Annotated in this window: 203 protein-coding genes, 6 tRNA genes, 1 rRNA gene, 1 pseudogene and 1 riboswitch; of the genes and pseudogenes, 150 read left to right on the top strand and 61 right to left on the bottom strand. The window is 65.8% G+C overall.

The window, feature by feature from the left end; all coding sequences use genetic code 11:
- Positions 1–7: 7 nt before the first annotated feature.
- Positions 8–120, top strand: a 5S ribosomal RNA gene (gene rrf / locus HWY45_RS22730).
- Positions 121–727: 607 nt separating this feature from the next.
- Here rrf and HWY45_RS22735 read toward each other — a convergent pair.
- Both HWY45_RS22735 and HWY45_RS22740 read right to left on the bottom strand, forming a co-directional pair.
- Complete coding sequence (locus HWY45_RS22735; protein WP_155631887.1) at positions 728–880, bottom strand: hypothetical protein; 153 nt, start codon at positions 878–880, stop codon at positions 728–730.
- Entirely contained in the window at positions 877–1,281 is a 405-nt protein-coding gene (locus HWY45_RS22740; RefSeq protein WP_150999492.1) for a hypothetical protein, read from the bottom strand. Before HWY45_RS22740 ends, HWY45_RS22735 begins: the two co-directional genes overlap by 4 nt.
- Positions 1,282–1,392: 111 nt before the next feature.
- Between HWY45_RS22740 and HWY45_RS22745 the strand changes: the two genes are divergently transcribed.
- The 49 genes from HWY45_RS22745 (at position 1,393) to dsbD (ending at position 39,327) form a co-directional block, all read left to right on the top strand.
- Positions 1,393–1,478, top strand: a tRNA-Tyr gene (locus HWY45_RS22745).
- 43 nt (positions 1,479–1,521) lie between these two features.
- Positions 1,522–1,595, top strand: a tRNA-Gly gene (locus HWY45_RS22750).
- A gap of 25 nt (positions 1,596–1,620) precedes the next feature.
- Positions 1,621–1,695: transfer RNA gene (locus tag HWY45_RS22755), tRNA-Thr, on the top strand.
- Positions 1,696–1,758: 63 nt separating this feature from the next.
- A complete protein-coding gene (gene tuf, locus HWY45_RS22760) occupies positions 1,759–2,949 on the top strand; it encodes an elongation factor Tu (protein ID WP_011882996.1) in 1,191 nt (396 codons plus the stop codon).
- 59 nt (positions 2,950–3,008) lie between these two features.
- A tRNA-Trp gene (locus HWY45_RS22765) sits at positions 3,009–3,084 on the top strand.
- A gap of 43 nt (positions 3,085–3,127) precedes the next feature.
- Positions 3,128–3,508, top strand: coding sequence for a preprotein translocase subunit SecE (gene secE, locus HWY45_RS22770; RefSeq protein WP_059558272.1), 381 nt, complete (start codon positions 3,128–3,130; stop codon positions 3,506–3,508).
- Between the two features lies 1 nt (position 3,509).
- Positions 3,510–4,067 carry a transcription termination/antitermination protein NusG gene (gene nusG, locus HWY45_RS22775; protein ID WP_006765424.1) on the top strand — a complete coding sequence of 186 codons (558 nt, stop codon included), beginning with the start codon at positions 3,510–3,512 and terminating at the stop codon, positions 4,065–4,067.
- A gap of 140 nt (positions 4,068–4,207) precedes the next feature.
- On the top strand, positions 4,208–4,639 hold the full coding sequence (gene rplK / locus HWY45_RS22780; RefSeq protein WP_006400671.1) for a 50S ribosomal protein L11: 432 nt from the start codon (positions 4,208–4,210) through the stop codon (positions 4,637–4,639).
- Positions 4,640–5,338: a 50S ribosomal protein L1 gene (gene rplA, locus HWY45_RS22785; protein ID WP_017333534.1), complete on the top strand. Its 699-nt coding sequence runs from the start codon at positions 4,640–4,642 to the stop codon at positions 5,336–5,338.
- Between the two features lie 291 nt (positions 5,339–5,629).
- On the top strand, positions 5,630–6,127 hold the full coding sequence (rplJ, locus tag HWY45_RS22790; protein ID WP_059803102.1) for a 50S ribosomal protein L10: 498 nt from the start codon (positions 5,630–5,632) through the stop codon (positions 6,125–6,127).
- 63 nt (positions 6,128–6,190) lie between these two features.
- Positions 6,191–6,565: a 50S ribosomal protein L7/L12 gene (rplL, locus tag HWY45_RS22795; RefSeq protein WP_006477198.1), complete on the top strand. Its 375-nt coding sequence runs from the start codon at positions 6,191–6,193 to the stop codon at positions 6,563–6,565.
- 367 nt (positions 6,566–6,932) lie between these two features.
- Positions 6,933–11,039: a DNA-directed RNA polymerase subunit beta gene (rpoB, locus tag HWY45_RS22800; protein WP_059558276.1), complete on the top strand. Its 4,107-nt coding sequence runs from the start codon at positions 6,933–6,935 to the stop codon at positions 11,037–11,039.
- A gap of 21 nt (positions 11,040–11,060) precedes the next feature.
- Positions 11,061–15,308 (top strand): DNA-directed RNA polymerase subunit beta', encoded by a 4,248-nt coding sequence (rpoC, locus tag HWY45_RS22805; protein WP_059558279.1) that lies wholly within the window; start codon positions 11,061–11,063, stop codon positions 15,306–15,308.
- 203 nt (positions 15,309–15,511) lie between these two features.
- The gene (gene recQ / locus HWY45_RS22810) at positions 15,512–17,359 is read left to right on the top strand and encodes a DNA helicase RecQ (protein WP_059558281.1); all 1,848 of its coding nucleotides are present in this window, start codon (positions 15,512–15,514) and stop codon (positions 17,357–17,359) included.
- A gap of 227 nt (positions 17,360–17,586) precedes the next feature.
- Positions 17,587–17,967, top strand: coding sequence for a 30S ribosomal protein S12 (gene rpsL, locus HWY45_RS22815; protein ID WP_006400662.1), 381 nt, complete (start codon positions 17,587–17,589; stop codon positions 17,965–17,967).
- A gap of 173 nt (positions 17,968–18,140) precedes the next feature.
- On the top strand, positions 18,141–18,611 hold the full coding sequence (gene rpsG / locus HWY45_RS22820; RefSeq protein ID WP_004198359.1) for a 30S ribosomal protein S7: 471 nt from the start codon (positions 18,141–18,143) through the stop codon (positions 18,609–18,611).
- A gap of 122 nt (positions 18,612–18,733) precedes the next feature.
- The gene (gene fusA, locus HWY45_RS22825) at positions 18,734–20,836 is read left to right on the top strand and encodes an elongation factor G (protein WP_059883746.1); all 2,103 of its coding nucleotides are present in this window, start codon (positions 18,734–18,736) and stop codon (positions 20,834–20,836) included.
- A gap of 42 nt (positions 20,837–20,878) precedes the next feature.
- Positions 20,879–22,069 carry an elongation factor Tu gene (tuf, locus tag HWY45_RS22830; RefSeq protein ID WP_011882996.1) on the top strand — a complete coding sequence of 397 codons (1,191 nt, stop codon included), beginning with the start codon at positions 20,879–20,881 and terminating at the stop codon, positions 22,067–22,069.
- 282 nt (positions 22,070–22,351) lie between these two features.
- On the top strand, positions 22,352–22,663 hold the full coding sequence (gene rpsJ / locus HWY45_RS22835) for a 30S ribosomal protein S10 (RefSeq protein WP_004199280.1): 312 nt from the start codon (positions 22,352–22,354) through the stop codon (positions 22,661–22,663).
- A gap of 177 nt (positions 22,664–22,840) precedes the next feature.
- Positions 22,841–23,491: a 50S ribosomal protein L3 gene (gene rplC, locus HWY45_RS22840; RefSeq protein WP_059558439.1), complete on the top strand. Its 651-nt coding sequence runs from the start codon at positions 22,841–22,843 to the stop codon at positions 23,489–23,491.
- A complete protein-coding gene (rplD, locus tag HWY45_RS22845) occupies positions 23,491–24,111 on the top strand; it encodes a 50S ribosomal protein L4 (RefSeq protein WP_059558287.1) in 621 nt (206 codons plus the stop codon). Before rplC ends, rplD begins: the two co-directional genes overlap by 1 nt.
- On the top strand, positions 24,108–24,422 hold the full coding sequence (gene rplW, locus HWY45_RS22850; RefSeq protein ID WP_004199275.1) for a 50S ribosomal protein L23: 315 nt from the start codon (positions 24,108–24,110) through the stop codon (positions 24,420–24,422). The genes rplD and rplW overlap by 4 nt, the downstream gene beginning before the upstream one ends.
- 2 nt (positions 24,423–24,424) lie before the next feature.
- Positions 24,425–25,252 (top strand): 50S ribosomal protein L2, encoded by an 828-nt coding sequence (gene rplB, locus HWY45_RS22855; protein WP_026045041.1) that lies wholly within the window; start codon positions 24,425–24,427, stop codon positions 25,250–25,252.
- A gap of 10 nt (positions 25,253–25,262) precedes the next feature.
- Complete coding sequence (gene rpsS, locus HWY45_RS22860; RefSeq protein ID WP_004199273.1) at positions 25,263–25,538, top strand: 30S ribosomal protein S19; 276 nt, start codon at positions 25,263–25,265, stop codon at positions 25,536–25,538.
- A gap of 12 nt (positions 25,539–25,550) precedes the next feature.
- Positions 25,551–25,880 carry a 50S ribosomal protein L22 gene (gene rplV, locus HWY45_RS22865; protein WP_004199272.1) on the top strand — a complete coding sequence of 110 codons (330 nt, stop codon included), beginning with the start codon at positions 25,551–25,553 and terminating at the stop codon, positions 25,878–25,880.
- Between the two features lie 11 nt (positions 25,881–25,891).
- Positions 25,892–26,692 carry a 30S ribosomal protein S3 gene (gene rpsC, locus HWY45_RS22870; RefSeq protein ID WP_006400654.1) on the top strand — a complete coding sequence of 267 codons (801 nt, stop codon included), beginning with the start codon at positions 25,892–25,894 and terminating at the stop codon, positions 26,690–26,692.
- A gap of 2 nt (positions 26,693–26,694) precedes the next feature.
- Positions 26,695–27,111: a 50S ribosomal protein L16 gene (gene rplP / locus HWY45_RS22875; protein WP_006765417.1), complete on the top strand. Its 417-nt coding sequence runs from the start codon at positions 26,695–26,697 to the stop codon at positions 27,109–27,111.
- Between the two features lie 9 nt (positions 27,112–27,120).
- Complete coding sequence (gene rpmC, locus HWY45_RS22880; RefSeq protein WP_006400652.1) at positions 27,121–27,315, top strand: 50S ribosomal protein L29; 195 nt, start codon at positions 27,121–27,123, stop codon at positions 27,313–27,315.
- Positions 27,312–27,584, top strand: coding sequence for a 30S ribosomal protein S17 (rpsQ, locus tag HWY45_RS22885; RefSeq protein ID WP_059558289.1), 273 nt, complete (start codon positions 27,312–27,314; stop codon positions 27,582–27,584). The genes rpmC and rpsQ overlap by 4 nt, the downstream gene beginning before the upstream one ends.
- 310 nt (positions 27,585–27,894) lie before the next feature.
- Positions 27,895–28,263: a 50S ribosomal protein L14 gene (gene rplN / locus HWY45_RS22890; protein ID WP_004197951.1), complete on the top strand. Its 369-nt coding sequence runs from the start codon at positions 27,895–27,897 to the stop codon at positions 28,261–28,263.
- A 9-nt stretch (positions 28,264–28,272) separates the two neighbouring features.
- Complete coding sequence (rplX, locus tag HWY45_RS22895; RefSeq protein WP_059558291.1) at positions 28,273–28,581, top strand: 50S ribosomal protein L24; 309 nt, start codon at positions 28,273–28,275, stop codon at positions 28,579–28,581.
- Positions 28,582–28,597: 16 nt separating this feature from the next.
- Positions 28,598–29,137: a 50S ribosomal protein L5 gene (rplE, locus tag HWY45_RS22900; protein WP_006482882.1), complete on the top strand. Its 540-nt coding sequence runs from the start codon at positions 28,598–28,600 to the stop codon at positions 29,135–29,137.
- A 7-nt stretch (positions 29,138–29,144) separates the two neighbouring features.
- Positions 29,145–29,450, top strand: coding sequence for a 30S ribosomal protein S14 (gene rpsN / locus HWY45_RS22905; protein WP_059558293.1), 306 nt, complete (start codon positions 29,145–29,147; stop codon positions 29,448–29,450).
- Positions 29,451–29,464: 14 nt separating this feature from the next.
- Positions 29,465–29,860: a 30S ribosomal protein S8 gene (gene rpsH / locus HWY45_RS22910; RefSeq protein ID WP_012734366.1), complete on the top strand. Its 396-nt coding sequence runs from the start codon at positions 29,465–29,467 to the stop codon at positions 29,858–29,860.
- 18 nt (positions 29,861–29,878) lie between these two features.
- On the top strand, positions 29,879–30,409 hold the full coding sequence (gene rplF, locus HWY45_RS22915; protein WP_059558296.1) for a 50S ribosomal protein L6: 531 nt from the start codon (positions 29,879–29,881) through the stop codon (positions 30,407–30,409).
- Positions 30,410–30,421: 12 nt separating this feature from the next.
- Positions 30,422–30,787 carry a 50S ribosomal protein L18 gene (gene rplR, locus HWY45_RS22920; RefSeq protein WP_006400645.1) on the top strand — a complete coding sequence of 122 codons (366 nt, stop codon included), beginning with the start codon at positions 30,422–30,424 and terminating at the stop codon, positions 30,785–30,787.
- Between the two features lie 14 nt (positions 30,788–30,801).
- Positions 30,802–31,320 (top strand): 30S ribosomal protein S5, encoded by a 519-nt coding sequence (gene rpsE, locus HWY45_RS22925; protein ID WP_006482895.1) that lies wholly within the window; start codon positions 30,802–30,804, stop codon positions 31,318–31,320.
- Positions 31,321–31,335: 15 nt separating this feature from the next.
- Positions 31,336–31,518: a 50S ribosomal protein L30 gene (rpmD, locus tag HWY45_RS22930; RefSeq protein ID WP_006400644.1), complete on the top strand. Its 183-nt coding sequence runs from the start codon at positions 31,336–31,338 to the stop codon at positions 31,516–31,518.
- Between the two features lie 26 nt (positions 31,519–31,544).
- Positions 31,545–31,979, top strand: a complete 435-nt coding sequence (gene rplO, locus HWY45_RS22935) for a 50S ribosomal protein L15 (RefSeq protein WP_006482880.1) — start codon at positions 31,545–31,547, stop codon at positions 31,977–31,979.
- A gap of 44 nt (positions 31,980–32,023) precedes the next feature.
- Positions 32,024–33,373, top strand: coding sequence for a preprotein translocase subunit SecY (gene secY / locus HWY45_RS22940; protein ID WP_026045042.1), 1,350 nt, complete (start codon positions 32,024–32,026; stop codon positions 33,371–33,373).
- A gap of 9 nt (positions 33,374–33,382) precedes the next feature.
- Complete coding sequence (infA, locus tag HWY45_RS22945) at positions 33,383–33,601, top strand: translation initiation factor IF-1 (RefSeq protein WP_004521905.1); 219 nt, start codon at positions 33,383–33,385, stop codon at positions 33,599–33,601.
- A 21-nt stretch (positions 33,602–33,622) separates the two neighbouring features.
- Positions 33,623–33,739 (top strand): 50S ribosomal protein L36, encoded by a 117-nt coding sequence (rpmJ, locus tag HWY45_RS22950; protein WP_004199844.1) that lies wholly within the window; start codon positions 33,623–33,625, stop codon positions 33,737–33,739.
- Between the two features lie 38 nt (positions 33,740–33,777).
- Complete coding sequence (rpsM, locus tag HWY45_RS22955) at positions 33,778–34,143, top strand: 30S ribosomal protein S13 (protein WP_006400641.1); 366 nt, start codon at positions 33,778–33,780, stop codon at positions 34,141–34,143.
- A gap of 28 nt (positions 34,144–34,171) precedes the next feature.
- Positions 34,172–34,573 (top strand): 30S ribosomal protein S11, encoded by a 402-nt coding sequence (gene rpsK / locus HWY45_RS22960; RefSeq protein ID WP_010092939.1) that lies wholly within the window; start codon positions 34,172–34,174, stop codon positions 34,571–34,573.
- Positions 34,574–34,713: 140 nt separating this feature from the next.
- On the top strand, positions 34,714–35,337 hold the full coding sequence (rpsD, locus tag HWY45_RS22965) for a 30S ribosomal protein S4 (RefSeq protein ID WP_012362893.1): 624 nt from the start codon (positions 34,714–34,716) through the stop codon (positions 35,335–35,337).
- 124 nt (positions 35,338–35,461) lie between these two features.
- On the top strand, positions 35,462–36,439 hold the full coding sequence (locus HWY45_RS22970) for a DNA-directed RNA polymerase subunit alpha (RefSeq protein ID WP_006765411.1): 978 nt from the start codon (positions 35,462–35,464) through the stop codon (positions 36,437–36,439).
- Positions 36,440–36,576: 137 nt separating this feature from the next.
- Positions 36,577–36,972, top strand: a complete 396-nt coding sequence (gene rplQ, locus HWY45_RS22975; protein ID WP_059558298.1) for a 50S ribosomal protein L17 — start codon at positions 36,577–36,579, stop codon at positions 36,970–36,972.
- Between the two features lie 173 nt (positions 36,973–37,145).
- Entirely contained in the window at positions 37,146–37,472 is a 327-nt protein-coding gene (cutA, locus tag HWY45_RS22980; protein WP_059558301.1) for a divalent-cation tolerance protein CutA, read from the top strand.
- On the top strand, positions 37,465–39,327 hold the full coding sequence (gene dsbD / locus HWY45_RS22985) for a protein-disulfide reductase DsbD (protein WP_059883745.1): 1,863 nt from the start codon (positions 37,465–37,467) through the stop codon (positions 39,325–39,327). The genes cutA and dsbD overlap by 8 nt, the downstream gene beginning before the upstream one ends.
- Positions 39,328–39,417: 90 nt before the next feature.
- Here the strand turns inward: dsbD and hemB are convergent, their stop codons facing one another.
- Together hemB and yihA are read right to left on the bottom strand one after the other, a co-directional pair.
- Positions 39,418–40,416: a porphobilinogen synthase gene (gene hemB / locus HWY45_RS22990; RefSeq protein WP_059883744.1), complete on the bottom strand. Its 999-nt coding sequence runs from the start codon at positions 40,414–40,416 to the stop codon at positions 39,418–39,420.
- A gap of 252 nt (positions 40,417–40,668) precedes the next feature.
- Entirely contained in the window at positions 40,669–41,328 is a 660-nt protein-coding gene (yihA, locus tag HWY45_RS22995) for a ribosome biogenesis GTP-binding protein YihA/YsxC (RefSeq protein WP_059883743.1), read from the bottom strand.
- A 214-nt stretch (positions 41,329–41,542) separates the two neighbouring features.
- On the opposite strand from yihA, the gene HWY45_RS23000 reads away from it, so the two are divergent.
- From HWY45_RS23000 to msrQ, 5 genes are all read left to right on the top strand, one after another.
- Complete coding sequence (locus tag HWY45_RS23000) at positions 41,543–42,196, top strand: c-type cytochrome (protein ID WP_059883742.1); 654 nt, start codon at positions 41,543–41,545, stop codon at positions 42,194–42,196.
- A gap of 120 nt (positions 42,197–42,316) precedes the next feature.
- The gene (locus tag HWY45_RS23005; RefSeq protein WP_059883741.1) at positions 42,317–44,527 is read left to right on the top strand and encodes a cytochrome c biogenesis protein ResB; all 2,211 of its coding nucleotides are present in this window, start codon (positions 42,317–42,319) and stop codon (positions 44,525–44,527) included.
- A 4-nt stretch (positions 44,528–44,531) separates the two neighbouring features.
- Entirely contained in the window at positions 44,532–45,722 is a 1,191-nt protein-coding gene (gene ccsB / locus HWY45_RS23010) for a c-type cytochrome biogenesis protein CcsB (protein WP_059883740.1), read from the top strand.
- 163 nt (positions 45,723–45,885) lie between these two features.
- On the top strand, positions 45,886–46,881 hold the full coding sequence (msrP, locus tag HWY45_RS23015; RefSeq protein WP_059883739.1) for a protein-methionine-sulfoxide reductase catalytic subunit MsrP: 996 nt from the start codon (positions 45,886–45,888) through the stop codon (positions 46,879–46,881).
- 19 nt (positions 46,882–46,900) lie between these two features.
- Complete coding sequence (gene msrQ, locus HWY45_RS23020; RefSeq protein WP_059883738.1) at positions 46,901–47,575, top strand: protein-methionine-sulfoxide reductase heme-binding subunit MsrQ; 675 nt, start codon at positions 46,901–46,903, stop codon at positions 47,573–47,575.
- A gap of 76 nt (positions 47,576–47,651) precedes the next feature.
- Here msrQ and lptM read toward each other — a convergent pair whose 3' ends face one another.
- Entirely contained in the window at positions 47,652–47,945 is a 294-nt protein-coding gene (lptM, locus tag HWY45_RS23025) for an LPS translocon maturation chaperone LptM (protein ID WP_059883737.1), read from the bottom strand.
- 36 nt (positions 47,946–47,981) lie between these two features.
- Between lptM and cyaY the strand changes: the two genes are divergently transcribed.
- Entirely contained in the window at positions 47,982–48,308 is a 327-nt protein-coding gene (cyaY, locus tag HWY45_RS23030) for an iron donor protein CyaY (RefSeq protein WP_059803082.1), read from the top strand.
- A gap of 67 nt (positions 48,309–48,375) precedes the next feature.
- Here the strand turns inward: cyaY and HWY45_RS23035 are convergent, their stop codons facing one another.
- Entirely contained in the window at positions 48,376–50,766 is a 2,391-nt protein-coding gene (locus HWY45_RS23035) for a penicillin-binding protein 1A (protein WP_124482771.1), read from the bottom strand.
- Positions 50,767–50,991: 225 nt separating this feature from the next.
- Between HWY45_RS23035 and HWY45_RS23040 the strand changes: the two genes are divergently transcribed.
- The 12 genes from HWY45_RS23040 to ugpQ all read left to right on the top strand — a co-directional run bounded on the left by HWY45_RS23040 (position 50,992) and on the right by ugpQ (position 63,115).
- Positions 50,992–51,918 carry a hypothetical protein gene (locus HWY45_RS23040; protein ID WP_059883736.1) on the top strand — a complete coding sequence of 309 codons (927 nt, stop codon included), beginning with the start codon at positions 50,992–50,994 and terminating at the stop codon, positions 51,916–51,918.
- Positions 51,915–52,565, top strand: a complete 651-nt coding sequence (locus HWY45_RS23045) for a hypothetical protein (protein ID WP_059883735.1) — start codon at positions 51,915–51,917, stop codon at positions 52,563–52,565. Before HWY45_RS23040 ends, HWY45_RS23045 begins: the two co-directional genes overlap by 4 nt.
- Positions 52,562–53,410: a hypothetical protein gene (locus HWY45_RS23050; RefSeq protein WP_059883734.1), complete on the top strand. Its 849-nt coding sequence runs from the start codon at positions 52,562–52,564 to the stop codon at positions 53,408–53,410. Before HWY45_RS23045 ends, HWY45_RS23050 begins: the two co-directional genes overlap by 4 nt.
- On the top strand, positions 53,404–55,035 hold the full coding sequence (locus tag HWY45_RS23055; protein WP_230942421.1) for a type IV pilus secretin PilQ: 1,632 nt from the start codon (positions 53,404–53,406) through the stop codon (positions 55,033–55,035). Before HWY45_RS23050 ends, HWY45_RS23055 begins: the two co-directional genes overlap by 7 nt.
- A gap of 41 nt (positions 55,036–55,076) precedes the next feature.
- Positions 55,077–55,631 (top strand): shikimate kinase AroK, encoded by a 555-nt coding sequence (gene aroK, locus HWY45_RS23060; protein ID WP_059558441.1) that lies wholly within the window; start codon positions 55,077–55,079, stop codon positions 55,629–55,631.
- The gene (gene aroB, locus HWY45_RS23065; RefSeq protein ID WP_059803073.1) at positions 55,628–56,707 is read left to right on the top strand and encodes a 3-dehydroquinate synthase; all 1,080 of its coding nucleotides are present in this window, start codon (positions 55,628–55,630) and stop codon (positions 56,705–56,707) included. Before aroK ends, aroB begins: the two co-directional genes overlap by 4 nt.
- Positions 56,708–56,748: 41 nt before the next feature.
- Positions 56,749–57,957 (top strand): deoxyguanosinetriphosphate triphosphohydrolase, encoded by a 1,209-nt coding sequence (locus tag HWY45_RS23070; protein WP_059803106.1) that lies wholly within the window; start codon positions 56,749–56,751, stop codon positions 57,955–57,957.
- Between the two features lie 88 nt (positions 57,958–58,045).
- Positions 58,046–59,380, top strand: coding sequence for a sn-glycerol-3-phosphate ABC transporter substrate-binding protein UgpB (gene ugpB, locus HWY45_RS23075; RefSeq protein ID WP_059558333.1), 1,335 nt, complete (start codon positions 58,046–58,048; stop codon positions 59,378–59,380).
- A 96-nt stretch (positions 59,381–59,476) separates the two neighbouring features.
- The gene (gene ugpA, locus HWY45_RS23080; protein WP_059883733.1) at positions 59,477–60,361 is read left to right on the top strand and encodes a sn-glycerol-3-phosphate ABC transporter permease UgpA; all 885 of its coding nucleotides are present in this window, start codon (positions 59,477–59,479) and stop codon (positions 60,359–60,361) included.
- Positions 60,358–61,203: a sn-glycerol-3-phosphate ABC transporter permease UgpE gene (gene ugpE / locus HWY45_RS23085; RefSeq protein ID WP_059883732.1), complete on the top strand. Its 846-nt coding sequence runs from the start codon at positions 60,358–60,360 to the stop codon at positions 61,201–61,203. The genes ugpA and ugpE overlap by 4 nt, the downstream gene beginning before the upstream one ends.
- 32 nt (positions 61,204–61,235) lie before the next feature.
- Positions 61,236–62,321 (top strand): sn-glycerol-3-phosphate import ATP-binding protein UgpC, encoded by a 1,086-nt coding sequence (locus HWY45_RS23090; RefSeq protein WP_059803067.1) that lies wholly within the window; start codon positions 61,236–61,238, stop codon positions 62,319–62,321.
- A gap of 20 nt (positions 62,322–62,341) precedes the next feature.
- Complete coding sequence (ugpQ, locus tag HWY45_RS23095) at positions 62,342–63,115, top strand: glycerophosphodiester phosphodiesterase (protein WP_059803065.1); 774 nt, start codon at positions 62,342–62,344, stop codon at positions 63,113–63,115.
- A gap of 154 nt (positions 63,116–63,269) precedes the next feature.
- Here the strand turns inward: ugpQ and HWY45_RS23100 are convergent, their stop codons facing one another.
- A complete protein-coding gene (locus HWY45_RS23100) occupies positions 63,270–64,001 on the bottom strand; it encodes an OmpW/AlkL family protein (RefSeq protein ID WP_059558345.1) in 732 nt (243 codons plus the stop codon).
- A 191-nt stretch (positions 64,002–64,192) separates the two neighbouring features.
- Between HWY45_RS23100 and HWY45_RS23105 the strand changes: the two genes are divergently transcribed.
- The 3 genes from HWY45_RS23105 to HWY45_RS23115 all read left to right on the top strand — a co-directional run bounded on the left by HWY45_RS23105 (position 64,193) and on the right by HWY45_RS23115 (position 71,456).
- A complete protein-coding gene (locus HWY45_RS23105) occupies positions 64,193–64,906 on the top strand; it encodes a transposase (protein WP_059558347.1) in 714 nt (237 codons plus the stop codon).
- 290 nt (positions 64,907–65,196) lie between these two features.
- Complete coding sequence (locus HWY45_RS23110) at positions 65,197–69,900, top strand: glutamate synthase-related protein (protein ID WP_059883731.1); 4,704 nt, start codon at positions 65,197–65,199, stop codon at positions 69,898–69,900.
- Between the two features lie 89 nt (positions 69,901–69,989).
- Positions 69,990–71,456, top strand: coding sequence for a glutamate synthase subunit beta (locus HWY45_RS23115; protein ID WP_059883730.1), 1,467 nt, complete (start codon positions 69,990–69,992; stop codon positions 71,454–71,456).
- 124 nt (positions 71,457–71,580) lie between these two features.
- Here HWY45_RS23115 and HWY45_RS23120 read toward each other — a convergent pair whose 3' ends face one another.
- The 3 genes from HWY45_RS23120 to HWY45_RS23125 all read right to left on the bottom strand — a co-directional run bounded on the left by HWY45_RS23120 (position 71,581) and on the right by HWY45_RS23125 (position 73,204).
- Positions 71,581–71,955 carry a hypothetical protein gene (locus HWY45_RS23120; protein ID WP_059883729.1) on the bottom strand — a complete coding sequence of 125 codons (375 nt, stop codon included), beginning with the start codon at positions 71,953–71,955 and terminating at the stop codon, positions 71,581–71,583.
- 65 nt (positions 71,956–72,020) lie between these two features.
- Entirely contained in the window at positions 72,021–72,302 is a 282-nt protein-coding gene (locus tag HWY45_RS36935; RefSeq protein ID WP_230946774.1) for a hypothetical protein, read from the bottom strand.
- A gap of 2 nt (positions 72,303–72,304) precedes the next feature.
- Entirely contained in the window at positions 72,305–73,204 is a 900-nt protein-coding gene (locus tag HWY45_RS23125) for a hypothetical protein (protein WP_230960925.1), read from the bottom strand.
- 656 nt (positions 73,205–73,860) lie between these two features.
- Here HWY45_RS23125 and HWY45_RS23130 point away from each other — a divergent pair.
- The gene (locus tag HWY45_RS23130; RefSeq protein WP_059803059.1) at positions 73,861–75,348 is read left to right on the top strand and encodes an alanine/glycine:cation symporter family protein; all 1,488 of its coding nucleotides are present in this window, start codon (positions 73,861–73,863) and stop codon (positions 75,346–75,348) included.
- A 2-nt stretch (positions 75,349–75,350) separates the two neighbouring features.
- Positions 75,351–75,917: an RNA 2',3'-cyclic phosphodiesterase gene (thpR, locus tag HWY45_RS23135; protein ID WP_059883728.1), complete on the top strand. Its 567-nt coding sequence runs from the start codon at positions 75,351–75,353 to the stop codon at positions 75,915–75,917.
- 175 nt (positions 75,918–76,092) lie between these two features.
- Here the strand turns inward: thpR and HWY45_RS23140 are convergent, their stop codons facing one another.
- Positions 76,093–77,853, bottom strand: a complete 1,761-nt coding sequence (locus HWY45_RS23140; protein WP_059883727.1) for an ABC transporter ATP-binding protein/permease — start codon at positions 77,851–77,853, stop codon at positions 76,093–76,095.
- A gap of 273 nt (positions 77,854–78,126) precedes the next feature.
- Positions 78,127–78,248: riboswitch (TPP riboswitch) on the top strand.
- A 219-nt stretch (positions 78,249–78,467) separates the two neighbouring features.
- Between HWY45_RS23140 and HWY45_RS23145 the strand changes: the two genes are divergently transcribed.
- From HWY45_RS23145 to tatC, 29 genes are all read left to right on the top strand, one after another.
- The gene (locus HWY45_RS23145) at positions 78,468–79,604 is read left to right on the top strand and encodes an FAD-dependent oxidoreductase (protein ID WP_059883726.1); all 1,137 of its coding nucleotides are present in this window, start codon (positions 78,468–78,470) and stop codon (positions 79,602–79,604) included.
- Between the two features lie 35 nt (positions 79,605–79,639).
- The gene (gene thiS / locus HWY45_RS23150; protein WP_017333584.1) at positions 79,640–79,837 is read left to right on the top strand and encodes a sulfur carrier protein ThiS; all 198 of its coding nucleotides are present in this window, start codon (positions 79,640–79,642) and stop codon (positions 79,835–79,837) included.
- A 39-nt stretch (positions 79,838–79,876) separates the two neighbouring features.
- Positions 79,877–80,692, top strand: a complete 816-nt coding sequence (locus tag HWY45_RS23155; RefSeq protein ID WP_059883725.1) for a thiazole synthase — start codon at positions 79,877–79,879, stop codon at positions 80,690–80,692.
- Positions 80,689–81,795: a thiamine phosphate synthase gene (thiE, locus tag HWY45_RS23160; RefSeq protein WP_081069845.1), complete on the top strand. Its 1,107-nt coding sequence runs from the start codon at positions 80,689–80,691 to the stop codon at positions 81,793–81,795. Before HWY45_RS23155 ends, thiE begins: the two co-directional genes overlap by 4 nt.
- Before the next feature lie 99 nt (positions 81,796–81,894).
- Positions 81,895–82,716 (top strand): ABC transporter ATP-binding protein, encoded by an 822-nt coding sequence (locus HWY45_RS23165; protein WP_059558363.1) that lies wholly within the window; start codon positions 81,895–81,897, stop codon positions 82,714–82,716.
- The gene (mlaE, locus tag HWY45_RS23170) at positions 82,713–83,480 is read left to right on the top strand and encodes a lipid asymmetry maintenance ABC transporter permease subunit MlaE (protein WP_059558366.1); all 768 of its coding nucleotides are present in this window, start codon (positions 82,713–82,715) and stop codon (positions 83,478–83,480) included. The genes HWY45_RS23165 and mlaE overlap by 4 nt, the downstream gene beginning before the upstream one ends.
- An 11-nt stretch (positions 83,481–83,491) precedes the next feature.
- Positions 83,492–84,019: an outer membrane lipid asymmetry maintenance protein MlaD gene (gene mlaD, locus HWY45_RS23175; RefSeq protein WP_059883724.1), complete on the top strand. Its 528-nt coding sequence runs from the start codon at positions 83,492–83,494 to the stop codon at positions 84,017–84,019.
- 33 nt (positions 84,020–84,052) lie between these two features.
- Positions 84,053–84,976, top strand: a complete 924-nt coding sequence (locus tag HWY45_RS23180) for an MlaA family lipoprotein (protein WP_059803053.1) — start codon at positions 84,053–84,055, stop codon at positions 84,974–84,976.
- Between the two features lie 112 nt (positions 84,977–85,088).
- On the top strand, positions 85,089–85,718 hold the full coding sequence (locus tag HWY45_RS23185; protein ID WP_059558374.1) for an MlaC/ttg2D family ABC transporter substrate-binding protein: 630 nt from the start codon (positions 85,089–85,091) through the stop codon (positions 85,716–85,718).
- Positions 85,715–85,984 carry an STAS domain-containing protein gene (locus HWY45_RS23190; protein ID WP_059558376.1) on the top strand — a complete coding sequence of 90 codons (270 nt, stop codon included), beginning with the start codon at positions 85,715–85,717 and terminating at the stop codon, positions 85,982–85,984. Before HWY45_RS23185 ends, HWY45_RS23190 begins: the two co-directional genes overlap by 4 nt.
- A 195-nt stretch (positions 85,985–86,179) precedes the next feature.
- The gene (locus tag HWY45_RS23195) at positions 86,180–87,106 is read left to right on the top strand and encodes an ABC transporter ATP-binding protein (protein WP_059883723.1); all 927 of its coding nucleotides are present in this window, start codon (positions 86,180–86,182) and stop codon (positions 87,104–87,106) included.
- Entirely contained in the window at positions 87,103–87,858 is a 756-nt protein-coding gene (locus tag HWY45_RS23200) for an ABC transporter permease (protein WP_059883722.1), read from the top strand. The genes HWY45_RS23195 and HWY45_RS23200 overlap by 4 nt, the downstream gene beginning before the upstream one ends.
- A 92-nt stretch (positions 87,859–87,950) precedes the next feature.
- The gene (locus HWY45_RS23205) at positions 87,951–88,190 is read left to right on the top strand and encodes a BolA family protein (protein WP_017333595.1); all 240 of its coding nucleotides are present in this window, start codon (positions 87,951–87,953) and stop codon (positions 88,188–88,190) included.
- Positions 88,191–88,203: 13 nt separating this feature from the next.
- Positions 88,204–89,553 (top strand): UDP-N-acetylglucosamine 1-carboxyvinyltransferase, encoded by a 1,350-nt coding sequence (murA, locus tag HWY45_RS23210; protein ID WP_059883721.1) that lies wholly within the window; start codon positions 88,204–88,206, stop codon positions 89,551–89,553.
- The gene (gene hisG, locus HWY45_RS23215; protein WP_059558384.1) at positions 89,550–90,203 is read left to right on the top strand and encodes an ATP phosphoribosyltransferase; all 654 of its coding nucleotides are present in this window, start codon (positions 89,550–89,552) and stop codon (positions 90,201–90,203) included. Before murA ends, hisG begins: the two co-directional genes overlap by 4 nt.
- 24 nt (positions 90,204–90,227) lie before the next feature.
- Positions 90,228–91,562 carry a histidinol dehydrogenase gene (hisD, locus tag HWY45_RS23220; protein WP_059558386.1) on the top strand — a complete coding sequence of 445 codons (1,335 nt, stop codon included), beginning with the start codon at positions 90,228–90,230 and terminating at the stop codon, positions 91,560–91,562.
- 94 nt (positions 91,563–91,656) lie between these two features.
- Positions 91,657–92,736, top strand: coding sequence for a histidinol-phosphate transaminase (gene hisC, locus HWY45_RS23225; RefSeq protein ID WP_059558453.1), 1,080 nt, complete (start codon positions 91,657–91,659; stop codon positions 92,734–92,736).
- 59 nt (positions 92,737–92,795) lie between these two features.
- Positions 92,796–93,383, top strand: coding sequence for an imidazoleglycerol-phosphate dehydratase HisB (hisB, locus tag HWY45_RS23230; RefSeq protein WP_017333600.1), 588 nt, complete (start codon positions 92,796–92,798; stop codon positions 93,381–93,383).
- Between the two features lie 62 nt (positions 93,384–93,445).
- Positions 93,446–94,066 (top strand): YchE family NAAT transporter, encoded by a 621-nt coding sequence (locus HWY45_RS23235; protein WP_059558388.1) that lies wholly within the window; start codon positions 93,446–93,448, stop codon positions 94,064–94,066.
- The gene (gene hisH / locus HWY45_RS23240; protein WP_059558391.1) at positions 94,063–94,704 is read left to right on the top strand and encodes an imidazole glycerol phosphate synthase subunit HisH; all 642 of its coding nucleotides are present in this window, start codon (positions 94,063–94,065) and stop codon (positions 94,702–94,704) included. The genes HWY45_RS23235 and hisH overlap by 4 nt, the downstream gene beginning before the upstream one ends.
- A 163-nt stretch (positions 94,705–94,867) precedes the next feature.
- Entirely contained in the window at positions 94,868–95,623 is a 756-nt protein-coding gene (gene hisA / locus HWY45_RS23245) for a 1-(5-phosphoribosyl)-5-[(5-phosphoribosylamino)methylideneamino]imidazole-4-carboxamide isomerase (protein ID WP_059558393.1), read from the top strand.
- 71 nt (positions 95,624–95,694) lie between these two features.
- Positions 95,695–96,468: an imidazole glycerol phosphate synthase subunit HisF gene (hisF, locus tag HWY45_RS23250; RefSeq protein WP_026045061.1), complete on the top strand. Its 774-nt coding sequence runs from the start codon at positions 95,695–95,697 to the stop codon at positions 96,466–96,468.
- Positions 96,468–96,884 (top strand): phosphoribosyl-AMP cyclohydrolase, encoded by a 417-nt coding sequence (gene hisI / locus HWY45_RS23255; RefSeq protein WP_059558395.1) that lies wholly within the window; start codon positions 96,468–96,470, stop codon positions 96,882–96,884. Before hisF ends, hisI begins: the two co-directional genes overlap by 1 nt.
- Positions 96,881–97,246, top strand: a complete 366-nt coding sequence (locus HWY45_RS23260) for a phosphoribosyl-ATP diphosphatase (protein WP_017333606.1) — start codon at positions 96,881–96,883, stop codon at positions 97,244–97,246. The genes hisI and HWY45_RS23260 overlap by 4 nt, the downstream gene beginning before the upstream one ends.
- Positions 97,247–97,301: 55 nt before the next feature.
- The gene (locus HWY45_RS23265; RefSeq protein WP_017333607.1) at positions 97,302–97,694 is read left to right on the top strand and encodes a DUF4870 family protein; all 393 of its coding nucleotides are present in this window, start codon (positions 97,302–97,304) and stop codon (positions 97,692–97,694) included.
- 31 nt (positions 97,695–97,725) lie between these two features.
- Positions 97,726–98,091 carry a histidine triad nucleotide-binding protein gene (locus HWY45_RS23270; protein WP_017333608.1) on the top strand — a complete coding sequence of 122 codons (366 nt, stop codon included), beginning with the start codon at positions 97,726–97,728 and terminating at the stop codon, positions 98,089–98,091.
- A gap of 90 nt (positions 98,092–98,181) precedes the next feature.
- Positions 98,182–98,415, top strand: a complete 234-nt coding sequence (gene tatA / locus HWY45_RS23275) for a Sec-independent protein translocase subunit TatA (RefSeq protein ID WP_026045062.1) — start codon at positions 98,182–98,184, stop codon at positions 98,413–98,415.
- Positions 98,416–98,441: 26 nt separating this feature from the next.
- Entirely contained in the window at positions 98,442–98,969 is a 528-nt protein-coding gene (gene tatB / locus HWY45_RS23280; protein WP_059558400.1) for a Sec-independent protein translocase protein TatB, read from the top strand.
- A 41-nt stretch (positions 98,970–99,010) separates the two neighbouring features.
- Positions 99,011–99,793 (top strand): twin-arginine translocase subunit TatC, encoded by a 783-nt coding sequence (tatC, locus tag HWY45_RS23285; protein WP_059558402.1) that lies wholly within the window; start codon positions 99,011–99,013, stop codon positions 99,791–99,793.
- Positions 99,794–99,913: 120 nt separating this feature from the next.
- Here the strand turns inward: tatC and HWY45_RS23290 are convergent, their stop codons facing one another.
- Positions 99,914–101,119, bottom strand: coding sequence for a Do family serine endopeptidase (locus HWY45_RS23290; protein WP_059558404.1), 1,206 nt, complete (start codon positions 101,117–101,119; stop codon positions 99,914–99,916).
- A gap of 21 nt (positions 101,120–101,140) precedes the next feature.
- On the opposite strand from HWY45_RS23290, the gene HWY45_RS23295 reads away from it, so the two are divergent.
- From HWY45_RS23295 to HWY45_RS23325, 7 genes are all read left to right on the top strand, one after another.
- Positions 101,141–101,887 (top strand): Nif3-like dinuclear metal center hexameric protein, encoded by a 747-nt coding sequence (locus tag HWY45_RS23295; protein WP_059558407.1) that lies wholly within the window; start codon positions 101,141–101,143, stop codon positions 101,885–101,887.
- Between the two features lie 217 nt (positions 101,888–102,104).
- Complete coding sequence (gene petA / locus HWY45_RS23300; protein WP_059558410.1) at positions 102,105–102,725, top strand: ubiquinol-cytochrome c reductase iron-sulfur subunit; 621 nt, start codon at positions 102,105–102,107, stop codon at positions 102,723–102,725.
- Positions 102,726–104,117 (top strand): cytochrome b, encoded by a 1,392-nt coding sequence (locus tag HWY45_RS23305; protein WP_059883720.1) that lies wholly within the window; start codon positions 102,726–102,728, stop codon positions 104,115–104,117.
- Between the two features lie 21 nt (positions 104,118–104,138).
- Positions 104,139–104,897 carry a cytochrome c1 gene (locus tag HWY45_RS23310; RefSeq protein ID WP_059558414.1) on the top strand — a complete coding sequence of 253 codons (759 nt, stop codon included), beginning with the start codon at positions 104,139–104,141 and terminating at the stop codon, positions 104,895–104,897.
- 93 nt (positions 104,898–104,990) lie between these two features.
- Positions 104,991–105,602, top strand: a complete 612-nt coding sequence (locus HWY45_RS23315) for a glutathione S-transferase N-terminal domain-containing protein (RefSeq protein ID WP_006400565.1) — start codon at positions 104,991–104,993, stop codon at positions 105,600–105,602.
- A 60-nt stretch (positions 105,603–105,662) separates the two neighbouring features.
- On the top strand, positions 105,663–106,187 hold the full coding sequence (locus HWY45_RS23320; RefSeq protein ID WP_059883719.1) for a ClpXP protease specificity-enhancing factor: 525 nt from the start codon (positions 105,663–105,665) through the stop codon (positions 106,185–106,187).
- 19 nt (positions 106,188–106,206) lie between these two features.
- A tRNA-Thr gene (locus HWY45_RS23325) sits at positions 106,207–106,282 on the top strand.
- Between the two features lie 76 nt (positions 106,283–106,358).
- On the opposite strand, the gene HWY45_RS23330 is transcribed toward HWY45_RS23325, so the two are convergent.
- On the bottom strand, positions 106,359–106,802 hold the full coding sequence (locus HWY45_RS23330; RefSeq protein WP_230946772.1) for a tyrosine-type recombinase/integrase: 444 nt from the start codon (positions 106,800–106,802) through the stop codon (positions 106,359–106,361).
- A gap of 9 nt (positions 106,803–106,811) precedes the next feature.
- Here HWY45_RS23330 and HWY45_RS23335 point away from each other — a divergent pair.
- Positions 106,812–107,258: pseudogene (locus HWY45_RS23335) on the top strand (phage portal protein); the annotation flags it as partial.
- Between the two features lie 449 nt (positions 107,259–107,707).
- Here HWY45_RS23335 and HWY45_RS23340 read toward each other — a convergent pair.
- The 9 genes from HWY45_RS23340 to HWY45_RS23380 form a co-directional block, all read right to left on the bottom strand.
- Entirely contained in the window at positions 107,708–108,667 is a 960-nt protein-coding gene (locus tag HWY45_RS23340; RefSeq protein ID WP_150998836.1) for an O-methyltransferase, read from the bottom strand.
- Positions 108,664–110,013 carry an ATP-binding protein gene (locus tag HWY45_RS23345; RefSeq protein ID WP_081069844.1) on the bottom strand — a complete coding sequence of 450 codons (1,350 nt, stop codon included), beginning with the start codon at positions 110,011–110,013 and terminating at the stop codon, positions 108,664–108,666. Before HWY45_RS23345 ends, HWY45_RS23340 begins: the two co-directional genes overlap by 4 nt.
- Before the next feature lie 17 nt (positions 110,014–110,030).
- Entirely contained in the window at positions 110,031–110,498 is a 468-nt protein-coding gene (locus HWY45_RS23350; protein ID WP_081069843.1) for a very short patch repair endonuclease, read from the bottom strand.
- A 21-nt stretch (positions 110,499–110,519) separates the two neighbouring features.
- Positions 110,520–111,575, bottom strand: coding sequence for a DNA cytosine methyltransferase (locus HWY45_RS23355; protein ID WP_081069842.1), 1,056 nt, complete (start codon positions 111,573–111,575; stop codon positions 110,520–110,522).
- Between the two features lie 190 nt (positions 111,576–111,765).
- Positions 111,766–112,881, bottom strand: coding sequence for a DUF3396 domain-containing protein (locus HWY45_RS23360; protein WP_059883716.1), 1,116 nt, complete (start codon positions 112,879–112,881; stop codon positions 111,766–111,768).
- Positions 112,882–112,890: 9 nt separating this feature from the next.
- Positions 112,891–113,622: a VRR-NUC domain-containing protein gene (locus HWY45_RS23365; protein WP_059883715.1), complete on the bottom strand. Its 732-nt coding sequence runs from the start codon at positions 113,620–113,622 to the stop codon at positions 112,891–112,893.
- Positions 113,619–114,146 (bottom strand): PAAR domain-containing protein, encoded by a 528-nt coding sequence (locus HWY45_RS23370; protein ID WP_059883714.1) that lies wholly within the window; start codon positions 114,144–114,146, stop codon positions 113,619–113,621. Before HWY45_RS23370 ends, HWY45_RS23365 begins: the two co-directional genes overlap by 4 nt.
- 310 nt (positions 114,147–114,456) lie before the next feature.
- The gene (locus HWY45_RS23375; RefSeq protein ID WP_341772958.1) at positions 114,457–115,368 is read right to left on the bottom strand and encodes a sulfite exporter TauE/SafE family protein; all 912 of its coding nucleotides are present in this window, start codon (positions 115,366–115,368) and stop codon (positions 114,457–114,459) included.
- Between the two features lie 122 nt (positions 115,369–115,490).
- The gene (locus HWY45_RS23380; protein WP_063888732.1) at positions 115,491–115,763 is read right to left on the bottom strand and encodes a hypothetical protein; all 273 of its coding nucleotides are present in this window, start codon (positions 115,761–115,763) and stop codon (positions 115,491–115,493) included.
- Positions 115,764–116,210: 447 nt separating this feature from the next.
- Here HWY45_RS23380 and HWY45_RS23385 point away from each other — a divergent pair, with 447 nt between their 5' ends.
- Together HWY45_RS23385 and HWY45_RS23390 are read left to right on the top strand one after the other, a co-directional pair.
- Positions 116,211–116,471 carry a hypothetical protein gene (locus HWY45_RS23385; protein ID WP_059558433.1) on the top strand — a complete coding sequence of 87 codons (261 nt, stop codon included), beginning with the start codon at positions 116,211–116,213 and terminating at the stop codon, positions 116,469–116,471.
- 317 nt (positions 116,472–116,788) lie between these two features.
- The gene (locus HWY45_RS23390; protein WP_059803036.1) at positions 116,789–116,992 is read left to right on the top strand and encodes a hypothetical protein; all 204 of its coding nucleotides are present in this window, start codon (positions 116,789–116,791) and stop codon (positions 116,990–116,992) included.
- 229 nt (positions 116,993–117,221) lie between these two features.
- On the opposite strand, the gene HWY45_RS23395 is transcribed toward HWY45_RS23390, so the two are convergent.
- Positions 117,222–118,022, bottom strand: a complete 801-nt coding sequence (locus HWY45_RS23395) for a transporter substrate-binding domain-containing protein (protein WP_059803034.1) — start codon at positions 118,020–118,022, stop codon at positions 117,222–117,224.
- Between the two features lie 347 nt (positions 118,023–118,369).
- Between HWY45_RS23395 and HWY45_RS23400 the strand changes: the two genes are divergently transcribed.
- The 5 genes from HWY45_RS23400 to HWY45_RS23420 all read left to right on the top strand — a co-directional run bounded on the left by HWY45_RS23400 (position 118,370) and on the right by HWY45_RS23420 (position 129,243).
- Complete coding sequence (locus HWY45_RS23400) at positions 118,370–121,543, top strand: type VI secretion system Vgr family protein (protein WP_150998839.1); 3,174 nt, start codon at positions 118,370–118,372, stop codon at positions 121,541–121,543.
- 62 nt (positions 121,544–121,605) lie between these two features.
- Positions 121,606–126,294, top strand: coding sequence for an RHS repeat-associated core domain-containing protein (locus HWY45_RS23405; RefSeq protein ID WP_081069727.1), 4,689 nt, complete (start codon positions 121,606–121,608; stop codon positions 126,292–126,294).
- Positions 126,284–126,619: a hypothetical protein gene (locus HWY45_RS23410; RefSeq protein ID WP_150998844.1), complete on the top strand. Its 336-nt coding sequence runs from the start codon at positions 126,284–126,286 to the stop codon at positions 126,617–126,619. The genes HWY45_RS23405 and HWY45_RS23410 overlap by 11 nt, the downstream gene beginning before the upstream one ends.
- Positions 126,620–126,980: 361 nt before the next feature.
- A complete protein-coding gene (locus HWY45_RS23415) occupies positions 126,981–128,810 on the top strand; it encodes a methyl-accepting chemotaxis protein (RefSeq protein WP_059880830.1) in 1,830 nt (609 codons plus the stop codon).
- Between the two features lie 109 nt (positions 128,811–128,919).
- A complete protein-coding gene (locus HWY45_RS23420; RefSeq protein WP_059880827.1) occupies positions 128,920–129,243 on the top strand; it encodes a DUF7716 domain-containing protein in 324 nt (107 codons plus the stop codon).
- 117 nt (positions 129,244–129,360) lie between these two features.
- On the opposite strand, the gene HWY45_RS23425 is transcribed toward HWY45_RS23420, so the two are convergent.
- The 3 genes from HWY45_RS23425 to tssJ form a co-directional block, all read right to left on the bottom strand.
- Positions 129,361–130,143: a DotU family type IV/VI secretion system protein gene (locus tag HWY45_RS23425; protein ID WP_017333642.1), complete on the bottom strand. Its 783-nt coding sequence runs from the start codon at positions 130,141–130,143 to the stop codon at positions 129,361–129,363.
- Complete coding sequence (gene tssK / locus HWY45_RS23430; protein WP_059566599.1) at positions 130,140–131,486, bottom strand: type VI secretion system baseplate subunit TssK; 1,347 nt, start codon at positions 131,484–131,486, stop codon at positions 130,140–130,142. The genes HWY45_RS23425 and tssK overlap by 4 nt, the downstream gene beginning before the upstream one ends.
- 103 nt (positions 131,487–131,589) lie before the next feature.
- Positions 131,590–132,189, bottom strand: a complete 600-nt coding sequence (gene tssJ, locus HWY45_RS23435) for a type VI secretion system lipoprotein TssJ (protein WP_175038311.1) — start codon at positions 132,187–132,189, stop codon at positions 131,590–131,592.
- 400 nt (positions 132,190–132,589) lie between these two features.
- Here tssJ and HWY45_RS23440 point away from each other — a divergent pair, with 400 nt between their 5' ends.
- The 9 genes from HWY45_RS23440 (at position 132,590) to tssA (ending at position 143,299) form a co-directional block, all read left to right on the top strand.
- The gene (locus tag HWY45_RS23440) at positions 132,590–133,234 is read left to right on the top strand and encodes a tetratricopeptide repeat protein (protein ID WP_059880824.1); all 645 of its coding nucleotides are present in this window, start codon (positions 132,590–132,592) and stop codon (positions 133,232–133,234) included.
- Positions 133,235–133,283: 49 nt separating this feature from the next.
- Positions 133,284–133,799, top strand: a complete 516-nt coding sequence (gene tssB, locus HWY45_RS23445; RefSeq protein ID WP_059566602.1) for a type VI secretion system contractile sheath small subunit — start codon at positions 133,284–133,286, stop codon at positions 133,797–133,799.
- Positions 133,800–133,814: 15 nt separating this feature from the next.
- Positions 133,815–135,305, top strand: coding sequence for a type VI secretion system contractile sheath large subunit (tssC, locus tag HWY45_RS23450; RefSeq protein ID WP_059566603.1), 1,491 nt, complete (start codon positions 133,815–133,817; stop codon positions 135,303–135,305).
- A 71-nt stretch (positions 135,306–135,376) separates the two neighbouring features.
- Positions 135,377–135,880 (top strand): Hcp family type VI secretion system effector, encoded by a 504-nt coding sequence (locus HWY45_RS23455; protein WP_026045069.1) that lies wholly within the window; start codon positions 135,377–135,379, stop codon positions 135,878–135,880.
- A 64-nt stretch (positions 135,881–135,944) separates the two neighbouring features.
- A complete protein-coding gene (gene tssE, locus HWY45_RS23460) occupies positions 135,945–136,430 on the top strand; it encodes a type VI secretion system baseplate subunit TssE (protein WP_059566604.1) in 486 nt (161 codons plus the stop codon).
- 78 nt (positions 136,431–136,508) lie between these two features.
- The gene (gene tssF / locus HWY45_RS23465; RefSeq protein WP_059566605.1) at positions 136,509–138,344 is read left to right on the top strand and encodes a type VI secretion system baseplate subunit TssF; all 1,836 of its coding nucleotides are present in this window, start codon (positions 136,509–136,511) and stop codon (positions 138,342–138,344) included.
- Positions 138,308–139,408 (top strand): type VI secretion system baseplate subunit TssG, encoded by a 1,101-nt coding sequence (gene tssG, locus HWY45_RS23470; protein WP_059805641.1) that lies wholly within the window; start codon positions 138,308–138,310, stop codon positions 139,406–139,408. The genes tssF and tssG overlap by 37 nt, the downstream gene beginning before the upstream one ends.
- A gap of 44 nt (positions 139,409–139,452) precedes the next feature.
- Positions 139,453–142,125, top strand: coding sequence for a type VI secretion system ATPase TssH (tssH, locus tag HWY45_RS23475; RefSeq protein ID WP_059880821.1), 2,673 nt, complete (start codon positions 139,453–139,455; stop codon positions 142,123–142,125).
- 43 nt (positions 142,126–142,168) lie between these two features.
- Positions 142,169–143,299 (top strand): type VI secretion system protein TssA, encoded by a 1,131-nt coding sequence (tssA, locus tag HWY45_RS23480; protein ID WP_059880819.1) that lies wholly within the window; start codon positions 142,169–142,171, stop codon positions 143,297–143,299.
- 148 nt (positions 143,300–143,447) lie between these two features.
- On the opposite strand, the gene HWY45_RS23485 is transcribed toward tssA, so the two are convergent.
- The 5 genes from HWY45_RS23485 to HWY45_RS23505 form a co-directional block, all read right to left on the bottom strand.
- Positions 143,448–144,023 carry a hypothetical protein gene (locus tag HWY45_RS23485; protein ID WP_059880839.1) on the bottom strand — a complete coding sequence of 192 codons (576 nt, stop codon included), beginning with the start codon at positions 144,021–144,023 and terminating at the stop codon, positions 143,448–143,450.
- 134 nt (positions 144,024–144,157) lie between these two features.
- Positions 144,158–145,096 carry an OmpA family protein gene (locus HWY45_RS23490; RefSeq protein ID WP_059880816.1) on the bottom strand — a complete coding sequence of 313 codons (939 nt, stop codon included), beginning with the start codon at positions 145,094–145,096 and terminating at the stop codon, positions 144,158–144,160.
- Between the two features lie 4 nt (positions 145,097–145,100).
- Positions 145,101–146,090 (bottom strand): type VI secretion system-associated protein TagF, encoded by a 990-nt coding sequence (tagF, locus tag HWY45_RS23495; protein WP_059566610.1) that lies wholly within the window; start codon positions 146,088–146,090, stop codon positions 145,101–145,103.
- Positions 146,087–150,016 carry a type VI secretion system membrane subunit TssM gene (tssM, locus tag HWY45_RS23500; protein WP_059880813.1) on the bottom strand — a complete coding sequence of 1,310 codons (3,930 nt, stop codon included), beginning with the start codon at positions 150,014–150,016 and terminating at the stop codon, positions 146,087–146,089. Before tssM ends, tagF begins: the two co-directional genes overlap by 4 nt.
- Positions 150,017–150,317: 301 nt before the next feature.
- Positions 150,318–151,163, bottom strand: a complete 846-nt coding sequence (locus tag HWY45_RS23505) for a M15 family metallopeptidase (protein ID WP_059566612.1) — start codon at positions 151,161–151,163, stop codon at positions 150,318–150,320.
- A 122-nt stretch (positions 151,164–151,285) separates the two neighbouring features.
- On the opposite strand from HWY45_RS23505, the gene HWY45_RS23510 reads away from it, so the two are divergent.
- On the top strand, positions 151,286–152,335 hold the full coding sequence (locus HWY45_RS23510) for a hypothetical protein (protein WP_059880810.1): 1,050 nt from the start codon (positions 151,286–151,288) through the stop codon (positions 152,333–152,335).
- Positions 152,336–152,612: 277 nt separating this feature from the next.
- Positions 152,613–153,632 (top strand): transporter, encoded by a 1,020-nt coding sequence (locus HWY45_RS23515; protein WP_059880836.1) that lies wholly within the window; start codon positions 152,613–152,615, stop codon positions 153,630–153,632.
- Between the two features lie 111 nt (positions 153,633–153,743).
- Here HWY45_RS23515 and HWY45_RS23520 read toward each other — a convergent pair whose 3' ends face one another.
- Both HWY45_RS23520 and HWY45_RS23525 read right to left on the bottom strand, forming a co-directional pair.
- Positions 153,744–155,903, bottom strand: a complete 2,160-nt coding sequence (locus HWY45_RS23520) for a M1 family metallopeptidase (protein WP_059566614.1) — start codon at positions 155,901–155,903, stop codon at positions 153,744–153,746.
- A gap of 130 nt (positions 155,904–156,033) precedes the next feature.
- Positions 156,034–156,273 carry a hypothetical protein gene (locus HWY45_RS23525; protein ID WP_060046140.1) on the bottom strand — a complete coding sequence of 80 codons (240 nt, stop codon included), beginning with the start codon at positions 156,271–156,273 and terminating at the stop codon, positions 156,034–156,036.
- Positions 156,274–156,539: 266 nt separating this feature from the next.
- Between HWY45_RS23525 and HWY45_RS23530 the strand changes: the two genes are divergently transcribed.
- The 4 genes from HWY45_RS23530 to HWY45_RS23545 all read left to right on the top strand — a co-directional run bounded on the left by HWY45_RS23530 (position 156,540) and on the right by HWY45_RS23545 (position 159,730).
- Positions 156,540–157,034, top strand: a complete 495-nt coding sequence (locus HWY45_RS23530; protein WP_059880807.1) for an LEA/WHy family protein — start codon at positions 156,540–156,542, stop codon at positions 157,032–157,034.
- 119 nt (positions 157,035–157,153) lie between these two features.
- Positions 157,154–157,486, top strand: coding sequence for a YegP family protein (locus HWY45_RS23535; RefSeq protein WP_059566616.1), 333 nt, complete (start codon positions 157,154–157,156; stop codon positions 157,484–157,486).
- Between the two features lie 127 nt (positions 157,487–157,613).
- Positions 157,614–158,747: a methyltransferase gene (locus HWY45_RS23540; protein ID WP_059880805.1), complete on the top strand. Its 1,134-nt coding sequence runs from the start codon at positions 157,614–157,616 to the stop codon at positions 158,745–158,747.
- A 92-nt stretch (positions 158,748–158,839) separates the two neighbouring features.
- Positions 158,840–159,730 (top strand): class I SAM-dependent methyltransferase, encoded by an 891-nt coding sequence (locus HWY45_RS23545; protein WP_059566618.1) that lies wholly within the window; start codon positions 158,840–158,842, stop codon positions 159,728–159,730.
- Between the two features lie 19 nt (positions 159,731–159,749).
- On the opposite strand, the gene HWY45_RS23550 is transcribed toward HWY45_RS23545, so the two are convergent.
- Complete coding sequence (locus tag HWY45_RS23550; RefSeq protein WP_059805670.1) at positions 159,750–160,322, bottom strand: DUF1415 domain-containing protein; 573 nt, start codon at positions 160,320–160,322, stop codon at positions 159,750–159,752.
- Between the two features lie 58 nt (positions 160,323–160,380).
- Positions 160,381–161,001 carry a TetR/AcrR family transcriptional regulator gene (locus HWY45_RS23555; protein WP_059880802.1) on the bottom strand — a complete coding sequence of 207 codons (621 nt, stop codon included), beginning with the start codon at positions 160,999–161,001 and terminating at the stop codon, positions 160,381–160,383.
- Between the two features lie 270 nt (positions 161,002–161,271).
- On the opposite strand from HWY45_RS23555, the gene HWY45_RS23560 reads away from it, so the two are divergent.
- The 3 genes from HWY45_RS23560 (at position 161,272) to HWY45_RS23570 (ending at position 164,755) form a co-directional block, all read left to right on the top strand.
- On the top strand, positions 161,272–162,555 hold the full coding sequence (locus tag HWY45_RS23560; protein ID WP_059566621.1) for an MFS transporter: 1,284 nt from the start codon (positions 161,272–161,274) through the stop codon (positions 162,553–162,555).
- Positions 162,556–162,705: 150 nt separating this feature from the next.
- Positions 162,706–163,311 (top strand): nitroreductase family protein, encoded by a 606-nt coding sequence (locus HWY45_RS23565; protein ID WP_059566622.1) that lies wholly within the window; start codon positions 162,706–162,708, stop codon positions 163,309–163,311.
- A 193-nt stretch (positions 163,312–163,504) separates the two neighbouring features.
- The gene (locus HWY45_RS23570) at positions 163,505–164,755 is read left to right on the top strand and encodes an Hsp70 family protein (RefSeq protein ID WP_059566623.1); all 1,251 of its coding nucleotides are present in this window, start codon (positions 163,505–163,507) and stop codon (positions 164,753–164,755) included.
- A 76-nt stretch (positions 164,756–164,831) separates the two neighbouring features.
- Here the strand turns inward: HWY45_RS23570 and HWY45_RS23575 are convergent, their stop codons facing one another.
- Positions 164,832–165,035: a cold-shock protein gene (locus HWY45_RS23575; RefSeq protein WP_006400508.1), complete on the bottom strand. Its 204-nt coding sequence runs from the start codon at positions 165,033–165,035 to the stop codon at positions 164,832–164,834.
- Positions 165,036–165,456: 421 nt separating this feature from the next.
- Here HWY45_RS23575 and HWY45_RS23580 point away from each other — a divergent pair, with 421 nt between their 5' ends.
- Entirely contained in the window at positions 165,457–167,055 is a 1,599-nt protein-coding gene (locus HWY45_RS23580) for an APC family permease (RefSeq protein WP_059566624.1), read from the top strand.
- Between the two features lie 95 nt (positions 167,056–167,150).
- Here the strand turns inward: HWY45_RS23580 and HWY45_RS23585 are convergent, their stop codons facing one another.
- The 7 genes from HWY45_RS23585 to HWY45_RS23615 all read right to left on the bottom strand — a co-directional run bounded on the left by HWY45_RS23585 (position 167,151) and on the right by HWY45_RS23615 (position 173,248).
- Positions 167,151–167,942, bottom strand: coding sequence for a DODA-type extradiol aromatic ring-opening family dioxygenase (locus tag HWY45_RS23585; protein ID WP_059566625.1), 792 nt, complete (start codon positions 167,940–167,942; stop codon positions 167,151–167,153).
- Between the two features lie 206 nt (positions 167,943–168,148).
- Complete coding sequence (locus HWY45_RS23590; protein WP_059805675.1) at positions 168,149–168,745, bottom strand: UbiX family flavin prenyltransferase; 597 nt, start codon at positions 168,743–168,745, stop codon at positions 168,149–168,151.
- Positions 168,746–168,758: 13 nt separating this feature from the next.
- Positions 168,759–169,070, bottom strand: coding sequence for a Grx4 family monothiol glutaredoxin (gene grxD / locus HWY45_RS23595; RefSeq protein WP_011883132.1), 312 nt, complete (start codon positions 169,068–169,070; stop codon positions 168,759–168,761).
- Between the two features lie 77 nt (positions 169,071–169,147).
- On the bottom strand, positions 169,148–169,990 hold the full coding sequence (gene prmC, locus HWY45_RS23600; RefSeq protein WP_059805677.1) for a peptide chain release factor N(5)-glutamine methyltransferase: 843 nt from the start codon (positions 169,988–169,990) through the stop codon (positions 169,148–169,150).
- Between the two features lie 7 nt (positions 169,991–169,997).
- Positions 169,998–171,080, bottom strand: coding sequence for a peptide chain release factor 1 (prfA, locus tag HWY45_RS23605; protein WP_059566628.1), 1,083 nt, complete (start codon positions 171,078–171,080; stop codon positions 169,998–170,000).
- 81 nt (positions 171,081–171,161) lie between these two features.
- Positions 171,162–172,460, bottom strand: a complete 1,299-nt coding sequence (gene hemA / locus HWY45_RS23610) for a glutamyl-tRNA reductase (protein WP_059880799.1) — start codon at positions 172,458–172,460, stop codon at positions 171,162–171,164.
- Between the two features lie 26 nt (positions 172,461–172,486).
- Positions 172,487–173,248, bottom strand: coding sequence for a response regulator transcription factor (locus HWY45_RS23615; RefSeq protein WP_059805680.1), 762 nt, complete (start codon positions 173,246–173,248; stop codon positions 172,487–172,489).
- A 183-nt stretch (positions 173,249–173,431) separates the two neighbouring features.
- Between HWY45_RS23615 and HWY45_RS23620 the strand changes: the two genes are divergently transcribed.
- Genes HWY45_RS23620 through HWY45_RS23635 form a run of 4 tightly spaced genes read left to right on the top strand, consistent with a single transcriptional unit; the run spans position 173,432 to position 176,748 of the window.
- Positions 173,432–173,686: a hypothetical protein gene (locus tag HWY45_RS23620; protein WP_059566631.1), complete on the top strand. Its 255-nt coding sequence runs from the start codon at positions 173,432–173,434 to the stop codon at positions 173,684–173,686.
- Between the two features lie 18 nt (positions 173,687–173,704).
- On the top strand, positions 173,705–175,519 hold the full coding sequence (locus HWY45_RS23625; RefSeq protein ID WP_059880796.1) for an aminopeptidase P family protein: 1,815 nt from the start codon (positions 173,705–173,707) through the stop codon (positions 175,517–175,519).
- Between the two features lie 57 nt (positions 175,520–175,576).
- Positions 175,577–176,128, top strand: coding sequence for a cysteine hydrolase family protein (locus tag HWY45_RS23630; RefSeq protein WP_059805683.1), 552 nt, complete (start codon positions 175,577–175,579; stop codon positions 176,126–176,128).
- Entirely contained in the window at positions 176,125–176,748 is a 624-nt protein-coding gene (locus HWY45_RS23635) for an HAD-IA family hydrolase (protein ID WP_059880793.1), read from the top strand. The genes HWY45_RS23630 and HWY45_RS23635 overlap by 4 nt, the downstream gene beginning before the upstream one ends.
- Positions 176,749–176,849: 101 nt before the next feature.
- On the opposite strand, the gene ettA is transcribed toward HWY45_RS23635, so the two are convergent.
- Together ettA and HWY45_RS23645 are read right to left on the bottom strand one after the other, a co-directional pair.
- On the bottom strand, positions 176,850–178,517 hold the full coding sequence (gene ettA / locus HWY45_RS23640; RefSeq protein WP_059566635.1) for an energy-dependent translational throttle protein EttA: 1,668 nt from the start codon (positions 178,515–178,517) through the stop codon (positions 176,850–176,852).
- 177 nt (positions 178,518–178,694) lie between these two features.
- Positions 178,695–179,012 carry a DUF3761 domain-containing protein gene (locus HWY45_RS23645; RefSeq protein ID WP_414143308.1) on the bottom strand — a complete coding sequence of 106 codons (318 nt, stop codon included), beginning with the start codon at positions 179,010–179,012 and terminating at the stop codon, positions 178,695–178,697.
- A gap of 469 nt (positions 179,013–179,481) precedes the next feature.
- Here HWY45_RS23645 and HWY45_RS23650 point away from each other — a divergent pair, with 469 nt between their 5' ends.
- From HWY45_RS23650 to gabP, 3 genes are all read left to right on the top strand, one after another.
- Positions 179,482–180,768 carry an MFS transporter gene (locus HWY45_RS23650; protein ID WP_059880790.1) on the top strand — a complete coding sequence of 429 codons (1,287 nt, stop codon included), beginning with the start codon at positions 179,482–179,484 and terminating at the stop codon, positions 180,766–180,768.
- A 67-nt stretch (positions 180,769–180,835) separates the two neighbouring features.
- Positions 180,836–181,180 (top strand): MmcQ/YjbR family DNA-binding protein, encoded by a 345-nt coding sequence (locus tag HWY45_RS23655; protein WP_059566637.1) that lies wholly within the window; start codon positions 180,836–180,838, stop codon positions 181,178–181,180.
- 404 nt (positions 181,181–181,584) lie between these two features.
- Positions 181,585–182,976, top strand: coding sequence for a GABA permease (gabP, locus tag HWY45_RS23660; RefSeq protein ID WP_059880788.1), 1,392 nt, complete (start codon positions 181,585–181,587; stop codon positions 182,974–182,976).
- 184 nt (positions 182,977–183,160) lie between these two features.
- Here gabP and HWY45_RS23665 read toward each other — a convergent pair.
- Positions 183,161–183,237 (bottom strand) — tRNA-Met (locus HWY45_RS23665).
- 169 nt (positions 183,238–183,406) lie between these two features.
- The gene (ychF, locus tag HWY45_RS23670) at positions 183,407–184,501 is read right to left on the bottom strand and encodes a redox-regulated ATPase YchF (RefSeq protein ID WP_059566639.1); all 1,095 of its coding nucleotides are present in this window, start codon (positions 184,499–184,501) and stop codon (positions 183,407–183,409) included.
- A 244-nt stretch (positions 184,502–184,745) separates the two neighbouring features.
- Here ychF and HWY45_RS23675 point away from each other — a divergent pair, with 244 nt between their 5' ends.
- From HWY45_RS23675 to HWY45_RS23690, 4 genes are all read left to right on the top strand, one after another.
- Positions 184,746–185,924, top strand: coding sequence for a UbiH/UbiF family hydroxylase (locus HWY45_RS23675; RefSeq protein WP_059880784.1), 1,179 nt, complete (start codon positions 184,746–184,748; stop codon positions 185,922–185,924).
- A gap of 90 nt (positions 185,925–186,014) precedes the next feature.
- The gene (locus tag HWY45_RS23680; RefSeq protein ID WP_059880782.1) at positions 186,015–186,743 is read left to right on the top strand and encodes a DsbC family protein; all 729 of its coding nucleotides are present in this window, start codon (positions 186,015–186,017) and stop codon (positions 186,741–186,743) included.
- Positions 186,744–186,853: 110 nt separating this feature from the next.
- Entirely contained in the window at positions 186,854–188,656 is a 1,803-nt protein-coding gene (locus tag HWY45_RS23685) for a M61 family metallopeptidase (protein WP_059880779.1), read from the top strand.
- 159 nt (positions 188,657–188,815) lie between these two features.
- On the top strand, positions 188,816–189,412 hold the full coding sequence (locus tag HWY45_RS23690) for an FMN-dependent NADH-azoreductase (protein ID WP_059563199.1): 597 nt from the start codon (positions 188,816–188,818) through the stop codon (positions 189,410–189,412).
- Between the two features lie 121 nt (positions 189,413–189,533).
- On the opposite strand, the gene HWY45_RS23695 is transcribed toward HWY45_RS23690, so the two are convergent.
- From HWY45_RS23695 to rpe, 8 genes are all read right to left on the bottom strand, one after another.
- Positions 189,534–190,436 carry a uracil-DNA glycosylase gene (locus HWY45_RS23695; RefSeq protein WP_059880776.1) on the bottom strand — a complete coding sequence of 301 codons (903 nt, stop codon included), beginning with the start codon at positions 190,434–190,436 and terminating at the stop codon, positions 189,534–189,536.
- A 7-nt stretch (positions 190,437–190,443) separates the two neighbouring features.
- Entirely contained in the window at positions 190,444–191,070 is a 627-nt protein-coding gene (locus tag HWY45_RS23700; protein ID WP_059563185.1) for a CYTH domain-containing protein, read from the bottom strand.
- On the bottom strand, positions 191,070–191,855 hold the full coding sequence (gene trpC / locus HWY45_RS23705) for an indole-3-glycerol phosphate synthase TrpC (RefSeq protein WP_059563186.1): 786 nt from the start codon (positions 191,853–191,855) through the stop codon (positions 191,070–191,072). Before trpC ends, HWY45_RS23700 begins: the two co-directional genes overlap by 1 nt.
- A 37-nt stretch (positions 191,856–191,892) precedes the next feature.
- A complete protein-coding gene (gene trpD / locus HWY45_RS23710) occupies positions 191,893–192,924 on the bottom strand; it encodes an anthranilate phosphoribosyltransferase (protein ID WP_059563187.1) in 1,032 nt (343 codons plus the stop codon).
- Between the two features lie 13 nt (positions 192,925–192,937).
- Positions 192,938–193,525: an aminodeoxychorismate/anthranilate synthase component II gene (locus tag HWY45_RS23715; protein WP_059563188.1), complete on the bottom strand. Its 588-nt coding sequence runs from the start codon at positions 193,523–193,525 to the stop codon at positions 192,938–192,940.
- 13 nt (positions 193,526–193,538) lie between these two features.
- Positions 193,539–195,032 carry an anthranilate synthase component I gene (trpE, locus tag HWY45_RS23720; RefSeq protein ID WP_059880773.1) on the bottom strand — a complete coding sequence of 498 codons (1,494 nt, stop codon included), beginning with the start codon at positions 195,030–195,032 and terminating at the stop codon, positions 193,539–193,541.
- A gap of 361 nt (positions 195,033–195,393) precedes the next feature.
- Positions 195,394–196,134, bottom strand: coding sequence for a phosphoglycolate phosphatase (locus HWY45_RS23725; RefSeq protein WP_059563190.1), 741 nt, complete (start codon positions 196,132–196,134; stop codon positions 195,394–195,396).
- Between the two features lie 2 nt (positions 196,135–196,136).
- A complete protein-coding gene (gene rpe / locus HWY45_RS23730) occupies positions 196,137–196,823 on the bottom strand; it encodes a ribulose-phosphate 3-epimerase (protein ID WP_059563191.1) in 687 nt (228 codons plus the stop codon).
- A gap of 173 nt (positions 196,824–196,996) precedes the next feature.
- Here rpe and apaG point away from each other — a divergent pair, with 173 nt between their 5' ends.
- Positions 196,997–197,371, top strand: coding sequence for a Co2+/Mg2+ efflux protein ApaG (apaG, locus tag HWY45_RS23735; protein ID WP_150999078.1), 375 nt, complete (start codon positions 196,997–196,999; stop codon positions 197,369–197,371).
- 83 nt (positions 197,372–197,454) lie between these two features.
- Positions 197,455–198,687 (top strand): murein transglycosylase A, encoded by a 1,233-nt coding sequence (gene mltA, locus HWY45_RS23740; RefSeq protein ID WP_081059612.1) that lies wholly within the window; start codon positions 197,455–197,457, stop codon positions 198,685–198,687.
- A gap of 106 nt (positions 198,688–198,793) precedes the next feature.
- Here mltA and paaK read toward each other — a convergent pair whose 3' ends face one another.
- The 5 genes from paaK to paaN form a co-directional block, all read right to left on the bottom strand.
- A complete protein-coding gene (gene paaK, locus HWY45_RS23745) occupies positions 198,794–200,092 on the bottom strand; it encodes a phenylacetate--CoA ligase PaaK (protein ID WP_059880770.1) in 1,299 nt (432 codons plus the stop codon).
- Between the two features lie 38 nt (positions 200,093–200,130).
- Positions 200,131–200,586: a hydroxyphenylacetyl-CoA thioesterase PaaI gene (gene paaI, locus HWY45_RS23750; protein ID WP_059805713.1), complete on the bottom strand. Its 456-nt coding sequence runs from the start codon at positions 200,584–200,586 to the stop codon at positions 200,131–200,133.
- Between the two features lies 1 nt (position 200,587).
- On the bottom strand, positions 200,588–201,379 hold the full coding sequence (gene paaG, locus HWY45_RS23755; RefSeq protein ID WP_059880767.1) for a 2-(1,2-epoxy-1,2-dihydrophenyl)acetyl-CoA isomerase PaaG: 792 nt from the start codon (positions 201,377–201,379) through the stop codon (positions 200,588–200,590).
- A gap of 45 nt (positions 201,380–201,424) precedes the next feature.
- Positions 201,425–202,627: a 3-oxoadipyl-CoA thiolase gene (gene pcaF / locus HWY45_RS23760; RefSeq protein WP_059880764.1), complete on the bottom strand. Its 1,203-nt coding sequence runs from the start codon at positions 202,625–202,627 to the stop codon at positions 201,425–201,427.
- Between the two features lie 87 nt (positions 202,628–202,714).
- Positions 202,715–204,421: a phenylacetic acid degradation protein PaaN gene (gene paaN, locus HWY45_RS23765; RefSeq protein WP_059805724.1), complete on the bottom strand. Its 1,707-nt coding sequence runs from the start codon at positions 204,419–204,421 to the stop codon at positions 202,715–202,717.
- Positions 204,422–204,549: 128 nt separating this feature from the next.
- On the opposite strand from paaN, the gene HWY45_RS23770 reads away from it, so the two are divergent.
- A complete protein-coding gene (locus HWY45_RS23770; RefSeq protein WP_059563200.1) occupies positions 204,550–205,326 on the top strand; it encodes an enoyl-CoA hydratase in 777 nt (258 codons plus the stop codon).
- Between the two features lie 255 nt (positions 205,327–205,581).
- On the opposite strand, the gene HWY45_RS36635 is transcribed toward HWY45_RS23770, so the two are convergent.
- Positions 205,582–205,787 (bottom strand): hypothetical protein (locus tag HWY45_RS36635; RefSeq protein ID WP_208450112.1); only part of this gene is annotated, 206 nt, incomplete at its 5' end.

Below are 205,787 nucleotides of genomic sequence, written 5' to 3' on the forward strand. Positions count from 1 at the left end.
CTCTTTGCCTGATGACCATAGCGAGTCGGTCCCACCCCTTCCCATCCCGAACAGGACCGTGAAACGACTCTACGCCGATGATAGTGCGGATTCCCGTGTGAAAGTAGGTAATCGTCAGGCTCCCTAAGCCAAGAACCCCCGCCTAACCGGCGGGGGTTTTTGCATTTGTGGCGCGGAAATGCGCGTGGCGAGCGGGGCACCCATCCGGGCGCACAGTCTTCTTCGAAAAAGCCCGGTGCGATCATCGTCGGACAAGGGGCGCCACCTCGATTCCTCGCAACTGCCGTTAGCGCAAACAGGCCGCTCAGCCTGGGCTTCCGACCATCACCTCCGTACAGCCCCCAATATCCGGGCCGCCGTAAGCCGGCTGGTCCGAAGATCGTCAGCCGGGCTCGGATCGCTCAGCGCCGTATCGGGGCGCATGCTACGGCACGAGGAGCGCGGGGCACGGATCGGGGCCCGCGGCGCGAAGATTTACCCGACAGTTTTCCTGCGGCGCGAGCGTACTGGCTGACGCGACGCGCCCGCGTCGAAGCCGAAGCAAGTGTCGTCGGCCAAGCGAACCAGATGGATGTCGTGCGGGCAGGCCTGGTATCGCACGCAGATCGTTACTTCGCTGCGACAGGCCGCCAGACAGTCATTCTGATCAGCTTGCACGACTCGCCGAGGCGGCGAGCGATTTCATTGCCTGACATCAGCTGCAGTGGCCATGCACCCGCGTTGGCAATCATTGGTTCGAGCGCATGTTGTTGTCGGTCAAGCGCTGCGGGACGTTCATGCTGCTCATGTCGTTCGTGGAATCGTGCGGCGTCGCGCCGAGCCAGGGGCGGTCGAAGGGGCGCTCAGAAGCCGTGATAGCGGCTATCGCTTCGCGGCTCACGTGGCGAATCCAGGTGGCCCGTCAGGCCGGCCGTCGGCGCGACACCATTTGTCCGACATGTCGGCGGCAAGCACTATCGATGTCCCGGCTAGCGCGGCGGTCGCGAACTGGCGAACGAGCTTACGCATGATCGCGGTAGGGCTGACGATCTCGGCGGATAACGACATCACCCTATAGGCGGCACCCATCGACTGCGCAGCGCCAGGAAATGCCGCTGAAAAGCTCGCAAGAAAGCGGCGTCCGTCCCGTCGCGAACCGATCGGCACGAAATTTGCCGGAATTTTTGCATATACCCCTTGGCTTTGTGACGCGAAGGCCGTATGATGGCGGTCTTCTGATTTTCGGCGCGGGTGCAGATCTGCGGCGAAACCAGAATCTGACGAAGATGTGTGCATCAACATGCCGGGCTGACGCCTCGCGGATCGTGCAGGCATTCTCGAGGAGAATGAAAATAATCTTCGCGATGCGCTTGACACAAGTGTGATGTGCCTCCATAATCGTCAGTTCTCTACGGAGGGGTGCCCGAGTGGCTAAAGGGGGCAGACTGTAAATCTGTTGGCTTACGCCTACGTTGGTTCGAATCCAACCTCCTCCACCAAGACATCAGCGCAGAGAGCAGTAGGGAATCGTTAGTGGCCCGTGCGGGTGTAGCTCAATGGTAGAGCAGAAGCCTTCCAAGCTTACGACGAGGGTTCGATTCCCTTCACCCGCTCCAGTCTGCGTAGTTGAAGCGTAAAACCGCCCATGTGGCTCAGTGGTAGAGCACTCCCTTGGTAAGGGAGAGGTCGGCAGTTCGATCCTGCCCATGGGCACCAGTAGTACAGTCAGTGTCTGTTTGCGCGCGGCGCAACATGTGAAATTCCTTTCGGGAGTTGAAAATGGCCAAGGAAAAATTCGAGCGGACCAAGCCGCACGTGAACGTTGGTACGATTGGTCACGTTGACCACGGCAAGACGACGCTGACGGCAGCGATCACGACCGTGCTGACGAAGAAGTTCGGCGGCGAAGCGAAGGCATACGACCAGATCGACGCAGCGCCGGAAGAAAAGGCACGCGGCATCACGATCAACACCGCGCACGTCGAGTACGAAACGGCTAACCGCCACTACGCACACGTCGACTGCCCGGGCCACGCTGACTATGTGAAGAACATGATCACGGGCGCGGCGCAGATGGACGGCGCGATCCTGGTGTGCTCGGCAGCAGACGGCCCGATGCCGCAAACGCGTGAGCACATCCTGCTGGCGCGTCAGGTTGGCGTTCCGTACATCATCGTGTTCCTGAACAAGTGCGACATGGTGGACGACGCTGAACTGCTCGAGCTGGTCGAGATGGAAGTTCGCGAACTCCTGTCGAAGTACGACTTCCCGGGCGACGACACGCCGATCGTGAAGGGTTCGGCGAAGCTGGCGCTGGAAGGCGACACGGGCGAGCTGGGCGAAGTGGCGATCATGAACCTGGCAGACGCACTGGACACGTACATCCCGACGCCGGAGCGTGCGGTTGACGGCGCGTTCCTGATGCCGGTGGAAGACGTGTTCTCGATCTCGGGCCGCGGTACGGTGGTGACGGGTCGTGTGGAGCGCGGCATCGTGAAGGTCGGCGAGGAAATCGAAATCGTCGGTATCAAGCCGACGGTGAAGACGACCTGCACGGGCGTGGAAATGTTCCGCAAGCTGCTGGACCAAGGTCAGGCAGGCGACAACGTTGGTATCCTGCTGCGCGGCACGAAGCGTGAAGACGTGGAGCGTGGCCAGGTTCTGGCGAAGCCGGGTTCGATCACGCCGCACACGCACTTCACGGCTGAAGTGTACGTGCTGAGCAAGGACGAAGGCGGCCGTCACACGCCGTTCTTCAACAACTACCGTCCGCAGTTCTACTTCCGTACGACGGACGTGACGGGCTCGATCGAGCTGCCGAAGGACAAGGAAATGGTGATGCCGGGCGACAACGTGTCGATCACGGTGAAGCTGATTGCGCCGATCGCGATGGAAGAAGGTCTGCGCTTCGCAATCCGCGAAGGCGGCCGCACCGTCGGTGCCGGCGTCGTCGCCAAGATCATCGAGTAAGCCAGTTATTCGTTGATCGACAGTTTTGGGGCTGGCATTAGCCAGTCCCAACATGGTCTAGGGGTATAGCTCAACTGGCAGAGCGTCGGTCTCCAAAACCGAAGGTTGGGGGTTCGATTCCCTCTGCCCCTGCCAAAAAATCGCCACGTGTCATACGTGGCATTTGTTTTAAGGTGTTATGGCGAATCCATCCGTCGAAACTGTAAATACCTCCGGCGATAAGCTGATGCTGGCCCTGGGCGTATTGTTGGTCTTGGCCGGATTCGTGGGCTTCTTCTGGCTGGGTGGTCAGGAGTGGTACGTCCGCGGTGCCGCTCTGGCGGTGGGGTTGATCGCCGGCGTGGCCGTGGGCCTGATGTCGGCGCCTGGCAAGGGCCTGATCGCGTTTGCCAAGGATTCGTACAAGGAAGTCCGGAAGGTCGTTTGGCCCACCCGCAAGGAAGCAACGCAAACCACGCTCGTCGTGTTCGGTTTCGTGCTCGTGATGGCAATTTTCCTCTGGTTGAGCGACAAATCCATCGAATGGGTGATTTTCTCGGCGATTCTGGGTTGGAAATGATATGAGCGATACTCCGGCATCCCCGAGCGGAAAGCGGTGGTACGTCGTGCACGCCTACTCCGGTATGGAGAAGAGCGTGCAACGCGCGCTTCAGGAGCGCATTGAACGTGCCGGCATGCAGGACAAGTTTGGCCAGATCCTGGTTCCGACCGAAGAAGTGGTCGAAGTCAAGGGTGGTCACAAGGCAGTGACGGAACGTCGTTTCTTCCCCGGCTACGTGCTGGTGGAAATGGAAATGACGGACGAAACGTGGCACCTCGTGAAGAACACCGCGAAGGTCACCGGTTTCGTCGGCGGTGCGCGCAACCGCCCGACGCCGATTTCCCCCAAGGAAGTCGAGAAGATCATGTCGCAGATGCAGGAAGGCGTGGAGAAGCCGCGCCCGAAGACCCTGTTCGAAGTCGGCGAGATGGTTCGGGTCAAGGAAGGCCCGTTCACGGATTTCAATGGCACCGTCGAAGAAGTGAACTACGAAAAATCGCGTGTGCGTGTGTCGGTCACCATCTTCGGTCGCGCCACCCCGGTCGAGCTCGAGTTCGGCCAGGTCGAAAAAGTTTGATCCCGATTCGGTGGGCAGCCTCGGCTGCCCACCTTCGCGCTTACGGTCCGCGTCATGGCCGTTGAGGAGCGTCAGTAGCCAGCGGCGAACGCGCGTTATCACTCACCGAACGCCGCTTGGCGTTCCAACGAGGTTTTCAAATGGCAAAGAAGATTGTCGGCTTTATCAAGCTGCAGATCCCTGCAGGTAAAGCCAACCCGTCGCCGCCGGTCGGTCCGGCACTGGGCCAGCGCGGCCTGAACATCATGGAGTTCTGCAAGGCGTTCAACGCGCAGACTCAAGGCATGGAGCCGGGTCTGCCGGTGCCGGTGGTCATCACGGCATACGCTGACAAGAGCTTCACGTTCGTGATGAAGACGCCGCCGGCGACCGTCCTGATCAAGAAGGCGGCGAAGGTGGACAAGGGCTCGAGCAAGCCGCACACCGACAAGGTCGGTTCGATCACGCGCGCTCAAGCCGAAGAAATCGCGAAGACCAAGATGCCGGACCTTACGGCAGCTGATCTGGACGCAGCCGTTCGCACCATCGCTGGTAGCGCACGCTCGATGGGCATCACCGTGGAGGGTGTGTAAATGGCTAAGATCTCCAAGCGCCGTCAGGCATTTGCCGCCAAGGTCGACCGTCAGAAGCTGTACGCGATCGAAGACGCACTCGCACTCGTGAAGGAATGCGCGAGCGCGAAGTTCAACGAATCGATCGACGTCGCAGTCCAGCTCGGTATCGATGCGAAGAAGTCGGACCAAGTGGTTCGCGGTTCGGTCGTTCTGCCGGCTGGCACGGGCAAGTCGGTTCGCGTTGCCGTGTTCGCGCAAGGCGAGAAGGCCGAGCAAGCACGTGCAGCAGGCGCGGAAATCGTCGGTATGGAAGACCTGGCTGAGCAGATCAAGGCTGGCCAGATGGACTTCGACATCGTGATCGCTTCGCCGGACACGATGCGTATCGTCGGTACGCTGGGTCAGATCCTCGGCCCGCGCGGCCTGATGCCGAACCCGAAGGTCGGCACCGTGACGCCGGACGTCGCAACCGCGGTCAAGAACGCGAAGGCTGGCCAGGTCCAGTTCCGCGTCGACAAGGCCGGTATCATCCACGCGACCATCGGCCGTGCATCGTTCGAATCGACCGCGCTGCGCAGCAACCTGTCGGCGCTGATCGAAGCGCTGCAGAAGGCAAAGCCGGCAACGAGCAAGGGCGTGTACCTGCGCAAGATCGCACTGTCGAGCACGATGGGCGTCGGCGTGCGTGTCGACCAGGCTACGCTGGCAGCGCAGTAAGCAAGAATTCAGGCCGCTTCACGAAGCGGCCTCAAAGGGCTTTGGGCGGTTGTCCGCGCAGTTTGGCGGGCAACCGGTTATCAAAGACCGTTGGTGGGAGCGTCGCAGTCAGGCAATCCCTTAATGCAAGCCAACGCAGATGGCGAACCCGAAATAGTTTTGCAGTGGTGAAGCCCCAGGCCGCGAAGCGATTCGCGGTGTGAGGTGGAAATACTCCTAACGAGTCGGACGCCGTTGTTGAACGAGGTACGTGAGGTTTCGTGCCGAACGTATCGTTTCTGGAGGCTAACCGTGCCGCTTAATAGAGAAGACAAGCAAGCCGTCGTCGCTGAGGTTGCCGCGCAAGTCGCGAAGGCCCAGACCGTCGTGCTGGCTGAGTATCGTGGAATTGCGGTTGGCGATCTGACCAAGCTGCGCGCGAAAGCGCGTGAGCAACAGGTTTACCTGCGCGTGTTGAAGAACACGCTGGCGCGTCGCGCCGTCGAAGGTACGCCGTTTGCTCCGCTGGCAGAGCAGATGACTGGCCCCCTGATCTACGGCATCTCGGAAGATGCAATTGCTGCTGCGAAGGTCGTCAACGACTTCAGCAAGAGCAATGACAAGTTGGTCATTCGGGCTGGTTCGTTCGATGGCAAGGTGATGGACCAAGCCGGCGTGCAAGCGCTGGCAAGCATCCCGAGCCGCGAGGAACTGCTCTCGAAGCTGCTGTTCGTTATGCAATCGCCTGTTTCCGGCTTTGCGCGCGCTCTGGCCGCGCTGGCTGAGAAGAAGCAAGCCGAAGCTGCGTAATCGAACGCACATCAGCGTCACTGATCGCTGGCTGTATCCGTATTCAATTTAGGAGTATTTCAAATGGCAATCGCAAAAGAAGACATCCTGGCAGCAGTCGAAGGGATGACCGTTCTGGAACTGAACGAACTGGTCAAGGCGTTCGAAGAGAAGTTCGGCGTGTCGGCAGCTGCTGTTGCAGTCGCTGGCCCGGCAGGCGGCGGCGCTGCTGCTGCAGCTGAAGAGAAGACCGAATTCACGGTCGTCCTGGCTGAAGCAGGCGCGAACAAGGTTTCCGTCATCAAGGCAGTTCGCGAACTGACGGGCCTGGGCCTGAAGGAAGCGAAGGACCTGGTTGACGGTGCACCGAAGCCCGTCAAGGAAGGCGTCGACAAGGCTGCTGCTGAAGAAGCCAAGAAGAAGCTGGAAGAAGCAGGCGCGAAGGTCGAAGTCAAGTAAGTTCCGGCGCGCTGTGCGAAGGCTGGCGGTATTTCCACCGCCGGCCTTTTTGTGCTTTGTGGGAACGTTATTCTGGCACTCTTTCGTGAGCCGGGATAAACGCCCCGAGAAGCCAAAGATAACCGTCGAATCGTTGCGATTGGCGTTTTTCTTTGTCTTCTGAAGCGACTGCAGAAGGCAAGTTTGGTCGGGTAGCGGGCAACACAGGCATCCGCTGCCGTCAGCCAGCGGTTGGTAGCGGCCAACCACCAAGCTTCTCGGCTCGTTCAAGCCGTCGGACGGCCATCGGGTCTCAGTCGGTGAACACTCGGGTTTGACACGTCCAGGTATTCCGCCTCGATAGCACCCGCCGTGATTCGGAGATCGTATGCAATATTCCTTCACCGAGAAGAAGCGCATTCGCAAGAGTTTCGCGAAGCGCCCCATCGTTCACCAAGTTCCTTTCCTGCTGGCCACCCAGCTTGAATCATTCAGCACGTTTCTGCAAGCTGATGTTCTGACGGCGCAACGCAAGCCTGAGGGTTTGCAGGCTGCCTTCACATCGGTATTTCCCATTGTTTCGCACAATGGTTTCGCGCGTCTCGAGTTCGTGAGCTACGCGCTGTCCTCGCCGGCATTCAACATCAAGGAATGTCAGCAGCGGGGCCTGACGTACTGTTCCGCGCTGCGCGCGAAGGTGCGCCTCGTCATCCTCGACAAGGAATCGCCGAACAAGCCGGTCGTCAAGGAAGTGAAGGAGCAGGAAGTGTACATGGGCGAAATTCCGCTCATGACGCCGACGGGCTCGTTCGTCATCAACGGTACCGAGCGTGTGATCGTCTCGCAGCTGCATCGCTCGCCGGGCGTGTTCTTCGAACACGACAAGGGCAAGACGCACAGCTCGGGCAAGCTGCTGTTCTCGGCACGGATCATTCCGTACCGCGGCTCGTGGCTCGACTTCGAATTCGATCCGAAGGACATCCTGTACTTCCGCGTCGACCGTCGCCGCAAGATGCCGGTCACGATCCTGCTGAAGGCGATCGGCCTCACGCCGGAACAGATCCTCGCGAACTTCTTCGTGTTCGACAACTTCACGCTGATGGACGAAGGCGCGCAACTCGAGTTCGTGCCGGAGCGCCTGCGTGGTGAAGTCGCGCGTTTCGACATCACGGATCGCGACGGCAAGGTCATCGTCCAGAAGGACAAGCGGATCAACGCGAAGCACATTCGCGACCTCGAAGCCGCGAAGACCAAGTTCATCTCGGTGCCGGAAGACTATCTGCTCGGCCGCGTGCTGGCGAAGAACGTCGTCGACGGCGACACCGGCGAAGTGATCGCGAGCGCGAACGACGAGATCACGGAAAGCGTGCTCGAGAAGCTGCGCGAAGCGGGCATCAAGGACATCCAGACGCTCTACACGAACGACCTGGACCAGGGCCCGTACATCTCGTCGACGCTGCGTGTCGACGAAACGGCCGACAAGACGGCCGCGCGCATCGCGATCTACCGCATGATGCGTCCGGGCGAGCCGCCGACCGAAGAAGCGGTCGAGGCGCTGTTCAACCGCCTGTTCTACAGCGAAGAAGCGTACGACCTGTCGAAGGTCGGCCGCATGAAGTTCAACCGCCGCGTCGGCCGTGACGAGATCACCGGCCCGATGACGCTGCAGGACGACGACATCCTCGCGACGATCAAGATCCTCGTCGAGCTGCGCAACGGCAAGGGCGAAGTGGACGACATCGACCACCTCGGCAACCGTCGCGTGCGTTGTGTCGGCGAACTGGCGGAAAACCAGTTCCGCGCAGGCCTCGTGCGTGTCGAGCGCGCAGTCAAGGAACGCCTCGGCCAGGCCGAAAGCGAAAACCTGATGCCGCACGACCTGATCAACTCGAAGCCGATTTCGTCGGCGATCCGCGAGTTCTTCGGTTCGTCGCAGCTGTCGCAGTTCATGGACCAGACCAACCCGCTGTCGGAAATCACGCACAAGCGCCGTGTTTCCGCACTGGGCCCGGGCGGTCTGACGCGCGAGCGCGCAGGCTTCGAAGTCCGCGACGTGCACCCGACCCACTACGGCCGCGTGTGCCCGATCGAAACGCCGGAAGGTCCGAACATCGGCCTGATCAACTCGCTCGCACTGTACGCGCACCTGAACGAATACGGCTTCCTCGAGACGCCGTACCGCAAGGTCGTCGACAGCAAGGTGACCGATCAGATCGACTACCTGTCGGCGATCGAGGAAGGCCGCTACATGATCGCGCAGGCAAACGCAGCGATCGACGAGAACGGCCAGCTGATCGACGAACTCGTGTCGTCGCGTGAAGCCGGCGAAACGATGATGGTCACGCCGGACCGCATCCAGTACATGGACGTGGCGCCGTCGCAGATCGTGTCGGTTGCAGCCTCGCTGATTCCGTTCCTCGAGCACGACGATGCGAACCGTGCACTGATGGGTTCGAACATGCAGCGTCAGGCCGTGCCGTGCCTGCGTCCGGAGAAGCCGGTCGTCGGTACGGGCATCGAGCGCACCTGCGCGGTCGACTCGGGCACGACGGTCCAGGCGTTCCGCGGCGGCGTCGTCGACTATGTCGACGCAGGCCGTATCGTGATTCGCGTGAACGACGACGAAGCGGTCGCGGGTGAAGTCGGTGTCGACATCTACAACCTGATCAAGTACACGCGTTCGAACCAGAACACGAACATCAACCAGCGTCCGATCGTGAAGATGGGCGACAAGGTCTCGCGCGGCGACGTGCTGGCCGACGGCGCCTCGACGGACCTGGGCGAGCTCGCGCTCGGCCAGAACATGCTGATCGCGTTCATGCCGTGGAACGGCTACAACTTCGAGGATTCGATCCTGATCTCGGAGAAGGTCGTGGCCGACGATCGCTACACGTCGATCCACATCGAAGAGCTGAACGTCGTTGCACGCGACACGAAGCTCGGGCCGGAAGAAATCACGCGCGACATCTCGAACCTGGCGGAAGTCCAGCTCGGCCGTCTCGACGAATCGGGCATCGTGTACATCGGTGCGGAAGTCGAAGCGGGCGACGTGCTGGTCGGCAAGGTCACGCCGAAGGGCGAGACCCAGCTGACGCCGGAAGAGAAGCTGCTGCGCGCGATCTTCGGCGAGAAGGCGTCGGACGTGAAGGACACGTCGCTGCGCGTGCCGTCGGGCATGAGCGGCACCGTGATCGACGTCCAGGTGTTCACGCGTGAAGGCATCCAGCGCGACAAGCGTGCGCAACAGATCATCGACGACGAACTGAAGCGCTACCGTCTCGACCTGAACGACCAGCTGCGCATCGTGGAAGGCGACGCGTTCCAGCGTCTCGCGCGCATGCTCGTGGGCAAGGTTGCAAACGGTGGCCCGAAGAAGCTCGCGAAGGGCACGAAGATCGACCAGGCTTACCTGGAAGACCTCGACCACTATCACTGGTTCGACATCCGCCTCGCGGACGACGAAGCAGCGGTGCAGCTCGAAGCGATCAAGAACTCGATCGAAGAGAAGCGCCACCAGTTCGACCTCGCGTTCGAAGAGAAGCGCAAGAAGCTCACGCAAGGCGACGAACTGCCGCCGGGCGTGCTGAAGATGGTCAAGGTGTACCTCGCGGTGAAGCGCCGCCTGCAGCCTGGCGACAAGATGGCAGGCCGCCACGGTAACAAGGGTGTCGTGTCGAAGATCGTTCCGGTCGAAGACATGCCGTACATGGCTGACGGCCGTCCGGCCGACGTCGTGCTGAACCCGCTGGGCGTGCCGTCGCGGATGAACGTGGGTCAGGTTCTGGAAGTGCACCTCGGCTGGGCCGCGAAGGGCCTCGGCTGGCGTATCGGCGAAATGCTGCAGCGTCAGGCGAAGATCGAGGAGCTGCGTGTCTTCCTGACGAAGATCTACAACGAGTCGGGCCGCGCGGAAGATCTGGAGAGCTTCAGCGACGACGAGATCCTCGAGCTCGCGAAGAACCTGCGCGAAGGCGTGCCGTTCGCGACGCCGGTGTTCGATGGTGCGACCGAGGACGAAATGGCGAAGATGCTCGACCTCGCGTTCCCGGACGACATCGCCGAACACCTCGACATGAACCCGTCGAAGAACCAGGTCCGTCTGTACGACGGCCGCACGGGCGAAATGTTCGAGCGTCGCGTGACGGTCGGCTACATGCACTACCTGAAGCTGCACCACTTGGTCGACGACAAGATGCACGCGCGTTCGACGGGCCCGTACTCGCTCGTCACGCAGCAGCCGCTGGGTGGTAAGGCGCAGTTCGGTGGCCAGCGTTTCGGTGAAATGGAAGTGTGGGCACTCGAGGCATACGGCGCGTCCTACGTGCTGCAGGAAATGCTGACGGTGAAGTCGGACGACGTGAACGGCCGGACCAAGGTGTACGAGAACCTGGTCAAGGGCGATCACGTGATCGACGCCGGCATGCCGGAATCCTTCAACGTGCTCGTGAAGGAAATCCGCTCGCTCGGTATCGACATCGATCTCGACCGCAATTAATCGGACTACGGAGAGAAAGCAATGAAAGCTCTGCTCGATCTATTCAAGCAAGTCCAACAGGAAGAAGTTTTCGACGCGATCAAGATCGGTCTGGCTTCACCTGACAAGATCCGTTCGTGGTCGTTCGGCGAAGTGAAGAAACCGGAGACCATCAACTACCGTACGTTCAAGCCGGAACGCGATGGTCTCTTCTGCGCGAAGATCTTCGGGCCGATCAAGGACTACGAGTGCCTGTGCGGCAAGTACAAGCGCCTGAAGCACCGCGGCGTGATCTGCGAGAAGTGCGGCGTCGAAGTGACGCTGGCGAAGGTGCGTCGTGAACGGATGGGCCACATCGAACTGGCCTCGCCGGTCGCGCACATCTGGTTCCTGAAGTCGCTGCCGTCGCGTCTGGGCATGGTGCTCGACATGACGCTGCGCGACATCGAGCGCGTGCTGTACTTCGAGGCATACGTGGTGATCGAACCGGGCATGACGCCGCTGAAGGCGCGGCAGATCATGACCGAAGAGGATTACTACAACAAGGTCGAGGAATACGGCGACGAATTCCGTGCCGAGATGGGTGCGGAAGGCGTGCGTGAACTGCTGCGCGCGATCAACATCGACGAGCAGGTCGAGACGCTGCGCACCGAGCTGAAGAACACCGGCTCGGAAGCGAAGATCAAGAAGTACGCGAAGCGCCTGAAGGTCCTCGAGGCATTCCAGCGCTCGGGCATCAAGCCCGAGTGGATGATCCTCGAAGTGCTGCCGGTGCTGCCGCCGGAACTGCGTCCGCTCGTGCCGCTGGACGGCGGCCGTTTCGCGACGTCGGACCTGAACGACCTGTACCGCCGCGTGATCAACCGTAACAACCGGTTGAAGCGTCTGCTCGAGCTGAAGGCGCCGGAGATCATCGTCCGCAACGAAAAGCGGATGCTGCAGGAAGCCGTCGACTCGCTGCTCGACAACGGCCGCCGCGGCAAGGCGATGACGGGCGCGAACAAGCGTCCGCTGAAGTCGCTCGCCGACATGATCAAGGGCAAGGGCGGTCGTTTCCGTCAGAACCTGCTGGGCAAGCGCGTCGACTACTCGGGCCGTTCGGTCATCGTGGTCGGCCCGACGCTGAAGCTGCACCAGTGCGGCCTGCCGAAGCTGATGGCGCTCGAGCTGTTCAAGCCGTTCATCTTCAACAAGCTGGAAGTGATGGGCGTCGCGACGACCATCAAGGCGGCGAAGAAGGAAGTCGAGAACCAGACGCCGGTGGTGTGGGACATCCTCGAAGAGGTGATCCGCGAGCACCCGGTGATGCTGAACCGTGCGCCGACGCTGCACCGTCTCGGTATCCAGGCGTTCGAGCCGGTGCTGATCGAAGGCAAGGCAATCCAGCTGCACCCGCTCGTCTGCGCGGCGTTCAACGCCGACTTCGACGGTGACCAGATGGCCGTTCACGTGCCGCTGTCGCTCGAAGCGCAGATGGAAGCGCGCACGCTGATGCTCGCGTCGAACAACGTGCTGTTCCCGGCCAACGGCGATCCGTCGATCGTGCCGTCGCAGGATATCGTGCTGGGTCTGTACTACGCGACCCGCGAAGCGATCAACGCGAAGGGCGAAGGCCTGTCGTTCACCGGCGTGTCGGAAGTGATCCGCGCGTACGAGAACAAGGAAGTCGAGCTGGCATCGCGCGTCAACGTGCGGATCACCGAAATGGTCCACAACGAGGACAAGTCGGAAGGCGCACCGGCGTTCGTGCCGAAGATCACGCTGTACGCGACGACCGTCGGCCGCGCGATCCTGTCGGAGATCCTGCCGCACGGCCTGCCGTTCTCGGTGCTGAACAAGCCGCTGAAGAAGAAGGAAATCTCGCGCCTGATCAACACGGCGTTCCGCAAGTGCGGCCTGCGCGCGACGGTGGTGTTCGCCGATCAGCTGATGCAGTCGGGTTTCCGTCTCGCGACGCGCGCCGGCATCTCGATCTGCGTGGACGACATGCTCGTGCCGGAGCAGAAGGAAACGATCGTCGGCGACGCCGCGAAGAAGGTGAAGGAGTACGACCGCCAGTACATGTCGGGTCTCGTCACCGCGCAGGAACGCTACAACAACGTGGTCGACATCTGGTCGGCGACGTCGGAAGCGGTCGGCAAGGCGATGATGGAGCAGCTGTCGACGGAGCCGGTGACGGACCGCGACGGCAACGCGACGCGCCAGGAGTCGTTCAACTCGATCTACATGATGGCCGACTCGGGCGCCCGGGGTTCGGCGGTGCAGATTCGTCAGCTGGCCGGTATGCGCGGCCTGATGGCGAAGCCGGACGGCTCGATTATCGAGACGCCGATTACCGCGAACTTCCGCGAAGGCCTGAACGTGTTGCAGTACTTCATCTCGACCCACGGTGCACGTAAGGGTCTGGCTGATACGGCACTGAAGACCGCGAACTCGGGTTACCTGACGCGTCGTCTGGTCGACGTGACGCAGGATCTGGTCGTGGTCGAGGACGATTGCGGCACGAGCAACGGCGTCGCGATGAAGGCGCTGGTCGAAGGCGGTGAAGTCGTCGAAGCGCTGCGCGACCGTATCCTCGGCCGCGTCGCGGTGGCGGACGTCGTGAATCCGGAAACGCAGGAAACGCTGTACGAATCGGGCACGCTGCTCGACGAAACGGCGGTCGAGGAGATCGAACGCCTCGGCATCGACGAAGTGCGCGTGCGCACGCCGCTGACCTGCGAAACCCGCTACGGTCTGTGCGCGTCGTGCTACGGCCGCGACCTCGGCCGCGGCTCGCTCGTGAACGTCGGAGAAGCGGTCGGCGTGATCGCCGCGCAGTCGATCGGCGAGCCGGGCACGCAGCTGACGATGCGTACGTTCCACATCGGTGGTGCGGCATCGCGTGCGGCAGTGGCGTCGTCGGTCGAAGCGAAGAGCAACGGTATCGTGCGCTTCACGTCGACGATGCGCTACGTCACGAACGCGAAGGGCGAGCAGATCGTCATTTCCCGTTCGGGCGAAGCGATGATCACCGACGACTTCGGTCGCGAGCGCGAGCGTCACAAAGTGCCGTACGGCGCGACGCTGCTGCAGCTCGACGGCGTCACCGTCAAGGCCGGCACGCAGCTCGCTACGTGGGATCCGCTGACGCGCCCGATCATCACCGAGTACGGCGGTACGGTGAAGTTCGAGAACGTCGAGGAAGGCGTGACGGTCGCGAAGCAGATCGACGACGTGACCGGCCTGTCGACGCTGGTCGTGATCGACGTGAAGCGTCGCGGTTCGCAGGCGTCGAAGAGCGTGCGTCCGCAGGTGAAGCTGCTCGACGCGAACGGCGAGGAAGTGAAGATCCCGGGCACGGAGCACGCAGTGCAGATCGGCTTCCAGGTCGGCGCGCTGATCACCGTGAAGGACGGCCAGCAGGTGCAGGTGGGTGAAGTGCTCGCACGTATCCCGACCGAAGCGCAGAAGACGCGTGACATTACCGGCGGTCTGCCGCGGGTGGCGGAACTGTTCGAAGCGCGTTCGCCGAAGGATGCGGGCATTCTCGCGGAAGTCACCGGCACGACGTCGTTCGGCAAGGACACGAAGGGCAAGCAGCGTCTCGTCATCACGGACCTCGAGGGCAATCAGCACGAGTTCCTGATCGCGAAGGAAAAGCAGGTGCTGGTCCACGATGCTCAGGTCGTCAACAAGGGCGAAATGATCGTGGACGGCCCGGCCGATCCGCACGACATCCTGCGTCTGCAGGGTATCGAGGCGCTGTCGCGCTACATCGTCGACGAAGTGCAGGACGTGTACCGACTGCAGGGCGTGAAGATCAACGACAAGCACATCGAGGTGATCGTTCGCCAGATGCTGCGTCGTGTGCAGATCACCGACAACGGCGATACGCGCTTCATCCCGGGCGAACAGGTCGAGCGTTCCGACATGCTGGACGAGAACGATCGCATGATCGCCGAGGACAAGCGTCCGGCGTCGTACGACAACGTGCTGCTGGGTATCACGAAGGCGTCGCTGTCGACCGACTCGTTCATCTCCGCGGCATCGTTCCAGGAAACGACCCGCGTGCTGACCGAAGCGGCGATCATGGGCAAGCGCGACGATCTGCGCGGCCTGAAGGAAAACGTGATCGTCGGCCGTCTGATTCCGGCTGGTACGGGCCTGGCGTTCCACAAGGCGCGCAAGGCCAAGGAGTCGTCGGATCGCGAGCGTTTCGACCAGATCGCAGCGGAAGAAGCGTTCGAGTTCGGCACCCCGAGCACGCCCGCCACGGAAGAGCCGCAACAGCATCCGGCAGCCGAGTAAGTGCTGGCGGCGCGAGCCGCCTCGCTACGCTGTCGCTGAAACCGCCCAGTTTCGACTGGGCGGTTTTTTTTCGCCCGGCCGGCGCCGGTCGCCGGCACCAACGCGCACTGTCCCGATGGCCAATGTTGTGCGATTCGCCGCTTCAGGCGCGCACGGGTTGTTAGAATCCCGGTCATCGCAGTTTGCCGTCTTCCATCTCATTCATGTCCCGCGCCCTCGAAATCCTCGACGAAGTCTTCGGTTATTCCGCGTTCCGCGGCCAGCAAGGCGAGATCGTCGAGCACGTCGCCGGCGGCGGCGATTGCCTCGTGCTGATGCCGACCGGCGGCGGCAAGTCGCTGTGCTACCAGATCCCCGCGCTGTTGCGGCGCGAAACCGGGCATGGCGCGGGCATCGTCGTCTCGCCGCTGATCGCGCTGATGCAGGACCAGGTCGCGGCGCTCTCCGAAGTCGGCGTGCGCGCGGCCTACCTGAACTCGACGCTGTCCGGCGCGGAGGCCGCGGCCACCGAGCGCGCGCTGCGCGAAGGCGAAATCGACCTGCTGTACGTCGCGCCCGAGCGGCTGATGACCGGGCGCTTCCTCGACCTGCTCGAGCGCACGAAGATCGGCCTGTTCGCGATCGACGAGGCGCATTGCGTGTCGCAATGGGGCCATGATTTCCGTCCCGAATACATCCAGCTGTCGGTGCTGCACGAGCGGTTTCCGTCGGTGCCGCGCATCGCGCTGACGGCGACTGCCGACGCGATCACGCGCGACGAGATCGTCCACCGCCTTGCGCTCGACGACGCGCGCGTGTTCGTGTCGAGCTTCGACCGGCCGAACATCCGCTACCGGATCGTTGAGAAGGACAACGCGCGCGCGCAGCTGCTCGACTTCATCCGTGCCGAGCACACGAATGCCGACGGCACGACCGATGCGGGCGTCGTGTATTGCCTGTCGCGCCGCAAGGTCGAGGAAACGGCCGAATGGCTGAAGGCGCAGGGCGTGCGCGCGCTGCCGTATCACGCGGGGATGGAATTCGAGGTGCGCCAGAAGCACCAGGAGATGTTCCAGCGCGAAGAGGGCATCGTGATGTGCGCGACGATCGCGTTCGGCATGGGGATCGACAAGCCGGACGTGCGCTTCGTTGCGCACCTCGACCTGCCGAAGAGCGTCGAGGGCTACTACCAGGAAACGGGCCGCGCGGGCCGCGACGGCCTGCCCGCGAATGCGTGGATGGCGTACGGCCTCGGCGACGTCGTCCAGCAGCGCAAGATGATCGACGAGTCCGATGCCGACGATGCGCACAAGCGCGTGCAGACGGGCAAGCTCGACGCGCTGCTCGGGCTGTGCGAGACGATTTCCTGCCGCCGCGTACGTCTGCTGAATTACTTCGGCGAGGCCAGCCAGCCGTGCGGCAATTGCGACACCTGCCTCGAGCCGCCCGATTCATGGGATGCAACGCGGGAGGCGCAGATGGCGCTGTCATGCGCGTTCCGCGCGCAGCGCGCGAGCGGCTTCAACTTCGGCGCGAGCCATCTGATCGAGATCCTGCGCGGCAGCCGCAACGAGAAGGTCCTGCAACGCGGCCATGATGCGCTCAGCACGTTCGGCATCGGCGCGTCGCTGTCCGAGCCGGAATGGCGGGCGATCTTCCGGCAGCTCGTCGCGTACGGCTATCTGGCCGTCGACCACGGCGGCTTCGGCGCGCTCGTGCTGACCGAGGCCGCGAAGCCGGTGCTGAAGGGCGAGGAAAAGGTCACGCTGCGACGCTACGTGAAGCCGCAGCGTTCGCGCCAGTCGTCGAGCCGCGGCGGCACGCGCGTCGACCCGACGGCCGGCATGAGCGCGCGCGAGCGCGCCCGCTGGGACGCGCTGCGCGCGTGGCGCGCGGAGACGGCCAAGTCCGACGGCGTGCCGGCGTACGTGATCTTTCACGATGCGACCCTCGCCGAAATCGCACGCAATGCGCCGGAGACGATCGACGATCTGCGCCATATCCCCGGGATGGGCATCCGCAAGCTCGAACGCTTCGGCGACGAGCTGATCGACGTCGTCGAATCGGCCTGACGGCCAGCCTCCGGCCGGGCGCCGGTCTCGGCCGTCGGGCGGCAAACGCACGCAACCCGTTGACTTGCTTGGTATTTCCGGAATATGATGCTAGGTTCCGGTTCTTGGCTGGACGGGTTGCGTGCGAAAGTTCGTGCCTGTTTTCCGGATCCGGAGGTCAATCGCACCTCGATTCTCGCTTTGCCCGAAATCGATGTGCGGATTTTGTTCAATTTCAGGAATAAACAATGCCAACCATCAACCAACTGGTTCGCAAAGGCCGTCAGTCGGAAACGACGAAGAGCAAGAGCCCGGCCCTGCAGGACTGCCCCCAGCGTCGCGGCGTGTGCACCCGTGTGTACACGACGACGCCGAAGAAGCCGAACTCGGCACTCCGTAAGGTTGCCAAGGTTCGTCTGACGAACGGCTTCGAAGTGATTTCGTACATCGGCGGTGAAGGCCACAACCTGCAGGAACACTCGGTTGTGCTGATCCGCGGCGGCCGTGTGAAGGACTTGCCGGGTGTGCGTTACCACATGGTTCGCGGCTCGCTGGATACCCAGGGCGTCAAGGACCGTAAGCAAGCGCGCTCGAAGTACGGCGCGAAGCGTGCAAAGGCTGCGAAGTAAGCAGTTTTTGATTTGGGATCGCCCCAGGGCGGTCAAGGCGGTGGTGCCGGATTGCCGGTGCTGTCGAGTAAGTGGTCACCCGGCCAAGCTGGTTAGTCGTGAAGATGTGATCGGGTTAGTTGGTGGCCGCGGGGCTGAGAAACAGCTCCAACTGAACAGGTAAAGGAAGAAACATGCCGCGTCGTCGCGAAGTTCCCAAGCGGGAAGTGTTGCCGGATCCGAAGTACGGCAACGTAGATGTAGCCAAGTTCATGAACATGCTGATGCTGTCCGGCAAGAAGTCGGTCGCTGAACGCATCGTTTATGGCGCATTCGAACAGATCCAGACCAAGGGTGGCAAGGACCCGCTGGAAGTGTTCACGGTTGCGCTCAACAACGTGAAGCCGGTGGTCGAAGTGAAGAGCCGTCGCGTTGGTGGTGCCAACTATCAGGTTCCGGTCGAAGTGCGTCCGTCGCGTCGTATGGCATTGGCGATGCGCTGGTTGCGCGAGGCTGCGAAGAAGCGTAGCGAGAAGTCGATGGCTCTGCGTCTTGCTGGCGAACTGTCCGAAGCGGCTGAAGGCCGCGGCGGCGCGATGAAGAAGCGCGATGAGGTTCACCGCATGGCGGAAGCCAACCGCGCGTTCTCGCATTTCCGTTTCTAAGCGCCAGGCTGGGCTTTTAGCGGAAAAAATTCCGGGCGGGTGCGCTTTTCGAGCGCCTCGCCCGTTTGTGTTGAGGCGCGATGCGACAGGGTCGCATCGCGCCAACCCAGTAGAGGATCAAAGTGGCTCGCAAGACTCCTATCGAGCGCTACCGCAATATCGGTATTAGCGCTCACATCGACGCCGGCAAGACGACGACGACCGAGCGCATTCTGTTTTACACCGGTGTGAACCACAAGATCGGTGAAGTCCACGACGGCGCAGCCACGATGGACTGGATGGAGCAGGAACAGGAGCGTGGCATCACGATCACCTCCGCTGCTACCACGGCCTTCTGGAAGGGCATGGGCGGCAACTATCCGGAACACCGCATCAACATCATCGACACCCCGGGCCACGTCGACTTCACGATCGAAGTGGAGCGCTCGATGCGCGTGCTCGACGGCGCGTGCATGGTCTACTGCGCAGTGGGCGGCGTGCAGCCACAGTCGGAAACGGTGTGGCGCCAGGCTAACAAGTACAAGGTGCCGCGTCTCGCGTTCGTCAACAAGATGGACCGTACCGGCGCGAACTTCTTCAAGGTCTACGACCAGCTCCGTCTGCGCCTGAAGGCGAACCCGGTTCCGGTCGTGGTGCCGATCGGCGCGGAAGAAAACTTCAAGGGCGTCGTCGACCTGATCAAGATGAAGGCGATCATTTGGGACGAAGCGTCGCAAGGCACGAAGTTCGACTACGTCGACATTCCGGCCGAGCTCGCAGAGACCTGCAAGGAATGGCGCGAGAAGATGGTCGAAGTGGCTGCTGAAGCCAGCGAAGACCTGATGAACAAGTACCTGGAAGAAGGCGATCTGCCGGAAGCCGACATCGTCAAGGCGCTGCGCGACCGTACGATCGCGTGCGAAATCCAGCCGATGCTGTGCGGTACCGCGTTCAAGAACAAGGGCGTGCAGCGCATGCTCGACGCCGTGATCGACTTCCTGCCGTCGCCGGTCGACATCCCGCCGGTCAAGGGCGAGCTCGAAGATGGCGCAGAAGCCGAGCGCAAGGCGTCGGACGACGAGAAGTTCTCGTCGCTCGCGTTCAAGATCATGACCGACCCGTTCGTCGGCCAGCTGATCTTCTTCCGTGTGTACTCGGGCGTCGTCAACTCGGGCGACACGCTGCTGAACTCGACCAAGGGCAAGAAGGAACGCCTCGGCCGTATTCTGCAGATGCACGCGAACCAGCGTGAAGAAATCAAGGAAGTCCGCGCAGGCGACATCGCTGCTGCAGTTGGCCTGAAGGAAGCGACCACGGGCGACACGCTGTGCGATCCGGCACACCCGATCGTGCTCGAGCGCATGGTGTTCCCGGAGCCGGTGATTTCGCAGGCCGTCGAGCCGAAGACCAAGGCTGACCAGGAAAAGATGGGCCTCGCGCTGAACCGCCTGGCGCAGGAAGATCCGTCGTTCCGCGTGCAGACCGACGAAGAGTCGGGCCAGACCATCATTTCGGGCATGGGCGAGCTCCACCTCGAAATTCTGGTCGACCGGATGAAGCGTGAATTCGGCGTGGAAGCAACGGTCGGCAAGCCGCAGGTTGCATACCGCGAAACGATCCGTTCGACGGCGAAGGACGTCGACGGCAAGTTCGTCAAGCAGTCGGGCGGTCGCGGCCAGTACGGTCACGCGGTCATCACGCTCGAGCCGAACGAACAGGGCAAGGGCTACGAGTTCTTCGACGAGATCAAGGGTGGTGTGATTCCGCGTGAATACATCCCGGCGGTCGACAAGGGTATCCAGGACACGCTGAAGTCGGGCGTGCTGGCCGGCTTCCCGGTCGTCGACGTGAAGGTCCACCTGACGTTCGGTTCGTACCACGACGTTGACTCGAACGAAAACGCGTTCCGCATGGCCGGTTCGATGGCGTTCAAGGAAGCGATGCGCAAGGCGAACCCGGTCGTGCTCGAGCCGATGATGGCAGTCGAAGTCGAAACGCCGGAAGACTACATGGGCAACGTGATGGGCGACCTGTCGGGCCGTCGCGGTATCGTCCAGGGCATGGAAGACATGGTCGGCGGCGGCAAGATCGTCCGCGCTGAAGTTCCGCTGTCGGAAATGTTCGGCTACTCGACGTCGCTGCGCTCGCTGACGCAAGGTCGTGCAACGTACACGATGGAGTTCAAGCACTACGCTGAAGCTCCGCGCAACGTTGCCGAAGCGATCATCAGCGCAAAGTCGAAGTAAAGCTGCATCTACCAACCGATTATTTTTTGAAAGAAGAGAATCATGGCAAAAGAGAAGTTTGAGCGGACCAAGCCGCACGTGAACGTTGGTACGATTGGTCACGTTGACCACGGCAAGACGACGCTGACGGCAGCGATCACGACCGTGCTGACGAAGAAGTTCGGCGGCGAAGCGAAGGCATACGACCAGATCGACGCAGCGCCGGAAGAAAAGGCACGCGGCATCACGATCAACACCGCGCACGTCGAGTACGAAACGGCTAACCGCCACTACGCACACGTCGACTGCCCGGGCCACGCTGACTATGTGAAGAACATGATCACGGGCGCGGCGCAGATGGACGGCGCGATCCTGGTGTGCTCGGCAGCAGACGGCCCGATGCCGCAAACGCGTGAGCACATCCTGCTGGCGCGTCAGGTTGGCGTTCCGTACATCATCGTGTTCCTGAACAAGTGCGACATGGTGGACGACGCTGAACTGCTCGAGCTGGTCGAGATGGAAGTTCGCGAACTCCTGTCGAAGTACGACTTCCCGGGCGACGACACGCCGATCGTGAAGGGTTCGGCGAAGCTGGCGCTGGAAGGCGACACGGGCGAGCTGGGCGAAGTGGCGATCATGAACCTGGCAGACGCACTGGACACGTACATCCCGACGCCGGAGCGTGCGGTTGACGGCGCGTTCCTGATGCCGGTGGAAGACGTGTTCTCGATCTCGGGCCGCGGTACGGTGGTGACGGGTCGTGTGGAGCGCGGCATCGTGAAGGTCGGCGAGGAAATCGAAATCGTCGGTATCAAGCCGACGGTGAAGACGACCTGCACGGGCGTGGAAATGTTCCGCAAGCTGCTGGACCAAGGTCAGGCAGGCGACAACGTTGGTATCCTGCTGCGCGGCACGAAGCGTGAAGACGTGGAGCGCGGCCAGGTTCTGGCGAAGCCGGGTTCGATCACGCCGCACACGCACTTCACGGCTGAAGTGTACGTGCTGAGCAAGGACGAAGGCGGCCGTCACACGCCGTTCTTCAACAACTACCGTCCGCAGTTCTACTTCCGTACGACGGACGTGACGGGCTCGATCGAGCTGCCGAAGGACAAGGAAATGGTGATGCCGGGCGACAACGTGTCGATCACGGTGAAGCTGATTGCACCGATCGCGATGGAAGAAGGTCTGCGCTTCGCAATCCGCGAAGGCGGCCGCACCGTCGGTGCCGGCGTCGTCGCCAAGATCATCGAGTAATATCGACGATCCGCGGGTCCTCTAGAGGATCCGCGATTCCACGGTAGTCATGCCGTCCGGAACCGGGCGTCCAGCTTTGGCTGGCGCCCGGTTTTGTTTTTTGGCGTGCCCGTCGCATTTCGACGAACCCGCACCACCGATCCAAAGAATCGTGTAGAATCGCGGGCTTAGCAGTGGAAGTACCGTCCGGGATGTGGCGCCTCGCTCCCCGCAGGCTTCGTGTCTCGCGTTCTTTTAGTGTCCGGCGATGCAACATCGCCTCGCTCTTTCCAAGGAATCGTCATGCAGCAACAGAAAATCCGCATTCGCCTGAAGGCTTTCGACTATCGTCTGATCGACCAATCGGCTGCCGAAATCGTCGACACGGCGAAGCGGACTGGCGCAATCGTCCGTGGCCCGGTGCCGCTGCCGACGCGCATTCAGCGTTTTGACATCCTGCGCTCGCCGCACGTCAACAAGACGTCGCGCGACCAGCTCGAAATCCGTACCCACCAGCGCCTGATGGACATCGTCGATCCGACCGACAAGACGGTCGACGCGCTGATGAAGCTCGACCTGCCGGCTGGCGTCGACGTGGAAATCAAGCTGCAGTAAGGCTTCCGGCGCCTTCCGGCGTGCCGGGTGGCGCTAAGTCTTTGATTGCTTGCGGAAAACGGAAGGTCGGGCTATAATGCTTGGCTTTTCGCGTATTCGCGTAAAAAAGTCGGGCCTTGCGTGCCCGGCATTTTGTAAATCAGCCCCGACCAATCGCAGTCGGGAATGGAGAAAACGATGAGCCTTGGACTCGTAGGTCGCAAGGTTGGTATGACCCGTATCTTCACGGCTGAAGGGGATTCGATTCCCGTCACCGTGGTGGACGTGTCGGACAACCGCGTGACGCAGATCAAGACTGTTGAAACCGACGGCTACACGGCCGTGCAGGTTGCATTCGGCTCCCGTCGTGCATCGCGCGTGACGAAGCCGCTGGCAGGTCATCTTGCCAAAGCCGGTGTCGAAGCCGGTGAAATCCTCAAGGAATTCCGCATCGACGCGGCCAAGGCGGCCGAGCTGTCGAATGGCGCCGTGGTCGGCGCTGATCTCTTCGAAGTGGGCCAGAAGGTCGACGTGCAAGGCGTGTCGATCGGTAAGGGCTACGCCGGTACGATCAAGCGTTACAACTTCTCCTCCGGCCGTGCCACGCACGGTAACTCGCGCTCGCACAACGTGCCGGGTTCGATCGGTATGGCGCAGGATCCGGGTCGCGTGTTCCCGGGCAAGCGCATGACGGGTCACATGGGTGACGTGACGGTGACGGTGCAGAACCTCGAAATCGCTCGTATCGACGCAGAGCGCAAGCTGCTGCTGGTCAAGGGCGCGATTCCGGGTGCGAAGGGCGGCAAGGTTTTCGTGACGCCGGCCGTGAAGACCAAGGGGGCGAAATAATGGAACTCAAGCTCCTGAATGAAAATGGTCAGGAAGGTGCAGTGGTCAACGCATCGGACGTCGTGTTCGGTCGTGACTACAACGAAGCGCTGATCCACCAGATCGTCGTTGCTTACCAGGCGAACGCTCGCCAGGGTAACCGCGCGCAGAAGGACCGCGAGCAGGTCAAGCACACGACCAAGAAGCCGTGGCGCCAGAAGGGTACGGGCCGTGCTCGTGCCGGTATGTCGTCGAGCCCGCTGTGGCGCGGCGGTGGTCGTATCTTCCCGAACTCGCCGGAAGAAAACTTCTCGCACAAGGTCAACAAGAAGATGCATCGCGCAGGCCTCTGCTCGATCTTCTCGCAGCTGGCCCGCGAAGGCCGTCTGTCGGTCGTCGAGGACATCGTTCTCGAAGCGCCGAAGACCAAGCTGCTGGCCGACAAATTCAAGGCCATGGGTCTCGATTCCGTGTTGATCATCACCGACACGGTCGACGAAAACCTGTACCTGGCTTCGCGCAACCTGCCACACGTGGCAATTGTCGAGCCGCGCTACGCTGACCCGCTGTCGCTGATCTACTTCAAGAAAGTGCTGGTCACGAAGGCTGCGGTCGCCCAGATCGAGGAGTTGCTGTCATGAGCGAGATTCGCAAGAACGATCATCGTTTGATGCAGGTCCTGCTCGCACCGGTGATTTCCGAGAAGGCGACGCTGGTTGCCGACAAGAACGAGCAAGTCGTGTTCGAAGTCGCACCGGATGCCACGAAGCAGGAAGTGAAGGCGGCTGTCGAGCTGCTGTTCAAGGTTGAAGTTGATTCCGTCAACGTGCTGGTTCAGAAGGGCAAGCAGAAGCGCTTCGGCCGTTCGATGGGCCGCCGCAAGGACGTGAAGAAGGCATACGTGTGCCTGAAGCCCGGCCAGGAAATCAACTTTGAAGCGGAGGCCAAGTAATCATGGCAATCGTGAAAGTTAAACCGACTTCGCCGGGTCGCCGCGCGATGGTCAAGGTGGTCAACAAGAACCTGCACAAGGGCAAGCCGTTCGCGGCGCTGCTCGACACGCAGAGCTCGACCGCCGGCCGTAACAACAACGGCCACATCACCACGCGTCACAAGGGTGGTGGTCACAAGCAGCACTACCGTATCGTCGATTTCCGTCGCACGAAGGACGGCATCCCGGCAAAGGTCGAGCGTCTCGAGTACGACCCGAACCGTAGCGCGAACATCGCGCTGGTGCTGTACGCAGACGGCGAGCGCCGCTACATCATCGCCCCGAAGGGCCTGACCGTCGGCCAGCAGCTGATGTCGGGTTCGGAAGCGCCGATCCGCGCAGGCAACACGCTGCCGATCCGCAACATTCCGGTCGGTACGACGATCCACTGCATCGAGATGCTGCCGGGCAAGGGCGCGCAAATGGCGCGTTCGGCTGGCACGTCGGCCATGCTGCTGGCGCGTGAAGGCGTCTACGCGCAGGTTCGTCTGCGTTCGGGCGAAATCCGCCGTGTGCACATCGAGTGCCGTGCAACGATCGGTGAAGTCGGCAACGAAGAGCACAGCCTGCGCCAGATCGGCAAGGCTGGCGCGAACCGCTGGCGCGGTATCCGCCCGACGGTGCGTGGCGTTGCGATGAACCCGGTTGACCACCCGCACGGTGGTGGTGAGGGCAAGACGGCTGCAGGTCGCGACCCGGTGAGCCCGTGGGGCACGCCGGCTAAGGGTTATCGCACCCGCAGCAACAAGCGCACGACGACGATGATCGTCCAGCGCCGTCACAAGCGTTAAGGAGTAGGCAATGGCACGTTCTGTTAAAAAAGGTCCGTTCTGCGACGCCCATTTGCTGAAGAAAGTTGAGGCGGCTGCAGCTTCGCGCGACAAAAAGCCGATCAAGACCTGGTCGCGTCGCTCGACGATTCTGCCGGATTTCATCGGTCTGACGATCGCCGTTCACAACGGCCGTCAACACGTTCCGGTGTACATCTCGGAAAACATGGTCGGCCACAAGCTTGGCGAGTTCGCACTGACCCGGACGTTCAAGGGTCACGCGGCCGACAAGAAGGCCAAGAAATAAGGGGCTATCAAGATGGAAGTGAAAGCAATTCATCGCGGTGCCCGCATCTCGGCGCAGAAGACGCGCCTTGTGGCTGACCAGATCCGCGGTTTGCCGGTCGACAAGGCGCTGAACGTTCTGACGTTCTCGCCGAAGAAGGCGGCTGGCATCGTGAAGAAGGTTGTGCTGTCGGCAATCGCGAATGCGGAGCACAACGAAGGCGCCGATATCGATGAGCTCAAGATCAAGAGCATCTACGTCGACAAGGCTGCGTCGCTCAAGCGTTTCACCGCGCGCGCCAAGGGCCGCGGTAACCGCATCGAGAAGCAATCCTGTCACATCACTGTGACGGTCGGGAATTAAGGAGCCATACGATGGGACAGAAAATTCATCCGACTGGCTTCCGCCTGGCTGTCAGCCGCAATTGGGCTTCGCGCTGGTACGCGAACAACAACAATTTCGCGGCGATGTTGCAGGAAGACATCGGTGTTCGTGAATACCTGAAGAAGAAGCTGAAGAACGCTTCGGTCGGCCGCGTCGTCATCGAGCGTCCGGCAAAGAACGCGCGCATCACGATTTTCAGCTCGCGTCCGGGTGTCGTCATCGGCAAGAAGGGCGAGGATATCGAACTGCTGAAGACGGAACTGCAACGCCGCATGGGCGTGCCGGTTCACGTCAACATCGAAGAGATCCGCAAGCCGGAAACCGATGCGCAACTGATCGCTGACTCGATCACGCAACAGCTCGAGCGCCGGATCATGTTCCGTCGCGCGATGAAGCGTGCGATGCAGAACGCGATGCGTCTGGGTGCCCAGGGCATCAAGATCATGAGCGCGGGCCGTCTGAACGGTATCGAAATCGCACGTACGGAGTGGTACCGCGAAGGTCGCGTGCCGCTGCATACGCTGCGTGCCGACATCGACTACGCGACTTCGGAAGCGAAGACGACCTACGGGATCATCGGCGTCAAGGTGTGGGTTTACAAGGGCGATACCCTTGGCCGCAACGACGCGCCGGTGGTGGAAGAAGTAGCCGAAGACAAGCGTCCGCGTCGCAATGCGCGTCCGGGCGATCGTCGTCCGCGCCGTGACGGCGAAGGCGGCGCTCCGGGTGCTCGCCGTGGCGCACCGCGCCGTGGCGCCGGCAAGCCGGAAGACGGCAAGACTGGAGAATAACGATGCTGCAACCGAAACGCAGGAAGTATCGCAAAGAGCAGAAGGGTCGTAACACCGGCAAGGCGACGCGCGGCAACGCGGTGTCGTTCGGTGAATTCGGCCTGAAGGCGATCGGTCGTGGTCGTTTGACCGCACGTCAGATTGAAGCGGCGCGTCGTGCAATGACGCGTCACATCAAGCGTGGCGGCCGCATCTGGATTCGCATCTTCCCGGACAAGCCGATTTCGCAGAAGCCGGCCGAAGTACGTATGGGTAACGGTAAGGGTAACCCGGAGTACTACGTCGCCGAGATTCAGCCGGGCAAGATGCTGTACGAAATGGATGGCGTATCCGAAGAACTGGCCCGTGAAGCGTTCCGTCTGGCAGCTGCGAAGCTGCCGCTGAAGACGGCATTCATCGTGCGCCAGCTCGGCGCCTAAGGAGAAAACATGAAGGCTTCCGAACTTCTCCAGAAAGACCAGGCCGCGCTCAACAAAGAGCTGGCGGACCTGCTGAAGGCGCAATTCGGCCTGCGCATGCAACTCGCGACCCAGCAGCTCACGAACACGAGCCAGCTGAAGAAGGTTCGTCGCGACATCGCACGTGTGCGGACCGTCATGACTCAGAAGGCGAACCAGAAATGAACGATAGCGTGAAAACCTCGCTGAAGCGGACGCTGGTCGGTCGGGTCGTCAGCAACAAGATGGACAAGACCGTCACCGTGCTGGTCGAGCACCGCGTCAAGCACCCGATCTACGGCAAGTATGTCGTGCGCTCGAAGAAGTACCACGCGCACGATGAAGCGAACACCTACAACGAAGGCGATCTCGTCGAAATCCAGGAAACGCGTCCTGTTTCGAAGACGAAGGCCTGGGCGGTGTCGCGCCTCGTCGAAGCAGCTCGCGTCATCTAAGCGAGGCGAGCAGTAGGGCAGTAACAGGCACTTCTTCACGAAGTGCTTGAAATCGCAAAGTTTTTGCTTGCGTGACCGGGATTATTTGTTATAATCCCGGTCTTCCCTCTTTATGGGAGCCCCGTCGCGGGCGAAGTTGGTGGGGGAAGCGGACTGGCGCCAGCCTGTCCGAAAGATTCACCGAATTGCGATGGCGGGTTTCGTTTGCCGTCGCTGCTGTTCCAACCCAAGCAGCCGATTGGCTGACGGGACCAAGACTGACCGAATGCATCATGGTGGTGCATCCGGATTAAGTTGGGAAAGACAAACCATGATCCAGACCGAATCTCGGCTTGAAGTAGCCGACAACACGGGTGCACGTGAAGTCATGTGCATCAAGGTGCTCGGCGGCTCGAAGCGTCGTTATGCCAGCATTGGCGACATCATCAAGGTGAGCGTCAAAGAGGCAACGCCGCGCGGGCGTGTGAAGAAAGGCGAAATCTACAACGCCGTGGTGGTCCGCACCGCCAAGGGCGTTCGCCGTCAAGACGGCTCGCTGATCAAGTTCGACGGCAACGCCGCTGTGCTTTTGAATAACAAGCTCGAGCCGATCGGCACCCGTATCTTCGGGCCGGTCACGCGTGAGCTGCGTAGCGAACGATTCATGAAGATCGTTTCGCTGGCGCCGGAAGTGCTGTAAGGAGTCGCGATGAACAAGATTCGCAAGGGTGACGAAGTGATCGTCATCACCGGCAAGGACAAGGGCAAGCGCGGTGTCGTGCTGGCCGTCGGTGCCGAGCATGTGACGGTTGAAGGTATCAACCTCGTCAAGAAGCATGTGAAGCCCAACCCGATGAAGGGTACGACGGGTGGCGTGGAAGCGAAGACGATGCCCCTGCATATTTCGAACGTCGCACTGGTCGACGCGAATGGCAAGGCGTCGCGTGTTGGCATCAAGGTCGAGGAAGGCAAGAAGGTTCGCTTCCTGAAGACGACCGGTGCCGTACTGAGCGCCTGACGCAGCGGAGTAAAAAATGGCTCGTTTTCAAGAGTTTTACAAAGAAAAGGTTGTGCCCGGCCTGATCGAGAAGTTCGGTTACAAGTCGGTCATGGAAGTGCCGCGCATCACCAAGATCACGCTGAACATGGGTCTTGGCGAAGCGATCGCTGACAAGAAGATCATCGAGAACGCCGTTGGCGACCTCACGAAGATCGCTGGTCAGAAGCCGGTCGTGACGAAGGCACGCAAGGCAATCGCAGGCTTCAAGATCCGCCAGGGCTACCCGATCGGCGCGATGGTGACGCTGCGCGGCCGCGCGATGTACGAATTCCTCGACCGCTTCGTGACCGTCGCCCTGCCCCGCGTGCGTGACTTCCGCGGTGTGTCGGGCCGTGCTTTCGATGGCCGCGGCAACTACAACATCGGTGTGAAAGAGCAGATCATTTTCCCCGAAATCGATTACGACAAGATCGACGCGCTGCGTGGGCTGAACATCAGCATCACGACGACCGCGAAGACCGACGACGAAGCAAAGGCACTGCTCGCCAGCTTCAAGTTCCCGTTCAGAAACTGAGGTTACCGTGGCTAAACTGGCACTGATCGAACGTGAAAAGAAGCGCGCCCGCCTGGTCGCGAAGTTCGCAGCAAAGCGCGAAGCGCTGAAGGCGATCATCGAAGACCAAAGCAAGTCGGACGAAGAGCGCTACGAAGCACGCCTTGAGCTGCAGCAACTGCCCCGCAACGCAAACCCGACCCGCCAGCGCAACCGCTGCGCGATCACGGGCCGTCCGCGTGGCACGTTCCGTAAATTCGGCCTCGCGCGTAACAAGATTCGTGAAATCGCATTCCGTGGCGAGATTCCTGGCCTGACCAAGGCGAGCTGGTAATAGGAGAAACGTAAATGAGCATGAGTGATCCTATCGCCGATATGCTGACTCGCATCCGCAACGCGCAGATGGTCGAGAAGGTATCGGTCGCGATGCCCTCGTCGAAGGTCAAGGTTGCAATCGCACAAGTCCTGAAGGACGAAGGTTATATCGACGATTTCGCGGTGAAGACCGAAGGCGCGAAGGCTGAGCTGAACATCGCGCTGAAGTACTACGCTGGTCGTCCGGTCATCGAGCGCCTCGAGCGCGTGTCGAAGCCGGGCCTGCGCGTGTACCGCGGCCGTAACGACATTCCGCAGGTCATGAACGGCCTCGGCGTGGCAATCGTGTCGACGCCGAAGGGCGTGATGACCGACCGCAAGGCGCGCGCTACGGGCGTCGGCGGCGAAGTCATCTGCTACGTCGCTTAACGCCGAGGAGAGAGAAACATGTCTCGAGTAGGTAAGAGCCCGATCGCGCTGCAAGGCGCGGAAGTCAAGCTGGCCGACGGTGCGATCACCGTCAAGGGCCCGCTGGGCACCATCACGCAAGCGATCAATCCGCTCGTGAACGTGGCGAACAACGACGGCACGCTGAACCTGTCGCCGGCGGACGAAAGCCGCGAAGCAAATGCACTGTCGGGCACGATGCGCGCGATCATCGCGAATGCCGTGCACGGCGTGACCAAGGGTTTCGAGCGCAAGCTGACGCTGGTTGGCGTCGGTTATCGTGCGCAAGCGCAAGGCGACAAGCTGAACCTGTCGCTGGGTTTCTCGCACCCGGTGGTGCACCAGATGCCGGAAGGCGTCAAGGCCGAAACCCCGACGCAAACCGAAATCGTGATCAAGGGGATCAACAAGCAACAAGTCGGTCAAGTGGCTGCGGAAGTCCGCGGTTACCGTCCGCCGGAGCCCTACAAGGGCAAGGGCGTGCGCTATTCCGACGAGGTTGTGATCCTCAAAGAAACGAAGAAGAAGTAAGGGTGCGCAATCATGGATAAGACTCAATCTCGCCTGCGCCGCGCTCGCCAGACGCGTATCAAGATCGCTGAGCTGCAGGTCGCGCGTCTCGCCGTGCATCGCACGAATACGCACATCTACGCTCAAGTGTTCTCGCCCTGCGGCACCAAGGTGCTCGCCAGCGCGTCGACGCTCGAGGCGGAAGTGCGCGCTGAGCTCGCCGACAAGTCGGGCAAGGGTGGCAACGTTGCTGCTGCGACGCTGATCGGCAAGCGTATTGCCGAGAAGGCCAAGGCCGCCGGCATCGAATCCGTCGCCTTCGACCGCTCGGGCTTCCGCTACCACGGCCGCGTGAAGGCGCTGGCTGAGGCAGCTCGCGAAGCTGGGCTCAAGTTCTAAGGAAGGAATTCGTCATGGCAAAGATGCAAGCGAAAGTTCAGGCTGACGAGCGCGACGACGGCCTTCGTGAAAAGATGATTTCGGTCAACCGCGTGACCAAGGTCGTGAAGGGTGGCCGTATTCTCGGCTTCGCCGCACTGACCGTGGTTGGCGATGGTGATGGCCGCATCGGTATGGGCAAGGGCAAGGCGAAGGAAGTGCCGGTCGCTGTCCAGAAGGCAATGGAACAAGCTCGCCGCAACATGTTCAAGGTGCCGCTCAAGAACGGTACGCTGCAACACGAAGTGCACGGCAAGCACGGCGCATCGGCAGTCCTCCTCGCTCCGGCGAAGGCAGGTACCGGTGTGATCGCCGGCGGCCCGATGCGCGCAGTGTTCGACGTGATGGGCGTTCAGAACGTCGTGGCGAAGAGCCACGGTTCGACGAACCCGTACAACCTCGTTCGCGCCACGCTGGACGGCCTGCGCAAGCAGTCGACCCCGGCAGACATCGCGGCGAAGCGCGGCAAGTCCGTCGAAGAAATTTTGGGCTAAGCCCGGGTGGTCACCATGTCTGAAAAAACTGTCAAGGTTCAGCTCGTCAAGAGCCTGATCGGGACCCGCGAATCGCACCGCGCGACCGTGCGTGGCCTGGGCCTGCGCCGACTCAACTCGGTCAGCGAGCTGCAGGACACGCCGGCGGTCCGCGGCATGATCAACAAGGTCTCGTACCTCGTTAAGGTCATCGCGTAAGCGGCCCTACGGATCAAGGAGTTGATATGGAATTGAATAACCTGAAGCCGGCAGCTGGCGCCAAGCACGCCAAGCGTCGCGTCGGCCGTGGCATCGGTTCGGGCCTCGGCAAGACGGCTGGCCGTGGTCACAAGGGTCAGAAATCGCGTTCGGGCGGCTTCCACAAAGTCGGTTTCGAAGGCGGTCAGATGCCGCTGCAACGTCGTCTGCCGAAGCGCGGCTTCACGTCGCTGACGAAGGAATTCGTCGGTGAAGTGCGCCTGGGCGACCTCGAGAAGCTGCCGGTCGACGAAATCGATCTGCTCGCACTGAAGCAAGCCGGCCTGGTCGGCGAGCTGACGAAGAGCGCGAAGATCATCGCGACGGGCGAACTGAAGCGCAAGATCGTCGTGAAGGGTCTCGGCGCCACCAAGGGTGCGCGCGCAGCGATCGAAGCGGCTGGCGGTTCGTTTGCCGAGTGACACGCCTAGCGCGTCGTCACTAGCATTTGCATCGGAGAAGGTACTTGGCTAACAGCCCGAGTCTTGCAAAACCCGGTCGAAGCACGGCGAAGTTCGGCGATCTGCGCCGGCGAGCGATGTTCTTGCTCCTGGCGCTGATCGTCTATCGCATCGGCGCGCACATCCCCGTGCCGGGCATCGATCCGGATCAACTGGCGAAGCTGTTCCAGAGCCAGGCGGGCGGCATCCTTGGCATGTTCAACATGTTCTCGGGTGGCGCGCTTTCCCGCTTCACGATCTTCGCGCTGGGGATCATGCCGTACATCTCGGCGTCGATCATCATGCAGCTGTTGGCGATCGTCTCGCCGCAGCTCGAGGCGCTGAAGAAGGAAGGGCAGGCAGGGCAACGGAAGATCACGCAGTACACGCGGTATTTCACCGTGGTGCTCGCGACCTTCCAGGCGTTCGGTATCGCGGCTGCGCTGGAAAACCAGCCGGGCCTCGTCACCGATCCCGGCATGCTGTTCCGGCTGACCACGGTCGTGACGCTGGTGACCGGCACGATGTTCCTGATGTGGCTGGGTGAGCAGATCACCGAGCGCGGTCTGGGCAACGGTATCTCGATCATCATCTTCGGCGGGATTGCAGCAGGGTTCCCGAATGCCGTCGGTGGGTTGTTCGAGCTGGTGCGTACGGGTTCGATGAGCATCATTTCGGCGATCATCATCGTCGTTCTGATTGCCGCGGTGACTTACCTGGTCGTGTTCATCGAACGCGGTCAGCGCAAGATCCTCGTGAACTATGCAAAGCGTCAGGTCGGCAACAAGATCTACGGCGGGCAGTCGTCCCACCTGCCGCTGAAGCTGAACATGTCGGGCGTGATTCCGCCGATCTTTGCATCGTCGATCATCCTGTTCCCGGCAACGATTCTCGGCTGGTTCAGCACGGGGCAGCCGTCGGGGAGCTGGTTCTCCAACACGCTGCATAACGTGGCGGAGGCGCTGAAGCCGGGTCAGCCGGTCTACGTGCTGCTGTACACGCTGGCAATCGTGTTTTTCTGCTTCTTCTACACCGCGCTGGTGTTCAACAGCAGGGAAACGGCGGACAACCTGAAGAAGAGCGGCGCGTTCGTGCCGGGCATCCGTCCGGGTGAGCAGACCGCACGATATATCGACCGCATCCTCACGCGTCTGACGCTGGCCGGTGCGATCTACATCGTCTTCGTGTGTCTGCTGCCGGAATTCCTGGTGCTGCGCTGGAATGTGCCGTTTTATTTTGGTGGAACGTCGCTGCTGATCATTGTCGTCGTCACGATGGACTTCATGGCGCAGGTGCAGTCGTACGTTATGTCGCAACAGTATGAGTCGCTGCTCAAGAAGGCAAACTTCAAGGGCGGCAACATCCCAATGCGTTAAAAAGGACCTATGGCCAAGGACGATGTAATCCAGATGCAGGGTGAGGTGATCGAAAACCTTCCGAATGCGACCTTCCGCGTGAAGCTGGAAAACGGCCATGTCGTGTTGGGGCATATCTCCGGAAAGATGCGGATGCACTACATCCGCATCCTCCCGGGCGACAAGGTGACGGTTGAATTGACGCCTTACGATCTGTCGCGTGCGCGGATCGTGTTCCGGGCGAAGTGATTTGGAAAAAAGGGTAATATCATGAAAGTGATGGCATCGGTTAAGCGCATTTGCCGCAATTGCAAGATCATCAAGCGCAAAGGCGTCGTTCGCGTGATCTGCAGCTCGGATCCGCGCCACAAGCAGCGCCAAGGCTGACCGCGCGTTTGTTTGCGCTTTTTGTTTGAGGAAAAACAATGGCTCGTATCGCAGGGGTTAACATCCCGAATCACCAGCATACCGAGATCGGCCTGACGGCTATCTTTGGTATCGGCCGCACCCGTTCGCGCAGCATCTGCGTGGCAGCTGGCGTCGATTTTTCGAAGAAGGTCAAGGATCTGACCGACGCAGACCTGGAAAAGCTGCGTGAAGAAGTGGGCAAGTTTGTCGTCGAAGGCGATCTGCGCCGTGAAGTGACGATGAACATCAAGCGCCTGATGGATCTCGGCTGCTACCGCGGCGTTCGTCATCGCAAGGGTCTGCCGATGCGCGGTCAGCGTACGCGTACGAACGCACGTACTCGCAAGGGTCCGCGTCGTGCAGCGCAAGCGCTGAAGAAGTAAGCGGAACTGACAGTTACAGGAAAACGTAATGGCTAAGGCTTCGAACACCGCGGCGCAACGCGTTCGCAAGAAGGTCAAGAAGAACGTCGCTGAAGGCGTGGTTCACGTTCACGCGTCGTTCAACAACACGATCATCACGATCACCGATCGCCAAGGCAATGCCCTGGCGTGGGCGACGTCGGGCGGCCAGGGCTTCAAGGGCTCGCGCAAGTCGACGCCGTTCGCTGCTCAGGTTGCTGCTGAGTCGGCCGGTCGCGTGGCGATGGAATACGGCGTGAAGAATCTGGAAGTGCGGATCAAGGGCCCGGGCCCGGGTCGCGAGTCGGCAGTGCGCGCACTGCACGGCCTCGGCATCAAGATCACCGCGATTTCGGACGTCACTCCGGTTCCGCACAACGGCTGCCGTCCGCCGAAGCGTCGCCGCATCTAACGATGCGTTGGCGCAATGCCTGTCGCCGCTTAGCGTCGACGGGCTGTGCTTTTTTGATTGACTAAGCCCACCGTTCGCCCCAAAGGGCGCGAACTAGCGCGGATTTCGGTTCGCGTGACTGATTGATAAAGGAATGCAAAGTGGCACGTTATATCGGCCCTAAGGCCAAGCTGTCCCGCCGTGAAGGCACCGACCTCTTCCTGAAGAGCGCGCGTCGCTCGCTCGCAGACAAGTGCAAGCTCGACAGCAAGCCGGGCCAGCACGGCCGTACCTCGGGCGCCCGTACGTCCGACTACGGCACGCAGCTGCGTGAGAAGCAGAAGGTCAAGCGCATCTATGGCGTGCTGGAGCGTCAGTTCCGCCGCTACTTCGCTGAAGCCGACCGCCGCAAGGGCAACACGGGTGAAAACCTGCTGCAACTGCTCGAGTCGCGCCTCGACAACGTCGTGTACCGCATGGGCTTCGGCTCGACCCGCGCTGAAGCGCGTCAGCTGGTGAGCCACAAGTCGATCACCGTGAACGGCGTCGTCGCAAACGTCCCGTCGCAGCAAGTGAAGGCTGGCGACGTGGTCGCGATCCGTGAAAAGGCGAAGAAGCAGGCGCGTATCGTCGAAGCGCTGTCGCTGGCCGAGCAAGGCGGCATGCCGAGCTGGGTTGCAGTCGATGCGAAGAAGTTCGAAGGTACGTTCAAGCAAATGCCGGAGCGCGCCGACATCGCCGGCGACATCAACGAAAGCCTGATCGTCGAATTGTACTCGCGTTAATCCGATTGACAGCCGAGGTACCCCGATTGCGTTCCGCAAGGAGGGGCCTCGGCTGTTTATTTTCAGGGTGTTACCGGTCAGCCTTATCGGTGTAACGAGCCGAGGGTATTGAAAAGGAAAACCTATGCAAACCAGTTTGTTGAAACCCAAGATCATCGCCGTGGAATCGCTGGGCGAGAACCACGCGAAGGTGGTCATGGAGCCGTTCGAGCGCGGCTACGGCCACACCTTGGGCAATGCGCTCCGCCGCGTGCTGCTGTCGTCGATGGTGGGCTACGCGCCGACCGAAGTGACGATCGCGGGCGTGGTGCACGAGTATTCGACGCTTGATGGTGTGCAAGAGGACGTCGTCAACCTGCTGCTGAACCTGAAGGGCGTGGTGTTCAAGCTGCACAACCGCGACGAAGTGACGGTGACCCTGCGCAAGGAAGGCGAAGGCGTCGTCACGGCCGGCGATATCGAGCTGGCGCACGATTGCGAAGTCATCAACCCGAATCACGTGATCGCGCATCTGTCGAAGGGCGGCAAGCTCGACGTTCAGATCAAGATCGAGAAGGGCCGTGGCTACGTGCCGGGCAACGTTCGCCGCTACGGCGAAGATACGGCCAAGATCATCGGCCGCATCGTGCTCGACGCATCGTTCTCGCCGGTTCGCCGCGTGAGCTACGCAGTCGAAAGCGCACGTGTCGAGCAGCGTACCGACCTCGACAAGCTCGTGATGAACATCGAAACGAGCGGCGTGATCACGCCGGAAGAAGCGATCCGCCAGTCGGCACGCATCCTGGTCGACCAGCTGTCCGTGTTCGCGGCGCTGGAAGGCACGGAAACGGCTGCCGAGGCACCGTCGCGCGCGCCGCAGATCGACCCGATCCTGCTGCGTCCGGTGGACGATCTCGAGCTGACGGTCCGTTCGGCGAACTGCCTGAAGGCCGAGAACATCTACTACATCGGCGACCTGATCCAGCGCACGGAAAACGAGCTGCTGAAGACGCCGAACCTCGGTCGCAAGTCGCTCAACGAGATCAAGGAAGTGCTCGCTTCGCGCGGTCTCACGCTGGGTATGAAGCTCGAGAACTGGCCGCCGGCTGGTCTCGACAAGTAAGCCCGGTTGTAGCTGAAGTTGGCAAAGATGCGGATTTTCCTTTAAAATCCGCATCTTGCTTTTTTCGTTACCGGCCCGTGCGCCCCTTCGGGTGCGATAGAAGAGCTGGATCAAAACTTTGAATCAAGGAAACTGAAATGCGCCATCGTCATGGTCTGCGGAAACTGAACCGCACGAGCAGCCACCGTCTGGCAATGCTCCGTAACATGTCCAACTCGCTGATCGAGCACGAAGTCATCAAGACGACGCTGCCGAAGGCGAAGGAACTCCGTAAGGTCGTCGAGCCGCTGATCACGCTCGGCAAGAAGCCGTCGCTCGCTAACCGTCGCCTGGCATTCAACCGCCTGCGCGATCGTGACTCGGTCACGAAGCTGTTCGACGTGCTCGGCCCGCGTTTCGCGAATCGTCCGGGCGGCTACCTGCGCATCCTGAAGTTCGGCTTCCGCGTCGGCGACAACGCACCGATGGCACTGGTCGAGCTGCTGGATCGTCCGGAAGTCGAGGAAACGGAAAACGTGCAAGAAGCTGAATAAGCTTCCCCGTACGTGGCAGTAACAAGAAGGGCTAAGCGAATGCTTGGCCCTTTTTGCTTTTGGGGTGCCATCGGGATGCGATCGATTGTCGCAGTCCGGCTCGCCGGCACCGTCTCGCAGGGTGCGCTACGATACGAGGCAACACGCCGGTGAACGAATCTGGGGGGACGCGTATGGTCGTGGTGCTGATGCTGACGACGGTGCCGGATGCGGCGACCGCCGACGCGCTCGCCGACGGCGCGCTGGCCGCGCGGCTCGCCGCCTGCGTGTCGGAACTCGGTGCGATCAAGTCGCGCTATCACTGGCAAGGCAAGGTCGAAACGGCCCGCGAGATCCAGCTCCTGTTCAAGACGAGCCCGATGCGCGCGCTCGAGCTGGAGCGATTCATTCAGTCGCATCACCCGTACGACACGCCGGAAATCGTCTCCTGGCAGGCCGCGGCGTCGCCGGCATACGGCCAGTGGGTGACCGGCGAAACTCAACGTCTATTTCATGTTTAACGGTATGGCTCTTCGCTTGCGCTTCCCCGTGCTGCGGTTCCTCGCGTTCCTGCTGTCATTCGCGTTCGCGCTCGGCGGCATGTCGCTCGCCCGGGCGGCGGACGATTTCCTCGATCCGTCGGTCGCGTTCAAGTTCAGCGCCAGCGAGTCGCCGGGGCAGGTCGACGTGCGCTTCAAGGTCGCGGACGGCTATTACCTGTACCGCGAGCGGTTCGCGTTCGCGGTCAAGAGCGGCCAGGCGACGCTCGGCGAGCCGCAGTTGCCGGCCGGCCATGTGAAATTCGACCAGACCTTCCAGAAGAACCTCGAGACCTACCGCGGCGAGGTCGTGATCCACGTGCCTGTCAAGCAAGCGGCCGGGCCGTTCGAGCTCGTGGTGACATCGCAAGGCTGCGCGGACGAAGGCATCTGCTATCCGCCCGCCGAGCATGTCGTGAAAGTCAGCGGCGACGCGCTGGGTGCGGCGACCTCGACGGCGGCGCCGTCCCGCGGCGAGGCGGCGGCCGGCAGCTGGTTCGACAAGGTCACCAGCGCCGACTACGCGCAATCCCTGCTCGAAGGCCAGGGCTTCCTCACGATCGTCGCGCTGTATTTCGTGGCGGGCGTCGTGCTGAGCCTGCTGCCCTGCTCCTATCCGATGATTCCGATCGTGTCGGCGATCATCATCGGCCAAGGCACCCGTGCGACGCACACGCGCGGTTTCGCGCTGTCGCTGACCTACGTGCTCGGCATGGCGCTCGTCTACACCGTGCTCGGCATCGCCGCGGCGCTGGTCGGGCAGAGTCTCGGGGCATGGCTGCAGAACCCGTGGGTGCTGGGCAGCTTCGGCGTGCTGTTGACGGTGTTCGCGGCATCGTTGATTTCCGGCATCGACATCGCCTTGCCGCAGCGCTGGCAAAACGGCGCGGCCAGCGCGTCGAGCGGCCGCAAGGGCGGCCACTTCGCGGCCGTTGCCGCGATGGGCGCACTGTCCGCGCTCGTCGTCGGCGCTTGCATGACGGCGCCGCTGTTCGCGGTGCTCGCGTTTATCGCGCATACCGGCAACGCGCTGCTCGGCGGCGCGGCGTTGTTCGCGATGGGGCTGGGGCTCGGCGTGCCGCTGCTGGTCGTCGGCGTCGGCGCGGGCGCGCTGCTGCCGCGCGCGGGCATGTGGATGGACGGCGTGAAGGTGTTCTTCGGCATCGTGCTGCTTGCGGCCGCGCTGTGGATCGTCTGGCCGGTGCTCGGCGGTGCGTTCAGGATGATGCTGGCGGCGTTGTGGCTGCTCGTCGCGGCTGCCGCGCTTGGCCTGTTCTCGCCGCATGCGGGCGCACCGTCGATCTGGCGGCGCCTCGGGCGCGGGCTCGGCGCCGCGCTGGCGATCTGGGCGGCGACGCTGCTGGTTGGGCTCGCGGCGGGGTCGACCGACCCGGTCAAGCCGCTCGCGGTGCTCGCCGCGCGCACGACCGCATCCGTCGCGGGTTCGGCCGCCGCCGGCGCGCCGGCCACGCAGGAAGGCCCGGTATTTGCCTCGGTGGGGTCAAATGCCGAGCTCGATACGCTGCTGAAGACGGCGAGCCGGCCCGTGATGCTCGATTTCTACGCCGACTGGTGCGTGAGCTGCAAGGAGATGGAGCATCTGACCTTTACCGATGCGCGCGTACAGGCGAGGCTGGCGCAGCTGCACCTGGTGCGCGCGGACGTCACCGCGAACAACCCGGCCGACCAGGCGCTGCTCAAGCGCTTCAACCTGTTTGGCCCGCCCGGGATCATCTTCTTCGACCGCAACGGCAACGAAATCGTCCGCGTGGTCGGTTACCAGGCCGCCGAGACGTTCCTGCGCAGCCTCGATCGCGCGGCGGTGCCGACGGTCTGAGCGCACGCCGGTCGCGCAACCAGCCTGCAAGAAAAAACGGCGACGCACCGAAGTGCGTCGCCGTTTTGCTTTGCGCGCAGGGGGCGCGGATCAGCGCTGCGCTTTCAGCAGGCGCGCGGCATCGAGCGCGAAATACGTCAGCACGCCGTCGGCGCCGGCCCGCTTGAACGCGAGCAGCGATTCGAGCACGACCTTGTCGTGATCGAGCCAGCCGTTCATCGCGGCGGCCTTCAGCATCGCGTATTCGCCGCTCACCTGGTACACGTAGGTCGGGAAGCGGAACTCGTCCTTCACGCGGCGCACGATATCGAGGTACGGCATGCCGGGCTTGACCATCACCATATCCGCGCCTTCGTCGATGTCGAGGCGCACTTCGCGCAGCGCCTCGTCGCTGTTCGCCGGATCCATCTGGTAGGTCATCTTGTTGCTCTTGCCCAGATTGGCCGCCGAGCCGACCGCGTCGCGGAACGGGCCGTAGAACGCCGACGCGAACTTGGCCGAATAAGCCATGATGCGCGTGTGGATATGGCCGTCGCTTTCGAGCATCTCGCGGATCGCGCCGATGCGGCCGTCCATCATGTCCGACGGCGCGACGATGTCGACGCCGGCCTCGGCCTGCGCACGCGCCTGCTCGATCAGGATCTCGATGGTGTCGTCGTTGATCACGTAGCCGTTTTCGTCGAGCACGCCGTCCTGGCCATGGCTCGTGTACGGATCCAGCGCGACGTCGGTCAGCACGCCGAGCTCGGGGAAGCGCTTCTTCAGCTCGCGCACCGCGCGCGGGATCAGGCCTTCGGGGTTGGCCGCCTCGCGGCCGTCGGGCGTCTTCAGCGACGGGTCGATGGCCGGGAACAGCGACAGCACGGGCACGCCCAGCTCGACGCACTGCTCGGCGACGTGCATCAGCAGGTCGACCGACACGCGCTCGACGCCCGGCATCGACGGCACCGGCTGGCGCTCGTTCGTGCCGTCGACGACGAAGACCGGGTAGATCAGGTCGTCGGTGGTCAGATGGTTTTCGCGCATCAGGCGGCGGGAGAAATCGTCGCGGCGCATCCGGCGCGGACGATGAAGCGGATGGAAGCTCATGGCAATTTGGCAGAAATCAGGGCAGTAAGGGCCTTACGGAACCCTTAGGTTATTTTCTGGAGCGTTGGTATATGATAGCGATCGAGTGTCGCGCCTGGCGCGATGCTCCCCGCTTCTCCTCCCTGAGCGGGTGCCTGTCGTTATTCGATTAGGCTGTTTGACCCGCCGTTAAACGGCGGGTTTTTTTATGAGCCGGCCGAATCGCAGGCGCCGTCAGGTGCGCGCCGCCGATCCCGGCCGCGCGTTGCCCGATCATTTTGCTACAGGCTCGTCTTTCGCGTCGGCGACGGACGGCCGCACCCAGCTCTCGATCAGCGCATGGGCCTCGTCGAGCCCCGTGCGCTTGAGCGCCGAGAACAGCTGGACGGTCAGCTTGCCTTCCACGCCCGAGTCGCGATACGCATCGAGCCCCTTTTGCGTCGTCCGCAGCGCATTGATGCTTTCCTGCCGCGTCAATTTGTCGCATTTGGTCAGCAGCGTGTGGATCGGCTTGCCGGTCGGCGCGAACCACTCGATCATGCGGCGGTCGAGGTCGGTCAGCGGGCGGCGCGAATCCATCATCAGGATCAGGCCGCAGAGCTGCGAGCGGGTCGCGAGGTAGCTCGACAGCAGCATCTCCCAGTGCGCCTTGGCGGCGCCGGGCACTTCCGCGTAGCCGTAGCCGGGCAGGTCGACGAGATTCGCGACGGGTTCGTCGGCCGGGCCGACCGAAAAATAGTTGATGTGCTGCGTGCGGCCGGGCGTCTTCGACGCGAACGCGAGCCGCTTCTGGTTGCACAGCACGTTGATCGCCGTCGATTTGCCGGCGTTCGAGCGGCCCGCGAACGCGACTTCCGGCTGCACCGTCGGCGGCAGGTCGCGCAGGTGGTTGACGGTCGTGTAGAAGCGGGCTTGATGGAGCAGAAAGGCCATGGGAACCGATGGGACGGGCGGCGCGAGCCGCTTGGTGGAGGCGGGGTAGCCCCGATAGGCGCGGGGGCTTTCAGCGCGATATTGTACAATACGGCGGTTTTGCCGAAGGCCTCCGGGCGCCTGCCTCGCGCGCTAGTGCGGCTTCTGCGGTAGACTGATCGCCGTCGTTTTTTGCAGAACCTCAAATTCCCACAAGACGAAACAGGGTGTGCGAATGAATCGACTGTGCAAGTCTCTGATGGTGCTTCAGGTTGCAGCAGGGTTCGTAGGTTTCGTAGCAGAGGCAAGGGCGGCGGATGCGGCAAAGCCGGATCTCGACCGCGGCAAGGCGATCGCGGCGCAAGTCTGCGCATCGTGTCACGGTGCCGACGGCAACAGCGCATCGGGCGGTTTCCCGAAGCTCGCCGGCCAGCATCCCGAGTATCTGGTCAAGCAGCTGAACGATTTCAAGGCGCAGCCGGGCGCGAAGGGGCCGGCGCGCAACAACCCCGTGATGGTCGGGTTCGCGAGCGCGTTGAGCGCGGACGACATGCGCAACGTCGCGGCGTATTACGGTTCGCAGGCGACGAAGCCCGGCACCGCGCACGTCGCGGCCACCGTGCCGCTCGGCCAGAAGATCTATCGCGGCGGCATCGCGGAGAAGGGCGTGCCGGCCTGCGCGAGCTGCCACGGGCCGACGGGGCAGGGGCTGCCGATCCAGTATCCGCGCCTGTCCGGGCAATGGTCGGATTACACCGTCGCCCAGTTGACGGCGTTCCAGCAGGGAGCGGGCGCCCGCAACAACAACGAGGCGATGCATCAGATCGCGGTGCGTCTGTCGGACAGCGAGATCAAGGCCGTGGCGGACTACATCGCCGGGCTGCGCTGAGCGCCAGTCGCGAACGGAGTGACCGGGCGCCCGCAGGGCGGCCGGAGTCAGAACAAGAAAAGGGTGGGGCGCCGCAGCGTTGCGGCCGCCCGCCCTTTTTTGTTGTCAGTCGGAGTTTGAATGAGCGTTACCACGTCGGGGTTGCAGTTGAAGTCGGGCCAGGGCGCCACGAAGCGCGCGGTCGAGCTGTTGAGCTCGATGCGTTTCGCGATCGCGTTGCTGGTGGTGTTGTCGATCGCGAGCATCGTCGGCACCGTCCTGACCCAGGATGACCCGTATCCGAATTACGTGAACCAGTTCGGGCCGTTCTGGGCCGACATCTTCCGCGCGCTCGGCCTGTACAACGTGTACAGCGCTTGGTGGTTCATGCTGATCCTGATCTTCCTCGTGGTGTCGATCTCGCTGTGCGTGATCCGCAATGCGCCGAAGATGCTCGCCGACGCGAAGAGCTGGAAGGACAAGGTCCGCGAAGGCAGCCTGCGCGCGTTCCATCACAAGGCCGAATATTCCGCGGGCGGCACGCGCGCGGCGGCCACCGCGACGCTCGCCGCGTTCGTCACGAAGGCCGGCTACAAGCACGTCGTGCGCGAGACCGACGGCGCGACGCTGATTTCCGCGAAGCGCGGCGCGCTGACGAAGTTCGGCTATATCTCCGCGCACCTCGCGATCGTCGTGATCTGCGTCGGCGGCCTGCTCGACAGCAACCTGCCGATCAAATTCCAGATGTGGATGTTCGGCAAGAGCCCCGTCAACACGAGCGCGACGATCAGCGAAATCTCGCCCGACCATCGCCTGTCCGCGTCGAACCCGACGTTCCGCGGCTACGCGTGGGTGCCGGAAGGCCAGTTCGTGTCGACCGCGATCCTCAACCAGCCGAACGGCTCGCTGATCCAGGACCTGCCGTTCTCGATCCAGCTCAACAAGTTCATCGTCGACTACTACACGACGGGCATGCCGAAGCTGTTCGCGAGCGACATCGTCGTGATCGATCGCGAGACGGGCCGGAAGATCCCGGCGCGCGTGGAGGTCAACAAGCCGTTCACGTACAAGGGCGTGTCGATCTACCAGTCGAGCTTCCAGGATGGCGGCTCGCAGATGCAGATGACCGCCTACCCGATGACGGGCAGCACGCTGAAGCCGTTCCCGGTGCAGGGCGCGATCGGCAATTCGGTGCCGCTGCAGATGCCGGGCGCCGACGGCGAGTCGATCGAATTCTCCGATTTCCGCGCGATCAACGTCGAGAACATGGCCGACGCGAACGGCAAGCCGGACGTGCGCGGCGTCGCGAAGACCACGACGCTGAAGGAAGCGTTCGACGAGCGGCTCGGCTCGGGCGCGAAGTCGTCGAAGCCGACGCAGCTGCACAACATCGGCCCGTCGGTGCAGTACAAGGTGCGCGGCAAGGACGGCCAGGCGCGCGAGTTCAACAACTACATGCTGCCCGTCGACATGAACGGCGAGCGCGTGTTCCTCGCCGGCGTGCGCGCGAGCCCGAACGATCCGTTCCGCTATATGCGGATTCCGGCGGACAGCCAGGATTCGATCGGCGAATGGATGCGCCTGCGCGCGGCGCTCGAAGATCCGGCGGTGCGCGCGGATGCGGCCGCGCGCTTCGCGCAGCGTTCGCTGCCGGGCACCGACGCGTCGCTGCGCGGCCGCCTGCAGGACAGCGCATCGAAGGTGCTGACCCTGTTTGCGGCGAGCGACGACAGCGTCGGGCGCGGCGCGGACGGCCAGCCGGTGGGCGGCTTCCAGGCCGTCGCGACGTTCATCGACCGGTCGGTGCCGAAGGCCGAGCAGGAAAAGGCGGCCGGCCTGCTGCTGCGGATGCTCGAGGGCTCGATGTGGGAGGTCTGGCAGATCGCGCGCGCGCGCGCCGGCGAGGCGCCGCTCCAGCAGGGCGCGGAGTCGATCCGGTTCGTGCAGAATTCGATCAACGCGCTGTCCGACAGCTTCCTGTACGGTTCGCCGGTCTATCTGCAGCTCGACTCCTTCAAGCAGGTGCAAGCTTCGGTATTTCAGCTGACGCGCGCACCGGGCAAGAATCTGGTGTATCTTGGCAGCCTGCTGCTCGTTGCCGGCATCTTCGCGATGTTCTATGTGCGCGAGCGGCGCCTCTGGTTCTGGCTCAAGGACGCCGGCCCCGGCGTCGATGTGGTGATGGCGATGTCCACGGCCCGCAAGACCTTCGATTTCGAGAAAGAATTCGTGCAGACGCGCGACGCGGCCGGCGCCGCATTGCACGCAGCACCTCGCGATGCCGCGCCCGCCGGTGCGGCGTCGGCTTCCCGCCCGCCGGCTGGCGGCGGTTCCGAGGATTCCACCCGGTAACATCATGGATCTCACTCAAGTTTCCCCGTCCCGCGACGGGTCGGCTCAGGCCCCGATTCCGGCGCCGCTGTTCGACGACCGTCCGTTCCTGGCGCGCCTGTCGCCGTTCGACTGGCTGTTCGCGCTCGCGCTCGTGCTCGGCGCAGGCTATGCGTTCGTGCACTACAGCGCGCACATGGATTACTACGACAAGGCGGTGCTGATCGGCACCGTGCCGGCGCTCGCCGTGCTCGGCTGGCGCTGGAAGCCGGCCCGGCTGCTGATGGCGGCGATCGCGGCGCTGTCGCTGCTGTCGATCCAGATCTACCAGGGCGACCTGGCACGCGCGGATTCGGCGTTCTTCCTCAAGTATTTCCTGTCGAGCCAGTCGGCGATCCTGTGGATGAGCGCGCTCTTCGTGCTCGCGACGATCTTCTACTGGATCGGCACGCTGACGCGTTCGGTGACGGGCGGTGCGATCGGCCAGAAGCTCACCTGGGTCGCGGTGCTGATGGGCTTCACCGGGTTGATGGTGCGCTGGTACGAGTCGTACCTGATCGGCGCCGACGTCGGCCATATCCCGGTGTCGAACCTGTATGAAGTGTTCGTCCTGTTCAGCCTGATCACCGCGCTGCTCTACCTGTATTACGAAGGCCACTACGGCACGCGCGCGCTCGGCGCGTTCGTGCTGCTGATCATCAGCGCCGCGGTCGGTTTCCTGATGTGGTACTCGATCGCGCGCGACGCGCAGCAGATCCAGCCGCTCGTGCCGGCCCTGCAGAGCTGGTGGATGAAGATCCACGTGCCCGCGAACTTCATCGGCTATGGCAGCTTCGCGCTGTCGGCGATGGTGTCGGTCGCGTACCTGATGAAGGAGCGCGGCGTGCTCGCCGATCGCCTGCCGGCGCTCGAGGTGCTCGACGACGTGATGTACAAGTCGATCGCGGTCGGCTTCGCGTTCTTCACGATCGCGACGATCCTCGGCGCGCTGTGGGCGGCCGAGGCGTGGGGCGGCTACTGGAGCTGGGATCCGAAGGAAACCTGGGCGCTGATCGTGTGGCTGAACTACGCGGCGTGGCTGCACATGCGCCTGATGAAGGGCCTGCGCGGCACGGTCGCGGCCTGGTGGGCGCTGACGGGCCTGATCGTCACGACCTTCGCGTTCCTCGGGGTCAACATGTTCCTGTCCGGGCTGCATAGCTACGGCAAGCTGTAAGATTTCCGACGCTCGTCCGACTCAATACCGCCGGCGCACTCGCGTGCCCGGCGGTTTTGTTTTGTAACGAGCGGGCGGCGCGTGCGACGAACGGCGCATGATGATCCGGATCGAACGCTCATGAGCGCGTGTCGGCACGCGCGCAGCAAGGAGGAACAGCAGCATGTGGATCAAACGTCCTTTCCGGGGCGCATTGCGCGGCGACGACATCGCGCGCAGCGAAATCACGCCGCGCGCGGTGTTCGAGAACCGTCGGCGCGTGTTGCAGACGGCCGGCATCGCGGCGGCGGGCGGCCTGTTGGGCGGCAGCGGCGCGGCGTTCGCCGCGTATGCGTCGCCCGACGCAAGGGCCGCGAAGCTGGCGGCGAAGACCAATCCGACATTCGTCGTGGCCGACAAGGTGACGCCGTTCAAGGACCTCACCTCCTACAACAATTTCTACGAGTTCGGCACCGACAAGGGCGACCCGGCGCAGAACGCCGGCACGCTGCGGCCGCGCCCATGGCGCGTCAGCGTCGAGGGCGCGGTGCAGCATCCGAAGGTGTTCGACCTCGACGATTTGCTGAAGCTCGCGCCGCTCGAGGAGCGCGTCTACCGGCTGCGCTGCGTCGAGGGATGGTCGATGGTGATTCCGTGGATCGGCGTGCCGCTGGCGGAGCTGATCCGACGCGTGCAGCCGACCGGTAACGCGAAATACGTGCAGTTCGTCACGCTCGCCGACCCGTCGCAGATGCCGGGCCTGTCGACGCCGATTCTCGACTGGCCGTATGCCGAGGGCCTGCGGATGGACGAGGCGATGAATCCGCTGACGCTGCTGACGATGGGCGTCTACGGGCAGGTGCTGCCGAACCAGAACGGCGCGCCGGTGCGGATCGTCGTGCCGTGGAAGTACGGCTTCAAGAGCGCGAAGTCGCTCGTGAAGATCCGTTTCGTCGACCGTCAGCCGCCGACCAGCTGGCACACCTACGCGCCGAACGAGTACGGCTTCTACTCGAACGTCAATCCGGCCGTCGACCACCCGCGCTGGAGCCAGGCCACCGAGCGGCGCATCGGCGAGGACGGCTTCTTCACGCCGAAGCGCAAGACGCTGATGTTCAACGGCTATGGCGAGTTCGTCGCGTCGATGTATCAGGGCATGGACCTGAAGAAGAACTTCTGACGCACCGGTGAGGAACGACATGCCCCCTTCGATGCTCACGCCCGCGCGCGCCGCGGATGCCGCCGCACGGCCACCGGACAGGGTCCGCAACGCTGCGCCGCGCTGGCTCGCACCCGCCAGGGCACTGGTGTTCGCGGCCGGCCTGTATCCGCTCGCGCGCGTCGTGCTGTTCGGCCTGACCGACCGCCTCGGCGCCAATCCGATCGAATTCGTCACGCGTTCGACCGGCCTGTGGACGCTCGTGATGCTGTGCGTCACGCTCGGCGTGACGCCGCTGCGGCGGATGACCGGCGTCGCCGCGCTGCTGCGCTTGCGCCGGATGCTCGGCCTGTTCGCGTTTTTCTACGCGACGCTGCACTTCACGACCTACCTCTGGTTCGACAAGTGGTTCGACCTGGCGGCGATCCTGAAGGACGTCGGCAAGCGGCCGTTCATCACCATCGGCTTTGCCGCGTTCGTGTTGCTGATCCCGCTCGCCGCGACTTCGCCGCGCGCGATGGTGCGCAGGCTCGGGCGCCACTGGGCGACGCTGCATCGCACGATCTACGCGGTCGCGCTGTTCGGCGTGCTGCACTTCTGGTGGATGAAGGCCGGCAAGCACGATCTCGCGCAGCCGAAGCTGTATGCGGCGATCGTCGCGGCGCTGCTCGGCTGGCGCCTCGCCGCATGGGGATGGCGGCGCGTGCGAGGCTGATGGGGCGCGCTTCGCTGCGCGCCAAAAAGAAAGGCGATGACCGTGTGGTCATCGCCTTCTCAGTGCGCGGCGCGGGTTACTGCACGCTCGCCGGGCCGGAGGCGGGCGCCGGCTTGCCCGTCGATGAGGCGCCGCTCGACAGCTCCGGCGACAGCGTCAGCGGCGTGCCGGACGTATCGGGCATGCTGGCGGACGAGGAAGCGGTTTCGTCGTCCGGCTTGACGTCGGCAGGCGGCGCGTCCTGCTGCTGCTCGATCGGCTTCGGCGGCAGCGGCGGCACATTGGGCAGATAGAGCGGACCGCGCTGACCGCAGCCTGCAAGAATCGCCAAAGCCGCTACAATCGCGCTCATCCGGAAAACCACTCGCATGATCGTCCCTGAACAATTTAATCGATAGAGTTTAGCATGTCCGATACCGATTACCTGACCCGTGCCGAGGCCGTGCTGGCGGCCGTCGAGCGTACCGTGGACGCCGCGAACGACGGCGATCACGACATCGACCTGGAGCGCAACGGCAGCGTCCTGACGCTGACGTTCGAGAACGGCTCGAAGATCATCGTCAACCTGCAGCCGCCGATGAAGGAAGTGTGGATCGCCGCGAAGGCGGGCGGCTTCCATTACCGCTACGTGGACGGCGCGTGGCGCGACACGCGCACCGGCACGGAATTCTTCTCGGCGCTCAGCGACTACGCGACGCAGCAGGCGGGGATGCCGATCACGTTCAGCGCCTGAGCGGATCGAACCGTCGTATCAATGAAAAAGCGGCCCGCGGGCCGCTTTTTCGTGTCTGCGCGGAACGTCAGTGGCCGCGGAACAGGTTCATGATGTCCTGCTTTTCCTGTTCGTCGACGTGCGGCGCCTCCTCCTCACCTGCATCCTGCGCCGCCGGCGCCTGAGCCACGCCGACCGTCGACACGAAGCCATGCCCCGGCGTGAACTCGGCGAAATACAGCTCGCTGCCGAGCGTCGTGACGTCGTCCGGCATCGCCGGCTTGAATTCGGGCACGCTCTTGAGCGCGGCGCCCATGTAATCGATCCACACCGGCAGCGAGAGGCCGCCGCCGGTTTCGCGGTCGCCGAGGCTGCGCGGGTTGTCGTAGCCGATCCATGCGATCGCGGCGAGCGAATGCTGGTAGCCGGCGAACCACGCATCGTGCGAGTCGTTGGTCGTGCCGGTCTTGCCCGCAAGGTCGGTGCGCTTGAGCATGTTGGTCTTCGCGCCGGTGCCGCGCTGCGCGACGCTCTGCAGCAGGCTGTTCATCACGTACGCATTGCGCGCGTCGATCGCGCGCGGCGCGTTCTGCTCGGCGACGAGCGGCTGCGCGCGCGCGACGACCGCGCCGTTCGGATCGGTCACCTCGGCGATCAGGTACGGATTGACGCGGTAGCCCCCGTTCGCGAACACCGAGTACGCGCCGGCCATCTGCAGCGGCGTGACGAGGCCCGCGCCGAGCGCCATCGGCAGGTAGGCCGGGTGGCGCTCGGCGTCGAAGCCGAAGCGCGTGATGTACTGCTGCGCGTATTTCGTGCCGATGTGGTTGAGGATCCGGATCGACACGAGGTTGCGCGAGCGCTGCAGCGCGGTGCGCATCGACATCGGCCCCTCGAAGCCGCCGCCGTAGTTCTTCGGTTCCCACGGCTGGCCGCCCGTTTCCGCGGCGCTGAAGAACAGCGGGCCGTCGTTGATGACCGTCGCCGGGCCGAGGCCCTTGTCGAGCGACGCCGAGTAGATGAACGGCTTGAACGACGAACCCGGTTGCCGCCACGCCTGCGTGACGTGGTTGAACTTGTTCTTGTTGTAGTCGAAGCCGCCGACGAGCGAACGGATCGCGCCGTCCTGCGGAACGATCGAGATGAACGCGCCTTCGACCTGCGGCAGCTGCGTGATCGTCCATTTGCCGTCGTCGTTCTTCACGACGCGCACGATGGCGCCCGGACGGATGCGCCGGTTCGGCTGCGCATTGGCCGACAGCGCGCTGGCGGCGAAGCGCAGGCTGTCGCCTTCGAGCGTCGCGCTGCTGCCGTCGATGAAGGCGATCGTGATCTGGCGCGGGGCCGCCGCGGTCACGACCGCCGCGATCAGCTCGCCGTTGTCCGGGTGTTCGAGCAGCGCGTCGTCGATCGCCTGCTCGCGATCGTCGGCGCCGGCCGGCAGCTCGATGAAGCCTTCCGGCCCGCGATAGCCGTGGCGTCGCTCGTAATCCATGATCCCCTTGCGCAGCGCGCTGTAGGCGACCTGCTGATCGGCGGAATCGACCGTCGTGACGACGTTGAAGCCGCGCGTGTACGTTTCCTCGCGGTACTGCGCGTACATCATCTGGCGCACCATTTCCGCGACGTATTCCGCGTGCACGCTGAACTCGCGGCCGGCGCCCTTGACGACCAGCGGCTGGGCGATCGCCTCGTCGTATTGCTCGCGCGAGATGAAGTTCAGCTCGAGCATGCGCTGCAGGATGTACTCCTGGCGCACCTTCGCGCGCTTCGGATTGACGACCGGGTTATACGCGGACGGCGCTTTCGGCAGCCCGGCCAGCATCGCGGCTTCCGCGAGCGTGAGGTCCTTCAGGTCCTTGCCGAAATAGACGTGCGCGGCGCTCGCGAAACCGTATGCGCGCTGGCCGAGATAGATCTGATTCATGTAGACCTCGAGAATCTGATCCTTCGTCAGCGCGCGCTCGATCCGGTACGCGAGCAGCATCTCGTAGATCTTGCGCGTGTAGGTCTTTTCGCTCGACAGGAAGAAGTTGCGCGCGACCTGCATCGTGATCGTGCTCGCGCCCTGCGACGCATGGCCGTTCGTCAGCGCGACGAAGCCGGCGCGGATGATCCCGGTGAGATCGACGCCGCCGTGGTCGTAGAAGCGCGCGTCCTCGATCGCGAGGATCGCCTTCTTCAGCGAATCAGGCACGTCCTTGAAGTGGACGATGTCGCGCCGTTCCTCGCCGAATTCGCCGATCAGCACGTGATCGGACGTGTAGATGCGCAGCGGAACCTTCGGACGATAGTCCGTCAGCGCGTCGAGCGACGGCATGTTCGGCGACGCGACGACGAGCGCGTAGCCGAGCACGAGCGCGCCGCACAGGACGAGCGCCACGCACACCGCAGCGAAGCCGAGCAGGACTTTCAGCCACCAGGGGCGTTTCTTCGGCTCCGGGGCGGGGGGCGGGGACGTAGGGGACGTGGATTGCATAGGCATACCGGAAAACAGTCCCGCGATTATAGCTGCCCGGTATGACCGGTCCTGACGTGGGCGACGGGCCGCGCACGGGCGCGGGTTGCCGTGCTTCCAGCATAGCGCGCCGGTGCGCGCGGAGCGCGACGTTGGCCGTTCGGCCGACTGTCGGCGGCCCGCGCCGCTGCGCAGAATGCAAGCCTGGGATTGCGGCATGGGCCGCAGCGATGGCGGGAGGCTTGGATGGCCGGACGATGGGCGGTGCGACGCGCGATGGGCAGGCGCACGGCGACGGGGATCGACGTCGCCGCGGGTGACGTGAGGGTGGTGGTGGTGAGCCGGCGGCGGCGCGGCATGGACGTGCGCGTCGAAGGCATCGACACGGAACCGCTCGGGCAGCCGGACGGGCCCGACGACGTGCGCTGGGCGGCGGTCGGGCGCGCGCTGTCCGCCGCCGTGTCGCGGCTGGCGGCGCGCGGGGTGCGGTGCGACGTGTCCGGCGTGATGGCACTGCGCGACGACGAGATGCGTACCGCGACGCTCGACCTCGCCGGGCGCGACGATATCCCCGATGCCGCGCGGCAGGCCGCCGAGCGTATTTCCGGGCTCGCGCCGGACAGTCTCGCGTTCGACTGGCGGCCCACGGACGGCGCGCGGCCTGGCGAGATCGCGATTGCCGCCGCGCCGCAGGCCGCCTTGCAGCGGCGGATCGAGGCGGCAGCGGCGGCGGGTGTCGATCTGACGGGGGTCGACTGCGAGCCGATCGCCGCGCTGCGGGCGTTGCGCTTTGCCGCGTTGTGCGAACCGGACGCGCACGAACCCTGTTTCGCACTCTGGTTCGCCGATGCCGGCGTGCGCGGCTGGTTGCTGGACCGCGGCGCCGCGGTGCAGCAGTTCGCGTTCCCCGATCGCGCGCACGGCGCGCTGCCCGATGCGCTGCGCGCGTTGGCGCGCGGCCCGGCCCGGTGCACGGTGGTCGGCGGCGATACGCGGTATCTCGCTCGGTTCGGCACCTCCGTCGCGGAGGTCGGTGACTTGCTCGGCGCGATCGTTCTGCCGTTCGATTGTGCGCGCTGGGCCGGCGGCGGCCCAGTGGCGCGATCCGGCTCGACGGACGGGCCCGCGTTCGCGGTCGCGTTCGGACTCGCGCTGCGCGGGGTGTGGGAATGAGGGCGCGCGGCGTGCCTGCGGACGCGTCATGGGGGCCAGCTGCCGGGCAGGCATGGCTTGACGGGTTCAACCTGCTTCCGTACCGCGACCGTCTCGCCCGCGCGATGCGCCGGCGCCGGGCCGCGCAATGCGGCGCGGCAATCCTGCTCGGGGCGGCGGGCGTCGGGATATGGACGGGCAGCGCGGCGTGGCTGCGGGTACGAACGGACGCCGAACGCGCGCGTGTCGAGGCGGGCCTGTTGCGGCGGCAGCCGCAGGTGGACGCGGCGACGCGCGCTGCCCGGCAGGCCGCGGCCGCCGCGCAGCGCGATGCGCAGGCGGCGGCGCTCGCGGCGCCTTACCGGCAGGCGGCCGGGCTGCTCGCGCTGCTGGTGCGCGTGCGCGACGACGAAGTCCGGCTGGACGCGCTGCGCACGACATCCGCCGGCGCGGTGCTGGATGCGCGGGCTGCGAGCTACCGGGCGGCGGCGCGCTGGCTCGCGCGGATCGCGCGCGAGCCACATGGATGGCGCGTCGACGTCGACGCGCTGACGCCCGCTCCGCCCGACCCGGCGGGCGCGGTGCGCATGCCGTTCCGGTTCTCGGTGAAGTTGAACTGGCAGGCGGCTTCGCCGCGCCAGGAGGCCAAGCCGGAGGCGCGGAAATGACGGCGCTCGCGAATCGATTCGGTTATGACGGCGTCTCGCGGCCGGTCGTCATGCACGTTGCGGGCTGCGCGCTGGCATTCGGCGCGGTGCTGGCGGGCGGCATCCATCTGGCGGACAGCGCGGACTGGGGCGGACTCGCACGCAGCCGCGCGTCGCTGGAGGCGGCCATCGCGCGCGCGGCTGCGGCCGAACGGGTGCTTGCCGACGCGTCCCGCCATCGCGCGGCCCGCGCCGAGACGGGCGACAGCAGCGGCGCGCCGGCTGCACCAGGCTGGCCGGCGGTGCTGCTCGAACTGGCGGAACTGGCTGCGTCGAGCGGGCTGCAGGTCGTCGCGCTCGAGCCGCAGGCCGGGCAGGACGCGAAGCCGGAGGGCCGGCGCACGGTGCGCATCGACGCGAACGGAGGTTTCCCGGCGCTGCGGCGGATGATCGACGGGCTGGCGGCATCGCCGGTGCTGGTCGTGCCGGCGGCGATACGGGTCGAGCGCGACAGCCGGACGGCGCGCGTGGCGCTCTCGCTCGATGTGTTCCCCGCGTTGCGCGGCGGCGAGGCGGCATATGGCGAAGGGCGGCGCCATGAGGATACGGCGGATGCCGATCCGTTCGGGGCGCCGGCGGCGCCCGGGGCGGGCAGCGCGCTGCCGTCCCGGCTGGCCGGCGTGATGCGGGATGCGCGCGCCGGGCTTGCGCTGTTCGACGACGGCATGGGCGCGATCATGGCGGTCGCGGCCGGGGAGGCCGTTGGCGCGATGCGTGTGATGCGCGTCGAGCCGGACGCCGTGACGCTCGCCACGGCGTCCGGGGCGCGCAGGATGGTGCTGGACGACGGAGGTGCGCAATGGTGATCAGCATGGGGCGGCGAGCGCTCGTCGGGATCGGGCTTTATGCCGCAGCGGCATCCGGCGCGCTGCCGCCGCCGGTGCCGCCTGAGTGGCCGCCCGTGGCGTCGCGTGCCGACGGGCCGCACGTGCCGTTGCCGCAGGGGGCTGTCGACGGCAGCGAGATCGCGTCGTCGGCGGCGGAGCCGCCATTGCAACTGGAGCCGGCGCCGCGCGCCGCGCCTTCGGCGCCGGTCGCGACGCCCGCGCTCGAAGGTCCGCCGATCCCGCTGCCGCCGCCCGTGCGCATGAGCGACGCGGCCGCGCGGCGCCCGGGCGATGCCGACGACGCGCGGCGGATCTCGCTGAACCTGCAGGGCGTGAGCCTCGCCGCCGCGTTCGATGCCTTCGCGCGGTTCACCGGGCTCAACATCATCGTCAGCGAACAGGTGCGCGGCACGGTGTCGTTACGTCTGAACAATGTGCGCTGGCGGGCCGCGTTCGATACGCTGCTCGATACGCACGGGCTCGCGATGTCCCGTCGCGACGACGTGATCTGGATCACGCCGGCGGCAGAGCTGGCCGCGCGGGAGCGCGAACGCTTCGAGGCGCATGCGCGCGCGGCGGAACTCGAGCCGCTAGCCAGCCGCACCTTCGTGCTGCGCTATCCGCGCGCGCAGGACGTGCAGCGGCTCCTGACCGGCGGTGCGGGGCAGCGCCTGCTGTCGAAGCGCGGGGCGGCGGCGGCCGATGCGCGCACGAACCTGCTGTTCGTCACCGACCTCGCGCCGCGCATTGCACAGATCGCGGGCCTGATCGACGAAATCGACCGGCCGTCGCGGCAGGTTCGGATCGAGGCCCGGATCGTCGAAGGCGAGCAGGGTTTTTCGCGCAACCTGGGCGCCCGCGTCGCGCTGCGCGCCCAGGGCCGCACGGCGACAGGCGGCGATGGCGCGGCGGGCGCCGCTGCCGAGCGCAACGCACTCGATCTCGCGGCGCGGCCGCTCGGCGGCTTCGAAGCCGCTACGGCCGGGTTCACGCTGTTCGCCGCGCCGCTGAGCCGCGTGCTCGACATCGAATTGAGCGCGCTCGAGGCGCAAGGGCGGGGGCACATCGTGTCGAGTCCGCGCGTCGTGACGGCCGATCGCGCCAAGGCGATCGTCGAACAGGGCGCGGAGCTGCCCTATCAGGCCAAGGTCGGCAATGGCGTGAGCGGCGTGCAGTTCCGCCGGGCGACGCTGAAGCTCGAGGTCGAGCCGCAGATCACGCCGGACGGGCGCGTCGTGCTCGACCTGGACGTCACGAAGGACAGCGTCGGCGAGCCGACGGCGGCCGGCCCGGCGATCCACACGAAGCATGTGCAGACGCGCGTCGAGGTGGAGGATGGCGGGACGGTCGCGATCGGCGGGATCTACGAGCAGTTGCGCCGGGACGATGTGACGCGGGTGCCGCTCTTGGGCAAAATACCAGTTCTGGGCGCGCTGTTCCGGCATCGCGCGCAGCGCGACCAGCGCAGCGAGCTGGTCGTCTTCATCACCCCGACGGTCGTCGGTTCGCGTTGCGACGCGACCGGCACGGCCGGCGAGGATGCCCGTGAAACGGGGCCGGAAGCCGCCGGCGCAGGCTCGACAAGGCAGCCGCTTTGCCAGTAAGCTGCGCCACACACCAGCAAGATTGAAGCAGAGGAATGCCGTTGCAAGCGCGGGACCCACACGCAAACGTATTTTTCGTCGGCCTTATGGGAGCGGGTAAGACCACCGTGGGCCGGGCGGTCGCGCGCCGGCTCGACAGGGCATTCTTCGACTCCGACCACGAGATCGAGGCACGCACGGGCGCACGCATTCCGGTGATCTTCGAGATGGAAGGCGAAGCCGGGTTTCGCGACCGCGAATCGCAGGTGATCGCCGAGCTCACGCAGCGCGAGAACGTCGTGCTCGCGACGGGCGGCGGCGCGGTGCTGCGGCCCGAAAATCGCGAATTCCTGAAGGCGCACGGCATCGTCGTCTATCTGCGCGCCAATCCGCACGATCTGTGGCTGCGCACGCGCAAGGACAAGAACCGGCCGCTGCTGCAGACCGAGGATCCGAAGGCGCGTCTCGAGGCGCTCTATGAAGTGCGCGATCCGCTGTATCGCGAATGCGCGGATTTCGTCATCGAAACCGGCCGCCCGTCGGTCAACGGGCTCGTCAACATGGTGCTGATGCAGCTCGAACTGGCGGGTGTCGTCGCCAAGCCATTACAAGCATGATTACTGTCAACGTCGATCTGGGCGACCGCGCCTACCCGATTCATATTGGCGCCGGCCTGATCGGCCGCACCGAGCTGTTCGCCCCGCACATCAAGGGCTCGTCCGTCACGATCGTCACGAACACGACGGTCGATCCGCTATACGGCGACGCGCTGCGCGCCGCGCTCGCGCCGCTCGGCAAGCGCGTGTCGACGGTCGTGCTGCCGGACGGCGAGGCGTACAAGAACTGGGAAACGCTTAACCTGATCTTCGACGGCCTGCTGACCGACCGCGCGGACCGCAAGACCACGCTCGTCGCGCTCGGCGGCGGCGTGATCGGCGACATGACCGGCTTCGCGGCCGCGTGCTACATGCGCGGCGTGCCGTTCATCCAGGTGCCGACCACGCTGCTGTCGCAGGTCGATTCGTCGGTCGGCGGCAAGACTGGCATCAACCACCCGCTCGGCAAGAACATGATCGGCGCGTTCTACCAGCCGCAGGCGGTGATCGCGGACATCGGCGCGCTGACGACGCTGCCCGACCGCGAGCTGGCGGCCGGCATTGCCGAGATCATCAAGACCGGCGCGATCGCCGACGCCGCGTTCTTCGACTGGATCGAGGCGAACGTCGACGCACTGAACCGCCGCGAGCCCGGCGCGCTTGCCGAGGCCGTCAAGCGCTCGTGCGAGATCAAGGCGAGCGTGGTCGCGGCCGACGAGCGCGAAGGCGGCCTGCGCGCGATCCTCAATTTCGGCCACACGTTCGGCCACGCGATCGAGGCCGGGCTCGGCTACGGCGAGTGGCTGCACGGCGAGGCGGTCGGCTGCGGGATGGTGATGGCGGGCGACCTGTCGGTGCGGCTCGGCCTGCTCGACGAAGCGTCGCGGCAGCGCCTGGATGCGGTGATCGCGGCCGCGCACCTGCCGACTCGCGCGCCCGCGCTCGGCGACGCGCGCTACATGGACCTGATGCGCGTCGACAAGAAGGCCGAGGCGGGCGCGATCAAGTTCATCCTGCTGAAGCGCTTCGGCGATACGCTGATCACGCCTGCGCCCGACGAAGCGGTGTTCGCTACACTGGCGACGACGACGCAATAACCCCGGCCCGGCTGCCCGGCGCCCTTGACGTGGAGGAGACGGTGAGCGAGACATCCAGCAGCAAGTTGCCACGCCAGCCCCGGAGCGCGTCCGCTCCGGTGGCCGAGCCGCCGACCCTGGCGGCGCTGGAGGCCCATCTCGCCCCGTATGCCGCCCACGCGTCGCAATCGCGCGGCCGGCGCCACCCCGAGCCGCCGCCGGCGGCGCGCACCGAATTCCAGCGCGACCGCGACCGCATCGTCCATTCGACCGCGTTCCGCCGGCTCGAATACAAGACCCAGGTCTTCGTCAATCACGAAGGCGACCTGTTCCGCACCCGTCTCACCCACAGCCTCGAAGTCGCGCAGATCGCGCGTTCGGTCGCGCGCAACCTGCGGCTGAACGAGGATCTCGTCGAGGCGATCTCGCTCGCGCACGATCTCGGCCATACGCCGTTCGGCCATGCGGGGCAGGACGCGCTGAACGCATGCATGCGCGAGCACGGCGGCTTCGAGCACAACCTGCAGAGCCTCGCCGTCGTCGACGAGCTCGAGGAGCACTATGGCGCGTTCAACGGCCTGAACCTGTGCTTCGAGACGCGCGAAGGCATCCTCAAGCACTGTTCGCGCGACAACGCGCGCAAGCTCGGCGCGCTTGGCGAGCGGTTCCTGCAGGGCCGCCAGCCGTCGCTCGAGGCGCAGCTCGCGAACATCGCCGACGAAATCGCGTACAACAACCACGACGTCGACGACGGCCTGCGTTCCGGGCTGGTCACGATCGAGCAGCTCGCGGAAGTCGAGCTGTGGCAGCGCCATTACGCGGCGGCGCTCGCCGAATTCCCGCATCTCGAAGGCCGGCGTCTCGTGCACGAGACGGTGCGCCGCATCATCAACACGCTGATCGTCGACCTGATCGACGAGACGACGCGCAATCTCGCGCGCGTCGCGCCCGCGTCGCTCGACGACGTGCGCGCGGCGCCGCCGCTCGTGTCGCACAGCGAAGCCGTCGCCGCGCAGGCGGCGGCCCTCAAGCGCTTCCTGTTCAAGAACCTGTATCGCCACTACAAGGTCATGAGGATGGCGAACAAGGCGCAGCGCATCGTCACCGGGCTGTTCGACGCGTTCATCGACGATCCGCGCCTGCTGCCGCCGCAGTACCAGTCCGAGGACGCGTCGAAGCAGCCGCGCCTCGTCGCGCATTACATCGCCGGCATGACTGATCGTTTCGCCGTGAAGGAATACCAGCGTTTGTTCGTCGTCAGCGACAACTGACTGTCACAAACGATCACTAGACTGCGCCGGTTCGCTGGCGACGGGAAAGGTGTACCCGCCGTTGGTATCGTTTTCATAGGAGAGGTCGATGGAGAAGAAGCCCGTAGGGACGCTGGTTCGTTCGCTCGCGCTCGGGGGCGCGCTGATGTTCGGCGCGCAGCATGCGGCATTCGCGGCGACGGAGATCCAGTTCTGGCATGCAATGGAAGCCGCGCTCGGCGAGCGGGTGAACGAGATCGCGGCGCAGTTCAACGCGTCGCAGAGCGACTACAAGATCGTGCCGGTGTTCAAGGGCACCTACGACCAGGCGCTCGCGGCGGGCATCGCCGCGTATCGCAGCGGCAACGCGCCGGCGATCCTGCAGGTCTACGAGGTCGGCACCGCGACGATGATGCAGGCGAAGAAGGCGGTGGTGCCGGTCTACGACGTGTTCAAGCAGGCCGGCGTGCCGTTCGACGAGAAGGCGTTCGTGCCGACCATCGCGAGCTACTACAGCGACGCGAAGACGGGCCACCTCGTGTCGATGCCGTTCAACAGCTCGACCCCGGTGCTGTATTACAACAAGGACGCGTTCAAGAAGGCCGGGCTCGACCCGAACCAGCCGCCGAAGACCTGGGCCGAGGTCAAGGCCGACGCGGAGAAGCTGCGCCAGTCGGGCATGGCGTGCGGCTTCACGACCGGCTGGCAGGGCTGGATCCAGCTCGAGAACTACAGCGCGTGGCACGGCCTGCCGTTCGCGAGCCGCAACAACGGCTTCGACGGCGCCGACGCGGTGCTCGAATTCAACAAGCCGCAGCAGGTCGCGCACGTCCAGTTCCTGCAGCAGATGGCGAAGGACGGCACGTTCACGTATGCGGGCCGCAAGGACGAGGCGTCGGCGAAGTTCTATAGCGGCGACTGCGGGATCATGACGACGTCGTCGGGCGCGCTCGCGAACGTGCACAAGTTCGCGAAGTTCAGCTACGGCACCGGCATGATGCCGTACGACGCGGACGTGAAGGGCGCGCCGCAGAACGCGATCATCGGCGGCGCGAGCCTGTGGGTGCTGGCCGGCAAGGATCCGGCGACCTACAAGGGCGTCGCGAAATTCCTCGCGTTCCTGGGCTCGCCGGCCGTCGCCGCGAAGTGGCACCAGGACACGGGCTACCTGCCGGTCACGACGGCCGCGTACGACCTGACGCGCCAGCAGGGCTTCTACGCGAAGAACCCGAGCGCGGAAACCGCGATCAAGCAGATGCTGAACAAGGCGCCGCTGCCGTACACGAAGGGGCTGCGGCTCGGCAACATGCCGCAGATCCGCACGATCGTCGACGAGGAGTTCGAGCAGGTCTGGGCGCAGAAGAAGTCGCCGAAGGACGCACTCGATTCCGCGGCGAAGCGCGGCGACGAGCTGCTGCGACGCTTCGAGAAGTCGGGCAGCTGAGCGCGCGTCGCGCCGTGCCGCCGGCCGCGTCGCGCGCATCCGCGCGGCGGCCGGCGGCCGTTCATCCCTCCCGTTTGGCCTGACCGGATCCTTGCGATGCAATCCCGTTCCCGTTTCGGTACGAGCCTGCTGCCGTACCTGCTGATCGCGCCGCAGCTCGCGATCACCGGCGTGTTCTTCCTGTGGCCCGCCGGCGTCGCGCTGTGGCAATCCACGCAGATGCAGGATGCGTTCGGCACGTCGAGCGAGTTCGTCGGCATGGCGAACTTCACGCGCCTGTTTGCCGATCCGCTGTATCTCGACTCGTTCCGCACGACGCTCGTGTTCAGCGCGCTCGTCACGGTGAGCGGGCTCGTCGTGTCGCTGCTGCTCGCCGCGTGCGCGGACCGCGTGATACGCGGCGCGCGCGCATACCGCACGCTGCTGATCTGGCCGTATGCGGTCGCGCCGACGATCGCGGCCGTGCTGTGGGCATTCCTGTTCAACCCGAGCATCGGCCTGATCACCTTTGGGCTCGCGAAAGCCGGGATCGTCTGGAACCACGCGCTGAACGGCGGGCAGGCGATGTTCCTGATCGTGCTCGCGTCGGTGTGGAAGCAGGTGAGCTACAACTTCCTGTTCTTCTACGCGGGGCTGCAGGCGATCCCGCGCTCGCTGATCGAGGCGGCCGCGATCGACGGCGCGGGCCCGGTGCGGCGCTTCTTCCACGTCGTGCTGCCGCTGCTGTCGCCGACGAGCTTCTTCCTGCTGGTCGTGAACCTCGTGTACGCGTTCTTCGACACGTTCCCGGTGATCGACGCCGCGACCGCGGGCGGCCCCGCGCAGAGCACCAAGACGCTGATCTACAAGATCTTCACGGAAGGCTTCCAGGGGCTCGATATCGGCAGCTCGGGCGCGCAGTCGGTCGTGTTGATGGCGATCGTCGTCGGGCTCACGGTGATCCAGTTCCGCTTCGTCGAACGCAGGGTGCAATACGCATGATCGAGAATCGCAAGGGTTTCGACCTGTTCTGCCACGCGGTGCTGATCGCGGGTGTCGCGCTGCTCGTGTTTCCCGTCTACGTCGCGTTCTGCGCGGCGACGATGAGCGCGCAGGAAGTGGTCAGCGTGCCGCTGTCGCTGGTGCCGAGCACGCACCTCGTCGAGAACGTCGCGTACATCTGGCGGCACGGCAGCGGCGGCACGACCGCGCCGTTCGGCCGGCTGCTCGCCAACAGCCTCGCGATGGCGCTGGGCATCGCGATCGGCAAGATCGCGGTGTCGATCCTGTCCGCCTACGCGATCGTCTATTTCCGATTCCCGTTCCGCAACACGGCGTTCTGGCTGATCTTCGTCACGCTGATGCTGCCGGTCGAGGTGCGGATCTTCCCGACCGTGCAGGTCGTGTCGACGCTGCAGATGACCAACTCGTACGCGGGGCTCACGCTGCCGCTGATCGCGTCGGCCACCGCGACCTTCCTGTTCCGCCAGTTCTTCATGACACTGCCCGACGAGCTGATGGACGCGGCGCGCATCGACGGCGCGGGGCCGCTGCGCTTTTTCTGGGACGTCGTGCTGCCGCTGTCGAAGACGAGCATCGCGGCGCTGTTCGTGATCACCTTCATCTACGGCTGGAACCAGTACCTGTGGCCGATCCTGATCACGACGGAGGCGTCGCTGTCGACGTCGGTGGTCGGCATCAAGACGATGATCGCGAGCGGCGATGCCGCGACCGAATGGCAATACGTGATGGCGGCGACGCTGCTGGCGATGATTCCGCCGCTCGTCGTCGTGCTGGCGATGCAGCGCTGGTTCGTGCGCGGCCTCGTCGATTCTGAAAAGTAACCACGGACACGCTACGAGGAGAAGGACGACGTATGGCTGCGCTGAGCTTGAGGGGCGTCAGGAAATCCTATGACGGAAAGCAGCAGGTGTTGCACGGCATCGACGTCGAGATCGCCGACGGCGAGTTCATCGTGCTGGTCGGGCCGTCCGGCTGCGGCAAGTCGACGCTCTTGCGGATGATCGCGGGGCTCGAGAGCGTGACGGACGGCGAGATCGCGATCGGCGAGCGGGTGGTGAACGCGCTCGAGCCGAAGGATCGCGACATCGCGATGGTGTTCCAGAACTATGCGCTGTATCCGCACATGACGGTGGCGCAGAACATGGGCTACGGGCTGAAGATCCGCGGCCTCGAGCGCGCGACGATCGACGCGCGCGTCGCCGCGGCCGCGAAGATCCTCGAGCTCGAGCCGCTGCTCGCGCGGCGGCCGCGCGAGCTGTCGGGCGGCCAGCGGCAGCGGGTCGCGATGGGGCGCGCGATCGTGCGCGAGCCGTCGGTGTTCCTGTTCGACGAGCCGCTGTCGAACCTGGACGCGAAGCTGCGCGTGCAGATGCGGCTCGAGATCCAGCGGCTGCATGCGCGGCTCGCGACGACGAGCGTGTACGTGACGCACGACCAGATCGAGGCGATGACGCTCGCGCAGCGCGTGATCGTGATGAACCGCGGCTACGCGGAGCAGATCGGCGCGCCGGTCGACGTGTACGAGAAGCCGGCGACGGTGTTCGTCGCGGGCTTCATCGGTTCGCCGGCGATGAACCTGCTGCAGGGGCGGCTGTCCGCGGACGGCGCGACGTTCACCGTCGCGGGCGGCGGGCCGGACCTGCCGGTCGCGGACGCGCCGGGCCTCGGCACGGAGATCGCAACCGGCCGCGACTGGGTGCTCGGCGTGCGCCCGGAGCACATGACGCCGCAGCCGGGCGTGCCGCATGCCACACTGCCGGTCGATTCGTGCGAACTGCTCGGCGCGGACAACCTCGTGCACGGCCGCTGGGGCGCGCACGACGTCGCGGTGCGCCTGCCGCACGCGGACCGCCCCGCGCGCGGCACGGCGCTCGCGGTCGCGCTGCCCGCGCACCGGCTGCATTTCTTCGATCCCGAGACCGGCAAGCGCGCCGGCTGAATCCGCTGCGAGGCCTACTGATGACTTTCCGCCCTGACTGGCCCTATCCGCGCGTCGTCGCCCATCGCGGCGGCGGCGCGCTCGCGCCGGAGAACACGCTCGCCGCGCTCGCCGAAGGCGCGCGGCGCGGACACGCGATGGTCGAATTCGACGCGAAGCTGTCGGCCGACGACGTGACCTTCCTGCTGCACGACGACACGGTCGACCGGACCTCGAACGGCCAAGGGCCGGCGGCGACAATGCGCTATGCGGAACTCGCGGCGCTCGACGCCGGCGCGTGGTTCGACGCGCGCTTCGCGGGCGAGCGGATGCCGACGTTGGAAGCGGCAGCGGCGCGCTGCATCGCGCTCGGGCTGGCGGCGAACGTCGAGATCAAGCCGTGCCCGGGCCGCGAGCGCGAGACCGGGCGGCGCGTGGCCGCGGATGCCGCGGCGCATTGGCGCGGCGCCGCGGTGCCGCCGCTGCTGTCGTCGTTTTCGTTCGATGCGCTGCAGCATGCGCGCGAGGCCGCACCGGGCCTGCCGCGCGGGATGCTGTACGAGGCCGTGCCGGACGACTGGCGTGCGCAGGTGGTCGATGCGCTCGGCTGCGTGTCGCTGCATGCGGACCACACGCGGCTCGACGAGCCGCTGGTGCGCGCGATCAAGGCGGCCGGGCTGCGGATCCTCGTCTATACGGTCAACGACCTCGAACGGGCGCGGCAGCTCGTGAGCTGGGGCGTCGACGCGGTCTGCACGGACCGCATCGACCTGATCGGCCCGCACGCGCTGGATGCGATCGTGCAGCGCGCATGATCGGCAACGATGGCTCGGAAACGAGCCTGACGCGAAAAAATCGACGCCCCGGCGGCCTTCCGTCCGGGGCGTTTTGCATCGTGGGGCGTTACGCCAGGAAAAATCCGCTACAAATTGCAGCAGGATTAACCATTCCCCAAATATTCGACTACGCTTAGAAGCGGTAGCCGACGTTCAGGTAGGTGACGATCGGGTTGAGCGAGATCTTCGCCTTCGACGTCTCGGTCAGGGTGCCGACCTGGGTCCGCTTGGCGGTCGTGAAGGTGGCGGTGACACTCACCGGGATGTACGAGATCGACAGGCCGGCGAACCAGTGATCGGTAAAGTTGTACGTGAAGCCGGCGTTGAAGACGGGCGCCCATTGGTTGCTGGTCTGTGCGCTGGTCGGGCCGCCGAGCACGCCGTTCTCGAACGCGCCGTTCGTGATCTTCGCGCCGGTGAACCACACGTAGGTCGCACCGATGCCGACATACGGCCGGAATTTGGCGTTGGCGTCGTTGAAGTGGTAGCGAAGCAATACCGCGGGGCTCCACTGGTATGCACGGCCGAGTACGCCGAACTTTTCGAACTGACCCTTGCCGGTGATGTCGAACTTCGGCGGGATCCCCATGACGAGCTCGGTGGAGATGTGGTCGGTGACGAAGTAGCCGGCTGCCAGCCCAAACGTATCGGCGTCGTTGATGCCGGCGCCGGTGTTGGGAATCGACTGGTTGACGGGCGTGCCGCCGACGCCGTACAGGAATAGCGGGTCGCTGCTGTCCTGTGGCGACAGGTGCAGCCAGCCGGTGCTGACGTAGAAGCTACCTGCGGATTGCGCATGTGCCGCACTGCCCGCAAACGTGAATGCGAGCGCTGCGGCCCCCGTAATGGCCAGTTTTCGTTTCATTGTGTCTCCTCCGATCATAGGCGTGCTCATTATGACGACTGCGTTTAAAACCAAACAAGCTCGTAAGTTAGAGTTTTCTCCCTAGGATTCGCACGACCGTACGTTTCAGCGCCGCGGGCGAAAGGATTCTACGCAAGTGCGCTTCATCGGACCTTCGGGTATTTCCTAACGCGATCAAACGGACATTCAGCATGGCACGGTTAGCACGACTCTACGTTCCCGACCAGCCGCAGCACGTGATACTGCGCGGCCTGGATCAGCAACCCGCGTTCGTCGACGACCAGGACTACGAACTCTTCATCGATTGTCTGAAGGCCGCGGCGCGCGATCATCACCTGGCGGTGCACGCGTACGTGCTGCTGCCGCGCCAGGTGCAGCTTCTCGTGACGCCGAGCGACGAGGCCAGCCTGCCGAAAGCGATGCAGGCGGTCGGGCGCCGCTACGTCGCACACTTCAACCGGCGCTATTCGCGGCGCGGCACCCTCTGGGAAGGCCGCTACCGCGCGACGGTGATCGAGGGCGAGCGGTATTTCCTGCTCGCGAGCCGGGTAGTCGAGCTCAGCCCGGTGCGCGCGCAGCTGGCCGCCACCCCCGACGCCTACCGCTGGTCGAGCTACCGGCACCACATCGGGCTCACGGTCGACAGCCTGATCACCGACCATCCGCTCTACTGGGCGCTCGGCAATACGCCGTTCGAGCGCCAGCGCGCGTACAAGGAGCTGTGCGAGCAGCCGCTCGACGAGCGGCAGGCCGACCAGCTGCAGCAGGCGACGCTGAAGGGCTGGGTGCTCGGCGGCGACACCTACCGCGAATGGGCGGCCCGCACCGCGAACCGGCGCGTATCGCCGCTGCCGCGCGGGCGCCCTCGCAAGGTGCGTGAGAATACGCCGCCGATCCAGCAATAGACGCTGGCAGGCAGGCGAACAGGCGGCGCCGCGGGCGCCGCTTCTTTTTGCACCAAAACGATACGGCCCCAATAAAACGGCACCAGATCGATGCATTTGTTTAATTGGGGTTCGATCATCGAGTTTTTGTTGCTATTCCATTGATTCGTCGCGTATATTCCGAATTCCGGTGGCCGGGCGAAGCATGCCTGACCCACCGTCGGCCGCGCCGCGTCCTGCCGGGAGGCGGGAAGCGCGGCAACAAGAAAATGGTTTAACGGCCCTCGAGGCCCCTTTACGACGGTGTCCCCATGAACGACCACCAGCAGCCGCTCACCGCGGTGCCCGCCGCGCAAGGTCTGTATGACCCGCAAAACGAACACGACGCCTGCGGCGTCGGCTTCGTCGCTCATATCAAGGGCAAGAAGAGCCACGAGATCATCGAACAGGGTCTGAAGATCCTCGAGAATCTCGACCACCGCGGCGCGGTCGGCGCCGATCCGCTGATGGGCGACGGCGCGGGCATCCTGATCCAGATTCCGGACGCGTTCTACCGCGAGGAGATGGCCAGGCAGGGCGTGACGCTGCCGCCGGCCGGCGAGTACGGCGTGGGGATGATCTTCCTGCCGAAGGAAAACGCATCGCGGATCGCGTGCGAGCAGGAACTGGAGCGCACCGTGAAGGCCGAGGGCCAGGTGGTGCTGGGCTGGCGCGACGTGCCGGTCGACCACGCGATGCCGATCTCGCCGACCGTGAAGGCCACCGAGCCGCTGATCCGCCAGATCTTCATCGGCCGCGGCAAGGACATCATGGTGACGGACGCGCTCGAGCGTAAGCTCTACGTGATCCGCAAGACCGCCAGCCACCGCATCCAGGCGCTCAAGCTGAAGCACGGCAAGGAATACTTCGTGCCGTCGATGTCGGCGCGCACGGTCGTCTACAAGGGCCTGCTGCTCGCCGGCCAGGTCGGCGTGTACTACCGCGACCTGCAGGACGCGCGCGTCGTGTCGGCGCTCGCGCTCGTGCACCAGCGCTTCTCGACCAACACGTTCCCGGCATGGGAACTCGCCCACCCGTACCGGATGATCGCGCACAACGGCGAGATCAACACCGTGAAGGGCAACGTCAACTGGCTGAACGCCCGCACCGGCGCGATCGCGAGCCACGTGCTCGGCGACGACCTGCCGAAGCTCTGGCCGCTGATCTACCCGGGCCAGTCGGATACGGCTTCGTTCGACAACTGCCTCGAACTGCTCGTGATGGCGGGCTACCCGCTCGTGCACGCGGTGATGATGATGATCCCGGAAGCGTGGGAACAGCACACGCTGATGGACGAGAACCGCCGCGCGTTCTACGAATATCACGCCGCGATGATGGAGCCGTGGGACGGCCCCGCCGCGATCGCGTTCACCGACGGCCGCCAGATCGGCGCGACGCTGGACCGCAACGGCCTGCGCCCGGCCCGCTACATCGTCACGGACGACGATCTCGTCATCATGGCGTCGGAAGCCGGCACGCTGCCGATCCCCGAATCGAAGATCGTCAAGAAGTGGCGCCTGCAGCCGGGCAAGATGTTCCTGATCGACATGGAACACGGCCGCATCATCGACGACAAGGAGCTCAAGGACAACCTCGCGAACGCGAAGCCGTACAAGAGCTGGATCGACGCGGTGCGCATCAAGCTCGATGAAATCGAGCCGAAGGCAGAGGAAGTCGCCGCGGGCCGCACCGTCGGCGCCGCGCTGCTCGATCGCCAGCAGGCGTTCGGCTATACGCAGGAAGACCTGAAGTTCCTGATGGCGCCGATGGCGCAGCAGGGCGAGGAAGCGGTCGGCTCGATGGGCAACGACTCGCCGCTCGCGGTGATGTCGAACAAGAACAAGACGCTCTATCACTACTTCAAGCAGCTGTTCGCGCAGGTCACCAACCCGCCGATCGACCCGATCCGCGAGAACATGGTGATGTCGCTCGTGTCGTTCATCGGCCCGAAACCGAACCTGCTCGACACCAACAACATCAACCCGCCGATGCGGCTCGAAGTGTCGCAGCCGGTGCTCGATTTCAAGGACATCGCGAAGATCCGCGCGATCGACCAGTACACCGGCGGCAAGTTCAGCTCGTACGAGCTGAACATCTGCTACCCGGCCGGCTGGGGCAAGGAAGGCATCGAGGCGCGCCTCGCGTCGCTGTGCGCGGAAGCCGTCGACGCGGTGAAGTCGGGCTACAACATCCTGATCGTGTCGGATCGCAAGACCGACGCCGAGCACGTCGCGATTCCCGCGCTGCTGGCGACCTCGGCGATCCACACGCACCTCGTCCAGCAGGGCCTGCGCACGAGCACGGGCCTCGTCGTCGAGACGGGCTCGGCGCGCGAGACGCACCACTTCGCGCTGCTCGCCGGCTACGGCGCGGAAGCCGTGCACCCGTACCTCGCGATGGAAACGCTCGCGCAGATGGCCGACGGCCTGAAGGGCGACCTGTCGCCGGAAAAGGCGGTGTACAACTTCACGAAGGCGGTCGGCAAGGGCCTGCAGAAGGTCATGTCGAAGATGGGCATCTCGACGTACATGTCGTACACGGGCGCGCAGATCTTCGAAGCGGTCGGCCTCGCGACCGATCTCGTCGAGAAGTACTTCAAGGGCACGGCGTCGAAGGTCGGCGGCATCGGCCTGTTCGAGGTCGCGGAAGAGGCGATCCGCCTGCACCGCGACGCGTTCGGCGACAACCCGGTGCTGCGCGACATGCTCGACGCGGGCGGCGAGTACGCGTACCGCGTGCGCGGCGAAGACCACATGTGGACGCCGGATTCGATCGCGAAGCTGCAGCACGCGACGCGCAGCAACTCGTACCAGACGTACAAGGAATACGCGCACCTGATCAACGATCAGACGAAGCGTCACATGACGTTCCGCGGCCTGTTCGAATTCAAGGTGTCGCCGGCGAAGGCGATCCCGATCGACGAAGTCGAGCCGGCGAAGGACATCGTCAAGCGCTTCGCGACCGGCGCGATGTCGCTCGGCTCGATCAGCACGGAAGCGCACGCGACGCTCGCGATCGCGATGAACCGGATCGGCGGCAAGTCGAACACCGGCGAAGGCGGCGAGGACGAGAAGCGCTACCGCAACGAGCTGCGCGGCATTCCGATCAAGTCGGGCGAATCGCTGAAATCGGTGATCGGCGACGAGATCGTCAGCGATATCCCGCTGAAGGACGGCGACTCGCTGCGCTCGAAGATCAAGCAGGTGGCGTCGGGCCGCTTCGGCGTCACGGCCGAGTACCTGGCATCGGCCGACCAGATCCAGATCAAGATGGCGCAGGGCGCGAAGCCGGGCGAAGGCGGCCAGCTGCCGGGCCACAAGGTGTCGGAATACATCGGCAAGCTGCGCTACTCGGTGCCGGGCGTCGGCCTGATCTCGCCGCCGCCGCACCACGACATCTACTCGATCGAGGATCTCGCGCAGCTGATCCACGACCTGAAGAACGTGAACCCGAGCTCGAGCATCTCGGTGAAGCTCGTGTCGGAAGTGGGCGTCGGCACGGTTGCGGCCGGTGTCGCGAAGGCGAAGGCCGATCACGTCGTGATCGCCGGCCATGACGGCGGCACGGGTGCGTCGCCGCTGTCGTCGGTCAAGCACGCGGGCACGCCGTGGGAGCTCGGCCTTGCCGAAACGCAGCAGACGCTGGTGCTGAACCGCCTGCGCGGCCGCATCCGCGTGCAGGCCGACGGACAGATGAAGACGGGCCGCGACGTCGTGATCGGCGCGCTGCTCGGCGCGGACGAGTTCGGCTTCGCGACGGCGCCGCTCGTCGTCGAGGGCTGCATCATGATGCGCAAGTGCCACCTGAACACGTGCCCGGTCGGCGTCGCGACGCAGGACCCGGTGCTGCGCGCGAAGTTCTCGGGCCAGCCGGAACACGTCGTCAACTACTTCTTCTTCGTGGCCGAGGAAGTGCGCGAGATCATGGCGCAGCTCGGCATCGCGAAGTTCGACGACCTGGTCGGCCGCGCCGACCTGCTCGACACCCGCAAGGGTGTCGAACACTGGAAGGCGAAGGGCCTCGACTTCTCGCGCGTGTTCTACCAGCCGGAAGACTGCGAGGACGTCGCGCCGCGCCACGTCGACGTGCAGGATCACGGCCTCGAGCGTGCGCTCGACCACGTGCTGATCGAGAAGGCGAAGGCCGCGATCGAGAACGGCGAGCACGTGTCGTTCATCCAGCCGGTGCGCAACGTGAACCGCACGGTCGGCGCGATGCTGTCGGGCGTGATCGCGAAGAAGCACGGCCACGACGGCCTCGACGACGACGCGGTGCACATCCAGCTGAAGGGCACGGCCGGCCAGAGTTTCGGCGCGTTCCTCGCGAAGGGCGTGACGCTCGACCTCGTCGGCGACGGCAACGACTACGTCGGCAAGGGCCTGTCGGGCGGCCGGATCATCATCCGTCCGACCAACGACTTCCGCGGCAAGTCCGAGGAAAACATCATCTGCGGCAACACGGTGATGTACGGCGCGATCGAAGGCGAATCGTTCTTCCGCGGCGTCGCGGGCGAGCGCTTCTGCGTGCGCAACTCGGGCGCGACGGCGGTCGTCGAGGGCACCGGCGACCACGGCTGCGAATACATGACGGGCGGCACGGTCGTCGTGCTCGGCGAGACGGGGCGCAACTTCGCGGCCGGCATGTCGGGCGGCGTCGCGTACGTGTACGACCCGGACGGCACGTTCGCGGCGAAGTGCAACAAATCGATGGTTGCGCTCGATCCGGTGCTGCAGCAGGCCGAACAGGAGCGCACGGTCGACCGCGCGCTCTGGCACGCGGGCGCGACGGACGAAGCGCTGCTCAAGGGGCTCGTCGAGCGTCACTTCCAGTTCACCGGTTCGCCGCGCGCGAAATCGCTGCTGGAAAACTGGGACGCGGCGCGGCGCCAGTTCGTGAAGGTGTTCCCGAACGAATACAAGCGCGCGCTGGGCGAGATCGGTGCGAAGAAGGCGGCGAAGGAAGAACTGGCCGCCTGAGCGACGAACGACACAGCAGAGGCCGCGCGCGCCTGACCATCAGGCCGCGCGGCTCCCCCACCCGATACACGGAATCAGAAGAGCACCTTATGGGCAAGGCAACCGGTTTTCTGGAGTTCGAACGCCGCCACGAGGCGTACGAAGCACCGCTCACGCGCGTGAAGCACTACAAGGAATTCGTCCAGGCGCTGTCCGACGCGGACGCGAAGGTGCAGGGCGCGCGCTGCATGGATTGCGGCATCCCGTTCTGCAACAACGGCTGTCCGGTCAACAACATCATCCCGGACTTCAACGACCTGGTGTATCGCCAGGACTGGCGTCAGGCGATCGAGGTCCTGCACTCGACCAACAATTTCCCGGAGTTCACGGGCCGCATCTGCCCGGCGCCGTGCGAGGCCGCGTGCACGCTCGGGATCAACGACGACCCGGTCGGCATCAAGTCGATCGAGCACGCGATCATCGACAAGGCGTGGGCGGAAGGCTGGGTTGCGCCGCAGCCGCCCGCGCACAAGACGGGCAAGAAGGTCGCGGTGGTCGGCTCGGGCCCCGCGGGCCTCGCGGCCGCGCAGCAGCTCGCGCGCGCCGGCCATGACGTGACGGTGTTCGAGAAGAGCGACCGGATCGGCGGCCTGCTGCGCTACGGGATCCCCGACTTCAAGCTCGAGAAGTGGCTGATCGACCGCCGGATGCGCCAGATGGAGGCGGAAGGCGTGACGTTCCGCACCAGCGTGTTCATCGGCAAGGATGCGCTGCCGGATTCGATCGGCAACATGGCGAAGGAAACCCTCTCGCCGGAGACGCTGAAGGAAGAATTCGACGCGGTCGTGATCGCGGGCGGGTCGGAAACGCCGCGCGATCTGCCGGCACCGGGCCGCGAGCTGGCCGGCATTCATTTCGCGATGGATTTCCTGCCGCAGCAGAACCGCGTGAATGCCGGCGACAAGCTGGCCGACCAACTGCTTGCGAAGGGCAAGCACGTCGTCGTGATCGGCGGCGGCGATACGGGCTCGGACTGCGTCGGCACGTCGAACCGTCACGGCGCGAAGGGCGTCACGCAGTTCGAGCTGCTGCCGCAGCCGCCGGAAGAGGAAAACAAGCCGCTCGTGTGGCCGTACTGGCCGATCAAGCTGCGCACGTCGTCGTCGCACGAGGAAGGCTGCGAGCGTGACTGGGCAGTCGCGACCAAGCGCTTCGAAGGCCGCAACGGCAAGGTCGAGAAGCTGATCGCGGCGCGCGTCGAGTGGAAGGACGGCAAGATGCAGGAAGTGCCGGATTCGGAGTTTGAGATCAAGGCCGATCTCGTGCTGCTCGCGATGGGCTTCACGCAGCCGGCCGCGCAGGTGCTCGAGGCGTTCGGCGTCGCGAAGGACGCGCGCGGCAATGCGCGTGCGGCGACCGAAGGCGATCGCGCGTACTACACGTCGGTCGACAAGGTGTTCGCGGCGGGCGACATGCGCCGCGGCCAGTCGCTCGTCGTGTGGGCGATCCGCGAAGGCCGCCAGTGTGCGCGGTCGGTCGATGCGTATCTGATGGGGCATTCGGAACTGCCGCGCTGAACGTAGTTCGCTGGTAGTCGTCGTATCAGGCCGGGCGTCCGAAAGGGCGCCCGGTTTCTTTGCTGAATCGACGGCAAGACCGCTGACCGACGACATGCGGCCCAATGATTGCTGGCGAATGACGTTATTGCGTCGGCTTTGTCGGCTCGAGAGGGAGCTTTTGAATTTTCCCGAAACCCGTGATGCGGCGGTCGCAATCGATCGTCGCTCCGTAGTTTCCTTCGCGTGACTTCAGATCGAATGCCCACCAGCCGAGCTTGTCGGGATAATACCGGGGCTTTCCGATGAATTCGACTTCGTTCAGCTGAACGCCTTGTTCTTTGGCGAATGCGAGAATTTTTGCCTCGAGCTCTCTGGCCGGAGCATCAGGGCAACTACCTTCGTCCCTCTCGTATCTGGCAATTCCAACGATGATGAGAAACAACAAGACCAGAGCGATGGCCGTTGCGACAAGAATAATTACGAGGCGAACGATGTAACGAGTGATTGTTGAGATCATGGTCGTTTTGGGGAGGCTCTGTACATGAGGTAGCGATCAAGCTTGAAAATCCTCGTTAGTTGAGCCTACCGGAGCCTCGGGCGCATGAGTCCGCCGAACGATGGCCGGTGAACTGCTTGAGGCGGACGCGTTTCTGCGTTCCGGACGGGCCTTTGACCAGAGAATGAAATTTCCTTCTCGCCATCGAAGTAGATTTGATAGTCAGTGTGGCCAAGTGCGGAGCCGATTTCTCGCAAAATGGTGGTCATCCATTCTTGCAGGAACGGTCGGTTGGAGCGGTCGGCATCGAATTTGTCCGGATTCAATGTGTAGGAGCCAACGAACCGATAGGTGTTGTCTTCCAGCATCGTCAATTTTCCTCGAACGTGCCCCGAGACGCGCCCACAGTCGTGGCGGACCAGAAGTCTTGCGCGCCGTGGCTAAAGACGTTCGTGCTGAACGGTCCGTCGATCGGATAAGTGCCCGCACCATATCCAGGATTATCTATGCTTGCCCGGATCAACTCGAAATCCGAGACTCCCATTCTTAGATTCATGGACTCAAGATTGAGTGATCTGCGCTCCCCATTTCCGAAAACCCAATAATAGACAGCTCCAATGAACATGAATGGGCTTCCGTAAAGTTGAAATTCTGATATGGGGCGAATTCCATTCAGCTGGTTCGCGTAGATGCCGAATAACGTCGATACGTCGGCATGGCCTAACGCGACGTTGAGATTATACGAATTTGCGCCAGGGAAGTGCTTGTAGCCGCCTCTCGCAAGCCATCCGGTAAATTCACCAAATAAAGTTAATTGATTTTGCCAAAATAGCACATTTCGACTCTCGAACAGAAATTGAAAGAATTCCTCTGTCGTGGCAATCATGTCGCCATAGTCTGCATTATTGAAAATCTCAGTGGCGGAGCAATATCTGCCGAAGCACAGGAGCTTTGGATAGCCGAGCGAGGCCTCTGACATTGCCCCTCCACCGCCAACCTTGCCGGAAAAGCCGTCGAGACTTGGTAGACGTGGCGCAGTGACTGAAATCGACGGCATCGCATCGGATTGTGCGGAACATGTTGAGTGTTTCAATAACGCGATGAGGGGGAGGGCTGTCGAGCTTGCTAAAAATCGCCGTCTTTCTCGATGGTGTCGCGTTTGTGCAATTCTCTCAGTATTTTCAGGTGCTGACGAATCTCGATCTGTCATTTTCAACCCTCGTACCGTTCTTGATTTTGGAAATTGTTCGTTATCCGAAATTTTGAACATCAACTTTTGTTGCCTTTGACGCAAGGAGGCTCACCCATCATTCCAGAGATAGCGGTGATGCGACATCCTTCGATCCGCATGCTTTCGAGGATCTTTCGCGAAAGCTCGCGGCACGACATTCAAATATCCGGGGGCTGCTCCGATTGCCTGCGAGCCTTATCCAGAACGGCAAGCCGACCCTGTCAGGGTAAAGATAGGTGTTTGGTAGCGGTGAGCGCGGAACGAATGGACTAAGCAAAGCGACGAAAATGAGAGCATCACTCCTTGGCCTATATGCGCCACCAACAACGTTTCGGAATGTCAAAGAGAGCGGGTTCGTTCGCAATCGTGTCGACGTTTTAGCGGATCGCTTGACCGAACCGGCACGTGCGTATCTTGACATCGGTTGGCTGGCCGGTCGCGCCACATTCGTCGTATTGCCGGTGAGGTGCCTCGACACGCATGTCATGTGGTCGACAATCATCGCGTCGCCGTCCGCGTCCTCGGCCTCGCCGCATTTTCGCGAAGCGTCGCCTAACCTGATGACATCCGGTGGCGATTTTTCATCAACTCAATTCCTTTCGTTTTGTAATAATCCTTGCGAATTGTCATATCATGTCGCCCTCCGAGCCGCGCAACGCGGCCAACATGACCGACCCCGTTTAAAAGGACACTGGATGGAAGCACTCGCAAGTGGGCTGATCGACGCCGTCAACGGCGTGTTGTGGAACTACGTGCTGATCGCGCTGCTGCTCGGCGCGGGCGCGTGGTTCACGCTGCGGTTCCGGATGATCCAGCTGAAGGCGCTGTTCCTCAGCATGAAGCTGGTCGGCAGCAAGGGCGAGCCGGGCAGCATCTCGTCGTTCCAGGCGTTCGCGACCGGGCTCGCGAGCCGCGTCGGCACCGGCAACATCGCCGGCGTTGCGGTTGCGCTGACGGTCGGCGGGCCGGGCGCTATCTTCTGGATGTGGATGACGGCGCTCGTCGGCATGTCGTCCGCGTTCGTCGAGGCGACGCTCGCGCAGATCTTCAAGGTGTCGCACCACGACGGCACCTATCGCGGCGGCCCCGCGTACTACATCCAGACTGGCCTGCGCTCGCGCGGCTTCGGCGTGCTGTTCTCGCTGTCGCTGATCCTCGCGTTCGGCTTCGTGTTCAACGCGGTGCAGGCCAACGCGATCGCCGATGCGTTCCACACGTCGTTCGGCTGGAACCGCGCGACGGTCGGCCTCGGCCTCGTGCTGCTCACCGCGCCGATCATCTTCGGCGGCATCCGCCGGATCGCGACCGTCGCGCAGGTAATCGTGCCGCTGATGGCGATCGGCTATCTCGCGCTCGCGGTGTACGCGGTCGCGACCCATATCGCGTTGGTGCCGGACGTGATCGCGCTGATCGTGAAGAGCGCGTTCGGCCTCGAGCAGGCGGCCGGCGGCCTGACCGGTTATGCGGTCAGCCAGGCGGTCGCGATGGGCGTGAAGCGCGGGCTGTTCTCGAACGAAGCCGGCATGGGCAGCGCACCGAACGCGGCGGCGACGGCCAGCACCCGGCATCCGGTCGTGCAGGGGCTGATCCAGATGCTCGGCGTGTTTGTCGATACGATCGTGATCTGCAGCGCGACCGCCTTCGTGATCCTGTTGTCGGGCCAGTACGAGATCGGCACCGGCATGCAAGGCGCGGCCCTGACGCAGCGCGCGATCGCAAGCCATGTCGGCGACTGGGGCGCGATCTACATGGCGGTCGCGATCTTCTTCTTCGCGTACTCGTCGGTGATCGGCAACTACGCGTATGCGGAGGGCAACGTCGACTTCATCACGAAGCGGCGCGGCGTGCTGCCGCTGTTTCGCATCGCGGTGCTCGGGATGGTGATGTTCGGCAGCGTCGGCCAGCTGCCGCTCGTGTGGGCGATGGCCGACACCAGCATGGGCCTGATGGCGATCATCAACCTGGTCGCGATCCTCGCGCTCGGCAAGTACGCGCATGCGGCGTGGCGCGATTACCGCCGCCAGCGCGCCGCGGGCGTCGCCGATCCGGTGTTCACGCGCAATACGATTCCCGAACTCGCGCGCGTGCTGCCGAAGGACGTCTGGGGCGAGCACGGCCCGCTGCCGCAGCGTCCGGCGGCCATGCCGGAAACCCGTGTCGCGACGAGCGTCGCGGCCAACTGACCATGGACGGCGACCGGCTCCGTGCATTCGTCGCGCTGATGCCCGATGCGGCGTCGCGCGACGCGCTGCACGCGTTGCCGGTCGCACGCGGCGCGCGGCGCACGCACGCCGACCACCTGCACGTGACGCTCGCGTTTCTCGGTGCGATCGAGCGCGGCGCGTGCGATGCGCTGGCCGCGCGGCTGCCCGGGCTCGCGGCCGCGCATGCGCTGCCGCTGCAGGCCGTCGAGCGGCTCGCGTGGTGGCCGAGCCTGCCGAAGGCGCGCCTGATCGTCGCGGAGCTGGGCGTCGAGCCGGCGCTGGTCGCGCTGAACGACGCACTCGTGGCGGCATTGCGGGATCTCGGCCTGCCGACCGATCGCCGCCCGTTCCGGCCGCACGTCACGCTCGCGCGGCTGCCGCACTATGCGGTCGGGCAACCGGCGCACGGCGGCGCGTTGCATGAACCGGTCACGCTGCATTTCGATGCGCTCACGCTGTTCGAAAGCCAGTTGTCGCACGAGGGCGTGTCGCATCGGCCGATCGTGTCGGCGCCGGTTGCGCTGGCGGATGCGGGGGACCGGGAGTAGGGGCCGGCCGCGATGGCGGGCGGCGTCGCGAAGACGCGGCGGCTTCGGCGCAGGGGGCGGCGTGCACCGCACCGTCATTTCATCCGGAATACGGCAGGCAAAGCCCGTCGCGCATGCGAGCGGGCACCGGCGGCGGGCGGGGCGCACATCGCGCCGCCCGCCCGCTCGCGGCCTGTTACGCGGCGACCTTGTCGCTGTCGTTCACGCGCTCGACGCGGATCGTGCCGCCGTGGAATGCGGCCAGCGCTTCGCGGTGCGCGATGCTGACGATCGCGGCCTGCGGCAGCCGCTCGTTGAACAGGTGATAGAGGCGCGCTTCGTTGTCGGCATCGAGCGCGCTGGTCGCTTCGTCGAGGAACAGGAAGTCCGGCTTGTGCAGCAGCACGCGTGCGCCCGCGAGACGCTGCTGCTCGCCCGGCGACAGCACGCGGGTCCAGTGCGCGGACTCGCCGAGCCGGTCCGCGTAGTCCTCGAGCCGGCACGCGCGCAGCGCGTCGCGGCACGCGTCGTCGCTGTACGCGTCGGCGCCGGCCGGGTAGGTGAGCGCGGCCTTCAGCGTGCCGATGGGCAGGTAGCTCGTCTGCGGCACGAACATCATCCGTGCGCTGACCGGCGCATCGATCGCGCCGTCGCCGAACGGCCAGAGGCCCGCGAGCGCGCGCATGAACGTGCTCTTGCCGGAACCCGATTTGCCGACCACGAGCCAGCGCGAGCCGGGCTCGATGGTGACGCTGCCGATGTCCGCGAGCGCGTTGCCGTTCGGCAGCGCGAGCTTCAGCGACGACGTCGACAGCCGCTCGGCATCGACGTAATGCAGGTTGATGCCGCCATGCTCGGTGGCGGGCGACACGCTTTCCTTCAGGTGCGACGCGCTCATCACGCGCTTGAATTCGCGCAGACGGTTGACGGTCGCGCGCCATTCGACGAGGGTGGCGTAACTGTTGATGAACCAGGAGAACGAGTCGCTGACGGTGCCGAACGCGGACGAGATCTGCATCAGCACGCCGAACGAGAACGCGCCCGCGAAGTAGCGCGGCGCGGCGACGACGAGCGGGAAGATGATCGCGATCTGGCCGTAGAAGCTCAGCACGAACGTGAGCCGCTTCGTGTACTTCATCACGCGCCACCAGTTGTCGCGGATGCGCATGAACAGGTTGCGCGCGTTGCCGTTCTCGGTGGTTTCGCCGTCGTAGAACGCGATCTGCTCGGCGTTCTCGCGCACGCGGATCAGCCCGAAGCGGAAATCCGCCTCGACGCGCTGCTGCTGGTAGTTGATCGACACGAGCGGGTGGCCGACCTTCTGGATGATCAGCGAGCCGACCACCGCGTACAGCGCGGCCGCCCACACCATGTAGCCGGGGATCGCGATCGGCGTGGCGCCGAGCGTGACCGTCAGCGCACCCGCGAGCGACCACAGGATCGTGATGAACGACACGAGCGTGACGACCGTCGACAGCAGGTCGAGCGACAGCGACAGGGTGGTCGTCGCGAACGACTGCAGGTCGTCGGTGATCCGCTGGTCGGGGTTGTCGGCGAGGCGGTCGCGTTCGATCCGGTAGAACGCGCGATCGCCGAGCCACTGGCCGAGAAAGCGCTCGGTGAGCCACTGCCGCCAGCGGAAGCCGAGCATCTGGCGCAGGTAGCGGCCGTACACGGCGAGGATGATGAACGCGAACGCGAGCGCCGAGAATTGCAGCAGCAGGTTCGGGAAATCGTGGACGTCCTTCGATTGCAGCGCGTTGTAGAACTGCGCGTTCCACTTGTTGAGCCGCACGTTGATCCAGACGACGCAGAGGTTGATCGCGATGATCGTGACGAGCAGCCCCCACGCGACCTTCCATTCGGACGAGACCCAGTAGGGCTTGACGAGGCTCCACGCGGATACCTGGCGCTCGTCCTGCGGTGCGTCGTGGGCGGTATGGGGCGATTGGGTCATGTGCTTCCTGATGTGTGGCCGGCGCGCACGCCGGTGAGGCCGGGCGCGCGCCGCGAAACAGGCGGGCCGGACAAAACGTGCCGCATGACGGCGGGCGCTGCGGATTGTGGCGCGCCCGTCTTAAACGGCACTTAACGGCCCGCGGTAGGACGGCAACCGGCGCGCGATCGCGCGCCGGCCTGCGGGCATTGTGCCAGAGCGGCGCCCGGCATCGGTGAAATTGCCGACGGGGGACAGTTTGCGGCCGTTTCCGCTTTTATGGTCTAATGGCCGTCGACGAAACAGGGGTGCTTCGTGCGTGGCCGGCGGTGTTCCGGGCGGCGCGGCGAGGCTGAGAGAGACCCTTCGCACCCGATCCGGGTAATACCGGCGCGGGAAGTTTCCGATCCCGCCGGGCCGCGCTGGCTGCTTCCCCATTTGTCAGCGCCCTGTCCCGCCCGGCCGGCCTTTGCTGCCGGTTTCGTCCTTTTGGGTACGCGCGCTTGCTGCGCGTTGCGGAAGGATGCAATGACCGTTCAATCTTCAGTCTTTTGTCCCGCCCCGCGTGCGTTCGCACGAGGTCGCGTTTGCGCGTGCGCGCCGCATCGGCATGTGTTTCGCGAGGAGGGCGTGCGATGAGCGTCGTGACTGCACGGCCCGATTTCGCGGTGCTGGGCGGCGGCCTCGTCGGCCGCCTGATCGCGTGGCGGCTCGCGGGCGACGGCCACCGCGTCGCGCTGTACGAGCGCGGCGGCCCGGACGGCGAGCAGTCCGCCGCGTGGGTTGCGGCCGCGATGCTCGCACCGCTCGCCGAGGCGGCCAGCGCGGAACTGCTGATCACCGAGCTGGGCGCGGCGTCGCTCGCGCGCTGGCCGCAGTGGCTCGCCGAGCTGCCCGAGCCGGTGTTCTTCCAGCAGCACGGCACGCTCGTCGTCTGGCATCACGCGGATCGCGCCGAGGCGCCGCTGTTCGAGCGGCGCGTGCGCGCGAACGCGCCGGCCGGCCTGCTCGACGGTGGCTTCGTGTCGCTCGCCGGCGCGCAGGTGGATGTGGCCGAACCGGCGCTCGCGGGCCGCTTCGCACGCGGGCTGCTGCTGCCGCGCGAAGGCCAGCTCGACAACCGCCAGGCCCTGCGCGCGCTCGCGGCGGGCCTCGCCGAGCGCGGTGTCGACACGCACTGGCACGTCGCCATCGACGCGAACAGCCTGCCCGATGCCCATTTCACGATCGACTGCCGCGGGCTTGGCGCGAAGCCGGTGCTGCCCGTGCTGCGCGGCATCCGCGGCGAGGTCGCGCGCTTGCATGCGCCCGGCATCGGCCTCACGCGGCCGGTGCGGCTGCTGCATCCGCGCTATCCGCTGTACATCGCGCCGAAGCAGGACGACCTGTACGTGATCGGCGCGACCGAGGTGGAGGGCGAGGACATGTCGCCCGTCAGCGTGCGATCCGCGCTGGAGCTGCTGAGCGCCGCGTTCTCCGTGCATCCGGCGTTCGGCGAGGCGCGCATCCTCGAGCTGAATGCGCAGTGCCGCCCGACGCTGCCCGATCATCGCCCGGCGCTGATCTGGGACGGCGCGGCGACGCTCGCGGTCAACGGCCTGTACCGGCACGGCTTCATGATCGCGCCGGAAGTCGCGCATGCCGCGGCCGCGCTCGCGCAGGCGGCGCTGTCCGGCACGCTGGGCGGCGCGGACGCATTCGCCGCGTGGCGCGGCGCGGCGCGCTGGCCCGATCTCCTTCATCACCGCGACGACGCGCGCCAGCCGGCCTGACGCGCGCCGCGACCCGAATTCGACGAAGCAAGCCCATGGATATCCAGATCAACCAACAGACCCTCGCGCTGCCCGACGGCGCGACGGTGGCCGACGCGCTCAGCGCGTACGGTGCGCGCCCGCCGTACGCGGTCGCGCTGAACGGCACGTTCGTCGCGCGCACGCAGCATGCGGCGCGCGCGCTCGCGGCGGGCGACAAGCTCGACGTCGTGCACCCCGTCGCGGGCGGCTGAACGCCGCCGGTGCATCCCCGATCTTTCCAGGAACACGAGATGACGTCCCCCACTTGCGCCGATGCGCTGACGCTGTACGGCGAAACCTTCGCGAGCCGCGTGCTGCTCGGCACGTCGCGCTATCCGTCGCTGCAGTCGCTGTCCGATTCGATCGCGGCCGCGCGGCCCGGCATGGTGACGGTGGCGCTGCGCCGCCAGATGACGGGCGGCACCGCCGAAGCCGGCTTCTTCGACCTGCTCAAGCGCCACGCGGTGCCGCTGCTGCCGAACACGGCCGGCTGCCAGACCGTCGCCGAGGCGCTGACCACCGCGCACATGGCGCGCGAGGTGTTCGAGACCGACTGGATCAAGCTCGAATTGATCGGCGACGACTACACGCTGCAGCCCGACCCGGTCGGCCTGATCGAGGCGGCCACGCAGCTCGTCAAGGACGGTTTCAAGGTGCTGCCTTATTGCACCGAGGATCTCGTGATCGGCCGGCGCCTGCTCGACGCCGGCTGCGAGGCGCTGATGCCGTGGGGCGCGCCGATCGGCACCGGCAAGGGCGTCGTGAACCCGTACGGGCTGCGCGTGCTGCGCGAACGGCTGCCGGACGTACCGCTGATCATCGACGCGGGGCTCGGCGTGCCGTCGCATGCATGCCAGGTGATGGAGTGGGGCTTCGACGGCGTGCTGCTGAACACGGCGGTGTCGCAGGCGACCCATCCGGAGATCATGGCGCGCGCGTTCGCGCAGGGCGTCGAGGCCGGCCGCGCCGCGTACCTCGCGGGTCCGATGGACGCGCGCGAGACCGCGCACGCGAGCACGCCGGTCGTCGGCATGCCGTTCTGGCACCAGGACGGAGGCGCCGCATGAGCGCCGGGTTTGCCGCGACGTTCTGGCCGCCCGCGGACGAACTGACGGAGGCGGCCGAGCGGATCCGCGCGCGGCTCGGCGACTGGCCGCGCGACGCGGCGGCGCGGCGGCTGTGCGTCGCGCTGCCCGGGCTGCCGGCCGACGGCGACGTGCTGATCGTGTCGGAAGGCGACCATGCGGCGCGTGCGCTGGCATCCGCCGCGTCGCGGCCGGCGGCGCCGGACGTGGCCGTCATCGAATTCGGCGAGCGCCGCGCGGTGCTGCACGGCGCGGGCGCGCGGGTGGCGCTCGACGCCGCGCACCCGCTCGCGGACGACTGGATTCCGGCGTTCGCCGCGTTCCTCGATTGCGGCTTCGCGCCGGTCGACGCGCTGGTGCTCGCACTGGCGTGGCGCGACGGCGACGAGGCGGCGGACGACGCATGGCCGGCCGACGCAGCACGGTTTCCGCGCGTCGCCGGGCTGCCGGCCGCGCCGGAGCCCGCGTTTGCGCCGTGCCCGGCGCGGCTTGGCCTGTATCCGGTGGTGCCGAGCGCGGAATGGGTCGAGCGCGTGCTGGACTGCGGCGTGCGGACCGTGCAGCTGCGCGTGAAGGGCGCCGCGCCCGACCAGCTGCGCGCGGAAGTCGCGCGCGCGGTCGCCGCGGGGCGCCGCTATCCCGATGCGCGCGTGTTCATCAACGATCACTGGCAGATCGCCGCAGATGCCGGCGCGTACGGCGTGCACCTGGGCCAGGAAGATCTCGAGACGGCCGATCTCGCGGCGATCGCGCGCGCGGGCCTGCGGCTCGGACTTTCGAGCCACGGTTATTACGAAATGTTGCGCGCGCTGCACGTGCGCCCGAGCTACCTCGCGCTCGGGCCGGTGTTCGCGACCACGACCAAGGCAGTGGCCGCGCCGCCGCAGGGGCTCGCGCGAATCGCCCGCTACGCGCGCTTCGCGGGCCCGCTGGCGCCGCTCGTCGCGATCGGCGGGATCGGCCGGGAAGTGCTGCCGGCCGTGCTGGCAACCGGCGTCGGCAGCGTCGCGGTGGTCAGCGCCGTGACCGGCGCGGCCGATTATCGTGCGGCGCTTATTGCATTGCAGCAATTATTCCCCGGATAATTTGACAATCATTGACCGGACGGCCGACGGCGGGCTCGCGACATCATTCCGATGCAGGCCCTATAATTCGGCGTTCTGCGTATAAGGATTGTCAGATCCGTGAGCCCTTCTCCCCCCGAGACACTGCTGGAACTCCGCGACGTCGATTTCGGCTACGGCGATCGGCTCGTCCTGTCGAACCTGAACCTGCGCTTCGGGCGCGGGCAGGTGGTCGCGGTCATGGGCGGGTCGGGCTGCGGCAAGACCACCGTGCTGCGCCTGATCGGCGGGCTGGTGCGTGCGCGCCGCGGCCAGGTGCTGTTCGACGGCGCCGATGTCGGCGCGCAGACGCGCGACGGCCTGTACGCGCTGCGCCGCAAGATGGGCATGCTGTTCCAGTTCGGCGCGCTGTTCACCGACATGTCGGTGTTCGACAACGTCGCGTTCGCGCTGCGCGAGCATACCGATTTGCCTGAGGAACTGATCCGCGACCTGGTGCTGATGAAGCTCAACGCGGTGGGCCTGCGCGGCGCGCGCGACCTGATGCCGTCCGAGGTGTCGGGCGGCATGGCGCGGCGCATAGCGCTCGCGCGGGCGATCGCGCTCGATCCGCAGCTGATCATGTACGACGAGCCGTTCGCCGGCCTCGACCCGATCTCGCTCGGCATCACCGCGAACCTGATCCGCACGCTGAACCAGGCGCTCGGCGCGACTTCGATCCTCGTCACGCACGACGTGCCGGAATCGTTCGCGATCGCCGACTACGTGTACTTCCTCGCCAACGGCGGCGTGCTCGCGCAGGGCACCCCCGACGAGCTGCGCGCGTCGACCGATCCGAGCGTGCGCCAGTTCATCGACGGCGCGCCGGACGGCCCGTTCAAATTTCACTATACGAGCCCGCCGCTCGGCGCGGATTTCGGGCTCGGCGGAGGGCGCGCATGATCAGCGCGATCGGACGTTTCGTCACTGGCGGCCTCACGCGCGCGGGCTATGGCGCCCGCCTGTTCGCACGGCTCGTGCTGGAATTCTTTCCGCTGCTGCGGCGGCCGCGGCTCGTCACGAAGCAGATTCACTTCCTCGGCAACTACTCGTTCGTGATCATCGCGGTGTCGGGGCTGTTCGTCGGCTTCGTGCTCGGCCTGCAGGGCTACTACACGCTGAACCGCTACGGCTCCGAGCAGGCGCTCGGCCTGCTCGTCGCGCTGTCGCTGGTGCGCGAGCTCGGGCCCGTCGTCACGGCGCTGCTGTTCGCGGGCCGCGCGGGCACGTCGCTCACCGCCGAGATCGGCCTGATGAAGGCGGGCGAGCAGCTCACCGCGCTCGAGATGATGGCGGTCGACCCGGTCAAGACGGTGATCGCGCCGCGCATGTGGGCCGGGATCATCACGATGCCGCTGCTGGCCGCGATCTTCAGCGCGGTCGGCGTGCTCGGCGGCTATTTCGTCGGCGTGATCCTGATCGGCGTCGATCCGGGCGCGTTCTGGTCGCAGATGCAGGGCGGCGTGGACGTGTGGAGCGACGTCGGCAACGGCGTGATCAAGAGCGTCGTGTTCGGGTTCGCCGTGACCTTCGTTGCACTGTTTCAAGGGTACGAGGCGAAGCCGACGCCTGAAGGCGTATCGCGCGCGACCACCAAGACGGTCGTGTACGCGTCGCTCGCCGTACTCGGCCTCGATTTCCTGCTGACCGCGCTGATGTTCAGCTAAGCCTTTTTGGGATGACGATGAAAAAGACTGCTCTCGACTTCTGGGTCGGCCTGTTCGTGGTGGTGGGCTTCCTCGCGGTGCTGTTCCTCGCGCTGAAGGTCGGCAACATGAGTTCGATCTCGTTTCAGTCGACCTACCCGGTCAAGATGAAATTCGACAACATCGGCGGCCTGAAGCCGCGCGCCGCGGTGAAGAGCGCGGGCGTCGTGGTCGGCCGGGTCGGCTCGATCGGCTTCGATACGAACACCTACCAGGCGCTCGTGACGATCGACGTGAACAAGCAATACCCGTTTCCGAAGGATTCCTCCGCCAAGATCCTGACGTCGGGCCTGCTCGGCGAGCAGTACATCGGCCTCGAGCCGGGCGGCGATTCCGAGATGCTGAAGGCGGGCGACACGATCGCGATGACCCAGTCGGCGATCGTGCTCGAGAACCTGATCGGCCAGTTCCTGTACAGCAAGGCGGCGGACGCGGGCGGCGCGAAGCCGGCATCCGGCGCGGCCGCCGTGGCGGCGCCCGCTGCGTCCGGCGCCCAATAACCACACGAGAGAACACAAGAGGGTAAGACCATCATGCAGACGATTCGCATCAGGCACGCCGCGCTCGCGGTGGCAGCGGCAGCCGCACTGAGCGGCTGCGCCACCGTGCAGACGCCGACCAAGGGCGATCCGCTCGAAGGCTTCAACCGGACGATGTACAAGTTCAACGACACCGTCGACACCTATGCGCTGAAGCCGGTCGCGCAGGGCTACCAGTACGTGGTGCCGCAGCCGGTGCGCGACAGCGTGACGAACTTCTTCTCGAACATCGGCGACGTCTACATCGCGGCGAACAACCTCGTGCAGCTGCGGATCGCCGACGGCGTCGGCGACATCATGCGCGTCGTGATCAACACGGTGTTCGGCGTCGGCGGCCTGTTCGACGTCGCGACGATCGCGAAGCTGCCGAAGCACACGGCCGACTTCGGCGTCACGATGGGCCGCTACGGCATGCCGTCGGGCCCTTACCTGGTGCTGCCGCTGCTCGGACCGAGCACGGTGCGCGACGCGGCGGGCCTCGGCGTCGACTATCTCGGCAACCCGCTCACCTACGTGAAGCCGGACGGCGTGAGCTATGGCCTGTTCGGCGTGAACCTCGTGAACACGCGCGCGAACCTGCTGGGCGCGGGCGACGTGCTGGAAGCGGCGGCGATCGACAAGTACTCGTTCGTGCGCAATGCCTACCTGCAGCGGCGCCAGACGCTGATCAGCAATGCGCGCGGCGAAGCGGGCGGAGCGTCGGACGGCGATGCGTTGCCGAAATACGACCTGCCGGATGACGGCGCGGCGGCGCCCGCTGCGTCCGCGCCGGCAGGTGCATCCGGTGCAGCCGCGCCGGCGCCGGGGTCGGAAGCGGCCGGTTCGCCGAATCCGGCCAGCGCAACGAACGTGCCGCCGATGCAGGTGACGCCGCCCGCGCCCGGCGGGCTGCGCATTCCGAGCATCCGGCTGCATTGAGCGGATTTACATTCGTTACAGCCGGAAACGATTCAGCCGGGAGGGGGCGCGAACTTGCGCGTAAGCTACCGGCTCCAACCTCCGCATCGACTCAATCATGCAGGTCAATATTATGAAGAAACTGTTCCTGATCCCCGTTTTCGCAGCGCTGTTCTCGTTCGGCGGCGCGGCCCACGCGGAAGTCGACCAGTCGAATCCGCAGGCACTGATCAAGAGCGCGACGCAGCAGGTGCTCGACGAAGTCAAGCAGCAGACGATCAAGCAGGGCGACACGAACCGCATCATCACGATCGTCAACAAGGACATCCTGCCGTACACGGATTTCCGCCGCACGACCCAGCTCGCGATGGGCCGCCACTGGCGCGCCGCCACGCCGGCGCAGCAGCAGCAGGTGCAGGAGCAGTTCAAGCTGCTGCTGATCCGCACGTACTCGGGCGCGCTCGCGCAGCTGAAGCCGGACCAGCAGATCCAGTACCCGCCGTTCCGCGCGAGCCCGGAAGACACCGACGTCGTGGTCAAGACGGTCGCGATGAACAACGGCCAGCCGGTGCAGATCGACTACCGCCTGTACAAGACGCAGCAGGGCTGGAAGGTGTATGACCTGAACGTGCTCGGCGCGTGGCTGATCCAGACCTACCAGCAGCAGTTCAACGAGAAGATCCAGCAAAGCGGCGTGGACGGCCTGATCCAGTTCCTGTCGCAGCGCAACCAGGAGCTTGCCGCCGGCAAGCAGGCATCGTGAGCGGCTTCGCGGCCGGCTCGTCGCTGACCCACGCGAGCGCGAAGGCCGCGCTCGCGACGGGGCTCGCGCAGATCGGCGCGGGCGCCACCGCCGTCGATTGCGCGGGGCTCGCGCAGTTCGACTCGTCCGCGCTCGCCGTGCTGCTCGCATGGCAACGCGCCGCGCAAGCGCGCGGCACCCCCCTCGCGATCCTCAATCTCCCTCCGAAGCTCGCCAGCCTCGCGCAGGCATACGGCGTCGACGCGCTCATCAACGGGCGACATTGACGCTGTTCCACTGAAAGCCGGGCCCGGCAGGGCCCCGGCTGTCCGGATGGCCGGATGCCCCGCCTGGGGCCGTCCCCTCCTGCCGGTTTGCCCTATAATCAAGCGTTTTGCGGGGCTGCCGATCGTTGTCGGGCCCCCTTTTTCTTTCGCAGCACGCACAGAATAAGCGTCGCGGCCCTTGCGGCGCGCTCAGTCATGTCAGCCATAGAAATCCGTCACGTCAAGAAGCGCTACAAATCGCTTCAGGCGCTCAAGGGCGTCAGCCTGTCGGTCGAGGACGGCGAGTTTTTCGGTTTGCTCGGCCCGAACGGCGCAGGCAAGACCACGCTCATCAGCATCCTCGCCGGGCTTGCCCGCGCCGACGAAGGCAGCATCTCGGTGCGCGGCCATGACGTCGTCAAGGACTTCCGGGGCGCGCGCCGCGCGCTCGGCGTCGTCCCGCAGGAGCTCGTGTTCGATCCGTTCTTCAGCGTGCGCGAGACGCTGCGCATCCAGTCCGGCTACTTCGGGCTGCGCCGCAACGACGACTGGATCGACGAGGTGATGGCCAATCTCGACCTGACCGAGAAGGCCGACGCGAACATGCGCGCGCTGTCGGGCGGGATGAAGCGCCGCGTGCTGGTCGCGCAGGCGCTCGTGCACCGGCCGCCCGTGATCGTGCTCGACGAGCCGACCGCCGGCGTCGACGTCGAGCTGCGCCAGACGCTGTGGAAATTCATCTCGCGCCTGAACCGCGAAGGTCACACGATCGTGCTGACCACCCACTACCTCGAGGAAGCCGAGTCGCTGTGCGACCGCATCGCGATGCTGCGCCGCGGCGAAGTGGTCGCGCTCGACCGCACCGACGCGCTGCTGCAGCGCTTCGCGGGCCTGCAGCTCTACCTGCGGCTCGCGCAGGGCGCGCTGCCGCACGAGCTGCGCGCGCTCGAGAGCGACCCGGCGGCCCGTTCGCCGGGCGAGCACCTGCTGCGGCTCGCGAACTACGACGAGGTCGAGCGGATTCTCGCGCAGTGCCGCGCTGCGGGCTGCACGTTCGACGAGATCGAGGTCCGCAAGGCCGACCTCGAGGATGTGTTCGTCCAGGTGATGAACGGAGCCGGGGTGCTCGAGGGGCTGGCATGAGCGGTTTTCAGACGCTGTTCTACAAGGAAATCCTGCGTTTCTGGAAGGTGTCGTTCCAGACGGTGCTCGCGCCCGTCGTCACGGCGCTGCTGTACCTGACGATCTTCGGCCACGCGCTGACGGGCCGCGTCGAGGTGTATCCGGGCGTCGAGTACGTGAGCTTCCTGGTGCCGGGCCTCGTGATGATGAGCGTGCTGCAGAACGCGTTCGCGAACAGCTCGTCGTCGCTGATCCAGTCGAAGATCACCGGCAACCTCGTGTTCATGCTGCTGCCGCCGCTGTCGTACGCCGACATCTACGGCGCCTACGTGCTCGCGGCGGTGGTGCGTGGGCTCGCGGTGGGCACCGGCGTGTTCGTCGTGACGATCTGGTTCATCCCGATGCATTTCGCCGCGCCCGCGTTCATCCTGCTGTTCGCGCTGTTCGGCTCGGCGATCCTCGGCACGCTCGGCCTGATCGCCGGGATCTGGGCCGAGAAGTTCGACCAGCTCGCCGCGTTCCAGAACTTCCTGATCATGCCGCTGACGTTCCTGTCCGGCGTGTTCTACTCGACGCATTCGCTGCCGCCCGTGTGGCGCGAAATCTCGCGTCTCAACCCGTTTTTCTACATGATCGACGGCTTTCGCTACGGGTTCTTCGGCGCGTCCGACATCAACCCGCTCGCGAGCCTCGCGATCGTCGCCGGTTTCTTCGTGCTGCTCGCGCTGTTGGCGATGCGGCTGCTCGCGACCGGCTACAAACTGCGTCATTGATATGAATCCCGCCCCGCTCGCGGCGCGCGCCGTCCCGCAAGGGCGGGCGGCGAAGCCGGGAGCGGCCCGGCGCGTACCGACAGGAGCATCACATGTTGCCGACTCCCGAGCAGGTCAAGCAATACATCGCGGGCGGGCTCGCCTGCACCCATCTGGAAGTCGAGGGCGACGGCCAGCACTTCTTCGCGACGATCGTGTCGTCCGCCTTCGAGGGCAAGCGGCCGATCCAGCGGCACCAGCTCGTCTATGCGGCGCTCGGCGATCGCATGAAGCAGGAAATCCACGCGCTCAGCATGAAGACGCTGACGCCCGCCGAATGGCAGAACGCATAACCGGAACCACTGAGTGCAAGTCACCGTCAACGAGCGCGACGCCGTCGAGAGCGTCGCCACGGCACACCCGGCCGGCAATCGGGATACGCAAGGGCATGGGATGGACAAGCTCGTGATCGAAGGCGGCCGACGGCTGTCGGGCGAGATCGTCGTGTCGGGCGCGAAGAACGCGGCGCTGCCGATTCTGTGCGCGGGCCTGCTCACGGCCGATCCGGTTCACCTCGAGAACGTGCCGAACCTGCAGGACGTGCGCACCACGCTGAAGGTGCTGAACCAGATGGGCGTGAAGAGCGCGGCCGACGGCGGCCACGTGCAGCTCGACGCGTCGCGCGTCGACAACCTCGTCGCGCCGTACGAGCTCGTGAAGACGATGCGCGCGTCGATCCTCGTGCTCGGGCCGCTGCTCGCGCGCTTCGGCGAAGCGAAGGTGTCGCTGCCGGGCGGCTGCGCGATCGGTGCGCGCCCGGTCGACCAGCACATCAAGGGCCTGCAGGCGATGGGCGCCGAGATCAGCATCGAGCACGGCTTCATCGAGGCGCGCGCGAAGCGGCTGAAGGGCGCGCGCATCGTCACCGACATGATCACGGTGACGGGCACGGAGAACCTGCTGATGGCGGCGACGCTCGCCGACGGCGAGACGGTGATCGAGAACGCCGCGCGCGAGCCGGAAGTGAGCGATCTCGCGCACCTGCTGGTGGCAATGGGCGCGAAGATCGACGGGATCGGCACCGACCGCCTCGTGATCCAGGGCGTCGAGCGGCTGCATGGCGCGCGTCATTCGGTGATCCCCGACCGCATCGAGGCCGGCACGTTCCTGTGCGCGGTCGCGGCGGCGGGCGGCGACGTGACGCTGACGGGCATGCGCCCGCACATCCTCGACGCGGTGATCGACAAGCTGCGCGAGGCCGGCGTGACGGTCGAGGAAGGCGACGCCTGGCTGCGCGTGAAGATGGACCGCCGGCCGTCCGCGGTGACGATCCGCACGTCCGAATACCCGGCGTTCCCGACCGACATGCAGGCGCAGTTCATGGCGCTGAACGCGGTCGCGGCGGGCACTGCGCAAGTCGTCGAGACGATCTTCGAGAACCGCTTCATGCACGTGCAGGAGCTGAACCGGCTCGGCGCGAACATCACCATCGACGGGAACACCGCGCTCGTGACGGGCGTCGACAAGCTGTCCGGCGCGAAGGTGATGGCGACCGACCTGCGCGCATCCGCGAGCCTCGTGATCGCCGGCCTGCGCGCCGAAGGCGAGACGCTCGTCGACCGCATCTATCACCTGGACCGGGGTTACGACCGGATGGAAGCCAAACTGACCGCCGTCGGCGCGAACGTGCGCCGCCTCTCCGGGAGCCACGCATGAGCGCGCCGCTGACCCTTGCCCTGTCGAAGGGGCGGATTTTCGAGGAAACCCTGCCGCTGCTCGCCGCCGCCGGCGTGCAGGTGGCCGAGGATCCGGAAACGTCGCGCAAGCTGATCCTGCCGACGACGGACCCGAACCTGCGCGTGATCATCGTGCGCGCGAGCGACGTGCCGACCTATGTCGAATACGGCGCGGCCGATTTCGGCGTGGCCGGCAAGGACGTGCTGATCGAGCACGGCGGCTCGGGCCTGTACCAGCCGATCGACCTGAACATCGCGCGCTGCCGGCTGTCGGTCGCCGTGCCGGCCGGCTTCGACTACGCGAACGCGGTGCGCCAGGGCGCGCGGCTGCGCGTCGCGACGAAGTACGTCGAGGCGGCACGCGAACACTTCGCCGCGAAGGGCGTGCACGTCGACCTGATCAAGCTGTACGGCTCGATGGAGCTGGCGCCGCTCGTCGGCCTGGCCGACGCGATCGTCGACCTCGTCAGCTCGGGCGGCACGCTCCGGGCGAACAATCTGGTCGAGGTCGAGGAGATCATGCAGATCTCGTCGCGCCTCGTCGTGAACCAGGCTGCGCTGAAGCTCAAGCGCGCGGCGCTCAAGCCGATCCTCGACGCGTTCGAACGCGCGTCGCAGAATGGCGCGTGAGCGCATCACCGTAACGGGACTCCCATGGCCATCACCATCCGCAAACTCGATTCGACGAGCGAAGGCTTCCACGCCGCGCTGCGCGCCGTGCTCGCGTTCGAGGCGAGCGAAGACGACGCGATCGAGCGCTCGGTCGCCGAGATCCTCGCCGACGTGAAGACGCGCGGCGACGCCGCGGTGCTCGAGTACACGAACCGTTTCGACCGCCTGAGCGCCGACAGCGTCGCCGCGCTGGAGCTGCCGCAGGAAGCGCTGCAGGAAGCGCTCGACGGCCTCGAGCCGAAGGCGCGCGCGGCGCTGGAAGCGGCCGCGGCGCGTGTGCGCGCGTACCACGAGAAGCAGAAGATCGAGTGCGGCACCCATAGCTGGCAGTACACGGAGGCGGACGGCACGGTGCTCGGCCAGAAGGTCACGCCGCTCGACCGCGTCGGCCTGTACGTGCCGGGCGGCAAGGCCGCGTATCCGTCGTCGGTGCTGATGAACGCGATTCCGGCGCGCGTCGCGGGCGTCGGCGAGATCGTGATGGTCGTGCCGACCCCGGACGGCGTGAAGAACGACCTCGTGCTCGCCGCGGCGCTGCTCGGCGGCGTCGATCGCGTGTTCACGATCGGCGGCGCGCAGGCGGTGGCCGCGCTCGCGTACGGCACCGCGACCGTGCCGCCGGTCGACAAGATCTGCGGCCCGGGCAATGCGTATGTCGCGTCGGCGAAGCGCCGCGTGTTCGGCACGGTCGGCATCGACATGATCGCCGGGCCGTCGGAAATCCTGGTGCTGTGCGACGGCACGACCGATCCGAACTGGGTCGCGATGGACCTGTTCTCGCAGGCCGAGCACGACGAGCTCGCGCAGTCGATCCTGCTGTGCCCGGACGCGTCGTTCCTCGAGCGCGTCGAGAAGGCGATCGACGAGCTGCTGCCGACGATGCCGCGCGAGGCCGTGATCCGCGCGTCGCTCGAAGGCCGCGGCGCGCTGATCAAGGTGCGCGACATGGCCGAGGCGTGCCGGATCGCGAACGACATCGCGCCGGAGCACCTCGAGATCTCCGCGCTCGAGCCGCAGCAGTGGGGCCAGCAGATCCGCCATGCGGGCGCGATCTTCCTCGGCCGCTACACGAGCGAGAGCCTCGGCGACTACTGCGCGGGCCCGAACCACGTGCTGCCGACGTCGCGCACCGCGCGCTTCTCGTCGCCGCTCGGCGTGTACGACTTCATCAAGCGCTCGAGCCTGATCGAGGTCAGCGCCGAAGGCGCGCAGACGCTCGGCGAGATCGCGTCCGAGCTCGCGTACGGCGAAGGGCTGCAGGCGCACGCGAAGAGCGCCGAATACCGGATGAAGGGGACGAACGACCGCCAGAACTGAGCGTTCGGTTCGACGCGGGAGACGAAGGGCAGGGCGGCAGCCGCCGCCTTGCCGGCCAATTGACGCCGGCGCGACGCACGCCGGCTTGCACACCATGACGACGCCACAAGAGATCATTCGCCGCGACGTGCTCGCGATGACGAGCTACCCGGTGCCCGACGCGAGCGGGTTCGTGAAGCTCGACGCGATGGAGAACCCGTATCCGCTGCCCGAGCCGCTCGCGGCGGCCCTCGGCGAGCGGCTCGCGCAGGTCGCGCTGAACCGCTATCCGGCGCCGCGCCCCGCCGCGCTGCTCGACAAGCTGCGCCGCGCGATGGGCGTGCCGGCCGCGTGCGACGTGCTGCTCGGCAACGGCTCCGACGAGATCATCAGCATCATGTCGATCGCGTGCGCGAAGCCGGGCGCGAAGGTGCTCGCGCCGGTGCCGGGCTTCGTGATGTACGAGATGTCGGCGAAATTCGCGCAGCTCGAGTTCGTCGGCGTGCCGCTCGCGGCCGACCTGACGCTCGACGTCGACGCGATGCTCGCGGCGATCGCCGAGCATCGCCCGGCGATCGTCTACCTCGCATACCCGAACAACCCGACCGGCACGCTGTACGACGTCGCGGGCATCGAGCGGATCATCGCCGCCGCGCGGCACAGCCTGATCGTGATCGACGAGGCCTACCAGCCGTTCGCCGGGCACTCGTGGCTGCCGCGCGCCGCCGAGTTCGACAACGTCGTCGTGATGCGCACGGTGTCGAAGCTCGGCCTCGCGGGCATCCGTCTCGGCTACCTGGTCGGGCTGCCGGCGTGGCTCGCCGAGTTCGACAAGGTGCGCCCGCCGTACAACATCAACGTGCTGACCCAGGCGAGCGCCGATTTCCTGCTCGACCACCTCGACGTGCTCGACGCGCAGGCGGCCGAGCTGCGCGCCGAACGCGCGCGCCTCGCGCAGGCGGTGGCCGCGCTGCCCGGCGCGACGGTGTTCCCGAGCGCCGGCAATTTCCTGCTGGTGCGCGTGCCCGACGCGGCGGCCGTGTTCGACGCGCTGCTCACCGAGCGGGTGCTGGTCAAAAACGTGAGTAAAATGCACCCATTGCTGGCCGAATGCGTGCGGCTGACCGTCGGTTCTCCCGATGAAAACGTCCGCCTGCTGGCCGCATTGAAACTCGCGCTGCCCGGCAAGGCCTGAGGGCGCGGCGGCGCGAAACGATCAATCCCCATTTACATCGACTCAGTCAAGGAATTGCCATGCGTGTGGCGGAAGTCGTTCGCAATACCAGCGAAACGCAGATCCGTGTGAAGCTCAACCTCGACGGCACGGGCCAGCAGAAGCTGGCCACCGGCGTGCCGTTCCTCGACCACATGCTCGACCAGATCGCCCGACACGGCCTGTTCGATCTCGACGTCGAGGCGCACGGCGACACGCATATCGACGACCATCATACGGTCGAGGACGTCGGCATCACGCTCGGCCAGGCGGTCGCGAAGGCGATCGGCGACAAGAAGGGCATCCGCCGCTACGGCCATTCGTACGTGCCGCTCGACGAGGCGCTGTCGCGCGTCGTGATCGACTTCTCGGGCCGGCCGGGCCTCGAATTCCACGTGCCGTTCACGCGCGCGCGGATCGGCACGTTCGACGTCGACCTGTCGATCGAATTCTTCCGCGGCTTCGTGAACCACGCGGGCGTCACGCTGCACGTCGACAACCTGCGCGGGATCAACGCGCACCACCAGCTCGAGACGGTGTTCAAGGCCTTCGGCCGCGCGCTGCGGATGGCGGTGGAGCTCGACGAACGCGCGGCGGGGCAGATTCCGTCGACCAAGGGCAGCCTTTGACCTTCTGACCGGACGCACGCACAGGACAACCTCACGGCTTCGGCGCGTCGCGCCGGCTTGCGATGGATCTGCTCAAATCGTTCATTTCGCTGCTCGCGCTGATCAACCCGGTCGGCGCGGTGCCGTTCTTCCTGAGCCTGACGGCGCAGCAGACGGACGACGAGCGGCGCCGCACGATCCGGATCGCGTCGGTGTCGGTGTTCTGCGTGATCACGGTGACGACGCTGCTCGGGCAGCAGATCATCGACTTCTTCGGCATCTCGGTCGGCTCGCTGGAAGTGGGCGGCGGGATCATCATGCTGCTGATGGCGATCAGCATGCTGAACGCGCAGGCCGGCAACACGCGTTCGACGCCGGAGGAGCGCCATGAAGCCGAGCAGAAGGACAACATCGCGGTGGTGCCGCTCGCGATCCCGCTGCTGACGGGCCCCGGCTCGATCAGCACGGTGATCATCTATGCGGCGAATTCGCGTCACTGGTATGAGCGGGCCGGGCTCGTCGCGATCGGCGCGGCGCTCGCCTGCCTGTGTTTCGTCGCGATGCGGCTCGCCGAGCCGATCGCGAACTGGATCGGCCGCACCGGCATCAACATCGCCACGCGGCTGATGGGTCTGATGCTGTCGGCGCTGGCGGTGGAATTCATCGTCAACGGACTGAGGGCGCTTTTGCCTGCACTGAGATGAAAACTTCGATTGCGATTGTGGATTATGGGATGGGCAACCTGCGCTCGGTCGCGCAGGCGCTCAAGCAGGCCGAACCGGCCGCCGACGTGGCGATCGTCGACACGCCGGCCGCGATCCGCGCGGCCGACCGCGTCGTGCTGCCCGGCCAGGGCGCGATGCCGGACTGCATGCGCTGCCTCGGCGAGTCGGGCCTGCAGGAGGCGGTGCTCGAGGCGTCGCGCACGAAGCCGCTGCTCGGCGTGTGCGTCGGCGAGCAGATGCTGTTCGACTGGAGCGCCGAGGGCGACACGAAAGGCCTCGGCCTGCTGCCCGGCAAGGTGGTGCGCTTCGCGCTCGACGGCCAGCTGCAGGACGACGGCTCGCGCTTCAAGGTGCCGCAGATGGGCTGGAACCGCGTGCGCCAGTCGCAGCCGCACCCGCTGTGGGACGGCGTGCCGGACGATGCCTACTTCTACTTCGTGCACAGCTATTACGTGAGCCCGGCCAACCCGGCGCACACGGTCGGCGAAACGGTCTACGGTGCGCCGTTTACGTCCGCGGTCGCGCGGGACAATCTCTTCGCGACCCAATTTCACCCGGAGAAAAGTGCGGAAGTCGGGTTGCGTCTGTATCGCAACTTCGTACACTGGAAACCGTAAACGTGGTGCGCGAACCACAGTCGGCGGGCGCGAAACGCCCGCCGCACGGGGCTCGCGTGCCTAAGCGCCGAACGAGTTGTACTAAACTAGCGAGACGACGCGGCACCGGATGGGCTGGTGCGCGCCCGACTCTTTTCTTTCTCCCAGACGACAACCGATTGCTATGTTGCTGATTCCGGCCATCGATCTCAAAGACGGTCAGTGTGTGCGCCTCAAACAGGGCGATATGGACCAGGCCACGATTTTCTCCGAGGATCCCGCGGCGATGGCCCGCAAGTGGGTTGATCTCGGCGCCCGTCGGCTGCATCTGGTCGACCTGAACGGCGCGTTCGCCGGCAAGCCGAAGAACCTCGAGGCGATCGAGGCGATCCTCGACGAAGTCGGCGACGAGATCCCCGTGCAGCTCGGCGGCGGCATCCGCAGCCTCGAGACGATCGAGAAGTATCTCGACGCCGGCCTGTCGTACGTGATCATCGGCACGGCGGCCGTGAAGGACCCGGGCTTCCTGCAGGACGCGTGTACCGCGTTCGCGGGCAACATCATCGTCGGCCTCGACGCGAAGGACGGCAAGGTCGCGACCGACGGCTGGAGCAAGCTGACGGGCCACGAAGTGATCGACCTCGCGCAGAAGTTCGAGGACTACGGCGTCGAATCGATCGTCTATACCGACATCGGCCGCGACGGCATGCTGCAGGGGATCAACATCGAGGCGACCGTGAAGCTCGCGCAGGCGGTCGGCATTCCGGTGATCGCGAGCGGCGGCCTGTCGAACCTCGACGACATCGAGAAGCTCTGCGAAGTGGAAGGCGACGGCGTCGAAGGCGTGATCTGCGGCCGCGCGATCTACTCCGGCGACCTCGATTTCGCGGCCGCGCAGAAACGCGCGGACGAACTGAACGGCGAGCTCGACAACGCCTGACCCGGACGGCGTTCCTCGCCCTGGCCGCCCGCCCGCCGGGCGGCTTCAACCGCGGCACTTAGTGCAACATCATGGCTCTAGCTAAACGCATCATCCCCTGCCTGGACGTGACTGCCGGGCGCGTCGTCAAGGGCGTCAACTTCGTCGAACTGCGCGACGCCGGCGATCCGGTCGAGATCGCACGCCGCTACGACGAGCAGGGCGCCGACGAACTGACGTTCCTCGACATCACCGCGACGTCCGACCAGCGCGACCTGATCCTGCCGATCATCGAGGCGGTCGCGTCGCAGGTCTTCATCCCGCTGACGGTCGGCGGCGGCGTGCGCGCCGTCGAGGACGTGCGGCGCCTGCTGAACGCGGGCGCGGACAAGGTCAGCATGAACTCGTCCGCGGTTGCGAACCCGCAGCTCGTGCGCGACGCGGCCGACAAGTACGGCTCGCAGTGCATCGTGGTCGCGATCGACGCGAAGCGCGTATCCGCCGACGGCGAAGCGCCGCGCTGGGAAGTGTTCACGCACGGCGGCCGCAAGGGCACCGGGCTCGACGCGATCGAATGGGCGCGCAGGATGGCCGAGCTCGGCGCGGGCGAGATCCTGCTGACGAGCATGGACCGCGACGGCACGAAATCGGGCTTCGACCTTGCGCTCACGCGCGGCGTGTCGGACGCGGTGCCGGTGCCGGTGATCGCGTCGGGCGGCGTCGGCTCGCTGCAGCACCTGGCCGACGGCATCAAGGAAGGGCGCGCCGACGCCGTGCTCGCGGCGAGCATCTTCCACTACGGCGAACACACGGTCGGCGAGGCGAAGCGCTTCATGGCCGGCCAGGGCATTCCGGTGAGGTTGTGATGGGTACCGACAACGCAGCAATGCCGGCGTGGCTCGACAAGGTCCGCTGGGACGACAACGGCCTGGTGCCGGTGATCGCGCAGGAAGCGTCGACGAACGACGTGCTGATGTTCGCGTGGATGAACCGCGAGGCGCTGGCGAAGACGATCGAGACGCAGCGCGCGGTCTACTATTCGCGCTCGCGCAAGCGCCTGTGGTTCAAGGGCGAGGAGTCGGGCCACGTGCAGCACGTGCACGAGGTGCGCCTCGACTGCGACGAGGACGTCGTCCTGCTGAAGGTCGAGCAGGTGTCGGGCATCGCGTGCCACACTGGCCGGCATTCGTGCTTCTTCCAGAAATTCGAAGGCACCGCGGACAGCGGCGACTGGGTCGCGGTCGAGCCGGTGCTGAAAGATCCCGAACATATCTACAAATGACGCAAACCACCGAAGACACGCTGCTGCGCCTCGCTGCCGTGATCGACAGCCGCAAGGGCGGCGATCCCGATCAATCGTACGTATCGCGCCTGTTTCACAAGGGCGACGACGCGGTGCTGAAGAAGATCGGCGAGGAAGCGACCGAAGTCGTGCTCGCCGCGAAGGACGTGCGCCAGGGCGGCGCGCCGACCGCGCTGGTCGGCGAGGTGGCCGACCTGTGGTTCCATTGCCTCGTGATGCTGTCCCATTTCGACCTGAGCCCGGCCGACGTGATCGCCGAGCTCGAGCGCCGCGAAGGGCTGTCGGGCATCGAGGAAAAAGCGCTGCGCAAGCGCCGCGAGCGCGAAGAGAACGGCGGCTGATGCGAGCCATCGCACGGCGCCGCTGTAAGAATTGTCATCGAACGGGGGTAGCATCATGACCGATACGCCAGAGCAGTTGCCGACGCAGTCGTTCCAGAGTGCCGCGGACAGCGAGCGGCTGAGCGGGCTGCGCACGCTGACCCACGTGCTGTACGGCCTCTATGCGCTGCATTGGCTGACGGGCGGCATCACGGGCCTGATCGCGATCATCATCAACTACGTGAAGCGCGGCGACGTGGCCGGCACGCCGTACGCCGACCATTTCGAGTGGCAGATCCGCACGTTCTGGCGCGCGCTGATCGCATACGTGATCGGCTTCGCGCTCGCGTTCGTGTTCATCGGCTTCGTGGTGATGTTTGCGACGTGGGTCTGGACGCTGTACCGTATCATCAAGGGTTGGCTGTACCTGAACGACAACAAGGCGCTCGATCCGCAGGCGTGGTTCTGATCACCGCCACGGCGAGCCCTCCAGGAGCAACATGAGTCACGATCCGAATTGCCTGTTCTGCAAGATCGCGGCAGGCGAGATCCCCAGCACGAAGGTGCATGAGGACGATGAATTCGTCGCGTTCCGCGACATCCGCCCGGCGGCCGAGACGCACGTGCTCGTGATTCCGCGCAAGCACCTGCCGACGCTGTCGGCGGCCGGCGCCGAAGACGCGCCGCTGCTCGGCCGGATGATGGTGCTCGTCGCGCGCCTGGCCGACGAGCTCGGCGTGGCGTATACGGGCGGCGAGACCGGTTTTCGCACGGTGATCAATACGGGCCCCGGCGGCGGACAGGAGGTGTACCACCTGCACGCGCATATTCTCGCGGGCCCGCGTCCCTGGCACCGGATGGGTTGACGGCGCGGGGCTGGCCCCGTATCGATAGTCGATGCCGGCATAGCGCCGGCGATTTGCGCCGCAAGCGGCGTGGTTGAGGAGAGTTTCATCATGGGTGGATTGAGCATTTGGCACTGGCTGATCGTGCTGCTGATCGTCGCGCTGGTTTTCGGTACGAAGAAGCTGCGCAACATCGGCAACGACCTGGGCAGCGCCGTGAAGGGTTTCAAGGACGGCATGAAGGACGGCGAAGCGCCGTCCGCCGACGCGCAGCAGCTGCCGCGCTCGGGCTCGGTCGACGTCAACGCGAAGGAAACGACGCGTTCCGATTCGAACAAGGCGTGACGCCGGCACGCTGACGGGCATTCTCCATGCTGGATCTCGGTCTGACGAAGATGGCGCTGATCGGCGTCGTCGCGCTCGTGGTGCTCGGCCCCGAGCGCCTGCCGCGTGTCGCACGCACGGCGGGCGCGCTGTTCGGTCGCGCGCAGCGCTACATCAACGACGTGAAGGCCGAGGTCTCGCGCGAGATCGAGCTCGACGCGCTGCGCACGATGAAAAGTGATTTCGAGACGGCTGCGCGCAACGTCGAAACCACGATTCACGACAACCTGCGCGAGCACGAGAGCGACCTGAACGCCGCGTGGAATTCGGCGGTCGGCGGCACGTCCGATACGGCCAGCGGCACGCCGGGCACCGACGATACGCCTGCCGCGCCGTCGTGGCGCGGCGGCAGCGCCGCGTTCGCGCCGAAGCGCCGCAACTGGCGCGTCAAGCAGACGGCGGCGCCCGTCTGGTACAAGCGCGCCACCACGCGCCGCACGCATGTGCAATCCGGCGCCGCGCGCGTCGCGCGTCACCAGCCGGCGAGCCTGCGCCGGCCGGCGCGCTTCTTCTGAGCCGAGCGCATGCTCGCTCGTCAATCCAACCGAGGGCCGGTGTGAGCGACCCCCAGCACAAACCGGACGAAGGCCCGGAAGAAACCTTCATCTCCCATCTCGTCGAGCTTCGTGACCGCATCATCCGTGCGGGGCTGGCCGTGATCGTCGTGTTCCTCGGGCTCGTCTACTGGGCGCCGGACATCTTCCGGCTGCTCGCGCGCCCGCTGATGGAGAACCTGCCGAAGGGCGGCAAGATGATCGTCACCGACGTCACCGGCTCGTTCTTCGTGCCGATGAAGGTGACGATGCTCGTCGCGCTCGTGATCGCGCTGCCGATCGTGCTGTACCAGATCTGGGCGTTCGTCGCGCCGGGGCTGTACCAGCACGAGAAGCGGCTCGTGCTGCCGCTGGTCGGCAGCAGCTATTTCCTGTTCTTGTGCGGGATGGCGTTCGCGTACTTCTTCGTGTTTCCGACCATCTTCCGCGTGATGGCGCACTACAACGCACCGCTCGGCGCGGAGATGTCGACCGATATCGACAATTACCTGAGCTTCGTGCTCGGGATGTTCATCGCGTTCGGGGTGACCTTCGAAGTGCCGATCGTGGTCGTGCTGCTCGTCCGGATGGGCGTGCTGACCGTGCAGAAGCTCAAGGAGATCCGGCCGTACGTGATCGTCGGCGCGTTCGTCGTCGCGGCCGTGGTGACGCCGCCGGACGTGTTTTCGCAGCTGATGCTCGCGGTGCCGCTCGTCGTGCTGTACGAGGCCGGGATCATCGCGGCACGGTTCGTCGTGCCGAAGCAGCGGGCAGCGGAACCGGAGAACGGCGAGGCGACGAGCTGAAGGCGGCGCGGCGACGTCCGCACCCGCATCCGCTCCAAAAGACGAAGGGCAGCCGACGGCTGCCCTTTTTTGTTGCCCGAGGAACGCTCCCCGCTGCCGGCGGCGACGCCACCGGCCGTGTCATTCCGAATCGCTGTCCTGCTCGTCGAGCGCCTGCTTCGGCGGCGGCGGGCGCTTGCCGATCGTGACGTTCACGTCGAACTCCTTGCCCTTGCGCACGACGTGCACCTTGGCGGTCGCGCCCGGCTTGATCTGCGCGACGACGTTGAGCAGCTTCGTGGTGTCGGTGATCTCGTCGCCGTTCACCGATACGAGGATGTCGCCGGGCCGGATGCCGGCCTTGTCGGCCGGGCCGCCCTGCAGCACGCCTGCGACGATCGCGCCCGATTTCTGTTGCAGCCCGAACGACTCGGCGATTTCCGGCGTGACGTCCTGCGGCTCGACGCCGATCCAGCCGCGCGTGACCGAGCCGGTGGTGATGATGCTCTCGAGCACCGTGCGCGCGGTCGACACGGGAATCGCGAAGCCGATGCCGAGCGAGCCGCCCGAGCGCGAGTAGATCGCCGTGTTGATGCCGAGCAGGTTGCCGTTCACGTCGACGAGCGCGCCGCCGGAGTTGCCGGGGTTGATCGGCGCGTCGGTCTGGATGAAGTTCTCGAACGTGTTGATGCCGAGGTGGTTGCGGCCGAGCGCGCTGATGATCCCCATCGTCACCGTCTGGCCGACGCCGAACGGGTTGCCGATCGCGAGCACGACGTCGCCGACGCGCGACTGGTCGGAGCGGCCGAGCGTGATGGTCGGCAGGTCGGTCATGTTGATCTTCAGCACCGCGAGATCCGTCTCCGGATCGCTGCCGATCACCTTCGCGGTGGCCGTGCGGCCGTCGGCGAGCGCGACCTCGATCTGGTCGGCACCGTCCACGACGTGCTGGTTCGTTAGAATGTAACCTTCCGGGCTCACGATAACGCCCGAGCCGAGGTTGGCCGCCGGCTCGTCCTGCTGCTTGCGGGCGTTGCGGTCGCCGAAGAAATAGCGGAACAGCGGATCCTTCGCGCGCGGGTCGTGCGGCAGCGAGCCGTCCTTGCTGGAGAACACGTTGACGACGGCCGGCATCGCCTTCTGCGCGGCGTCGGCATACGAGGTGGTCGCAGGCGCGCCGCCGATGCCGGGTGCGACTTCGCGCAGCGCGACGATCGGCGTGGCGAGCTGCTTGCCGAGCTGTCCTTGCCGTTGCAGCCATTGCGGCTTGAGCGTCACGACGATGAACATCAGCGCGAGCAGCACCGTGACTGCCTGCGCGAAGAACAGCCAGAAGCGTCTAAGCATCTGAATGGACTAGAGGTTTATATGGATCGGATCGAACTTGAATTGTACTTGAACAATACCCTCGAAACCGCGCGCTTCAAGGACTATTGCCCGAACGGACTGCAAGTCGAAGGCCGTCGCAAGGTCGAGAAGATCGCGACCGGCGTGACTGCGTCGCTGGCCTTCCTCGAGGCGGCGCTCGAATGGGGGGCGGATGCCGTGCTCGTGCATCACGGCTACTTCTGGCGCAACGAGGCGCCGCAGATCACCGGCCGCAAGTACCAGCGCCTGAAGCTGCTGCTGGCGAACGACCTGAACCTGTTCGCGTTCCACCTGCCGCTCGATGCGCATCCCGAGTTCGGCAACAACGCGCAGCTCGGCGCGAAGCTCGGGCTGATCGGCGAGTCGCGCTTCGGCGACAACGAGCTCGGCTGGATGGCCACGCTGCCGATGCCGGTGACGCTCGAGCATTTCGTTGCCAAGGTCGAACGCACGCTCGGCCGCACGCCGCTCGTGCTCGGTGATCCGGACCAGCAACTGCGCCGCATCGGCTGGTGCACGGGCGCCGCGCAGAGCTATTTCGACGCGGCGATCGACGCGGGCGTCGACGTGTTCCTGACCGGCGAGGTGTCGGAGCCGGTCACGCATGCGGCCGCGGAAAGCGGCGTCGCGTTCGTTGCGGCAGGGCACCATGCGACCGAGCGCTACGGAATCCAGGCACTTGGCGCGCATTTGTCCGAGCATTTCGACCTGGAACACCTGTTTATCGACATCCACAATCCGGTGTGAACGGCCGCTTTGCGGCGGTGCACGAAAATTCGCTATGAAGCGAATGCTTAACAATGTGCCGGGCCGTTCACTTTGATGGTGGGGGAAAACCCTTAACTATCAAACACTTCGAAGGGATTTTCTTCTCCGGGCCTTGTAAATGGCGACTCCATTCGAGCAAACTAGCGGCGGAATGGAAAGTCGTGACGGAAAATCCAACTCAGAAGTGGGGCGTGTGATGCGAGACAAGGAAGACAAACGCGTCGACAGCGGCCGCCGTACCTGGCTGATTGCGACATCCGTAGCAGGTGGCGTGGGAGGCGTTGCCACCGTCGTACCTTTCGCGGCGTCGCTGGCGCCGTCTGCGAAAGCCAAGGCGGCCGGCGCGCCGGTCGAGGTCGACATCGGCGCACTGAAGCCCGGCGAGATGATCACCGTGCCGTGGCGCGGCAAGCCCGTGTGGGTGCTGAACCGCACCGACGCGATGCTGGCCGACGTGGTCAAGGCCGACAAGGAAGTCGCCGATCCGACCAGCAAATCCCCGTATTCGATGCCGCTGCCCGCGTATTGCGCGAACGAATATCGCGCGCGGGCCGACCGCAAGAACATCCTCGTCGTGATGGCCGTGTGCACGCACCTCGGCTGCACGCCTTCCCAACGTTTCGTGCCGGGTCCGCAGCCGAACCTGCCGGATGACTGGCCGGGCGGCTTCCTGTGCCCGTGCCACGGTTCGACCTACGACCTCGCCGGTCGCGTGTTCAAGAACAAGCCGGCGCCGCAGAACCTCGACATCCCGCCCTACATGTTCACGTCGGCGACCACGCTCGTGATCGGCAGGGACGAGAAAGGAGAAGCGTAAATGGCGACGACGGAACACAACGAAGTCACGACCGAGTCGTCCGGCCTCGTCGGCTGGATCGACGCGCGCTTTCCGTGGACGGTCATGCTCAAGAAGCACGTGACCGAGTACTACGCACCGAAGAACTTCAACTTCTGGTATTTCTTCGGCTCGCTCGCGATGCTCGTGCTGGTCAACCAGATCGTCACCGGCATCTTCCTGACGATGAACTACAAGCCCGACGCGACGCTCGCGTTCGCGTCGGTCGAGTACATCATGCGCGAAGTGCCGTGGGGCTGGCTGATCCGCTACATGCACTCGACGGGCGCGTCGATGTTCTTCGTGGTCGTCTACCTGCACATGTTCCGCGGGCTGATGTACGGGTCGTACCGCAAGCCGCGCGAGCTCGTGTGGATCTTCGGCTGCGCGATCTTCCTGTGCCTGATGGCCGAGGCGTTCTTCGGCTACCTGCTGCCGTGGGGCCAGATGTCGTTCTGGGGCGCGCAAGTGATCGTGAACCTGTTCTCGGCGATCCCGTTCATCGGCCCGGACCTGTCGCTGTGGATCCGCGGCGACTACGTCGTGTCCGACGTCACGCTGAACCGCTTCTTCGCGTTCCACGTGATCGCGATCCCGCTCGTGCTGATCGGCCTCGTGATCGCGCACCTCGTCGCGCTGCACGAAGTGGGGTCGAACAACCCGGACGGCATCGAGATCAAGAAAAAGAAGGACGAGAACGGCATCCCGCTCGACGGCATCCCGTTCCACCCGTACTACTCGGTGCACGACTTCCTCGGCGTGTGCGTGTTCCTGATGGTGTTTGCGCTGATCGTGTTCTTCTCGCCGGAAATGGGCGGCTACTTCCTCGAGGCGAACAACTTCGTCCCGGCGAACCCGCTGCAGACGCCGCCGGAAATCGCGCCGGTGTGGTACTTCACCGCGTTCTACGCGATGCTGCGCGCGACCACCGACCCGTTCAAGATCGTGCTGATGATCGTGATCGCGCTGCTCGGCGTGCTCGCGCTGGTGCGTGCGCGCGGCAAGTGGAAGGTCGGCCTGCCGGTGCTCTCGGTGGCGGTCGTCGTGTTCATGTACCTGACGGAATCGAAGTTCTGGGGTGTCGTCGTGATGGGCTCGGCGGTGGTGTCGCTGTTCTTCCTGCCGTGGCTCGACCGCAGCCCGGTGAAGTCGATCCGCTATCGCCCGCTGTTCCACAAGGTGTTCCTCGGGATCTTCGTCGCAGCGTTCCTGATCCTCGCGTTCCTCGGCACGCGGCCGCCATCGCCGGTCGGCACGGTGATCGCGCAGGTGTGCGCGCTGATCTATTTCGCGTTCTTCCTCGGCATGCCGTTCTGGACGCCGCTTGGCACGTTCAAGCAGCCGCCGGAGCGGGTGCGCTTCAAGCCCCATTAACGTGAGCGAGGAGAGAACGACATGAAGAAACTGCTTTCGACGCTTGCGCTGATCGGGGCGACCGCATGTGCGCTGTTCGCGGCGCCGGTGTCCGCCTCGGAGGGTAATTTTCCGCTCGACCGGGCGCCCGATAACACGGAAAATCTCGTTTCGCTTCAGCATGGCGCGCAATTGTTTGTAAACTATTGCTTGAACTGCCACAGCGCGAACCTGATGCGCTACAACCGTCTGACGGATCTGGGGATTTCCCAGAAGGAGATCGAGAAGAATCTCCTGTTCACGACCGACAAGGTCGGCAACACGATGTCCGTCGCGATGCGGCCCGACGACGCGCAGAACTGGCTCGGCGCCCCGCCGCCCGATCTGTCCGTCGAGGCGCGCGCACGCAGCCGCGACTGGCTGTATACGTATCTGCGGAGCTTCTACCGCGACGATACGCGGCCGACCGGCTGGAACAACGCGGTGTTCGAGAACGTCGGCATGCCCCATGTGCTCTGGCAGTTGCAGGGGCAGCGCACCGCGAAATTCGAAGAAAAGACGGACGAGGAGACGGGCGAGAAGGTGCACGCGCTCGTCGGCTTCCAGCAGGTGAGCCCCGGGACGCTGTCGCCGGTGGATTATGATTCTGCCGTGGCCGACCTGGTGGCGTACATGACCTGGATGTCCGAGCCGGCCCAGCAGACCCGCAAACGCCTTGGCGTCTGGGTGCTGGTATTTCTCGGCGTCCTGACTTTCCTGGCCTGGCGGCTCAATGCCGCGTACTGGAAAGATATCAAGTAATCACGCCTGACCGGCGTGGGGCCGGCGCAAGGCGGAACCCGGAGGCGGGTTCTTCCGCGCGCTGGCCCTCGGCTTTTTTGAGGAAATGCAAATATGATGGTTCTGTATTCCGGCACAACCTGCCCGTTCTCCCAGCGTTGCCGGCTGGTGCTGTTCGAGAAGGGCATGGACTTCGAGATTCGCGACGTCGACCTGTTCAACAAGCCGGAAGACATTTCGGTGATGAACCCGTATGGCCAGGTGCCGATCCTCGTCGAGCGCGACTTGATCCTGTACGAATCGAACATCATCAACGAGTACATCGACGAGCGCTTCCCGCATCCGCAGCTGATGCCGGCCGACCCGGTGCAGCGCGCACGCGCGCGCCTGTTCCTGCTGAACTTCGAGAAGGAACTGTTCGTGCACGTGAGCACGCTCGAGAACGAGAAGGGCAAGGCGGCCGAGAAGAACCACGAGAAGGCACGCCTCGCGATCCGCGATCGCCTGACGCAGCTCGCGCCGATCTTCGTGAAGAACAAGTACATGCTCGGCGAGGAGTTTTCGATGCTCGACGTCGCGATCGCGCCGCTGCTGTGGCGCCTGGATCACTACGGCATCGAGCTGTCGAAGAACGCGGCGCCGCTGATGAAGTACGCGGAACGGATTTTCAGCCGCCCGGCGTATATTGAAGCACTGACGCCGTCCGAAAAGGTCATGCGTCGTTAATGGCATGACGGGGCGGGGTGCGCGGAGGGCCGCGTGCCTCGCTCCGGTTCGAGGATTGTGATGCAAGAGATTTCAACGAAGCCGTATCTGCTGCGCGCGCTGTACGAATGGTGCACCGATAACGGCTACACGCCGCACATCGCGGTGAGGGTCGACAATTCGACGCGCGTGCCGCGTCAGTTCGTGCGCGAAGGCGAGATCGTGCTCAACATCAGCTTCGAGGCGACGAGCCAGCTGCAGATGGGCAACGAGTGGATCGAGTTCACCGCGCGGTTCTCCGGCAAGGCGCACAAGATCGAGATTCCGGTGGCCAACGTGCTCGCGATCTATGCGCGCGAGAACGGCCAGGGCATGGCATTCCAGGTCGACGCGGTCGCGGAGGACGGGCAGGATTCCGGCGAGTTCGCGGATGACGTGCCGGCGGATGACGCGCGTGGCGACGAGCGTGGCACGACGGCTCCGGGGCTCGCGCCCGTGACCGACAGCGGCGCGAACGAGGAACCGTCGGAAGGCGCGAACGAGCCGCCGACGTCCGACGGCGACGGATCGAAGGGCGGAAGACCTCGCCTCAAGATCGTGAAATGAGGTAGAATCTCGCGCTTACGCCGGCTTAGCTCATCTGGTAGAGCAGTTGATTTGTAATCATCAGGTGGCGGGTTCGAGTCCTGCAGCCGGCACCATATCTGACAAGGGGTTACGCGATGTTTGCGTAACCCCTTTGCGTTTCCAATCACCCCCTCACGTTTCCAATGCGCGTCAGCGAGACGGTTTAACCGGCCGCGCGCCGCGCACGTATCGCGCCGTCATGCCTGGTCCGCTGTGTCCTGCCAGGCGCTGCCCGGCCTCCAATCCTTCGTCGATCGTCTTGTGCGTCACGCCGCGCGCGCGGAGATCGCGGAACTGAAATTTCGCCTTGTCGATGCCAGCCTGCTCGCGCGCCTTGTCGAAGCGCGAACGCGGCTTGCCCTTCGTGAGTGGATAGCCTTCCTCGTCGCGCAACAGGTACGGCGACACGTCGACCTTCGAGCCACGCCAGGCGAGCAGTCGCTCGATCAGCGCCGCGAGGTCGCCCGTGATTTGTACGGTGACGAATGCTCCCGTCTTCTGCGTGCGGAAGATGAGGTTGCCGCGCACGATGTTGGAGCGCTGCACGCGCAGGACGTCCGAAGGGCGTTGTGCGCAGAGATCGGCCAGGTCCATCGCGTTGCGCAGCGGCGCTACTACAAGAACGGCAGCCATGCGGGCTTCATCCTGTACATGACCGATCCGGCCGACAAGCAGGAGGACGCCGACAACCTGCGCTCGGCGCTGAAGAACGCGAAGGGGCCGGGCAACTTCCGGAACCTGTTCATGTACGCGCCGAAGGGGAAGAAGGACGGCATCCAGCTACTGCCGATCGGTGAGGTCGCGGCGAAGGACGAGTTCTGGAACATCAAGAAGGTGACGGTCGAGGACCAACTCGCGGCGCACCGCGCGCCGCCGCAGCTGATGGGGATCATCCCGTCGAATGCGGGCGGGTTCGGTGACGTGGAGAAGGCGGCCGGGGTGTTCAATGGCCTCGAGATCGAACCGCTGAAGGCGCGGCTTCGGGAGGTGAACGACTGGCTCGGGATCGAGGTCGTGCGGTTCAGGGAATTCGAGATGCCGAAGGGCTGACGCGCGAACGCACAACCGGCCAAACAAAGCCGCCGGGCACTTCGGTGCCGGCGGCTTTTTTGCGACCGTCGCTTGTGCGCGGCCGAGGCGGAATCGGGCGCGCCAGGGCGGCCGCCTGCCGATGGTCGTGACAAGCCGGGCCGACCGGCAGCAGGCCCGTGGCGGGCCGCGTAACGCGCCGGCGGGGCATTCCTGGGGCCGGACCCTGCCGGAGGATGCCGGCCGCGCCCCGGCGCGCGCAGTTGTGACCCCGCCCCACCTGCCCGCAAGAACGTGCGGTTTTTATGCGCGCATGCATCGGGCGCCGCGGCCTGCCCGGCGCGGGCCGGGCGGGGGTTGCTGGACCGTTTTTTGTATGCGGTTTTATGCGCCTTGATTATGCAGTCTCGGCCTTACCCGTAACAAAGCGGTGAGGTGTTGGCCTTCCGGCCGTTCTGTCGCCTGTCACATTAGGTCTCGAGCACAGCGAAATTTGGCAGGTACCTGTACAAATCCGCAAATTGCTTGGCGTCGCTGGGCGGCATGCTTCCGGTGTCGAGTTCGGCGCCGGCGGCAAGCGGTAACTGCGCTTCGAGTTTTCGGAATTCCTTTGGCGTGAGCTTGGGAACAGAGATGCGGATCGGTTGAGCCTTACCGACGAGGAAGTCCAGGGTGTCGAAGTGGCACTGAGTGATCAGCTCTGCGTCGTCGTCGTGATGAAAGATTCCGACAACAGTGGTCATCTTTGCTCCATCTTCGTATTCGATTTCGCAGATAGGACGAAAGCTCATTTTGGGTGCACCGGCCTGCGAGTTTCGGACCGACAACGCGCTTTCTACCTCGCGAAAGAGCATTGAGCGCGAAAGGGCGCCGTACTTCCATCCATAAAGCTGTACCTCTTTGACGTCCGGCGGAGTGCGATCGCGTCCGAATGTCTGCGCAAAACGCTCAATCGCTGATGGAGGCCCCTGATCTTCGAACGCGGCTAGTTGCGGGGCGCGCGAGCATTGAACGGATACTGCCAGAACTGTACCGGACCCCGCGCGTGTGGCCACAGTGCGCATGTCGTGCATCATATCCAACGATAGCGGGTCGTCATAATCCAGCCAGAGAAACTGATTTTGTGCCCAATCCAGTCGCGGCAGGACATTGGTGGACGTGTCATAGACGACCGGAATCTGGAACGGTTTGTTTGCCTCTATTCGCTCTTTTGCTGCGGTTGTTTGCTCAATGGAAATCATGCTCTTGATTCCCAGCGCACGGTGAAATAATGAAAAATCAGAAAACCAAACCGAACCGAAGCCAACGTATACGTAATCTTCTACACGCCCAAATGGGCGGAGTCGTCGGAAAATGTCACAGAGCATCCGCCGTTCGGCGTGCTTTGCCGGCCGCAGTGAATAATCGATCCGTCGGAAACTGGCGCTCATTCTTCACCCATTTCTTGGAAAATAAGATCGAATGTGCGCTCTCCAACTGCTTTAGCCGACCCGAGAGAAAGCTCCTCCATCAAATGCTCGACTTGACTCACGGGCTTCGAATACTGAATTTTTACAGTTTTCACTCGCTTCGCGAGCGTGCCTCGTGCAGGGGCAGCAAATTCGGCCTTGGCTCTTGGCAATTCTTCCGGCCTCACGACTTTTGCTGCGGAAATGTGCTCATACAACGGACTTTGCTCCCGTGTATGCTCGTCGATGTCGGAATCGAGCTCATTGAGGAACGTGATGACGGGACGCATCATTTCCATCATGCGCTCAAACGAAGCCTGCCATATTGCGTTGTCTTGATCCACATCCGTCTTCGTGGTATTCCACGGAACAAGGGAAGAGTTTTGTGAATCAAAATGCACGATTCCGCGGAACCTAGCAAATTGGTTGTGAAATGTGGGGATCAAAAGAGAGTTGGAACTCTCCTCAATGAGCCCCCAGCCGGTCACGGCTCTTCTGTCTGCCTCGAGAATGACTCGGCCGTTACAGACGACATACCAACCGGCCTCTCGCGGGGAGCTCGGACCAACCCCGACGATAATTCTCACTGCTACTCGATTGTTACCTTCGCCGAATTCCAATTCATCAGTTCCCGGCGTAAAGTCATCCCGCATGAGCAATTGAACGCTCGTTGCATTAATTGCGGAGCCGTTAACTGAAATTTGAAGGCCGCCTGCAATAAATTGGCGATGCTTTGATTTTATTAGCCCGATAATGCTGTTTTCAAAATTTTTCGAAGAAAATTTACCACTTACTTCGGGCCGCAGGTCTGAGACGATAATTTCCGTACCCGGATTATTTTGGGACAATTTTTCATTGGGTTCAAAGTCTGCCCACGGAAATTCCCAGCCGGATTCGTCGTTTTCCCATGTTTCGACATCAACATCCACAGCCCATGCGTCATTCGATGTGGCTGACCGTACGGAAAATCTATTCCCGAATTTGAAGAGTGCCCGCTTCATCCCGACTCCAAACTGACCAATAGAGTGGGGAGTAGCTTTAGCTTTTGCTGGCCGACCAAAGCGAAATGCGTAGTTTCGTGCCGTGTCGCTGTCAAAGCCACCGCAATTATCCCAAATAGTGAATTTTTCGCTATCGAAGGTAATTTGGACCTCTCGGCCCTCAAACGGCCGCTCGCCGTCATCTTTCATTGCCTTCGCGCCGTCGACCGAGTTGTCGACCAAATCCAGCACAGCCTGCTCTAGCGCAATATCGCGCGTGAGCATGTCGACAAAGAAGGTCTTGGTGGGCTCAGCATTGATCTTCGGTCTATCCGTCGCAGTCGCCATAGTTGATTCCCCTAGCGCTAATTATTGTTGATGTTCCCTGCGGGCGACGTTCTCGTCACTTCCGATACGTCTGCCCGTTCGAAAAAAATCCGCTGTAGCCGAGCGTACAGCATTTCCGGAGATTTTGACTCGCATTCCCAGATTGTTTCAACGCGCCATCCCTCTGCTTGTAGCACTTTCTCGTTCGCGGCATCGCGTTCAACGTTGCGGGCAAATTTGGCAGTCCAGTGCTCGGTGTCCGTCTTGGGAGTAGATGCTTTCCGGCAGCCGGGGTGTCGATGCCAGAAGCATCCATGTACGAAAATTACTGTTCGATACCGCGGGAATACTAGATCTGGCTTTCCTTGTAGCGTTTTGACGTGCAGACGGAAGCGTAACCCTAGCGCGTGTGCCGCACGTCGGACGCGCAGTTCGGGAGATGTGTTCGTTGAGCGTACTCTCGACATCAACCACGATCTGCGCTCCTTCGTGAGACGATCCACCATAACCCTGGCCTCAAACTCTACCTAGGCAGTTAGCTTATCCCTGATGGCACCGAAGATCGCCTTCGACATGATCGGTGAAACACTATTTCCGATCATGCGAAAACTGTGCCAAATCGTCGGATGGAAAAGGTGCGCGTCAGGAAAGCCTTGAAGCCTAGCCGCCTCGCGAATTGTGATCACTCTTGGTTCTTCCGGGTGAAGCGGTCGCACCGATTGATATGATCCGCGGTCTGAGCCGGTACCCGCACGTAGAGTCGGGCAAAGTCCGTCCCATTTCAGCCTGTAGTGTCTGCCAATGGGATCGTGTGTCCCCGGCGCAACGCGTGCGAATCTCTCTGTAGTTTTCGGTTGATGAACGGTCCGCCTATTGCCAGTGAAACTGCCGTCTGCGTTCCGCAGCGCCCCCGCGTATTCGGACGGTCGTCCGCGCTTGGCAATGCGCCACACATCGAATCCGTCGGCAGGGTCTTCGACGAGCGTTGCGTCGGCCAAGTCACATATCGCCGATTTCACGGTGGTCGGACGTCGCTGCCGATCAAGAATGTCCTCTATCGTTACTTCAGGGCATCTCTTCCGGTCGGTTCCGATAACAAACAGCCGGGTTCGCGACGTTGCGGCGCCAAAGTTCGCGGCATCCAGAAGGACGGGCCCCGAGATCGAATACCGATTCCCCAATCGGTTGATCCCCTTTTCCAGAAGCTCGCGTGCATCTCTGTAGGAAAGGCCACGGACGTTTTCCATCACGAAGAACCGAGGGCGCACCTCGTCCACAATCCGGAAAAAGTCCTGAAGGAGTTCGCGACGCGGATCGTTGACGTTTCGTTTTCCAATGTCGCTGAACCCTTGGCAAGGGGGCCCGCCAAATATACCGTCAACTTCGCCCCCCGCTGCGTCCCTGATTTCTCGGCCGTTGAGCGTCTTCACGTCCCTAAGTTGCAGATTCGTCCTTGGGAAATTTGTCCGGTACGACGACGTTAGAATTGGGTCAACATCAAAGGCCGCTTTTACGTCAAAGCCGGCTTGATGAGCGCCGAGGGAAAATCCCCCGCATCCGCAGAACAGATCAACAAGATTCATAAATGAGAGCCGGGAAGGTCTAGAGCACGCCGGCTGGCGAAGATTAACGGATAAGTATAGCGGCGGCCCGATCGTGGCGGTACAGACGACCGCTTCCGCAGCGATGCGGACGGAACACACGACCGCCTTGCACCCCGCGGATGTATGTCGAACTCAGTGTTTGGCGCGAACGACGCTCGCGCCTAGACGGCTACGCATCCTTATGGAGTTTGGGTGTTTTGTGCAACTCCACCCAGCAGGCGTTGAGCTCGTCATCCGACACATCAAAGCGGCGCAGCCATCCTTCGGTCGCGACGACCGTATTGAGCAGCGGCGCAGTGCTATCGAGCGTCCCGTCCTGCAGCGTATCGACCGAATCCGCAATGATCGGCTTCAGCGCGCGATTCAGAATGACGTACGCGGCCGGCGGCGAGACGGGAACTCCCGGTCCGTTGGACACGCCGGACTCCGGCGCGACGCCGGCCTTGATCAGTAGTCCGCCGTCACCGAATGGCTGGCGGGAGAACCAGTCAGGCGGAAGCATGAGCGACGATGCATCGCCCGCGGCGCGAACGAGATCGCCATCGAGCGCATTTAGCCAGTCGACGGTCTTGATCTTCGTGTAGAGCTTGCGGACAGTCGATCGCATCGGATCGCCGACGTCGATGCCAGGCCCGAAGCGACGTGCGTAGAAATATTCGCTGGCTTCGTTCGGCCGCCGCCCCATCGGGGGCACGTTCACGGCCAGGCCGCCGTGCCCGTGGACGGTCGGTAGATCCTTGGCGAACGCATTGAATAGCGTTTCGAATACGCCCGGCCGCTGAACGAGAAACGAGCGCGGCACGGTGAAGGCCAGGCCGTCGAGACCGCGCTTGCGCGCTGCTTTCCCCTCGCTCAGCGCGAACACGGTAAATTCGTAGAACCCGGTGGCGAGCTTGTGGTCGGCGCTCGTCATCGCGACCGCGAGCGTTTCGTCGGCGGGCACGCGCGCCGCGATGCTCTCGAATCCCGGCGCCTTGTCGTATTGGGCCGGCTCTTCGCCCTCGGCATACAGCCAGCGCAACGGGCCGGATTTCGATGGATGCTCGCCGGCTGCCACCTCGAGCGCGTGGTGATATTCCTCGATCGCCGCGTTGTATTGCGTGAAGCAGCGCACCAGGGCTTGGCGGACGGCGGGTGTGAAGCCGTCGCGGAAGTAGAGCACGCCTCGCACAACCAAGGCGGCACCGGTGATGCCCTTCTGGTGCGCGGGTTCGTACAGGCCGAAGGGCATCGTGTCCGCTCGGCGCGGATCCTTGGCCCAGGCAGCGATTTCGTCGTTTGTCATGGCGTCAGCTTACAAAGCAGGGAGCGGCTGGACGTGCGGCGGCGGGAGCGGCGGGGCTCCGGGCGCGCTGGGGCTGGTCCCGTACAGTTCGTCCAGGTCAGATTGTGAGGCGGTTTGCCTCGAGCGCGAAGTCTTCTTCTGCCCGTCGTCGTCGTCGCCGCATCCGCAGTCAGCCGCGCCGAGGTGGACGAACTTCGACGGGCCGCCGGCGATCTCGATATAGTCGTCTTCCTGGTCGGGGCCGTAAGTGTCCCCCGGGAACTTCATCTCCACGACGGTCTTGATGTTCGACTGCACGGGCGGCTGTGCCGGGTCGTTCACGATGACGACGTCGGGGCGGCGCACGTCGCCCTTCTCGTACTTCTTGCCCTTGATCGGCCACTTGTCCTTGATCCACCGCCGAATCCCGGTATTGGGCTCGAGAGGGTCGTCGTAGTCCATGATCGGCTCAGGCGGATCCGTTGTCATATCGTACGGCTGTTCCGGGCGGTATTCGGTCGGGACGCCCGTCTGCATCTTCGACACTTCGTTCGGAAGCCCGAGGCGCATCTCAACGCACCGCTGCCGCTGGATGGTCCCGGCTTTCGTCGCGACGCCAATGCGCCGGCACTCGCAGAACGTGTGGCACAGCACCTTGCGGTCTTTCGGAGAGAGTTTGGCCGCGCTTACCCCGACCTGGGTTGTCTGGCCGCCCTGGCTCATGCCCCCGGAGGAAGAGCCCGGGGAATAGCCGCCGCTCATTCACTGCTCCCGGGCTGCTGGAACGACAACGACGCCGCCTGGTTGCTGCTGAGCCAATCGGTGTGACCGTCTGCGTCCGTCGAGCCTTGAATCGTCTTGCCGTCCGCGGAAGTCACGGTGTATGGATGATTCGCGATCGGCGCGCGCGTCTTGTCGTCGACGAGCTGGAAGCGTCCGCGATACGCGCCGTCGTCCTGCGCGACGTTCTGCGCCAGAACGCTTTTACCCGCGCCGATCGAGCTGCCCGCGCCGGACGTCGGTTCTACCGTCGCCTGGCCTTGCGACGCGATCAGCGTTGCGCCGCACGCCGTCTTGTCCCCATCGGTCGCCACGGCCCGCCCGCCGAACGTCATGCTGCGCACCCGGACGCCAATGATCGGATAGACGCCGCCGCACTTCGGGCACGACACCATGTCGCCTTCGAGCGCCAGCGGCTTCCCGAATACGATGTTGGTCGACGTACACGCGAGCACGCGGCCGCCGTGGCTGGTGGTGTCGCCTTCGCGGATGAATGCTGAAGTCATGCCGAATCCTCATGGGAATGCCGGCGAAGAATCTAGCACGACGGGCTTACCCGCTCGCCCTGTCAGGACTGCCGGGAAGGCTCGTTTGAATACCTCTCCGACCGCGTTTCCAATCAGCGGCGGCCCCTTGTCAGATAAGGCTGGAACGCAGACAGAACCATCTGTTTTGGAAACGCGGAAATGCGCTAACCCCTTGCAATCGTTGACGTTTTCAAGTGCTTTGTAATCATCAGGTGGCGGGTTCGAGTCCTGCAGCCGGCACCATATCCAGCAAGGGGTTACGCGATGTTTGCGTAGCCCCTTCGCGTTTTCATTCCCGCTTGTTCTCGGCGGAAGCGGCAATGCTTGCTTCCTGCGCGTGACGCCAGACTTTCCACGCGGAAATAACGAGAATCAGCGCCAAAAGCGGAAGCAACACCGCACTCGGCATCACTCCCAGTAGCCGTCCGCCGATGAAGGCTCCCACGATAGAGCCGAGTGCCATCGCAGTCACAAACGCACGTTGGTGTTTGAGGATTTTGAAGCTTTTATCCTGGCTGTAGCGCGTAAAGCCTACGAGCATGGTCGGCAGGCTGACGGCGAGCGACAGGCTGCCTGCGAGCTTGATGTCGGCGCCAAAGAGCAGGACGAGTGTGGGAATGAGCAATTCGCCGCCGGCGACACCCATCAACGACGCGACAACACCTATGACGAATCCGGCGACGACGCCAGCGATTGCTTGAGCAACGCCAGTCAGTAACGGGTGGCCCATCCCGGCGCGGTTGTGGCCGAAGACAAGTCCTGCGGCAATGGCGACGAGCAAGACGGCAATGACCTTGTAGAGCGTTTCGGAGCGAAGTCGCGTCGCCCAGCTCGCACCGATCCATGCACCAATCAAACTGCCCGCGAGCAGGTTCACGACGATCGCCCAGTGTTCGGCAACCAATGTCAGCGGTATTACTTTCGTGCGGAAGACGAGCGCCGCCGCAACGACGACCAGGCTCATGGTCTTGTTCAAGATCACCGCCTCCAGTGCGACGAAGCGAAACACTCCGATCAGCATCGGCAGCCTGAATTCTGCGCCACCCAACCCGATCAGCCCGCCCAATGCGCCAATGACGGCGCCGCCCCCAAATGCGGCCGATCCGCTTTGTCTCATGACCTTTCCTCTTCTCGTCGAATGTGAAGCCGCGCCGAATATGGGCGAAAGTGACGGGGCAGCGCACAGTAACGCCGCGGGGATGCCTCACCGGACAACGTTTTCAATTGTCTCCTCGATGTATGCCGGATAAGGCATGGCAAGGGGCTGAAAAGTACGGCCTCCGGACTTTGCTCAGCTCAAGAAATTGGCGGTGAATCAAACCGTCAGCATTCCGCTCCCCGTCCGGCCTTCACCCTCTGCATGTCTCCATAATCCGGCGTGATGGAAATCTTCCGCGTGTCGAAGTTGATGGAGAGATAGACATGCCCGCCGGGTTCGAATCCGAACAGCTGCATGTACTCGTCGATGACGGCCATCCACGGGATGCAGGGCCGGTCCGTCGTCATGGACGGGTCGGGAGTGTTTCGGAGCGGCAACCGAAGGGTGCTCTTCCGTTCTTGTCGCTTCGAACGTGCCTTATGATCGGCGTTAGCCATGATCAGCTCCTTGGTTGAGTTGGCGGTGGTCAGCGGGCCGAACGTGTTGCAGCACGCGCGGCCCGCGCTTCGTTTACTGCATGCCATTCCTTCCCTCTGCGATTCGGCTCCTGACGATCAGCTCGCGGATATGTTCCGGCATCCGTTTCCGACACGAATGCTGACAATCTTCGTTGCACCGGAAAAACCTCTCGTTTGCCAGCAATATAGATCGCCTCGCATATTGAGATGACCAATTGGCCAAACGGCCTATCCCCTTGATGGCAGCGCGATGAGCCGGGGCCGTTTGCGTCGCAAGAGCGTATCCTGACGAGGTGTCGTGCAACGGCGGCGAGCCCTCGGCTCCGACCGCCGCGTGAGCGCGGCCGGCCGTTCACCTGCGTCGCCCGCAACCGTTCGGGCGCCGACCTCCGGCCCACCGCGCGCGTCTTTTATGGGGGCGTCATCATGCCAGTCACGCACCATTCCGAAAGCGCCCATGCAACGGCAAGCGAGATCCGCGCGATCGTCGGTCCGGTCGAGGACGAACTGATCGCACAGATCCTCGACGTCGGCCCGACCAGCTCCGAAGTGCTGGATGCGTACACGTGGTTGCGCGCCGACGACCGCCTCGAAGGCAGGCTGGAGCGCGAATTGCACGGCAAGGCCGCGCGCGTGTTCGAGATTCTCGAACAGGACGATGCCGACGGCGACGACCGAACACGCTGAGCGTCGACCCGCATCACGACTTGCGCCGCGCGAGGCGCGACGCGGGCGTTCGCGCGCCCTTTTTTGATGTCATGTCGACGTCACGATCACCCAATATGGTTTGACGTTCTCGTCGCGGCGGCCGCTTCGCCGTGGCGCATCTTCTCGCCCTGCGGGATCGCGACGGTTCCGCTCACGCGCTGTCCGTGACGACGCGCCCGGCCGTACGGTTTCGATGCGAACCCATCCGCATCGGGGCGTGCGCCCGCGCAGTTTCATTCCAGAAAACGATCGAAGGCGGTTCGCATCGGACCGCCTGAGACAGGGAGACAAGGACCATGTTGAGTCCGCATGAATTCTCGATGCTGCTGCGCATTGCGCGCGCGCCGGACAGCGTCGATCTGTCGAACCCGGCCTACACCGTGCTCGTCGAAAAGCATCTCGTCGACGATACGCAGGCTCGTGCGAACCCGGTCGCCGCGCGGCCGGCGCTGACGTCGATCGGGCAGGCATTGCTCGCACGCTTCGGCGAAGCCGCGTAAGCGGCAAGGGCGTGGATCGGAAGGGTGGCGCGAGATCAGGCGAAGCGCACAGCAGCCGGCAATGCCGGACCGGTCATGATGCCGGCGCTTGTCGTGCCAGGCGCTCGATCGGGCAACCGAACGATTCGCGTTCCGAACGATGAGGCGGACATCGACCGAAAGGCCGATGTCCCGCAATGCGCGTCACCCGTCCACGCGAACGGCGTGACGCGCGAAACGATGTAATCGATTACTGCGCGAGCGGCACCGTCACGTCGCTGCCGAACCAGTGCATCGAGATCTTCTTCAGCGTGCCATCCTGCTTCAGCGACGTCAGCGCGTCGTTGATCGCCTTCTCGAACTTCGGATTGCCCTTGCGGAACGGGATCGCCATCTCCTGCTTGCCGCCGTTGAGCACTGCGCCCGCGCGCAGCGGCAGGTTCGACGTCTTGATCATGTACGGCAGCATCAGCCGATCGTCGAGCGTCGCTTCGATCCGGCCGGCCGCCAGGTCGCGCAGCTTCTCGGGCGCGCCCGGATACGTCTGCACCTCGATGCCCGGCACGGTTCGCGCCATCTGGTCGTAGTTGGTGCCGAGCGTCACGCCGAGCTTCTTGCCCTTGAAATCGTCGAGCGACTTGAAGTCGCGCTTGTCGTCCTTGCGCTGGATCAGCTGCGCGGCGGAATACGTGTACGGCTGGCTGAAGTCGAGCGCTTCCTTGCGCTGCGGCGTGATCGTGACCTGGTTGACGATCACGTCGAACTTGCCGGCCTGCAGGCCCGCGATGATGCCGCTCCACTCGGTCGGGATGAACTGCGTCTTCACGCCGAGCTTGCCCGCGACGGCATTCGCGATGTCGACGTCGAACCCTTCGAGCTGCCCCGACGTGCCGCGCGAGTTGAACGGCGGATACGTGCCCTCGAGGCCGACCCTGAGCACACCGGCCTTTTTCACCGAATCCAGCAGGTCCTCTGCGTGGGCGGCCACGGCGTTGAAGCCCAGGGCCGATGCGAGCAGCAGGCCCGAAAGCAGGAATCTCGACGGTTTCATCACATATCTCCAATAGGGTGTTTTAAGAACCCGGCAGCCGGAATGCGCGGCAAATAGACACTACTCGCAACCCGGCGCGACCGATAGCCGAATTGGCCCTGATTGCAATCGCCGCGCAGGCGCCGACGGGCATGCTGCGCCGCAGCGGCGGCCAACGCCGGCCGGGCTTTGCCGGACGGCCGATCGACCGATTTACTGCCGTACGGGCTCGCGATCGTGATTCAAACCGGTTCCTTTAAATCAGGTCATTTGTCTGATTACAGTCTCAATTTGTCGGTAAAATCGCGCGAGCGTCAAATTGACGATGCGCCATCCGAGGGTGCTTTAAAAGAAAAAAGGCTGATGCGATGAACATGCAGAACGTGATTGCCGCGCTGCGAGGCGGCTTGCTTCAGCAGGACCGCCTGCTGAAGCTCGACACGCCGCTGGGCGCCGACACGCTGACGGTGCAGCGCGCCGTCGGCCGCGCGCGGATCGGGCGGTCCTACGAATTCACGCTGGACGTGCTGGCGGCGGACGGCGATCTGGAACTGAAGAAGCTGATCGCGCAGCCGGTGACGTTGTGGATCCAGCAGGCCGATCGCAGCTACCGGCCGCGGCACGGTTACGTGCATACCGCGCGGCGGCTGGGCGCCGACGGCGGGCTCACGACCTACCAGCTCGCGTTCGCCGATTTCACCCATTTCCTGAAATTCCGCCGCGATCTGCGGATCTGGAACGACACGACCGTCGACCAGATCATCACCGACGTGCTGAACCGCCATCCGCAGGCGCAGGGCCACTTCCGCTTCGCGCTGTCGCAGCCGCTGCCGAGCCGCTCGTACACGCGGCAGCACGACACCGACTGGCATTTCGTGCACCGCCTGATGGAGGACGAGGGCCTCTACTGCGGATGGCAGCAGGCCGACGACGGCAAGTCGCACACGCTCGTGATCACCGACAACCTGCAGGCGTTCGCGCCGTTGTCGCCGGAGACGGTGCGCTTCTATCGCGCGGGCACCGCGAGCGAGGCGGATGCGTTCACGCAATGGACCGGCACCCGCACGCTGCAGAGCGTCACGCGCACGACGCGCACGTTCGACTACAAGAACCCGTCTGCGCCGTCGAACCCGAAGGGCACGACGCTGCCGACGATGGGCACGCAGGGTGAGCTGCCCGACCAGCTCGAGGTCTACGAGTACACCGGCGCGTACACCTATCTCGACCAGTCGCGCGGCGACCACCTGACGAAGGTGCGGATGGAGGAATGGGAGTCGCAGGCGAAGCGCTTCCACGCCGCGGGCGGCGTGCGCAGCATTGATGCGGGGCGGCGCTTCACGCTGTCGGACCATCCCGAGCACGATCGCGACCCGGCCGACCAGCGCGAATTCGCGACGATCGAAGTGGCGTGGTGGATCGAGAACAACCTGCCGGTGTCGAGCGACGGCGTGGCCTTCCCGCATAGCCTGCGCGATGCGCTCGCGCAGGCGCAGGCCGGCCATGCGGCCGATCCGGCGTTTCGCGTGCCGCATGGCGACGGTTCGGTGGGCTTCTATCTCGTCGAGGTCGAGGCGCAGCGCGCGAGCGTGCCGTATCGCAGCCCGTTCGAGCATCGCAAGCCGGAGATGCATCTCGAGACGGCGATCGTCGTCGGGCCGCAGGGCGAGGAGGTCTACACCGACGAGCTGAACCGCATCCGCGTGCAGTTCGTCTGGGATCGCGTGAACCCGGGCGACGAGAACGCGTCGTGCTGGGTACGCGTCGTGCAGTCGGATTCCGGCGGCGGCTACGGCGGCGTGCACATGCCGCGCATCGGCGAGGAAGTGCTGATCGACTACGTCGGCGGCGATTGCGACCGGCCGCTGGCCGTCGGCCGCGTCTACAACGGCGCGACCAAGCCGCAATGGCATAGCGACGGGATTCTGTCCGGCTACCGCTCGAAGGAATATTCGGGCGGCGGCTACAACCAGCTCGTGATGGACGACGCGACCGGCCAGAACCGCGTGCAGCTGATGAGCAGCAGCGCGAACAGCCTGCTGCATCTCGGCTACCTGATCGACCAGAACGGCAATTCGCGCGGGTCGTATCTCGGCAGCGGGTTCGATCTGCGCTCCGATGCATACGGCGCGGTGCGCGCGAGCCAGGGCCTGTACGTGACCACGCACCCGAAGGCGCCGAACAGCCAGCCGCTCGACGTGAAGGAAACGCAGCAGCAGCTCGTGAATGCCGAGAGCCTCGTCGAGTCGATGTCAGGCGTGAGCGAACAGCACCAGGCGGAAAGCCTGAAGGACGCGCACGACACGATGCGCGCGTTCACCGATGCGACGCAAGAAAGTGTATCGGGCAGCGCATCGGGCGGCCGCACGGCGGGCGGCGGCACGGGCAGCGCGAACGCATTCAAGGAACCGGTGATGCTGTTCGGCAGCCCGTCCGGGATCGGGATGTCGACGCAGCAGTCGGTGCACGTGGTCGCGAACGATCATGTGAACGTTGCGAGCGGGCAGAGCGTGCATGTCGCGGCCGGCAAGTCGCTGCTGGCGAGCATCGGCCAGAAGCTGAGTCTGTTCGTGCAGAACGCGGGGATCAAGCTGTTCGCGGGCAAGGGCAAGGTCGAGATCCAGGCGCAGTCGGACAACGTCGAGGTGACCGCGCAGAAGACGGTCAAGGTGCTGTCGGCGACAGATCGGATCGAGATCGCGGCCGATCAGGGGATCCTGCTGACGAGCGGCGGCGGTTATATCCGCATCGCCGGCGGCAACATCGAGATCCACGCGCCGGGCGCCATCGACGTGAAGGGCGCGTCGCATACGTTCAGCGGGCCGGCGAGCAAGGGGTATCCGCTGCCGAGCCCGAGGCCGGATCAGCCGGGGCAGCTGGAGCTGCTGCACCAGTACGTGAACGGCGAGGCGGTGAAGGGCGGGCTGTTCACGGTGAGGGACGTGAACGGCGGCGTGCTGAAGAAGGGCGCGCTCGACGACAGCGGCCGCACGATCGTAAGCGGCTTGCCGCCGGGGGCGGTGCGCGTGGAGTTCGGCAAGGACCCGCGCGAATCGGATCAGCCGGCGAACTACTTCAAGGAGGCGAAGTGGCCGGCCGAGGCTGTCGCGCCGTCGCCCGAAGCCGCGCAGGCTGCAGCGACGGGGCAGCTCGCCAGCCAGCTGCAGGGGATGGCGCCTGCCGCGGCAACCGCGGCCATGGGGCTCGTGAGCGGTGGCGGTGCAGGCGCTGCGTTGGGCGGGCTCGCGAGTGCTGCGCTGCCGGCCGCGGCGACAGCGCTGGGCGGGGCGGGCCTCGCGTCCGCGGTGCAGACGGCCTCGAGCCTGAGCGGCGCCGCGAAGCAGGTGGCCGGGATGGTGCAGGCGGCGCGTCAGGGCGGGCTCGCGGCGCTGGCCGCGCCGGCGGCGAATGCCGCGACGGGGGCGTTGAAGGGGGCGTTGCCCGACGTTGCCGGGATTGCCGGCAAGGGTGGCACGTCGGTGGCGTCCGCAGCGGGCGGCATGAAGCTGCCGACGAGCGGGTTCGGCGGGCCGCTGAAATCCTGAGAGGGCGGCGCAGCAGCCGTCGAGAACAACGAATACAACGAATCGCGATTCGATAGAAGAACATGGCTCAACAACTCCCACCGGGCGCCGAGAAGGAACAGGCCGTTACCTGGCTCAGCGATATCTCGCCGAAGGACGTCGCGCAGGGCGGCAATCGCTTCGACGCGTGGCTGCGCAAGATCAGCGGCAATCACATCACGTTCGAGGACGTGAAGACCGTTGCCGGCGCGGTGCCGATCGTCGGCAACATCATGGCGGCGATCGACGCGCTCGGCGACATCGCCGAGATCATCCAGAAGCGCGGCGGCCAGGTGCTCGACTACATGAGCCTCGCGATCAACCTGATCGGCATCATTCCGCTGCCGCCGACGCTCGCGCCGTTCCGGATGTCGGCGCGCCCGCTGCTCGCGCTCGTGCGCAACCAGTTGCTGATCACGCGCAGCAATCTCGGCGCGGCGATCATTTCGGTGCTCGTCACGCATATCAATGCGACCTGTGCGACCGAGATCGAGGATTTCCTGAACAAGCTGAAGGCCGGGCTCGTCGAGCTGCTCAACGGGTGCGCGTCGAAGGCGGAAGAGCTGATGGTCGCGCTCGCGACGGGCATGGACAAGGCGCTGCACGGCCAGCTCTTCGACAACAGCGGCAACCTGAAGCGCGCGGAGCAGCTCGCGAAGAAGATGGGCGACAAGCGCCCGTGGTACAGCACCAGCCGGGTGGGCGACGGGATCGCGTTCGCGTGGGAGGGGTACAAGGCGCTCGGCAAGACCGTCGGGAACAAGGTGACCGGCGCCGCCGCGAAGCTCGCGCCGGATGTGTGGCTCGAGCCGTTTCGCGGCACGGTGGCGTTTCTGAGGACGGAAGCGCCGAAGGTCGCGAAGTCGATTCGTTCGCTGGCAGGTAGCGAGGAAGGCAAGATGATGTGGCTCGTCGTGCAGCTGATCGAGGCTGTGGGGCGGGCCAGGGCGCGGGGGAAGCTGCATGAGCAGAATGCGGCGGTCAAGCAGGGGGGAACGGGCAAGGCGCAGAAGACGCGCGGGCAGGAAGGGCTGGAAAAGACCAACGGGCAGGCACCGGTGGAAGGGCCGGGCAAGAGCGGCTGCAAGGCCTGTGCGATCGGGGAGTCGGTCGCGTCGATCGATTTCGCGTTCGGCGACGAGCGGTTCTCTCATACGGACTTCGACCTGCCGGGTGCGTTGCCGGTTGTCTGGGAGCGTACCTACCGGTCGCGCTTGTCCGCCTACGACAATGGCGAACTGGGCGCGCGCTGGATTACGCCGTACACGACCCGGATCGATATCAAGGGCGGCCAGTGGTTCTATCGCGACCCGGAAGGGCGCAGCGTCGAATATCGTGCGCTGGCGGCTGGGGACGTTTATGACGACCTGTCGGAGAACCTGACGCTGTCGCGTCTCGACGATACGTGGGTGACGATTTCGTACGGTCATGACGCGCTGCACGTGTACGAGCGCCGCGGTGACGCGTTCCGCCTCGCGATGCAGAAGGACCGCGCAGGCAATACGATCACGCTCGACTACGATGCGCTCGATCGCCTTGCGCGGCTGATCGATGCAAGTGGCAACGTGCTCGCATTCGAGCACGACCGGCACGGCCGGATCGTGCAGATCGAACAGGTGCTGAAAGGCGGCGAGCGTCGGACGCTCGCACGCTACGAGTACGACGCCGAAGGCGACCTCGTGCGGGCGGTCGACCGTCATGGCAACGCGAGGACCTATCAGTACCATCGGCACCTCGTCACTCGCTACACCGACCGCACCGGGCGCGGGATGACGCTCGAATGGGATGGCGCGAACGCCGACGACAACGCGAACGCGAAGTGCATACGCGAATACGCCGACGACGGCAGCCTCGACATCCGCCTCGCATGGAATCCGCACATCCGCCTGACGTACGTGACCGATGCGCTTGGGCAGATGACGCGGTACTACTACAACATCCACGGCTACGTGAACCGGATTGTCTATCCGGACGGCAACGAGGAATGGTTCCGACGCGACGAGCATCACAACCTCGTGCTGCATATCCGGCCGGATGGCGGCATTGAGCGGATGAGCTACGACACGCGCGGCAACCTGACGCGCCACGACCGAGCGGACGGCAGCGTGGTCGAGATGGCGTACGACGACAAGGACCAGATGATCCGGATGACCGATCCGAACGGTCATGTATGGCAACGCAAGTACGATGACGCGGGCAATGTCGTCGAGGAACTCGATCCGCTCGAACGCGTAACGAAGTACAGCTACAACGATAAAGGGCTGCCGACGGAGATCACCGATGCGAAGGGCGGATCGAAGGCGCTCGAATACAACGACGCCGGGCAACTGGCGAGCTATACGGATTGCTCCGGCAAGAAGACCGAGTGGCGTTATGACGATATTGGCCGCGTGATCGAGGCGAAGGATGCGGCGGGCGGGGCGCTTGCCTACCGCTACGGTTCGAACGGGCAGCTCGCAGAAGTTCGTTCACCGGCGGGCGTCGAACACGTGCATTACGACGCCGAAGGCCGGTTGCTGCGGCATACCGATCAGCTCGACCGGTCGACGCGATACAGCTACGACGCGGTTGGCCGGATTGCGAGCCGCGCGGATGCGCTGGGACAGACGCTTGCATATCGCTATGACCGCCTCGGCCGACTGTCTGCGTTGACAGACGCGAATTTCGCGACGTACCAGTTCCATTACGATCCGGCGGGGCGGTTGATCGAAGAAACCGGCTTCGACGGGAAGGTGACGCGCTACGAGTATGACCCGGAGAGCGGCAGCCTTCTTGCGCTCAACGAAGCGGGTAGCGTGACGTCGATGGAAATCGACGCGAGCGGCCGCTTGATGAAGCGTGCGGCAGGCGAGAGCGAAGAGCGTTTCGCGTACGACCCGAGCGGACGGTTGGTCGAGGCTGCGAACCGGTACAGCCGTGTGCAGTTCTTCTTCGATCCGGTTGGTAATCTCGTTCGGGAGCATCACGCCTATAACGTATTCGGCGAGTCGCGCAGCTATGTCTGGCATCACGAATACGATGAACTGGGTAACCGGCGGCGGACCGTGCGTCCGGATGGTCACGCGATCGACTGGCTGATATACGGCTCCGGGCACGTGCACGGGATGCTGCTGGACGGCGAAGAGCGTGTGCAGATCGAGCGCGACGACCTGCACCGGGAGACGGTGCGGATGCTGTCGAGCAAGGTCGGGCAGCGCACGATGTACGACCCGGCCGGGCGTGTGCTGCAGCAGACGGTTCAGCGGACGACGTCGCCGGCGCCGTTGGCAGAGCGGCGGTATCGCTACGATGCGGTGGGGCAATTGTCGCGTATCGAGGACAGCCGCAAGGGCGGAACCGACTATCGATACGATCCGGTCGGGCGGCTGATCGAGGCGATCAACCCCGTCGCGAAGGAGCGGTTTGCGTTCGATCCGGCGAGCAACATTATCGATCCGGTTCAGCAGCAGGCTGCGCCGGCCTCGCGCCCCAGTCCGGTGAGGCCGGAAAGCACGCTGCCGGCGGAAGTGCCGAAGGTGCTCGGCAATCTGCTGAAAGCGTATGCGGGGATGCACTTCGAGTATGACGCGCGGGGGAATTTGATCCGCAAGCGTACGCCGGCTGGTGATCAGGAATACGAGTGGGACGGGTTCAATCGCTTGCAGGCGGCGCGCGTGGCGGAGACGTCGCGGCAGAGCCAGGCGCGGTATTTCTATGATGCGTTCGGCCGCCGGATCGCGAAGGAAGTGAACGGCGAGCGGACGGTGTTCGGCTGGGATGGCGATACGCTGGCGTACGAAAGCGATGGAGCGCGCGGCACGCACTATATCTACGAGCCGGGGACGTTCGTGCCGCTGGCGCAATATGTGACGGAGCCGGTGGAGGGAATCGCGACGCCGGTATGGAAGAGCACCGATCGGTACGTTCCGGAGGACGATCTGCTGCAGAAGGTGCCGGAGCGCCGGGCGGATGCGAAGCTGTTCTATTACCACTGTGACCAGATCGGCACGCCGCAGTTACTGACGGATGACGACGGCGACGTCGTGTGGGAAGCGTCGTACAAGGCGTGGGGCGAGGCGCGGGACGTGATCGCGCGGGCGTCGAAGGCGGCGGGGATCGTGCCGGGGAATCCGTTGCGGTTCCAGGGGCAGCAGGTTGATGAGGAGACGGGGCTGCACTACAACCGACACAGGTACTATGATCCCAACTCTGGCCGCTTCATCTCGAAAGACCCGATCGGATTAGCCGGCGGCCTGAACGCACTCCAGTACGCCAACAATCCTATTCACTGGACTGATCCGCTCGGGCTAGCTCGAACGCCTCATAGCGGAGGATGTCCCGATGCTGCCGCACGTAGTGCGCTCCAATCAGTCATGGGTAAGTCCATTCGTACGAACAAAGAGTTCGGTGGTTTAGTCTATGAAAAGGGTGGCCAGTATTTCGCGACGATCCCTGTTCCTGGTACGGGCCGAACCTTTATCCCTGCTCTAGCATTGCCACAAGTACCAAAGGGGGCAACCATCGTAGGTGATTATCATACGCATGGAGATTATTCTGTGCTGGGAGCGAATGGAGAGATTGTTAGAACGTCAGATCCAAGCCGGGATGACTTCAACAGCGATGATTTTTCAAGAAGAGATAAAGAAATTAGTGCTCTTGCAACGCTCAAGAACAAGTGTCATCGTTCATACCTAGGTACGCCAAGTGGTAAGATCAAGGTTTATACAGTCATGGGAGGCACTCGTGATCTATAGCCAAGATGATATTCTTGAGTTGGCAACTAAGTATCCAAGTGACTTCTCTTTCCGTGGAGACTGTTTCGAGGTGTTTGGTCTGGCTTTGGCCGAATTTCGGAAATTGTCAAAGGATGAGTGGCCTTTAGAGAATTACAAAGTTTCGGTCGATATTGGAAAAAACGAGAACTTAGTTGCCGTTTCATTTACTCCTCTTCCAGCTTATGAGGTCGGTGGAGTGCCGTTTGAGGTCGCGGACCAAGGGATGTATAAGAATGGACGTGGGGTAACATATATTTATGCCGTTGAAGATGGAGAGCTTCTAAAGGCGGTCTACATGCGTTAGTAGAAAAAGGGCCGCGCTTGAATGAGCTGCGGCCCTTTGTTCATTCGTGGTGGTGATCAGTAGTTCCGCTTCAACGTGAATCTTGATGCGTTGTCCTTCCGAGCCTTGGGGCGAGGCGAAGGAGGTGATCAGCGAGGCGGCACGCGAGGCGGGTATCCGCATCCGACCCGTTTCCAGGGACAGTATTTTGATCATGAGACACCACAACAGAGCGGCCCCGGCATCCCACCAACACCCCCCCCACCCCCGGTCTGACCAGTCAGGCCTTCAGATCCCCCCCCACCTGTCGTTAAACAAGACGTTGCCCGCCGTTTCGGCGACCCATTCCATATCAAGCGGCAAAGGGGAGATCGACGTCATCATGCTGTCATCGATTCGCACACGGATACTCGCGACTTGCGTCGCCATCGTGGTCACGGCGCTGGCCGCCACGGGCGGCCTGGTCTATTTCGTCGTGAAGCATCACAACGACGAGGCCATCGACCAGAACCACGAGTCGATCCTCACCGGGCACGCGCTCGCGATCGACGAGTGGGTCGCGAGCCGCAGCAGGGAAACCCAGGCGCTGGCGGACACGATCGCGATCGGCGAAGGCGATCCGCTGCCGGCGCTGAAGCTGCTCGGCAAGTCGGGCGGCTTCGAGGTGCTGACGCTCGGCCTGCCGGACAAGACGGCCTTCTCGAACGTCCCGCTCAAGCCCGGCTACGACCCGACCGCGCGCCCGTGGTACCAGCAGGCGGTCGGCGCCGGCCATCTGGTCGCGACGGCGCTCTACCTCGACGCGTCGACCGGCAAGCCTGCCTTCGCGTTCGCGGTGCCCATCGTGCGCGACGGCGCCGTCAAGGGCGTCATGGCCGCCAGCCTTTTCATGCAGAGCGTGAGCGCCATCGTGACCGCCGTGCACCCGACGCCGTCGAGCTTCGCGTTTCTGGTGGACAAGAGCGGCCGTGTGATCGCCGCGCCGAAAACCGATCTGATCATGAAGCCGGCGACCGACCTGTCGCCGGCGCTGGATGCCGGGCACCTCGAAGCGCTGAAGGCGGCGTCCGAGCCCGTGGCCGTGGATATCGACGGCGCGACCAAGCTGCTGCGCGCCCGGCCGATCGCCGGCACCGACTGGTCCCTCGTGCTGGCGCTCGACAAAACGGACGTGACGACCGGCATGCGTGCCGTGGCGACCACGACGCTCGCCGCGATCCTGATCGTCGCCGTCATCGCGGCGGCGCTCGTCGGCGCGCTGACGAACGCGGCCTTCAGGCGCATCCTGCTGGTGCGCGACGCGCTCACCGACGTCGCCAGCGGCAGCGGCGACCTGACGAAACGCCTGCCCGCCAGCGGCGAAGACGAAGCCGCGCAGATCGCGCATGCGTTCAACCTGTTCGCCGAGAAAATCAGCACGATCCTGCTGGAGATCCGCGCGTTCAGCGAATCGGTCAACGTGGCGAGCGCCGAGATCGCGCAAGGCAACCAGGATCTCTCGAGCCGCACCGAGCATGCCGCGTCGAGCCTTCAGGAGACGGCCGCCGCCCTCGAGGAAATCGCCGGCACGGCCCGCAACTCGGCCGATGCGGTGACCCAGGTGAGCCGGCTGGCGGAATCGGCGTCGGATGTCGCGATGCGCGGCGGCGCGGTCGTCGGCGAGGTCGTGTCGACGATGCACGACATCACGCAAGCGTCGACGGAGATCGCCAACATCATCGGCGTGATCGACGGCATCGCGTTCCAGACCAACATCCTCGCACTCAATGCGGCGGTCGAAGCCGCGCGCGCGAACGAGCACGGCCGCGGCTTCGCCGTTGTGGCGGGCGAGGTGCGCGCGCTCGCGCAGCGCAGTGCGCAAGCGGCCAAGGAGATCAAGCAACTGATCCACTCGTCGGTCGAGAAGATCGAGGGCGGCTCCGGCCTCGTGCAGACGGCCGGCGCGACGATGGACGAAATCGTCGAGAGCGTGCGCAGCATCACGAGCGTGATCGCCGAAATCACGGTCGCGGCGACGGAGCAGAGCACGGGGCTCGCGCAGGTGAATCAGGCCGTGTCGCAGCTCGATAACGCGACGCAGCAGAACGCGGCGCTCGTCGAGCAGTCGGCCGCCGCCGCGACGCTCTTGCGCGAGCAGGCCGGCAAGCTCGCGGAGACGGTCGGCGAGTTCAAGCTGGCGGAGGGGCGCAGGCCGACGCTGCAGGCCGGGTGACGGTGCTCGACGCGGTCGCTCGCCGCATGCCGTGATTCGTTGGCATAATCACGGCCCGCCGCGACGCTCCGCGGCCCGATCGATCCCTTGAATGATGGCTGCGACAACGATGCTGACCTCGGCTTCACCGGCGACTGACGTCTCGCTGAAACGTATTCTGGAACAGCCCGGCGATTTCTCCGGCTGGCTTTACCTGCCCCCGACGCCGTGGACGCTGGATACCGTGGGCGCGTTCGCGCCCGACACGACGGACCCGCACGAGGGCACGGTGCCCGACATCGCGAAGCAGCCGGGCTGGCGCATCACGCTCGGTAGCGCGACGATCGAGGACATCGTGATCAACGCGCACGAGCAGGTCGACGACCCGAGTCTCTCGCAACTGCTCGACGCATTCGCGTACTACGTGGAGAACGACGCGTTCATCCTCCTGTGACATCGCGGGCCTGATGACGGCGCCGCGTAGCCGGGTTCGCAGCGCGAGCGAAACCCAACAAAAAAGGACCGCAAAAAGCGGTCCTTTTTTACTCCGGCGCAACCTCGCGCATCACCCTCAAGGCAACGAAATCGTCAAATTCGCCGATTCCGGCCCGACCTTGATGACCTGCGAATACGGCGCGAGCGCCTGCAGCGTCTTGTCCTTCAGGTAGGTGTTGAGCCCCAGATACCCGAGCAGCGCGACCAGCCCGAACACCGCGCCGATCGCCCAGACCGGCACCTCGCGCTTGAGCCGATGCGCAATCTGGTCCGGCAGCGGCCAGTTCGGCGCGAACGGCGCACGCTTGCCCTTCATGTGCGCGATCTCGTCGCCGATGCGCGCCGTCAGGTAAGCCAGCTTCTCCGGCCCCTCGAGCAGATACTTGCCCTGGAACCCGAGCAGCAGGCACATATGAAACACCTCGAGCGACTGCAGCCGCGCCGCGCCCTGCGCGCGGCACTCCTCGAGATACTGGAAGAACTTCTCGCCCGCGAGTTGCTCGCCGAACAGCACGAGCTGCAGCGGCCGGCGCTCCCAGTCCGGGCGAATCTTGTACTGCGACGACAGCACCATCTCGTCGACCGCCGCGCAGAACGCGAACTTCGCGCCGTACACGTCCTCGGCCGCGATGTTCAGCTTCTTCGCGCCGCGTTCGAAGTCGGCGAGGAATTCCTGGATGCGCGTGCTGAACTCGCTCGCGCTGTCCGGCTCGCGGCCGTTCCTGAGCAGGAACAGCGCGAAGAAACCGTCGTACAGCAGGTCGAGCAGCGAGCGCGCTTGAAACGCGGCATCCGTCGACGCCGGGGAATGCACGGGGGGCGGCGCGTTGTCGCCGAACAGGGAAGGCGCGTAGCTCATGACGTCACCGCGATCAGTTCGAATTTCAGGTCATTGATGCCAGTCGGCGCGTAGATCATCGCGGACTGGGCCTGCAGCATGCGCTCGTACAGCGCGCCGCGCGAATCGAGCGCGAAGTAGCACGCGCCCGGCCGAACGGGAATCGCGGGCGGCACCTGCGGCGTGTACGACAGCCGCACGCCGGGCATGGCCGACAGCACGAGCTTGTCGACGTCGTCGGGCGCGCCGACCTTGAAGCGGGCCGGCACGGCATCGACGAGCTCGACGCTCGGCATGTCGGCGGACACCGCGAGGTAGAACGCGGTCTTCTCGTCGATCTTGCCGGAATCGAGCCGGCCGAGATGGAACGACGGACGCACCTCGTCGAGCGTGATCGCGAAGTAGCGCGTCGAGATCACGGTGTCGAGCAGCTCGCGCAGGATCAGGTCGAGACGCGCGAAGCCGGGGCCCGGATCGTCATGGCGGTACGCGGGCAGGTCGGCAAGCGTGTAGCCCTTCGAGAACGTCATCAGCTGGCCGGCGAGGCGCAGCAGTTCCTGGAACAGCCGCTCCGGATGCAGCGCCGGATGCTGGTGCAGGTGCGCGAGCGTCGCGAACGCGGCATTCGCGGTGTGCAGCAGCCAGAACGACGCGATGTCGCCCGAGCGGAACTCGATGATGTTCTTCGACGGCTCGCGGTGAAAGCCGTACAGCGCGTTCACCTTCGCCTGCAGCGCGTCGACCAGCTGGCGCAGCCGCTGGTGCAGGATCGGCGACGCCTCGATCGCGAGGCACGGCGGCACGAAGCTGTCGTCGATCTCGAAGCCGGACGTCGCGGTGCGGCGCACGCGCACGAGCGGCACCGACAGCAGCTGGTCGCGCGGTTCGCTGTGCGCGATCAGCTTGACCTGCGTCTTCAGGAACGTGACGTCGGCCTCGGCCGCGTCGGTGAAGTTGTCGGCGACGCTCGTCTGCTCGCTCACGAAGCGCGTGATGAAGCCGGCCGACGGATCGTCGCTGTAGTTCGCGCCGTTCTCGCGCAGCGGATGCAGCGCGAGATAGAACACGAATTCGTTGATGCCCTCGGGCAGCGTGTCGAGCGCGACGGGCGGCGGCAGGTCGTCGGCCTGCGGCGCGGCGTACAGCGCGCCGTCCGGGAACACGAGCGCCAGCTCGGCGAGACGCAGCACGTTGCTGCCGAGCGCATCGCGGTCGAAGCGCGCCGAGCGCACGCCCCAGTTGTACGGCTGGATCGCCTGGATGGATTCGAACAGGCGCGCCTCATGGTACGCATCCTGTCTCTGGAAGTGTTGAGGCCGAAGGAACAGCCCCTCTCCCCATAGCACCTTTGCCGAATAACTCATGTCAAACCCGGTTAATGTCGTGATGCGAAGTAATCGAATGGGTCGTGCCCGAATTAAATCGCCAATTTGTTAACTCTTGTTAATTGACATTCATGCGTCATCCTTAACCGCAGCGGACAGACGAAAGCAGATTGAGCGGCTGCGACGGCGCGCCCTGTTGCGGTGCGATGACGCTCCCGTCGGTGACGGTCATCGCGCAATTATGCAGGCCGATGATTATGCCGGATTTCTCCGACTTCGCCGGATCGAATGTCAGTTTCCAGCGCTGCAGCGCGGGGTCGCGGAATAGCGCGACGATGCCGAATGCCTGCGCTTCGCGCGACACTTTCTCGGTCGCCGTATAGCGCTGGCCGGGAATCAGCGTGATCTCGCGCACGTTCAGCAGGTCGGCGCCCAATGCGGCCTTTTCCTTGTTCGGATCGGTAAAGCTGTCGAATGGCGCCTGCTGGAACGACGTCGGGTCCTTCAGCGCATAGAGGCGCACGACGAGCGCCAGCGGCCGGTTGTCGTTCGCGGCGTTCAGGTTCGGCGCGGCGGCGAGCGTGATGCCGAGGTTGCGCGGCGGCTTCTGCGAATCGGGCAGTTCGGGCTTGCCGACACCGGCGGCCTGCATCACGGCGCTGGCGGCGGAGCCGATCAGCGGGGCGGCCACGCATCCGGCCAGCAGCGCGCAGGCGACCAGCGGCAGCGCATAGCGAATCATGAGCGATTTCATCGTGTTTCCGGCTTGCCGCCTTTTACTCCCTGTCAAAACTACCGGCCTTTATTTCCCGATCGGCCGGGAATGACCGGTTTTCCACTGTTTGGTCATTAATCACGCATCGCGCCCGCATCTGCCGCGACCGTCGTCCGGCAAATTTTTCCGCGCCCCCGGGACATGCATCGCGGATCGGGTAAAACTTGCGCATCCGGCCCGAATGCGAATCCATTGCGGAACTGACGCGCGGCGTCATTCTCGGGGTAGCGCACGGATTTAAAAGGAATTACCTTGCACGTGGCGATTGAATTATGAAAAATTGATCGGTACTATACCCGCGCGCTTCTCGCAAAGCAAAAGAACCAGATTCTCAACGATTTAAATCTCACGCGCCGGTGATATAACGATGAAAGACCGTCTCTTCGCAAAACTTTCCGGGGTGGTGGTGGCCTGCGGCGTGATCGCCGGTTGCACGACCACGCCCACGCCGCCGACCGCCGAAGTGTTCAACAAGTCGCTGTCCGACGCAGACGCCGTCGCGAAGGCGGGCGACCAGGACCGCGCGCTGAGCCTCTACCAGGCGCTTGCGAAGGCAGACCCGACGCGCGAGGAACCGTGGTCGCGCATCGCGCAGATCCAGTTTGCGCAGAATCACTACGGCCAGGCGATCGTCGCCGCGCAGGAAGCGCTGCAGCGCGACAACACCGACCGCCAGGCCAAGAGCGTGCTGGCCGTCGCCGGCCTGCGGATCGCGACGCAGTCGCTCGGCGAGCTGCGCCAGGACGCGTCGCTCGCGGGCGACGCGAAATCGGACGCGCAGACGCTCGCGAAGCAGCTGCGCGACACGCTCGGCGAATCCGCGCTGTTCCCGCCGGAGCAGCGCGCCGCGAAGCCGCGGCCGCCGCGCCGCATCGTGCATCGCGGCAAGGGCCCGGCCGCGCCGGCCGCCGCCGAAGCGGCTGCGACCGCACCTGCCGCGAACACCGCGGCGCCCGCCGCCGCCGCCGCGCCGCAGAAGGGCGGGGCAGACCCGTTCAGCGCGCTGCGCTGAGCCGGACGCGACGATAACAACACCATCAATCTGAACCTGGGAGCCGTCGATGGCCAAGAACGAGAGCATTCAGAAGCGCCTGCAGAAAATACGGCCGCCGCGCGTCCAGCTGACCTATGAGGTCGAGAAGGGCGACGCGATCGAGGTGAAGGAACTGCCGTTCGTCGTCGGGGTCGTCGGCGATCTGGCGGGCCAGTCGGAAATCGAGCAGCCGAAGCTGCGCGACCGCAAGTTCGTCAACATCGATCGCGACAACTTCGACGACGTGATGAAGGCGATCGAGCCGCGCGCGGCGTTCCAGGTGGAAAACCGCCTGAGCCCGGAAGGCGGCAAGTTCGCGGTGGACCTGAAGTTCCGCTCGCTGTCGGATTTCAGTCCGGACGAGGTGGTGGAGCAGGTCGAGCCGCTGCGCCGCCTGCTCGAGGCGCGCTCGAAGCTCGCCGACCTGCGCAACAAGCTGGCCGGCAACGACAAGCTCGAGGATCTCCTGTCGGACGTGCTGAAGAACACGCAGCAGCTGCAGGAGCTGGCCAAGGGCACGGGCGGCGACAAAGACGGCGAATGACGACGGGGTGTTGAGATGAACCAGCAAACGGCTGCGGCCCAGACGAGCGGCGCGGAATACGCCGCCGGGACTTCGCTGCTCGACGATATCGTCGAGAAGAGCAAGGTCGCGAAATCCGATTCCGAACATGCCCGCGCGAAGGACCTGATCGGCGAGCTCGTGCACCAGGTGCTCGACGGCACGGTGATCGTGTCGGACAACCTGTCGGCGACGATCGACGCGCGCGTCGCGGAGCTCGACCGGCTGATCTCCACGCAGCTTTCCGCGGTGATGCATGCGCCGGAATTCCAGCGCCTCGAAAGCACGTGGCGCGGGATGGACTACCTGGTCAAGGAAAGCAACACGGGCCAGACGATCAAGATCAAGGCGCTGCATGCGCCGAAGCGCGACCTCGTGCGCGATTTCAAGGGCGCGAGCGAGTTCGACCAGAGCGCGCTGTTCAAGAAGGTCTACGAAGAGGAATTCGGCACGTTCGGCGGCTCGCCGTTCGGCGCGCTGATCGGCGATTACGAGATCTCCCGCCAGCCGGAAGACCTGTACTTCATCGAGCAGATGTCGCACGTCGCGGCAGCGGCGCACGCGCCGTTCATCGCGTCGGCGTCGCCGGAGCTGATGGGCCTCGAATCGTTCGCCGACCTCGGCAAGCCGCGCGACCTCGGCAAGGTGTTCGACACGGTCGAGTACACGAAGTGGAAGTCGTTCCGCGATTCCGAGGATTCGCGCTACGTCGGCCTCACGCTGCCGCGCTTCCTCGGCCGCCTGCCGTTCAATCCGAAGGACGGCCAGACCGCGGAGAACTTCAACTTCGTCGAGGACGTCGACGGCACCGATCACGACAAGTACCTGTGGTGCAACGCGTCGTGGGCATTCGCCGCGCGCCTCACGGCGGCGTTCGACGATTTCGGCTGGTGCGCGGCGATCCGCGGCGTCGAAGGCGGCGGCCTGGTCGAGGATCTGCCGACCCACACGTTCAAGACCGACGACGGCGAGATCGCGCTGAAGTGCCCGACCGAGATCGCGATCACCGACCGCCGCGAGAAGGAGCTGAGCGACCTCGGCTTCATCCCGCTCGTCCATTGCAAGAATTCAGATTACGCCGCGTTCTTCGCCGCGCAATCGGTGCAGAAGCCCAAAAAATACAGCACCGACAGCGCCAATGCGAACGCCGTCCTGTCCGCCCAGCTGCAGTACATCTTCTCGGTATCGCGCGTCGCGCACTACCTGAAGTCGATGATGCGGGACAAGATCGGCAGCTTCGCGTCGGCGCAGAACGTCGAGACGTTCCTCAACCGGTGGATTTCGCAATATGTCCTGCTCGACGACAACGCGACGCAGGAACAGAAGGCGCAATTCCCGCTGCGCGAGGCATCCGTACAAGTGTCGGAGATTCCGGGCAAGCCGGGCTCGTATCGTTCGGTCGCGTTCCTGCGCCCGCACTTTCAGCTCGACGAACTCTCGATTTCTCTGCGACTTGTCGCTGATCTGCCCAAACCGGCAAATTCATAAGCGAAGCCAATCGCCCGGGCGGGCCGCCTGGGTAGGACGTTAAAACCACCTCTTTGGGGAGTCGAAGGGCCATGTTAGACATGTATCTGAAGTTCGGTAATCCGGCCATCAAGGGCGAGTCCGCGGACAAGGACCACGCCAGCTGGATTGAACTGAAATCCTGGGACCATTCCATCATCCAGCCGCGCTCGGCCACTGCGTCGACGGCCGGCGGCCATACGTCGGAGCGTTGCGAGCACGGCGACATGGTGTTCACGAAGGAAATCGATTCGTCGAGCCCGCTGCTGTACCAGCACGCGTCGGGCGGCACGACGTTCGATGAAGTCACGATCGACTTCATGCGTTCGGACGGCGAAGGCCAGCGCGTCAAGTACCTCGAGGTCAAGCTGAAGTACGTGATCATCTCGAGCGTGACGCCGAGCGTTCAGAAGGAAGGCCTGCCGCACGAGACCTTCTCGCTGAAGTACGCGGCGGTGCAGTGGAAGCAGACGCAGCAGAAGATCGGCGGCAACCAGGGCGGCAACACGCAGGGCGCCTGGAGCCTGACGAAGAACGACAAGACCTACGCGGTCTAAGGTCGGTTGCGGCAACGGGGCGCGCGTCGTCCCGTTGCCGTTTTCGCTGCATGGCACCGGCCCGATGAAACGATTCGAACCAAGCTTTCTCGACAAGCTGTTCGACGACGAACCGCACCTGCCGGCGTCCGCCGCGATGCGGCAATTGTCGCTGGACGAGCTGAAGAACACGGTCGCCCGCGACGTCGAGGCGATCCTCAATACCCGTATCGCGCACACCGATCACGATCTGGCGACGCTGCCGGAATGCCAGAAATCGGTGCTGACCTACGGGCTGAACGATTTCGCGGGCCTGAGCCTCGCGAGCCATTACGACCGCACCTACATCTGCAAGTCGATCCAGCAGGCGATCGCGCGCCATGAGCCGCGCCTGCAACAGGTGCAGGTGACGTTCGAACTCAACGAGCAGTCGACCAACGCGCTCTATTTCGCGATCCAGGCGCTGCTCGTCGTGCACCCGGCCGAGGAGCCGGTCAATTTCGATGCGATGCTGCAGCCGTCGACGCTGCAGTATTCGGTCACGCGCGCGCGCGCCGCGAAATCGCTGTAATTCACGCTGCCGCGCGGGCCGGACCGCCCGGCGGCAGATCAGTTTCCGGCAAGGAAAGAAAGAGCTTCGGGGTCGTCGATGGAAGAACTGCTGCCGTATTACGAACGCGAATTATCGTTTCTGCGGCGCTATTCGCGGGATTTCGCCGAACGTTACCCGAAGATCGCGGCGCGGCTCGCGCTGTCGGGCGAGCATTGCGAGGATCCGCACGTCGAGCGGATGATCGAGTCGTTCGCGCTGCTCGGCGCGCGCATCAACAAGAAGCTCGACGACGACTACCCCGAATTCACCGAAGCGCTGCTGGAAGTGCTGTATCCGCACTACCTGCGGCCGTTCCCGTCGTGCTCGATCGCGCAGTTCTCGCTCGGTGCGCCGGGGCAGCAGACCGAGCCGGTGGTCGTCGAGCGCGGCACCGAGCTGAAGAGCCGCCCGATCCGCGGCGTGCAGTGCCGGTTCCGCACCGCGTACGACGTGACGCTCGCGCCGATCCGCATCGCCGAGGCGCGCTATACGCCGGTCGCGCTCGCGCCGAGCGCGACGGTGCTGCCGGCCAATGCGACCGGCGTGATCTCGATCACGTTCGAATCGCTCGCGCCGCAGCTCGATCTCGGCGCGCTGAAGCTGCCGACGCTGCGCGCGCACCTGCACGGCGAGCAGTCGTTCGTCGCCGCGCTGACCGACTGCCTGTTCGTCAACGTGCTCGGCGCGTACGTCGAGCCGGAGCGCAACGGCCGCTGGACCGGGCTGCGCAAGCTGCCGATCGCGCAGGCCGGTTTCGACGAGGCCGACGCGCTGATCGACTACCCCGCGAAATCGCATCCGGCGTACCGGCTGCTCACCGAATATTTCGCATTCCCCGACAAGTTCGACTTCATCGACTTCGACATCGCCGCGATCGCGCGCGCATCGGGCCGCTGCCAGCGCACGACGCTGCACCTCGTGCTGCAGGACGTGCGCGGCGATTCGCACGTCGCGCGCCTGCTCGAACTGCTGACGGCGAGCCATTTCCGCCTGTTCTGCACGCCGATCGTCAACCTGTTCCGCCAGCACGGCGAGCCGATCCGCATCACGCACCGCGCGGTGTCGTACCCGGTGATCGCCGAGGCGCGGCGCGCGTTCGCGTATGAGGTGTACTCGATCGACTCGGTGAAGCTCGTGCGGCAGCAGGCGCACGAGGAATCGGTGATCGAGTTCCGGCCGTTCTATTCGCTGCATCACGGCGAATCCGCGCGGGTCGGCCACTACTGGTTCGCGCGCCGCAACGACTGGGTCGCGCAGAAAAGCCCCGGCTACGAGACCGAGATCTCGATCGTCGACATCGATTTCGAGCCGACGTCGCCGCAGACGGACACGCTGAGCCTCGACCTGACCTGCACGAACCGCGACCTGCCGGCGATGCTCGCGTTCGGGCTCGAAGGCGGCGACCTGTTCCAGGAAGGCGGCGCGCAGACCAGCGGCATCTCGCTGCTGCGCCGCCCGACGCCGAGCGTGCGCTTCGAGCGCGGCCGCTCCGCGCACTGGCGGCTCGTGTCGCACCTCGCGCTCAATCACGTATCGCTGGTCGATCACGGGCTCGCGCCGCTGAAGGAAATGCTGACGCTGTACGACCTGCGGCGCACCGCGGTGTCGATGCGGCAGATCGACGGGCTCGCGGGCGTCGAGCAGCGCGGCGCCGTGCAGTGGCTGCCCGGCAAGCCGTTCGCGACCTTCGTGCGCGGCATCGAGATCCGCGTGACGATCGACGAGGAGCACTTCGTCGGCTCGAGCCTCGCGTCGTTCGTGCGCGTGCTCGACAGCTTCTTCGGGCTGTACGTGCACCTCAACAGTTTCGTTCAACTAGTCGTCGTGTCGAAGCGCACCGGCGAGGAGATCATCCGATGCAAGCCCCGGACCGGCGAATCGATCCTGGCGTAGTCGGCGCGCTGCTCGACGAGCCGCACCGCTTCGAGTTCTTCCAGGCGGTGCGCGTGCTCGAAGGGCTGTTCGTGCGGCAGGCGACCGACGCGCCCGGCGCGTGGCGGCAGGGCGACGTGCTCGCGCAGCGCGTCGCGTTCCGCAACACGCTGTCGCTCGGCTTCCCGGCGAGCGAGATCGAGCGCGCGCGCTCGTACGACGCCGACGGCGCACCGCTCGACAGCGACGACGCGCGCGGCGCGGCGCTGTCGGCCGGCGAGCTCGGCCGCGTCGAGCTGACGCCCGCGTTCTTCGGGCTGCTCGGCACGCAGGGCGCGCTGCCGCTGCACTACACCGAGCAGATCGTCGCGCGCGAGTACCTGAAGCGCGACCACGCGGCGCGCGCGTTCTTCGACGTGTTCTCGAACCGCGCGACCGCGCTGTTCTACGCCGCGTGGAAGAAATACCGGCTGCCGTTCCATTACGAGCTCGACCGCGACGAGCGCTATCTGCCGCTCTTGCTCGCGATCGCGGGCGTGACGAGCGACGACGTGCGCGACAGCCTGCAGGCGGGCGCGGGCGGCGTGCTCGACGAGGCGGTGGCCGGCTACGCGCTGGCCGCGCGGCACCGGCCGATGTCGGCCGCCTACCTGCAGCGCACGCTGTCCGACTACTTCCGCGTGCCGGTGAAGATCGACCAGTTCGTCGGCAAGTGGTACGACGTGCCGGCCGACCAGCTGAGCGTGCTCGGCGAAGTCAACGCGGTGCTCGGCGCGACCGCGCTCGTCGGCGAGCGCGTGTGGCAGCGCGACATGCGCGCGCGGATCGTGATCGGGCCGCTGTCGAAGCGCGACTACGAGGCGTTCCTGCCCGGCGGCGCGCAGGCGGTCGCGCTCGAGCGGATGCTGACGCTGCTCGCCGGCCTCACGCTCGAATACGAGGTCAAGCTCGTGCTGAAGCGCACCGAAGTCGGCGCGAGCGTGCTCGGCGCGGGTTCGCGGCTCGGCTGGGACGCGTTCCTCTGCACGCGCGACGCGACCGAGGATCGCTCGGACGCGCGCTACGAGCTGCACGTGATTCACTGATTCCGGACAACAACAAGCACGCAATCGAACCTGAGACCGACTCCATGAGCACGCCCCTGAAGACCCTGATCCTGAAACTGAATCCGCTGTGCCGGCAGGCGGCCGAGCGCGCGGCGAGCGCGTGCCTGGCCCGCGGCCACTACGAGGTCGACCTGGAGCACCTGTTCCTCGCGCTGCTCGAGCAGCCGGCCGGCGACCTGCCGCTCGCGCTGCGCGCGAGCCGCGTCGATCCGCATGCGCTGCGCGCGGACCTCGAGCGCGAGCTGACGCGCCTGAAGACCGGCAACACGCGCACGCCGGTGTTCTCGGTGCACCTGATCGCGCTGTTCGAGCAGGCCTGGCTGATCGCGTCGCTCGACTCGCAGCTCGGCCGGATCCGCTCCGGGCATCTGCTGCTCGCGCTGCTCACCGCGCCGGACCTCGCGCAGTTCGCGCAGCGGATGTCGCCGCAGTTCGCCGAAATCCGCGTGACGGACCTGAAGCACAAGTTCGACGAGATCACCGCCGGCTCGAGCGAGGCCGAGCCGCGCCAGGGCGATGAGGAAGACGACGGCGACCTGCCGTCCGCCGCGGCGGACGGGGCGCCCGTGGCCGGGCCGTCGAAGACGCCCGCGCTCGACACGTACACGACCAACCTCACGCAGCGCGCGCGCGACGGCAAGATCGACCCGGTGATCGGCCGCGAGGCGGAGATCCGCCAGGCGATCGACATCCTGATGCGGCGCCGCCAGAACAACCCGATCATGACGGGCGAGGCGGGCGTCGGCAAAACGGCCGTCGTCGAAGGGCTCGCGCTGCGCATCGCGGCCGACGACGTGCCGCCGCCGTTGCGCGGCGTCGCGCTGCACGTGCTCGATATGGGGCTGCTGCAGGCCGGCGCGAGCGTGAAGGGCGAGTTCGAGAACCGGCTGAAGAGCGTGATCGACGAGGTGAAGAAGAGTGCGCACCCGATCATCCTGTTCATCGACGAGGCGCACACGATCATCGGCGCGGGCGGGCAGGCGGGCCAGAACGACGCGGCCAACCTGCTGAAGCCGGCGCTCGCGCGCGGCGAGCTGCGCACCATCGCGGCGACCACGTGGAGCGAGTACAAGAAGTATTTCGAAAAGGATGCGGCGCTCGCGCGGCGCTTCCAGGTCGTGAAGGTCGAGGAGCCGAGCGAGCCGCTTGCGGCGGCGATGCTGCGCGGGATGGCCGGGCTGATGGAGCAGCACTTCAACGTGCGGATCCTCGACGACGCGATCACCGAGGCCGTGCGCCTGTCGCACCGCTACATCAGCGGCCGCCAGCTGCCGGACAAGGCGATCAGCGTGCTCGACACCGCGTGCGCGAAGGTCGCGCTCGCGCAGAGCGCGACGCCCGCCGCGATCGACGACACGAAGAAGCGCATCGAGCGGATCGACGCGGAAATCGCGTCGCTCGAACGCGAGGCGGCGAGCGGCGCCGCGCATGACGAGCGGCTCGGCGAGCTGCGCGGCGCGCGCGACGCGGCGCTCGTGCAACTCGCAGCCGACGAGGCGCGCTACGAATCGGAGCGCGTGATCGTCGCGGAAATCACCGGGCTGCGCACCGCGCTCGACAGCGCGCGCGGCCCGTCCGAGGACGGCCAGCCGGTCGACGTGCAGGCCACCCGCGAGAAGCTCGCGGAACGCGTCGCGGCGCTGCATGCGCTGCAAGGCGGCGAGCCGATGGTGCCGCTGCAGGTCGACGGCCACGTGGTGGCCGAGATCGTCGCGTCTTGGACGGGCATTCCGCTCGGCCGGATGGTGAAGGACGAGATCGGCACGGTGCTGAACCTGCAGCCGCTGCTCGCCGCGCGCGTGATCGGCCAGGATCATGCGCTGGACGCGATCGCGCAGCGCGTGCGCACCGCATCGGCGAGCCTCGAGGATCCGAACAAGCCGCGCGGCGTGTTCATGTTCGTCGGGCCGTCGGGCGTCGGCAAGACCGAGACCGCGCTCGCGCTGGCCGACATCCTGTACGGCGGCGAACGCAAGATGGTCACGATCAACATGAGCGAGTACCAGGAGGCGCACAGCGTGTCGGGCCTGAAGGGCTCGCCGCCGGGCTACGTCGGCTACGGCGAGGGCGGCGTGCTGACCGAGGCGGTGCGCCGCAACCCGTATTCGGTCGTGCTGCTCGACGAGGTCGAGAAGGCGCACCCGGACGTGCTCGAGATGTTCTTCCAGGTGTTCGACAAGGGCATGATGGACGACGCCGAAGGGCGCGAGATCGACTTCCGCAACACGCTGATCATCCTGACGTCGAACGTCGGCTCGTCGGCGGTGATGCAGGCGTGCCTCAACAAGCCGGCGGAGGAACTGCCCGATCCGGACGCGCTCGCCGAAGCGCTGCGCCCGCAGCTGTACAAGACGTTCAAGCCCGCGTTCCTCGGCCGCATGAAGGTCGTGCCGTACTACCCGATTTCCGACGACGTGCTCGCCGAGATCATCGAGCTGAAGCTGGACCGCATCCGCCGCCGGATCGACGCGAACCACAAGGCCGTGTTCGAATGGGACGAGTCGCTCGTCGACGCGGTGCTCGCGCGCTGCACCGAGGTCGACTCGGGCGCCCGCAACGTCGACCACATCCTGAACGGCACGCTGCTGCCGGAGATCGCGGGCCACGTGCTGGGCCGGATCGCCGACGGCGCGGCCATCGCGCGCATCGCGGTGCGCGCGGACGACGCGGGCGAGTTCGTCTACACGGTCGAATGAGCCCTGCGCGAGCCCTTACATGCATCAACGGATTCACTGAACCATGCCGATCAATCACACCGAGCTGCTGACGCCGATCAGCGATGCGTCGCCGTGCGGCGACGACCTGCTGTTCTCGAACGACTTCGACGCGATCCAGGAAGCGCGGCGCTACGACGATCCGTCGCTCGACCAGGGCGAATGGGTGACCGAGATCAAGGAAGCCGACTGGGGCTTCGTCGTCGAGCGCGCGACCGCGCTCTTGAGCATGCAGACGAAGGACCTGCGGCTCGCCGTGTGGCTGACCGAGGCGCTCGCGCTCGAGGAAGGCATCGCCGGTCTCACCGAGGGCTACGCGCTGCTCGAAGGGCTGTGCCGGCAGTACTGGGACACCGTGCATCCGCTGCCGGAAGGCGACGATACCGAATACCGGCTCGGCAACGTCGCGTGGCTCGCCGGGCGCACGGCCGAGCTGCTGCGCGCGGTGCCGCTGACCGACGGCGCGTCGGGCGCGTTCAGCACGCTCGACTGGGAGGTCGCGCAGCACGTCGCGCAGGCCGTGAAGCGCGACCCCGAGCATGCGGACGACATCGCGCGCGGCAAGCCGTCGGTCGAGCAGATCGACGCGTCGCGGCGCATGACGCCGCTCGCGTTCTACTCGGCGCTGCTCGGCAACCTGAAGGCGTTCGAGTTCGCGATCGACGCGCTCGAGGAAACGCTCGACGCGCGCGCCGGCGACGCGGCGCCGAGCTTCCGGCAGGCGCGCGATGCGTTCGAGACCGTGTACCGCCTCGCCGAGCGCTTCGCGCGCGAGCAGGGCTATACGGGCACGGCGCCGCAGGCGGACGCCCAGGCGCAGCTGCAGCAAGCGGTGTCGCAGCAGCAGCCGGAGCGCATCGAGCCGAGCTTCGGCGCCCCGCATTACATGGAGGAGACCCACGTGCAGCAGCAGCCCGTTCCGCGTCCGGTGCCGCAGATGGTCGCCGGCATCCAGAATCGCGCGCAGGCAGTCGACCAGTTGCGCTCGGTCGCCCGCTATTTCCGGCAGACCGAGCCGCACAGCCCGGTCGCGTATCTCGCGGACAAGGCCGCCGAATGGGCCGACATGCCGCTGCACAAGTGGCTCGAGAGCGTCGTGAAGGATGACGGGTCGCTCGCGCATCTGCGGGAGCTGCTGGGTGTGAAGCCGGAGTGAGGGCGATGATGCGCCCGCTATCTTGCGGATCAGCACCAGGCCGGATATCGATGATGTGAGCGCGGGCGACAAGTGGAACACCTTCGCCGACAGGTGGCACGACACGCGCTGAAGATGTCGACGATCCGGTTCGGCATCTTCACGCGCATCACGACCGCCTTGCGCGATCCCGTGAAGGCCGGGCCTTCCGCGTTGGCTTTCGCCTTTTCCGATCCTCGATCCACGGCAGGAGCGCGATGCCCACTGAGCTCGACATCAACCCCATGAGCAGAAAGAGCACGCCGAATCCAAGCTCGGCGTGCCACGTCCCTGTCACGACGGCTTCATTGCGGCGGGCAATGCCCGGAAACGCGGGCGAAACCCGCAGCCCGTCGTTTGCCGCCGCCGCGCAATACGTCGCCGTCATCGCGGCGATCTGCTCGACGCTGACTTCCGGATCCGGGTGGCGCTCATGAACCGGTGACCCGACCGGCTGCCACGTCGTATCGTATTGCCCCGACTGTCCTGCACCGTACCGGAATACCGCATGTGCTTCCCACGTCGAACGGCTCTTTCCGTAGCGTCTGGTCAGCTCGCATTGCTCGACGGACGAAGGGACATGCGGCCACGCCTGCGCGCGCAGGAGAATGACGGCATTGACGATGCCGCTCGCGCCGCTCAACAGCGCGAGCGCACCGAAGAACAGGATGACCGCCGCCCGCAAGCACCGCAAAGCGAATTTCATGCGCGTGCCCACAGTCCTTTCAGCGCGTCAGTGGCGGGGTGCCAACGAAGCCGTGACCGGGGCCGGCAAACAACGCCGGGATCATGGCCGTCGACAAGCGTCGAAGACGATCCCGCGCGACCCCGACGCCCCGCTCACTGCCCCACCCGGAACTCGATCCGTCGATTCCTCGCCCTGCCTTCCGCCGTATCGTTCGGCGCGATCGGCTGATCCGGTCCCACGCCGGTCGTCGTCATCTGCTGCGACGCGATCCCCTTCGTGATCAGATAGCCTTTCACCGCATCCGCACGCGCCTGGCTCAACGCGATGTTCGACGTGCGATTCCCCGAATTGTCCGTATGCCCGATGAGATCGACCGTCCGGTTCGTCATCTTCGTGAGCGCCGCGGCCATCTGGTCGAGCACCACCTTGCCCTGCGGCGTGAGCGTCGCGCTGCCGGTCTCGAACTCGATCGTGCGGTTCGCGAGCGTCTGGTCGAGCAGCCCCTGCTCGGACGCCGACACGCGCAGCCCGTTCTTGATCGTATAAGTCGGGTTCAGCGTGTTCGCCATGTCGCTCGCGAGCTGCTGGCGCTGCGCTTCGTTGCGCACCTCGCCCTTCATCTCGATCTGCGTGCCGTTGATCTTCAGCTGCCCCTTGCTGATCTGCTTCAGCGGCGCGCCGATCAGCTTCTGCACGTTCGCGCTCCAGTTCGGCGGCGTCGCGACGTCGCCGACCTCGATCTGGTCGACGACGCTGTTCGCGCCATACGTGTCGCGCAGCTTCTGCAGCACGGCGGCCTTGGTCGCCTCGTCGGGCACCTTGCCGCCGACGACGACCTGGCCGGGCGTCGCGTTCGCGGGCGGCGGCGTGGTGACGGCGGCCGGGTGGGCGGCCGCGCCGGACGCCGGCGCGGCGGGCGCGGCATTGCCGGACAGCGTCGTCACGGGCACGTTGCCGGTGCCGACCGGCGTGACGGTCGCGCCGCTGTTCTGCGCGAAGCTGCTGGCGCCGCCGGCCAGCAGGCCGGCGGCGAGGAGGGCGGCGAGGACGGGCGAGAAGCGCGCGCGTCCGGTGTGAATCGTGTTGCGCATGCCGTCAGCCTCCGATGAACGCTTCGCGGAACGCGTCGATGGCGACGCGCAGCGACAGTTGCGGTTGGTCGAGGTAGCTGACGAGCTTGCTGATCCCATGATCGTTTTGCGCATGTGCGTCGATCCACTCCGGATCGTCGATGTCGATGTTGTGGGCGGCATAGGTCTGCGGGTCGACGACGCTCAGCAGCGTCTTCGCGGACGCGCCGTTGAAGCCGATGATGAGCCGCTCGCGCTCGGCGATCGTGCCGAGGAAGATCGCGAGCTCGAAGTCGGCCTGCGCGACGAACGGCGCGATCAGTTCGAGCCAGAACGCGGCGACGAGGCTGCGGTAGAACGGATCGCCCGGCAGCGGCAGCGTGAGGCCGCGCTCGAGGTGCGACGAGCCGCTCTGCATCACCGGGCGCAGCAGCGAGCCGAGCGCGAGCATCGCGCCGCGCAGCCGCACCGGGTGGCCGCTCGCGAGCAGCATCTGCTCGAGCCCGAACAGCGACTGGTGCTCGATGAAATCGTTGAAGGTGCCGTCGTGCGAGTTCGGCGAGCCGCCGATGTCGATCGGCACCTGCGTGTCGCCGAGCGCCTGCAGCGCGCCGGGCGGCTCCTCCTTGCCGAGCAGCGGCGGGATCTGCGCGGCGACGCGCGACCACAGGCGCGCGAACGCGAGCGGGCTGCGCGCGAGGAACGACAGCGGCCGCTCGACCTCGAGCGCGGTCGCGCCGAGGAACGGGAAGCGGCGCATCGACACGTCGTGGCTCGCGACCATGTGGCCGGCGATCGCGAGCTTGCTGCGCGAACCGAGGAACGCGAAGTGCATCGGCTGCGCGTCTTCATAGACGATCTTCCAGCGCGGGTCCTCGGCGAGCAGTTCGAGCGCCTGCGCGATCCAGCGGTCCAGCGTCTGCAGCAGCTGCGGGTTGTGCGGGCTCTTCACGAAGTCGCCGCGCGACGGAATCTTGCCGAAGTAGGCGATCTGCGCCTGAACGGTTTGCGTCATTGCGCCCCCTGTGCGTTCGATGCGGCGGCGGCCGCGACGGCCGCCGCGGCCGGCGCCGCGCCCGATGCGCCGGCACCCGGCTGGGCGGTGGCGTTGACGGCCGAGCCCGCGCCGACGTCGGCGACCGACGACGGCAGGCGCAGCCCGCGCAGGCTCTGCTGCTGCGGCTGGTCGCCGCCGCCGGCCGTCGGCTGCGACGTGCTGATGATGCGCATCGTCACCGACACGTTCACGCTGCCCTGCGTCCACGTGAGGTCGAAGGTGCCGTCCGGGCGGCGCTTGCGCTGCGCGGAGTTGATCAGCTTCTCGAGGCCGTAGCGGCCCGGCTCGTTGACGAGCTGGATCGTGCGGCCGTCGAAGGTGGTTGCCGACAGCGTCGCGCCCGGCGAGCCCTGCGGGTTCGGCCACACGAAGTTGGTCCACTGCGGCGGCGTGTTGCGGTAGCGCAGCTGCTGGCCGTCGATCGCGACTGTGTACTCGGTCGTGCCGGTGCTCGGCTGCGGCAGGATCTGGAACACGGTCTGCGGTTCCGACGAGGCCGTCGCGCCGCCGCCCGCCGCGCCGCCCGCGAGCGGTGCGACCCAGCGCGCGAAGCCGCTCGTGAAGTCCGGCGCGAGCGCGAGGCCCATGTCGCCCCAGGTGCGGGCCGCGAGCGTGTCGCCGCGGCGCACCGCGAGCGGCCCGAGCGTCGTGCCGACGAACTTCGCGATCGAGCCGTCCGGACCGAACACCTGCGCGATCTCGCCGGCGCCGGCCTCGACCTTCGCGTTCGCCGCGAACGGGTACTTCGTCGCGAGCGAGCCCTGGAACGGCTGGTAGACCTGCGCGTTCCACACCTTGTTGACCTCGGCGCTGGCCGGCTGGATCACCACCGCGAACGCCTGCATCAGCGGGCGCACCAGCAGCGGCCGCAGCGACTTGCGTTGCCCGTCGGTGAGGCCCGTCAGCATCTGCTCGTCGACGAACTTCAGCGAATCGGCGAGCTCCGAGCCGTTGCCGTCGAGCGTCTGCTGCATCAGCTGGCGCGCGCCGGGGCCCGGGTCGCCCTGGTTCTTGATCACGTTGAAGCGGGTGCGGACCTTCGACAGCGTGTCCATGTAGCCCTTCAGCATCGAGGTGCCGTCATGCGACGCGACGATCCGCGCGAGGCCGACGAACTCCTGGCCGACCGGGCCCATCGGCACGTCCGCCGGGTTGCCGTTGATGTCGATGTTGGCGGCCGCGACCTGGCCCGCCTGCGAGCGCGAGAACAGCTGCTTGACCCAGTTGACGACGCCCGTCTGCGCCTTCCTGATCGTCGCGTTCGCGACCGACGGGTTGTCCCACGAGGTCTGGTCGTACGCGGTCTCGAGGATCTTGCGGATCGGCGAATCCTGCGGATCGCCGAGACGGTTCATCCCGTCGACCGCCTGGCCGAAGCTGCTGAAGCCCTGCACCGCGATGCCCTGCATGAACTTCTGCCAGTGCTGCGCGTAGTCGGTCTTGTACATGCCGACGAGGGTCTTTTGGATCTGCTCGGGGCTGCCCTCGAGCGTCAGGTCGTCCTGCGTCGCGGTGTTCAGCACCCAGTCCTTCGCCTGCAGCTCCTTGGTGGCCGCGTCGCGGATCGCCGGCTGCACGTACTGGAACCACGCGTCGCGCGTGAACGTGCCCGGAATCGCGTAGCTGCCGGCCACCAGGCCCTGGCTGCCGTCGCCGACGATGCGCGCGACGGTCATCGGCGCGAAGCGGGTCGCCGCGCGCGCCTTGATTTCCTCATAGACGCGCTGGCGGGCCGGCATCCCGCGCACGACGCGGCGCAGGCTGTCGCGGGTCTGGTCGACGAGCGCGAGGTTCGCCTCGATCATCGGCCAGTCGTTGTCGTTCACGCGTGCGAGGTAGAACGAGATCATGCGTTCGGCGCTGCGGATCATCTCGTCGCGCGGCATGTTGCCCCGGTTCGTCTCGAGCCAGCCGCGCCAGAAGCGCGCGACCTGGTCGGTCAGGTGCGCCTGCTCGACGTGGCGCTTGTCGGACAGCATCAGGTAGGTCTTCAGCGCGTTGTACGCGTCCTGCACGTTGGTCGGCGACGCGTCGCTGTACAGGCCGCCCTGCTGTTGTTGTTGCTGCTGCTGGGCCGGTGCGCCGGCCTGCGGTGCGGCGCCGGCCGGGCTGGTCGACACCGGCAGCGGGCCCGCCTGCGCGGCGCCGGATTCCGGCGGGCGCGTCATCGGCACGAGCTGGTCGGGGTGCGCGTTCACGTCCTTCAGGAACGACGCGAGGTTCTGCGACACCGGGCTCAGCAGGATCTGGCGCACGCCGTTGTAGTACTCGGTCAGCAGGTGCTGCTCGAGGCGGTCGCCCTGGTAGAGGCCGAGCGACACCGACAGCGGCTTGTCGCGGCGGAACTGCTCGAGCTGTTCGATCCGGTCCTCGAGAATGTCCATCGCCTGCAGGCGCGACTGCAGGTCGTTGCGGCCCTGCTGCAGGCGCGTGACGTTGTCGAGGTCGGCCTGCACGTTCGCGACGAGCTGCTGGTTGCCGATCGTCGACCAGGTCCAGCCGCCGAGCGCGAGCGCGAGCGCCGCGACGAAGCCGAAGAAGGTGGCGTAGCGCAGCCGCGTCTTGGTCGGGCTCGCGAACTGCCGCACCGTCTGGCGATCGGCGAAGATCACCTTCGAGAACAGGTCGCGCAGGAAGAAGCCGTTCTTCGAGAACGCGCTGTGCGGCTTGGGCAGCGCGCTGCCGTCGAGGCCGAAGCGGTGCGCGATGCGCTGCGCGGCGGCACTGTTGGTCTCGCCTTCCTGCAAGGCGCTGGTGAAGTAGAAGCCGCGGAAGATCGGCTTGTACTGGAACGGGTTGTTCTCGAACAGCGTCGCGAGGAACGCGCGCAGCGACGGCTTGATGGTCGAGAACTCGAGCGGGAAGCTGAGCTGGCCCGGCGACAGCTGGTTGCCGCGCGACAGCGACAGCTGCGCGACGCTGATTTCCTTCAGGCCTTCGTACAGCTCCTCGAAGCGCTCGTCGAACAGCGCGACCACGTCGCGCTTCTCGTCCGGCTCATAGGGCAGCGTCGCGCCCCATACGCGGTCGTACTCGTGCTTGTCGCTGCTGCTGAAGAATTCGGTGAAGCCGGTGATCAGGTCCGCCTTCGTGAACATCACGTAGACGGGCGCGAACACTTCGAGCTTCTCGGTCAGTTCCTGCACGCGCTGGCGGAGGTTTTTGGCGAGGTTGATCGCGAATTCGGGGCGGTTGCCGGTGAGTTCGGCGATGCTCGCGGTGACGATGATCCCGTTGATCGGCGCCTTCGGGCGGTAGCGCTTGAGCAGGCCGAGGAAGCCGAGCCATTCGCTGCGGTCCTCCTCGTGCACCGAGTAGCGGCCCGCCGTGTCGAGCAGGATGCCTTCGGTCGTGAAGAACCAGTCGCAGTTGCGGGTGCCGCCGATGCCGTGGATCACGGCGCTGTTCTTGTCCGCGAACGGGAACTGCAGGCCGGAATTGATCACCGCGCTGCTCTTGCCGGCGGCCGGGTTGCCGATCACGATGTACCACGGCAGTTCGTACAGCGCGGAGCCGCCCGAGACCTGCCCGATCTTCGACGTCTTGATCGTCTTCACCGCGTCGGACAGGCGCGTGCGCAGCACGTCGAGGTCGGCGGACTTCGTGTCCTGCGCCGCGGCGGCGGCGGCCGGCGCGGTGATCTTGCCGGTTTCCGCCTGTTCCTCGAGCATCTCGCCGAGCTGGCGGTTCGCGCGCTTCACGCGCCAGCGCCGCCACAGCGCGACGGCGAGCCACAGCGCGAGAATCGCCGCGAAGGCGAGCGCCGCCCACAGGAGCGGCAGCTGCAGCGTATCGGCGACGATGAAGAGGATCGCCGCGAGCGCGACGATCCCGACGATCGAGAGCGTACGCGGATGGGTCAGCACGTTGAGGATGCGTTGCATAGGACGTTCAGGTTCCGGTGCGATTCGATGAGGCGACGCAGGCGCGCCGAGCGGCAAGGGTGGCGCCGCGATGTGTCGCCATGCTGTCAAACGGGGTGAAAGGGGCCGGCATCAATGCGTCCGCGGCATCGGAGAGGGCGCGCGCATTAACGAAAGGACACTGTGAGATTTAAAACGGAACCGGCGGCCCCGGATAATCGCGCACCGGAATGCACGACCGCTTGTACCGCCCATATCGTTTCCTGCCGGGATATTAAAAAGCCCCATGCCGCCCTCATTATTTCCTGTCCGGCCGCGTTGGCTAGCGGCCGCGTCCCAGCTTAAAACCGGGTTTATGGTATTCAACGTGCCCGAGATCCATCATTTTCCATCGGCCGCCCCAGGTCAGGCCGACCTGCTCGGCGACCTGTCCGTATAACTGGTAGCCGCGCATCGCCCACGGATCTTTTTCGGAAATCACCAGCTTGCCGTCGCGCAGGAACGCATTGTCCGACGCCAGCCCGTATTGGTGATAACTCTGGAACGCCGCCGCATTGGTCACGTTGCTGCCCATTTGCGCCAGCCGGTTTTGCCGTTCCGGGCTCCGGTAACCTTCCAGCAACGCCATTTCATAACCGTGTTGCTCGTGCATGATCTTGTAGACCAGCAGCAGGCGCGTGCGGAAATCCGGATCCAGCAGGTTCCAGTCGCGGCTGGCGTCCTTCAGTGCCGGCCGCACCAGCTCGACTTCCTTGGTGGCAAAGACTTCCGGCGGCAACGGCGGCGGCGGCACGAGCTGCTCGCCCTGCAGCAGGGCGGCGATCTTCTCGTCGGGCGCGCGCGCCGTGTCGTCGTATTGAAATAATTGCCGGCCGCGCAACGCAATGGCGACCAATGGCGGCGTCGCAAGAATACCTGTCGACACCATAATCAGCAAGCGTCGTCGGACAAGTAAATTTTGCACACCATTTAAAGCATCCCGGGTAACGGTTGCCGATTTAACAATCTGACCGCGGGTGCGCATCGCGCGATCGTTCGCGCGGCGCGTGAGACGGCCGTGAAACTGGGCGACCGATTCGAAAACGGTCGCGCGGACGCCAGGTAAAAGCAGCAGCGCCGCGAGGGCGACCGCGGCGGCGAAATAGGCGATGAGTGCGACGGCAATCAACGATATCCCCGGAAATTGGAATTGATTGTGTTTTGCAATGCTTGCTCTTAGAATCAGGCCTGCTCTGAGAGGCCGGGCTATATTATCGCGGCGAATTAAACCAGGATTCAATGAGACGCTGAATGAGTGCGCCGGAAAATTCAAATCCAAAAACTCCGCCCAGCCTGCTGTCCGATACGAAACAGGCAGACGGGCCTCAGCATTCGCGCATTCTCGCGAATCTGGAAGGCCGCGTCACCCAGCAGGCTGAACCGCCGCGCCGCTCGCTGAAGGCGCCGATCGCAGCGGTCGTTGCGCTCGTGGTCGCGGTGGGCGGCTGGGGCGCATGGCGCATGCAGCAGGCGAGCGATACCCCCGTGGCCGTCGCGGCCGCGCCCGCCGTGCAGGCACCAGCGCCCGCGAAGGCCGCGCCCGCCAGCGCGGCCGCGCCGCAGCTCGCGCAGAACGCCGCGAGCGCGCCGCAGCCGGCCACGATCGTCAACGACGACACGGCATCCAGATCCGCTGCATCCGCGGCGTCCGCTCCGGCGGCCGACAACGGCCGCCTGTCGCGCGCGCTCGCGAACGGCGCCGACGATGCGTCGGGCGCCGCGCCGGCAGCAGCGGCGGCCGCGGCTGCGAAGCCCGATATCGCGAAAGCCGATGCCGTGAAAGCCGATGCCGCGAAAGCCGATGCCGTGAAAGCCGATGCCGTGAAAGCCGACACCGCGAAAGCCGATACCCCGAAGAGCGCAAAGGCCGCCACGGGGGCCGCACGCGGCAAGACCGACGCGAAGACGGACGCAAAGGCCGACGCCGCGCACGCGAAGGCCGACGCGAAGAAGCACCGCAAGGAACAGCAGCAGGCCGAGCTCGCACAGGCGAAGAAGCGCCGCGATGCGCAGGCGCGCACCGCGACCGCGAAGGATGATCCGGACGCCGACCTGCTCGCAGCGCTCGTCGCGCGCACGAAGCCGGCCGACAAGAAGAGCAGTGCGACCGCTGCCCAGGCCGCGCCGACCAAGACCGCCGCATCCGCTGCGACATCCGGCGGCGGCACGGCGCTCGCCGCGCGCGTGAAGGAGTGTTCGGAACGCGGCTTCTTCGAGGATCAGCTGTGCCGGTGGCGCGTGTGCGACGGCCACTGGGGCAAGGATCCCGCGTGCCCGGCCGCGGCGCAGAACCGCCAGTAAGCCGCCGTTGCGCCCTGATGCATGCGCCGCCCCTCCGGGCGGCGTTAATGAGATGGTCAGCCCGATCCCTACTCAGCGGACTACGCTGAGTGGGGATTGTTCTTTTTGGGGACCATCATGCTTTGTGCGCCGCGCGCCCGCTTTGTGACGGTGTCACGAAGATGGCACACTGGTCGGGCATATAACCCCCTTACCCTTGTTGCGCGGCGCCCGCGCGCGGGCGGCGATCGCGCCGGCCGCACGGCGCGACGCGGCCGCGCGCCGCACGACCTTCGACATGATCGTACAGACTTACGGCGCCGATACGTCCGGCATGGTGTGCGGGTTCCGCTTCCTGCCCGGCGAGCCGGGCGCGACGCTCGACGCGGATTCGGCCGCCGCGTGGCTGCACCAGCAGCGGACGGCCGAGCCGGACGACGCATTCGTCTGGCTGCACTTCAACCTCGCGCACGGCGCCAGCGAGCGCTGGATGCGCACGCATCTCGGGCTGCCCGACAGCTTCTTCGAGTTCCTGCACGACGGGTCGCGCTCGACGCGCATCGAGCAGGAGGACGGCGCGCTGCGCGCGATCGTCAACGACGTGATGTTCAACCTCGAGCTGACGCCGTCGGAGATCGCGACGCTGTTCGTCCACGTCGAGCGGCGCGTGATGGTCACCGCGCGGCTCAAGCCGCTGCGTTCGGTCGACACGCTGCGCGCGAGCGTGCGGGACGGCGAGCGCTTCCGCTCGCCTGCGGAGCTGCTCGTGCATCTGCTGCGCGACCAGGCCGACCTGCTGATCCACATCGTGCGGCGCACCAGCATCGACGTCGACCGGATCGAGGATCGCTTCCTGTCGCAGCGCCTGACCGCGAGCCGCGTCGAGCTCGGCGTGATGCGCCGCACGCTGACGCGCCTGCAGCGCATGCTCGCGCCGGAGCCCGGCTCGATCTTCCGGCTGCTCGCGAAGCCGCCGGCCTGGCTGCATGCGGAGGACAGGCAGGCGCTGCGCGAGTCGACCGAGGAATTCTCGCTGGTGCTCGCCGATCTCGCGGGGCTGGTCGAGCGGATCAAGCTGCTGCAGGAAGAGATCGGCTCGCGCCTCGACGAGCAGAACAACCGCACGCTGTTCACGCTGACGCTGGTGACCGTGATCGCGCTGCCGATCAACATCGTCGCGGGCTTCTTCGGGATGAACGTCGGCGGGATTCCGTTCTCGGAGAACAAGCACGGCTTCTGGCTGATGGTGCTGTTCGTCGCCGGCTTCACGGCGCTTGCCGCGTGGTGGGCATTTCGCCGGCGCGGCGGCGATCGCTAGCGGCGCACCCGGGCGCGCATGAAAAACGGGCCTCCACCGGAGGCCCGTCGTTCGTTCGGACACCGCCGCGCGCGCGATGCGGGGCGCGCGGCAGGCCGAGGCTCAGGCGTATTACTGCGTGAGCGTCTTGCGCGGCACGAACTTGCCCTGATAACGCAGCGCCGGATGTTCCTGCGGCGTCGTGATGCCGTCGAACGTCGGCGTCTGGCGCAGCTTCATCGCCGCCGGCGATGCGACCGAGCCGATCGACGTCGAGCGCGATGCCGGCGCGAGATTGTTCGCGACGAGCAGCGCGGCTTCGCTCTTCAGGTTCGCGAGCAGCACCGGGTCGGTCGAGCGGTTGACCTGCGTGAGCAGCCCGCTCCATGCCGCATCGCTGTAGTTCACCACGTAGTAGTCGAGGCCGCTCGGATCCGCGACCACGCCCGTGCAGCCGTCCACGCGGATTTGCGCCTGCGTGTCCTTCAGCGCGTACGTCGTGCGGTTCGCGAGGCCCTGGCCATACGCGAGCGTGATCGGCACCGTCCACTGCGTGCCCGGATACGGGTTCTTGTTCGGGAACGGCTGCTGCTTCAGCGTGACGACGGTCTGGTTCTTCGTCAGGTCGCACTGCGTGTCGAGCGTGACCAGCGGCACGCCGGTCTGGCGCGTGTAGCTGTCGCCGATCGGGCCGACGGCCTGGCCGGTCGACTTCGACACCGCGTCCCACAGGCGCTTCGGCGTGCCGTTGCCGAACGAGTAGTCGGTCAGGTATTGCTGCAGGCCCGAACGCAGCGGCTGTTCGCCGACGAAGTTCTCGATCGTCTTCAGCACGTGCGCACCCTTGTTGTAGACGAACGCGCTCGCGCTCACCACGAAGTCGTTCGACGCCCACCCGTTGAAGTTCGGGGCGACCGGGAACGCGTTCGGGCCGATGTCGCGGTTGATCACGCGGTACTTGTTCGTCACCTGGTCGAGCCAGCTGAACTCGTCCGGGAAGAACTGGATCGTCGTCTTCACCTCGAAGAAGCGCGCGAACGATTCGTTCAGCCAGACGTTGTCCCACCAGTCGGTGGTGACGAGATCGCCGAACCACTGGTGCGCGACTTCATGCGTCAGCACCTGGTTGCCGTAGCGCGACATCGGCTTGCCCGGTTCGGGCAGGATGTCGTCCGCGAACTCGAGGATCGACCCCCAGTTCTCCATCCCGCCGAAGTTCAGGTTCTTCTCCGCCTTGAACGCATCGTTCGCGGCAACCGTGTCGAACTTCGTCAGCGGCAGCGGAATGCCCGTGTAGCGATAGTAGAAGTCGAGCGCCTGCTTGGTGCGCTGCATCGCCGGCTGCGCCCAGTCGCGCATGCCCGGCGGCGTGAACACGCGCAGGTGCAGGCCCTTGCCGTCCGGCAGCGGGCTCGAGAAGTCGTCCTCGTAGGTATCGAACAGGCCGCCGCCGAAGAACACCAGGTACTGCGGCATCGGCGGGGTCTTCTCGAACGACACGAGCTTGTAGCCGCCGCCGACGTTCGTCGACGGCTTCTCGGCGCCATTCGACACGACGCGCCAGTTCTGCGGCACTTCGGCGGTGATTTCATAGGTCGGGCGGAACGCCGGCTCGTCCCAGCCGGGGAACCACTGGCGCGCGAGGTTGGTTTCGCCCTGCGTGAGAATCGCGCCGCTCGTCGTGCCGTCGGTGGCCTTCAGGTCGACGCGGAACACGCCTTCGGCGGCCGAGCAGCCCGGATACGGATCGTCGCCGCAGCTGCCGCCGGTGTGGTTGACCGGATCGTCGTAGGTCTTGAAGTTGATGATGCCCGACCACTCCATGTGCAGCGAATAGGTGCCGGGCGAGATCGTGCCGCTGGCCGGGCGCAGCTGGTAGAAGTCGCCCTTGTCCTGCGGCGTCGCGATCAGCTGCACGTTGCCGGGCTGCAGCGTGACGCGGCCGTTGGTGAACTTGATCCGGTGGCCGGCGACCACGATCGACGACACCGGCTTGAGCACCTTGATCTCGACGTCGGCGCGGCCGTCGAACGCGTTCAGCGCGTCGTTCGGGCGGAACCACAGACGGTAGTTGACCGGCACCACGGTGTCGGGCATCTCGACGGGGCGCACGCTCTTGTCCACGTTGGACGCGGCCGGCTGAGGCGCGGCCGGCGTCGACGCGGCATTCGGGTTGCCGGCCGCGCTGAGCGCGGAAGCCGAGCCGGCGCCGCCGTCATCGCCGCCGCATCCGGCGAGCGCGAGCGCCGCGACGATCGGCAGATAACGCATCTTGCGATTGTTCATCCACATACTGAAACCTCGATTATTGAAAGGAGTCGTTCAGTGCTGCGAAAACACCCGGCAAAAAGCATCCCCTCGCCGTTAATCAACAGCGACGTGAAATGCCAATGACGGATTATTCGAAAAGACGGCTGGCTGACTACGTGAAGGTAATCATGATTTGCTGCCCCCTCTGGATTTTCAATTGTCGGTTAACTTGTCGGTTCAAATATGCCGGGCGCGTGTTGTACTGAATGGAATTCGCGCGCACGGCAAGCGGCGGCGCGCCCGGGCGGGCGCGCAACCCCATCGAATCGACGGCCAACGGGGCAGGCCGGGCCTTGCGCCGCGCGACCGGAACGCGTCGTTGGCGCTCCGTAAAATCGTCGTCATGCGGCATCGAGGTTTGTCAGCCTGCTCGAAGGATGGGTCAATATACTTGATGGTTTTGAGTAAAGGAAACGAAAAATTTAGAGAATGCTTCGCTTGAAATTTTCGCGATTCATTGAATGATCTCCGTCGTTAATTCGCTTGTCTGTTTAGTCCGCGAATCCGTAGTTTTAATGTATTAAAGATCGGCGGGGGCGCGGGAAACTACGAAGTCCGGGGCGCCGGCGCGCGCCCGGTACAATGCCGCAACGCCCGTTCGCCGCGAGGAGGCCGCCGATGTCGCCTGTCCCGTTCCGTGCCGCGCCGTTGCGCGCCATCCTGTTGCTGGTTGCCGCCGTGCTCGTGCTCGGCGGGTGCGCGGGCCTGATGCCCGACCGTGTGCATGTGACGGTCGCCGGGCTCGAGCCGCTCGTCGGCCAGGGGCTCGAGATGCGCTTCAACCTGAAGCTGCGCGTGCAGAACCCGACCGACGCGCCGATCGACTACGACGGCATCGCGGTGACGCTGGAGCTGAACGGCCAGCCGTTCGCGAGCGGCGTCAGCGATCGCGTCGGCGTCGTGCCGCGCTTCGGCGAGGCGGTGCTCGACGTGCCGGTGTCGGTGTCCGCGTTCGCCGCCGCGCGGCAGGCGTGGAACCTGGCCGGCGCCGCGTCGGCGGGCGAGCTGCCGTATGCGCTGCGCGGCCGGCTCGCGGGCAGCGCGTTCGGCGCGGTGCGCTTCACCGACGCGGGCACGCTGCGCCTGCCGGCGATGCCGGGCTGGGGCGGGTGACACGCGCGGCGGCGCCTGACGATCCTTGATGTTCTCTTCACACGATTTCTCGATGTTGCGCCGCGATCGCGCCTAAACTGGCCGGGTCCGACTGGCGGACTTTTCGATGAGGAGTGCACATGGCAGCGAAATTCGTCATCAAGCAGGCGACCAACGGCCAGTTCCTGTTCCACCTGAAGGCCGGCAACGGCGAGATCATCCTGCGCAGCGAGCTGTACAAGACAAAGGCGTCGGCGGAGAACGGCGTCGCGTCGGTGCGCAAGAATGCGCCGGACGACGGCCGCTACGAGCGCAAGACCGCGCACAACGGCGAGTACATGTTCAACCTGAAGGCCGGAAACCACGAGATCATCGGCACGAGCGAGACGTATGCGACCGAGGCGGGCCGTGACAACGGCATCGCATCGGTGAAGCAGAACGCCCCCGACGCGCCGCTCGAGGATCTGACCTGACACGCCGCCCGCACGGACGCCGCCGGCCCCGCCGCCCGTCCTTTGCCGCGTCGAGCAAAGCAGGGTAAGGTGTGGTCCGCGCGGCGGATTCCCGCTGCCTGTCGAAGTCAACCGTTGCCGAGTTCGCGTGACCGAATTTCCCGTTTTCCACTGGACCGACGCCGCCGGCGTCGATCATGCCGTGCGCTGGCGTTCCGAAGCCGGCGTGGCGCCGCCCAAGCGTGCGGTGCCGGCCGACGACCGCATCAATGCCGACGCCGCCTATCGTCTCGCGTGCGAGGGCACCGCGCTCGTCTGGCAGGGCGATTTCCAGAACGCGCGCCAGCTCGTGCAGGCGATGGCGCGCCGCGTCGACCGCAAGCCGAAGAAGGCGAAGGCCGCGGCCGGCGCCGACGCGTTCAACCTGCATCGCCTCGCGCAGTCGCAGCGCGCCCGCACGCTCGGGATGGTGCTGATTCCGCTCGACGCCGACTACACGATTGCGCTGCGCCGCGCCCCCGATGTGCGCGCCGCGTGCGAGGAAGCGTACGGCCCCGGCGGCGCGCCGTCGGTCGTGTCGCTGCGCGAGCTGCTCGGCCTCGTCGGCGCGCACGAGTGGCGCAAGAAGGGCGTGCCGATTCCGGCGCTCGGCGGCGCGCCGATTCATCCGTACTACGGCGTGTTCTCGCCGGTGCGCGGCGAATACGTCGAGCTCGTCGCGCGCGCGCCGCTGCCGGCCGACACGCTCGCGTTCGACGTCGGCACCGGCACCGGCGTGCTGGCCGCGGTGCTCGCGGCGCGCGGCGTCAAGCGGGTGGTTGCAACCGACCAGGATGCGCGGGCGCTCGCCTGCGCGCGCGAGAACGTCGAGCGGCTCGGCTATGCGGCGCAGGTCGACGTCGTCGAGGCCGACCTGTTCCCGGCCGGCCGTGCGCCGCTCGTGGTCTGTAATCCGCCGTGGGTGCCGGCCCGGCCGAGCGCGCCGATCGAATACGCGGTCTACGATCCGGACAGCCGCATGCTGCGCGGCTTCCTCGCCGGGCTCGCCGCGCACCTCGAGCCGGGCGGCGAGGGCTGGCTGATCCTGTCCGATTTCGCCGAGCATCTGGGCCTGCGGCCGCGCGACACGCTGCTGCAGTGGATCGACGAAGCGGGCCTCGTCGTGCTCGGCCGCGACGACATCCGCCCCGCGCACCCGAAGGCGGCCGACGCCGACGATCCGCTGCACGCCGCGCGCCGCGCGGAAGTGACGTCGCTCTGGCGGCTCGGCGCGCGGAGCTGAGCGCGCGTTTTCGGTAAACTGACGCCATTCCTCACGATTTCCCGCCAGCGGGCCGCGCGCTTTCCACGCGCGCGGCCCGGTGCCGCTTCACCATGTCGAACAAGACCCACGATATCCGCCCCGAGCAGTCCGTCGAGCTGCTGAAGGAACTGCACATCCTGACCCGCGACGGCAAGCTGAACCAGGACAGCCGCCGCAAGCTGAAGCAGGTCTATCACCTGTTCCAGTTCATCGAGCCGCTGCTCGCCAGCGTGCAGGCCGAGCGCGGCGGCGTGACGCTCGCCGATCACGGCGCGGGCAAGTCGTATCTCGGCTTCATCCTGTACGACCTGTTCTTCAAGCAGCAGCCGGGGCACGGCACGCCCGCGTTCGCGTCGCACATCTATGGGATCGAGACGCGCGAGGAGCTGGTCGCGCGCTCGGCCGAACTCGCCGCGCGGCTGGGTTTCGGCGGGATGTCGTTCCTTAACCTGTCCGTGGCCGAGTCGATCACGTCGCCGCTGCTGCCCGCGACGGTCGACGTCGTTACCGCGCTGCACGCGTGCGACACCGCGACCGACGACGCGATCCGCTTTGCGCTCGCGAAGCAGGCGCGGCACATCGTGCTGGTGCCGTGCTGCCAGGCGGAGATCGCCGGCGTGCTGCGCAGGAACAAGGGCAAGTCGCTCGCGAACGCGCTGACCGAGGTGTGGCGGCATCCGCTGCACACGCGCGAATTCGGCAGCCAGATCACCAACGTGCTGCGCTGCCTGCAACTCGAGGCGCACGGCTACCAGGTCAGCGTGACCGAGCTGGTCGGCTGGGAGCACTCGATGAAGAACGAGCTGATCATCGCGCAGTACAAGAACCTGCCGCGCCGTCGCCCGGGCGAGCGGCTCACCGAAATTCTCGACATGTTCGGCCTCGCGGAGCTGCGCGAGCGCTTCTTCGTGCCGCAGGGCGCGCAGCCGGCCGGCGAGGAAGCGGCGCCCGTCGCCGACTGATCCGGCCGCCGCCCGCCGCTCAGACGTCGTCGCCGGCGCGGCTCATCCAGTCGCGCCAGCCGTCGTGGCCGAGGCGGCGCAGCGTGTCCTGGTTTTTCTCGTAGATCGCGGATGCATCCGGAAACGCGTCGACCGCGCGCGCGATGCTGTCCTCGCGCAGCAGGTGCAGGATCGGATACGGCGCGCGGTTCGTGTAGTTCTCGATGTCGTCGGGTTCGCTGCCTTCGAACCGGTAGTCCGGATGGAAGCTCGCGATCTGCAGCACGCCGTCGAGCTTCAGCTGCCGCACGAGCCGGTCGGCGAAGAACAGCGCATCGTTGTAGTCGACGAAATCCGCGAACGCGCGCGGGTAGATCACGAGCGTCGTGTCGACCTGCTTCGGATCGGCGGCTTCGAGCAGCCGCAGCTCGGTTTCGAGATCGGCGAGCGCATCCTCGAGCGTCGCCGCTTCGCTGATCGCGTAGCGCACCTGCTCCTTCACGTAGACGCTTTTCGCGAACGGACACAGATTGAGCCCGATCACCGCGCGCGCGAGCCAGTGCCGGGTGGCGGCGAGGATGTCGTCGTGCGAAGGGGCGCGGGTGTCGGTCATGGCAGGGCGGAAAGATCGGAGACGGCCGCATTGTAGCGGGCGCGGCGCAGGCCGCTCGTCACGCGCATGCAGCCTCGATCAGCTGCGTGGCCAGCGCCGGCGCCGCGCCGATCGGCGTCTCGCCGTACCGGTACGTCTGGCTCGCCGCGTAGATCCCCTCGATCACGAGCGCGAGCGAATCGGCCAGGAAGGCCGGCTGCCGCGCGCCGGCGCTCGCGCACAGCTCGACGAGCCGCGCCATCAGCCGTTCCTTGTTCTGCGCGACGCGTTCGCGCGCCGGGTGCGACGCGTCCGGGAATTCCGCGGCGACGTTGACGAACGGGCAGCCGCGGTAATCCTTCTGCGTCGCGCGCTCGGCGAGATCGGTGAAGTACTGGATCAGCTGCGCCTTCGGCTGGCCGGGATGCTTCGCGACGCTCGTGTCGAAGCGCTCGAAGAAGCACGCATCCATCCGCTCCAGATACGCGAGGATCAGCTCGTCCTTCGACGAGAACTGGCGATACAGGCTCATCTTGTTGACGCCGGCCAGCTCCACCACGGCCTCGACGCCCACCGCGCGCACCCCTTCCCTGTAGAACAGCTCTTCGGCCGCGCGCAGCAGGTGCTCCTGCGCGGCAGCGCCCGAGATCGGCTGCCGCGTGCGGCGCGACGCGGGCTTGGCGGTCTCGATGTCGGACATGTTGGCCTCGAAGTCGAAATTGAATGCTTGACATGTTACCGACTGGTCACTACGATCGCAACACACTTGTGACTGATCGGTAACAATGCGATCGGATCGATGACAACTGCCAGGCGTCGGCCAGGGGCCGGCCGACGCGGGGTGCGGCGGAGGTGGCCCGTTTTGCGTGGGACCGGGCGAGGCGCTGAGGCGCTGATTCCGGTCGACAGCGCTGCATGGGACTGGACTAAGTGCGCAAGCGCCGAGTCCGGTCGACAGGAGAATACGGACATGAACTGGGCGGCAAGACGAATCGGCGGGCGCTTCCACTACGGATGGCTCGCGGCGGCGGTGGTATTCCTGATCCTGCTGGCGGCGGCCGGCACCCGAGCGACGCCGAGCGTGCTGATGGTGCCGCTCGAGCGGGAGCTCGGCTGGAGCCGCGCGGCGATCTCGCTGGCGATTTCGGTGAACATCGCGCTCTACGGGCTGACCGGGCCGTTTGCGGCCGCGGCGATGCAGCGCTTCGGGCTGCGGCCGACCATCCTGACCGCGCTCGTGACGATGGGCGCGGGCGTTGCGCTGTCGTCGATGATGACGCAGAGCTGGCAGATGGTGCTGATCTGGGGCCTGATGGTCGGCAGTTCGACGGGCGTCGTCGCGCTGACGCTGTCGGCGACCTTCGTCACGCGCTGGTTCCACGCGCGGCGCGGGCTCGTGATGGGGGTGCTGACCGCAAGCACGGCCACCGGCCAGCTCGTGTTCCTGCCGATGCTCGCGGCGATCGCGCAGCGGCACGGCTGGCGGCCGGTCGTGCTGGTCGTCGCGCTGGCGGCGGCGATCGTGATTCCGCTCGTCGCGCTGCTGCTGCCGGAGCGGCCGTCCGACGTCGCGCTGCGTCCGTACGGCGAGCCGGCCGATGCGCCGCCCGCCGCCGACGCGTCGAAGGAGAACCCGCTCAAGGTCGCATTCGGCACGCTGCTTACCGCCAGCCGCTCGCGCGATTTCTGGCTGCTGTTCTTCAGCTTCTTCATCTGCGGCGCGAGCACCAACGGCTACGTCGGCACGCACCTGATCGCGATGTGCAGCGACTACGGGATGACGGAAGTGCAGGGCGCGTCGCTGCTCGCCGCGATGGGCGTGTTCGACCTGTTCGGCACCACGCTGTCGGGCTGGCTGTCCGACCGCTACGACAACCGCGTGCTGCTGTTCTGGTACTACGGGCTGCGCGGGTTGTCGCTGATCTACCTGCCGCACGCGTTCGGCATCGATTTCTTCGGGCTGCCGCTGTTCGCGATGTTCTATGGGCTCGACTGGATCGCCACCGTGCCGCCGACGGTGCGGCTCGCGACCGACGTGTTCGGCAAGACGGCCGCGCCCGTCGTGTTCGGCTGGATCGTCGCCGGCCATCAGCTCGGCGCGGCGTTCGCGGCGCTCGGCGCGGGGATGCTGCGTGCGAGCCTCGGCACCTACACGATCGCGTCGATGATCTCGGGCGGGCTGTGCATCCTCGGCGCGCTGGTCGTGCTGCGCATCAACCGCGGCACGTCGCGCGCGGCGGCGCAGCCGGTCTGAGCATCGGGCAGGCGGGCCGCGCGCGGCCCGGCCATAGCAGGATCGGCGATTTGCATTGATCGCCCCGGCCGGGCGCGGCGGCGCGCAACCGGTTATGCTTGCGGTTCTCCGGGCGTTCGCGCCCCTTCATCGATACCAACGAGGATCCGCATGTCCGTCAAACCTGCACCCACCTCTGTTTCGATTCATGAACTGATCGCGGGCCGCTGGAGCCCGCGCGCCTATTCGAACGCGCCGGTCGCCGCCGACCAGCTGCACGCCGTGCTCGAGGCCGCGCGCTGGGCGCCGTCGGCCTACAACGCGCAGCCGTGGCGCTTCATCGTGTTCGATCGCGCGCGCGACGAAGCGGCGTTCAAGCGCGCGTTCGCGACGCTGGTGCCGTTCAACCAGGGCTGGAACGCGCCCGCACCGGTGCTGATCGCGGTGACCGCGCATACGCTCACGCCGAAGGGCGAGCCGGCGCCGACCGCGCTGTACGACGCCGGCGCGGCCGCGATGTCGCTGGTGCTGCAGGCGCACGCGCTCGGGCTCGCGGCTCACCAGATGAGCGGGTTCGACGCGAATGCGTTCCGCACCGCGTTCGCGATCCCGGCGGACGTCGCGATTCCCGCGCTGATCTCGATCGGCCACTATGGCGATGCCGACAAGCTCGATCCGGTGCTGCGCGATCGCGAGAAGGCGCCGCGCACGCGCCATCCGATCGGCGAAGTGGTGTACGCGGGCGCGTGGAAGAAGGGTTTCGACGCGGCGGCGTGAGCCCGCCGCATGCGCCTCGCGCGTTGCGGTTTCTTCAGATGTTTATTCAGGCATCGGCAGGCGCGGCCATCCCTCGGCCGCCGGCCGCGTTTCTCCGTCACCGGAGGCCGGCACCCGATTGTGATCACGCGGGCTTCGTGATAAAAAGCCCGTCCTTTCCGTTTTCGCGCCGGCCATGCGGCGGCACCTTCCCATGACTTACTGCGCGATCGACTTCGGTACGTCCAATTCCGCCGTGGCGCTGCCCGACGGCGCGGGCATGCGGCTCGCTCCCGTCGAGGGCGCCCACCTGACGCTGCCGACCGCCATTTTCTTCAACAACGACGAGGAGACGGTCGAATACGGCCGCGCGGCGCTCGCGTCGTATATCGACGGCTTCGACGGCCGGCTGATGCGCTCGATGAAGAGCATCCTCGGTTCGCCGCTCGCGGAGACGACCACCGATCTCGGCGACGGCACCGCGATGGCGTACACCGACATCATCGCGCGCTTCCTCACGCACCTGAAACGCAATGCGGAGGCCTGCGCCGGCGCGCCGATCGGCCGCGCGGTGCTCGGCCGGCCGGTGTTCTTCGTCGACGACGATCCGCGCGCCGACCAGCTCGCGCAGGACCAGCTCGAAGCGGCCGCACGCGCGGTCGGCTTCAACGACGTGCATTTCCAGTACGAGCCGATCGCCGCCGCGTTCGACTACGAGTCGCGCCAGCGCGACGAGCGGCTCGTGCTGGTCGCCGACATCGGCGGCGGCACGTCCGACTTCTCGCTGGTGCGGGTCGGCCCCGAGCGGATGGCGCGCCTCGAGCGCAAGGACGACGTGCTCGCGCACCACGGCGTGCACGTGGCCGGCACGGACTACGACCGGCGCGTCGAGCTGTCGGCGATCCTGCCCGCATTCGGTTACCGCGCGCTCGATCCTGAAGGGCGCGAACTGCCGAACCGGATCTACTTCGACCTCGCGACCTGGCACCTGATCAACACGGTCTACACGCCGAAGCGGCTCGGCGAGCTGAAGCTGATGAAGCACCTGTACGTCGACGCGCGGCATTTCGAGCGGCTCGCGCGGGTGGTCGAGCTGCGCTTCGGCCATGCGCTGATGGCGCGCGCGGAAGAGGCGAAGATCGGCGTCGCGGCGGGCGGGGAGACGATGATCGACCTGAACGACGTGGAGGAAGACCTGCAGATCGCGTTCGACGCGGGCCGGCTGATCGATGCGAGCGGCGACGACACCGCGCGCATCGTCGAGGCCGCGCGCGAGACGGTGCGGCTCGCGGGCATCGCGCCGCGCGACGTCGGCGCGCTGTACTTCACGGGCGGCTCGACCGGGCTGGCGTTCCTGTCGGGCGCGCTCGCGGGCGCGTTCCCGGATGCGCAGCCGGTGTTCGGCGACCGGCTCGCGAGCGTGGCGACGGGGCTCGGCATTCACGCGCAGCGGCTGTTCGGCTGAACGTCGCCGGCGACGAGACAAAAAAAAGCCCCGCCGAAGCGGGGCTTTTTCTTTCAGACGAATTCTCGCGCTGAACTTACAGCGGGCGAATGTTCGCAGCTTGCAGACCCTTCGGGCCCGTCTTCACTTCGAATTCGACCTTTTGGTTTTCTTGCAGCGTCTTGAAGCCTTCGACGCGGATTTCCGAGAAGTGCGCGAACAGATCGTCGCCGCCGCCTTCCGGGGTGATGAAGCCGAAGCCCTTAGCGTCATTGAACCACTTGACGGTACCGGTTGCCATGTTACTTGTTCCTAAAAAGATAAAACGGGGCCGAAGCCCATGGGGCGCAAAAAATCAAGGAAGGGGTAATGGGACCAACCGGAGTACCGTTGATGGGCGAACTACGAAAGAACCAATTCACTCGCCGCTTGAAATCCTGCGTGGATCTTTATACGGCTAATTCATCGTCCGGTCAACCGTATTTCCACTGTCTCAGGGTTAATACGAATTTAGAGCTTACAAACATTGCGGATGTCACGGATTTTTTGTAGGGATTGATCGATTTCAGCGCAAATGTCGAGGTGCAACCGTTACACTACGCGCCGCATGGACCGGGTTGCTCCGATCGAGTGATCCGTCCCCCCAAGAATGCGTGCGCGGTGCAGTTCGAGCCGATCCCGAGCTGAGAGCCGACCACGCTTTTTGAGACACAGGAGAGGATGTGAAGAGTTCTATACAACGGAACATCGGCCCGTTTGCACTGATGCTGACGGGGCTGGGTTCGATTATCGGCTCGGGCTGGCTGTTCGGCGCCTGGAAAGCCGCGAAGATCGCCGGTCCGGCGGCGATCTGCGCGTGGATCATCGGCGCGGTGGTGATTCTCGCGATTGCACTGACCTATGCCGAGCTCGGCGCGATGTTCCCCGAATCGGGCGGCATGGTGCGCTATGCACGCTACTCGCATGGTTCGCTGGTGGGCTTCATCAGCGCGTGGGCGAACTGGATCGCGATCGTCTCGGTGATCCCGATCGAGGCCGAGGCATCGATCCAGTACATGAGCACCTGGCCGTATGAATGGGCGCACAGCCTGTTCGTGAACGGCGAGCTGACCACGCCGGGCCTGCTGCTGTCGGCCGTCCTCGTCGTCATCTACTTCCTGCTGAACTACTGGGGCGTGAAGGCGTTCGCGCGCGCGAACACCGCGATCACGATCTTCAAGTTCCTGATCCCCGGCCTGACGATCGCCGGCCTGATGCTGTCGAGCTTCCATGCCGACAACCTCGGCATGGCGACCAACGAGAGCTTCGCGCCGTACGGCTGGTCGGCGGTGCTGACCGCGGTCGCGACGAGCGGCATCGTGTTCGCGTTCAACGGCTTCCAGAGCCCGGTGAACCTCGCGGGCGAAGCGCGCAACCCGTCGCGCAGCGTGCCGTTCGCGGTGATCACGTCGATCCTGATCGCGCTCGTGATCTACGTGCTGCTGCAGGTCGCGTACATCGGCTCGGTGAATCCGGCCGACGTCGCGAAGGGCTGGGCGCACTTCAACTTCTCGTCGCCGTTCGCCGAGCTGGCGATCGCGCTGAACCTGAACTGGCTCGCGATCCTGCTGTACGTCGACGCGTTCGTCAGCCCGAGCGGCACCGGCACGACCTACATGGCGACGACCACCCGCATGATCTATGCGATGGAGCGCAACAACACGATGCCGAAGATGTTCGGCAACGTGCACCCGCTGTACGGCGTGCCGCGCCAGGCGATGTGGTTCAACCTGCTGGTCTCGTTCATCTTCCTGTTCTTCTTCCGCGGCTGGAGCTCGCTCGCGGCGGTGATCTCGGTCGCGACGGTGATCTCGTACCTGACCGGCCCGATCAGCCTGATGGCGCTGCGCCGCGCGGCGACCGACATCGAACGTCCGCTGTCGATCCCGCTGATGAAGCTGATCGCGCCGTTCGCGTTCGTCTGCGCGTCGCTGATCCTGTACTGGGCGACGTGGCCGCTGACCGGCGAAATCATCCTGCTGATGATCGTCGCGCTGCCGGTGTACTTCTACTTCCAGGCCAAGGCGGGCTGGAGCGGCTGGAGCCGCGACCTGAAGGCCGCGTGGTGGCTCGTCGCGTACCTGCCGACGATGGCCGTGCTGTCGCTGATCGGCAGCAAGGAGTTCGGCGGCCACGGCGTGCTGCCGTACGGCTGGGACATGCTCGTCGTCGCGGCGATCTCGCTGGTGTTCTACTTCTGGGGCGTGAACACCGGCTACCGCACCGAGTATCTCGACGAGCGCGAATCGCGCGACGAGATCCTCGAGGGCGTCGGCGCCTGACGGATCCTGACCTGCCGCCGGATTCGGCGGCGGCGGGAGGCGAGAAAAAACCCGTTCGAGCCTGGCTCGAACGGGTTTTTCATTTGGGCGGCCGCTCAGGCGGCGGCGCCGCCGAACACGTAGTTCGTCATCGCGAGCACCCGCTGGTAGGTGCCGAGCGACTGGATGCCGAGCTGGTAATCGTCGTCCGCGGCGCCGAGCGCGGCGAACACCGGCAGCAGGTGCTCGTCGGTCGGGTGCATCAGCACCGCATGCGGCGCCTGGCGGCGATAGTCGAGCAGCGCGTCGATGTCGCGGGCCGCGAGCTTCGCCTCGAACCAGTCGGTGAATTCCGTGACGCGCGGGTCGGCATCCTCGGGCGTGGCGCCGAAATCCGCGGCGCGCAGGTTGTGCGTGATCTGGCCGGAGCCGATCACCATCACGCCTTCGTCGCGCAGCGGCCGCAGCGCGCGGCCGAGCGCGAAGTGATGCGCGGCGTCGGCGCGCGGCTGGATCGACAACTGCGCGACCGGCACGTCGGCGTCCGGGAACATCAGCAGCATCGGCACCCAGGCGCCGTGGTCGAGGCCGTGCTCGACCGTCTGGGCCGCGATGCCGGCGGCATTCAGCAGCCCGGCCGCGCGCTCGGCGACGTCCGGCGCGCCCGGCGCCGGATAGCGGATCTCGTACAGCGCGCGCGGGAAGCCGTAGAAGTCATGGATCGTTTCCGGATGCTGCGCGATGCTCGCGGCCGGCTGCTGCGTGCCCCAGTGCGCGGACAGCATCAGCACCGCGCGCGGGCGCGGCAGCTCGGCGCCGAGGTGCGTGAATGCGCGCGACGGCAGTGTCGGATCGATCGGCAGCGTCGGGGCGCCGTGGGACAGGTAGAGCGAAGGCAAGCGGTTCATGGCGGTGGCCTGCAAGTGATGTTGCCTGTGACTATAGGCTCGCACTGACCGTTGATAAATTCGGTGCGGCGAATTTTATTCGGTCGCATATGTTGATAATCGGTCGGCGTAGCGCGCACGGATGGGTGATTCGATACGAATCGACGAAATTCGCCGACGATGCCGGAAGAAGCGGTGCGAAGGGGGCTGCGGGGCGGCGCGCGCCGTTACTGCGCGTGCCGGATGCCTTCCCAGGGCGCAGTCAGCGGGGCGCTGAGCGCGAACAGGTCGAGCACGCGCGCGACCGTCTGGTCGACGAGTTCCTCGATCGTCTTCGGCATTGCGTAGAAGGCCGGCAGCGGCGGGAACACGATGCCGCCCATCTCGGTGACGGCCGTCATGTTGCGCAGATGCGCGAGATTGAACGGCGTTTCGCGCACCATCAGCACGAGCCGGCGGCGCTCCTTCAGCGTGACGTCGGCGGCGCGCGTGATCAGGTTGTCGGACAGGCCGTGCGCGACGCTCGCGAGCGTCTTCATCGAGCACGGCGCGATCACCATCCCGTCGGTCGCGAACGAGCCCGACGCGATCGTCGCGCCGACGTCGCGCACCGAATGCACGACGTCCGCGCGGCGTTCGACGTCGGCCTTCGACAGCTTCAGTTCATGCTGGATGTTCAGCCAGCCGGCGCTCGAAATCAGCAGGTGCGTTTCGACGCCGCCGGCGGCGCGCAGCATGTCGAGCAGCCGCACGCCGTAGATCGCGCCGGTGGCGCCGGTGATCGCGACGATCAGGCGGCGCGGCGGCGCGCTGCGGGGTTCCATCGGGGGAGGGGTGTTACGCGGCGGCGAACAGTTGCTGCAGCTCGCCCGACTGGTACATCTCCATCATGATGTCCGAGCCGCCGATGAACTCGCCCTTCACGTACAGCTGCGGGATCGTCGGCCAGTTCGAAAATTCCTTGATGCCCTGGCGGATCTCGTCATCCTCGAGCACGTTGACCGTCTTGAACTGGTCGACGCCGCAGGCCTTCAGCACCTGCACGGCGCGGCCCGAGAAGCCGCACATCGGGAATTGCGCGTTGCCCTTCATGAAGAGCACGACCTGGTTTTCGTCGACGATTTGCTTGATACGTTGTTGGGTGTCCATGACTGACCTTGCGGTTGCGGGGCGTTAGAACGAAATGATAGCGGATTTCAATCCGGCGGGCCGGGCCTCGGCGCGGATCAGCCGGGCAGGCGGCCGCCGGTGGTGCGCTCGATCGCGGCGAGATCGGCGAGCGATTCGATTGCGACGTAGCCGCGCGCGGCAAGCAGCGCGCGTACGGCTTCGGCCTGGTCGTAGCCGTGCTCGATCCACAGCGAGCCATGCGGTTTCAGGAACGCGCCGGCGCCCGCGACGATCGTGCGGATCGCGCTCAGGCCGTCGGCGTCGTCGGTGAGCGCGCCGCGCGGCTCGAAGCGCAGGTCGCCCTGCGCCAGGTGCGGGTCGTGCTGCGCGATGTACGGCGGGTTGCTGACGATGGCATTGAACGCGAGCGCCGGATCGAGCGCCGCGTACCAGTCGCTGAGCAGCCAGTGCAAAGGCCCGCCGGGGCGATGCGGGTCGAGCAGCTTGGCGCCGTTGCGCGCGGCGACGGCGAGCGCGGCCGGCGAGCGGTCGAGCGCCCACACGCGCGCGTCGGGTCGCTCGGCCGCGATCGACACCGCGATCGCACCGCTGCCGGTGCCGAGATCGAGCACCGCCGGATGCGGGATGCCGTCGATCGCGTCGAGCGCCGCCTCGACCAGCAATTCGGTTTCCGGGCGCGGGATCAGCACGTCGGGCGTCACGTCGAACGGCCGTCCGAAGAATTCGCGCAGCCCGACCAGCTGCGCGACCGGCTCGCCGGCCACGCGGCGCGCCTCGAGCTGGCGATAGCGTTCGACCGCGGCCGCGTCGAGCGGCTCGTCGCCGCGCGTGATCAACTGCGTGCGCGTCCAGCCGAGCGCGTGCGCGAGCAGCACGCGTGCGTCGACCGGGTCGAGCGGCGACGCGCGCAGCAATTCGTCGGCGGATGTGTCGGGCATGTCGACCTCAGTCGGCGTCGCCGAGCGACGCGAGCAGTTCGGCCTGATGCTCGCTGACGAGCGCGCCGATCAGTTCGTCGAGATCGCCGTCCATGATCGCCTCGAGCCGGTACAGCGTCAGGTTGATGCGGTGATCGGTCATCCGGCCCTGCGGGAAGTTGTACGTGCGGATCCGCTCGGAGCGGTCACCCGAGCCGATCAGGCTCTTGCGCGTCGCGGCTTCCTTCGCGTGCTGCTCGTGATACTGCTTGTCCTTGATCCGCGCGGCGAGCACCTTCAGCGCGCGATCCTTGTTCTTGTGCTGCGAACGGTCGTCCTGGCACTCGACGACGATGCCGGTCGGGATGTGCGTGACGCGTACCGCCGAATCGGTCTTGTTGATGTGCTGGCCGCCCGCGCCGGACGCGCGGAACGTGTCGATCCGCAGGTCGGCCGGATTGATCTCGACCTCGCCGATCTCGTCGGCTTCCGGCATCACCGCGACCGTGCACGCGGACGTGTGGATGCGCCCCTGCGTCTCGGTCGCCGGCACGCGCTGCACGCGATGGCCGCCCGATTCGAACTTCAGCCGCGAGTACGCGCCCTGGCCCGCGATCCGCACGATCACTTCCTTGTAGCCGCCGAGATCCGACGCGCTTTCCGACATCATCTCGACCTGCCAGCGCTGGCGTTCCGCGAAGCGCAGGTACATGCGCAGCAGGTCGCCCGCGAACAGCGCCGATTCGTCGCCGCCGGTGCCCGCGCGGATTTCGAGGAAGATGTTGCGATCGTCGTTCGGGTCCTTCGGCAGCAGCATCTTCTGCAGCTCGACCTCGAGACGGGCCATCCCCTCGCGCGCGCTGCGGATCTCGTCCTCCGCGAAGTCGCGCATCGACGCATCGGCGAGCAGCTCCTGCGCCGCGGCCTCGTCGTTGCGCGACTGGCGCCACAGCGCGTACTGCTCGACCACCGGGTCGAGTTCCGCGTGTTCGCGGGTCAGCTTGCGGTACTGGTCGAGGTCGGCCGTGACGTTCTCGCGGCTCAGCAGGTCGTTCAGTTCGGCCAGCCGGATGGACAGCTGGTCGAGCTTGCGTTGCATGCTCGTCTTCATGGTGTGGAGCGGCGCTCCCGGGCAGGAATGTCGGAAAGGAAAGGCCGGCTCGCGAGCCGGCGTGGGCGGGCGCGGTCGGCGCTAGTGGCCCGACTGGTCGTTCGAGCGCGGCGCGTGCTGGTAGAAGCCGCGCATCAGGTCGATCAGCGAATCGCGGTCGGCGCCGTTCGCACGGTTGAGCGCGCTCGTCGGGCCGTGGATCAGCTTGTTGGTCAGCGTCTGCGACAGCGCCTCGAGCACTGCGGCCGGATCGTCGCCGCGGGAGAGCATCTTCTGCGCCTTGTCGAGTTCGGCGCGGCGCAGCGCATCGGCCTGCGTATGCATGTGACGGATCACCGGCACGACGCTGCGCGTGTCGAGCCACTGCATGAAATTCTGCACGCGCGTCTCGATGATCGTTTCGGCCTGCGCGACCGCGGCCTGGCGCGACGCGTTGCCTTCGCGCACGATCGCGCCGAGATCGTCGACGGTGTAGAGAAACACGTCCTTCAGCTTGCCGACTTCGGGCTCGATGTCGCGCGGCACCGCGAGGTCGACCATGAAGATCGGCCGGTGGCGGCGCGCCTTCACCGCGCGCTCGACCGCGCCGAGGCCGATGATCGGCAGCGTCGACGCCGTGCACGACACGATGATGTCGAATTCCTGCATGCGGGTCGGCAGGTCGGACAGCGGCATCGCGCGGCCGTTGAAGCGCTCGGCGAGCTTCTGGCCGCGCTCGGCCGTGCGGTTCGCGACGACCAGCTCGCGCGGGCCTTGCGCGGCGAAGTGCGTCGCGCACAGCTCGATCATTTCGCCGGCGCCGATGAACAGCACGCGCTGATCCGACACTTTTTCGAAGATGCGCTGCGCGAGGCGTACCGCGGCCGCGGCCATCGACACCGACTGCGTGCCGATCTCGGTCGTGCCGCGCACTTCCTTCGCCACCGCGAAGGTGCGCTGGAACAGCTGGTTCAGGTAGGTGCCGAGCGCGCCGGCTTCCGTCGCGGTGCGCACCGCATCCTTCATCTGGCCGAGGATCTGCGTTTCGCCGAGCACCATCGAGTCGAGGCCCGACGCGACGCGGAACGCATGCCGGACGGCTTCCGACTGCGGCAGCGCGTAGACATGCGGCGCGAGCTCGTCGACGGGGATCCGGTGATACTCCGACAGCCAGTGCACCGCTGCCTCGCGCGCCGCACGGTCGTCGGTCGCGCAATAGAGCTCGGTGCGGTTGCAGGTGGACAGGATCGCCGCTTCGGGCGCGTTGGGCGCCTGGCGCCCGAGGAACACGCTCTTGAACGTGGCGAGAGCCGGCTTGATCTGTTCGAGCGGAAACGCCACGCGTTCGCGCAGGGCGACAGGCGCAGTGTGGTGGTTGATTCCGATCGTGAGGAGTTGCATATCAAGGGCTATCGTTTAGCCCCATATTATAGCGTTTCGGCGATTTCCTCACGCGACGCGTATCGGGCGTCGGCCAGAGCCGGGCGGTGATTCGGGGGTTCGATCGGCACCTGGTCGAGCTGGTATCCATAGCCGTAGAGCGGCAGCAGGCGGTATCCGTGCTCCGGGAGCAGCCGCAGCTTGCTGCGCAGCCGGGAGGCGTGGGTGTCGAGCGTGCGCGACTTCATGTCGCGCCGGCGGGCCCAGACCGTCTCGAGGATATGGGCGCGCGATACGGGGCGCGACAGGTTCGCGAACAGCAGCAGCGCGAAGCGGAATTCCTTCGGGGTGAGCGCCACGACCTCGTCGCCGAAGCGCACGAGGCCGTGCGTGGCGTCGAACGCGTATTCCCCATACATATCGCGCGAGCGGTTGGGCGGGCGGCGGACGCCCGCGCGCCGCATCAGCGCGTTGACGCGCGCGAGCAGCTCGGGGCCGCTCACCGGCTTGACGAGACAGTCGTCGGCGCCCGCATGCAGGCACGACACGATCTCGCTTTCGCGCGGCATGCGCATGACCGCGATCGCGGGCAGGCCCGGCAGGATCGTCCGCACACGCGGGATGACTTCCTCGGCGGGCAGGTCGCCGGCCCAGTCGCCGGTGATCAGCAGGTCGCAGGTGTCGGTGGCGAGCCACTCGAAGAACCGCGCGCTGGAAGAGAACGGGTGGCAAAGGTGCCCACCCGCGAACAGGAGGCGATTCATGAGCGCGGCGTGACGCGCATCCGGATCGATCAGAGCGATTCGCATGGGAATTTCTTCTTTACGGCAGCCGGTGCGCGCTTGCCATAACGTCGGGTCGGCCCCTACACTCAAACGTTACGCGGCAAGTACCCTGCTGATGTCAGGTCTCAGGTTCGATGGATGGATCGATGCTAGCGGCAGGAGTCGTTCACGCCTATGGGACGAATCTGAAATTAATAGAAGGCGCGAATGAACTGGTTTGGAATCGTCGTTCTGGGAACGGCCGTCGGGCTGCTCGGCCGGGGCTTGCACCCGCTGCGGCGCGCCGGCCGGCCGGCGTGGTGGGTCGCGGTGCTGGTCGGCATCGCCGGCGCCGCCGCGGCGAAGATGGCCGGCAATCTCTCAGGACTCTTTTACGATGGCGAGACGCTCGAATGGCCGGTCTGCACCGGCGTCGCGTTCCTCGCCGTGGCGGTGACGGTCGCGCTGGCGGCGCGTCGCTGATTGCTCTCAGGTGAAATCATGAATGCCCGTCTCCCCGAAGCCTCGCCGGTGCCGGCCCGAATCGCGCTGCTGCGCGGCGCGATGGCCCGCGAGGACCTGGCCGCGTATCTCGTGCCGTCCGCCGATCCCCACCTGTCCGAATACCTGCCCGAGCGCTGGCAGGCCCGCCGCTGGCTGTCCGGGTTCACGGGCTCGGTCGGCACGCTCGTCGTGACCGCGGATTTCGCGGGGCTGTGGGTCGACAGCCGTTACTGGGTGCAGGCCGAGGCCGAACTGGCCGGCACGGGCGTGCAGCTGATGAAGATGACGGGCGGGCAGCAGAGCGCGCCGCATGTCGACTGGCTCGCGCAGAACGTGCCGGCCGGGGCGACGGTCGGCGTCGACGGCGCGGTGCTCGGCGTCGCGGCCGCACGCGGGCTGACGGCCGCGCTGAGCGCGCGCGGCGTCGCGCTGCGTACCGATCTCGACCTGCTCGACGCGATCTGGCCCGAGCGGCCGGGGCTGCCCGGCGACGCCGTGTTCGAGCATGTCGCGCCGCAGGCCGACACGACCCGCGCGAGCAAGCTCGCCGACGTGCGCCGCGCGATGCACGCGCAGGGCGCGCAGTGGCACTTCGTGTCGACGCTCGACGATCTCGCATGGCTATTCAACCTGCGCGGCGCCGACGTCAACTTCAACCCCGTATTCGTCGCGCACGCGATGATCGGCGCCGACCGCGCGACGCTGTTCGTCGCCGACGGCAAGGTGTCGCCGGCGCTCGCCGCGTCGCTCGCGCAGGACGGCGTCGACGTGCGCGCGTACGACGCCGCGCGCGCGGCGCTCGCGGCGCTGCCCGACGGCGCGACGCTGCTGATCGACCCGCGCCGCGTGACCTACGGCACGCTCGAGGCGGTGCCGCCGGGCGTGAAGCTGATCGAGGCCGTCAATCCGTCGACGTTCGAGAAATCGCGCAAGACGTCCACCGAGATCGAGCATGTGCGCGTGACGATGGAGCACGACGGCGCGGCGCTCGCCGAATTCTTCGCGTGGTTCGAGCAGGCGGTGAACCGCGAGACGATCACCGAGCTGACGATCGCGGAGCAGCTCCAGGCCGCGCGCACGCGGCGCCCGGGTTATGTGTCGCCGAGCTTCGCGACGATCGCCGGCTTCAATGCGAACGGCGCGATGCCGCATTACCACGCGACGCCCGAATCGCACGCGACGATCGCCGGCGACGGCCTGCTGCTGATCGATTCCGGCGGCCAGTACGTGAGCGGGACGACCGACATCACGCGCGTCGTGCCGGTGGGCACGGTCAGCGACCTGCAGCGGCGCGATTTCACGATCGTGCTGAAGTCGATGATGGCGCTGTCGCGCGCACGCTTCCCGCGCGGCATCCGCTCGCCGATGCTCGATGCAATCGCGCGCGCGCCGATGTGGGCGGCCGGGCTCGACTACGGGCACGGCACCGGCCACGGCGTCGGCTACTTCCTGAACGTGCACGAAGGCCCGCAGGTGATCTCCCATTACGCGCCGGCCGAGCCGTACACGGCGATGGAGGAGGGGATGATCACGTCGATCGAGCCGGGCGTGTACCGGCCCGGCAAATGGGGCATCCGGATCGAGAACCTGGTCGTGAACCGCGCCGCGGGGCAGACCGAGTTCGGCGATTTCCTCGCGTTCGAGACGCTCACGCTGTGCCCGATCGACACGCGCTGCGTGCTGATCGAGATGCTGCACGAAGAAGAGCGCGCGTGGCTCAACGCGTATCACGCGACCGTGCGCGAACGTGTCGGCCGGCACGTGAGCGGCGACGCGAAGGCATGGCTGGAGGCGCGCACGCAGCCGATCTGACGCGTGCGCGGTTTCCGTTCGAACGACAACCAACGACAACAATACCGAGGGCAACGGATGGCGAAGACAGCGGTGATCGTGATCGACATGCAGCGCGGGCTGGTGCAGCGGACGCGGCCGGCCTACCGGCTCGACGACGTGGTGGCCGGCATCAACCGGCTGACCGCGGCGGCGCGCGCGGCAGGCGTGCCGGTCTGCTTCGTGCAGCACGACGGCGATGCCGACGACGACATCGTGCCCGGCACGGCGGGCTGGGAGCTGCACGCGAGCCTTGCTGTCGAGCCCGGCGACTGGCGTATCCGCAAGCAGGTGGGCGACGCGTTCCAGGACACGCCGCTCGGGCAGCGGCTGGATGACGAAGGCATCCGCTCGGTGCTGATCTGCGGCTATGCGACCGAGTTCTGCGTCGACGCCACCGCGCGCCGCGCGGCGCTGCTCGGCTATCGCACGACGGTCGTGTCCGACCTGCACACGACGAACGAGCGCCCGCATCTCGCGGCCGCGCAGATCGTCGCGCATCATCATTTCATCTGGGAAAACGGCACGCTGTCGGGCAACGCGGTGACGTCGCGTCCGCTCGCGGACGTGCTCGCCACGGAGCTGGCATGACGATCAAGGCCGTCGTATTCGATTTCGGCGGGGTGCTGATCGACTGGAGCCCCGAGTACCTGTACAGGCAGCTGATTCCGGACGAGGCCGAGCGCCGCTGGTTCCTCACGCACGTGTGCGGGATGGACTGGGTGATCCGGCAGGACGGCGGGCAGACGATCGCCGAAGGCACCGACGAGCGCGTCGCGCAGTTTCCGGAGCACGAGGCGCTGATCCGCGCGTTCTACGCGCGCTGGCACGACATGATCGGCGGCGTGCTCGCCGACGGCGAGGCGCTCGTCGACCGGCTCGACGCTGCCGGGATGCCGCTGTTCGGGCTGACGAACTGGTCGGCGCAGACGTTTCCGTATGCGTGGGACAGGTTCGCGGTGCTGCGGCGCTTTCGCGACATCGTCGTGTCGGGCCGCGTGAAGCTCGTGAAGCCGGATCCGGCGATCTACCACGCGATGCATGCGCGCATCGAACCGCATCTGCCGGGCATCGCGCCGCACGAGCTCGTGTTCATCGACGACAACGCGAAGAATGCCGCCGCCGCGACGGCGCTCGGCTGGCACGGCATCCATCACGTGAGCGCGGCGGCCACCGAGGCGCGGCTGCGCGAGCTGGGCGCGCTCGCCTGAGCGGCCGGCGGGCGCCGCCGGACGGAAAAAAAGCGGGCCAGTGATGAACTGAGCCCGCTTTTTTCATGTGCGCGACGGCCCGGCCGCCGCGGCCGCGCCGGTCAGCGGCTGATCGGCTTGTAGCGCAGGCGGTGCGGCTTCGCGGCTTCCTCGCCGAGGCGCGCGCGCTTGTCGGCTTCGTACTCCTGGTAGTTGCCGTCGAAGAACGTGACCTGCGAATCGCCTTCGAACGACAGGATGTGCGTCGCGATCCGGTCGAGGAACCAGCGGTCGTGCGAGATCACCATCACCGAGCCCGCGAATTCGAGCAGCGCGTCTTCCAGCGCACGCAGCGTTTCGACGTCGAGGTCGTTCGACGGTTCGTCGAGCAGCAGCACGTTGCCGCCCGCGATCAGCGTCTTCGCGAGGTGCAGGCGGCCGCGTTCGCCGCCGGACAGGTTGCCGACGATCTTCTGCTGGTCGCCGCCCTTGAAGTTGAAGCGGCCGATGTACGCACGCGACGGCGTTTCGTACTTGCCGACCGTCAGCACGTCGGCGCCGCCGGAGATTTCCTCGAACACCGTCTTCGAGCCGTCGAGCGCGTCGCGGCTCTGGTCGACGTACGCGAGCTTCACCGTCGGGCCGCGCACGATCTCGCCCGAATCCGGCTGCTCCTTGCCCGTCAGCATGCGGAACAGCGTCGACTTGCCGGCGCCGTTCGGGCCGATGATGCCGACGATCGCGCCGGCCGGGATCTTGAAGTTCAGGTTGTCGATCAGCAGGCGATCGCCGTACGCCTTGCTGACGTTCTTGAACTCGATCACTTCATTGCCGAGGCGGTCGCCGACCGGAATGAAGATTTCCTGCGTCTCGTTGCGCTTCTGGTATTCCTGGCTGCTCAGCTCCTCGAAGCGCGCGATACGCGCCTTCGACTTCGCCTGGCGGCCCTTCGGGTTCTGGCGCACCCACTCCAGTTCCTTCTTGATCGCCTTCTGGCGTGCCGATTCCGACGCTTCTTCCTGCTTCAGGCGCTCTTCCTTCTGGTCGAGCCAGCTGCTGTAGTTGCCCTTCCACGGGATGCCGTGGCCGCGGTCGAGCTCGAGAATCCACTCGGCGGCGTTGTCGAGGAAGTAGCGATCGTGCGTGACGGCGACGACGGTGCCCGGGAAGCGCACCAGGAACTGCTCGAGCCAGTCGACCGATTCGGCGTCGAGGTGGTTGGTCGGTTCGTCGAGCAGCAGCATGTCGGGTTTTTCGAGCAGCAGCTTGCACAGCGCGACACGGCGCTTCTCGCCGCCCGACAGGTGTTCGATCTTCGCGTCCCAGGCCGGCAGGCGCAGCGCGTCGGCGGCCACTTCGAGCTGCTGCTCGGGGCTGCCGCCGTCGCTCGACGCGAGGATCGCCTCGTACTTCGCCTGCTCGGCGGCGAGCGCGTCGAAGTCGGCGTCCGGCTCGGCATACGCCGCGTAGATCTCTTCGAGCTTCTTGTTGGCCTGGAACAGGTCGCCCAGGCCTTCCTCGACCGCCTCGCGCACGGTCTTGCTCGGGTCGAGCTGCGGTTCCTGCGGCAGGTAGCCGATGTTCAGGTTCGGCATCGGCGTCGCTTCGCCTTCGATGTCCTTGTCGACGCCCGCCATGATGCGGATCAGCGTCGACTTGCCCGAGCCGTTCAGGCCGAGCACGCCGATCTTCGCGCCGGGGAAGAACGACAGGGAGATGTCCTTCAGGATCTGGCGCTTGGGCGGCACGATCTTGCCGACCCGGTTCATCGTGAAAACGTATTGGGCCATGTGCGTGTGAAAGTCAGAAGTTGAGGCGCCGCGCAGCGGGTTCGCGGCGCGGCGTCGGGTGATTCGGTCCGGAGGATGCCGCGAGTCGCGCGGCGGGATCGCCGCGTGTGGGCGGCGAGAGCGGCTATTGTACTGCGCCGCCGGACGGCGCTGGCGCGGCGCGGCCGTTGCGCAAGGTCAGAGCCACGCGGCGACGCCGCCGTGCCCCGAGCACGTGCCGCGCCGATGGCGGCTGAAACTGTACGTGCCGTCGCGGCAGCGCGCGCTCGCGCCCTCGGGGACGCGGCCCGATTTCGAGCGGGCCGGCGCATGCACGGTTTCGCCGTCGCGGTTCCGGTAGGTGTCGTGGCGGTCGAGGTCGGCTTCGTTGCCGTAGGTCTGCGGCGCGCGATAGGCGAACGCGGGGTGCGGGGCGGCGGCGCACGCGATCAGCAGCGCGATCGACAGTCGCGCGACGCGCATCGCGGCCGTGGTGCGCAAGGCGGGCAAGGGCATGGTCTCTCTCGGTGCTTGGTATCGGGCGCGCGACGGCGGCGGGCCGCGCGCGCCAGCATGGTAGCCGATGCGGTGCGAACGTCGGCGCGACGTCGCTCGCGGCGGGCCGAAAGCCTCGATCCGCCGCGCATCGAACCCGATGTGCCGGCCCTTGCGTTCGGCGTCGGGTGTCAGCCCGTGGAGCAAGCGTAAGTCCCACGTCTCTTTGAGGCGACGTGAGGTTGCATGCGATGAGGTGGAAATCGTCTTCCTTTAGGGAGGAGAACAGTTAGTGAGTTTCTCCAAGGCGAAAGGCCGACGAAAAATCGTTTGAGACGGCGTGCTTGCGCGAGTAACGTTCTTCCGTCGGGTTGCATCGCGATAGCCGCGCAGCGGCGGCGGATGCGATCAACATCGTTCAACCATATCCATGGGGCAATCCGGCAGGCGCTTGACGCCGCGCCGGAACGGACCTGAGAGGAGCATCGTCATGAACCGCCCGGGCGCGCCGCGTCTCTTCTACGGCTGGTACGTGGTGGCCGCCGCGTTTGCCGTGACGTTCGTCGGCTTCGGCAGCGCGTACACGTTCAGCGCGTTCGTCGAATCGCTGCAGCGGGACTTCGCCGCGTCTCGCGGGCAGATCTCGCTCGTGTTCTCGCTGGCCGGGTGTCTGTATTTCGGCTTCGGCGTGGTCAGCGGGCCGCTCGCCGATCGGCTGGGCTCGCGGCCGCTGGCCGTCGCCGGCATGCTGCTGACCGCGGCCGGGCTCGCGGCCGCCGGCGCCGCGCGCACGCTGATGCAGGTGTACGTCGCGTATGGGCTCGGCGTCGGTCTCGGCATCGGCTGCGCATACGTGCCCGCGGTCGGCGCGGTGCAGCGCTGGTTCGTGCGGCGGCGTGGCTTCGCGTCGGGGCTCGCGGTCGCGGGCATCGGGGTCGGCACGCTCGTGATGCCGCCGCTCGCGTCCGCGCTGATCGCGCACGTCGGCTGGCGCGGCGCGTATTTCACGCTGGCCGTGCTGGCGGTGCTGGTGGGTGCGGGGATGTCGCTGCTGATCGAGAACGATCCGCGCGGCCGCGGGCTGCTGCCGGATGGAGGCCGGGCCGCCGACGCGCCGGCGGCGGGCGCTTCGCACGACGGCCGTTCGGCGCACGCCGTTCACGCAGCGCATGTACCGGCCGGCGCGACCGTCCGCGAGGCCGTGACGTCGCGGCCGTTCGCGAGCCTCTACGCGGCTTGTCTCGTGTGTTCGTTCGGCGTGTTCGTACCGTTCGTGCACCTCGTGCCGTATGCGGTCGATCACGGCGTGAAGCCGGCGGCGGCCGTGCTGCTGCTGGGCGCGATCGGCGTCGGCAGCACGGCCGGCCGGTTCTTTCTCGGCGGCCTGGCCGACCGCTTCGGCCGCCGCGCGTCGCTGCTCGCGATGTTCGCCGGGATGGCCGTGGCGCTCGTCGCATGGGCCACCGCCGGCGATTTCGCCGCGCTTGCCGCGTTCGCACTCGTGTTCGGCGTGTTCTACGGCGGCTGGGTGGCCGTGCTGCCGGCCGTCGCGATGGACTACTTCGGCGGCCGCAACGTGAGCGGGATCATCGGCGTGCTCTACACGAGCGTCGCGTTCGGCACGCTGATCGGGCCGGCCGCCGCAGGTTTCATCTACGACGCCGGCGGCGGCTATCTCGTGCCGATCCTCGCCAGCGCCGCCGCGAATGCGATCGCGTTCGCGATCGTCGCGACCACCGGACGCGCGCCGGCGGCTGCGCGCGCGGCGGGCGGATAGGCGTTCGCCGCGGTTTTTGGCAGGGCGGCCGAATCGTGGCGACGTGGCGCATGTTCGAGGAGGAAGCGTGACATTCGACGAAGTTCGGCAGATCGCGCTGGCATGGCGGGGCGTCGAGGACGGCACATCGTACGGCACGCCCGCACTCAAGGTGAAGGGCAAGCTGCTGGCCCGGCTGCGCGAGGACGGCGACACCCTCGTCGTGAAGGGCGTCGGCCCGGACGAGCGCGCGTGGCTGATCGAATCCGCGCCCGACGTGTATTACGTGACCGATCACTATCTCGGCTGGCCGATCGTGCTGGTGCGCCTGTCGGCCGCGCCTCCCGACGCCGTGAAAAACCTGCTTCTGCGAGAATGGCTGGCGATCGTGCCGGCCAAATGGCGCGACGAGATGGCCCGCGGCGCGACCTGAACCGGGCTGCGCGCCTCGCGCGCTGCGCGGCTCGGCAGGTTCAACGACCACTGCCGGATGGCGCGTGTGTTGCATCGATTCGCATCGATGCAACAAGTGGTTCCATCGAAATTCATCAATTGGTTCTTAGTCGCGAACCGTTTGGTGCTTACACTCCATCGCTTCGAAGGCGGTTGACTCACCGGCCGACGGAACAGGGCGCCGCGATGCGCCGGCACATGTACGCCGCATCGCACCGCAGCTTCGCAGACCTGCGTGGCGCACCGTTCCGATCGGCCGCGACCCCGGCGCGAGCCGGCGTGCGCTGCACGCCGCGCCCCGTCACCGGATCGACAACGACAATCCCCAGCACCGCCTTCACGCGACACCGGGTCATACCGGAACCGTTTTTTGGAGAGAGACACATGAATGGTAGTAAGACAGGCCTCGGCACCGGCCTCAAGCAGCGCCACGTGACGATGCTGTCGATCGCCGGGGTGATCGGCGCGGGGTTGTTCGTCGGCTCCGGCCACGCGATCGCGGAAGCCGGCCCGGCATCGATCCTCGCGTATGCGATCGCGGGCGTGCTGGTCGTGCTGGTGATGCGCATGCTCGGCGAGATGGCCGTCGCGCATCCGGACAGCGGCTCGTTCTCGACCTATGCCGATCGCGCGATCGGCCACTGGGCGGGCTTCTCGATCGGCTGGCTGTACTGGTGGTTCTGGGTGCTCGTGATCCCGATCGAGGCGACGGCCGCCGCGACCATCCTCAACGCGTGGTTCCCCGGCGTGGCGACCTGGATCTTCGCGCTCGGCATCACGCTGCTGCTGACGATGACCAACCTCTTTTCCGTCAAGAACTACGGCGAATTCGAATTCTGGTTCGCGCTGATCAAGGTGGTCGCGATCGTCGTGTTCCTGTGCATCGGCGGCGCGGCGATCGTCGGCATCGTGCCGGCGCCGGCCGTATCGGGGGTGTCGAACCTGTTCGCTCACGACGGCTTCATGCCGAACGGCGCCGGCGCGGTGCTCGCGGCGATGCTGACGACGATGTTCTCGTTCCTCGGCACCGAGATCGTGACGATCGCGGCCGCCGAATCGGAAAACCCGCAACGCCAGATCGTGCGGGCGACCAACTCGGTGATCTGGCGCATCACGCTGTTCTACCTCGGCTCGATTCTCGTCGTCGCGGCGATCGTGCCGTGGAACGATCCGCTGCTGCCGAAGCACGGCTCGTATCAGCGCGCGATGGAGCTGATCGGCGTCCCGCATGCGAAGGCGATCATCGACGTGATCGTGCTGGTGTCGGTGGCGAGCTGCCTGAACTCGGCGCTGTACACCGCATCGCGGATGCTGTTCTCGCTGTCGAAGCGCAAGGATGCGCCCGCGTTCCTGCATCGCACCGATGCGAGCGGCACGCCGCGCGCGGCGGTGCTCGCGTCGACCGCGTTCGGTTTCCTGACCGTGATCGCGAACTACCTGATGCCGGAGCAGGTGTTCGGCTTCCTGCTCGCGACGTCGGGTGCGATCGCGCTGCTCGTGTACCTCGTGATCGCGATCTCGCAGCTGCGGATGCGCAAGACGCTCGAGGTGAGCGGCGCGGACCTCACGCTGCGGATGTGGATGTTCCCGTGGCTCACGTGGGCCGTGATCCTGTTCATCTGCGGCACGCTGACCGTGATGCTGGTGAGCGAGGAGCACCGGATGGAAGTGGGGGCGACGGCGGTGCTGGCGCTGATCGTGCTGGTGGCGTCGTGGCTGAACAAGCGCGGCCGCGATGCGCGGGCGAGCGCGGGGCGGCGCGTGTCGGCGATGTGACGAAGCGATGGCGCGGCGGCGGGCGTGAATGCTCGCCGTCGGCATGGCGGGGTGTTCCGCCGGAACATGCATGGCCCGCTCGGCGCTTGCCGATCGGGCCATTTGTTTTGCCGGCAGCGAATGCAGCGACGCGGCCGATACAAAGCAAAAGGCCCGCTTGGTGTCGCCAAGCGGGCCTCGGTGTTGGTTGCGGGGGTAGGATTTGAACCTACGACCTTCGGGTTATGAGCCCGACGAGCTGCCAGACTGCTCCACCCCGCGGCGCGAATTGTAATCGCAATGCGGCGCTGCGTCAAAGCGTATCTGCTCTCGTTACGCATCTGCGTGGGTCCGACGCGGCATCGCACACGAACCTGTAAAGCAAAAGCCCCTTGCGGCGCGTGGCTCGCAAGGGGCTTTTCGTATATTGCCGGACGTCTGCGCGATTCGCTCAGACGTTGAACAGGAAGTTCATCACGTCGCCATCATGCACGACATATTCCTTCCCTTCGGCACGCATCTTCCCGGCTTCCTTCGCGCCTTGCTCGCCCTTGTACGCGATGAAGTCGTCGAACGCGATCGTCTGCGCGCGGATGAAGCCGCGCTCGAAGTCGGTGTGGATCACGCCGGCCGCCTGCGGCGCCGTGTCGCCGATGTGGATCGTCCACGCGCGCACTTCCTTCACGCCCGCGGTGAAGTAGGTCTGCAGGCCGAGCAGCTTGAAGCCCGCGCGAATCACGCGGTCGAGGCCCGGCTCGTCCATGCCCATGTCGGCGAGGAACGCTTCCTTGTCCTCGTCGTCGAGGTCGGCGATCTCCGCCTCGATCGCCGCGCAGACCGCGACCACCGGCGAATTCTCGCTTTCTGCGTACTTGCGCACCGCGTCGAGGTGCGGGTTGTTCTCGAAGCCGTCGTCCTTCACGTTCGCGACGTACATCGCCGGCTTCGCGGTGATCAGGCAGAACGGCTTGAGCAGCGCCGCTTCGTCGTCCGACAGCGCCAGGCCGCGCACGGCCTTGCCCTGGTCGAGCTGCGCGCGCACCTTGTCGAGCACCGCGACGAGCTTCGCCGCTTCCTTGTCGTTGCCCGACTTCGCGGCCTTCGAGTAACGCGTGAGCGCCTTCTCGACCGTGCCGAGGTCGGCGAGCGCGAGTTCGGTGTTGATCACCTCGATGTCGTCGATCGGGCTCACCTTGCCGGCGACGTGGATGACGTTCTCGTCCTCGAAGCAGCGCACGACGTGCGTGATCGCGTCGGTTTCGCGGATGTTCGCGAGGAACTGGTTGCCGAGGCCTTCGCCCTTGCTCGCGCCCGCGACGAGGCCCGCGATGTCGACGAACTCGACGACGGCCGGCACGACGCGCTCGGGGCTGATGATCTCGGCGAGCGCCTTCAGGCGCGCGTCAGGCACTTCGACCACGCCGACGTTCGGCTCGATCGTGCAGAACGGGTAGTTCTCGGCGGCGATGCCGGCCTTGGTCAGCGCATTGAACAGGGTGGACTTGCCGACGTTGGGCAAGCCGACGATGCCGCATTTGAGGCTCATGGAATCCTTCGAACGGGTGAAGCGGCGCGGCCGGGCGGGGCGCGGCGGCGCGGGACAAGGGGGACGGCCGTCACGTGCGCGACCGGCCGGCGTTCAAAGGCGCTATTGTACCGTGCCGCCGCGCCGGTTTCCGCCCGTCGGCCGAACGGCCGATGCCACGGGGCCGGCCGCGGCCAGGCCATTGCGCGGTTCCCCTGATTTCCCGCAAAGTCCGGCCGCATAAGGGTTTGGCCCCGCGGCTATAATGCCCGCCATGACTGCCCACCACACCTTCGACGTCGCCGTGGTCGGCGGCGGGCTCGTCGGCAAGACGGCCGCGCTCGCGCTGACCCAGTCCGGCTACAAGACCGCCTTGCTCGCCCAGCCGGCGACGCCGCGCCCCGCCGATCTCGCGTTCGACACGCGCGTCTATGCGCTGTCGTCCAGCTCGCAGGCGCTGCTCGAACGGCTGCGCGTCTGGCAGGCGCTCGACCACGGCCGGCTCGCGCCCGTCTACGACATGCGCGTCTACGGCGACGCGCACGCCGAGCTCCATTTCTCCGCGTACCAGGCATCGGTGCCGCAGCTCGCATGGATCGTCGAATCGTCGCTGGTCGAGGCCTCGCTCGACGCGGCGCTGCGGTTCCAGCCGAACCTGACGTGGTTCGACGCGCGCGCGCAGGGCTTCGACGTGCGCGACGACGCGGCCGTGCTCACGCTGTCGTCGGGGCAGGTGCTCGAAGCCGACCTGATCGTCGGCGCGGACGGCGCGCACTCGTGGGTGCGCTCGCAAATGGGGGCCAAGGTCGAACGGCGCGATTATCGGCAGACCGGTGTCGTCGCGAACTTCAAGGCGTCGCTGCCGCACCGCGAAACCGCTTATCAGTGGTTCCACGAGGGCGAGATCGTCGCGCTGCTGCCGCTGCCGGACGGCCACGTGTCGCTCGTCTGGTCGGCGCACACCGCGCATGCGGACGAACTGCTGGCGCTCGATCCCGCGCAGCTTGCGGCCGAGGTCGAGCGTGTGTCGCACGGGAAGGTCGGCACGCTCGACTGCGTGACGCCGGCGGCCGGTTTCCCGCTCGCGCTGCAGACCGTGGACAAGCTGATCGCGCCGCGCGTCGCGCTGGTCGGCGACGCCGCGCACCTGATCCACCCGCTCGCGGGCCAGGGGATGAACCTCGGGCTGCGCGATGTCGCCGCGCTCGCCGACGCGATCGCGAACAAGGAAAGCTTCCGCAACCTCGGCGATACGGTGCTGCTGCGCCGCTACGAGCGCTCGCGCCGCGAGGACATCCGCGCGCTGATGATCGCGACCGACGGCCTGCAGCGGCTGTTCGCGGCGCCGGGCTCGCTCGCGAAGGCGGTGCGCAACGCGGGCATGGCGTTCGTCGGCGCGCAGCCGCTCGTCAAGCGCTGGCTCGTGTCGTCCGCGCTCGGCTGAGCGAACCTTCGGGCTCATCCCCGGTCGGAGACGGTTCCGTTACGGCGTACACTGTGCCGTGCACTCCGATTGAGCTGAAGGAAGATTTCCATGAAAAAAACGATCCGTATCGCGTCGCTGGTGCTGGCCGTCGCCGCGACGACGCTCGGCTGCACCGCGCAGGCCGATCAGACCACCGACAAGCTGAAAGCCACGCTGCAATCCCGCCTCGGCAGCGACGCGCCAATCAAGAGCGTGTCGAAATCGCCGGTCGCGGGCCTGTACGAAGTGAATCTCGGCACGCAGATCATCTATAGCGACGCGAGCGGCGACTATGTGCTGCTCGGCGATCTCGTCGACACGAAAACGCGCAAGAACCTGACCGAGGCGCGCGTGGCGGAAACCAACAAGATCGATTTCGCCAGCCTGCCGCTCGCCAACGCGATCAAGGTCGTCAAGGGCAACGGCGCGCGCAAGATCGCCGTGTTCTCCGACCCGAACTGCCCGTACTGCAAGAAGCTCGAGACGACGCTCCAGTCGATCGACAACGTGACGGTCTACACGTTCCTGTACCCGGTGCTGTCGCCGGATTCGACCGCGAAGTCGAAGGCGATCTGGTGCGCGGGCGACCGCGTGAAGTCGTGGGAGGGCTGGATGCTCGACCATCGCGCGCCGACCAACGCCGCGAACTGCGACACGAGCGCGCTCGACAAGAATCTCGCGCTCGGCCGCGGGATGAACGTCACCGGCACGCCGACGATCTTCCTGCCCGACGGCCGCCGCCTGCCGGGCGCCGTGTCCGCCGAGCAGCTGAATCAGGCGCTCGCTTCGAACAAGTAAAAGACGCATGATGCGCCGGGCCGCGAGGCCCGGCCGGCGAGGGGCGCCCAGGGTTCCGGCCCGGCGCCTCTCGTCGTTTCTGCCGCCGCTATCCCCGACCGATTCCCACGATGAAAACGCCGATCCGCTATTCGATTGCTCCGAAAGATCCTGCCGCGCACCTGTTCGAGGTGTCCGTGACGGTTGCCGAACCCGACCCCGAAGGCCAGCGGTTCGCGCTGCCGGTGTGGATTCCGGGCAGCTATCTCGTGCGCGAGTTCGCGCGCAACATCGTGACGCTGCAGGCGTTCAACGACGCCGGCCGCAAGGTGCGGATCGCGAAGACCGACAAGAGCACGTGGCAGGCCGCGCCGGTGAAGGGCGCGCTGACTTTGCGCTACGACGTCTATGCATGGGACTTGTCGGTGCGCTCCGCGTACCTGGACGACCAGGGCGGCTTCTTCAACGGCACCGCGGTGTTCCTGAGCGTGGCCGGCCAGGAGGACGCGCCGTGCGACGTGGAGATCGCGAAGCCGGCCGGCGCGGCCTTCCGCGCGTGGCGCGTGGCCACCGCGCTGCCCGAGGCGCGCGGCACGAAACGCCATGCGTTCGGCGCGTATCGCGCGTCGAACTACGACGAACTCGTCGATCACCCGGTGACGATCGGCGAATTCGCGCTCGCGACGTTCGACGCGCACGGCGTGCCGCACGACATCGTGATCGCCGGCCGCGTGACCCAGCTCGACATGGAACGGCTCCGCACCGACCTGAAACGCGTGTGCGAAGCGCAGATCGCGCTGTTCGAGCCGAAGTCGAAGAAGGCGCCGATGGACCGCTACGTGTTCATGACGCTCGCGGTCAGCGACGGCTACGGCGGCCTCGAGCATCGCGCGTCGACCGCGCTGATCTGCAACCGCAGCGACCTGCCGGTGAAAGGGCGCCCGGAAACGACGGAAGGCTATCGCACCTATCTCGGCCTCTGCAGCCACGAGTATTTCCACACGTGGAACGTGAAGCGCATCAAGCCGGCAGCGTTCGTGCCGTACGACCTCGCGCGCGAAAACTACACGTCGCTGCTGTGGCTGTTCGAGGGCTTCACGTCGTATTACGACGACCTGATGCTGGTGCGCAGCGGGTTGATGTCGCAGGACGAATACTTCGCGGCGCTCGGCCGCACGATCGGCGGCGTGCAGCGCGGCACCGGCCGGCTCAAGCAGAGCGTCGCGGAAAGCTCGTTCGACGCGTGGACCAAGTACTACCGGCAGGACGAGAACGCGGCCAACGCAATCGTCAGCTACTACACGAAGGGCTCGCTCGTCGCGCTTGCGTTCGACCTCGCAATCCGCGCGCAGACCCGCCACCGCAAGTCGCTCGACGACGTGATGCGGCTGCTCTGGGCGCGCTACGGCCGCGCGTTCTATCGCGGCCAGCAGGCCGGTGTCGGCGAGGACGAAGTCGAGGCGCTGATCGAGGAAGCGACGGGCGTCGCGCTCGGCCGCCTGTTCGCCGATGCGGTGCGCGGCACGCGTGACCTGCCGCTCGCGGAATTGCTCGCGCCGTTCGGCGTGACGCTTGCGCCGGATGTCGGCCCGAACGGCGCGCAGGGCAAGCCGACGATCGGCGCGCGCGTGCGCGGCGGCGCGGATTGCACGCTGGCGACCGTCTACGAGGGCGGCGCCGCGCATCGCGCGGGGCTGTCGGCCGGCGACACGCTGATTGCGGTCGACGGGCTGCGCGTGACCGGCACGAACCTCGACGCGCTGCTCGCCCGCTACCGGGCGGGCGACAAGGTCGAGATCCACGCGTTCCGCCGCGACGAGCTGCGCACCGCGAAACTGAAGCTCGACGGCCCCGAGGTCGCACGCTACAAGCTGGCCGCCGCGCCGAAGCCGGCGGCGCAGCACGCGGCGCGCGAAGCCTGGCTGAAGGGGTGAACGGGCGGGCTCCGGCCATTGGCGCGAGCAGGGCGTAACCGCGGATTGTTCTGCTGCTGCAACAATCCGTCGCCCTGAGCCCGCTTTTTCGGGATGAGGGGTGCACGCACAATGGCGTCACTCGCGCTGCTGAAAGCGCAAACCCACTCGGAGCCTGACATGACGACCATTCTGCAAATCAATTCCGCGGCGCGTTCGCAAGGCGCGCAGTCCACGCTGCTGGCCAACGAACTGACGGCAAAGCTGCAACAATCGAACCCCGGCGCGAAGGTCGTGGTTCGCAACCTGCTGTCGGATGCGCTGCCGCATCTCGACGAATCGGTGCTCGGCGCGTTCTTCACGCCGGCCGACCAGCGCACCGCGGAACAGAATGCGATCGTCGCGAAGAGCGACGCGCTGATCGCCGAACTGCAAGCCGCCGACATCATCGTGATCGGCGCGCCGATGTACAACTTCGGCATCTCGTCGCAACTGAAGACGTACTTCGACTGGATCGCCCGCGCCGGCGTCACGTTCCGCTACACGGAAAACGGCCCGGAAGGCCTGATCAAGGGCAAGAAGGTCCACGTCGTGACGGCGCGCGGCGGCAAGTATGCCGGCACGCCGAACGACAGCCAGACGCCGTTCCTGCGCACGTTCCTCGGCTTCGTCGGCATGACCGACGTGAACTTCATCTTCGCGGAAGGCCTGAACATGGGGCCGGATGCGCAGAGTGCAGGCCTGGCCGGCGCACGCGAGGCGATCGCCGCCGCGTAAGGCCGGTTCCGGCGGGCGCGATGCGTCCGCCCGTGCAGCCCGATAAAAAAACGCCGCGTACCGGAAGGTACGCGGCGTTTTTTGCGTGTGGGCCGATGCGGAGCGAATCGGCGCGGACGGCTTACGCGAATGTTTCGGCTTCGTCCGGCAGGCGCCAGTCGATCGGCTCGCGCCCCTGTTCGACGAGGTAATCGTTCGCGAGCGCGAAATGGCGGCAGCCGAGGAAGCCGCGGTGCGCGGACAGCGGCGACGGATGCGGCGCCTCGAGCACGCAGTGCGCGTTCGCGTCGAACAGCGCGCGCTTGGCCTGCGCGTGCGCGCCCCACAGCATGAACACGAGCCCGCGGTGGCGGCTTGCCAGTTCGCGGATCAGCGTGTCCGTGCATTGCTCCCAGCCGCGTTTCGCATGGCTGGCGGCCGCGCCGCGCTCGACCGTCAGCACGGTGTTGAGCAGCAGCACGCCCTGGCGCGCCCATGTGTCGAGACAGCCGTGGCGCGGCGTGTCGTGGCCGAAGTTCGCGGCGATTTCCTTGAAGATGTTGCGCAGCGACGGCGGCGGCCTCACCGCCGGCGGCACCGAGAACGCGAGGCCGTGCGCCTGCGGCGTGCCGCGGTCGTCGCCGTGGTACGGGTCCTGGCCGAGGATCACGACCTTCACGTCGTCCGGGCTCGTCAGCCGCAGCGCGCGGAACACGTCGGCCGGGTAGACGGTCTTGCCGGCCGCGCGTTCGCTGTCGACGAAGCTGCACAGCGGGGCATACGCGTCGCCGGCGACGAACGGGGCGAGGACGGCGCGCCATGCAGCCGGCAGCGCGTCGAACTGGGCGGCGAGATGCAGCACGTCGTCAGAGGCGGCCGGCGACGGGGCGGCGGGTGCGGCGGTCGAGGCTGGCGTGGCGGCCGCGATTGGCGCGGCGGGTGCTGCCGGCGCGTCGGCCGGAGCGGAACCGGCCGGGGTGTCGAGTACGGGATCGTCAAACAGCGACGCCTGTTGCGGCGCGCGGGGAGTCTTGCGGGTTGCCATGCGTGATTTATTGCGCGCGCAGCCGGTAGCCGCGCTGCGCCTTGCTGATGTTGTCGGGGCTGAGGCCGGGCAGCGCCTGCTGCAGTTCCGCGGCGAGCATCGCGAGCGCGGTTTCCGGGCCATCGATCAGTTCGAGTTCGATTTCGCTGATCGGTTCGCGGCGCGTCTCGTTTTGCGCGTGGGCGACGATCTCGCCGGCATCCACCGCCGCCTCGACGGTCGCGCCGCCGATCGCGATGCGCCACAGCGTGCGCGAAAAATCGGTGCGGAACAGCGCATGCAGCGCGGGGGCGGCATCGCGCAGCGCGGCGGCCGCTTCCGGCACGTCGCAGGCGGCGACGAGCGCATCGATCTCGAGCGCGTCGCCGGCGATTGCGAGTTCCCATTCGTGACGCCGATGCAGCCCGCCTTCCGCGGTGCCGACCGTCTTGAACGTCTGCAGCCAGCCTTGCGGCGCATGGCGCACCCGTACGGCGCTCTTCGAGCGGGCGAGCGCCAGATCGGGCGTGTCGTAGTAGACGTTCGCGAGCACGATCTCGCGGCCGGGCTCGCCGGTCAGCGTCGCGAAGAACTGCCGCGCCGCGTCGGCCTGCCCGGCCGGCAGCGCGAGCTTGATTTCCTTCTCGATCGCCATCAGAAGAACATCCGCGCGAGTTCTTCGCCGGGTTGCTCGGCGCGCATGAACGCTTCGCCGACCAGGAACGTGTTCACGTTCGCCGCGCGCATCGTGTCGACGTCGATGCGCGACAGGATGCCCGACTCCGTCACGACGATGCGGTCGGCCGGAATCATGTCGAGCATGTCGAGCGTCGTACGGATCGACGTCTCGAACGTGCGCAGGTTGCGGTTGTTGATGCCGAGGAGCGGGGTCTTCAGCGTCAGCGCCTGTTCCATTTCGTCGCGGTCGTGCACCTCGACCAGCACCGCGAGCCCGAGCGAGTGCGCATACGCCTCGAGATCCTGCATCAGCGGCGTGTCGAGCGCGGCGGCAATCAGCAGGATCGCGTCCGCGCCCATCGCGCGCGCTTCGAGGATCTGATAAGCGTCGACGATGAAGTCCTTGCGCAGCACCGGCAGCGTGCAGGCCGCGCGCGCTTCCTCGAGATAGCGGACACCGCCCTGGAAGAACTGCTCGTCGGTCAGCACCGACAGGCACGCGGCGCCGTGCGCGGCGTACGAGCGGGCGATGTCGGCCGGCACGAAGTGCTCGCGCAGCACGCCCTTCGACGGGCTGGCCTTCTTGATTTCGGCGATCACGGCGGCCTGGCCGGCTGCGTGCTTGGCGCGAAGCGCGCCGGCGAAGTCGCGCAGGTCGCGGGCGGACGCGTCCAGCTTCAACGCCTCGAGCGGCGTGCTGCGCATGGCCGCCGCGACTTCTTCGCGCTTGACGGCAATGATTCGTTCGAGAATGTCGCTCATGGGAGTCTCGTGCTTGATTCGGGTTCGAAAGGGCGGATCAGCGCTTGAACTGCTGCGTGAAGCGCACCAGCTCGTCGACTTTCGCGCGCGCCTTGCCGCTCGCGATCGCTTCGCGGGCGAGCTGGATGCCGTCGGCGATCGACGCGGCGACGTTCGCTGAATACAGCGCGGTGCCCGCGTTCAGCGTGACGATCTCGCGCGCGACGCCCGGCTGGTTGTCGAGCGCGCCGAGCAGCATCACGCGCGACTCGTCGGCATTTTCCACCTTCAGCGAGCGGTTCGACACCATCTGCAGGCCGAAGTCCTCCGGATGGATCTCGTATTCGTGCACCTGGCCGTCGCGCAGCTCGCCGACGAGCGTCGCGGCGCCGAGCGACACCTCGTCCATCCCGTCCTTGCCGTACACGACCAGCACGTGCTGCGCGCCGAGGCGCTGCATCACGCGCACCTGGATGCCGACGAGGTCCGGGTGGAACACGCCCATCAGCTGGTTCGGCGCGCCGGCCGGGTTGGTCAGCGGGCCGAGGATGTTGAAGATCGTCCGCACGCCGAGCTCGCGGCGCACCGCCGCGATGTTCTTCATCGCCGGGTGATGGTTCGGCGCGAACATGAAGCCCATGCCGGTCTCGGCGATCGACGCGGCCACCTCGTCGGGCTGCAGGTCGATGTTGACGCCGAGCGCCTCGAGCACGTCGGCGCTGCCGGACTTGCTCGACACGCCGCGGTTGCCGTGCTTCGCGACCTTCGCGCCGGCCGCCGCGGTGACGAACATCGACGCGGTCGAAATGTTGAACGTGTGCGAGCCGTCGCCGCCGGTGCCGACGATGTCGACGAAGTTCGAGTTGTCCTGCACCTGCACGTGGTTCGCGAATTCGCGCATCACGGTTGCGGCGGCGGCGATCTCGCCGATCGTCTCCTTCTTCACGCGCAGGCCGGTGATGATCGCGGCGGCCATCACCGGCGACATGTCGCCGCGCATGATGAGCCGCATCAGGTGCAGCATCTCGTCGTGGAAGATCTCGCGGTGCTCGATCGTGCGCTGCAGCGCTTCCTGGGGAGTGATCGTCATCGTGCGGCTCCGGTCAGGCGGCGTGCGCGGCCGCGCGGGCCTGCTTGAGGAAGTTCTCGAGCAGCGCATGGCCGTGCTCGGACAGGATCGATTCCGGATGGAACTGCACGCCTTCGATCGGCAGCGTCTTGTGGCGCACGCCCATGATCTCGCCGTCGTCGGTCCATGCGGAGATCTCGAGGCAGTCCGGCAGCGATTCGCGCTCGATCGCGAGCGAGTGGTAGCGCGTGACGTCGAAATGCTTCGGCAGGTCGGCGAACACGCCGCGGCAGTCGGTTTCGATCCGGCTCACCTTGCCGTGCATGATGGTTTTCGCGCGCACGACGCGGCCGCCGAATGCCTCGCCGATCGCCTGGTGGCCGAGGCACACGCCGAGGATCGGCTTCTTGCCCGCGAATTCGCGCAGCACGTCGAGCGTGATGCCCGCGTGCTGGGGGTTGCTCGGGCCCGGCGACAGGCAGATCGCGGCGGGGTCGAGGCGCGCGATCTCGTCGAGCGTGATTTCGTCGTTGCGATAGGTGCGCACGTCCTCGCCCAGCTCGCCGAAGTACTGGACCAGGTTGTAGGTGAACGAGTCGTAGTTGTCGATCATGAGCAGCATGGTCAGTCTCCGGTCAGAAGTCGCTGTCGAGGCCGTCTTGGACCTGTTCGGCCGCACGCAGCACCGCGCGCGCCTTGTTCTCGGTCTCTTGCCATTCGGATTCGGGCACCGAATCCGCGACGACGCCGGCCGCCGCTTGCACGTACAGGTTGCCGTTATGGATCAGGCCCGTGCGGATCGCGATCGCGAGATCCATCTCGCCGGAGAACGACAGGTAGCCGACGGCGCCGCCGTACAGCCCGCGCTTGGTCGGCTCGAGCTCGTCGATCAGCTCCATCGCGCGCACCTTCGGCGCGCCCGACAGCGTGCCGGCCGGGAACGTCGCGCGCAGCACGTCGTAATTCGTCACGCCGGGCTTCAGCTTGCCTTCGACCGAGCTGACGATGTGCTGCACGTGCGAGTACTTCTCGATCACCAACCGGTCGGTCACCTGCACCGAGCCGATTTCCGCGATGCGGCCCACGTCGTTGCGCGCGAGATCGATCAGCATCACGTGCTCGGCGACTTCCTTCGGGTCGTTGAGCAGCTCGGTCGCGAGTTCCGCGTCGCGTTCCGGCGTGTTGCCGCGCGGGCGGGTGCCGGCGAGCGGGCGGATCGTGACGACCTGATCGTCGCCGCGCTTCTCCTGGCGCACGAGGATTTCCGGCGACGCGCCCACCACATGGAAATCGCCGAAGTTGTAGTAATACATGTACGGCGACGGGTTCAGCGAGCGCAGCGCGCGGTACAGCGACAGCGGGTTGTCGCGATACGGCTTCGTCAGGCGCTGGCCGACCTGGATCTGCATCAGCTCGCCGGCCGCGATGTATTCCTTCGCCTGGCGCACGGCGGCCAGATAGTCTTCCTTCTTGAACTCGCGGAACGTCTCGGTGCGCACGCTCGGCGACGTGACGGGCGGCTGCACGGTCGCGCGCAGGCGCTGCTTCAGTTCGCGCAGCCGCTGCTTCGCCTTCGCGTATGCCTCGGGCTGGCCCGGATCGGCATAGATGATCAGATAGAGCTTGCCGGCGAGGTTGTCGATCACCGCGACTTCCTCGGTCAGCAGCAGCTGGATGTCGGGCAGGCCGAGATCGTCGCGCGGGGCCGTGTGCGCGAGCTTCTTCTCGATGTAGCGCACCGCGTCGTAGCCGAAATAGCCGGCGAGGCCGCCGCAAAAGCGCGGCAGGCCGGGGCGCTGCGCGACCTTGAAGCGTGCCTGGAACGCGGCGATGAACTCGAACGGATCGCCGTCGTGCGTCTCGACGACCTGGCCGTCGCGCACGACTTCGGAGACACCGGCGCGCGTGCGCACGAGCGTGCGCGCTGGCAGGCCGATGAACGAATAGCGGCCGAAGCGTTCGCCGCCGACCACCGATTCGAGCAGGAACGAGTTGGCGCCGCCGCGTTCCGGCTGCGCCAGTTTCAGGTAGAGGGACAGCGGCGTTTCGAGGTCGGCCAGGGCTTCCGCGATCAGCGGGATGCGGTTGTAGCCTTCGTTCGCGAGCGATTGGAATTCGAGTTCAGTCATGTTCCGGTCCTGTTCGGGACAACGGCGGAGTGCGCCGGGGATCACGGGGAGCTGCGCGGGCTGCCGTCGGCGGAATGGCGGTCGATCGTGATGTGCCTGGTGCCGGCGGGCGCATCCCGGAGCGCGAACGTCGCCAGCCTGCGGCCGGCCCTGAACGGAATCGTTCGGGCGCGGTACGGTGGTAGGTGAAGCGACGATCGGCGCGCGGGTGCGCAGCGAGATAAAAAACGGCGCTGAAGACGAACTTCAGCGTACCTCATCGACGAGGTTAGCGCGACCAGCGACGCCAGGGCCAGGCTCCCCGGTCGATGCTGCTCAGACTCCGTTTTTTATTCAGAAACATGCGGATGGAAGAAATAATTCAGAGGATTGGCCGGCCTGCATTGTGCGCGGAGATCGCGCGTGCCGCGGCCAGCAGCGAACCGACTATACCATCCGAATTTATCGTTTGTATAGCTTTGCCGTGGTTGTAGCCGTACGGCACCGTCAGCGTCGCCATGCCGGCTGCGCGGCCCGCCAGCGCATCGTTTTCCGAGTCGCCGATCGCGACCGTCGCCGCGGGTGCGACGCCGAGCGCGTCGCACGCGGTCAGCATCGGCAGCGGGTCCGGTTTCTTGCGCGGCACGCTGTCGCCGCCGAGCACGATGCCGAAACGGTCGATCAGCCCGTATTGCTCGAGCAGCTCGAGCGCGAAGCGATGCGGCTTGTTGGTCACGCACGCGAGCTTGATGCCGTCGGCACGCAGCGCGTCGAGGCCGGCCGCGACGTCCGGGTAGAGGCGCGCGTGGCGGCCGTTGATCTTCGCGTACTCGGCCTGGTAGATCGCGAGCGCGTCGTCGAAGCGCGCATGTGCGTCGTCCGCACTGAAGCGCGGCTTCAGCACGCTCTGGATCAGGTGTTCGGAGCCCTTGCCCACATAGCCGATCACCTCGTCGCGCGACGTCGCCGGCGCGTCCAGCTGCGCGAGCATGCCGTTCAGGCCGGCGGTGAAATCGTCTGCGGTATCGACCATCGTGCCGTCGAGGTCGATCAGCGCCGCGTCGATGCGCGGCGCCGCGAAGCGGATCGGTGCCGCGCCGGCGGCGAGATTCGGTTCGGCCACGGTCAGCTCCGCTCGACGGTCGCGAGCTGGGCGCGCATCTCGTCGATCACCTTGCGGTAGTCGGGCTTGCCGAAGATCGCCGAGCCCGCGACGAAGGTGTCCGCGCCGGCCGCCGCGATTTCGGCGATGTTGTCGGCCTTCACGCCGCCGTCCACCTCGAGCAGGATCTCGCGGCCGGTGCGCTCGGTGTAAGCGTCGAGGCGCGCGCGCGTCTCGCGCAGCTTGTTCAGCGTTTCCGGAATGAACGACTGGCCGCCGAAGCCCGGGTTGACCGACATCAGCAGCACGAAGTCGAGGCGATCCATCACGTAGTCGAGATAGTTCAGCGGCGTCGCCGGGTTGAACACGAGGCCGGCCTTGCAGCCGTGGTCGCGGATCAGCGACAGCGTGCGGTCGATGTGGTCGGATCCTTCCGGATGGAAGCTGATCAGGTTCGCGCCGGCTTTCGCGAAGTCCGGCACGATGCGGTCGACCGGGCGTACCATCAGGTGCACGTCGATCGGCACCTGCACGTGCGGGCGGATCGCTTCGCAGACCAGCGGCCCGATCGTCAGGTTCGGGACATAATGGTTGTCCATCACGTCGAAGTGGATCCAGTCGGCGCCGGCGGCGACCACGTTGCGGACTTCTTCGCCGAGCCGTGCGAAGTCGGCCGACAGGATGCTGGGGGCGATGCGGAATTGAGTCATGGCAGGGGGAGCGGGGACGCTGCGGCGCAAAACCGCCATTCTACCGCCGGGCGGCCCCGCGCGCGGTTGCGGGCCGGTGCCGCATGAAGCAGAATGCCGAACCAAAGCGGCGCATCTGCGGCCCGGCGTCGCACGACGCCAGCACGGGCCAGTCACTATCCAGCGGAATCACCATGAGTCAGTATCAGTTCACCGTGACGGTGAAAACCAGCTACTTGCCGGAACAATCCGACCCCGAACGCCGTCAATATGCATTCGCGTACACGCTGACGATCCGCAATAGCGGACAGGTCGCGGCACAGCTGATCGCGCGCCACTGGATCATCACCGACAGCGAGAGTCAGGTGCAGGAGGTGAAGGGGCTGGGGGTCGTCGGCTACCAGCCGCTGCTGCAGCCTGGCGAACAGTTCGAATACACGAGCTGGGCCGTGATCGCGACGCCGGTCGGCACGATGCGCGGGTCGTACTTCTGCGTGGCGGAGGACGGCGAGCGCTTCGACGCGCCGATCGACGAGTTCGCGCTGCACATGCCGCGCACGCTTCATTGAGCGTGCGGACGCGGTGGAATCAGCGCGGCTGACGGTCGTTGTCGCGGGCGTGCTTCTTCCTGCCCGAGGCTGTCCACGCGACGATGAAGATCAGCAGGGCGAGCGCAAGGAAAGCTTCCAGCGCGAAGATGAGCATCGGATATTGGTCGAGAAAATCTGACATGGCGGTTTCCATCAAGAACGGACATTGTATGTGGTTTGGGCCCCGGGCGGCCGGGTGGGCGGCGGCGGTCGCGACGGCGGCGCTGCTTGCCGCGTGTGGCGGCACGCCGACGCGGACATCTTCCATGAAGCCGCCGAGCGGCGCCGCGATCGTGCCGGGGCAGGTCGCCCCCGCGCGGCTGACGCCGGTCGCGTGGCAACAGGTGCCGGGCTGGCAGGACGATTCGCTGATCGGCGCGACGGCCGCGCTGCGGCAAAACTGCGCGCGCCTCGCGCGCCAGCCGTCGTGGCAGCGTGCGTGCGCGGCCGCCGAGCGCCTCGACGAGCTCGACATCGGCAGCGCGCGCGCATTCTTCGAAACGTATTTCACGCCGTTCCAGTTCGCCAACAGCGACGGCACGCTCGACGGGCTCGTCACCGGCTATTACGAGCCGCTGCTGCACGGCTCGCGCGTGCGGCGCGGGCCTTATCAGACCGCGCTCTACCGCTGGCCGTCCGGCTATCGCGCGGGCGCCGCGCTGCCGGCGCGCGCGCAGCTCGAGCGTGCGGGCATCCTGAACGGCAACGAGCTCGTGTGGGTCGACGATCCGATCGAGGCGTTCTTCCTGCAGGTGCAGGGTTCGGGGCGGGTGCTGCTCGACGACGGCTCGGTGATGCGCGTCGGCTATGGCGGCACCAACAACCAGCCGTATCGTTCGATCGGCAAGTGGCTGCTCGACCGCGGCGAGCTGACGCCCGCGCAGGCGACGATGCAGGGCATCAAGGCGTGGGCGAAGGCGAACCCGGCGCGCGTCGACGCGCTGCTCGACACGAATCCGCGCTTCGTGTTCTTCCGCGAAATGCCGTCGAAGGAAGACGTGCCGCGCGGCGGCTCGGATGGCCCGGTCGGCGCGCTCGGCGTGCCGCTGACGCCCGAGCGCTCGATCGCGGTCGATCCGTCGTCGATCCCGCTCGGCACGCCGGTCTTCCTGCAGACGACGCGTCCGCTGACCAATACGCCGATGAACCGCCTCGTGTTCGCGCAGGACACGGGCACGGCGATCAAGGGCGGCGTGCGCGCCGATTACTTCTGGGGGCTCGGCGACGACGCGGGCGACCAGGCCGGGCGGATGAAGCAGATTGGCCGGATGTGGCTGCTGTTCCCGAATTCGTGATTTGACGCACGCGGCAAATGAAAAGCCCGATCGGTGTGAGCCGGTCGGGCTTTTTCGTGGCGGCGCGCATGACGTGCGCCGCAGGCGCGCCGGTGGGACCAGCCTGTCAGCCCTTGCGCTTGTCGATGACCCGACGCGCCTTGCCGACCGAGCGCTCGATGCCGTTTACCGGCAGCACGTTGACGATTGCCGTCACGCCGATCAGCGACTTGATGTCGTGCGTGAGTGCGTGCCTCGCCGCATCGATCGCCGCCGTGTCCGGCGCGGTCTCGGGGCAAGGCTCGACGTTCAGCGTCAGCACGTCGAGCGGCCCCTCCTTCGTTAGCACGATCTGGTAGTGCGGCGCGAGCGCACGTTGCTTGAGCAGCTGTTCCTCGATCTGCGTCGGAAATACGTTCACGCCGCGCACGATCATCATGTCGTCCGAGCGGCCGGTGATCTTTTCCATCCGGCGCATCGTGCGCGCGGTGCCCGGCAGGAGGCGCGTCAGGTCGCGCGTCCGATAGCGGATGATCGGCAGCGCCTCCTTGGTCAGCGACGTGAACACGAGCTCGCCCAGCTCGCCGTCGGGCAGCACCTCGCCGGTATCCGGGTCGATGATTTCCGGGTAGAAGTGGTCTTCCCAGATCGTCGGGCCATCCTTGGTCTCCACGCATTCGGACGCGACACCCGGGCCCATCACCTCGGACAAGCCATAGATGTCGACCGCATCGATGCCCATGCGGCGCTCGATTGCCGCGCGCATGTCGTTGGTCCACGGCTCGGCGCCGAAGATGCCGATGCGCAGCGAACTCTGCGCGGGATCGAGGCCCTGGCGCTCGAATTCGTCGGCGATCGACAGCATGTAGCTCGGCGTCACCATGATGATGTCCGGGCGGAAATCCTGGATCAGCTGAACCTGCTTCTCGGTCTGGCCGCCGCCGAACGGGATCACGGTCAGCCCGGCGCGCTCCGCGCCGTAATGCGCGCCGAGCCCGCCCGTGAACAGCCCGTAGCCATAGCTCACGTGAACCTTGTCGCCCTGGCGCGCGCCGGCGGCGCGGATCGACCGTGCGACCAGGTTGGCCCACGTATCGATGTCGCGTGCGGTGTAGCCGACGACGGTCGGTTTGCCGGTCGTCCCCGACGACGCGTGGATGCGCGAGATCTGCTCCTGCGGCACCGCGAACATGCCGAACGGATAGCTGTCGCGCAGGTCGCTCTTGGTGGTGAACGGGAAGCGGGACAGGTCGGCCAGCGTTTTCAGGTCGTCCGGATGCACGCCCGCGTCGTCGAATTTGCGTCGATAGACGGGGGAGTGCAGGTAGGCATGCCGGAGCGACCATTGGAGGCGCTCGAGCTGCAGCGCGGTCAGCTCGTCGCGCGTCGCGGTCTCGATCGGCTCGAGCGGTAGCGGGGTAGTCATGCGTGTCTCCAGTGCTTGTTATGTGCGCGGCTGTTGCGTCAGCGGTCTTCCGGAATGACCGTGCCCTTGATCTGGGCGGACTTGCCGCGGAACAGCGCGACGGTTTCGCCGGCCCGGTTCGTGACGCGGATGTCGTAGATGCCATACCGGCCGTTGCGCGTCTGCTCCACTGCTTCGGCGGTCAGCACGTCGCCGCCCTGCACCGGGCGCAGGTATTCGATCGAGCAGCCGGCCGCGACGGTGCTGAGGTTGTACGAATTGCACGCGAATGCGAACGTCGAATCGGCGAGCGTGAAGATGAGCCCGCCGTGACAGATCCGGTGGCCGTTCAGGAAGTCGTCGCGTACCGGCATGCGCATGCGCGCATAGCCGGGCCGGACTTCCGCGAGCTCCATGCCCAGCGCGCGGCTGCATGCGTCGGCGTCGTACATGGCCTTGGCGGTGGCTCGCGCGAGCGCGTCGGCGCCGGGTGCGTCGGTGGAGGCGGCCGTCATGTCAGCGCCCCTCGAAGCGCGGCGCGCGCTTCTCGATGAACGCCTGCACGCCTTCCGCGTAATCGTGCGACTGACCGAGCCTGCGCTGCAGGTCGCGCTCCAGGTCGAGTTGCTGATCGAGCGTGTGCGTGATGCTTTCGCGCATCGCCTGCTTGATCGATGCGATCGCGAGCGTCGGCTGCTGCGCGAGTTGGGCGGCGAGCTGGCGGGCTGTCGCGGCGAGCGTATCGTCGTCGACCGCACGCCAGATGAGTCCCCATTGCTCGGCCTGCTCGGCGCTCAGCTTGTCGCCGGTCAGCGCGAGCCCGAGCGCGCGCGCCATGCCGACGCGCTGCGGCAGGAACCAGGTGCCGCCGGAGTCCGGCACGAGCCCGATCTTCACGAATGCCTGGATGAAGCTGCTCGAGCGTGCGGCCAGCACGAGGTCGCCCGCGAGCGCCAGGTTGGCGCCCGCGCCGGCGGCCGTGCCGTTCACCGCGGCGATCACCGGCAACGGCAGGCGCTGCAGTCGCCGGATCAGCGGATTGAAATGCTCGTCGATCAGCGTGCCGAGATCGGTTGTCGCGCCGGGGGTGAAGTCGAGGTCGGCGAGATCCTGGCCGGCGCAGAAGCCACGGCCCGCGCCCGTCAGGATCAGTGCGCGTGCGTCGCTGGCCGAGACTTCATCGAGTGCCGACTGCAGTTCGCGATGCATCGCCCGCGTGAAGCTGTTGAGCTTGTCCGGACGGTTGAGCGTGATCGTGGCCACATGGGCCGCCTGATCGATATCCAGCTGAATCGCCTGATATGACATGCAGTGTCTCCTGGATGACTCCGTTATGAATGCGTCGCGCGCCGGCTACACCCGCTCGATCGCGATCGCGATGCCCTGGCCGACGCCGATGCACATCGTGCAGAGCGCGAAGCGGCCGCCAACGCGCTCGAGTTGATGGAGGGCGGTGGTCACGAGCCGTGCGCCGGACGCGCCGAGCGGGTGGCCGAGCGCAATCGCGCCGCCGTTCGGGTTCACGCGCGGATCGTCGTCCGCGACGCCCAGCATCCGCAGCACCGCGAGCCCCTGCGATGCGAATGCCTCGTTCAGCTCGATCACGTCGAACTGGTCGATCGTCATGCCGAGCTGCCCGAGCAGCTTCCGCGCGGCCGGCGCCGGGCCGATGCCCATCACGCGCGGCTCGACGCCCGCCGTCGCCATGCCGACGACTCGCGCGCGGCGGCGCAGGCCGTACTGGTCGGCTGCATCCGCATTGGCGAGCAGCAGCGCGCATGCGCCGTCGTTGACGCCCGACGCGTTGCCGGCCGTGACTGTGCCGTCCGGACGCACGACGCCCTTGAGCTTCGCGAGCGCCTCGAGCGACGTCTCGCGCGGATGCTCGTCGCGTGACACGACGAGCGGGTCGCCTTTCTTCTGCGGAATCGTGACGGGCACGATTTCCTGCGCCAACGTGCCGTCTTGCTGCGCACGCGCGGCCTTCTGCTGGCTGCGCAGCGCGAACAGGTCCTGGTCAGCGCGGCTGATCGCGTAATCGGTCGCGACGTTCTCGCCCGTCTCCGGCATCGAGTCGACGCCGTATTGCTGCTTCATCAGCGGGTTGATGAAGCGCCAGCCGATCGTCGTATCGAAGATGTCGGCCTGGCGCGCGAACGCGGTGGCCGACTTGCCCATCACGAACGGCGCGCGGGTCATGCTCTCGACGCCGCCCGCGATCATCAGCCGCGCTTCACCGGACTTGATCGCGCGTGCGGCGGAGCCGACGGCATCCATCCCGGAGCCGCACAGCCGGTTGAGCGTCGTGCCCGGCACGGCGGTCGGCAGGCCGGCCAGCAGCGCGGACATGCGCGCGACATTGCGGTTGTCCTCGCCGGCCTGGTTCGCGCAGCCGTAGATCACGTCGTCGATCGCGGCCCAGTCGACGTCGCGGTTGCGCTCGATCAACGCCCGGATCGGCACCGCGCCGAGGTCGTCGGCGCGGACATCTTTCAAGGCGCCGCCGTAGCGGCCAATGGGGGTGCGAATCGCGTCGCAGATATAGGCGTCAGTCATGGGCGTATCGGTGAAAGGCGAACCCGCCGGGCAGCGGATTCGTTCATGGTAGAGGACCGAGCGGCGTTTGCACGTCCGCCGTTCGGGTTATGCCGTTTGGCCAGCTTCCGCGGGCGCCGCCTTCGGGGCAACATGCACTCGGCTTTGCACGACGCGGAACCGGTTGGCGACGAACGCCGAGTCGGCCAGCGACGCATTCGCAGCCGGGTTCGCGCCGGTGCCATGGAAGTCCGAGAACGCGGCGGACTGATTGACGAACACCCCCCCCGTCAGATTGATCGACAGCGCGACGCCGCCCCGCACCGCGGCATCGTGCGCCGCGTCGATCACGGCATCGTCGGTGCTGTAGACGGAGAGCGTCAGCGCGCCGTGCTCGGCGGCGATCGCGCCGGCGAGATCGAGCGACTGGGCCGTCGAGTCGGTCGCGATCACGAACGAGATCGGGCCGAACCACTCCTGCGTGAATTTCTCGCGGTCGGCGGCGTCGAGCTGGAGCACGAGCGGCGTGCGCACGCGTGCGTCGGGGAACGCGGGGTGCTGCAGCGTCAGGCTGTCCGCGAGCACGGGGCCGAGTTTGCGGGCGTCGTCGATCCGCGCGGTCACGCCGTCGTTCTGGATCGCGCCGATCAGTTCGACCGAGCGCGCCGGGTCACCGGTCAGCTTCTGTACCGCGCCGGCGATCGACTGGGCGACCTCGTCGAAGCTCACGTGTCCGTCGGCGGTCCGGATGCCGCTGCGCGGCACGTAGATGTTCTGCGGTGCCGTGCACATCTGCCCGGAGTAGAGCGACAGCGAGAAGGCGATGTTCTTTGCCGCGGCCTTCAGGTCGTCCACGGAGTCGATCACGATCTGGTTGACGCCGGCCTTTTCGGTATAGACCTGGGCCTGGTGCGCGTTCCGTTCGAGCCAGGTGCCGTTTTGCGTGCTGCCGGTGAAGTCGATCAGCTTGATTTCCGGGCGCAGCGCAAGGTTCTGCACGAGGGCGCCGTCGTTGGGCTCGGTCGCGAGGAGCGTGATGACATTCGGATCGAAGCCGGCTTCGCGCAGCACGTCGCGTGCGATCCGGACGGTGATCGCGAGGGGCAGGATCGCACCCGGATGCGGTTTGACGATCACGGTATTGCCGGTCGCCAGATCGGCGAAGAGGCCCGGGTAGCCGTTCCAGGTCGGGAACGTGCAGCAGCCGAGCACGAGCCCGGTGCCGCGCGGGACGATCGTATAGCGCTTGTGCATCGCGAGCGGCGGGTTCTTGCCTTGCGGTTTTTCCCAGTGAGCGTCGGCCGGGATGTGTCGCAGTTCGTCCCACGCATACGCAACGGCCTCGAGCGCGCGGTCCTGCGCGTGCGGGCCGCCGGCCTGAAACGCCATCATGAATGCCTGGCCGGTGGTGTGCATGACGCTGTAGGCAATCTCGAAGCTGGCGCGATTCAGGCGCGCGAGGATTTCCATGCTGACGCCGATCCATGCAGTCGGACCGGCCTCGCGCCATGTGCGCTGGGCTGCTGCGGCCGCGGCGATCAGTGCATCGGGCGTCGATTTCGGGTACCTCACACCCAGCCCGATGCCGAACGGCGACTGCTCCGCGCCGACCGTCTCGCCGGAAGCGGGCTGGTCGAGTGCAAAGGTCTTGTCGAGGTGCGACTTGAACGCCGCTTCGCCGTCGGCGTTGGCACTTTCCCCGTACACTTTGGGGCTCGGCATTTCGACGAACGCGCTCCAGTAACCGCGGCTCTCGAGGGCGGCGAGTGCGTGCTTCAGCGTGGCTTCGTGCTTCGTGAACAGTGGGTGGGTCATGGCGGCAGCCTGATGGACGTTGAAGGGATGGATTCGATTAATTAACCGACCGGTTGGTCGGAGAATGGTAGCATCAAACTATTCGCGTGTGCGCGGCGTTTCACATTTCATTGATCGAGGAGAAATCGATGGCTTACGAGAACATCGTGGTGGAGACCCGGGGCCGTGTTGGCCTCATTACGCTGAACCGGCCGAAGGCGCTGAATGCGCTGAACGATGCGTTGATGGATGAGTTGGGCGTGGCGCTCAAGGCGTTCGATGCCGACGAAGGCATCGGCGCGATTGTCGTGACGGGCAGCGAGAAGGCGTTCGCCGCGGGGGCCGACATCGGCATGATGGCGACCTATTCCTATATGGATGTCTACAAGGGCGACTACATCACGCGAAACTGGGAGGTCATCCGCCAGATTCGCAAGCCGATCATTGCTGCTGTAGCTGGGTTCGCGCTGGGGGGCGGCTGCGAACTGGCGATGATGTGCGACATCATCTTCGCGGCGGATACGGCGAAGTTCGGTCAGCCCGAGATCAAACTCGGCGTCATGCCGGGGGCGGGCGGCACGCAGCGCCTGCCGCGCGCGGTGTCGAAGGCGAAGGCGATGGACATGTGCCTGACCGCGCGTTTCATGGATGCGGCGGAGGCAGAGCGGGCGGGCCTGGTGTCGCGCGTGTTGCCGGCGGACAAACTGCTGGATGAGGCTATCGAAGCTGCGACGACGATTGCCGAGTATTCGTTGCCGGCCGTCATGATGGTCAAGGAGTCGGTCAATCGTGCGTACGAGACCACGCTGGCCGAGGGCGTGCAATTCGAGCGCCGGCTGTTCCATTCGATGTTTGCAACGGAAGATCAGAAGGAAGGGATGGCTGCGTTCGTCGAGAAGCGGAAACCGGTGTTCAAGCATCGCTGACGGGCGGCAATGTCGAATGTGGCGCGACCGCCTTGTCCGAGCCCATTCACAATCAAAAGCCCCGTGCGCGGCAGCGCACGGGTTTTTTGAATTTATTTCGCGCACCCCCTTGCGCTTGGGGCGCGGGGTGCCTAGAATCACGCCTCTTTCGCGCTAACGGCAACGCAGCGCGGAAGGGGGAAGCGAAGTTGGTCGGATGCCTGTAGGGCGGCCGGCCGGCGCAGGAAGATGAACCCCGCAGTCGCAACGAAGTAGTTAAAAAAGTTGTTGACGAACTGCGAAACAGTGTTCATAATCTCGTTTCTCTGCTGCTGACAACGCAGCGCTGCTGAGAAGGAAGAATTTCTCGCAGAAACGTTCTTTAAAAATTAACAGCCGATAAGTGTGGGCGCTTGATGGCAGCGAACCGATCCTCGGATCGGATAGCAAAAGTATCAAGAGTCTCACACTAAAGTAAGTCA

Source organism: Burkholderia stagnalis (assembly GCF_902830275.1).
Lineage (GTDB): Bacteria > Pseudomonadota > Gammaproteobacteria > Burkholderiales > Burkholderiaceae > Burkholderia > Burkholderia stagnalis.

What these genes read in the sequence shown, in the direction of transcription:
- HWY45_RS22740 (WP_150999492.1), bottom strand. Translation starts at nt 1,281, where the DNA reads ATGTTGATGCACACATCTTCGTCAGATTCTGGTTTCGCCGCAGATCTG.
- tuf (WP_011882996.1), top strand. Translation starts at nt 1,759, where the DNA reads ATGGCCAAGGAAAAATTCGAGCGGACCAAGCCGCACGTGAACGTTGGT.
- secE (WP_059558272.1), top strand. Translation starts at nt 3,128, where the DNA reads ATGGCGAATCCATCCGTCGAAACTGTAAATACCTCCGGCGATAAGCTG.
- nusG (WP_006765424.1), top strand. Translation starts at nt 3,510, where the DNA reads ATGAGCGATACTCCGGCATCCCCGAGCGGAAAGCGGTGGTACGTCGTG.
- rplK (WP_006400671.1), top strand. Translation starts at nt 4,208, where the DNA reads ATGGCAAAGAAGATTGTCGGCTTTATCAAGCTGCAGATCCCTGCAGGT.
- rplA (WP_017333534.1), top strand. Translation starts at nt 4,640, where the DNA reads ATGGCTAAGATCTCCAAGCGCCGTCAGGCATTTGCCGCCAAGGTCGAC.
- rplL (WP_006477198.1), top strand. Translation starts at nt 6,191, where the DNA reads ATGGCAATCGCAAAAGAAGACATCCTGGCAGCAGTCGAAGGGATGACC.
- rpoB (WP_059558276.1), top strand. Translation starts at nt 6,933, where the DNA reads ATGCAATATTCCTTCACCGAGAAGAAGCGCATTCGCAAGAGTTTCGCG.
- rpoC (WP_059558279.1), top strand. Translation starts at nt 11,061, where the DNA reads ATGAAAGCTCTGCTCGATCTATTCAAGCAAGTCCAACAGGAAGAAGTT.
- recQ (WP_059558281.1), top strand. Translation starts at nt 15,512, where the DNA reads ATGTCCCGCGCCCTCGAAATCCTCGACGAAGTCTTCGGTTATTCCGCG.
- rpsL (WP_006400662.1), top strand. Translation starts at nt 17,587, where the DNA reads ATGCCAACCATCAACCAACTGGTTCGCAAAGGCCGTCAGTCGGAAACG.
- rpsG (WP_004198359.1), top strand. Translation starts at nt 18,141, where the DNA reads ATGCCGCGTCGTCGCGAAGTTCCCAAGCGGGAAGTGTTGCCGGATCCG.
- tuf (WP_011882996.1), top strand. Translation starts at nt 20,879, where the DNA reads ATGGCAAAAGAGAAGTTTGAGCGGACCAAGCCGCACGTGAACGTTGGT.
- rpsJ (WP_004199280.1), top strand. Translation starts at nt 22,352, where the DNA reads ATGCAGCAACAGAAAATCCGCATTCGCCTGAAGGCTTTCGACTATCGT.
- rplC (WP_059558439.1), top strand. Translation starts at nt 22,841, where the DNA reads ATGAGCCTTGGACTCGTAGGTCGCAAGGTTGGTATGACCCGTATCTTC.
- rplD (WP_059558287.1), top strand. Translation starts at nt 23,491, where the DNA reads ATGGAACTCAAGCTCCTGAATGAAAATGGTCAGGAAGGTGCAGTGGTC.
- rplW (WP_004199275.1), top strand. Translation starts at nt 24,108, where the DNA reads ATGAGCGAGATTCGCAAGAACGATCATCGTTTGATGCAGGTCCTGCTC.
- rplB (WP_026045041.1), top strand. Translation starts at nt 24,425, where the DNA reads ATGGCAATCGTGAAAGTTAAACCGACTTCGCCGGGTCGCCGCGCGATG.
- rpsS (WP_004199273.1), top strand. Translation starts at nt 25,263, where the DNA reads ATGGCACGTTCTGTTAAAAAAGGTCCGTTCTGCGACGCCCATTTGCTG.
- rplV (WP_004199272.1), top strand. Translation starts at nt 25,551, where the DNA reads ATGGAAGTGAAAGCAATTCATCGCGGTGCCCGCATCTCGGCGCAGAAG.
- rpsC (WP_006400654.1), top strand. Translation starts at nt 25,892, where the DNA reads ATGGGACAGAAAATTCATCCGACTGGCTTCCGCCTGGCTGTCAGCCGC.
- rplP (WP_006765417.1), top strand. Translation starts at nt 26,695, where the DNA reads ATGCTGCAACCGAAACGCAGGAAGTATCGCAAAGAGCAGAAGGGTCGT.
- rpmC (WP_006400652.1), top strand. Translation starts at nt 27,121, where the DNA reads ATGAAGGCTTCCGAACTTCTCCAGAAAGACCAGGCCGCGCTCAACAAA.
- rpsQ (WP_059558289.1), top strand. Translation starts at nt 27,312, where the DNA reads ATGAACGATAGCGTGAAAACCTCGCTGAAGCGGACGCTGGTCGGTCGG.
- rplN (WP_004197951.1), top strand. Translation starts at nt 27,895, where the DNA reads ATGATCCAGACCGAATCTCGGCTTGAAGTAGCCGACAACACGGGTGCA.
- rplX (WP_059558291.1), top strand. Translation starts at nt 28,273, where the DNA reads ATGAACAAGATTCGCAAGGGTGACGAAGTGATCGTCATCACCGGCAAG.
- rplE (WP_006482882.1), top strand. Translation starts at nt 28,598, where the DNA reads ATGGCTCGTTTTCAAGAGTTTTACAAAGAAAAGGTTGTGCCCGGCCTG.
- rpsH (WP_012734366.1), top strand. Translation starts at nt 29,465, where the DNA reads ATGAGCATGAGTGATCCTATCGCCGATATGCTGACTCGCATCCGCAAC.
- rplF (WP_059558296.1), top strand. Translation starts at nt 29,879, where the DNA reads ATGTCTCGAGTAGGTAAGAGCCCGATCGCGCTGCAAGGCGCGGAAGTC.
- rplR (WP_006400645.1), top strand. Translation starts at nt 30,422, where the DNA reads ATGGATAAGACTCAATCTCGCCTGCGCCGCGCTCGCCAGACGCGTATC.
- rpsE (WP_006482895.1), top strand. Translation starts at nt 30,802, where the DNA reads ATGGCAAAGATGCAAGCGAAAGTTCAGGCTGACGAGCGCGACGACGGC.
- rpmD (WP_006400644.1), top strand. Translation starts at nt 31,336, where the DNA reads ATGTCTGAAAAAACTGTCAAGGTTCAGCTCGTCAAGAGCCTGATCGGG.
- rplO (WP_006482880.1), top strand. Translation starts at nt 31,545, where the DNA reads ATGGAATTGAATAACCTGAAGCCGGCAGCTGGCGCCAAGCACGCCAAG.
- infA (WP_004521905.1), top strand. Translation starts at nt 33,383, where the DNA reads ATGGCCAAGGACGATGTAATCCAGATGCAGGGTGAGGTGATCGAAAAC.
- rpmJ (WP_004199844.1), top strand. Translation starts at nt 33,623, where the DNA reads ATGAAAGTGATGGCATCGGTTAAGCGCATTTGCCGCAATTGCAAGATC.
- rpsM (WP_006400641.1), top strand. Translation starts at nt 33,778, where the DNA reads ATGGCTCGTATCGCAGGGGTTAACATCCCGAATCACCAGCATACCGAG.
- rpsK (WP_010092939.1), top strand. Translation starts at nt 34,172, where the DNA reads ATGGCTAAGGCTTCGAACACCGCGGCGCAACGCGTTCGCAAGAAGGTC.
- HWY45_RS22970 (WP_006765411.1), top strand. Translation starts at nt 35,462, where the DNA reads ATGCAAACCAGTTTGTTGAAACCCAAGATCATCGCCGTGGAATCGCTG.
- rplQ (WP_059558298.1), top strand. Translation starts at nt 36,577, where the DNA reads ATGCGCCATCGTCATGGTCTGCGGAAACTGAACCGCACGAGCAGCCAC.
- cutA (WP_059558301.1), top strand. Translation starts at nt 37,146, where the DNA reads ATGGTCGTGGTGCTGATGCTGACGACGGTGCCGGATGCGGCGACCGCC.
- dsbD (WP_059883745.1), top strand. Translation starts at nt 37,465, where the DNA reads ATGTTTAACGGTATGGCTCTTCGCTTGCGCTTCCCCGTGCTGCGGTTC.
- hemB (WP_059883744.1), bottom strand. Translation starts at nt 40,416, where the DNA reads ATGAGCTTCCATCCGCTTCATCGTCCGCGCCGGATGCGCCGCGACGAT.
- yihA (WP_059883743.1), bottom strand. Translation starts at nt 41,328, where the DNA reads ATGGCCTTTCTGCTCCATCAAGCCCGCTTCTACACGACCGTCAACCAC.
- HWY45_RS23000 (WP_059883742.1), top strand. Translation starts at nt 41,543, where the DNA reads ATGAATCGACTGTGCAAGTCTCTGATGGTGCTTCAGGTTGCAGCAGGG.
- HWY45_RS23005 (WP_059883741.1), top strand. Translation starts at nt 42,317, where the DNA reads ATGAGCGTTACCACGTCGGGGTTGCAGTTGAAGTCGGGCCAGGGCGCC.
- ccsB (WP_059883740.1), top strand. Translation starts at nt 44,532, where the DNA reads ATGGATCTCACTCAAGTTTCCCCGTCCCGCGACGGGTCGGCTCAGGCC.
- msrP (WP_059883739.1), top strand. Translation starts at nt 45,886, where the DNA reads ATGTGGATCAAACGTCCTTTCCGGGGCGCATTGCGCGGCGACGACATC.
- msrQ (WP_059883738.1), top strand. Translation starts at nt 46,901, where the DNA reads ATGCCCCCTTCGATGCTCACGCCCGCGCGCGCCGCGGATGCCGCCGCA.
- lptM (WP_059883737.1), bottom strand. Translation starts at nt 47,945, where the DNA reads ATGCGAGTGGTTTTCCGGATGAGCGCGATTGTAGCGGCTTTGGCGATT.
- cyaY (WP_059803082.1), top strand. Translation starts at nt 47,982, where the DNA reads ATGTCCGATACCGATTACCTGACCCGTGCCGAGGCCGTGCTGGCGGCC.
- HWY45_RS23035 (WP_124482771.1), bottom strand. Translation starts at nt 50,766, where the DNA reads ATGCAATCCACGTCCCCTACGTCCCCGCCCCCCGCCCCGGAGCCGAAG.
- HWY45_RS23040 (WP_059883736.1), top strand. Translation starts at nt 50,992, where the DNA reads ATGGCCGGACGATGGGCGGTGCGACGCGCGATGGGCAGGCGCACGGCG.
- HWY45_RS23045 (WP_059883735.1), top strand. Translation starts at nt 51,915, where the DNA reads ATGAGGGCGCGCGGCGTGCCTGCGGACGCGTCATGGGGGCCAGCTGCC.
- HWY45_RS23050 (WP_059883734.1), top strand. Translation starts at nt 52,562, where the DNA reads ATGACGGCGCTCGCGAATCGATTCGGTTATGACGGCGTCTCGCGGCCG.
- HWY45_RS23055 (WP_230942421.1), top strand. Translation starts at nt 53,404, where the DNA reads ATGGTGATCAGCATGGGGCGGCGAGCGCTCGTCGGGATCGGGCTTTAT.
- aroB (WP_059803073.1), top strand. Translation starts at nt 55,628, where the DNA reads ATGATTACTGTCAACGTCGATCTGGGCGACCGCGCCTACCCGATTCAT.
- ugpB (WP_059558333.1), top strand. Translation starts at nt 58,046, where the DNA reads ATGGAGAAGAAGCCCGTAGGGACGCTGGTTCGTTCGCTCGCGCTCGGG.
- ugpA (WP_059883733.1), top strand. Translation starts at nt 59,477, where the DNA reads ATGCAATCCCGTTCCCGTTTCGGTACGAGCCTGCTGCCGTACCTGCTG.
- ugpE (WP_059883732.1), top strand. Translation starts at nt 60,358, where the DNA reads ATGATCGAGAATCGCAAGGGTTTCGACCTGTTCTGCCACGCGGTGCTG.
- HWY45_RS23090 (WP_059803067.1), top strand. Translation starts at nt 61,236, where the DNA reads ATGGCTGCGCTGAGCTTGAGGGGCGTCAGGAAATCCTATGACGGAAAG.
- ugpQ (WP_059803065.1), top strand. Translation starts at nt 62,342, where the DNA reads ATGACTTTCCGCCCTGACTGGCCCTATCCGCGCGTCGTCGCCCATCGC.
- HWY45_RS23100 (WP_059558345.1), bottom strand. Translation starts at nt 64,001, where the DNA reads ATGAAACGAAAACTGGCCATTACGGGGGCCGCAGCGCTCGCATTCACG.
- HWY45_RS23105 (WP_059558347.1), top strand. Translation starts at nt 64,193, where the DNA reads ATGGCACGGTTAGCACGACTCTACGTTCCCGACCAGCCGCAGCACGTG.
- HWY45_RS23110 (WP_059883731.1), top strand. Translation starts at nt 65,197, where the DNA reads ATGAACGACCACCAGCAGCCGCTCACCGCGGTGCCCGCCGCGCAAGGT.
- HWY45_RS23115 (WP_059883730.1), top strand. Translation starts at nt 69,990, where the DNA reads ATGGGCAAGGCAACCGGTTTTCTGGAGTTCGAACGCCGCCACGAGGCG.
- HWY45_RS23120 (WP_059883729.1), bottom strand. Translation starts at nt 71,955, where the DNA reads ATGATCTCAACAATCACTCGTTACATCGTTCGCCTCGTAATTATTCTT.
- HWY45_RS36935 (WP_230946774.1), bottom strand. Translation starts at nt 72,302, where the DNA reads ATGCTGGAAGACAACACCTATCGGTTCGTTGGCTCCTACACATTGAAT.
- HWY45_RS23125 (WP_230960925.1), bottom strand. Translation starts at nt 73,204, where the DNA reads ATGTTCAAAATTTCGGATAACGAACAATTTCCAAAATCAAGAACGGTA.
- HWY45_RS23130 (WP_059803059.1), top strand. Translation starts at nt 73,861, where the DNA reads ATGGAAGCACTCGCAAGTGGGCTGATCGACGCCGTCAACGGCGTGTTG.
- thpR (WP_059883728.1), top strand. Translation starts at nt 75,351, where the DNA reads ATGGACGGCGACCGGCTCCGTGCATTCGTCGCGCTGATGCCCGATGCG.
- HWY45_RS23140 (WP_059883727.1), bottom strand. Translation starts at nt 77,853, where the DNA reads ATGACCCAATCGCCCCATACCGCCCACGACGCACCGCAGGACGAGCGC.
- HWY45_RS23145 (WP_059883726.1), top strand. Translation starts at nt 78,468, where the DNA reads ATGAGCGTCGTGACTGCACGGCCCGATTTCGCGGTGCTGGGCGGCGGC.
- thiS (WP_017333584.1), top strand. Translation starts at nt 79,640, where the DNA reads ATGGATATCCAGATCAACCAACAGACCCTCGCGCTGCCCGACGGCGCG.
- HWY45_RS23155 (WP_059883725.1), top strand. Translation starts at nt 79,877, where the DNA reads ATGACGTCCCCCACTTGCGCCGATGCGCTGACGCTGTACGGCGAAACC.
- thiE (WP_081069845.1), top strand. Translation starts at nt 80,689, where the DNA reads ATGAGCGCCGGGTTTGCCGCGACGTTCTGGCCGCCCGCGGACGAACTG.
- mlaE (WP_059558366.1), top strand. Translation starts at nt 82,713, where the DNA reads ATGATCAGCGCGATCGGACGTTTCGTCACTGGCGGCCTCACGCGCGCG.
- mlaD (WP_059883724.1), top strand. Translation starts at nt 83,492, where the DNA reads ATGACGATGAAAAAGACTGCTCTCGACTTCTGGGTCGGCCTGTTCGTG.
- HWY45_RS23180 (WP_059803053.1), top strand. Translation starts at nt 84,053, where the DNA reads ATGCAGACGATTCGCATCAGGCACGCCGCGCTCGCGGTGGCAGCGGCA.
- HWY45_RS23185 (WP_059558374.1), top strand. Translation starts at nt 85,089, where the DNA reads ATGAAGAAACTGTTCCTGATCCCCGTTTTCGCAGCGCTGTTCTCGTTC.
- HWY45_RS23195 (WP_059883723.1), top strand. Translation starts at nt 86,180, where the DNA reads ATGTCAGCCATAGAAATCCGTCACGTCAAGAAGCGCTACAAATCGCTT.
- HWY45_RS23200 (WP_059883722.1), top strand. Translation starts at nt 87,103, where the DNA reads ATGAGCGGTTTTCAGACGCTGTTCTACAAGGAAATCCTGCGTTTCTGG.
- HWY45_RS23205 (WP_017333595.1), top strand. Translation starts at nt 87,951, where the DNA reads ATGTTGCCGACTCCCGAGCAGGTCAAGCAATACATCGCGGGCGGGCTC.
- hisG (WP_059558384.1), top strand. Translation starts at nt 89,550, where the DNA reads ATGAGCGCGCCGCTGACCCTTGCCCTGTCGAAGGGGCGGATTTTCGAG.
- hisD (WP_059558386.1), top strand. Translation starts at nt 90,228, where the DNA reads ATGGCCATCACCATCCGCAAACTCGATTCGACGAGCGAAGGCTTCCAC.
- hisC (WP_059558453.1), top strand. Translation starts at nt 91,657, where the DNA reads ATGACGACGCCACAAGAGATCATTCGCCGCGACGTGCTCGCGATGACG.
- hisB (WP_017333600.1), top strand. Translation starts at nt 92,796, where the DNA reads ATGCGTGTGGCGGAAGTCGTTCGCAATACCAGCGAAACGCAGATCCGT.
- HWY45_RS23235 (WP_059558388.1), top strand. Translation starts at nt 93,446, where the DNA reads ATGGATCTGCTCAAATCGTTCATTTCGCTGCTCGCGCTGATCAACCCG.
- hisH (WP_059558391.1), top strand. Translation starts at nt 94,063, where the DNA reads ATGAAAACTTCGATTGCGATTGTGGATTATGGGATGGGCAACCTGCGC.
- hisA (WP_059558393.1), top strand. Translation starts at nt 94,868, where the DNA reads ATGTTGCTGATTCCGGCCATCGATCTCAAAGACGGTCAGTGTGTGCGC.
- hisF (WP_026045061.1), top strand. Translation starts at nt 95,695, where the DNA reads ATGGCTCTAGCTAAACGCATCATCCCCTGCCTGGACGTGACTGCCGGG.
- hisI (WP_059558395.1), top strand. Translation starts at nt 96,468, where the DNA reads ATGGGTACCGACAACGCAGCAATGCCGGCGTGGCTCGACAAGGTCCGC.
- HWY45_RS23260 (WP_017333606.1), top strand. Translation starts at nt 96,881, where the DNA reads ATGACGCAAACCACCGAAGACACGCTGCTGCGCCTCGCTGCCGTGATC.
- HWY45_RS23265 (WP_017333607.1), top strand. Translation starts at nt 97,302, where the DNA reads ATGACCGATACGCCAGAGCAGTTGCCGACGCAGTCGTTCCAGAGTGCC.
- HWY45_RS23270 (WP_017333608.1), top strand. Translation starts at nt 97,726, where the DNA reads ATGAGTCACGATCCGAATTGCCTGTTCTGCAAGATCGCGGCAGGCGAG.
- tatA (WP_026045062.1), top strand. Translation starts at nt 98,182, where the DNA reads ATGGGTGGATTGAGCATTTGGCACTGGCTGATCGTGCTGCTGATCGTC.
- tatB (WP_059558400.1), top strand. Translation starts at nt 98,442, where the DNA reads ATGCTGGATCTCGGTCTGACGAAGATGGCGCTGATCGGCGTCGTCGCG.
- HWY45_RS23290 (WP_059558404.1), bottom strand. Translation starts at nt 101,119, where the DNA reads ATGCTTAGACGCTTCTGGCTGTTCTTCGCGCAGGCAGTCACGGTGCTG.
- HWY45_RS23295 (WP_059558407.1), top strand. Translation starts at nt 101,141, where the DNA reads ATGGATCGGATCGAACTTGAATTGTACTTGAACAATACCCTCGAAACC.
- petA (WP_059558410.1), top strand. Translation starts at nt 102,105, where the DNA reads ATGCGAGACAAGGAAGACAAACGCGTCGACAGCGGCCGCCGTACCTGG.
- HWY45_RS23305 (WP_059883720.1), top strand. Translation starts at nt 102,726, where the DNA reads ATGGCGACGACGGAACACAACGAAGTCACGACCGAGTCGTCCGGCCTC.
- HWY45_RS23310 (WP_059558414.1), top strand. Translation starts at nt 104,139, where the DNA reads ATGAAGAAACTGCTTTCGACGCTTGCGCTGATCGGGGCGACCGCATGT.
- HWY45_RS23315 (WP_006400565.1), top strand. Translation starts at nt 104,991, where the DNA reads ATGATGGTTCTGTATTCCGGCACAACCTGCCCGTTCTCCCAGCGTTGC.
- HWY45_RS23320 (WP_059883719.1), top strand. Translation starts at nt 105,663, where the DNA reads ATGCAAGAGATTTCAACGAAGCCGTATCTGCTGCGCGCGCTGTACGAA.
- HWY45_RS23330 (WP_230946772.1), bottom strand. Translation starts at nt 106,802, where the DNA reads ATGGACCTGGCCGATCTCTGCGCACAACGCCCTTCGGACGTCCTGCGC.
- HWY45_RS23340 (WP_150998836.1), bottom strand. Translation starts at nt 108,667, where the DNA reads ATGAGCGCCAGTTTCCGACGGATCGATTATTCACTGCGGCCGGCAAAG.
- HWY45_RS23345 (WP_081069844.1), bottom strand. Translation starts at nt 110,013, where the DNA reads ATGGCGACTGCGACGGATAGACCGAAGATCAATGCTGAGCCCACCAAG.
- HWY45_RS23350 (WP_081069843.1), bottom strand. Translation starts at nt 110,498, where the DNA reads ATGGTGGATCGTCTCACGAAGGAGCGCAGATCGTGGTTGATGTCGAGA.
- HWY45_RS23355 (WP_081069842.1), bottom strand. Translation starts at nt 111,575, where the DNA reads ATGAATCTTGTTGATCTGTTCTGCGGATGCGGGGGATTTTCCCTCGGC.
- HWY45_RS23360 (WP_059883716.1), bottom strand. Translation starts at nt 112,881, where the DNA reads ATGACAAACGACGAAATCGCTGCCTGGGCCAAGGATCCGCGCCGAGCG.
- HWY45_RS23365 (WP_059883715.1), bottom strand. Translation starts at nt 113,622, where the DNA reads ATGAGCGGCGGCTATTCCCCGGGCTCTTCCTCCGGGGGCATGAGCCAG.
- HWY45_RS23370 (WP_059883714.1), bottom strand. Translation starts at nt 114,146, where the DNA reads ATGACTTCAGCATTCATCCGCGAAGGCGACACCACCAGCCACGGCGGC.
- HWY45_RS23380 (WP_063888732.1), bottom strand. Translation starts at nt 115,763, where the DNA reads ATGGCTAACGCCGATCATAAGGCACGTTCGAAGCGACAAGAACGGAAG.
- HWY45_RS23385 (WP_059558433.1), top strand. Translation starts at nt 116,211, where the DNA reads ATGCCAGTCACGCACCATTCCGAAAGCGCCCATGCAACGGCAAGCGAG.
- HWY45_RS23390 (WP_059803036.1), top strand. Translation starts at nt 116,789, where the DNA reads ATGTTGAGTCCGCATGAATTCTCGATGCTGCTGCGCATTGCGCGCGCG.
- HWY45_RS23395 (WP_059803034.1), bottom strand. Translation starts at nt 118,022, where the DNA reads ATGAAACCGTCGAGATTCCTGCTTTCGGGCCTGCTGCTCGCATCGGCC.
- HWY45_RS23400 (WP_150998839.1), top strand. Translation starts at nt 118,370, where the DNA reads ATGAACATGCAGAACGTGATTGCCGCGCTGCGAGGCGGCTTGCTTCAG.
- HWY45_RS23405 (WP_081069727.1), top strand. Translation starts at nt 121,606, where the DNA reads ATGGCTCAACAACTCCCACCGGGCGCCGAGAAGGAACAGGCCGTTACC.
- HWY45_RS23415 (WP_059880830.1), top strand. Translation starts at nt 126,981, where the DNA reads ATGCTGTCATCGATTCGCACACGGATACTCGCGACTTGCGTCGCCATC.
- HWY45_RS23420 (WP_059880827.1), top strand. Translation starts at nt 128,920, where the DNA reads ATGCTGACCTCGGCTTCACCGGCGACTGACGTCTCGCTGAAACGTATT.
- HWY45_RS23425 (WP_017333642.1), bottom strand. Translation starts at nt 130,143, where the DNA reads ATGAGCTACGCGCCTTCCCTGTTCGGCGACAACGCGCCGCCCCCCGTG.
- tssK (WP_059566599.1), bottom strand. Translation starts at nt 131,486, where the DNA reads ATGAGTTATTCGGCAAAGGTGCTATGGGGAGAGGGGCTGTTCCTTCGG.
- tssJ (WP_175038311.1), bottom strand. Translation starts at nt 132,189, where the DNA reads ATGATTCGCTATGCGCTGCCGCTGGTCGCCTGCGCGCTGCTGGCCGGA.
- HWY45_RS23440 (WP_059880824.1), top strand. Translation starts at nt 132,590, where the DNA reads ATGAAAGACCGTCTCTTCGCAAAACTTTCCGGGGTGGTGGTGGCCTGC.
- tssB (WP_059566602.1), top strand. Translation starts at nt 133,284, where the DNA reads ATGGCCAAGAACGAGAGCATTCAGAAGCGCCTGCAGAAAATACGGCCG.
- tssC (WP_059566603.1), top strand. Translation starts at nt 133,815, where the DNA reads ATGAACCAGCAAACGGCTGCGGCCCAGACGAGCGGCGCGGAATACGCC.
- HWY45_RS23455 (WP_026045069.1), top strand. Translation starts at nt 135,377, where the DNA reads ATGTTAGACATGTATCTGAAGTTCGGTAATCCGGCCATCAAGGGCGAG.
- tssE (WP_059566604.1), top strand. Translation starts at nt 135,945, where the DNA reads ATGAAACGATTCGAACCAAGCTTTCTCGACAAGCTGTTCGACGACGAA.
- tssF (WP_059566605.1), top strand. Translation starts at nt 136,509, where the DNA reads ATGGAAGAACTGCTGCCGTATTACGAACGCGAATTATCGTTTCTGCGG.
- tssG (WP_059805641.1), top strand. Translation starts at nt 138,308, where the DNA reads ATGCAAGCCCCGGACCGGCGAATCGATCCTGGCGTAGTCGGCGCGCTG.
- tssH (WP_059880821.1), top strand. Translation starts at nt 139,453, where the DNA reads ATGAGCACGCCCCTGAAGACCCTGATCCTGAAACTGAATCCGCTGTGC.
- tssA (WP_059880819.1), top strand. Translation starts at nt 142,169, where the DNA reads ATGCCGATCAATCACACCGAGCTGCTGACGCCGATCAGCGATGCGTCG.
- HWY45_RS23485 (WP_059880839.1), bottom strand. Translation starts at nt 144,023, where the DNA reads ATGAAATTCGCTTTGCGGTGCTTGCGGGCGGCGGTCATCCTGTTCTTC.
- HWY45_RS23490 (WP_059880816.1), bottom strand. Translation starts at nt 145,096, where the DNA reads ATGCGCAACACGATTCACACCGGACGCGCGCGCTTCTCGCCCGTCCTC.
- tagF (WP_059566610.1), bottom strand. Translation starts at nt 146,090, where the DNA reads ATGACGCAAACCGTTCAGGCGCAGATCGCCTACTTCGGCAAGATTCCG.
- tssM (WP_059880813.1), bottom strand. Translation starts at nt 150,016, where the DNA reads ATGCAACGCATCCTCAACGTGCTGACCCATCCGCGTACGCTCTCGATC.
- HWY45_RS23510 (WP_059880810.1), top strand. Translation starts at nt 151,286, where the DNA reads ATGAGTGCGCCGGAAAATTCAAATCCAAAAACTCCGCCCAGCCTGCTG.
- HWY45_RS23515 (WP_059880836.1), top strand. Translation starts at nt 152,613, where the DNA reads ATGATCGTACAGACTTACGGCGCCGATACGTCCGGCATGGTGTGCGGG.
- HWY45_RS23520 (WP_059566614.1), bottom strand. Translation starts at nt 155,903, where the DNA reads ATGTGGATGAACAATCGCAAGATGCGTTATCTGCCGATCGTCGCGGCG.
- HWY45_RS23525 (WP_060046140.1), bottom strand. Translation starts at nt 156,273, where the DNA reads ATGCCGCATGACGACGATTTTACGGAGCGCCAACGACGCGTTCCGGTC.
- HWY45_RS23530 (WP_059880807.1), top strand. Translation starts at nt 156,540, where the DNA reads ATGTCGCCTGTCCCGTTCCGTGCCGCGCCGTTGCGCGCCATCCTGTTG.
- HWY45_RS23535 (WP_059566616.1), top strand. Translation starts at nt 157,154, where the DNA reads ATGGCAGCGAAATTCGTCATCAAGCAGGCGACCAACGGCCAGTTCCTG.
- HWY45_RS23545 (WP_059566618.1), top strand. Translation starts at nt 158,840, where the DNA reads ATGTCGAACAAGACCCACGATATCCGCCCCGAGCAGTCCGTCGAGCTG.
- HWY45_RS23550 (WP_059805670.1), bottom strand. Translation starts at nt 160,322, where the DNA reads ATGACCGACACCCGCGCCCCTTCGCACGACGACATCCTCGCCGCCACC.
- HWY45_RS23555 (WP_059880802.1), bottom strand. Translation starts at nt 161,001, where the DNA reads ATGTCCGACATCGAGACCGCCAAGCCCGCGTCGCGCCGCACGCGGCAG.
- HWY45_RS23560 (WP_059566621.1), top strand. Translation starts at nt 161,272, where the DNA reads ATGAACTGGGCGGCAAGACGAATCGGCGGGCGCTTCCACTACGGATGG.
- HWY45_RS23565 (WP_059566622.1), top strand. Translation starts at nt 162,706, where the DNA reads ATGTCCGTCAAACCTGCACCCACCTCTGTTTCGATTCATGAACTGATC.
- HWY45_RS23570 (WP_059566623.1), top strand. Translation starts at nt 163,505, where the DNA reads ATGACTTACTGCGCGATCGACTTCGGTACGTCCAATTCCGCCGTGGCG.
- HWY45_RS23575 (WP_006400508.1), bottom strand. Translation starts at nt 165,035, where the DNA reads ATGGCAACCGGTACCGTCAAGTGGTTCAATGACGCTAAGGGCTTCGGC.
- HWY45_RS23585 (WP_059566625.1), bottom strand. Translation starts at nt 167,942, where the DNA reads ATGAACCGCTTGCCTTCGCTCTACCTGTCCCACGGCGCCCCGACGCTG.
- HWY45_RS23590 (WP_059805675.1), bottom strand. Translation starts at nt 168,745, where the DNA reads ATGGAACCCCGCAGCGCGCCGCCGCGCCGCCTGATCGTCGCGATCACC.
- grxD (WP_011883132.1), bottom strand. Translation starts at nt 169,070, where the DNA reads ATGGACACCCAACAACGTATCAAGCAAATCGTCGACGAAAACCAGGTC.
- prmC (WP_059805677.1), bottom strand. Translation starts at nt 169,990, where the DNA reads ATGCCCGACACATCCGCCGACGAATTGCTGCGCGCGTCGCCGCTCGAC.
- prfA (WP_059566628.1), bottom strand. Translation starts at nt 171,080, where the DNA reads ATGAAGACGAGCATGCAACGCAAGCTCGACCAGCTGTCCATCCGGCTG.
- hemA (WP_059880799.1), bottom strand. Translation starts at nt 172,460, where the DNA reads ATGCAACTCCTCACGATCGGAATCAACCACCACACTGCGCCTGTCGCC.
- HWY45_RS23615 (WP_059805680.1), bottom strand. Translation starts at nt 173,248, where the DNA reads ATGCGAATCGCTCTGATCGATCCGGATGCGCGTCACGCCGCGCTCATG.
- HWY45_RS23620 (WP_059566631.1), top strand. Translation starts at nt 173,432, where the DNA reads ATGAACTGGTTTGGAATCGTCGTTCTGGGAACGGCCGTCGGGCTGCTC.
- HWY45_RS23625 (WP_059880796.1), top strand. Translation starts at nt 173,705, where the DNA reads ATGAATGCCCGTCTCCCCGAAGCCTCGCCGGTGCCGGCCCGAATCGCG.
- HWY45_RS23630 (WP_059805683.1), top strand. Translation starts at nt 175,577, where the DNA reads ATGGCGAAGACAGCGGTGATCGTGATCGACATGCAGCGCGGGCTGGTG.
- HWY45_RS23635 (WP_059880793.1), top strand. Translation starts at nt 176,125, where the DNA reads ATGACGATCAAGGCCGTCGTATTCGATTTCGGCGGGGTGCTGATCGAC.
- ettA (WP_059566635.1), bottom strand. Translation starts at nt 178,517, where the DNA reads ATGGCCCAATACGTTTTCACGATGAACCGGGTCGGCAAGATCGTGCCG.
- HWY45_RS23645 (WP_414143308.1), bottom strand. Translation starts at nt 179,012, where the DNA reads ATGCCCTTGCCCGCCTTGCGCACCACGGCCGCGATGCGCGTCGCGCGA.
- HWY45_RS23650 (WP_059880790.1), top strand. Translation starts at nt 179,482, where the DNA reads ATGAACCGCCCGGGCGCGCCGCGTCTCTTCTACGGCTGGTACGTGGTG.
- gabP (WP_059880788.1), top strand. Translation starts at nt 181,585, where the DNA reads ATGAATGGTAGTAAGACAGGCCTCGGCACCGGCCTCAAGCAGCGCCAC.
- ychF (WP_059566639.1), bottom strand. Translation starts at nt 184,501, where the DNA reads ATGAGCCTCAAATGCGGCATCGTCGGCTTGCCCAACGTCGGCAAGTCC.
- HWY45_RS23675 (WP_059880784.1), top strand. Translation starts at nt 184,746, where the DNA reads ATGCCCGCCATGACTGCCCACCACACCTTCGACGTCGCCGTGGTCGGC.
- HWY45_RS23680 (WP_059880782.1), top strand. Translation starts at nt 186,015, where the DNA reads ATGAAAAAAACGATCCGTATCGCGTCGCTGGTGCTGGCCGTCGCCGCG.
- HWY45_RS23685 (WP_059880779.1), top strand. Translation starts at nt 186,854, where the DNA reads ATGAAAACGCCGATCCGCTATTCGATTGCTCCGAAAGATCCTGCCGCG.
- HWY45_RS23690 (WP_059563199.1), top strand. Translation starts at nt 188,816, where the DNA reads ATGACGACCATTCTGCAAATCAATTCCGCGGCGCGTTCGCAAGGCGCG.
- HWY45_RS23695 (WP_059880776.1), bottom strand. Translation starts at nt 190,436, where the DNA reads ATGGCAACCCGCAAGACTCCCCGCGCGCCGCAACAGGCGTCGCTGTTT.
- HWY45_RS23700 (WP_059563185.1), bottom strand. Translation starts at nt 191,070, where the DNA reads ATGGCGATCGAGAAGGAAATCAAGCTCGCGCTGCCGGCCGGGCAGGCC.
- trpC (WP_059563186.1), bottom strand. Translation starts at nt 191,855, where the DNA reads ATGAGCGACATTCTCGAACGAATCATTGCCGTCAAGCGCGAAGAAGTC.
- trpD (WP_059563187.1), bottom strand. Translation starts at nt 192,924, where the DNA reads ATGACGATCACTCCCCAGGAAGCGCTGCAGCGCACGATCGAGCACCGC.
- HWY45_RS23715 (WP_059563188.1), bottom strand. Translation starts at nt 193,525, where the DNA reads ATGCTGCTCATGATCGACAACTACGACTCGTTCACCTACAACCTGGTC.
- trpE (WP_059880773.1), bottom strand. Translation starts at nt 195,032, where the DNA reads ATGACTGAACTCGAATTCCAATCGCTCGCGAACGAAGGCTACAACCGC.
- rpe (WP_059563191.1), bottom strand. Translation starts at nt 196,823, where the DNA reads ATGACTCAATTCCGCATCGCCCCCAGCATCCTGTCGGCCGACTTCGCA.
- apaG (WP_150999078.1), top strand. Translation starts at nt 196,997, where the DNA reads ATGAGTCAGTATCAGTTCACCGTGACGGTGAAAACCAGCTACTTGCCG.
- mltA (WP_081059612.1), top strand. Translation starts at nt 197,455, where the DNA reads ATGAAGATCAGCAGGGCGAGCGCAAGGAAAGCTTCCAGCGCGAAGATG.
- paaK (WP_059880770.1), bottom strand. Translation starts at nt 200,092, where the DNA reads ATGACTACCCCGCTACCGCTCGAGCCGATCGAGACCGCGACGCGCGAC.
- paaI (WP_059805713.1), bottom strand. Translation starts at nt 200,586, where the DNA reads ATGACGGCCGCCTCCACCGACGCACCCGGCGCCGACGCGCTCGCGCGA.
- paaG (WP_059880767.1), bottom strand. Translation starts at nt 201,379, where the DNA reads ATGTCATATCAGGCGATTCAGCTGGATATCGATCAGGCGGCCCATGTG.
- pcaF (WP_059880764.1), bottom strand. Translation starts at nt 202,627, where the DNA reads ATGACTGACGCCTATATCTGCGACGCGATTCGCACCCCCATTGGCCGC.
- paaN (WP_059805724.1), bottom strand. Translation starts at nt 204,421, where the DNA reads ATGACCCACCCACTGTTCACGAAGCACGAAGCCACGCTGAAGCACGCA.
- HWY45_RS23770 (WP_059563200.1), top strand. Translation starts at nt 204,550, where the DNA reads ATGGCTTACGAGAACATCGTGGTGGAGACCCGGGGCCGTGTTGGCCTC.